Below are 165,893 nucleotides of genomic sequence, written 5' to 3'. Positions count from 1 at the left end.
ACGCAAGAGGCAGATTCTATAAATGGACGCACATCATCTGTTTCCCCTAAATATGTGATAATACCCTGCTTTTCCCATAAAGCAATTTCATCTCTACTAATCGCACTAGGATTAGGACAATCGCATTTGCCAAGCAAATAAAATCTAAGTTTTATTATACCCCCCCCCCCATTGTTGCTATAAGAATCTTGTGTTTTTATAGAATCTTGCAGCATTTGAGCGGCTTGCACAAACTCTCCTACGCCTTTATCCCATAGCATTCTAGCAATCAGCAAAAAAATTATTTCATCATCTTGCCTTCGTTTTATGGATTGTCTATTTTTGCAAAATTTTGGGCTAAAATATTCTGTATCTACCCCCTCGCTATCAAGCAAAAATGCTTTGGCTTGAGTGATAAGTTTATAGTGCAAAAATTCTTGTTTATCATCATTATTTAAAAACCACACTTCTTGCGTATTTTTGAGTGCAAATTGATACATTTTACACACAATAAAGCGCAAGATTGTTTTTTTCAAGCTACTTGTATCTCCTTTATCGTTAATAAACACATATCCAAGCCCTGTGATAATGGCAATATTTGGGATTTTGAGGAGATTGCACACACTTGAAGAATAAATTGCTGGTTTTATTGTGTAGTTAAATACAAGAGCTGGGCTTATTTGCTTAAAGAGTTTATAGAGCATAGCAATGGTGCGTAGGTCTTTGAAAGGATTGAGTGAGCGAGAATCAATATATAAATGATGCATAAAAAACCCTTCTTCTTGGAGTTTTGGAGTGCTGGAGTCAAAAGGAGCAATGATGTGAATAGTAAAGCCACTTTTTTTCAAGGATTGCAGGACTTTTAGACGAAAATTATACATACTAAAGCAAGTATTGCTGACAAAGGCTAAAATAGGGTTTGTATTGGGGCTTTTAGTTTGAATAGGATTTGTTTTGTGAGACTGCAGTAATGAATAGATATGTGAAGTGTAGTAGTTAATCACACGAGTAATGCAAAAGCGATTTACTACAAACTCTCTAGCTTTTGCACCCATTTGCATGAGTTTTCTCGGAGTGAGGAGAGATAGAGCAAGACTTAGAGATTCTGCATCTTTAGGTGGGATAAGGATACCATTTTGTCCAATAAGCAGATTTTTATATGCTTTCAAAGGCGGGACTATACATTCTTTGCAGCCAGAGGTGTTTGTGGTAATAATAGGCTTTCCCATACTCATTGCTTCAAGTAATACACGAGGAATACCCTCTTTGTAAAAACTTGGCAACACTACGCAAGAGGCAGATTCTATAAATGGACGCACATCATCTGTTTCCCCTAAATATGTGATAATACCCTGCTTTTCCCATAAAGCAATTTCATCTCTACTAATCGCACTAGGATTAGGACAATCGCATTGACCGAGTAGGCAGAATTTTAATGTTTTAGATTCTTGCACCTTAGGCATAGCAGAGCCTTTGGGGTGTGGGATTTTTATTGATAGGAGGGTAGGAATAGCGTGGGGAATGGAAGTTATAAGATTCTATAAAAATATAGAATCTTATTTTATCTCTGCCCCCCCCCCCATTGCTTCTAAAGCGCATTAGCACTCTATCTTTAATCTTGTTAAGAGGTTTAAGCAGTATAAAAAATGGTAATTTGCTTAGTTGATTATGTCTCCACGCCTTGGCACATTGCATATTTGCTGTGATGATATTTTTAAGCGAAGCATTCGATGTCCCGCCGGCATACATTTTCACAAAGCATTTATCAATATAGAAACTTTTAAGATTGTATTTGTATAAAAAGCGCAACATAATTTCATAATCTGCTGCAATACTAAAGTCTAAATTAAAGTTACCATATTCTTCATACACACATTTTTTAGCATAAAAGCTCGGGTGTGGTGGGTGAATGCCGCAGAGAAAGCCAATACGCGTGAAAGGTTTGCCTTTAAGATAGCGCAAAGGCTTGTTATGTGCGTTGATATAAGCAATATTGGCATACACGATTTTTACACTATCTGGCTTGTCAAATCCCCACGCTACAAAACTAAGTACATCATTTGAAGCAAAAAAATCATCAGCATTTAAGAATCCTACAATCTCACCTTTTGCGTATGCTAAGCCTTTATTCATACCATCATAAATGCCCTTATCTCTTTGGCTCACTGTGCGTAAAGCTATGCCCTTTTGTTCATAGAGTGGGTGATAGGATTCTATAATCTCAAGCGTTTTGTCGCTACTTTTTGCATCAATGATGATATGTTCAAAATCGCTGTATTTTTGTAACAGAACAGAATCTAGTGTATGTGCGATAGTTCTTTGCGCGTTAAAGGCGGTTGTGATAAGTGAGATTCTAGGCGGCATAAGCCACCTTTTGAGAAGAAAGATGATGTTGTGTGGAATAGGTGGCTAGGGGTAAGGATTGAGGGGGATATGTGGGATATTGCTTGACAAAAACATAGTCTATCCCCCCCCCCCGTGCATTACATATGGTTTTTGTGTAGAGACTATAAAGTGTATCTATCATGGTTTCAACTTTAAAATACTGTTGAAAGTGCATTTTAGCATTGATGGCAAAAAAATCATAATTGTTAGCGATGGTCTGCACTGCTTGAGCTATAGCTTTTGGGTCTTTTGGTGGCACAACAATTCCGCTATAGTTATGTTGATTGACCCAATCAACACCTGAGCCTTTAATAGCACAAGATACTACAGGCACACTATGCGCCATCGCTTCAATTTGCACGATTCCAAAAGATTCGTTTTTGCTAATTGATGGCAGGAGGAAAATATCTGCTTTCTCATAGTATTTATGGGTGTTTTCAAAATCTATATGTCCTAAGAACAGCACTTTTGCTTGTAGATTGAGTGTTTTGACAAGATTTTTAAGATGAGTATCTAGCTCTCCGCTACCCCCAAGCATAAGTACAAAATTTTCTCCTAAAAATGCTAATGCTCTAATAGCATACTCAAAGCCTTTATATTCTACAAATCGTCCAAGAGCAAAAAGTGTGATTTGCTTCCCTAGAGTTTTGCGTTTTGTAGTTTTTGGGGTTTGGATTCCAAGTGGGATAGTGTGGCATTTTGCCTTATACTCTTGTAGGAAAGGCGATTGAGCAAGATATTTAGGAGAAGTAGTAATGATTGCATCTGCGCGTTTAAGTAGCCAAGTTTGCAGTGGTTTATAAAACTGAAGTAGATATTTTTGCTTGGTAATATCTGCGTGCCAATGGAGAATAACAATTTTTGAATCTAAATTTGTGCAAAAAAGTGCGAGATTTGCCATAGGGTCAGGCAAATGTATATGAATAATATTATAAGCAGAGATAAAGTTACGCAAGAAAAATATCATTTGTGGTGTAATGGAAGTGCGTGCAATTTTACCAAAGCTTTTGGTGCGATATATTCTTGCTCGTGAGTGTGTTATATCAAGGGAGAATTTTGCCCTAGAATTTGAACAAAGCACATCGCAAATTACACCCCGCTCATTCATACCTTCGACTATATCGCCCATAGCACGTTCTATACCTCCCATATCAGGTGGATAGAATTTGCCAAGTTGCAAAATTTTCACGCATATATCCTTAAGTAAAATAAAATGCGATTATAGGGTAAAACATCTTAAGGTTTGGTTGTAGAGTGAAAATAACTTTGCAAAGAATATTTTGGATTGTGTTAAGATAGAAAAATATTATTCTTAATAAGTTTAGGATTGGATATCTGTATGAAAGTCTTTATCAATCGTATCCATTTTTTTGCTTAGGGCATTAAGCCATTTAGAATCTTCAAGTGTTTCAAAGGTATGAACAACAAAAGGCTCTATGTAAAAACATTGTAGGGGTGTAACGATATACTCTTGCGTAAGATGTGGATTATGATAATGAAAAAGAGTGATTTTAATTTTACCCTCTAAAATAATGAACATTTCTTTTGTGTATCTATGGTAATGACCCCCTCGCACAACATTTTTATGTGAAGTGATAAAATTAATTTCTTCAAAGCAAAAGGTATTGCATAGCCCAATTATTCCTCCTCTTGTATCATTTTGTGTGAAGTATGGATGAATAAATGTAATCATATGAAAATCTCCCTTTCATAATTATCAAATGGAAGCGAGCAGATGAGCGAAAGATTTGCAAAAAAGAGTCGTTGATTATTTTGTGTAGAATGCACAGGGACAAGTGTTGCAAGTTTTTTATCTCTTTTTGCTAGAATCTCTCGTATCATTATACCGAATCCATAACGCGTATAAGCAGATGAACCACAAATATGTAATATCCCACAATAAGAAGTATGTAAAAGCGCAGAGGTATGTTCTATGAGTAGAGAAATGGGTGTAGGAGTAAAAATCGTGTCGTCATAAAGTTCAAGAGTATCTTTTGAGCATATACTAGAGAGAAGGAAGTCAAAAAAAGTGCCTCCCTTTCCCATTACTGCAGATGTCCTTATGATGAGAGAGTGTGGATATTGGTTTTGCAATAACCTTTCTGCCTCTTCGTTGCTTTTACCATAGTTTGTCTGTGGGTTTGGTATATCATTATGGCGATAATTACCCTTTATGCCATCAAAGACATAATCTGTCGAAAAAAAGATAATTTTTGGGTAATATGATTTTAGTCTCTTTATACTTTCAAGAAGATAGATTATGGGAGAGGTGTTAATGGTTCTAGCATAAGATAAATCTTTTTCCGTGAGTGCAAGATTCTTATCACCTGCAACCCATAAAATGGTATCAGGCTTATATTGTTCTATAAAGGTTTGCACATTATTTTTCTGTGATATATCAAGGTATATCATTTCTTGAGCTTTTTTATGTTGAAAATATGTGCCTTTTACTTCATAATATTGTTTTAAATGTGAAAAAAGCCTAAATCCTATGAAGCTAGAAGCCCCAATAATTGCTATTTTCATTGCAATTCTTTAACAATGGTATCTGTCCCACCATCATATTTTGCATATTGATTCATAGTGTCTGTATTATTTTTTTGCATAAAGTCTTTATACATCTGTGTACCGGGAAAAGGCACACATTTACTTAGTTGATAATTGCGCATTTTGCCATTAGGCGTATAACCCATATGAGATAAAATCTGCATATCAATATTATGCATTTCTTCTGTTTGTCCGGGCATATCACGCATCATAGTGAGGTGAATCATTAATTGTGGATATTTGGTGCTAAGATATTCTAATGTATAGCGGAAGTCTTTACGCTCTATACCCTTTTGTATGTTTTTAAGCACATCTTGATTAAAGGTCTCTATTCCAAAGCGCATCCCCACACAGCCACTTGCAACCATTTTGTCATAAAGCTCTCTACTTGAACAATCAAGTCTCCCCATCATAGTCCAAGGTAAGCCAATTTCTGCTAGATAATCACAAAGTTTCGATATCCTCTCTTCCCCGATATTAAAGGTATCATCATCAAAAAATATGCTTTTATAACCATATGTTTGCACCGATTGTTTGATTTCTTCTGCAATTTTTTCAGGAGATCTTTGAGCTACATTACCAAAATACATATTTTGGGGCCATGAGCAAAAGGTGCATTTAAAAGGACAGCCTTTTGAAGCATAAATTTGAAGTTGTGGTCGAGGAGTAGGCATAGTTGGGTCATAATATTTTGTAGCACTTTTATAGTCTCTAAAAGGAAAGGGAATGCTATCGAGATCTTTTACTACTTCACTTTCATAGATACCACTTTTTATATTAGATTCAAAATCACGCACCATTTTGAGGGTGCTGAGTATATATTCTCCTTTAAGATAGTAAGAGATTTGAGGATATGTATCTTGAATCTCTTTGATTGTTTGGTCATTAAGATGAGGTCCACTTAAAGCTACAGCACTAAAACGAGAGACTTGTGCAGCAAACCAAGTGTCTATATCTATTGTTGGGGTTGAACATTCTATTACTACAATATCAGCATTTTCTTGCTTTACTTCTTGTAGAAAAGCTTGATAATCATAAGTTTCTTCAGCTATGGCATCTAAAAGATTAACTTCATACCCAAAGCTTTGTAGATAGCTTGCAGCATATCCAAGAAAAAAAGGATATGGAGGTCCTCCGTGAGGACGCTCCATACTCCAAGGCCATCGCGACCCAGCTCTTACGCCATAACGTGTGCCATTATAGAAACGAGGAAAAAGGCGAGTGAGATAATTATACATTCGCCCCCCCCCCAGCATATTTTTATAAGTATGTGGAGTTCTTAATTTATCCAATAAGCTTGTGGTGACTGTAAAGTTATTTACTGCATTCGCATTTGGATTTTTGATATGAGGGGCATTGACAAAGATTACTTTCATAAAACATCCTTTTGTAAAAAGTTTATTATATCATTTGCGCGTTGATTTATTGTGCAATGTTGTGTTACATATTCATAGCCTTTTTGGGCGATTTTTCGTGCTTTATTTTGATTGTCTAAATAATAGCGGATTTTTTCTATTAAATCGTTACCACCCTCTGTAAATACAAGACAATCTTTAAGAATAGTAGTCGCACTTGGCACCTTATCACTTATAAGAAATCCTTTGCAGGCGAGTACCTCTAGTGTTCGCAATGTGATAACATCCCATTCTATGCAGCTTTGCATAGTGCAGTTGAGATTAATTTTTGTATTACTATACAGATATGGCACCCACTCTTGTGGTATTTTGCCTCGAGAAATGCGTTCAAATGGCTTTTGATAAGGAGAAAGTTTTTTAAAATTTTTCCATAATTTAAAGCGTGAACGTGGAATGTGCCAATTACCAAATAAGCCAAAATCAAAGTTTAATGCAGGATAGAGGTAGCGCATTGTAGCCTCCTCTCCCTTAATATCATTACCTATATATGCGACATCACATTTATAGTGTTGGGCTTGCGCATATTGAGGTGATTGTGGCAGAATCTCTTCTCTCGGGAAAAACAAGTCTGTATCTACACCAAAAGGCACATAAATGTAGGGAATGGAAATTTTGTGGGCATATTCATCAAGCATTTTTTGAGAAAAACAAAAGAGGGCATCAAAATTATGGATATATTCTGTGGGAAAATGACTTTGGGTATCAGGGAATCCATTTTGAAAATAAAAAATATTCTTACGTGCTATGGGAAGAATCTCCTCTACTTCATTAAGATATATCATTGCATCAAGGGGTTGTGTAGGAAGAAAATTTGGCGCATATGTTTGAGCTTGTATATGTGGGTATTGTTGATTTATGGCTTTTGCTAAAGATTCTGCTAAAAGTTCATCACCTACGACATTACCTTTGTTTGTGAGTGAGAATTTATCCCATTTGATATAAAATCCTATTGCTATCATCGTAAATAAGCCTTTATGAAGGTTTTAATTGGTCTCGGAATAAGCTTTTTTATTATCCTTAATGGGTCTTGATAACCTTTTGCTATTTGTGAAAGGTGGGCTATGAGTGCATCGTTTTCACTAAAAGCTTCTAAAACATTAAGAACATTATGATTGTGTGCTGGTGCAGCAAAACCTATACCTGATTGTGTTCGATAGAGGAGTTTTGTAATATGTGTGTTTGCTAGTGTTTTTTTAATTTTTTCAAATGAATCTTGCATATGATAATTGATTACATCGTGCATAACCCATATTGTATCTTGATTGCAGTATTTCTGTGTTTCTTCAAAATCAAGTAAAAGTTGTTCATTAGTATGTAAGCCATCTATAAATACAAGATTAAGAGGAGTATTAAAATGTTTTTGAATAATTGTTTTAGTGTCTTTTGGGCTAAAACCAAATTCTACAGAAATATTGAGATTATGTGATTTGGCAATAGTATTTGTGAGGTTAATTCCTAGCATATTATCCGCTCCGTCAATCCCTGCATCTATACAGACAACTTTTGCATTGGGAAAAAGGAGTGAGAGAATAACCGCACTATATCCAAAGGCATTGCCAATGATAAAAATATTGTGAATATTATGTTCCACATTTGCAAGGGTTTCAAACATAAAGACTTCATTATTGCTTATCCCCCCCCCCCGTGCGCAATTCTATATGTTTATCTTTCTCGATAAAAAAAGTAAAGGGGAAATATGTGCCAAAATCTCTTATAAATTCTTGATTGTGGGAAAAATGCATAGGGTTGAGTGAAGTTTTTATCTCATAACCTGCTTGTTTATAAAGTTCTATAGTTTGTAGAAATGCTGACATAGGATTCCTTTGTGTAAGTTGGGACATAATTATAGCATTTTTTTATTTAATCAAGGGGATTTTTTAGCACCTTTTAAATGCTAAGTTGAGTTTATAGCTTAAGTTTTCCAAAGCTGCAAATAAAGCCAAGCAGTCGCACAAGGTTTTGCCACCTAAAAGCGTAGCTAAGGGAGAGGAGAGTGCTTTTAAGATATGGGGGAATATCATAGATTTTATTCAAGTTGTGTTTGTGCAAAATCTGCAGGGATTCATACATTTCAAACGAGCTAAAATCTCTATTTTCTATCATAAGAGTGGAGGCGACTTTGTGCCGATATTTTTCAATGATAGTGTGATATTGCGGGTAGATGGCGAGTAGATGTGAGGTAATATGAAGCAGTTTGTCTAAATGGATTTGTTTTTTGCGGAGATTCTCTAAACTTTTATCTTTGGTAATCGAAGCGGGATTGTTACAATAAACATATAAAGTGCGTTTAATGCCAAAGTAGCTTTGAGATTCTAAGCTTGCCACAAGCACAAGCAAACCATCTTCGAGCATATTAAGCGGTGGCTCAAAAAATGCACATTCTTTAATGGCTTTGAGCAAGATATGTCTTTTGTAAATTTTATCACAGAGGCTTTGTGTATTATTTGTGGTATTAAGAAAGAAGCGCATTGTATTATCTGTGAGTGTGCCATAATGCACGATAGGTTTAATACGCTTGAAACTTTTAGGCTCATAACGTATACCAAAATGCACCATATCCACTTGTTGTGAAACGATGGTGTTATAGGCAAATTCACAGGCATTTAGTTCAAAATAATCATCAGGGTCGGCAAACATACAATACTCACCTATTGCGTGAATGATACCATTAGCCCGAGCGTGAAATGTGCCTAAGTTTTTTTCATTATGAATAATACGGATTCTAGAGTCTTTTTGCACATATTTTTGTGCGATTTTTATAGAATCATCACTCCCACAATCATCAATCACTAGAATTTCAATATTATTTAGCGTTTGATTTATGCAAGATTGCAAACATCGTGCAATATACAATTCTACATTAAAAGTCGGAATAATGATAGAGATTTTAGGCTGCATACTCTTGCCTTGTGGGTAAGGTATGTAGTGCAGAGAAAGAAGGAAGAGATAAGGAAAAAGGAGAGAAAAAACTATGTAGGATAAGAATATAAACTACATTATCCCCCCCCCCATATATTCTTACAAGCTCTTTGAGATAAGCATTATCAAAAAGAGTAGGGAGTTTTTTTGCTCTTTTGTGCATAAAATCATTAAAGTATGTGTCATATTCATTTAATATTTGAACCAAAGAATCTGTTAAGTCTGTAAAAATAAAGCCTCCAAAATGTCTAGCTGTAATGTTTTGTTCACTTATATCTGGCACGAGTGCGGGGCAGGAGGCAAGCATAGATTCTACAATCGTAAGCCCAAAAGTTTCTTGCAAAAGTGAGGGTAATACAGAGAGTTTGGCACGGGAGAGTATGTCTTTTATCTCCTTTGGTGTGCGTCTTCCTAAAAATTCATAATGTGGGCTAGGAGGGTGTTCAATCAATTCTCTAGCAAGCTCTATGCAGTGTTTTTCATCATCACCATTACCTATGATAAGGAGTTTGTAATTGCTAAATTGTGGATATTTGATAAGGTTTGCGAAAGCAGTGATAAGTGATGAAACATTTTTTTCTGGACTAAGCCTCCCATAAAATACGATGAGGTTTTGCTTATCTTGCAAAGTTACATTTGGATTATAAAATGTCATTTCTATGGGATTTGTAAGATGAAGCAATTTAGATATGTCCCAACCATCTTCTTTATGTTTTTGAAGTTGAAATTTTCCTACACAAATGACTTTATCAAAAAGTGTTTTTTCACTTAAAAATCCCTCTTGATAAAACAAAGAGCGGATAGCTTTAAGAAGTGAGTGGATTCTCCCGCGTCTATCACATTTTTTCCAAGCAATACGCCACTTGATTCGTCCTATACATTCCTCACAAATGCACTTTTTAGCATAATTGTAGAATCCTCCATTTGCACAAGAGCCAAATCCGTGTTGGGTATAGATAAGCTTAGTATGTGGAAAGTGTTTTTTGTATGCTTTTAATGCAAAAAGCACACTCGGGCTTAAGCGAGAAAGGTAATTTTGTGTGTGAATAATATCAGGCTTTTGGGTAAAAAGAAACTTTTTTAAAAGAAAGTAATTTTTGAAGTTAAATACATATTTAAACGCTCCACGCCATTTGGGATAATCCCCCCAATCATCAAGTTTAACAAAAGCTTTTACTTCTTTGGGTATATTATTTTGATTATCACAGCTTGCGACAAAAATATGATAATTTTTAAACTGCAATGTCTGTAAAATAGTGTTGCGAAAAACACTTTCTGCTCCACCTTGAATCGAATCAGAAGCAAGATGTAAAAGCTTAGTATGAGATGCTTTTATGTCTTTTGTAGAATGTTTTGGATTAAAAGAGTTATATGTTGCCATTGTAGCTCTTTGCTTTGAATGGACTATAATGTGTGAAATGCTTTTTTAAATGAATAGGAGTATTAGTTTTGTAGTAGGGAGTTTGATAAAAATAAGTTAAAGCTTGATTTTGCCTAATGTGAGTGTAGCAAGGAGCATTCTCACATAAGTTTGCCATTTGCGATGATAGAGTAGGGAGCGCACACAAGCTTTGAGATAGGAGATGAGATACCTTGCCCCCCCCTCATTCTCTAAAAAGCTATCATAACGATGTTCTAGCTCACGCACACTCTTTAATATATCTATTGCGCGCTTCTGGCAGAGATTAAAGGCTTTGTTTGTTGTAAGCTGTGTGATGTGTGAGAGGCTTTCTAGCTCATCTATTACGCGTGAAATATCAGCTATTTTCTTATCACGTGTGCGGGAATCGATTTTGCGCGTAATAGATGAGCTAGATTCACAATAGGTATAAAGTTTATCCTTTATGCCTATACTTTTGTGTGCTAAGGCACAAATCCAAAAGCTTTTTAGCACATCTTCTGCCATAGTAAGGCGTGGATTCTCGCCCATATGTGCCACGATAAGATCGCTCACGCGCACGATGTGCGAAGCTTTATAAAGCTTCGCCCATATGTGCCACGGAGGTGTGGCACAATGGGCGAAAACTTCACTAAGCACCTCCTCATTGTAAAGTGTTTTTGTAATCACAGGAGGACTTACACGTTTAAAGGTGCGTGGCTCAAAGCGCATACCAAAAAACACTATATCAGGCAAAGATTCTAAATTTTCTTGTAATGGTGTTTGCAAGGATTGCAATGCAATATGTGTAGGAAAGTCTATTGTTTGATTGTGTGGATCTTGTGAATGCAAATCTTTAAGATTTAAGTTTTGCACATTTTTTGAATCTTGCTTTTTTACAGATTCTAAAACCGCTTGATAAGATTTTTCACAAGCCTTTATATCTAAATAATCATCAGCATCAAGAAAAGTAATATATAAACCATTTGCTTCTTGCATACCTTTTATTCTTGCTGCAAATGTGCCTAAGTTTTTTTCATTATGAATAATTTTTATACGAGAATCAATCTTAGCATAAGCCTTAGCTATTTGTATTGCACCATCACTCCCACAATCATCAATCACTAGAATTTCAATATCATTTAAGCTTTGATTGATACAAGATTCTAAGCATCGTGAAAGATATGCTCTCACATTATATACAGGAACAACAATGGAGATAAGGGGATTATTTTTTATCATATCCCCCCCCCCCATTGCTTAGGAGCAGATTTTTAAAAAGTCTAGGAATATATAATGGTGTAGTATAGAGATGACAAAGTGTGCGATAGAGAATCTTGCAAGTAAAAATACTTATATAGTCATCAGCATCTAAAGGTAAAATATATGCTCCTTTAGCTACCCTTTCTCCTTGTATCCTCGCACTAAATAAACCAAGATTACTTTCATTATGAATAATACGGATTCTAGAATCTTTTTTGACATATTCTTTAGCTATTTTTATAGAATTATCACTTCCACAATCATCAACAACAATAATTTCAATATCACCCAAAGTTTGATTAATGCACGAATCCAAACATCGCCCAATGTAAGATTCTACATTGTAAGTAGGAATGATGATAGAGATGAGGGGGTTATTTGGCATTGTAAATACTTTGAATCTTAAGACTAAATTTGTGAGGTAAGAGAGATTTAATCGTGTATTTTATAAGTATAATGATATATTTCGCGCTTAGAGGAAGGATATATAAGCGACTATATGCAGTGCCTATGCACAACTCTTCTTTAAAAAACTTAGAGATTAGCCCATACGCATTATAGAAACTTACAATAAGCGGTGCTTGGTAGAATTTATACCCTTGATTATAATAGAGTTTAGCAAAAAACTCATTATTAGCACAGATTTTAAAACTTGTATCAAAATGATATTTTTTGAGAAGTGAAGTTTTGACAAATACGCTTTGGTGGCAAAAAGGCATACGATATTTTGGGTTAGACCGATTTTTTGGAGTCTTAAAATGTTTGGCATCAAGTTTAAAAGCAGTATCACCATAAATTACATTGATAGAACTCACTTTGTTTCCTCATTTGTCTTTTTTGTTGTTTTGTAAGGCAAGAATTAAAAAGGCACGATTATAACAAACTTATAGAGAAGTTGCAAATTATAATTTTTTCAACCAAATGCTTCCACCTTTATTTTTTTGACTTAATGGTAGAGCAGTAGCAAACTCATCAGGATAAAGATAATTGAGGCAGGTATTAAAAAATACGATTTCAAATGTGTTATTAAAGCTTAAAAATGCACGAAGTATGTAAGCCTCATTCCACGAGTTTTTGGCTCTAAGCCAGTCGTTAGGATAACTAAAAGGGTAAAATATATCGTGAAAATGGATATATACACCACTTTTTAGGAGTGGGAGAATTTCAAAAAAGATTGCATTGACATCAGAATTTATTTTGCTTATATGTGTGGAATCTATAAATAAAATATCATTAGATTCTAAAGTCTGAAAAAGTGTTATATCAACTTCTTGCAGACGCGTTGGTAAAAGGTGGAGATGCTTTAAATCATTGGGTTTAAGGAGAGATTTTAAAAGGGCGGGATAAGGTTCAATATGTGTGATTTCAAAACTTTCTATATCCCCCCCCCCATTTGCTGCAAAAAATAATTCCCTTACATCGTGCATAAGTGCAGAGCTAAAGCCAGAACCTACTTCTATGATTTTTTTTGGTTTAAGGTATCGTATCATAGAATACAGGCAGATTCCATCACTATGGCAATAGGCTTGGTTATTGAAATAATAACGTAAGTGTGGTTGTTTTTCTTCTGTGAAAGGCATTTCCACATAGAATCGAGCAAAATTTTGCAAAAGTTTCTTTTGGTCTTCAAGATGTAAATCTATGCCGCGTAAATCAAGTGGGTTGTATGAGCGGTGAGCTATGCCTTCTTCTATTTCTTTAGCATTAGCAATAGGCGAGTAGAAATGCCCGCTTGGAACAAAATCATTTTGCCCAAAGAGTGCTTGAAGTTTGCGGTAGCATTTGCGTAAGAAAGCTTTAGATTGAGATTTGAGTGTGGGATTTGGATATGTGTCAAGATACATAAATACTCCTTGTGTGAAATTAACTTGTTTTTTTGCCAAGCAAGATTCTTGCGTGATTACGGAATCTTGTGGGGATAGCATTGCGGATACATACACGTGGAATTACCCAAAAAATGTATTTAAGTGCGTGCAATATTGGAAACAAGCGATTATATTTATAACCAATGCGGCAGTCTTCTTTAAACATTTGCCACGAAAGGCTTGAGCTTATACCTTGTAGGCTAAAGCTTGAGATAATAAGCGGGATATATGTAAAAATCGCACCATTATTGTATGCCTTAGTGAAAAAGTCTGTATCCCCAGCGATTTTAAAAGATATGTCATATTTGTAGGTTTTCATAAGTGATGTAGCGATAAAGGCAGATTGATGAATGAAGCGATGATGATAAGTGTGAGGTGCATTACTTGCGTAGAGAATCTTAGAATGTGTGCTATCATAGATAAGCTGCGTATCACCATAAATAACACCAATGTTTGTGTTATTTATCCCCCGCAATTTATCAAAAAGCTCTCTTATAGTGCTATGGCTATAAAATCTATCTCCACAATTCATAAAGTTGCACCATTCTCCTGTGGCTAAATCGATTCCTTTGTTCATTGCGTCATAGATTCCACTATCTTTTTGACTAAGGAATTTAAAAACAAAGTTTGCTTTTGTGTGATGAGTAGCCTCCATATAGAATCTGCCCTCATCTTTGTGGGTAATATCGCAGAGTGTGCTGATGTAAGATTCTATATATTCTTTTGTGCCATCATTACTACCGCCATCAATAATAATGTATTCGATACAAGGATAGTCCTGATATATTACAGAATCCATTGTCTCTTTGATATGATTTTTGTCATTATAAACGATTGTGATAATGCTTACAAGTGGGAATTTTTCGTTCATTTTCATTGTGCCTTTTTATGAGGTTGCAGCATTTTCACTCTTTTTATTTCTTTTACTCTTTTATGCGCCAAGAGAGATTTTGCCCTGCAAAAAGAGGCACGATTGCCCCTAATGGGGTATCTATACGCTCTGGCACATTATATTGAATCTTTTCAAGCGTGATTGATTTTTGCGTGAAATCTTGCAGCTGATAAATCTCTATTGCCCTATCACTCACAAAGCTTTGCAGTGAATCGAGCGCATTATGAGATTCAAAGAGTTGTGTAAGTGCTGGAAGTAGCACAGGTGCGCTAAAAATCCCTGCTGCGCCTTTTGAGCTGAGTTTGGCAGATTCTAAATGTGGAGCAGAATCTGAGCCAAAGCTAATTTTTGGGTGTGCCTTTAATGCCGCTTCAAGCAGAGCTTGTTGGTCTTTTCTGCTCTTGAGCATAGGTTTGCAAAAAAGATGGGGATTAAGCATTCCACCACATACATCATCAAGATTTAAAGTGATATGATGAAGTGTGAGTGTAGCATAGAGATTTTCATATTTTTCAATCATTTCAAGACTCCGCCTATCGCTCATATGTTCGATAATAATGCGTAGCTTAGGAAAATGCTCGGCGATATATGCAAAAATAGGCAAAAATTCATATTCTCGCTCCATACAGAATCCATTGCTTTCCCCGTGTATAGAGAGAATAAAGCCTAACTCCTCTGCTATGGCAAAAACTTGCAGGGTTTTTTCACATAAAATATCTTTTACCCCATTTTCACTTCCTGTGGTCGCACCCTTTGGGTAGAGTTTGAGGATTCTAATCCCCGCATCTCTTGCGAGGAGCAACTCCTCTCTCGTGAGACTTGGTGTGAGATAGAGTGTCATTAAAGGTGTGAAAGTAGCACTACTAAGGGAAATAATGTGCTCCTTATAGTCATTAACTAAGGCAGTGGTGGTGATTGGTATTTTAAGATTTGGCATAACAACTGCTGCACTAAAGGCTTGAGTAGTGAAAGGCAGGACAGATTCTAAAAGTTTGCCCTCACGTAAATGCAGGTGCATATCCATAGGGTTTATGAGCTGTAATGTTTGTGGCATAGCTTATCCTTGTGCTTTTTGACAGGTTTTGAGGAGATGAAGCAAATGAGATTTGTATGATTCACATTCTTCTTGACTTATGGCTTCAAAACGCGTAACAAGCATAGGTGTAGTATTACTTGCTCTTACAAGTCCCCACCCATTTTCAAATACAACGCGTAATCCGTCAATATCAATGATGTCTTTGAGGACTGGGAAGTCTTTGGGTGGATTTTTTAAAGCCTCTTTTAAGGCGGAGATGAGGGCAAATTTTTGTTCCTCTGTTGTGCTGATTTTCTCTTCATCTGTGCTATAAAGGCGAGGCAAGGTGTGTATTACAGATTCTAATTCTGTGGGTGTATAGCCTAAAAATAGCTCTAAGGCACGGAAAGAAGCATAAATAGCATCATCATAGCCAAAGTAGCGGTCATTAAAAAATAAATGCCCACTCATCTCTGCGGCAAGATGAGCATTGAGTTCTTTGAGTTTAACCTTAAGATTACTATGTCCTGTTTTATACATCACCGCCTTGCCAATTTTATTAATTTCATCATACATTACTTGAGAGCATTTGACCTCGCCTACGACAATAGGTGTTAAAAAATGTTTTTTCATTTCTTTGGCAAAAAGGATAGCAAGCTCATCACCCTTATAATTATGATGAGTTGTTAAAAGTGCAAGTCTATCAGCATCACCATCAAAGGCAATGCCAATTGAAATCTGCTTTTGTGCCATTTTTTCTTTAAGCATTATGAGATTCTTTTCTTCGCTCGGGTCTGGGTGGTGATTTGGAAAAGTGCCATCTGGTTCGAAAAAGAGTGGAGTATAAGAAATATTAAGATTTTTTAGAATCTGTGCTAATGCAACACCTGCCACGCCATTACCGCAATCATATACAATAGGATAAGGGAAATCTTTGAGGTGTTCAAAATGTGTGCTTAGAAAATCTATGTAGGCTTCTTTTGCCTTAAGATATTGTATTTTTGAGCTTTGATTTTGTGTCAAAATCTGTGAGAAGGAAGATTGTATATGAGGTAGGATTTGAGTAAGTTTTGCACCGAGTGTGCGGATTTGCTCACCATAAAAAGGTGATTGATTTATAGTGATTTTGAATCCATTATATTGTGGGGGATTATGTGAGCCTGTAATCATTACAGAATTTGGACAAGTGATAGAATCTATGGTATTAAAAGTTGCAAAATACGCTATGGGTGTAGGAATAAGCCCAAGTGCATAGACTTTAATCCCCGCATTTATAAAGCCCTCGTTAAGCCATTCAAAAAGTGTTGGAGAATGTGTGCGTGCATCGTATCCAATATGTATGCAAGGAGGAAAGTGAGATTCTATAATATATTTACCAAGAAGCTCCCCTATGCCAAAAACAACCTCGTGTGTGAGGTCTTTTCCAAAAATACCACGAATATCATATTCGCGGAAAATATGAGTAATCTCCATAGTTATACCTTTAATTTATTAATGTGTTACACTTTGAAATATAATAGGATTATAGCAAAAATCGCACTAAATTTGCTTGAGAGTAAAATCAAGCGATGATACGCGTGCAAAAGATTTGTATGTATGAAATTATAGAGTGTATTAATGTATAAACTTGCAATAATCGTAAAAATTATAATTTTTTTAAGACTTTTAAGATAAAATAAACAGCTTTAGAGAAGAAGAATGTTCTATTTGTATAATTTATTTGGGGCATTTGAAACTTGAATAATTGAATTATCGGCATTAAGGATAGGGCGGTGTTTAAGAATACCTTAGAACAAATTGTAACCTATGAGGCAGGGAAGCCAATCGAGCTTGTAATGCGTGAATATGGCATTAAACAAGAAGATGTGATTAAATTAGGAAGTAATGAAAATCCCTATGGTGCTTCGCCTTTAGTTATAGAATCTTTGCAAAATAATGCATATAAGGCAAGCTTATATCCTGATGATTCAATGTATGAGCTTAAAGATGCCCTTGCCTTGCATTTTAATGTAACACCTAAACAAATCATTATTGGCGCAGGGAGCGATCAAATTATTGAATTTTGTATGCAAGCACTTAATCATCATAATGCACAGGTGCTAATGGCAAAAACAACTTTTGCTATGTATGAAGTGTATGCAAAACTTGCAGGGGTAGAAATTTCTAAAACTCAAAGTGATGGGCATATCTTAGAGGAATTTCTTGAGCTTTATCAAAAAGTGAAAAGCCAAAAAAATATAAGTGCTATATTTTTATGTGTGCCAAATAATCCTTTGGGTGAATGTTTAGATTCAAATGCTATTGAGAAACTCATAAAAGCAGTAGATAAAGAGACACTTGTAATTGTTGATGGGGCATATCAAGAATTTGCTGCTTATAAAGATAAGAGAAAAGCTATTAATCCTCAATATTTTATAGAGCAATTTGATAATGTTATTTATTTAGGGACTTTTTCAAAAGCATATGGTTTAGGCGGTATGCGTGTAGGCTATGGTGTTGCAAGTGAGCGTATTATTTCTATGTTATATAAAGTACGCCCACCTTTTAATGTTACTACATTAAGCTTACAATCGGCTTTTGTGGCTTTAAGAGACCAAGCATTTATGAGGCAGTGTGTAGAAAAAAATGCCATTGAAATGGCAAGATATGAGGCTTTTGCTCATAAAATGGGATTTACATTTATTCCTTCTTATGGGAATTTTATTACATTTTCGCATAAGGAGATAGAATCTACTCATTTATGCGAGTGGCTTTTACAAAAAGGTGTGATAGTGCGTAATTTGCGCTCGTATGGACTTAATGCTTTTCGTATAACTATTGGCAAGACAGAACAGAATACGCGTGTATTTGAGCTGATAGAACAATACTTACAAACTCATAGATAGGGGTAGATGTGGATTTAAAATTAATTTTTGAGCAGGTTGTTAAAGTTTTAAATAAGCTGAATAAAAAACAGCGGATTATTATACTTTCTACTCTTGTTGTGCTAATTAGTTTTTTGACTTATCTTATACTTTTTCGTGTGGAAACGCACAATGAGTATGAAAATTATGATGTGCTTTTTAGCAATCTTAGCCCAGAAGATAGTGCATCGATTTTACAAAAATTGCAGCAAGATAAGATTCCTTATAAAATTCCTCAAGATAATATTATTCTTATTCCAAAAGATAAAGTCTATGAGCAGCGCATTAATATGGGTTCGCTTGGATTGCCAAAAACAAGTAAAAATGTAGGTTTTGATATTTTACTTGAAAATAATGTGGGAGAAACACCTTTCACGCAGGATATGAAATATCTCATTGCAAAACAAAATGAACTTGCAAAAACAATTGAGAGCTTGAATCCTATCGATAAGGCGATTGTTAATATTTCTATGCCTAAAGAATCGCTTTTTGTGCAGGGTGGGCATCCCCCTTCAGCTTCTGTTAAAATTAGTGTGCGCGATAATATGTTTCTCACGCCTGAACAAGTTGTGGGGATTAAATATCTTGTGGCTGCAGCAGTAGAGCGACTTGTCCCGGAAGCTGTAAAGATTATCAATCAAGATGGTGAGCTTTTAGGTGAGGATAATGAGGCAGCACAGCAAGGAGCACGTGCGAGACAAGCGGCATTCCAGCGGAAGTTTCAACAAAATGCAGAAAATGCTATGGAGGCAAAGATTATCAAATTTTTGCAACCAAGTGTAGGTGATGGTGTGCAGGCACAAGTAACTATGGATTATGATTTTAGTGTGCGCAAATCTACTCAAGAAGAATTTGACCAAAGCCCTGTCATAAGAAGTATAAGAGAATATGAAAAAGAGCGCAAAGGATTTCGTCCGCCTCAAATTGGGGGTGTTCCGGGAGTAGTGAGTAATATCGGACCAGTGCAAGGCTTAAAAGATGATGAAATGATGGAATGGGAGAAAGAAAGTGAAGTTGTTCAAAATAATGAGATTGGCAAAAAGGTAAGCAATATTGATGAACATTATGGAGTGCTTAAACGTGTAAGTGCTTCAGTAATGATAGATGGCACATATAAAGAAGTAGTGGGCGAAGATGGAGAGCCGACACTAGAGTATATTCCACGCCCACAGGAAGATATGGATAAGTTTTTAGAAGGAGTGAAAAAGGCTATTGGTTATAATGAAGCACGGGGTGATCAAGTTGAAGTTATTAATATGCCTTTCAAAAGCACACAGCTTGGTTATCGTCCAAAAGATTCTCTAGAAATGTTTTCAGACAAAGTGGAACGTTATCTTAGTCCATTTATGCCATTGCTCAAATATGTGATAGTTGCAGTGATTTTGTTTGTTTTTTACAAAAAAATCGTTGCACCATTTGCAGAGCGTATGCTTGAAGTGCAAGAAGAAGAAGATGATGATATAGAATCTCTTATGCAACTTGATGATGATGAAGAGGATATAAATAAATTTAGTGAGCTACGCAAACGTGTGGAAGACCAGCTAGGGCTTGGTTCAGGACTTGATGAGGATAATATTAAATATGAAGTCTTACTTGAAAAAATGCGTAATGTCATTGCGGAGCGTCCTCAGGAAATTGGTACTTTGTTTCAGACGCTCATTAAAGATGAACTTGATATTAGTTCCGGTTTGGGTAATAAATAAGGCAAAGGAGTGAAATATGGCAATTAACCTTAGCCCACGTCAAAGGGCGCAATATGATGAGTTATCAATGGCAGAGAAAATTGCTATTTTGCTCGTGCAATTAGGCGATGAAATTACTTCAGAGATTTTCCACCATCTTGATATTGATGCCATTACCGAAGTAAGTAAGCAAATTGCCCAGTTAGGTGGTATGGATAAGACTATCGGTGCTGCTGTGTTGGAAGAGTTTTATGTTATTTTTCAATCAAATCAATATATCAACACAGGTGGTATGGATTATGCGCGTGATTTATTGATTAAAGCATTAGGACCAGATGCGGCAAAGGCAATTTTAGATAAACTTGCTAAAACAATGCAATCTCAAAAGAATTTTGCCTATCTTGCTAAAATTCGTCCTCAACAGCTTGCGGATTTTATTATTAATGAACACCCACAAACCATTGCTCTTATTCTTGCACATATGGATGCAAGTGGTGCAGCAGAAACTTTAGGATATTTTTCTGATGAGTTGCGCGCGGAAGTTGCTATTCGTATGGCAAACCTCGGGGATATTTCACCAAGTGTTGTTAAACGTGTGAGTGCAGTGCTTGAAAGTAAATTAGAATCTCTTACAAGCTATAAAGTTGAAGTGGGTGGCACACGTTCTGTGGCAGAAATATTCAACCGCTTAGGACAAAAGGCTGCAAAAGCGACAATTGCACAAATTGAGCAAGTTGATGCGCAATTGGCTATTGAGATCAAAGAAATGATGTTTACCTTTGAAGATATTTCTAAACTTGATAACAATGCAATTAGAGAGATTCTTAAAATTGCGGATAAGAAAGATCTTACCCTTGCACTTAAATCTGCTCCTGATGATTTGAAACAGAAATTTATGGGGAATATGTCTCAACGCGCAAGTGAGCAGTTTATGGAGGAAATGCAATTTTTGGGTGCGGTAAAAGTGCGTGATGTTGAAAATGCACAAAGAAAAATCGTAGAAGTGGTGCAAACACTTGCAGAACAAGGCTTGGTGCAACTAGGAGAACAAGACGATGTCATTGCTTAACCAAGAGAATGTTATCGGGCAGGATAGACTTAAAAATCATAATATTAAAAAATACGAGTTTAAAACAATTACTTCTGAAATGATAGAAACAAATAAAGAGGCTGCTCATATTACTGAAACACCTATAGTTGAGCATACTCAAGAAGAGGCTCAAAATATGGAAAATACAGAATCTAATGCGCAAAAAATTGCAACTTTAGAACAGGAGCTTGTAGAAAAGCTTTTGCAAAAAACTGATGAGCTCTCCAGTTCCCTTGCAAAGTTACAGATTCAGTTTGAAAAGCTTCAAGTAGAGAGTGAGCAACGCGTAGCAAGTGCGAGAGATGAGGGCTATAAAGATGGATTTAGAGAGGCGCAAGAAAAAGCTAAAGAGGATATGTTTGCCGAAATTGATGCGCAGAAAAAAGCATTAGTAGATTCTATTATCACACTTGAAAATGCTCTCAAATCAAGCCAAAAGCATTTAGAAGAGTTAGAAAAAGAGTTAAGTGCTATCTCTGTGGATATTGCTAGAGAAGTGATTATAAGTGAAGTGGGTGAGAATTCCCAAAAAATTGCCCTTAATCTTACTCGAGAATTGCTTAATTCAATTATGGACGCAACAAATATCAAAATCAAGGTCAATCCTAACGATTACATATACTTAAAAGAACATTTAGAGGACAATACAAAGGTTGAAGTTATCTCTGATAATGCCGTATCGCTTGGAGGAGTAGTGATTGTAAGTGATAATGGCAATATTGATGGCACAATTATGTCGCGTTATAAGAATCTCAAACAATCTGTGCTTGAAAATATGCGTGATTAGGTTTAAATAGGGTTTGTATGACTGCTGAAATTTACACTTATAGCCATCAAAGTTTAAGCACATTTTCTGTCGCACAGCTTGATGAGATTGCTTCTCGTATTAGGCAAAGAATCTTAGAGGTTGTAAGCTCAAATGGTGGGCATTTAAGCTCAACACTTGGTGCGGTAGATTTGATTGTTGGAATGCACGCAGTTTTTGATGTAAAGCAACATCCTTTTATTTTTGATGTATCTCATCAAGCCTATGCACATAAGCTTCTTACAGGGAGATGGGAGACATTTGATACTTTGAGATGTTTTGGAGGTATTAGCGGATTCTGTAATCCTAAAGAATCTGTGAGTGATTATTTCATTGCCGGACATAGTTCTACTTCTTTGTCTCTTGCTGTGGGTGTGGGGAGAGCAAGGGCACTTGGGGCTAAGATTCAAATGCCTATTGTGATGATAGGTGATGGTTCAATGAGTGCAGGGCTTGTGTATGAGGCACTTAATGAATTGGGGGATAAAAAATACCCAATGGTCATTATTTTAAATGATAATGAAATGAGCATTGCTAAACCTATTGGGGCAATTAGTAATTATCTCTCGCAGATTCTTACTACACCTTTATATCAGAAAATGCGTGATGGCATTAAAAAAATGCTAACAAAAATGCCAGATTCTGCGACTTATCTTGCAAAGCGTTTTGAAGAATCGCTCAAACTTATCACGCCTGGCATTTTGTTTGAAGAATTAGGGCTTGATTATGTTGGTCCTATTGATGGGCATAATATAGAGCTCATTATCACTACTTTGCAAAAAGCTAGAGATATGAATAAGCCTGTGATTATCCACGCTCAAACCTTAAAGGGTAAGGGCTATGAGATTGCTGAAGGACGATTTGAGCGTTGGCACGGCGTTGGTCCTTTTGATATACACACTGGCTCTGCACTCAAAAAAGCATCGACTATATCACCCACAGCAGTTTTTACAGAGAGTTTGCAAAAGTATTTGAGTGATGAAAAAGTAGTGGGTGTAACAGCGGCAATGCCAAGCGGGACAGGTTTGGATAAGCTTATAGAGAAAGCACCACAGAGATTTATAGATGTGGCTATTTGTGAAGCACACGCTGTAACCTCTATGGCGGCAATGGCAAAAGAAGGTTTTAAGCCATTTGTTGCGATATATTCTACATTTTTGCAACGTGCTTATGATCAAATTATCCACGATGTAGGGATTTTGAATCTTCCTGTGCGTTTTTGTATTGATAGGGCAGGTATTGTTGGTGAAGATGGTGAGACGCACCAAGGATTATTTGATATTGCTTATTTGCGCTCTATCCCTAATATGGTGCTTTTTGCTCCACGTGATAATGAAAGTTTGCGACAGGCTGTGGATTTTGCTTATCATCATAATAGCTCACCTTGTGCTTTCCGCTACCCCCGAGGCAAGTTTGTATTAAATGATGGAATCTTCTCTACAAGTGCATTTGTATTAGGCAAAGCAGAATTGTTAAAAAAAGGTAAAAAACTACTTCTTATAGGTTATGGAAATGGTGTGGGTAGAGCTTATGAAGCTTATGAAGAGTTAGCCAAAGAGGGCTTTAAGCCAAGTTTGCTGGATTTGCGCTTTGTAAAACCCCTTGATAAAAAGACACTTGCAAAATTATTTTCTACACATAAATATGTATGTGTCTTTAGTGATAGTTACTATATGGGCGGTGTTGGGAGCGCGATTTTAGAATTTATGGCAGAAGAAAATATACAAAACATTGCTTTTAAAAGTTTTGAAATAAAAGATGAGTTTATTCCGCACGGCAATAGCACAATGATTGAATCTAGCCTTGGTTTATCTACCATAGACATTGTTTTGGCAATTAAAAATTGGGTAGATTCTAAGTAAGGTTTAAAGATTAAGTGAGTAGAATCCAAGCTTCATTTTGCAAATACAAAATGATAGATTTTTGCGGGAATGGCGAAATTGGCAGACGCACCAGACTTAGGATCTGGCGCCGCAAGGCGTGGAGGTTCAAGTCCTCTTTCCCGCACCACTTTTGAATCTATTTTTACTCCAAATATACTCAAACAAAATCATATTCATATCAACTTTTAAGCATTGAATCCATACAATTACAACTCTACTTTTTTAAAATTTTCACAAGGTTTTCTAATGAGTAATACACAAGAGAATAAAGCTATTTCGCGCAAACTTATTTATAATCCCAAATCAATGGAGAGTGTTGCTGATAGGCGCATTTTTGGTGGCAATCCTACGAGTATGTTTGAGTTAAATAAAATTAAATATCAATGGGCTTATAATTTGTGGAAAGTGATGCTTGCAAACACTTGGCTTCCTGAAGAAGTCAATATGAATGCCGATAAACGTGATTATAATGGTGGCTTAACTCCCCAAGAAAAAATAGGCTATGATAGGGCATTGGCACAGCTTATTTTTATGGATTCATTACAGACAAATAATTTGATTGATAATGTGAATCCTTATATCACAAGCCCAGAGATTAATCTCGTGCTTGTGCGTCAAGCTTTTGAAGAAGCTTTACATTCTCAAAGTTACGCAGTAATGGTGGAATCTATTTCGGCAAACACAGAAGAAATTTATGATATGTGGCGTGTAGATATGCAGCTTAGAAGCAAGAATGATTATATTGCGAGCGTATATATGTCTCTTGCAGAGAATCCGAATGAATTAAATCTTTTGAAGGCGATGTTTGCTAATCAGATTCTAGAAGGTATTTATTTTTATAGTGGCTTCTCATTTTTTTATACTCTTGCACGAAGTGGAAAAATGCTTGGTTCTGCGCAAATGATACGATTTATTCAACGCGATGAAATAACACATTTACTTTTGTTTCAAAATATGATTAATTCTTTACGCAAAGAACAATCTCATTTATTTACACCTTCTCTTGAGGAGGAAGTAATAGAAATGTTTAAAACGGCAGTAGATATAGAATCAAGTTGGGGTGAATATATCACGCAGGGGCAGGTTTTGGGTCTTACATCAGATATTATACGTGAGTATATTCAGTATTTAGCAGATAGACGCTTGCAAGCAGTGGGTTTTAGAGAAATTTATCATTCTAAACATCCAATTAAATGGGTAGATGATTTTGCGAAATTTAATGAACAGAGAACAAATTTCTTTGAGGCACGGGTTACAAATTATTCAAAAGGGAGTCTTAATTTCGATGATTTCTAAAAAATTATATAGTATGCAAATCAAGACAGGACTAGATTTTGCACAAAATCTTAAACAGGTAGAGGATTTTGTTGCTCAATGTGGCAAAAATGCGATTATCTGCACACCTGAAGTTGTATTAAGTGGTTTTGCTTATCAGCATATGAATGAAGCGAGTGAATTTTCAAAACTTGCAACAGAGCGACTTTTGGAAGCAAGCGCAAAATATAAAAATACGCTTGTTACGACAATGATTGAGGAAAAAAATAAGAAATTTTATAATAATCTCAAAGTGTTTCACAAGGGTGAAGTGATTCACAAACAAAGCAAACATAAGCTTTTTTCGCTTGGTGATGAGCATCTGCACTTTGCCGCAGGGGAAAAAGATGAGATTAGCATATTTGAGATTGATGGGCTTAAATGCGCTGCTTTGATTTGCTTTGAATTGCGTTTCATTGAATTATGGGAGCAAATAAAGGGTGCAGATTTGATTTTGGTAAGTGCGCAATGGGGTAAGGCACGCAAAAATCACTTTGAGATTCTCTGCTCTGCATTAGCAGTGGCAAATCAAGCCTTTGTTTTAGCAAGCAATAGTGCAAATGATATGATGGCAAAGGGGAGTTCAATCATCACACCTTATGGTATTGTGTATAAAAATGATAAAAAGCATTTTGTAGCGTGTGAAGTGGATATAAGTGAGACCTCCCGTATAAGAAAATATATTAATACAAATATAAAGATAAACTAAATGTATAGATTTGCCGCTCAAGAGATGTGTAATGAGATAGAAAAAACTTTTCCTCTCTCACCAAAAGTCATTGCTGCTCTTTGTGCGGTGGATAGAGAAAAGTTTGTTCCTCCAGGTTTTACACATTTAGCCTATGATACAAGAGCATTACCTATGGCAGAATCTCAATATATTAGCTCTCCGCTCACGGTGGCACAAATGACAGAATATCTTGCACCAAATGGTGGAGATTCTGTGCTTGAAATTGGCTGTGGAAGTGGTTATCAAGCAATGGTGCTTTCCCATCTTTTTCGACGTGTATTTAGTATTGAACGTATTGATAAGCTTTTAACTCAAGCGCGTGAGAGATTTAAACTCTTACAAGCGCATAATATTTTTGTTAAGCTTGATGATGGACAAAAGGGCTGGGCAGAATATGCGCCATTTGATGCTATTTTGTTTTCAGCCTGTGCGAGGAGCATTCCTCAAGCAATTATTAATCAGCTACAAGAAGGTGGAGTGATTGTTGCTCCTTTGCTTGAAGGAAGCAAACAAGTTATTAGGCGTTTTAGAAAATGTAATGGTGTGTTAGAAGGTAGTGAATGTTTAGGAGAATGTCTTTTTGTTGATGTGCAAGATGGTTTAGTGAGGTAGGGCAAAAATGGCATCAATGTCAATTTTTATTACACTTTCTTTGAGTTATAGCTTTGTAGCAGTGGTGCTTATTGCTTTGTATGCTCATACAGAGCAAAATAACTCTTTATTCTCTAGTATTTTTTCATCTAAATATTATAGAATCTATTTTGCAATTCTCTTTGTATGTTCTCTTGTTGTGCTTATGTGGCAGGGTATCAATGCTATTTATGTAATTTTGATGTTTTTACTTCTTCTTGGTATTATTGATATTAAATGTCTGGCATTGCCCGATACACTTAATTTTTCCTTGCTTCTTGTATGTGTGGTATATGCGTTTTTAGAAAGTATTTTTTTACAAGAGAGTTTTATATATAGAGTGCTTTTAGGCTTTGGTGTGGGTGGAATATTTTTTACCCTTAAGATTCTCTATCAGTCTCTTGCTAATAAGGATATTCTTGGTGAGGCAGATATTATTGTCCTTAGCTCTTTAGGTATTGCTTTTGGCGCACCAAGTGCTTTTGTTAGTGTTTTTTTAGGGAGTATCGCAGCTCTTATATATGCACTTTTTTTAAATCTTATTTTTAAACGCACACTTTTTGAGTTAAAACTTCCTTTTTGTTTTTTTATCTTTATAGGAGTGATACTTCATTTTGTATGGTTTGAGTATGGGGAGAGATTCTATGCTTAAACGTTATCTTTTTATGTCTTTTGCACAGGTATTTTTTCCCTTTTTTTTCGTACTTTTTTTTATTGCTTCTGTTGTGTTGCTTATTGATATTGCAGGGCGCACTTATGTGGTAAAAATGAGCTTTTTAGACTTGGGGACATTATTTATGTATCTTATGCCTAGTAGCTTATTTTTTATTATTCCTATTACATTTTTTGCTGCTTTAGTGCTTGGAATATCGCGTTTAGCGTATGAATATGAGCTTATGGTATGTTTTTCACTTGGAGCTAAACCAGCTGATATAGTGAGATTCTTTTTACCTATTATTCTCCTTGCCACGATTATTCTTTTTGTGTTTTCTTTCGTTATGCTCCCACTTGCTAATAGTGCTTCTAAAAATTTTGTGGCACAAAAACGGGCAGATATTGATGTCAATATTAAACCCGGTGAATTTGGACAAAAGCTTGGTGATTGGCTTGTGTATGTTGATAGTGTGCAAAATCGCGTGTATAAGAATCTCATTTTATTTTCAGAAAATGGTTTTGAGGGAGACACATTTATTGTTGCAGAAGAGGGTAGGACAAATAATAATCAAGGGCTTTTTGAGCTTAATCTCACAAAGGGGAGTTCATATTTTGCTGCACCCGATGAAATTAAAAGAGTCGATTATGAGCAGATGAGTGTGCGCCAAAATGTGAGTGAGCCACAACTTAGGGGTTATGATTTATTTGAATATTGGCACGATGCTTTTGATTCAAATACCCATCAAAAATCACGCAAACTTGCTCAAGCTGTGCTTGTTTCGCTTTTTCCTTTGGTTTCGATTTTTCTTATCCCACTTTTTAGCATCGCAAATCCGCGATTCCACTCTAATATGTCTTATTTTTATGTCATTGCTGCGGTTGCATTATATTTTATTTGTATGCATATTATCTCTGACCATTTTCCACTCACAGGTATGGTAATTTTCCCATTGTTGTGGTTTGGCGTAAGCTTTGGGTTGTATAAAAAAATCATTACAAAGTTTTATTAATGCAGCAGTATAAGGCGGTGATTGCCTATGATGGAAGTGCATTTTGTGGCTTTGCGTTACAAAAACATAAAAAAAGTGTGTTGGGGGCATTACAGGAAGCGTTTTTGCGTGTGGGAATTAGTGGGGAGATTCTAGGTGCTTCACGCACAGATAAAGGTGTGCATGCCACTGCACAGGTGATTAGTTTTCATAATGCACATATTCATACCTATGACAAGCATTTTTTACTTTCTCTTTTAAATACAAAACTTTATCCTCATATTATGATACGCTCACTTCATAAAGTAAATTCACATTTTCATCCACGTTTTGATGCAAAATGGCGTGCGTATCGTTTTCTACTTTCAAATAAACGCCCATCACCTTTTGCTTCAGCATATGTGAGTTATGAGAAAATAGGCGATTTGTCGCGTTTTTGTGCGGCACTCAATCTTTTTAAAGGAACACATAATTTTACATTTTTTAAGAAAAATGGCTCATATACAAAAGATGATATGCGAGAGATTTTTAACATAAGATTTTATCATTATCAAGATATGGGGGTTGTCTATATGCGTGGAAATGGCTTTTTGCGCTCTCAAGTGCGGCTTATGGTAGGTGCGGCTTTAAGCGTGAGTAGAGGTGAGATGAGTCTTATAAATCTTAAAGAGCAGCTTTTGGCAAAAAAGCAATATTATCATTATCCTATTGCACCGCAGGGTCTGTATCTCTGTGGTGTGGGCTACGAATAAGGGTAGATGAGAGAATCTAAAAGCTCAAGCTTCCGCCTACACGGATATTAAGATACTGTGGGATAGGTATATTTTCTACACGAGTAAAATTTGTGCTTGTTTGTAAGGCAATATCCAAAAATCCTAGCACATTTAGACCACCTGTTAAGATAAGCCCTGTATCTTGTCGTAAATCTTTCATTGCACCTACACGCATATCAATGGCTCTAAAGTCAAAGGCGATACCCCCACCAATCATTTGGCTTTGTTGTTTGATATTACTAAAAGCAATAAGGTCATTTGGGGTTAAATCCGCATCAAAGGCAAGGTTAAACCTTCTTGAATTGTAGCCAATACCTACACGATATTGTGGTTTAATCGTGATATTAGAAAAAGTAGATTCAAAAGTTGGTGAGTTAATATTTTTTGCTACAAGCCCAAAAGTAAGGTAGCGAAATTCAGGAAAGTCAATTTCATAAAGCGCACCAATATCAACGCCAAAATTATTTGAAGAGATGGCTCCATCAAGTGAGGCAAAATCAGTGAGTTCTTTTTTGCCTATATTTTTATTGATAAACATTTCATTTTGACTACTTAGAGCATTCATCAATTTGCCTGTTACACCAATATTGAGATTACCATTTTTGAGATAAAAAGTGCGTGCATAGCCTACAGGTAATTCAGTAAGCACAAAGCTTGTAGCGATAAGCTTATGATAATTACCATCTAATGAAGCAATAAGTGAATAGTTGTCATAATCGCTTTTTGTCGAAGTGCTATAGCTAAAGCTATCGCCATTATCTGTGAGTTCATAATAACTTCCATTGCCACCATCAATGATAAGACGCATACGAGAAGCATCAGCTTTGACTGACATACTTGAATATAAAGAAGTAAAAAGTGCTACACCAAGTGAGCCAAGCCTTTCATTCATTGTTTTAGTGGAGACTTGCAAAATCACCCCATTTTGGCTTACCACATTGAGATTATTATCTTGAAAGATATTTTTAACAGCAGTGATATCATTTACAGCTTTATCTAATCCTTTATCACCACCTTTTGCAATGGTAATATTTTGCAAAAGCCCTCCTACACCTCCACCTGTGCTTGAACTAAAGTCAAGATGGTCATAATCAATATTTCCTGCGATACTGCTGAGTATATTTTTTTGATCAGGTGTAAGCGCACTACTTTGTTGCACTTGTTGTAGCACACTTTGTATCAAATCATTATAATTTCCATCAGGGTGCTGTTGGAGGTAAGATGCTAAATCTTGTTTGACATCACCATTAGGACTTTGTAATACAGAGGCAAGTGCATTTTTAACTATATTTGTAACCTCACCTGCACTTGCTCCACTACCAGACGCAAAAGTATTAACAAGTCGTTCTGCAGTATCTGCCATATTTTTAATATCAATTTTGGTAATTTCAGCAAGATTATGTTCTTCTAAACCAACTCCTAAAGAATATCCCATTTTTACACGTGGGTCAGCTGCTAAAAGTGCAGGGTTATAGTATAATCCCCATACAGAATGTTTTAAGGCTACTCCAGCTCCACCCATTGCTGCGGAAGTATTACCCATTGAGCCAAATTCTAGTGCTTCAAGCGATCCATAGAGGCAGCTACTTAGCATTCCTAAAGCAAAAAAATTTTTTCTAATCCCCCGCATAAATATTCCTTATTTTGCCACCAAAACCGGAATAGGAGAGGAATTAATAAAACTATTTTGGTGAGAATTAAAGATTCTATGTAGGAGTGAGGATTCACTCGCACCAATGATAAGTAAATCATAGTTATTAACAATTTCAAGCACTACATCAATAGGATTACCTGTCTTTAGAATCTTTTGACACGCAATTCCCTCTTTATTGAAAGCAGATTCAAATTCATTAAGAATAGCATTTGACTTTTCATTTTCGATATTTTCTATTGTGCCATAATCTACGATACCACTTTCAGCATATACAACAATTTCAGGCGTTACATGCAAGAGAGTGAGTTCAATTTCATCTCTATGCCCAAAGAATTTAATAATAGTCTGAATTGCTCTGCGACATTCTTGTGTATCACTTACTCCAAATAAGAGTTTTGTCATTGCTACTCCTTTATCTTTTAGATAGTCTAAGAGAATCTAATTGATAAAATTCATTATATCACAAAAATCGGCATTATACAAAATAACCTTAACTGCTGTATTTTCTTGTATGGATTCCTTATTTTCAAAGAGAGCAATGGCATTATTTTTCCACATATTTGTGAGTGAGCTTGAGCCGATTTTTCCGCCATTATAGGGGATAAAGTATTCATCTTTGTATTGCCCGAGAACTATAGAAGTTGTTTGAGCTTTAAGTTTTAGAGGCATACTTGTTTTGAGCGTGAGGCTTTGGGGATAAAACGCACCCCCTCCTTGCAAAGATTCTAAAATAGGCAGGATAAGTGTGTGGAGATGAAGGAGCAAGGCTAAGGGATTGCCCGGGAGTAGGATAATGAGTGTCTTGCCAAGTGTGGCAAGAGCGAGGTGGCGTCCGGGCTTGACATTAATGCCATCAAAGAGAAAATTTGCTCCCTGCGATTTTAACACTTCTTTAATCAAATCTGCATCACCCACACTCGCTCCACCACTTGTTATGATAACATCATATTCACTGAATCTTTCAATTGCTTCACAAAGTGCTTGTTTGTTATCTTTTAAGATTCCCTGATAAACACACTCATAGCCTCGTTGCTTAAGCAATGTATAAAGGCTTGTGGCATTTGTATTATAAATTTGATGAGGCTGTGCGTTTTGATGAGGCTCAATGACCTCATCTCCACTTGAAAAGATACCTATTTTGAGCGGCACAAAGCTTTCAACCTCACTTATACCTTGTGAAGCAATGATGCTTAAATCAAGATGATTAAGCCGTTTGCCTTTTTGTAAAAGAAGTGAATTTTTCGCGATTTCCTCGCCTTGAAAACGAATATTTTGCCCTTGTTTTATAGGTGGTTTTGGATTTGGGAAGCTTACTCTGCCATTTGAATCTTGCGCCATTTCAATTTGCACAACCGCTTGAGTATTGTGTGGGAGCATTGAACCTGTCATTACCTTATAAGTGTGTCCGGGTGTTAAGGTTAAATGCTCCGCCTTATCTCCTGCGAGAATCTTGCCAAGATTATTACAAACGCCTTCATAATCTTGCAGTAAAATAGCATAGCCGTCCATTGCAGAATTATCAAATGCAGGAAGCGGACGCGTAGCAATAATATCTTTTGCAAGAATCTTGCCACAAGATTTAAAAAGAGGCAATGTGCAAGTGTGTGTGATATGCGGTAAAGATGTTCCTAAATTAAGGGCTTGTGTGAAATTTATCATTATTTTCCTTTCAAAATGATTTTTAGAATCTTATGAGAATTGTCGCAGTTGCAAATATGCAGAAGCTATACTTTGAGTGATAGATTCTATATTTTCCAGTTTTGTATAGCTTATGCTTAGCAATTCTCGGCATTGTGCTTCTTTATATCCCATAGATTCAAGCACAAACGAGGGTTTGGCATTGCCAAAAAGGCAATCCTGTCCATTAATAGCATAAATTCCCTCTATTTGTAGGCTTTGGATTAAAGGTCGCGCCTTAATATGTTTAAAGCGCAGAGCAAGAGTATTTGGCGCATTAAAGGCAAGAGGGGCAAAAAGTGCAATATCATCTTGTAATTGTTTTTGCAAGGATTCAAAAAAATACTCTTTAGAATCTGCGCTTTGAGGAGAAGCGAGTATATCTTTTAAGGCTTTAAGTGCGGCTTTAAAAAGATGAGGGCGCAAAAGCTGGGTATCGTTATAGGCTTTAAGTGCAGGATTTAAATCTTGTGCAAAACTTAGGATAAAGGCGTTTTTACGCATTAAGCCAATACTTTCACCATTACAAATAAAACATACTTGTGGATTTTTAAGAGAGTGCAAAAAGCTAAGATATTCTTGCGTGAGGGAGCTTACAAAAAGTGAAATATCACAAAAGATGAGTGCATTTGGATAAAGTGATACAATCTCGTCAATGAGGGTTTGTATAGGATTCGTTGTGAGTAAATCTTGATTGATAAGTGGAATAAAAAAGGCGATGTGTCCTGAAGTGCTTTGCAAGGGTTGTATGTGCTCTATAATGGCATCTTGATTTAAAGATAAAAAAGAGAGTGATTTGGGAGAGAGTGCGTGAAATTGTTTGCCTGCATAAAAGCTTTGTTGAGAGAGGCTAGGAGCTAAGGCAATGTGGTAATTATGTATAGATAGGGAACAAAAAAGTGATAAAAACTCACCACAGCTATAATCAAAAGCTAAAGCACGAGTTGCGTTAAAAAAATGTGCTAAAGCAGTAGAATCTGTTTTGAAAGAAGCAAGAAAGGCATTATCAAAAGTATTTGGATTAGCAAATGTATTAGCTAAAAGTGCATTTGCTTCTTCATTTTGTGGAAAATTAGCTAAAAAGTCAAGGTGGATAGGAGCAAAGTGCATTAATATCCCTTTTGATTGTATTTTAAAGTGCGTTTGTTTTCAAGGCATTGTATGTCATCAAATTTATCTAAGTATTCAAGATAGCCGATGAGGTATTTGCGGCTTAAATGTGTGTGTTCTCTTAATAGATTCACATCGACATAGCTATGTGTGTGAATAATCTCACGCATCAGGGTTATCATAGATTTAAGAGCAGATGAGGTAACAAAGAGATTATGTGTAATGCGCACGACTTTGTGGGATTGAGTGAGATTTTTTAAAGCCTCATCACCTACTTTTTTATCAATATCAAGTTGCTCATAAATATTATAAGGTGCAAGTGGTGCAAAATGGGCTTGGGTTAGAATCTCAAGTATGCGTTCTTGGACATAAGTTTTAATATCTTTAATCTGACACCAACGCGAGAGGTATAATCCATTTTTATATATGGCTTGTCCTTCATCTAAAAGCTCATCAAATGCCCTCTGACAAAGCCCAAGGCTTGCCCATTTTAATTTAAGAGTGAGACTTTGAGCAGAGAGAAGAGCAGATTTATTATGTGAGAAAATTTCTAAAATATGAGTTTTAAGATATTCTACTTGCGACAAGGGATAGAGAGTGAGTGATTTTTCATCAATAAAGATTTTCTCTAGCCCCTGGGCGATTTTTAGGCTTTGAGTATGGCTAAGGCAGAATCTTTGAGTAGAACTTACAAGTCCAAAACCTTTTTTATGAATCTGTGTTAAAAGTGTAAAGGCAGTGTGAAAATCTTTCTGTGCAAGGGCTTTAAGTAAGGTAATTTTTGTATGTTTTTTGATAGGGTCGATAATTGGGTTTAAAACCACACCTCCGCACAATGTGCCCTCATCATTCCTAAGAATAAAATGTTGTGAAAATATACTAAATATAGGTTTATCACAAGTAAGTGTAGCGAGGGTAAGTGTCTTTGTGCCAAAGCTATGAGGACAAGATTCTTCTTGCAAAATCTGCACTTTGGCATTGAGTTTTGAGCTACCTAAATAAAATTGATAAATGCTATTGTGCTTAATTTCGCCAAAGATTCCAACATCAATGCTATCAAATCCACGCAAATAGCCTTTTGGTGCGATAAGAAAACCTCTTTCTATGTTGTTATGGCTTACTTGTGAGAGATTGAGTGCGACACGATGAGAGGGTGTAGCGTGTGTAGTGCTTTCATCGTGCATTTGGATACCACGCACAGCGACTTCTTGTTTAATATTATAAAGATAAAGTTTATCTCCAATGGAGCATTTACCACTTAATACACTTCCTGTAACGACACAACCCGCACCTTTAATACTAAAACTTCTGTCAATATAATATAAAAACAAGCCAAAATCTGTTTTTTGAGGCTTTGGCACAGAGTTAAGGAGTGCTTTAAGATAAGCAATTTCTTTTGTGTTTTCTGCTTTTTTGTGTAAAGAAAGTGGAATACATTCTTTTAGACGCATATCACAAGATTTAAATTGTTCTATAAGTGCAGATTCTAAAGTTTTGATTTCATTTTGCGGGTTGCTTAGTGTATCAATTTTTGTGATGACACATATACAAGTGCTAATACCAAGCAAATCCGCAATTTTTATATGCTCAATAGTTTGGGGCATAATACCTTCATTTGCAGCCACAACAAGAAGTAAAATATCAATGCCAAATACCCCTGCTATCATATTTTTTACAAGTTTTTCGTGTCCGGGCACATCAATAAAAGCGACATTGCGTGAGGGCAAACTCAAATGTGAAAAGCTCAAATCAAGCGTAATACCCCTTTGTCGTTCTTCTTTGAGGGTATCGCCATCAAAACCATTGAGTGCTTTAATAAGGGTTGTTTTTCCGTGGTCAATATGTCCAGCTAAGCCAATAATAATATCATTTTGCCCCTCATTCATACTCTATCCTTTAATGAGATGATGGTAAGGTATCATCTTTTTGTGATAGCACTTGTAAAAGGATTTCTACGATGCGCTCCTCATCACCTGCTAAGAGAGTGCGCATATCAAGGAGTATCCTTTCTCCCTGCAAACAAGTAATTAATCCTAAATTTCGCAAGGCAGATTCAAAATCTCGTGTTTGTAAGTATTTTGCTTGAAGTGAAAGTCCAAAAGAATCAAAAGATAAATGTGGGAGACTTCCTCCACCTGCTAATGAGTGCAGAGGTAGCACTTTTATATCAATCTTTTTAGCAATTGGCGATCTCTGTATGCGCTCTGCAAGATTTTGTGCTTTAGATTCTAGCTCTTTAGGGCTAGAGTTGAGCATAGCAAAAGTTGGGATTTTGTGATACTCTTTATGCTGGTATGCTTTGAGTGTTGCTTGCAATGCAAGAATGCTAAATTTATCTACCCTTAAAGCGCGTAAAAGCTGATTATTTTTTAATTGCGCAATAAGCTGTGATTTACCGATGATAATGCCAACTTGTCCCGCTCCTAAAAGCTTATCGCCACTAAAGCTAAGAAGCGAGGGTTTATATTTGCAAATCTCGCGCACACTTGGCTCATCTGCTAGAGGAAGCGCACCTATATGCCCACTTCCTAAATCAAAATAGTCAATAAGTTGGTGTTTTCGTGCAAGATGTATGATTTCTTTGATATGGCATTGCTTTACAAAGCCAATTTGTTTAAAATTACTTTGATGGACTTTCATAATCATCGCACTTTGTTCATTAATTGCATTTTCATAATCCCTAAGATGTGTTTTGTTTGTCGCACCGACTTCGCAGAGGATACTTGAAGCACTTTTCATCACTTCTGGGATTCTAAAACTTCCTCCGATTTCCACAAGCTCTCCACGAGAAATAATCACTTCCTTATGGGCTGCAAAGGTGTTGAGGATTAAAAACACTGCTGCAGCGTTATTATTGACTAAAAGTGCATCTTCGCAACCAAACATTTCACATAGAATCTGTGTGGTATGAGTATATCGCTCACTTCTTTTGCCTTTAGCTAAATCATACTCAAGTGTGTGATAACTCTTCAAAAAAGGCGTGATCTCATCAAGGATTTCTGAAGAAAAGACACTGCGCCCAAGATTTGTATGAATCACCACGCCAGTGGCATTAATCACTCGTGTGAGTGTGGGATTAGTCGCTTTAATAGCCTTTTCTTTAATTGCAGGGATAATTTCATTGAGGGCAGATTCTAATTCTTTAGGTGAAAAAGTATTTGAGGATATATTTTCACGTAGCAACGATAAATGTGATTGAATAATAGGTAGAAGTGTAGATTTTTGAAACATTTTGAGTTCGTTATGAGCAAGTAGAGTATCAACTTTAGGAAGAGATTTGAGTAAATGTTGCACCTGTTTCTCCTTTGTATAAACAGCAAAGACACAATTATATCTTAGAATAACTTTTTTTACACTTATAAGCTTAGAGGTGATATATGGCAGTAATTTATCTTGCAGGTGGGTGTTTTTGGGGCATACAAGGCTATTTTGATAAACTTAAAGGCACACTCTATTCACAAGTAGGCTATGCTAATAGTGCAGTTAGGAATCCAAGCTATGAATTTGTATGTAGTGGCAACAGCAGAGCAGCGGAAGCTTTGGAGCTGTATTATGATGAGAATCTACTTCCTTTGCGTGAGATTGTGGGGAGATTTTTATCTATTATCAACCCTTGTGCATTAAATTTTCAAGGAAATGACATTGGCACACAATATCGCAATGGTGTGTATTTTGTGCGTGAAAGCGATGAGAGTATCATTAGAGAATCTCTTAGACAATGGGAAAAAAAGCATAATGCAAAAGCAGTTACAGAGGTTGAGCAATTACAAAATTTCTATCCTGCAGAATCCTATCATCAAAAGTATTTAGAGAAAAATCCATTAGGATATTGTCATATTGATATAGAATCTGCTCTCAAGTTATGGAATGACTAATTTTCATCTTTAAAACGTAATTTAAAGATTTTTTTATCAAATACGGCAATATGAAAGAGGGAATCAAAAATTTTAATATCAAGCAAATATCCCTCCACCTTTACTTCGCATTTTTTTGTATCACTTTGAATAGCTTCCGCTTTAAAGATGACTTCGTGTCCTAGCTCAATGGGAGCTAAAAATTTTACATCAGCTGCAATAAGCACACTATACTTTTTATTAATCGCTGCCATAGCTGCAAAACTTGCTGAATTAAAAACAAATCCTGCGTGAATCATTTTGCTTTCGTCCATTGTCATACGCTCATTTGGCGTAAATTTCACTACAGCTTTATTGCGATAGAGTTCAAGCAATTCCCCTACTATATTTGGGGACATTTCAGCACATACGATTAACTCATCATTTTCAAGGGGGACATTCGTATTTTCTTCATAGTCATCATCTATCATAACCATATCCTTTTTAGTGTTTTTTAACTTTAAAATATCCTCGCAAAGGAGCTTGATAGCCCTCTATAGTAAGTGTTTGAGTAGGATTCAAAAATGAATCCAAACTTTGGGAATCTACCCATTGGGTATGTCGTTGCTCCTGTGTGGTTGTGGGCTTAAAACCAAGAACTTCAAAAGAAGAAAACTTTGCCCTCTCACACCACCCTTTAAGTGTGCTCACACTTGGGATAAAATAGACATTTGACATTTTAGCATAGCTTTTGGCTGGGCTTAGGCAAATTTCACTCTCACTCTCATAAATAAGTGTGTCTAAAATTAGTTCTCCACCACTATTAAGGGCTTGATAGAGAGTTTTAAGTGTGCTTATAGGATCAAGGCGATGATAAAGCACACCAAGACAAAAAATCATATCAAAAGGACTTTTGTGTGCTTGAGCAAACGTTGCTAAATCCTCAACGCCAAGTAATTCAAAATGCAATGGAGCATTAATAAAGTGATTAATAAAATCATATTGTGCTTTAAAAATACCACTTGGGTCAAAACCTGTAATACTCTCTGGCATAGCTTTTTGATTGTGAAGAAGCATTTCAAACATATAATAGCCATTGTTACAACCTACATCGGCTATCTTTTTACCACTTAAATTGCAATGAGGTTTAAGAATCTGCCATTTGATAAAACTTTGCCATTCACTATCAATATGTGTATCAAATAAAAAAAATGGTCCCTTGCGCCAAGGTTTAAGTTTGTGAGCAAGTTCATTGATTTCATATTGATGTTTGGCATACAGATGTGTATCAAGGGCTCGGATATGAATGCCATTATCACTATAAAATTCGGCAGGAATAGTAGGCAAGGTGGTAATTTGTGCTAAAAGTGGCGCAATATTTTTTGCTTGAGTGATATGCTGCGCTTTTTTTGTTGCATAATCAAAAAAATCACTCAAACTTGCTCCTCACTGAGAAAACTTGAAAATAAATCTGGCTCTAGGATTTGTTTATAATTTGTGTTGAGTGCGTGTGTAAGGGTATCATCGTCGATTCCTAAAATGAGGGCAAAATTAAAATCCTCACGATGAATATAATTGCATAACTCTTCTTGTGTGTCGTAGCCAAAAGTTTGGGTAATTTGACTGAAAATATCGACATATACACAAGGCACAAGAAAGAGAATCTTCCCCCAAGTTGCATTATTAGCAATATATGCCATATAACGTTTAAATTGTTCTATGTCTTTTTCGGCAATAGCAACTTTAGAGGCTTGCCCATATTCTATGATTTTGCCAAAAGTATTAAGAAAATTAGGCTTAAAAAATGGAATCTGCTTAAACTGACTAAGAGAATACGTGATATTTTCTTGCTCACAGAGATGAAGTATTGTGCTTAGCTCATTAAAAAATAATTTAGGGAGACTAATGCGATAGTGTGTATCTTTATGTAAAATCGTGCTGTCAAAAAGTGTGTGTGAGAGCACTAAAAAAGGTCGTTCTTTTGGGGTATTAGCTTGAATAGTATTAAATCCAAGCTCTGTGATGTGAGGATTATGTGTAAAAATAAATGCAATAGATTCATTATTGAGAAGCTCAATAAGTATATGAAGATTATCATTAAAAAAAAGCACCCTTTCATCATTGATGATATTTTGTGCAATAGATTCTTCAATAGGAGATAATGAAGGAGCAAATGCAATATTTTTTGCCAAAAGTTTATAGCGAATAAGGCGTATAAGGCAATCTTGCATATTTTCTACCATAATATAGGCTATTTCATCATCATTAATTTTTATTTTTTCTTCGCAAATAATGCCATACGCTCCAGCTTGAATGGCTTGTGTGATATGCGATAAATCTGCTTGATATGCGATAAATAAATCACCTTTTTGAATCTGCTCTACATCACAGATTATGCGCGAAAACATTGTAATAGATGGCGTATTAAGAAGTGTGCCTCTAGTGATTTCTACAACCTCATTAACCCTCACTTGCTCCCCTCAAAAGAAGATTCTAGCTAATCTTGCTTCCATTGGTTTGTGTTTTATCCACACCAAGAAGAGATAAGCCATTTTCATCTTTACTAGCAAGTATCATTCCCTCACTTATTTGTCCCATAAGTTTGGCAGGTTTGAGATTTACAATAAGGCATACTTGCTTGTTAATGAGAGATTGCGGACTATAATATTGTGCAATCCCCGATAGAATCTGACGTGGCTTGTCTTCACCAATATCTACCATTAGTTTTAAGAGCTTTTCACTTTTTTCTACTGCAACACATTCTATTATTGTTCCTACGCGTATATCGATTTTGCTAAAATCTTTAATATCAATAATGCCAACTTGAGATGTGTTTTTAGAATCTATTATTTTAGATTTATTTATTGAAGAATCTTGAGGGAGAGGAGATTCTATTCTGGGGAATAGAGGAGAGATTTTATTCAGTTTGAAAATAGTAAGAAGTTGTTTTTGCTGGATGAGATCTTTATAGGTTTGCGCATTTATTTTGAAGTTAAGTGCGTGAGCAATTTTATTTGCACTTTGGGGTAGAATCGGATAAAGTAAAAGGCTACTTTGGGCTAAAATATTAGCGATTAAGCCAAGTAATGCCATTGCTTTTTCTGTTTGTTGGGATTTCATAAGATTCCAAGGCTCGTATTTGGTAACGACACTATTGCCTAACCCAAAAGCCTTCCACAACTCTTCAATATAACGATGAGGCTGCATAGCAAACATTTTTTCTTGTGCTCTGGTAATAATATTTCTTAACTCATTGAGTTCAGGGGTAAAAAAATTTTCTACTTGTCTTGAATCTACTTCAAGTGCAAAATATTTTTCGCTCATACCAATGAGGCGATTTAGGAGGTTACCTACATCATTGCTTAATTCAGCGTTAATGCGTTCAATAAAGATTTTTTGACTAAAGTCTCCATCTTGACCAAAAGACATTTCGCGTAAAAGAAAATAACGCAAAGATTCTACACCATAGGCACTAGCTACTTCTTTTGGATTAATCACATTGCCAATACTTTTACTCATTTTTGCACCATCTCTTGTCCACCAGCCGTGTGTATAGATATGCTTAGGCAAAGGAAGCTCAAGGCTCATCAAAAATGCTAACCAATACACTGCGTGAAAGCGCAAAATATCTTTACCAACAAAATGTATAGCATTTTCCCAATAAGGCATTTTTGCATTATCTGAAAGATAGCCTAGAGGGCTTAAGTAGCTCAAAAGGGCATCAAGCCACACATACATTACGTGCTTTTTGTCATCTTTGCGCGCAGGATTATGCGGGAGTGGCACACCCCATTCAAAACTCGTGCGTGTGATTGAGAGGTCGTTTAACCCTTCCTTTATAAATTTTATAATATCGTTTTGATAAAAGCTGGGCAGTATCATTGAGGGATTGTTGGCAAAATGTGCTAAAAGTCTCTCTTGATATTTGCTCAAAGCAAAAAAGTAGCTTTCTTCTTGCACGACTTGTGTAGCTTTACCGCAATCAGGGCAAGATTGGTTAGAACCAAGCTGTGTTTGAGTAAAAAAACTTTCACACGAAATACAATAATGCCCTTCATAGCTCCCTTTATAAATATCTCCTTTTGCATACATTATTTCAAAAGCTTTTTGCACACTTATACAATGTGCATTATCTGTGGTGCGCACAAAAATATCATAATCTATGTTAAATTCATTCCATAATTCTTTAAATCTTATACTAATTTTATCAGCATAAGATTGAGGGTCTAGGTTATGTTTTTGCGCGGATTGTTCAATTTTTTGTCCGTGCTCATCTGTGCCTGTTGTAAAAAGCACATCTTGTCCTTGAAGTTGATAGAATTTTTTAAGCATATCGCATAAAAAAGTTGTATAAGAATGCCCAATATGCGGCACATCATTGACATAATAAATAGGTGAAGTAATATAGGTTTTTGTTTGCATAAAACTCCTTTAGAATCTAATTAAAATCAAAATCGCCGTGTTGTCCCTTTGACATACTTTCATAGACAGCCTTGACATATTCATTGCGTAGCTTACAGCCAATCAAAGATTCGCATAAAGAGCAAGTTGTAAGGGATTTATTGCGTTGGCATTGTTGTAAAAGGTTTATTTTCTCTTGCAAAACTTCTTCAAAATTGCCATTTTGTCCTAATTCTGTGGTTTGTGCATTAAATGCTTGTGTATTTTCTGTTTCATTCATAGATTTTTCTCACAAGTTCCATTTCTTCTTTGCTTCCAAAAAAACAGGGGCAACTCTCGTGTATATGTTCTACTCCAAGCTCTAAAAGTCTTTGTGTGCCATTGGTTGCAAATCCTCCTGCTTTTTCATATATAAATGCAAGTGGGAATACTTCAAAGAGTTTGCGAAGTTTGCCATTAGGTGCATCACTTGTAGCAGGATAGCTAAAAAGTCCGCCACCTTTAATGAGAATCTGATGGAGGTCTGGCACCATACCACCAGAATAACGCAAACGATAACCTTGCGCAAACAAAGATTCTATCATCGTTTTGTGTTTATTTTCCCAATGTTTCTGTGTGCCACCGGGTGCGTTAATTTTTCCTTTTGTATTGAGTTGCAATGCACCTAAATTGCGCCATTGCATACCATCATAACGATAATGTAATACTTGCTCTTGAGCAATTACCATTTCAAGTCGTGGTCCATAAATAATATATCCACTTGCAATAAGATGTTTTGCGCTTAATTCTTCATTATATATGCCAAAAATACTTCCTATGCTTAGATTGCTATCAATAAGTGAAGAACCATCAAGCGGGTCATAAGCAACAATGTATGGCGCATCTGTATAATGTGAGGGACAAATTTTTTCTTGCTCTTCACTACAAATTGCCTTTACACAGGGCAATTCAAGTAAAGAATCTTGAAAAATTTTATCCGCTTCTACATCGACTTCAAGCTGCATATCTCCGCTTGCATTCGTGCTTTGTAAATAACCACCACTTTGTTGCTTAAGAAGCGTGTCTATACGCAACGCAGATTCTCTTAGTGTGTCAATAATTATGTTTATCATTTTATACTCCAAAATACGCTTTAGCTTAGGATTATAGCATTTTAGTATTAAACTCGTATGATTTTTGTAAGTTCGCTTTCAAAATGTGTTGATTCAATCATTTGAGTAATTTTTGCGTGATGAATAGGCTTGTGCAGAGGGATATTATTATCGCTTACATTAATAGTATTCCACGCGTGTCCGATGAGTGCAATGATGTTTGGGCGACATAAATGTGTGTATTTTTGGGTGATATAGACATTTTCCCAGAATCTAATATGTTGAGGTCGTATCTTTGGCTGATGATAACCAACAGGGTCAAGTGTAAGAAGATAATGTAAGGATACATTATGTGCGTGCATATTACATAGGGCTTTGTAAAAATTGCTTGCACCCCAAGAATGTGCAATGACAAAAATAGGTAATTGATAAGTAGCTAAAAGTGGTAACCACGCACTAAAAAGAGCTTGAGATTTAAAACTTGCATAGATTTTAAAGCACGATTTCTCATTAAATTCTATAAAATTTTTATACACTGCACACATAATCGTATCACAGAATCCACCTACAAAAATTACAATGGCTTTAGGGTTGTGCGGAGATTCTATGTTTTGAGCGGGAATCTTAAAACCATAGGGGATAAAAGGTGTAGGAGGTTGTAACAATGTATGTGGATAAATGAGGGTAGGTGTGGATAGTCCAAGCAAAGGTGCAAAAAAGTGAGATATAGGCATAGGATTCCTTTTAAAGATTAAAGGGATATTATAGCCTTATAGAGATAAAATTAAAGTTTGTGTGGTTGGTTGTGATACAATGGGATATCAAGATTCTATAAAGGACAAGAAATAATAACAAAAGGAATATTTATGGCACAAGATATACAAAAAGCAAAAGAAATACTTGTAGCCCCAAGTGTGCTTTCAGCTGATTTTACAAGGCTTGGCGAAGAAGTAGAGAATATTTGTGTGGCTGGGTGTGATTATGTGCATATTGATGTAATGGACGGGCATTTTGTGCCAAATCTCACAATGGGTCCTTGTGTGGTAGAAAGTATAGCCAAGGTTGCTTCAAAGCCCCTTGATATTCATCTTATGGTAAAAAATGTGCCATTTTTTGTGGATTTGTTTTTGCCCTTAAAACCTGCATTTATAAGTGTGCATCTTGAGGAAGTGCAACATTTACATCGCCTTATTTGGTATATTAAAAATAATGGTGTCAAGGCAGGAGTAGTGCTTAACCCACATACAAGCGAGAAGCTTTTAGAATATATTTTACCCGATGTTGATTTGGTGTTGCTTATGAGTGTGAATCCGGGTTTTGGCGGACAGAGTTTTATTCCTTCAAGTGTTGAAAAATTGCGCAATCTTAAGGCAATGCGTGATAGATTAAATCCTCAATGTTTGCTTGAGATTGATGGGGGCGTGAGTGATAAGAATATTTCTGTATTAAAAGAAGCAGGAATTGATATGGTTGTAGCTGGGAGTTTTGTTTTTGGTTCAGCTGATTATACCAAAGCCATTGCTGCGCTTAGATAGAATTTATGACTTATCCTCAACTTTTTGAAAAACTTCGTCAAAAGCCTATGAATAAGGCACAATTTTATACTTATGTAAAGAATATAGGGGGGCTTTATACAGACATAGAATCTGAACTTGAGATTCTTAAAGGTGCAGGCGCACCTTTATACAGAGAGGAGAGAAATGATGAAGTGTTGTTTAGCCTTATGACAGATAAGATTGCGTGGCAAGAGGGAGATTTAGTTTTTGTGGATATCGAGACAAATGGCTCAAAGCCCCAAAGTAGCGATATTATAGAAATTGGTGCGCTTAAAGTGCGTAGAGGCAAGATTATAGAAACTTTTGAGAGTTACATATACGCACCATTTGTGCCAGAAAATATCACAGAATTAACAGGCATTACTTTCGAAGATATTGCTCAAGCTCCTTGTAGGGGCGAAGTATTGAAAGACTTTAGGGAATTTTTAGGTAATGGTGTATTTGTAGCGCATAATGTTAATTTTGATTATACATTTTTGGATTACCATTTGCGTCAATGTGGGCTTTTTGGCTTACTTAATCCTAAGATTTGCACGATTGAACTCGCAAAAAAAACAATTCCTTCTAAGCGATATGCGCTCTCTTATTTAAATGAACTTTTAGGCATATATACACCTGTATCCCATCGTGCGTATGCCGATGCACTAACAAGCTTTAGAATCTTTGAGATTGCGAGTGCAACATTTCCACCATTTATGCAAAGTATGCAAGATTTAATTGATTTTTCAAGAGGGCGATTAAAGTATAACTACTAAAAGACATCATAGTTCAAGCAAAATATGCACTAAAGCCTCTATCTAAACCACTTAAATCTGTGTAAAATGCTACATCTTTTGCATCTTGGAGCAATGTGCTTATGGCTTCTTTTTGGTTAAAGCCCATTTCACAGAGAAGCCATATATTTTTGCGTTTTTTGATTTCTTTAAGAATTTCCTTATATACATCTAAGCCGTCTTTTCCACCAAAAAGAGCAACTTTGGGTTCATAAAGAAGCGGTTTGCTTATGGGATAATCCTCGCTAATATAAGGAGGGTTGCTAATAAGAAGTTCAAAATGGGGCGCATTTGCAGGAAGGATTGAGCAGTGATGAAGTGTAATATCCGCATTTGGTGCAAAAGTAGCGATATTTTTTTGTGCTACTTGGAGAGCTTTTTGACTAATATCTGTTGCAAAGAAGCGGCATTGTGGTTCAAGTAGAGCAAGTGTTGTAGTGATAATACCAGAGCCTATACCTATTTCTGCTATGGAGTGGATATGATATGCGTGAATAATCTCTCTTGCTTTATCAATCAGTATTTCTGTTTCAGGACGCGGTATGAGCACGTTTGGATTCACAAAAAAATCATAACCATAAAAACTTGCATTTTGTGTGATATATTCAATGGGTGTGCCTTTTTTGCGCAAGGCAATAAGTGAAAAAAAATGCTCTTTAAGGGCAGTTTCAATATATTGTGTGCTATGTGTGTGTAGGTAAATGCGAGGCACTTTTAACACAAAGCTTAAGAGAATCTCACTCTCAAATCTTGGCTTTAAAGAGAGAGTTTTAGCAACCGATGAAAGCTCAATAGTAGCAGTTTGTAGAAGTTCATCAATGCTAGATTTCATAATCAAGTGCTTTAAGCCTTTGTAAAAGTGGTGGGTGAGTGTAATAAAAGAAAATATATGCAGGGTGTGAGCTTGGGAAGCTTTTGTTTTCATTTACAAGACGCACGAGTGCGTTTGCAAGGCAATGTTTGCTTGAAATATCTGCCCCAAACTCATCAGCAGCATATTCAGCCTTGCGGCTAAAATAGCCAATAATAGGCATAAACCAAAAGCTAATAATAGGAGAGATAAGAATCATCATAATCAATATACTTGCCCCATTATATGTTAAACCAAGTGCATCAAAAAGTTGTAGTGGTAAATGTCCTACAACAAAGAAAAGCATAAAAAGCACACACGCCATAATAATGATATTTTTAAAAATATCATTATGTTTGAAATGTCCTAATTCGTGTCCTAAAATTGCAATAAGCCCATCAGCACTAATTTTATCAAGCAAAGTGTCAAAAAGCACTACGCGTTTATTTTTTCCTAGCCCACCAAAATATGCATTGAGCCGCCCATCGTGTTTTGAGGCATTAATTACAAAGATACCATTGCTTTTAAAGCCTATGCTATTGAGTAAAGATTCTATACGTGATTTGAGATTATCATCATCAAGTGGGGTAAATGTGTTGAATAATGGTGCAATCAGTGTAGGATAAATAAAATTTGCTAAAATCACCACAGCAAGCAATACAATGAATCCTACAATCCACCATAGCGATACATTTTCTATAATAAAAATTAAGAGAGTAGCCACAATACCACCAAGGATAAGGCTTAAAAGTAATGTTTTACATAAGTCTGCGATAAAAATGCTCGGTGTTTGGTTACTAAAATGAAATTTTTTATCAAGTCCAAAAGTTTTATAAATAGAAAAAGGGAGATTGATAGCACCTTCTATAAGCATAAATCTTAGCACTAAAATGACACCTTGCCACAGGGGGTTTATGTGTGTTAAGAATGTTTCAATTTGAGAATTAAGCATATATAAGCCAAAGCTTACCCACCCAATAAATACAAGAGCTTCAACAATTTTTGAAAATATATCAAGGTGAAGTGAGGCAAGGGCATATTTTCCTGCCAATATATAATCTTCAGATTCTAAAAGGACAGCTGGTTTGCGCAGTTCTGCTTTGATATGTCTAGTTTGAAGTATTGCTAAAATAATGCTTGGTAGAGTATAAAAACAAATAAAGAGGCAGATAAATAAAATGATGAAAGTATTCTGCAATGTAATCTCCTTAATAAAATGATATAACAATATATGATAAAGTTTCAGTGTTATTATAAGCGAGAAAATACAAAAAAAGTAAATTAACAAGCTTTTAACTCCTAATTCATTATGATTCATTCAAAAATATACAAGGATAGAGAATGGTAGTTAAATATATTTTTGTAACTGGAGGCGTTTTAAGTTCTCTTGGCAAAGGTATCACTTCTTCTTCGATAGCAACTTTGCTTCAGCATAGTGGATATGATGTGTCAATTCTTAAAATTGACCCTTACATTAATGTTGATCCGGGCACAATGAGCCCTTTGGAACACGGAGAGGTTTTTGTAACTTGTGATGGTGCGGAAACAGATTTGGATATAGGGCATTATGAGCGATTTTTAAATAAAGATTTTCATAAGAAAAATAATTTTACCACTGGGCAGATTTATATGTCTGTGATTGATAAAGAGCGTAAGGGTAAGTATTTAGGCAAAACTATTCAAATTGTGCCACATATTGTTGATGAGATTAAAGCGCGTATTAAATGTGCAGGAGAAGAGAGCGATTTTCTTGTTGTTGAGCTTGGAGGAACCGTTGGGGATATAGAGGGTATGCCCTATCTTGAGGCTATGAGACAGATGAAACACGAATTAGGAAACAAACAAGTGATTTCTATTCACGTTACTCTTATTCCTCTTGTGCGTGCAGCAGGAGAGCTAAAGACAAAGCCTACACAGCATTCTGTGCAGGAGCTTAGACGCATAGGGATTTCACCGCAGATTCTTGTTGCACGATGTGAAAAAAGTCTTGATAAGGAGCTTAAGCGTAAATTAGCGATGAGTTGTGATGTCGATGATGATAGTGTAATTGTTGCAGAAGATACAGAGAGTATTTATAAATGTCCGCTAAATTTCTTAGAAGAGGGCATACTTACACCGATAGCACGATATTTAGGTCTTGAGCCATTAGAGCCAAAAATGGATAATTGGGATATGCTTGTCAAAAAAATCATTGTGCCTAAAAGTCAAATAAGCATTGGTTTTGTTGGCAAATATTTAAGCCTTAAAGAATCATATAAATCTCTTGTAGAATCTCTTATTCACGCAGGGGCAAATACCGATACACGAGTGAATATTAAATGGATTGATAGTGAGGAGCTAGAAGAAGATATTACACTTTTATATGATGTAGATTCTATACTGATTCCGGGTGGTTTTGGCGAGAGAGGCATTAAAGGTAAGTTAGAAGCAATTAAGTATGCGAGGGAGAATAATATTCCTATGCTTGGAATCTGTCTTGGTATGCAGCTTTCACTGATTGAATTTGCGCGTAATGTGCTGAGTATTAAAGAGGCAGATTCCGTAGAGTTTAATCCTGATACCAAAGAACCAGTGATTTATCTCATCGAAGATTTTATTGATGCACAAGGTAATATGCAGTTAAGGACACATACCTCGCCTATGGGTGGAACAATGCGTTTAGGTGAATATGAATGTTGTCTTAAAAAAGATACAAAAATTTACAAAGCATATAACGAACAAGTATGTGTAAGAGAGAGACATCGTCATCGATATGAGGCAAATCCCAAATATAGAGAGCTTTTCGAAAAAAATGGTATGATTATTAGTGGAGAGAGTAATGGGCTTATAGAATCTATTGAACTTATAAATCACCCGTGGTTTGTTGCTGTTCAATTTCACCCTGAATTTACTTCACGTTTGCAACGTCCAAATCCTGTTATTCTTGAATTTGTTAAGCAAACTCTCGCCCACAAGAAAGCTTAATATTTCAATTGATAAAGTGGAATAGATTAAAGATGACATACCCCTATCTTAACAAAGCACAAATACTTGATATGCTTTTAGCGCGTGATGTAGAGCGTGGATTCTCATCATTGCAGGATTTACCTTTGCCACAGAACTTAACCCACGCATTTGAAGGGGCACAAATCGTAGCAAAATGTATAAATAAAGGGCAAGAAGTGCTTGTCGTTGGGGATTATGATGCTGATGGTGTGTGTGCGAGTGCCATTATGGTGCGATTTTTTAGAATCTTAGGCTATGAAAATATGCGTCTTATTATTCCACATCGCTTTAATGATGGGTATGGTGTAAGTGCTCCACTTTTAGAAAAATATGCAAACAATGCTGCTGTGATTGTAAGCGTGGATAATGGCATAACAGCATTGTCTGCTGGAGAATGGTGTAAAAGCGCGGGTGTTTCACTTGTGATCACTGACCATCATATGCCCACAGGGGACATACCAAACGCCGATGTGATTATCGACCCATATTTAAGCGATTGCACTTTTCCACAAAAGGCAATTTGTGGTGCGGTGGTGGCGTGGTATTTTTGTGCTGCCTTAAAACAGATTCTTAAAGCTAAAGTCGATATGGGTATATTTTTGGGCTATCTTGCCATTGCGAGCGTTGGTGATATAATGCCACTTGTGGGGATAAATCGCCTATTTGTTAAAAAGGGTATTGAATCTTTAGCCCGAGATTGTATGCCTTTTGCACAAATCTTGAGAGGAAAATCTAAGCAGCTTGATAGTCAAACTCTTGCTTTTTCTTTTATCCCACTTTTAAATGCTGCAGGGCGTGTAGCAAGTGCAGATATTGCATTAGAATTTTTAGTGAGTGAAGATTTTACACAGGCAAAAATTGCTTATGATAAGCTTGTTACTTTTAATAATGAGCGCAAGCAGATTCAGAATGAGATATTAGAATCTGCGCGTGTTAATCTTATGCAAAATGAATATATTGCGATAAGCTACGCAAAAGGTTGGCACGAGGGTGTGCTAGGGATTGTTGCTTCATCTCTTGCTAGAGAATGCAAAAAAAGCACCTTTATTTTTTCCGAACATAATAATGTATTAAAGGGCAGTGGTCGGAGTTTTGGTGGTGTCAATCTTATAGAGAGCATCACTTCTTTAGAGGGGCAAAAAAAACATTTACTTGCTTATGGTGGGCATAGTGGGGCAGTTGGATTGAGCTTAGAAAGATCGAATCTAGAGCATTTTTTCACACTTTTACCTACAACTCTTATTGTTGAAAAAGATGAAGAAGATGGGGTGCTAGGTGTGATTAAAAGCACGGATATTAATGAGGAGTTAATGGAGATTTTGCAATCTTTTGAGCCTTTTGGCGTGGGGAATCCTACACCTATTTTTATTTGTGAAAAAATGCGTATAGAATCTATAAAGCCGCTTGGTAAAAAAAATAAAGATGCAGAAAAAGAGCAGGAAATAAGACATTTTGAATATGTCTTACAGGATATGACTAACGAGATAAGACTTATTGGGGTTGAGTTTTTTGCCCCTTGTATGCGTGAAATAGGGCAATGTGGCGATGTATATTTTGAGATTATAAGAGATAGTTATTACAAAAGACTGAAGCTTAAAGTTATTGATTTTATCTCTTAATAAGGTTAATGGGATTTAGAATCTACGGGTATAAGGGGTTCTTTGGCGGTTTGGTTGCGATAGATTCTTAAAAGCGAAATAAAAAGTGCTGTGAGTGCTGGAGCGATGATAATACCCCAAAATCCTAAGCTTGTAAGTCCAGCTAAAATCGCAAAGAAAATAAGAAGTTCATTAATTTTTACTGAAGTTTTTAGCACTTTGTTATTGATGATGCCAATAAGAATAGGCTTGATAATATTGTCAATAAGCACTGCACATACTGCAAGTGCGTAAATAGCGATGATGACTGCATTTTGTGTGTGTCCTAAATAAAACTCATACCCTGCGATAGGTAGCCATACCAAAGAGCCACCAACTATAGGGACGATTGAGGCAAGTCCATAGAGCATACCAAAAAAGACACCATCATATCCAAAAAATATAATCATCACCCCAAATGCAAAGCCTTGTAAAACAATATTGAGCACAGAAGTATAAAATACGACTTTAATGGTATTTGTTACTTCATTAAGCACGAGAGAAATTTGTGAGTTCTCAAAAGGTATAAGCTCAATAATATAGGCATAAGCTTGCTTACCATAAAGGAAGTAAAAAAACAAAAATACAATAATAAAGCCTGTATCTATCATAAATCCTAAGCTTGATTTGCCAAGCTGTGAGCTGAAGTTAAATACATAGCTTAGAATTGAAGAGGCAGAAATGTTTGTAAGCGCAATTTCAATTTTTTGCTGAATGTCGGGGAATGAATGAAAGAGAGAGAGAATCTGTTCTTTACTTCCCTCAACGAATGCGTTAAAGGCAGCAGCATTAAGTGTAAGCTCTGTCGTGGAGGTGATAATGCTTTTTATGAGAAAAAACAGAGGCACGACAAGAAAGAGAACTAAGATACATACGCTGATAAACGCACACACAATGGGATATTTGATATATTTTGATAATGTATTGTATAAGCCAAAAGTGGCGATAGAAAGCAAAAGCGCAATGAGTATATCCATTAAATATGCGGCATAAATATAATACATTGCGTATGCACTTACACCAAAAATAATCCAAAAAAATGTAGTTGCTTTCAAACTTTAATATTCCCTTACTTTTTCAATACAATATGTGAGATTCTTAGATTAAGATTCTATTTTTAGAATCTTAATGCTATGTAAATAATGCGATAAGGCTGTTTGAATGTTTTTTGTGTGTTAAAAGACTTAGAATCTTAAAATATTAAAATATTTTTTACAAATATATCAAAATACAATATGTAATTTAAAATATTTGCAAAAAGTAACATTTTTATTTTTTTGACAAAATTTTATAAAATACATATTGTAATCTTAATTATTTGTGATAATATGAAAGAAGTTTTATTTGAAAGGAGAAATGATGGCTCAATTATCACATAATCAATTTTCGCAAGACACACTCGCGCTTCACGCGGGTTATACTTATGATACCCAACGCACTATGAGTGTGCCTATTTATCAAAATACTGCTTATAGCTTTGAAAGTCTAGCTCAAGCGGCAGCACGATTTGGCTTAAAGGAGCTTGGTAATATTTATACGCGCCTTACAAATCCTACGACAGATGTGCTTGGTGCACGACTTGCAGCAGTTGAAGGAGGTGTATTTGGTGTGCCTACTTCAAGTGGGAGTGCGGCGATTTTTTATGCGATTGTAAATTGTGCGGAAAATGGTGATAATATCGTGTATTCAAATAAAATCTATGGTGGCACACAAACGCTTTTTGTGCATACTTTAAAACGATTTGGCATAGAAGCGCGAGTGTTTGATATTGATAATATTAGTGGCACACTTGAAAAAGTTATAGATTCTAAAACAAAGGCAATTTTCTTTGAGAGTATTTCTAATCCACAAATTTCTATTGCCGATACAGAATCTATCACAGCAATCGCTAAAAAGCATAAAATCATTAGCATTTGTGATAACACAGTGGCTACGGCATTTTTGCATAAACCTTTTGATTATGGCGTTGATATTAGTGTGTATAGCTTGAGTAAATATGTTAATGGGCAAGGTAGTGCTCTAGGTGGGGCTATTATAGAGCGCACAGGATTAAATGCACTCATTAAGGATAATCCGCGCTATCTTGCTTTTAATACGCCAGACCCTAGCTATCACGGGCTTATTTACGCGAGTTTGCCTCTACCTATTTTCAGTATTCGCCTTATTACAGAATGGCTAAGAAATATCGGTGCAACACTTTCTCCACAATCAGCTTGGCTTTTATTGCAAGGATTAGAGACTTTAGAGTTACGCATTAAAAAACATAGTCAAAACGCATTACAAGTGGCTCAATTTTTGGAATCTCACCCCAAAATAAGCAGTGTATCTTATCCATCTCTACCAAGCAATCCTTACAAATCTCTGCTTGATAAATATTATACAAACTCACAAAGTTCTGGGCTTATTAGCTTTGAAGCACAAAGTTTTGAAGAAGCACAAAAAATTTGCAATAACACAGAGATTTTTGCAATGGTGGTTAATATTGGCGATAGTAAGTCGCTTATCATTCACCCTGCCTCTACTACACATTCTCAATTAAGTGGGGTGGAATTAGAATCTGCAGGTATTACACCTTGCACAATTCGCTTAAGTATAGGGTTAGAGAGCGCACAAGATCTTATTGCGGATTTGAAAAAGGCTATTGAATCTTAAAATAGCCCATATAAATCAAGAGATAAAAGGATTGCTATGCCTGTTGTGATACCAGAGGATATACCTGCTTATACATTTTTGCGAAAAAATGCCTTCATTATGGGGGCAGAGCGTGCCATACACCAAGATATACGCACACTAGAAGTGCTGATTATTAATCTTATGCCTACGAAAATTGAGACAGAAAATCAGATTCTCTCTCTTCTTGCAAATTCTCCTTTGCAAGTCAATATCACATTGCTTTCAACAGCGAGTTATATTGGGACAAATACACCTAAAAGCCACCTTGATAGGTTCTATGTGAATTTTAGTGAGATTAAAGGACGTAACTTTGATGGCGCGATTGTTACAGGCGCACCCATTGAACATTTGACATTTGAAGAGGTGGCATATTGGAGTGAGCTTGTGGAGATTATGGCATATTTAAAAAATCACTGCACAAGCACTTTATATTTATGCTGGGGGGCTATGGCAGGGTTATATTATTTTCATAAGATTCCAAAAGTCTCTTTAAATAAAAAACTTTTTGGGGTTTTTGCGCATAAGAAGGTGCAAGAGGATTTACTCCTTAATGGTTTAGATGAAATTGTGTATATGCCTCATTCTAGGCATTCAGGTATTGATGAATCTTGCATCAAACACACAAGTTTAAAGGTTTTGCTTCAAGGGGAGCAAAGCGGTGTGAGTGTGTTGAAAGATGAAAAAGATTATTTTATCCTCTCTCACCCTGAATATGCCAAAGACACGCTTTTATTAGAATATGAGCGCGATAAGCAAAAGGGCTTGGAGATTGAAAAGCCACTTGGATATTTTAATGAGCGCAACGAGCCTGTGCTATCGTGGAAATCAAGTGCGAGTGTGATGTTTGCAAATTGGCTTAATTTTTCTGTATATCAAAACACACCTTTTGTGTTATAGAGGTTTGCTTGCTTCTACATAAAGGCTTGCAAAAGCTCTTTGCTTAGCATCAAATAGTAAGGATTTATCGCGTCCATTATTAAAAGAAGAGCGTTGAATATCTACAAAGCCTACCATTTCAAGCGCATAAGATAATCCATCATAATCCCATACACTTAAGTGGAGGTAGTCTTGTGTGAGTTTTCTTATATACTCACTTGCTAAAGCTTGTTGAGTCGAATCTTGTTTTTTTGCATTAAGGTATTGTTGTATATGAAATTCTAAATCAGGCACACTTAGGCGAATTGTGCCATTAGGTTTTAGAATCCGAAAGATTTCCCTAAGTAGGGCAATAGCATCATCAATATAGAGATGTTCTAGCGTATGTTCTGAAAATACGCCATCAAATATATTATGAGGGCATTGCAAAGGATAGCGTAAATCAATTTGCCACTCTGGCATAGGAGTAGAGTAAGTTTTATAAGGTTTAAGATGTGAGAAAAAATCGGCATTAATTATAGTATGCCCCCCCCCCATTATTTGCCTCAATTGATTACCACACCCAAGATTAAGGTAATTTTTTTCTTTTGATGCAAGAGTGTGAAACTTAGGTGCGCGTGATGGCATATGCGAGAAAAAATAGCGTCCCAAAAAGCTTATTATTTCAAATTGAAGCATACCTTTGAGCGTAAATTTATATTCTTGCAAATAAGGTTTTGGCACTTTTTGCATTTTCAGTTCCTTGTATTGTAGTAAGGGCAGATTCTATAAAATTTTTGTAAAATAGTAACTTAAAATAAGAATCCACCCTTACTAATGATTTAGATTTCTCAAGTGGGTTATAATATTATGAGAGCTATTAAATTTTATAACGAAGAAATATGTATGAAGAGTGTAAAATTTTTGATTCTTTGCATTATATACTTATTTGCTTGCAAGAGCTTTGGCTTTCAATGCACACATAAAAGTTGCAATGATGACCGTTTATTTCTCTCTCCGCATTTTGTGAATCTTCATTCTTCAAAGATTGCCATTAATGGTGTAGGCGGTGGCTTAGGTGGTGATGCGCTATGGTATGATAGAGAGTTTTATGCTCATACAAATGTTGGCATAAACTTTATGGATTTTAACACTCATAGTTCGCATAATATCTTAAGCACCAATCGTGGTTTTGGCACAATTTTTAGCGTATTTGGAGATATTGGCTTTAATCTTGGCTCACTAAGCAAACCACTTTTTTTGGGTTTTGGAATCCCTATGGAGATGTATAATCTTAACTCTAGCAACTCTCCAAATGGCTTAAGTATAGGAACAATCGGCTTTGGACTTAATCTCTCACAAAGATACATTGAGCTTTTGCCCGATGTGAGATTTGAATATGCTCTAGGGATTTATTATGGCTTAGGTGTTTATAATTTTGCTACACTAGAGCCTAAAGGGCTTTTTAGGAATGGCTTAAACACACAAGGCTTTATCACGCAGGGCTTTGTTGGGCTTACTTATGGTGAGCGATATAATCTTTTGGACGACTTAAAGCAAAATATCATCAGCTTCAAGATTCTCAAAGCATTGTGGCAGATAATGGTTTAAGTGCCTTTTATCCAGCAAGTCAAAATTTTACACTTGTTTTAGAGCTAGGTATGGGCTTTTAAGTTTATTTTTGTTAGAATGCGTTTCAACCTAAATGACGCGCATTTCCTTATCATTCGCTAGTCTGTTACTAAAAGATTATTGAGCTAATCGTAGTAGTTTCTGTGTGTCGGTGTTTCTGCTTGAGCTGCTAATGCAGTGAGGATTTGCCGCCTAATGAGATTCTCTTGGCTCTGTTTGTGGCTTTTTTAGGCTACGCACATTGGGGTAACGCTCATTTGGGGGTTTAAGCTTAAGGATTATTATGCAAGAGCGGATTTTGATTATTGGTAATGGAGGGCGTGAATATGCCATAGGTTTGGCATTAAAACAAGATAGTAGAATAGAATCTTTATATTTTGCACCCGGTAATGGTGCTACACATAATCTTGGACAAAATCTCTCTTATAAAAATACACAAGACATTTTAGAATCTATCATAAAATATAATATTACACTTGTTGTTATAGGACCTGAAGCACCACTTGGCGAGGGCTTAAGTGATGATTTGCGCGCTCACAATGTTCGTGTTTTTGCACCCTCCAAAGCAGCAGCAGCTTTAGAGTTAAGCAAGGCGTATATGAAAGACTTTGTCTCTCAAGCAAAGATTCCAACTGCACGATATGTTCAATCAAGTGATTTTGATTGTCTTTGCGCTTTTATTGATACGCTAACACCACCCATTGTGGTAAAGGCTGATGGTTTATGCGGAGGGAAAGGCGTGATTATTGCACAAAGCTATGAGGAAGCAAAGCAAAGCGTAAAAGATATGCTTAGTGGCATAAGTTTTGGTGATGCTGGGAAATGTGTTGTGGTTGAGGAATTTTTAGATGGATATGAGCTTTCTGTCTTTGCGCTTTGTGATGGGAAAGATTTTGTAATGCTCCCTGCGTGTCAAGACCATAAACGACTACTTACAGGGGATAAAGGACCAAATACCGGTGGTATGGGTGCATATACGCCCACACCCTTATGCGATGAGAATCTAATGGACAAAATTAAGCAGCGTATTATCGCTCCCACACTCGATTCGATGAGTAAAAATGGCACACCATTTGAGGGGGTGCTTTTTGGCGGTATTATGGTGGTAGAAAAAGATGGTGAGCTAGAGCCATATTTGCTAGAATTTAATGTGCGATTTGGCGACCCTGAATGTGAAGTGCTAATGCCTATGTTACAAACACCTTTGCTTGATATTCTTGTGCACTGCGTGGAGGGCAGGGTAAAGGATTTGCGCTATGAGCTAAAACATCAATATGCGGTAGCGGTAGTAGCCTCATCAAAAGATTATCCTTATACTTCAAGCACTCCTATGCCTATTAAGATTCAGAACTTTGATAAGAATCTAGGACATATTATATATGCGGGTGTGAGCGTAGATTCACAAGGGCAATTACTTGCGAGTGGTGGGCGTGTGCTTTTAGCGGTGGGGATTGCTTCAAGCTTAAAACAAGCAAGAGATAATGCCTACAAGATTCTAAAAAATGTATTTTTTGAAGGTATGCACTTTAGAGATGATATTGCTTATAGGGCGTTACAAAATGGATAATGAGCGCATTTTAGATAATTTAGAAAGAGAGAATCTTACTCTTGCAGACAAGGGATTGCGCTCTGTAGCGTGGCTTATTGATGTATTTTTGCTCTCTTTAGTTTTTACACTTGCCAATCTTGATATCCTTTCACAGATAAGTGATGCAAATGGTGGAAATGTAGATTATCAAACAATGCGGGAATTTATGACGGCTTATGTGTGGCAGATATGGGTTTTAAAAGTAGGCTATGATACATTATTTGTGTGGTATTGTGGAAGTTCTATTGGCAAGATTTTATGCAAAATGCGCGTAGTGAGTGTAGATTTGTTTGATAAACCTACCTTTATGTATGCTTTGATTCGTGCTTGTGGGAAATATATAGGGGAGAGTTTGCTCTTTATCACTTATGTGTTTGGATTTGGCGATAAGTGTGCGCGGACATTGCACGATAGAATGGCAAAAACTTTGGTAATTGTGTGTTGAAAAATCGTTTTTTTATTAGCATATGGTATGCGTGTTTCATTTTTTTTGTAAGTGCGTATGCGGAACAAACAACGGATATATTTGACCTTTCTGCCGATAATGTAAGTGCGCGTAATGATGAAGTAATCGCGGATGGCAATGCGTTTTTACTCTATGGCGATGTATATATGGTAGCGCATAAGATTATTTACAATAAGCAAACTAAGTATGTCTATTTACAAGGTGGAGTGAAAGTCTATCAGGGTGATACCTTATATCTTGATGTGGAAGAAGCAAATATCAATATGCAAGATAAACAAGTTAAAGTCTCCCATCTTTACTTACAAAGCACAATGGGTATGTGGGTGATGTCGCACCAAGGAGCTGGGAAAGATGGGATTTATACCTTTAAACGTGGAGTAATATCTGGCTGTGATGTTGTGAATCCACTTTGGCATTTGAATGTAAGCTCTGGCACATATAATACAACAAAAGAATATATGAGTGTATGGAATTCGCGCTTTTATATTGGGGGAATACCCGTGTTTTATCTTCCTTATTTTATTGCTCCTACAAGCAATGTGCGTAAAAGTGGATTGCTTTCTCCGGAACTCTCTTTGAGCAATAAACAGGGCTTTATGTATAAGCAGCCTTTATTTATAGCACCCTTTAATCGCTGGGACATAACATTTTCTCCACAAATACGCACACAAAGAGGGGTTGGCGGAGAGCTAGAGTTTGCTTTTGCCGATAAGGATAACCAAATAGCACTCTTACAAACACGATATTTTCAAAATACTGATTCGTATATGCTTGAAAATGATCTCAAGAATCAATACATCTATGGCGGGACTTTTAATTACACAACACAACATCTTTTAGCAAAAAATGAGCGTGCAACTGATGGCTTATTTGTAAATATTACCTATATGAACGACCTTGAATATATGCGTTTAAAAAGTCTTAATGCTGCATTTAATACGCGTCTATATGAATCTCGTATTAACTATTTTCTTAATACAGATAAAAATTATTTTGGCACTTATTTTAAATATTATCTTGATTTATCAAAGGCTAATAACACTGATACTTTTCAATCTTTACCACATCTACATTATCATCGTTACACAGATTCTCTTTTTTTTAAGAATCTTCTTTACACTTTTGACTTTCAAAGTAAGTATATCACGCGTCCTAAGGGATATGGATATTTTCAAAATAGTATGTCTTTGCCTATAGGTGTGGCTATACCACTTTTTAATAACTATATAAGCACAGGAGTAAATCTTGATATGTATGCAACTTCGGTTGCCCTGCAGAATGCACAAGACTTGGTAGATGCAAAAAATGATGCACTTTCAAATAGCATTAATTATGCAGTAGGAAGCTATAATGTATCGTTTAATTCTGATTTAGCACGTCCTTATCGACATTTTTTTCATTCTTTGAATCTTGAGGCTATTTTTAGTGGAGCATTATATAAGCATACCTCAATGGCGGTATCTGATGAACGATATGAAGCGTATAATGCGTTACTTGAGCAAGGTATTGATTCTACACTTTTAGCAATGTATTGGAATCCTAGTGATATTGTCGATGTGGTAAAAAATAAACATAAAGTGGATTTGAAGGCTTCGCAGTATTTTTATGGTAAGAATGGCAAAGAGTTATTTTACTGGCGTATTTATCAGCGAGTTTTTCTTAAGGATAGCTTTTTGACAAAAAATCAAGTGCTTCAAAATGAGATTGGATTCTCTCCAATAGATGGATTTAGTATAAGCGCATCGGCATTTTTTTCTTATACACGCAAAAGCGTAAATGAGGCTTCAATAAATGCTTCATTAAATAAATGGGGATTAGATTCTCGTTTTACTTATTATTTCAAACTTGACCCGCTTTATCTTTCATCAGGTTTGTATTCTTCGGGAAATACAGGCTTTATGCGTGGGAGTTTAGGCTATGATTTTGGCTTATTTCGTTTTGATACAAATATAGGTTATGATACAGAACTAGGGTATTTAAAGGATTGGTATGTTACAATTTCTAAAAATATTCGATGTTTTGGTTTGGGTTTGAAAGTAGCACAAGATGTGCGTCCTACACTCACGGCTAACAACGAAATTACGCCTATAAAAAATCAATATGTAAAAATTGAATTTCGTTTTGTGCCATTGGCAAATACAGGTTTGACATATAGATTTAAAGAATAAAGGATAAAAGTGCAACAGATTGTGTTTGAAGAAAAGGAAGATTCTTTACGCGCTATTCTTGATATGATATATCTTAAGAATCTTCCACTTCAAAATGCCATTTTAGTAGCGATTGGACGTGATGGTATAGAATGCGCACAAACACTTGCTACAAAGCTAAAAGTGCCAATGGAATTTCTTTTTACACAAATTATTTCTGCTCCGCATAATCCTGAATGTGCTATTGCTGTGGTGAGTGAGGATATGGAAATTGTGATTAATGAAAGACTGATTGATGCCTTTGATATTAGTTTAGATTATGTTTATGGTGAGGCACAACGACAATATGAAGAAGTGATTTTGCCAAGTCGTTATCAATTACGCAAGGGCAAGGAACTCACCTCTCTCAAAGGAAAAGATGTGTTTCTTTTTGATTTAGGTGTAGAGACGGGCTTTCGTATTGGGGTAGCAATAAAGACTTGTATGAATATGGAGGTAAAGAGTATTACCGCCATTGCACCCATTATGCCAAAAGATATTTATCAAACTTTATGTGAGATTTGCGATGAAGTATGCTGTCCTTATCCCATAGAGTATTATGTTTCTATGGCACACTATTTTCCACATCTTGCACCTATCAGTGATGAGGAGTTTGAAGAGATACTTAATCAAAACACAACAAAGGAAACATAATGACACGCATTGATATTGATTTGGAGAATCTAAGTGAATCGTATAGCTTTGAATATGTAGCAAGGGCATCAAATGGTGCGGTTTTGTATCAAAGTGGGGGAAGTGTGCTTTTAGCAAGTGTCTGCACACAAGTAGATGAAGAGATTAATGAAGATTTTGTGCCTCTAAGTGTTCAATATATTGAAAAATCTTATGCAAAGAGCAAGTTTCCTTCTGGATTTATTAAACGCGAGGGTAAGCCTAGTGAATTTGAGATTCTCACTTCAAGGCTTATTGACCGCACGTTGCGCCCACTTTTTCCTAAGGGTTATGGGCATAATACTTCTATTATTGTGATGGTGTTAAGCTATGATGGAGAAAGTGATTTGCAGCTTAATGCACTCAATGCTGCTTCTTGTGCGCTTTATGTATCGGATTTACCTTTGGAATCTTTGCAAGATAATGCAGTATCTGGAGTGCGTATAGGACGCGTGAATGACACTTTTATTGTGAATCCTAGTGCTAGGCAACTTAAAGAGAGTGAATGTGATATTTTTATTTCGGGAAGAGGGGAAGAGCTTTTAATGATTGAGATGAAAGCTATGCGCACACAAAGAGGTGCAAATGAGCTTGCAGAGAGTGAATTTTTGTCTGCCATAGAATTAGCCAAAAATTATATTTCCCACGCAACCAACACTTATCACCAGCTTTTTTCTCCATATAGAAAGCAAAAACTAAACCTAAAAATAGCACAAAATGGGCTTGATAAGAGTTTGTATGAACGCATTTGTAAGAATTATAAAGAACAAATGAGTGCTGCTTTAAGTTTTATGGCAAAATCTGAATCTTTGCAACACATTCACACCCTCACTTCGCAGGTAGCTAAAGATTGTCATTTGGAGCAAGATGAGGCTCAAAAATATGTTTTTGCCTTTAAAAAGCAATATGTGCGCTCTATGATTTTAAATTCTCAAAAAAGAGCTGATGGTAGGGGACTTACAGAGGTGCGACCCATTCATATCGAAACAAATATTTTACCTTTTGTGCATGGAAGTGTGCTTTTTACACGAGGGCAGACACAAGCACTTGTAAGTGCAACAATAGGCACAGAGAGTGATGCACAAAACTATGAAATGCTAGAGAGCAAAGTTGCTCTTAAGAGACGCTTTTTATTTCATTATAATTTTCCACCATTTAGTGTGGGAGAAGCTGGCATCATAGGATCTGTTGGGCGTAGAGAGCTAGGACACGGCAATCTTGCAAGAAATGCTTTACAATCAAGTATCAATGAAAATGACAAAAGTATTCGCTTGGTGTCAGAAATTTTGGAATCTAATGGGTCAAGTTCAATGGCAAGTGTATGTGGTGGTTCTTTAGCATTGTGCGCTTGCGGAATTCAGGTAAATTCTCTTATTGCTGGGGTGGCAATGGGGCTTGTTACAGAAGGTGATAGATATGCTATTTTAACTGATATTAGTGGATTAGAAGACCACGATGGTGATATGGATTTTAAAGTTGCCGGTGGATATAAGGGCATTAGTGCTATGCAAATGGATATTAAGCTTGGCGGGATTACACAAGAGATTCTTAAAAATGCTTTGTTTCAGGCAAAAGATGCACGCACACATATTTTAAGCATTATGGAAGTTGCAAGGGCAAGTATTGTGCTCAATGAAGCAATTCTACCAAAAAGTGAAAGTTTTATGATTCCACCACATAAGATTGTTGAAGTTATTGGTGCAGGAGGGAAGGTAATAAAGGATATTATCGAGCGTTTTGCTGTGAATATTGATTTAGTAAGAGAAAGCGGAATGGTAAGTATTAATGCAGACAATGTAGAGAATTTACGCAAAGCAAAAGCCTTTATTATGGATGTAGTTAGTGGCGGTGGTGAAAAAATTGATTGGGAGAGCTATAAAGTTGGGGAGCAATTTGTAGGGAAAATTAAAAAAATTGCAGATTTTGGGGTGTTTGTAGAGTTGCCACGTGGTGGTGATGGACTTGTGCATATTAGCAAAATCACACAGGATCGAGGACAAAAATTGAGCGATATATTACAAGATGTGAGTGAATTAGAGTGCGAGATTCTTTCACAAAATAAAAATAAGGTCGAATTAGGACTTGTTAAAAGTTAATGTTTAATGTTTATTTTATTAAAGCTTGGGCATAATATGCGCTCCAAAGTATCTAGTAGGGGATAGATCCGAACAGACTTTGAGAAAAAAAGTGAGGTGCAAGATGAAATTTCTAGCTCTTTTGTGTTTAGGTATGGTAGGTTTTGCTTTCGGAGCAGAAGTAAGTGGCGTTGATATGATTCGGTCATATTCAGTTGCTGGAGCTGTTATCGGTTTAGGTATTGCTGCACTTGGTGGAGCAATCGGTATGGGACACGCTGCTGCTGCTACGATTTCAGGAACAGCACGCAATCCTGGTATTAGTGGTAAATTGCTCGGAACAATGTTTATTGCTTTGGCTTTGATTGAGGCACAAGTTATTTATACATTGGTTTTGGCACTTATTGCTCTTTACGCAAATCCTTTTATTAAATAAAAGATTTCTCCTCTTTGCGAGGAGAAATGCGCTGGTGGTGGAATTGGTAGACACACCATCTTGAGGGGGTGGCGGGGCAACCCGTGCGAGTTCAAGTCTCGCTCAGCGCACCATACTTCATTTTTATATTTCAATCAAGCTTTTAGAATCCAAGCTTTTAAAATCTTGGTATATTAATACCATTATATGTGCCGGAGTGGTGAAACTGGTAGACGCGCTAGACTCAAAATCTAGTAGGGGCAACTCTGTGTCGGTTCGAGTCCGACCTTCGGCACCATAACCTAGAAAGATTTAATCAAACTGCTTTACTTCTTGAAACTTCAATTTTTAAGGATATATTGTGGAAGACTACGGGTTTGCTCATTCGGCGTTAAGTCTTGTTGTCCCTCTTTTTGTCGTATTTATGGTTGTGCTTACTCGCCGCGTAGTTTTGTCGCTTTTTATGGGTATTTGTTTAAGTGGCATAATGCTTTATGGATTAGATGTTCAGTCTTTAAGCTTTATTTTTAAGTCTATAATAAGCGTATTTTATGATAATGGAATTAATTGGGATAGTGCATATATCTTTATATTTTTAATTATTCTTGGTGTGATTACACAACTTATTTTGTATAGTGGAGCGATTGACGCATTTGTCAAGTGAGCAAAAAAACATATTCGTTCCACAAGAGGTTCAGAGTTTTTGGCATTTATAGCAGGGGTAGTGATTTTTATTGATGATTATTTTAATGCCCTAAGTGTTGGACAAATTGCGCGTCCGCTCAATGATAGCTATCATTCAAGTCGTGAGCGTTTAGCATATATTATTGATTCTACATCAGCTCCTATTTGTATTCTTGTGCCACTTTCAAGCTGGGGAGCATATAATATCGGGCTTTTATCAAAGCAGAATATTGATGAGCCATTTATGGTGCTCTTGCAAAGCATACCAAATAATTTTTACGCATTCTTTGCACTTGTAGCTGTTGTTTTGACGATTTTTTGGCGAATAAATTTGCCTACTATGCGTCATAATATTAATGTAGATATGAAAGATGATTCATCAACGCATACATCTTATTCACATAAAAATGCTATTTTGTATCTTATTGTGCCTATTGCTGCTCTTATTGTGGGAATCTGTTTTATGATTTTTTATAGTGGATATAAGGCAAGTGGAGAGGCTAATTTTATTGTGATGCTTGCACATACAGACACACCATTTGCACTTTTTTGTGGGGGACTTTTTGCGCTTATTATTACACTTTTATTTAGTTTGAACACTATAGAATCTAAAAAATATGGTGAGATTTTTTGGTATGGGGCAAAAAGTATGTTTGGGGCAATTCTTATTCTTAGCCTTGCGTGGGCGATTGGTCCTGTGATTAAAGAGCATATACAAACAGGTATATATCTTGCAAGTGTGGCAAAAGATATGATAAGTGCGGAATATTTGATTTTTATGCCGGTATTTTTGTTTTTTATCTCGGCATTTATTGCCTTTTGCACAGGCACGAGTTGGGGAACATTTGCTATTATGTTGCCCATTGGTATGGAAATTACAATTCAGACTGGTGCAGCTGAATCGAGTATGTTTTTGGCACTTTCGGCAATTCTCTCTGGTGCGGTTTATGGGGACCATACTTCACCTATTTCAGATACGACTATTCTCTCTGCTGTAGGTGCTGGCTGTTCTGTGCAGAGTCATTTTATTACGCAGTTTCCCTACGCAACAATTTCTGCTGTATGTGCGGCAATAAGTTTTGTTGTGGTTTCATATTTCCAAAGCACGATTTTAGCTTTTAGTATGGGTTTATTGCTTCTTATAGGCGTATTTTATATGTTAAAAATTCGCTATGAAGGCGACCTTGTGAAAGATAAGAATCTCAATGAAAATATGCAAAGATTCTAAAATAAAAGAAAATTTTAGAATCTTAAAAAAGAATTTTGCTAAAAATAATGATTTTTTCGTGCAAACTATCGCGCAAAATCAATCGCCCTTGTTTCTCGTATCACGCTCACTTTGACTTCACCCGGATATTGTAGAGTGGATTCTATTTCTCTTGCAATATCTCGTGCAAGAACGACACTTTGATCATCGCTCACCAAATCTGCTCGTGCGATAACACGCACTTCACGCCCTGCATTAATAGCATAAGCTTGCTTGACGCCAATTTTATCCATAGCGATACGTTCAATGTCTTGCACTCTTTTGAGGAAGTTTTCCACCGCTTCTCTTCGTGCGCCCGGACGCGCAGCAGAAAGTGCATCGGCAGCACATACAGCAGCGCATTCTATGCTCCGAATTTCTTCATATCCGTGATGTGCTCTAATGGCATTAATCACCACAGGGTGCTCGTTATAGCGAGTGCAGACTTCTACCCCTAAATCCACGTGATTACCACCTAGTTCTTGTGTCAAAGCTTTACCAATATCGTGTAGAATCCCTGCGCGTCTAGCAAGTTTTTCATCACCACCTAGCTCACCGGCAATAATAGCTGCAAGTTTTGCTACTTCAAGAGAATGTCCGAGTGCATTTTGTCCAAATGAAGCACGATAACGCATTTTACCAAGCAAAAATTTTAATTCCGGATGCATATAGCCAAGTTCCATATCAAGCACAACATCCTCGCCATCTTGTCGTATTTGTTCGTCCATTTCGTTTTTGACACGTTCATACATTTCTTCGATGCGTGCAGGTTGAATCCGTCCATCTTCTACAAGATTCTCAATCATTTTTGTGGCAATAGCGCGACGATAGAGATTGAAGCTACTTAAAGTAATGCTACAAGGCATATCGTCAATAATTACATCAACACCACTAATAGTTTCTAAAGTTTTAATGTTGCGTCCATCTTTGCCTATAATGCGTGATTTAAATTCATCGTTAGGGAGTTGGACTGAATTGATTAACCGCTCATTTGCAAATTCTCCGGCATAGCGTGTAGTTGCTTGAGCCAAGATGTAATTTGCTTTTCTTTTTGCTTCCTGCTGCGCTTCTCGCTCGTAATGGCGAATGAGATATGCTTTTTGGTCGCAAAGTTCTTCTTCAAGATGAGAAAGTAAAATGCTTGTTGCTTCCTCTCTGCTCATTCGAGTATATTTTGAGAGAATCTGCAACATTTCTTTTTTGTTGTGTTTGTTTTCATTTATGAGTTTATTAAGCTCGGTTTGTGAGCGCAAAACTTTTGCTTTAAGCTCTGCAATTTCTTGCATTTCTTTCTGAAGATGGGCAGATTTTGTATCATATTTTCTTACTAATTTATCGCGTTCTTGTTCATAGTGCTGCTTTAAATACAATTCTTCTTCTTTAATCGTCATTTGATGTTCTTGAAGAAGTTTTTTTGCCTCATATTCAATTGCTTTGGCTTTAGCCTTTGCTTGCTCAATAATAGTTTGAGAATGAGATTGGTATATTTTTTTAGTGATGATATATACGCTCACTCCGACCAATAATCCAAAGATTATACTTCCTATCACATACCATATTTCCATTGCGCTTCCTTACGCACAAAGCTGATGGCGTATAAAAGTAATCTCCCTGCACATCATAATTTTGTGTGATTACTTTTGGCACATAGTTAGGACTTTGTGCTACAAAAATAATATCAACCTTATTTTTGAGAGAAGACATAAACCTATCATACATACCCCTCCCAAAACCTATTCGCCTAAAATGTTTATCAATACCCAAAACAGGGATAATTACGGCATCAACTTTGATTAAATTAAAATGAGAATTGTTTGATTCATAAATACCAAAAGCATTTTTATGCAATGGCATTCGTAATGGTATCATTTTAAAACTAAATTCTTGTATAAATGGAATCAAAACGCGATATTTTTTTTTGCGCAGATTGCTAATAAGGGGCATAATATTTACTTCGTTACCAAAAGGCATATAAACAAGCACATTTTTATATTTTTTTTGCATTAAATGATAAAGTAGAGCCTTGTTGAGTGCCTTATAGGCAAAAGGCGCGTGTGTGAAGCAGTGATTTAGTCGAGATTTTGCAGAGAATCTAAATTCTTGTTTGGTAATTGTTAATCCTTTTTTTAGATATAATGATACCTTAAACATAGCATAAATGGAGAAATATTATGAAAGCGATGCGGATTTTGAGTGCGTATTTGAATCTTGCAAAATTTTTCATAGCTGCTGCGATGATATGTGGGATTTTTCAAGCGTGTAGCGATGATGGCGAGAAGGATAAAGACATATTTGGCTTTGAGGGTGGAAGCAAGGATAAGATTCTAAGTATTGAGGTTATTAACACTCAAAATGAATCTTTACGTTTTAAAACAAATGAGGACCAAAGCATTTTTAAAAGCCCTATTGCGCGTCCGACACTCCTTTTTTTCCTTTCTAAAAATTGTCAAGAGTGTCAAGATGAGCTTTTGCATATTCTTGATTTACATAATAAGTATCAAGAATTTATTTCTATTATTGCTATTAGTCCAAAAGATGAGCTGGAATTTTTGCAAAAAGAGATTGATAAAATCAATCCACGTTTTAAGCTCTATGCTTCAGTGGATAATAAAAATCTGTTAAGTTTCCTTGATAAAGATGAAAAACATAGCTATATTTCACTTTACGATAAGCAGGGTGAAAAGGTTATAGACTATGTAGGACTTGTGCCAGAAGAAATGATAGAGGTTGATATAAGGTATCAGATTCAGGACCAGCTTGATGCAAAAGCACAAGATGAAATGCAAACATTTTCGTCCGAATCTCAAGAAGAAGATGAGCAAAATATTATTCAGCCCACAGAAGATTCACAAGAATCAAAAGATATGCAATGATTGCTAATTTAGCCAAGACGTTACAAAAAACTACACAGCACCTCACTGCACTTTTGGGTTCAAAAAAGGATAAATATACTAAAGAGCAGCTTGAGGATATACTTATAGAATGTGATGTAGATTATGAGCTTGTAGAATCTATCCTTGATAACCTTCCTGCTTATATTTCGCGTGAGGCATTGCAAAAGGAGCTTTTAGCAAGACTAGAATCTGCACATTCACAACAAGAACTCAAAGATACATTTGCAGATGTCAAGCCACTTGTAACACTTATTGTCGGTGTCAATGGTGCAGGTAAGACGACAAGCATTGCCAAACTTGCTAAACTTGCTCAAGATAGTGGTAAAAAAGTAATGTTAGCTGCAGGAGATACCTTTCGTGCTGCAGCAATTGAACAAATTAAGCTTTGGGGTGAGAGATTAAATATCCCTGTGATTAGCACACAACATATGCACGACCCAAGCGCGGTAGCTTTTGATAGTATTAATGCTGCGTTAGCGCGAGGGATTGATGAGCTTTATATAGATACCGCTGGGAGATTGCATAATCATACAAATTTAAACAATGAGCTTGCAAAGATTGTGCGTGTGAGTCAGAAAGCATTGGGAGATTTGCCTTTACGCAAGTTTCTTGTGCTTGATGGCACACAGGGAAGTTCAGCTATCAACCAAGCTCGCGCATTCTCACAAATCATTCAATTTGATGGCATTATTATGACTAAGCTTGATGGCACAAGCAAGGGAGGGGCTGTTTTTAGTATTGTGAGCGAGTTAAAAATTCCTATTTGCTATATTGGTGTAGGTGAAAAGGCAGATGATTTAAGTGTCTTTGATGCTAAAGATTATGTGAGAGTAATGCTTGAAAGCATTTTTGAGGGATAATTGTTTTGGCAAAAAAGCATACGATTTTTGAATGTCAATTTTGTGGTTGGCAGAGTGCAAAATGGCTTGGAAAATGTAGTAATTGCGGGAGTTGGGACGCATTAGTTGAGCTTAAAGAGCATCAAATAGAAATAAAAAAACAGCTTACACAAACTCCTAGCAAAGCCACTCCTATTACGCAAGTGCATCTTGAGGAGATTGTGTATTTTAGCTCTTATGAAGAAGAGTTTGATATTGTGCTAGGTGGAGGCATTGTGCCGGGCGGTTTATATCTTATCGGTGGTAGTCCGGGTGTGGGTAAATCCACACTTTTGCTTAAAATCGCTGGGAATCTTGCTACCAAAGGACAAAAGCAGATTCTTTATGTAAGTGGTGAAGAGAGTGCAGGGCAGATTAAAATGCGTGCTCACAGACTTAATGCGATGAGCGAGACATTATTTTTACTTAATGAAATTGACCTTAATCTCATTACAAATTCTCTCAATGAGCGTCCATATAGTATATGTGTAATAGATTCTATACAAACTATTTATTCACCTGAGATAACTTCTGCACCTGGCTCTGTTTCCCAAGTGAGGGAAGTAACTTTTGCACTTATGCGTCTTGCCAAGGAGCGTAATATCAGCATTTTCATTATTGGACATATCACAAAAGATGGCGCAATAGCAGGACCGAGAGTTTTAGAGCATATGGTAGATTGTGTGCTGTATTTTGAAGGCGACCCAAGTAGAGAGTTAAGAATGTTAAGAGGATTCAAAAATCGTTTTGGTAGCACGAGTGAAATAGGGATTTTTGAGATGAAAGAAAATGGTTTGGTGAGTGCAAAAAATGTCTCACGACTATTCTTTACGCAAAGAAGCGCACAAGCTGGTAGTGCCATTGCTGTTATACTTGAAGGAAGTCGTGCGCTTGTGATTGAAATACAAGCCTTAGTGAGCGAATCAGGCTATCCCAAACGCTCTTGCACAGGCTTTGATACAAATCGCCTCAATATGCTTCTTGCCTTGCTAGAACGCAAGCTTGAATTGCCTTTAGGGCGATATGATGTGTTTGTGAATGTTGCAGGTGGGATTAAGATTAATGAGCCAAGTGCAGATTTAGCTGTGATTGCAAGCATTGTTTCAAGTTTTCGCAATCGTCCTCTTAATGCCAAAACTGCTTTTGTGGGTGAAGTATCACTTGTAGGTGATATACGCGAGGTAAGTAATATTGATGTGCGTTTAAAGGAGCTTGAAAGCTATGGATTCCAAAAGGTGATACTTGCCAAAAAGCCAAGCAATACACCTAGTGGTTTAAAATGTTTTGAGGCAAATGAGGTCAGTAAGATTCTAGAATGGATGTAGGTTTTTGCTGATAATGCCGATATATCTTTAAATCTTATGCGAAGGATTCTAATGTTTCATATATCGATTTTGCCTCCCGTTCGTATCTTTCTTAGCTATCTATTATCTATATATTTATTTATACGCTTTGTAAGGCACAATGTGATATGTATTATGCTTTTAATCCTCATCGTGTTTTTTATGGCTTCTTGTGCGGTGGCTTCACAATCCTCGCAAGGAGAATCTACTACAAAGGAGATTCTAGTAGAAAAGGCTACGGAATCAGACAAAAGTAGTATCAAAGAAGATTTTATGTCTATTGCTCCTTATGCTAAGGAGGGCTACTATTATCAAGTTGCTGCATACAGAGGGGAAATGTCGCAGGATATTCTCGCACAGATTGAAAAGTATCCTTATATAGTTTTGGTGAGTGAGCAAGGTTCTAAACCAATGTATCATTATCTTATTGGTGCGTATGATACAATAGAATCTATGAATACAGATAAAAAAGCGATTTATGCGCTTACAAAGAATACGCATATCCAAAAAAATATGAAGCCTATTGTATGTTATGTAAATAAAAATAATGAATCTATAGAAGTGCATCCAAATTCAAGCATAATTGAAGCCACTGAAGTGAGATTTGGTAAGATTGTAAATGAAATAGGTAAAGACAATGCAGTAGGGGCGTTAGCAAATGCAACAAATACAAATGAAGTGCAAGAAAATGAGATTGTAGTCAATGTAGAAACAACAGATGAGACAGAAAGTATAGCAAGTAAAGATAACACAGATGAGACTTACTTAGTCACCCAATCACAAGATTCACAAAATCCACAAGAAAATATTGCTCTTGTGCTTGTGCAAGATACAAATTTTAATGATGAGAGATGCGCGAGTGTTTGTGAAACGCAAAATAGTGAATATTATTTGATAAGAGAAAAAAGAAGAAATCAGGGCAGGAGGGATAATTTCGTCTTATTGCCACCTAGTAAGTAGTTTTTAAGATACTCTCAAGGGGCAATGCACTACGAGAGAATTTAATATATTTGGCTTACTTATTTATAATCCTCTGTGTTTTTAATTCTCTATTTTCTCACGTGCTTTTCCTTTTGGTGGGCGCATAGCATTTAATAGAGCTAAAAGAGCTATGCCTACATCGCCAAATACTGCAAGCCACATATTTGCAATACCTACGATACCTAAAATAATAATAAAAAGTTTGCTTATAAGTGCAAAGCTAATATTTTGCCAAGTAAGTCTGTGTGTATGAAATGCAATCTTAAAGGCTGATATAAGCCCCTGCAGTGAATGATGTTGCAAAATAATATCTGCACTTTCTTTGCTAATATCATTGCCTTGCTCACCTGTATTGATACTAATGCCTACATCACTTCGCCTAAGCACAATAGAATCATTAATGCCATCGCCTACAAACGCGCTTTTTCCTTGCCATTGTCCCATAAGTTCGATGAGTTTTTGTTCTTTTTGTGCAGGGAGGAGATGACCATAAGCGTGAGTTATTCCTAACTCTTTTGCTACATAATCCACGCTGCTTTGATTGTCTCCGCTCAGAATCGCAAAATGTGCTATGCCATATTTTTGTAGGCTTTGCAAATCTTCTTTGATATGTTCTTTAAGCGTATCGCCAATAAGTATATATCCTGCATATACACCATTATGAGCAATATAGATAATTGTATATGCACTATTTTGTGTCTCAAAAGCAATATTTCTTTCTTGTAAAAGTGTGGCATTACCGATGATAATCTCTCCCCTATCGCACATAAGCACCACGCCTTTTCCACTTATTTCTTCATAAGATTCTATATGTGCTGCAATATTGAGGTGATTTTTGATACAAGTTGCAATGGGGTGGTTTGAGTTTTGCTCTGCAATTGCAGCAAGCTCAAGTAGATTCTGCTCTGTGTAGCCTTTATTTGGGATAATTTTGAGTATTTCAAAACTTCCACGTGTGAGAGTGCCTGTTTTATCAAAAATAATATTTTTCACTTTGCAGAGCGTTTCAAGATGGATAGCACCTTTGCAAAGCACACCTTCTTTACTTGCTCGTCCAATAGCCACAAAATATCCTAGAGGCACAGCAATGACAAGCGCACAAGGGCAGCTTACCATCATCACAACAAGTGAGCGATATATCCATTCGTGCCATTCTCCATTAAAAAGCGGTGGAATAAGAGCAACACATAAAGAAAGAATAAAAATAATAGGCGTATAGACGCGTGCAAATGAGGTAATGATTTTTTGTGTTTTCGCTTTATTTTTGCTTGCTTCTTGTGTAAGTTTAGCAATTTTAGCGATGTGAGAATCTGTAAAGAGCCTTTCTACACGCACTTCAAGCATAGCACTTGTATTAATAGCTCCAGCCATAAGGGAATCTCCTTCTTTAACACTTACAGGCACACTCTCTCCATTGATTGAGCGCATATCAATATAGCTTTTACCTTTGAGAATCACACTATCAGTGGGGATTTTTTCACCAACTTTGATAATGAGTGTATCGCCTATTTCTAGGGATTGTGGGTGTAAATCTATAAGGGTGTGATTTTCTTTTTTGTGGGCAATATCAGGAATGACTTGTAGTAACGCACTGATAGAGTTTTGCGACCTTTGCACAGCAAGAGATTCTAAAAATTCCCCAACACGAAAAAAAAGCAAAACCGCCACTGCTTCACTTGCTTCACCAATGCACCACGCTGCGATTGTGGCAAAAAGCATTAATGTGTGTTCATCAAAAAAGACTTTATTTTTGCAGTTGTGCCAGAAGGTAGAAAACATAGGCTTCCCTGCACACAAATACACCACAAAAAGCACTGCAAGTGTAATTTCAGAGACAAAAGGTAATGTGGCTAGAGATGGTGTATAGATAAAGAGTAGGCATACCACAAAAATGGCTATGAGACTAGCTATAAGGAATACTTCACCATAATGAATATGGTTGTGAGGGGACTGCTCGTGATGATGTGTATCGTGGCAACATTGTGCTTCATTATGATGTGTGGGATTCATATCATAGCCTTTGGAATAAAAATATATGATTGTAATAAAAAAGAGTAAATAATACATATACCCCCTATATGTATATAAGATTCTTAAGCTTGAGTTTCTCATAGAATCTCTATCACAAATTGGAGTATTGTTGTAGTAAAAATCCTAAAAGAAATTTAATGCTTTTATGCTAGAATTTCGCCTTATTTTTATCTATTTTTGCTTAATGTATTTAGCATTTTAGATTCTCATCAATTTGAGTGAAGGACACCTGCAGTGCGAAAATCACAAACATTACAACCCGCAAATACACCAGAGAAAGCAGAGATTCAGCCTTTAGAGGTAGCTCCTAAAAAAGCAAAAAAAGATAGGGAATCAAAAAATAAGGCAGTATCTACGCACAAAACAAATAAAATAACTCACGCAGATTCTATTCAAAATACACATACACAAAAAAAGATTTCATCTAAAAAATCTGTTCCAGAAGTTTTAGAATCCCAAGAAAATTTGTATAACAAAGAGCAAGATAATAAAAATTCACAAAATCAAGATAGTGTTTCGCAACCCACAAAAAACCGCAGTAATACGCATTTGAAAGCGTATAGAAGAGCCAAAGCACATAGAATCTATACTCATTTTACACGAGCGGCACAAAGAAAAAGTATAGGATACAAAACCATAGTTGGTATGCTTATAGCTCTTGTATTAGGTATTTTAGCTGCATCTTTGGCACATTTTTATTTAGATGCTTCTTTTAAGGTTTCCGCACTTCTTGGCATTATTGCTTTACTTGTTACGCTTTGGACAAATAAAGCTTTGCCTTTGGGTGTTGTATCACTTTTGCCTATTATTTTATTTCCAATTTTTGGAATTTTAGATACTAAAAGTGCTACTGCAAATTATGCAAACCCTATCATTTATCTGTTTTTGGGTGGTTTTATGCTTGCCACTGCAACAGAAAAAATAGGCTTACATAAAGTGATTGCTAAAAAATTCTTAGGGCTTTTTCCTAATACGCCAAAGGGCATTATCTCAGCACTCGGACTTGCTGCTTGTGTGCTTGGCACAGCACTTTCAAATTCTACAACCGCTATTTTGCTCCTTCCCATAGCTCTTTCTATCACACAAGAGTATTCTTTAAAAATGCGTTTTTTGCTTGCCGTAGCTTTTGGTGCAAGTATTAGTGGCATCACTACACCCATTGGTTCGCCACCTAATTTAATATTTTTAGGATTCTTGGAAAAAATGGGATTTGATGGCATAAGTTTTACAACTTGGATTTTTATGATGGCACCACTTACTTGCCTTATGCTCTATGCGATGATTTATATCCTTTCTTATAAAATCGGAGAATATGAGCTAGAAATCAGTGCTTTTGATGATGTGCAAATTACCCCAGCGCATAAGAGACTACTCTTTTTTATTAGTGCATTACTTATCTTGCTTTTTCTTAATTCTCCTATTAAGCCTTTTTATGATGGCTTGGGTTTAAATGAAAATGTCATTTTGCTTGCTTTTGGGCTTTTAATGTTTGTGCCAAAGCTTGGGTTTTTAGATTGGGACGATTCTAAATCAATTCCCTATGAACTCATATTTTTGTTTGGAGCAGGATTTTGTATTGCTACTGCTTTTTCACAATCAGAACTTGGTGGAGCATTTGAAGGTTTTTTCGCACAATTTTCGGGACTGCCTTTTATATTCTTTTTGTTTTTGGCTTGTCTTTTTGCACTCATTGCTACAGGTTTTTTAAATACTACGGCACTCATTGCAATTTTATTGCCTATTGTTTATACCGCTACGCAATCATTTTTAGAGGGAAAAGAGCCTACAATTACGATGCTTGCGATTACTATTTGTGCAAGTTTTTCCTTTATGATACCTATATCTACGCCACCTAATGCGATTGTGTTTGCAAAGGGAAATATCAAAACTTGGGATATGGTGCGTTTTGGTTTTGTGTTAAGCCTTGTAGGATTTATAGCTGTTCCAATTTTTGCCTTTATTTATTGGCGGTGGTTTTTGGGCTAATTATTGCATTTTAAGGAAATAGAATCTGCCCCCCCCCCCGTTAATTTATACTTTTTAGAGCTTGATTGTAGTGTGAGACGTATGCGGTGGAGCACATTAAAGCAAACTTCAATCTCTTCTTTAGAGCATTGAGCAAGGAGTAATTCTTCTGTTTTTTTAACTATTTCTTTGATATATGAAGCAGCTTCTTTACCACTTGCAGTAAGAATAAGGGATAGAGTGCGTTGATTGCTAGATGTTTGATTTTTAATACAGAATCCTTTTTTAACAAGAGAATTGACTTCACGAGAAATGGTTGCTTTATTTTTATTTAGTCCTTTGGCAATCTGACTGATGCAGGTTTGTGGATTTTCTGATACTATAAGGAGAATCACCCCTTGCTCAAAGCTAAGTTGATAGGTTTTTAATTCATTAACAAAAAACATTTGTAAATATCGTGCTGTTTCCCCGACTTGATGCCCGATAAAATGTTGTGTGTTCATTAAAATGTAATCCTTTTTTTGAGATAAGTTTAATTTGAGATAAGTATCCATTATAACAAAATTTGCTATAATTTCTGCTTAGGCATAGTAGGTGGTTGCTTTTGATATACAAAAGAGGAAAGTCCGAGCTACTAAGACAGGATTCCATTTAACAAATGGCTAGGGTAACCTAAGGGAAAGTGCAACAGAAAATAACCGCTTTTATAGTTTTTTAGATTCTATTAAGAGTAAGGGTGAAAAGGTAGGGTAAGAGCCTACCGATTTTGCAGCAATGCAGAATGCCTATGTAAACCCAATTCGTAGCAAGAAGAGTATGGTTAAAGTCTTAAAATAATAACTCTTCGCTTGAGGTATGTTGTAAAACATATCCCAGATAAATAGCCACCCACGACAGAACTCGGCTTATCGCTATGCCTTTTCTTTTTTTACTTTGTTTTAGTCTTGTTTAGTTACAGACATTTTATGATATGTATCTCATTTTGCTAAGTATATAAATATATAAACTAAATGGAATAAAAGGTGCTTGAGGGTTTAAAGAAAATGCCAATATTGATGAGGTAAGTTATGCAAGATATGTTATCTACATTTCAAAAACACATAGGAGCGCATTTTGACGCACCTAGCGAGGCTTATACAAAAAATGCTATCCATAAATTTGGAGAAGATATTAAAGGTGCAAATGAGTTTATAGGTGCGTTACAAAGTGCTTCTGTGGCTTTGAGGAAGATTCTAAAAATTGCCAAAGATACTACTATACAAGATGTATGCAATATCAAAGCAAGTGTGCAAGAAGTCATAAATAATGCGTCATTTATGGGTATAGAGCTTTTTGATACGCGTTTAGATACAACCTTAAATGGCATAACTTATACTTTTGTTGTGGAAAATCCCTTGCCACTTTGTAAGGATACAGGAAGTGCAGATTCTGTAGAGTTTCAAGAAATCGATATGAATCCTGTTATATCTTATGTGGAAGAAAAATTGCAAGAAATTAGCCAAATGTTGCTTGCATTGAGTGAAACACTCACAGAGCCAAATCCACCAGCCTTTAATCCTGCTCAATTTGCACAAATGCTTAAAGGGAAGTAATGCTACGTTTTGCTCCTTCACCTACAGGTGATATGCATATTGGTAATTTGCGAGCTGCTATTTTTAATTATATTATTGCCAAGCAAACAAATCAAAAGTTTTTAATTCGTATTGAGGATACAGATATTCTACGCAATATTGAGGGCAAGGACAAAGAGATTCTAGCTTTGCTTAATCTTTTTGGATTGCTATGGGATAATCTTGTGTATCAGAGTGATAATTTTGATAAACATCGTCAGCTTGCAGAGTATCTTATTTCTAAAGATTTAGCCTTTTATTGTTATTGTTCTAAGGAGTTTTTAGAATCTAAACGACTTGAAGCAAAAGAGCAGAGAAAGCCTTTTCGCTATGATGATTCTTGGGCAGAGATTGAAAAAACAAGTAATCATAAACCTGTGGTGCGTATTCGTGGAGCAAAGAGTGCTATTAGCTTTGAAGATTCTATTAAGGGTGAAGTGAGATTTGAAGCACACGAGATTGATAGTTTTGTGATTCTCAAAGAAGATGGAATCCCCACGTATAATTTTGCTTGTGCGGTTGATGATATGCTTTATGATGTGAGTTTTATTGTGCGTGGTGAAGACCACGTGAGCAATACACCTCGTCAGATTCTTATTCATCGTGCATTAGGCTATGATAAAGTGCTAGGATACGCACATTTACCGATTATACTTGGAGAAAGTGGAAGCAAAATGAGTAAGCGCGATAGTGCTTCATCAGTAGCTTGGTTACTAGAAGAGGGATTTTTACCTCAAGCTATTATGAATTATCTTATTTCGATGGGGAATCGCACGCCTACAGAAATTTTCAAACTTCAAGATTCTTATGAATGGTTTGATATTAAAAATATAGCCAAATCACCTGTAAAATTTGATATTAAAAGACTTCGTTTTTTAAATAGAGAACATCTTAAAATGCTTAATGAGCAAGAATTCGCCCTTTTGCTTAATAGCAAAGATTCCTCTATTGGGGCTTTAGCAAAACTCTATTTGCAAGAGGCAAGCACACTCAATGAAATTAGGACAAAAATAGATGGCATTTTTACACCAAAATGTATCACACAGCAAGAAAATAATGAGAGTTTTGAACAAGAGTGTATTGTGCTTTACACTCATTTGCGTGAGATGATAGAATCTTATAGTGAGGATTTAAAAGATTATGAAAGCTTAAAAAAAGCACTTTTGCAAAAAAGCAATTTAAAAGGAAAAAGATTCTTTAAGCCTTTACGAATCTTGCTTACAGGCTCTACTCACGGCTTAGAGCTAAGTGAGATCTATCCATATTTGCGTTTTTTCTTACGGGATATTGTTACCTTAGATTCACAAGATTATTCTAAGCTTTCATTAGCAGAATGAAGTGGGGGAGAAATATGGTCATAGGCACTTTTTTGCAAGCAGTTGCGACTTTGCTAAGTATGCTTATTAATTTGTATATATGGATAATTGTTTTTGCTGCATTGATTAGTTGGGTGCGCCCTGACCCTTATAATCCTATTGTGCAAATACTCAATCGCCTCACTCAACCACTTTATGCAAAATTGCGTCATTTTATGCCTACAACGATAAGTGGTATCGATCTTTCACCTTTGATTGTAGCGGTAGCGTTGAAATTTATTGATTTATTCCTCGTGCAGATTCTTATGCAATATGCACATACTTTACAGATGTGAGAATGAGAGATGAGAAGAATCTGTATTTTATATTTTTTGCTTTCTAGTATTGCTTTTGCACATACAAAAATTACACTTGAATTTTTAGAATCTAAACCCAAAGGTTTGGCAAGAGATTTTTATATTTGGCAGTTTCTAAGTGATGAGCAGACAAGCCTTCAAGATGCATTGAAGGCTTATGATCTCATTTTCCGCAAAACTGCAAAACTTAACAGCTTAATGAGTGCTAAGGGAAAGGTAGATGAGCTTCCTCGCAATCTCTACTGCCAACGTCTAAGTTTTGAGAAGTTAAAAACTCAAGATATTGCGTGTATTAAGTCGGGATTAAATCTTGCTAATATTCCCTCTATGCCACAAAAAAATAAAGATTTTTTGCTCAAGAAATTCCAAAATGATAGTGCTTTTAAAAAACGTATTGAGATTCTAAGTGGTCCTAATATTCTCACAGGTATGCTTAAAAGTGATGCACAAACTTTTGCGGCTATTTATCGCGCACTAAGAGCAAATCAACGCACACAGATTCTTAATCAAGATATTAAACCTCAAGCACTTAAAAAACTTGCTGATGAGAATAATCAAGCCTTTAATGCTATGATTCAAGGCATTATTGTTACACACGATAAAAGTTTTAATAAATTTAAAAAATCTCTTGTAGGTGCAAATATTACAGGCACAGATTCTTACACACTTTTTATGCTTGGTTTAAATGAAATTTTGCATAATCAACAAAAAGCAGCACTCAAGTATTTTCAGTTAGCCAAGACAAAAGCAACCACACCTATGCAAAAAAATCGCTCATTACTATGGCAATATTTTTTAAGCCACGACCAACAGGTGCTTGAAGAGCTTTCACAAAGCACAAATATAGACCTATATACAATTTATGCTCATCAAAAACTCAATGTGAATCCTAGTTATAAGGTCGTAACAGATTTGGGTAAGCTATCAGATAAGGCACCTAAATTTGATATTAAAGACCCATTTCAGTGGCAGATTCTTAAGGAAAATTTAGCACAGGTAAAAAATGAAAAAGATTTGAAAGATTTAAGCAAACATTTTGCTTACAAAGATACAACCGCACATCTTGCTTACATATTAAACCAAATGAATAAATTTAAGATTCACTATTTTGTAACGCCTTTTAGCGATAAGATTGCTTGGAAAAATGATGAAGAAAAAGCCTTTACTTATGCAATTGCCAAACAAGAAAGTATGCTTTTGCCTGCACTTGTTTCAACTTCTTACGCGCTCGGTATGATGCAGATTATGCCTTTTAATGTCGCTCCTTTTGCTAAAAGTCTAAAACGTGAAAATGTGGAGCTAGAGGATATGTTTAATCCTGTGATTGCCCTTGAATTTGGAACTTTTTATTTGAACGATTTGGCACGTGAGTTTAAACATAAACTTTTTGTGTCCTATGCATATAATGGCGGACCTGGATTTTTAAGACGCACACTCAAGAATAAAACACTTTTTCTTAAAAAACGCAATTATGAGCCGTGGCTTTCTATGGAGCTTATTCCATATAAGGAATCTCGTGATTATGGTTTAAGAGTTTTGGCAAATTATATTGTTTATCAAGAGAGTTTTGGGAATCATATCAATCTTGAAGAATATCTCAAGGATACACTTGTGAATTAAGGAGATTTTATGATACATAAATGTCTATTTCCTGCGGCAGGATATGGCACACGATTTTTACCTGCAACAAAAGCTATGCCAAAAGAAATGCTCCCTATACTTACAAAACCACTGATTCAATATGGTGTGGAGGAAGCCCTTGAGGCAGGTTGCCGTGAAATAGGGATTGTAACAGGACGCGGAAAACGTGCCATTGAGGATCATTTTGATATTAATTATGAACTAGAACATCAAATTTCGGGCACAGATAAAGAAAAGCTTTTGACAAGTGTGAGGAGAATAACGGATTCTTGCACTTTTTCTTATACAAGACAAAATGAAATGAAGGGTTTGGGACACGCCATTCTTACAGGTGAAACATTGATAGGTAATGAAGCATTTGCTGTCGTGCTTGCCGATGACTTATGTATAAATACAAAAGGGCAGGGTGTGCTTAGCCAAATGGTAGCACTCTATAAGAAATATCGCTGCTCTATTGTTGCCATAGAAGAAGTAGAACGCACGGAAGTTGATAAATACGGCATTATACAGGGTGAAGAAATAGAATCTTGTGTATATCGTGTGAATAATATGATTGAAAAACCAAGTGTAGAGCAAGCTCCAAGCAATCTTGCTATTATTGGACGCTATATTCTTACACCTGATATTTTTGATATTTTGCGAGTAACAAAGCCGGGTAAAAAAGGTGAGATACAAATCACAGACGCACTTTTAGAACAAGCTAAAAGAAAGGGTGTTTTAGCTTATAAATTTCAAGGCAAGAGATATGATTGTGGGAGTCTTGATGGCTATGTTAAAGCTACTATTGAATTTTATGAGCAATCAAAACACTAATGTTTAATCTTAGTTTTTATATCATTTGGTGGTTACTCTTTTTTTTGTTATGCTTGCCTATCATTTTTGCTGGGCTTTTTGCCATTGCGCTTGATACGGAGAAAGTCGAAGTCGCAGAAAATCGCTTGAAAAATATTTCAGATGAAATTAACCAAAATATCAATGATAAGGCAAAGCTTAAAGTATTGCTTGAAGATTTTTTGAGTAATTTTAAGAATTATTCAAAAGATGCAGAGGATTATAATTTATGGCTTGATATTATTTCTCGATTTGCTGCAAATATGAATCTTATGGAAGTTGATGAAGTGGTAAATTTTCAAGATAAGCTCGAAAGTGCCAATCCAGAAAGCAAAGCAAGTATTAAAGAAGCTATTGGTAAAGCCTTACAAAAACGCGAAAACAATAAATAAAGGATTATTATGGATTATTTACAAATAAGCAAGAGTCCCTCATTGAAAGGGAGTATTAGCATTTCTGGTGCAAAAAATTCAGCCCTGCCTATACTTGCAGCTACGTTACTTAGCAAAAATGAAGTGAAAATTAGCAATCTCCCCGATGTTGCCGATGTGAAGACATTAGCTAAACTTTTAGAGCATTTAGGTGTCAATGTAGTATGGCAAGACAATAACGCGCTTATTTCTCAAGCTGAACATATTGTGCATACAAGGGCAATTTATGATATTGTGCGTAAAATGCGTGCATCTATTCTTGTGCTAGGACCGCTTCTTGCGCGTTTTGGTTATTGTGAAGTGAGTTTGCCCGGTGGCTGTGCTATTGGTGCGCGTCCTGTGGATTTGCATATTAAGGCTATGCAGAATCTTGGTGCAAGTATTCGTATCGAGGGTGGATATATTATCGCAGAGGCAAAAGGTGGCTTAAAGGGGGCAGATATTTTCTTTGATAAAATCACTGTTACTGGAAGTGAAAATGTAATTATGGCAGCAGCTCTTGCTCACGGCAAAACACGTATTATTAATGCTGCTAAAGAGCCAGAAGTTGTGCAACTTTGTGAGATTCTATCTTCTAGTGGTGTAAAGATTGAAGGCATTGGAAGCAATGAGCTTATCATTTATGGCACAAGTGGAGAATTGCTTGATTTTGCACCCATTGAAGTTATACCTGATAGAATCGAGGCTGGGACTTATCTATGCGCAGGGGCAATTACAAATTCTTCTATTACACTACATAAAGTGCAAAATGCTCATCTTAGGGCGATTACTGACAAACTCGAAGAGATAGGTTTTAGCTTTATTAAAGATACAAATAGCCTCACTTTACTTCCAGCAAAGCATTTGAAACCTTTTGAGATTGTAACGACAGAATATCCCGGATTCCCTACTGATATGCAGGCGCAGTTTATGGCACTAGCGACACAATGTGAGGGTGCTAGTGTGATTGAAGAGAGATTATTTGAAAATCGCTTTATGCACGTGAGTGAATTGCAAAGGCTCGGTGCAGATATTTCGCTTAAAGGCAATAATGCAACAATTAAGGGCATTAGTTCGCTAGTTGGAGCTGATGTAATGGCAACAGATTTGCGTGCAAGCTCTGCACTTATTATCGCAGCACTTGTAAGTGAGGGAACTACAAATATTCATAGAATCTATCATCTTGATAGGGGTTATGAACAAATTGAACATAAATTACAGCAGCTTGGTGTGCGTATTACGCGCTTAAAGAGCTAAGGAAGATTCTAAAGTTGTATAAGGATTTTAAAAAGGAGCAAAAATGAAGAAAGTTTGCTATATGATGTGTTTGATGATACCTTTGTTTCTCTATGCGCAGCAGAATGATAAAGTAGAATATGACCTTAGAATCTCCTATACAGGAGATAAAAATGCACCAACAACAATTAGGACACATTATTGCAAAGGGACGACAACAAAGTGTGGCAAACAAACAAAAACTTCATTCCAAGGCGTGTTGCTTTTTAGTGCATTTTATACAAATGGTGCTTATGATGGTAAAGTGCTCTCTTATTATAGCAATGGCACATTAAAAGAATCTCGCACATATATACAGGGCAAAGAAGAGGGAAAACGCGTATTATATTACGAGAATGGCAAGATTCAAAGTGAGCAAGAATATGTCCTTGGTAAGCGTGAGGGAGAAGGTAAAAAATATTATGAAAATGGAATCTTGCAAGCACAATTTTTTTATAAAGATGATAGACTTGATGGCATACGAATAGAGTATAATAAGCAAGGAATTTTGACTTATGAAACTCTTTATCAAGATGGTAAAAAGAAAACAATGAAACACTATGATGCAAAAGGTGCTGTGTTAAAAGAGCAAAATTGTCGTTGGGAAGCGTGTTATTAATAAATGAGCTATGGTAAGGAGGGGAGAAATGAGAAAGCAATATATAAAATGGACACAAATTGCAATAAGTGGTGTGTTGCTATGTGGATTATGTGCTTGTATCGAGCAAGAAGTAGCAGTAGCACAAGCTTCTAAGCAGACTAAAGAAGCTAAAGAACTCAAACAAACTAAGCAGGTGAAACAAGTTGTAAAACCTCAACCAAATATAAAATCTAAAAACAATCTCTCATCTCATATGATACCCAATAAAGTAGCTACACCTAAAGATACTCAACCAAATCCAAAGGAGATCAATTTAAAAAATGATGGTGTTTATCCACAAAGTATGCTTGAAACAATAAGTGGAGAACAAAGTCAAGAAGAAGTGCAAGAAGATGGACGCACTTATCAGGCAGTGATTACTTATAAACCTGGAACAAAAATTAAGCACGGTAAGGAGACACTTTATTATCTTGATGGTGCTTTAGCACAGGTAGCATTTTATGTTGATGGTAAGCGAGAGGGGTTGTATCAAATTTTTTCTCAAAGAGGCGTATTGATTTATGAGGCATATTACAATGGAGGAGTTTTACACGGCTTATGTCGGCTTTTTGATGTAAAAAATGGCTCTTTGAGGAGTGAGATGAATTTCGTATATGGCACACAAGAGGGAGAAATGAAAATATATGACACATCTGGGGCATTGTGGCATAGTATTGAATATAAGAATGGCAAAAAAAATGGCATAGCAAAAGAATTTGATGAAAATGGTAAAATTGTGCGAGAAGTGATATATCGTGATGATATCGAAATAAGTAGATAATTCTTTATTGCAAGGTCTCGTTGGAGACTTTGCAAGATTATCAAGATTCTTTTAGTGTGAGAATATAATAGAATCCATTTTTTCTTCACCAAAAATAGGTGCAAGAGTTTGTAGATATGCTTCTTTCATAAATCCATTATGAATAAGTGCTTCAATTTCTTCATCAAGCCATTCTTTAAGTTCGATATTTCCTTTTTTAACTGCTGGGGCAATTACATCTTCCTCACCAAGTGTAGGGATACCTACGCTAAAACCTTCATTTTCCATAGCCCATGCAAGGACAAGAGTATTGTCGTGTGCAAGTGCCTCACCTCGTTTGTCTTTAAGTGCAAGGAATGCTTCTGTATTTTGCTCGTATTTAAGTAGTTCAATATCGGGGTAGTTTTTGCTAAAAAACATATCGGCAGTTGTGCCTTTATTAACAATAAGTTTTTTACCCTTAAGTTCATCAACATTTGTGATATTGCCATTTGGAGATACTACACCAAGAGAAACTTTCATATAAGGCTTTGCAAAATCTACTACTTCTGCTCGCTCTGGAGTTTGTGTAAAGTTTGCCATAATAATATCAACTTTATTGGAGCGTAAAAATTCTACACGAGAAGCAGCCTCTGTAAAAATAAACTCTACCTTTGATTCATCGCCTAATAAATCCTTTGCAATACGCTTTGCAATATAGACATCAAAGCCATCATTTTGTCCTTTATCATTGACAAAGCCAAATGGAGGTTTATCGCTAAAAACACCAATGCGGACAACATCTCGCTGTTTGATTTGTTCTATCGCACTTGTAGGCATATTTTCTCGCTTATCATTACACGCGTTAAACACTATTATAAAAGCTATGCTTATACATAACAGAAACCATTTTTTCATTTTTGCTCCTTATAAATTAAATAGTAAAAAGATAGATTTATTACCCAAAAGCTCCATAATTTACGATTTTTTGATAGCGTTTGTTGAGATGATTATCATCTTGTAAGATTTCTTCAAGAGATTTAAGAAAGTATTCTTCAATAACTTTTGCTGCATTTGCTTTATCTCTGTGCGCGCCGATAAGTGGCTCATCAATCACATCATCAATTAATCCATATTTTTTAAGCTCAACAGGTGTAATTTTGAGTGCCTTTGTGGCAGATTCTATTTTTGAAGGGTCATTCCACAAAATGGCTGCGCAACCTTCTGGCGAGATAACACTAAAAACAGAGTATTGCATCATAGCAAGTCTATCGGCTACAGCAATTGCCAAAGCACCCCCACTTCCACCTTCGCCAATAACAACAGCGATAGTGGGTATTTTGAGTTTAGCAAAATCTTGTAGATTTCTAGCGATAGCCTCACTTTGTCCGCGTTCCTCTGCACCTAAACCGGGATAAGCACCTTGTGTATCAACAAGCATAAGAATAGGAATGTGGAATTTTTCAGCAAGTTTTGCTGCGCGCAAAGCTTTACGATAGCCCTCTGGGCTTGGCATACCAAAATTACGCACTAATTTATTTTTTGTCCCTCTTCCTTTTTCTTCACCAATCACAACAGCAGTTTGCCCACCTATTTTACCCAAAAAACATACAATTGCTTTATCATCTTTAAAATGTCTATCGCCACTAATTTCGTAGGCATCTTTGCAAATAATTTCAATATAGTCCATTGCATAAGGGCGGTCTGGGTGGCGTGCAAGTTGTAGTTTTTGGTAATCACTAATATTGGTATATACATCACGCACTTCTTTTTCAAGCTCTTTTTCAAGAATAAGCTTTGCATCATCATCGCCGCGCACAATAGCAGATTCTATATCATCTTGAAGATTTTTGATTTTTTGCTCAAAGTCAAGATAAGTAGCCATACCTGTTCTCTTGTTTTTTAGATTCTACCAAATATGACAACACCATTTGTTCCACCAAAGCCAAATGAGTTGCTCATTACTGCATTAATCTTACCTTCACGAGCGTTGTTAGGAATATAATCAAGATCGCATTCAGGGTCAGGAGATTCTTGATTAATTGTTGGTGGAAAAATATTGTTTTGCATTGCCATAAGAGAAATGACTGCCTCAATTGCACCAGCTGCACCAAGACAATGTCCAATTTGCCCTTTAGTTGAGCTAACAGGTGGAACGGAATCTTTTCCACCAAAGGCAGTTTTAAGTGCCATTGTTTCATAAAGATCATTGTATGCAGTGCTTGTGCCGTGTGCATTGACATAATCTACAGAAGTATTTGCCATTTTAAGTGCGGCTTTCATAGCGCGTAATGCACCCTCTCCTTGTGGAGCAGGAGTTGTGATGTGATTTGCATCGCCACTTTCACCAAAACCAATGACTTCTGCGTAGATTTTTGCACCTCGTTTTTTTGCATTCTCATATTCTTCAAGCACCAATGCCCCAGCACCTTCGCCCATAACAAAACCATTACGTTCTTTGTCAAAAGGACGAGAAGCCTTAAGGGGCTCATCATTTCTATCGCTGAGTGCTTTCATTGCTGCAAAGCCTCCAATGCCTACAGGGCAAATAGAAGATTCTGAACCCACAACGAGCATCGCATCAGCACCATCAAGCATAATAGTTTTCGCTGCCTCACTAATAGCGTGAGTTCCTGCTGCACACGCAGTAACGCTTGCTAAGTTTGGACCTTTAAGTGCGTATTGTATGGAAACAAAACCTCCGAGCATATTCACTAATGCAGAAGGGATAAAGAATGGGTTAATGCGCCGAGGACCTTTTTCTCCGCAGGCAATTGAATTTTTTTCAATATTTCCAAGCCCACCAATACCAGCAGCAGAGCTTATACCGAATCTATCGCCAAGTGCAGAATCAATTACACCATTTTGAAGCAAACCACTTTCATTCATTGCTTCTTGTGCTGCTTTTAATCCAAGATGTATGAATCTGTCAGCTTTTTTTACTTCGCGTGGGTCGAGAACATCTTCAGGATTGAAATCTGTAATTTCACCAGCAATTCTTACAGGAAAACCCTCTGTGTTAAAGCTAGAAATATGCTTAATACCACATTTTCCATCAATAATTGCCTTAAAAGAATCTTCTTTGTTTAGACCCAAGGAATTAATCATTCCTAAACCGGTTATTACCACTCGACGCATATAGCATTCCTTTTTGATTTATGAGAGTGCAGTGTGAAACTGCTTCTAAAAATTAAAGTAAATTATGTTACTTAGTTGCTTTTTCAATATAAGCAACAACATCATTTACCGTCTTGATTTTTTCTGCATCTTCATCAGGAATTTCGATTGAGAATTTTTCTTCTAATGCCATAACAAGTTCTACAACATCAAGCGAATCTGCATTCAAATCTTCAATAAAACGAGATTCTGGCTTTACTTCATTAGCATCAACACTCAATTGTTCCACTACTACTGCTTTTACATCTTCAAACTTACTCATTGTATTCTCCTTAGATTTAAAACTTAAAAGGTGAGATTATATCAAACTTTTGTTAAATTACTAGCTACTATTTGGAATCTTTTACAAAAGTGTAAAATACAGGGATTTGAAAAGTTATATTTGAGAATCTCGCGTGTATTTTATGCTTTCATAAGATACAAGATTATGCGTGGATATGCCTATCGCTAAATGTTGTCTATCCTAATCCCATTTTTCTTTTTTGCGCACGATTATATGCGTTTGTAGCTTTCTTTGTATTCCAAGCACCAATGGGCTGATTGAAGTCTCTTGCAGCAGAAAACATATAGCTCATATCTTTTACGCTTGAAGTATCCATTTTGCTAATCCACTCAAGCAACGAGCTATCCACATTCTTAAGAGAAATGATAAATCTTTAATATTGCTGATATCAATATTGCCTAAATATTACTTTTTAAGCTTTACAAATTTTTGCAACTCCCTTTTGTTTTTTTGGCGTGATTACCTTACCCTTGCTTTTTTTGACAAGACTGGCTTTCTATCAAATATGCTTTTGAGAATAGTATCGAGCTTTTGTCTCTTTGAGTATCGCGAACAGATTCTATAAATATAATCTTGTGGGGAATTTTTCGCACTGCATCTTGTATAAAACGCCTTATTGTCCCAATATTCTTGCTCCAAATCTTTTGCTTTCATATAGAATCCACCTTATCAGTAGCAGATTCTAAAGTATGTTTTTACATATATAGCCCACCATTAACCTTTAGCACCTCTCCAGTGATGTAGTTTGAGTGTTCGGAGAGTAAAAATGCTACTGCCTCTGCCACATCGCTTGCTTCCCCAAAACGCGTGAGAGGGATATTTTTCATATAACTTTCTGCCACTTCAGGTTTTAGTTCATCAGTCATATCACTTTTGATAAATCCGGGTGTGATGCAGTTAAAGCGGACATTGCGTGGCGCACCCTCATAAGCAAAGGATTTACTCATTGCAATCATTCCACCTTTGCTTGCAGCATAGTTTGACTGCCCCATATTACCACGCTCACCGATAATTGAAGCGATATTTACCACACTACCAAATCTCTGCTTGCTCATTATTTTTAGTGCTTCTCTACAACCGATAAAGCAAGACTTAAGATTTGCATCAATTACGCTTTCAAAGTCTCCTACACTCATACGCAAAGCAAGTTTATCATTTGTAATACCAGCGTTATTAACAAGGTAGTTTAAAGTGCCATCACTTTCTACAATGACTTTTATTGCGCTTACAAACTCTTCTTCCACACTTGCATCAAATTTAATTACTGCTGCTTTACCGCCGTTGGATTCTATTTCTTTTTGTAGTGCATCGGCAATCTCTGGTTTTGAGCGATAGTTTATCCACACTTTTAGTCCATATCCTGCCAATGTTTTGGCAATTTGCGCTCCAATCCCCTTGCTTGCGCCTGTAATTAGCACATTGCTTCCTTGAAATTTCATCTGTTCTCCTTAAATTTTTTGTGAATCTTAGCTTATTTTAGTAACTATTATTCTATGTTAAAGCTTACACTATCCGCACTGCCATCTTCTCCTACAATTGTGAGATGATAATTTCCACGCGTTAAGAGTGTTTTGAAGGTGGATTGTGTGGAGGTAAGGACAAGTTCTTTATTAAGATACCACGAAATGGACTGATTTTTGAGATTGCTAATATGTATAATGAGCTCTTTTTGTCCATCAAGGTCTGTTGCTTGCAAGATTCTAAGATTTTGTGTAGGATAAAGAATCTGCACACTTTTTTTATGTTTTGGGATATGTTTTTGGATATTGACATTTTGAAACTTGTAGTATGACAAAACATTGAGAGGAAGTTTAACCACGACTTGTGGTTTGGCATCAATAAAATGACTATCATAAGAATCCACCTCTTTATCATCATACATAAAAACTTTGTGATAAAATGGTGAATAACGCAAAGGTTTAGCTGCAATAGGATAGAGAATGCTCCGCATAGAATCTTCATTAGTAAGCAAATGCTGATATTCATCACTTAGGGTATAGCCACTCCATCTATCAACTTCAATATAGGTAAGATCGTCTGCAGGGAGTGGGAAGTTTATGTTATTATGAGGGAGTGTGGAGAGAATCTCAAAAAGCAATGTTCCAGCAGTTTTTACACCTAAAATATTTGGATTTGGTTTGCCATCAAAATTTCCCGCCCACACGACAATAGTATATTTTGGGCTTACACCTGCAGCCCACGCATCTTTTCTACCATAGCTTGTCCCGCTTTTCCACGAAAATACCATTTTTTCTTTATGGTAGTCTAAAATACCCTCACGTTCTAATTCTTTAAGTGTTTGCAATGTGAGATAAGCACTACCTCTTGTGAGAAGCCGCTGCGTGGGTGATTTGCGCTCATTTACAAGAAATGAGAGATTCCCAAATGCACCATAATTACCTAATCCACGATAAAGTCTTGCAATTTGTAGCATACTCATTTCTTTTGAGCCAAGTATAAAAGACAAACCATAGCGGTAAGGATTACTTCTTTTGAAATCTGCCATATCTTGCAAGGCAAAATAGAATTTTTCATACCCATAGGTTTGTAAAAGTTTAACAAAAGGCACATTGAGCGATTTTTGCAAGGCATATTGCGCTTGAGTTAATCCTTGGTAGTTTTTCATCGCATTTTGTGGATTAAAATTTGCAAAAAAGAGTGGCACATCAATAAGAAGGCTTTGTGGAGCGATTAAACCCTCATCTATACTTAAGGCATAAAGAAAAGGCTTAAGTAATGAGCCGGGTGATCGTAAAGCACGAACGCCATCGATTTGTCCATAATTTTGCATATCTAAAAAATCTTGCGAACCTACATAGCATAGAATCTCACCACTTTGTGTATCTACAACAAGTGCAGCAAGATTGAGAATACCTTGTGAAAAAAGCTTTTTATGATAAAGCTTAATTGTAGATTCTACACGCATTTGCAAGGTTTTATCAATCGTAGTTGTAATATTGTTTCCTTTTTGTGTAGCAGCTAAATACACACTCAAGTGTGGAGCAATATTTTTGTGGTTGATTTTGTGTGAAGGAAGAGGCTCTTGCAAAGCAAGAGAGAGGATATCTTCATTAAAATAACCCTTGTCGTGAAGTTTTAAAAGTAAGGCATCACGTTTATTTTTAAGAATCTGTTTGTTTTTGTGGAGATTTAAAAGTCCGGGTGCATTAGGAAGCACAGCAAGGAGAGCAGATTCTGCCCAAGTGAGTGATGAAGAATCTTTATCAAAGTATAGAAGTGCAGCTGAATGGTAGCCTACGATATTGCCGCCATAAGGGGCATTATTAAGATACATATTAAGAATCTCATCTTTGCTATACATACACTCAAGTGCAAATGTTTGAAAAATTTCATTGATTTTATGTGTAAGTGTGCGAGGAGCTTTAGTATAAAGTTTCACAACCTGCATACTAATAGTGCTTCCGCCCATACGTTTATGTGAGATGAGATTATTTTTTACGCTCCGCATAAGTGCAAAAATATCAATACCAAAATGTTTTTCAAAACGTTTATCTTCATAGGCAAGCACAGCAAGATGAAGTTTGTGAGGTGGGTTATGAGGGGATTTGAGATGCCATTGTTCTTGTTTGTTTAAAAACACACTAAGAAGTGCGCCGCTTCTATCAAACACACTTTTGCTATACACAGATTCAAAAAGGTCTTTATGCGGAGTAAGTGTGTGGTAAAAAGCTACAAAAACGCCTAAGCCATAAACACAAAAGAGCAAAAGAAATGCTACACATATGATGAGTAGCACTTTTATAGGGGGAAATAATATATTACCTTTCTTCACGAGAAGTTACCGCAATAGCCTTAGATTCCGTATTAGCTAAAAAGCTATTATCATACATTGCTTCTGCAGTAGCAGGAGGTAAAAGATAATTACCCGGTGTGATTGTATTAATCTTTGCAAACATTACTATGTTGTTGCCATAATAATCAACAAACCACATTATCTTATCATCTTTTATATCTGTGTAAGTGATATTCCTTTGAGATACAAAACTTGGAAGTTCAGTGTCAGTAAGTCTTGTATTTTCTATCTCCCAACCACTAGGAAGATTCTGTGTGATGGCGACATTATCGACACTCACACGCTCATTTGCATTATGCAGAGTAAGCTTCAAGTAGAATGTGCTTCCCGAAGGCAAAGAATCAATGCTTATAGCATTTCCTTTTTCATCAAGAAAACTTCGGCTAAGGGCAATTTTTTGTGCTTTTGGTTGTATATCTTTTTCAAGTAAGATTCCGTCCCAAACTTGATTGATATAAAGTGCAAATGTGTTATTTGATTTTATTTGACCTTGTAATTCATCAAAAGGTATTTTTATAGAATCTACACCTTTATTTGCTTTAAAAGATTGTTTATTAAGCACAATATCTATCGCATTATCACTTGAGTTTGTATTTGCTGGCATTGCGCTAGATAGCGCAAGGAGAGAGTAGCCAAGTGTTTGCGTAGAATACCACTCATTGCTTTCAAGTCGTTGAATCACTAAATCAAGCAGTGCTTTGTGAGGATTCTTGTAAATATCTACATAGGCTTGTAAAATCATTGCATCATCACGTAACATAGAACCATAGCTAAAGCGATAATAGCTCTCACTGCGTGAAGTGCTTCTAGTCGGAAGGTCTTTTGTAATTTTTTCTGCCATAGATGAAAGTCCCGCGAGTTTATAAGCAGCAGCTAAAAGCCATTTATCGCTTACTTCAAGATTGCTAAAATAATGCTCATACATATCATTAAGCAAACCTATTTGTGGTTCTCCTGCAAGAGAGAGAAGATAGAGAGGATAGAGTATGGCAAGAGGATTGTTTGCCGTTTTGACAAAATCTTTTTCGTAGTTTATCCATTTTTTAAGCACACTCTCTGGCACATAATAACCTTGTGATTTTGCAAGAAGTAAGAAATGCCCAGCGTATGCGCTTCCCCACGCATCGGATTGTGATTGTCCTTGCCAATAGGAGAATCCTCCATCACTTGTTTGAAAATTACCAATACGTGCAATACCGGCATTAATATTACGCGTGATTGTAGGCTTATCGATAAAATCGCCTTTGCTAAGACTAGTGATAAAAAGCTGAGGCAATACGCTTGAAGTTGTTTGTTCAATACAACCATAAGGATATCGGATAAGCCATTTAAGGCGATGGTCTATGCTCAAAATGGGTGTTTGGCTTACAAGCACATAGCCATTTTGCGAGCCTTTGACATACTCTTTTGGATTTTCAAGTGTGAGTGAGGATTTTGGTTCAAGCATAAACTTTTTACTCAAAGTCGTGTAAGGATTATAGGGTAAAATATCAATCTCTGTCTTTTCTTGCATACTAAAATCTTTGCTTGATAGACTTATATCGATAAAATCTTGCCCGATATACTCTTCACTCACTTGTGCATTAATCTGCAACATTTGTGATGTTTTATCATTAAATTGCAATGTAAAGTTGGTTTTATCAAATTTGATTTTATCACCGCTTTTGAGATTTAAAGTTACCTTGCCTACCTTATCTTGTGTAGGTAAGACTTCAATAGCAAGTGTAAAAGTATCACCAAGTTTAAGACTTCGTGGAATAGTAGGAAGCATTACAACGGGTGCGCTCACTTGCATATTTTGTGAAGCTCCACCATAGGATTTATCATTAAGTGCTACTGCCATTATTCTTACACTTCCCATATATGCAGGCATAGTGTAGGTAAATTTTGCTCTGCCCTTATCATCACTCATTGTGGGTGGTGCGTAGAAAGCTATTGGCTTAAATCTTTGGGCTTGATTCAAATCCTTGCGCGCTGCACCTGCTGCTAATTCATCACCACCAACCTTTAGAATCTGCTGGATTTTTCCTATATTGCGCCCAATAATCATATCATAGTTATCAAAGACCGAAAGTGTAAGGGCGAGTTTTTGGTAAAAATGTTTCCACGGATTAGGTGAGACAAAATTTGTCAAATCAAGCAATCCCTCATCAACAACAGCAAGTGTATAAGCCACTTTTTTATTCTCTTTATTTGATAGATTCACAGAAAATTCTGTATTAGGGCGGATTGATTGAGGTGCATCAATTTGAAGTGTAAGCTTAGAATCTGCATATTCTACATTGAGAGGTATTACCCCATAAAGTCGTTGTGAGCGGTCGTTATCAAGCGTGTGATAATTTTGTAAAAGCGTGATGGCGACATACACATTTGGTGTATAAGAGGATTTAAGCGGAATATTTACTTGTGTCTGTCCATCATTTGTATCAACCCAAAAACGCTCTAGCACTTCATTTTGCCCAATGATTGTTACAAGTGCTTTAGAATCTTTGGTGCTTTCAAAGCTAATCTTTGCCTTATCGGTAGCAAGATATTGCTGTTTATCTGATTGTAGTTTAAGTTGTGTAAGTTTTGGCTCAAGAGTTGGTTCTCCATATTCGCTTGCATAGAGTGAAATTGCACTTTTTGTGTGATTTTCCTCATCTTCTACTTCGATGAATAGCTCACCACTTTGATTTGGCGTAAAGCTTAATGTGATAGGTTCAGGTTTTGAAGTGAGTGTGCCTTCCTTAAGGAGTTTTGTATTTTTGTTGCTTTTGATTGAGCGCACAAATTCATCGTAATTGCTATAATCCCACCACCACGAGTAGCTTGAATGATAGATTCTATAAGTGAGTTTATGTCCTGAAATAGGTTTATGTGTATCGTGAGAGAGAACAACAATGGGGAGATTCACAGCAGAAGTCGCATCTATGTAGCGACTTTTTGGTGCTTTGATACCTACAAAACTCTTATAAAGGATAATATCTACATTCTTTGCTGTGCTTACTTTTCGCCCACCATTTTCAAAGACTGCACTATATAAGGAAGCGCGGAGATTCCTGCCCAAATCCTCCATATCATCAAGTTGATAGTGAATTTTTGCCTCACCATTGCTATCAAGCGTTGATTTTTGAGAATCTTGTAAGCGATATTGAAGCGATAGGGGTGAGTTGAAAGTATAGTCGCTATATGATGGAGCATAGAAATTTACTTCTTTTATAAAAAGTTCTGTTGTAAAGTCAAGATGACTTGCAGGTGCGCCAAAAAGATATTTTGATTGAAGACTAAAGCGCAAACCATCATCTTCTTCAAGCTTTTGCGCACTTATTTGCTCTGGAGATTCTATTTCTACCTTTATGCGATTTGGCACAACATTTTCTACAGAAATATTATGCCAAAAAGTGCTGCCACCTATTTTTGTTTCGAGTTGATAGATACCGCTAGGAGCATTCTTTTGTGTCTCAAATGTGTAAGAAAATAATCCAAAAAGCTGCTCTTTAAGTGCCATATTTTCTACAATAAGTTTTCCTTGTGGAGAGGTAATGTTAATATATATGGGGTGGGTTATAGGTTTGGAATCTGCTCTTGCAATAATATTGATATGTGCGTTTTCTCCCGGTCGATATACACCCCTATCAGTGTAGATATAGGCACTGGTGTTGCCTTCTTGGACTAATCCCGCTATATCAAAGCCTTCTGTGCTAAGGGGTGAGTTGAGGCGCAAAATTGTATTATCTTCATCTTTACTCGCATTAAGATACATAATCGAAGAAGCGTTATCAAATACAACACTTCCTTGTGAATCTGTATTAAGCGTGGCTATGGCTTGATTTTTACGATTAATAGCACTAATTTGCACAGAAGACATAGGTTTATTACTTGCTATATCAAGTGCTATGACATTAAGTTTATCTTTGCCAGTTTGTTGGGCTAAAAGGGCAATGTCTGAAAAAATCAAATGTTTTTGAATTGCCGCTTTATCAAAAAAACTTCTCTGTTTCCACGATGAAGTGCCTGCTGGAAACTCATAATCCACGCCGTCTTTATCAAAATTGAGTTCAAGGATAAAAATACCCTTTTTATCCTTGAGTGCGGATAAATCAATTTCGCTTTGAATCCATTCATTTTTACGCATATCAAGAGTAAATTCTTGCTTGAGCACCTCATCACCTAAACGATAAAAATCTGCATAGATTCCATTATTTCTATCATCGTAGTCATCATAATCATCATAGCTATGAGCGTTATCGTTGTATTGTGTTTCACCAATAAGATTTTGTTTATAAAGATAAGAAGTGATGTTATTTGGATAGATTTTGCTTACTTTGAGAGTTACTTTTTTGATATTTATGCTTTTAAAAGCAATTTTATTTTGTGCATTACTTGGCAAGAAAATGCCTTGTTGAGAGAATGCAAGTGCTGGTGGGATTTGATGAAAAATAATAGTATCTTCTTTTGCAGTGTGCATACGCGATTTGCCAATACCCATTAATCCCTCTTTGATATGCACCTGATAGTTTTGTGAGAGATTAAAAGGCGCATCAATACGCACTATATTACCTTGAGATGAGATTTTTGTCTGTATGTTTGGGCTAATAGTGATGAAATCCTCTAAATGCGGATTTTTTACAAGGTCTGTGGAAAAATGAATTTGAATATAGGGCGTTTCTGCGCTAATAGGCTTAATACTCACAACCTCTAAGGTATTCACACCTTGCTCGTAACGCATTTTCTCATCTTTTTCGAAGCCAAAATAAGGGGCTTTGAGTGTGAGTGTATAGCTTTTGTCTTCTTCAAAAGGTAGATTCACACTTTTTAAGAACAGCTCATTATGGGAAACTTGAATCTCAAAATCAATATTTTTTCCCTTATCATCGTTTAATGTAATCATTTTAGATATTTTTTTTACCTCATTTGATTGAATAGCATTTTTTAATTCACTCATATCTATGTTTTGAGAGAGCTCAATATGTGCGTTGAGATTAAAAGTATTTTCATCAATATGCGAGACACTAAAACGCGATGAAGCAATTTCTGTGGGATAAGTATGGAGTGCAAGTGAAATAGAATCTTTGAGTATGGCATTTTCAAGCCTTGATAAATCAACAGAGAGTTTATAGTCTGTATGAGCTTTGAGTGTTGGCACATTTGGGACAATGAGTAGCTCATAAGGAGAACTATACGCATAAGTAGCATTAATACCTTTTCCATCAAGCTTAATGATATTGTTATCGGCATCTGCTTGATAAAGTAGCCCGATAATCTCTTGTGAATCTTGCGTGATAGGTGTATTAAAACTAACAAGGATTTTTGGTGTAGTAGTGATTTCTTTGTCATATGAGCTAATGGCAGAATTATCCGAACACGCATTGATAGAAAGTATCATAAATACACTTAATATTGCATAGAGCGACAAATATATATATTTTTTCATTTGTATTCCCCTTCATTTTTTATAAATTAAATAATATCTAAAATAAAAATAAAAAAAAATAAAATACTAAAAGTAAGGCTGGAAATGTGGCGCACATTTGAAGTCCAAAGTGCTTGTGAAGTGATAATTTATGCCTTTGAAGCTAAATTTTAGCTCCCGCGCATTAAGACATAAATAGGGTGCGCCAAAGTATTGTGTGTATTGCGTAAGATTCTTATTATCTAAATAGAATCTGCTATGCTCCTCCTTTGCTCCATAAAGTGGGTCTCCTAAGATTCTGTGTCCTATAAAATTACAATGCAAACGGATTTGGTGGGTTCTCCCTGTGAGAGCTAAAGCACAGATAAGCGTAGAATCTGTCCTCTCGTGGTAGGCTATGGGGCGGATAAGTGTGCGAGATTCTTTGCCGTTTTTGCATATAATACTTTTAATGCACAAATCGCCCTTATGCTTTTGTGTGCTAATAGGCTCATCTACGAGGATTTCTTGTGTGAGTTTGCCCTCGACTATTGCGTAGTAGCTTTTGTGAATCTGCCTTTGTTGCATAAGTATTTTAAGTTCTTTTTCACTGACAGGATTAAGAGCGCAGAGTAATAAACCACTTGTTTGTTTATCGAGGCGATGAACAATACTTGCACGATTCCCAAATCGTGATTTAAGGGCGTCATTGAGTGAATAGTGATAGAATCTCCCTTTCGGGTGGCTTAGGAGATTATGAGGTTTATCATATACACAAAAATCCTCATTATGATACAGCGGTTCTAGTGCAATATCATAGGCTTTAAATTCATTTAACTCTACTTTTCCGCAAATGATTTCACTCTTTTTTATAATGTGTCCATTTTGTGTTAAATATGCCTTGTCTATGGCTCTTTGAGCCTCTCTTATGCTATAACCTCTATGTCGCATAAGGAATAAAAATGCAGGTGTGGGTGTGCTAATCTCATATTTGCTCGTGATAAAAGGCATTTTAGAATCCTTGCATATTTTTTGCGCCTGATATGGCTAAAAGTGTAATTTTAAGGTTTAAATTTTAAACGCATTTCCTAGAATTTTGCTGCACATATCGCCCTTGCCCTCGTCATTTCCGCGCTTGTGGGGAGTAGTTTTTTTTTCACATTGCTAGCGTGATGTCTCACAGCCATCTTTTTTTCACCACTACAACCAAGATAACAACGTTCTTCCTCGCTCATTGTTTTTATCACTTCATTTGCTATGCACTCATTGAGCGCATCTACTTGAGATTGGCTCATTGAGCTACCATAGAGGGTTTTTATCGTGCGTGCAGACTGCTTAGCCGTCTTTGCCTGCGCACTTTGGCTTATTTGCACACTCTGGTTTATCTGCGCACTTTTATTCTTTTTTCCACAACCTACAAAGCTAGTCCCTAGCACAAATGCTAAGGTTAAAATCACTATTTTTCTCATCTCTGCCACCCTTATCATAATAAGATTCTAGAATCTCCTCACCTAAGAAGCAAACTCATAAACATTTTATTAAAAATGTAAAATACACTAAACAAGAAGTAATAGCTTGATTGAAACTCTATATTTTTTCCCAAGTCGTGCCATTTGGTGTATCCATAATTTCAATACCTTGTGATTTAAGCTCATCGCGTATGCTATCGGCTAAAACATAATCTTTTGCTTTTTTTGCTTCTTGACGTTTATTGATTTGCTCTTCTATAAGTGCTTTTTTCTCATCACTAAGTCCAAGCTGAAAGTAGCTGTGTGCATCTTTACCACCAAGCCCTAATAAAAACTCTACACACGCAAGATTTGCCATTATGAGTTGTTTTTGTTTTTTGTCTTTTGGGTGTTTATCTAGAATCTCATTGCTTTGTGAAAGCATATCTTCAATAATGCTTAATGCTTTTGAGATATTGTAATCATCGCTCAATGCCTCAAGCAAAGGATTTAAAAACTCTTTTTTTGCCTCTTGTGTGAGGCTTTGAGGAGAGGAGAGAGAGTGTATAGATTCTGTATTATGCGTAGGATTTGGGGTGTTTTCCTGTGCGCGTTTTTTAAGGCGGTAAATCTTATCAAGTCGTTTTTTGCTCTGTAATAAATCTTCTTCATTAAAGTTCAATGCCAAACGATAATGCACTCCTAGCAGATAATTACGCAAGATTTCTCCATCATAGCTTTTAAGCGCATCTTTAATAAAAAAACTATTCCCAAGAGATTTGCTCATTTTTTCACCATTGATATTGACAAAGCCATTGTGTAGCCAATATTTAGCAATTTCTTTTCCTGTGGCACAACGCGTTTGTGAGGCTTCATTTTCGTGATGTGGAAAAAGTAAATCTGCTCCACCAGCGTGAATATCAATACTAAACTCTTCATTTTGATAAGCTAAATGTTTTTCAATCATCGCAGAACATTCAATATGCCAACCAGGACGCCCTTTACCAAATGGGCTATCATAGGCAATATCATTTTCTCCCTTATAGCCTTTCCAAAGAGCAAAATCGTTGTGTTCTAGTTTATCTTGTGCGTTTTGAATGCGGCTTTGGGTGTGAGAATCTTCGATTCTATGTGAGAGTGAGCCATAATGTGAATCTTTGTTAATGCTTAAATAAATATCGCTATTTTCACCTTTATACGCATAACCTTTATGGAGTAAGGATTCTATCATTTCACACATTTGAGGGAGATGTTCTGTGGCTTTTGGTTCAATGTCTGCACGTAATACACCAAGAGAATCCATATCTCTAAGATAAGAATCGATATAGTGCGCAGTAATTTCACTCACATCTGTGCGACTATCAAGAGCTTTTTTAATGATTTTGTCATCAATATCTGTAAAGTTTTTGACAAAAGTAACTTTGTATCCTAAAAATACAAATAATCGCCGCCATAAATCAAAAACAATGGAACTACGAGCGTGTCCTAAATGTGCATCATCATAGACGGTGGGACCGCATACATAGAGCCGAATTTCTCCTTCTTTTATAGGAATAAAAGGCAGTTTTTGTTTTTTTGCACTATCAAAAAGAGTTATCATAAAAGATTCCTTACAAAGAGATGAAAAGTATCAACAAGTATTTTGGCATAAGGTTTGAGATACCATAAAAGCAGTAATTCTAAGCTTATAATGCCTATAAGAAGCAACCACGCTTTTTTATTGTTTATTATATCTAAGAATCGCTTGAAGCCAAAGATTCTAATTGTCAGTATAAAAAGCACAAAACCGCTTAAACTTCCTGATAATGCCAAACCAATTGCACCAAATGGGTGCATAAGCACAAGAGAGAATCCAACCCCACAACCCAAAGAAATAGCCGAAATCTTAGCAGCTTTACCTTGCATTTGGTAAGAATAGAGCCAAAGTGAGAATATTTTGCTTAGCCCAAAAGGCACTAAACCAATCATATATGCGCTAAAAACTTGTGCGACAATGCGTGTATTGTCTTCACTAAATTGTCCCCATTGGTATAAAAGACTAATAATCTCTTCACTCAGCATAACACCACCAAGCACACACATACATAAAACAATAAACAAAAACCAAAATGACTTTTTTAGGGCATTTAAAGCTTGAGTGGTTTGTTTGTTTTTAATTGCTTTTGCTATGAGGGGAAAAAGTGCGGTTGAAATAGCAATGGCAAAGATTGCAAGGGGAAATTGAAAGATTCTGTTAGCATAATAGAGTGAGCTAATACTCCCTGCAGCAAGAAATGAAGCTAAAAGTGTGTCTGTAAAAGTTGCAAGTTGGGCTGTGGAGCTTCCAAGCATTGCAGGAAAAAATTGTTTAAAAAAAGTTTTTATATCAGATTTAGCGCAAGCAATTTTTTGTTTCAATTTAGAATCTGGCTCTTTCGTGCTTATCCATTGCCATAACTCTATGATACCAACATAGAGGAGCTTAAAGTATTTTAAGCGATAGAGTGGATAGAAATGAAGCAAGATTTGTGCTACTCCTCCACATAGCACGCTATAACTTAGCATATAAACAATTTGCATAGAATCTTTATCGTGTGCAAGAAGTAGGGCACTAATCATTGCGACATTTAAAAGTGCAGTGTTGTAAGCATTTACCCAAAAGCAATTTTTGTATTGAAGTAGGGAAGAGAGAAAAGTAACAATAAAGACAAGTTCTAAATACCAAAAATTGATGGCTACAATAGGCTTAGCAAGAGTTATTGTATCATCATCAAAGCCATAAGCAAGAAGTTTCGTGAAAAATCCACTAAAGCACATTACTAAAAGCGAAAGGATAAGGATAAACAATGCAAAAATGAGGAAAGTAATGAGTGCAAACATACCTTTTCTGCGGCTATGAATGAAGTTTGGCAAAAAGCTTTGAGTAAAAGCTCCTTCACCAAATACGCGCCTAAAAAGATTAGGGAGTTTGAAAGCAGCAAAGAAAATATCACTATACACGCTTGCCCCTAGAAGTTTTGCTGTGCATAAATCACGCACCAATCCAGCTATGCGAGAAAGCAAGATTCCACTGCTATTTGTCAAAAATGCTTTTTTTATCAAAATTTACCTTTACTTTAAAGATTAAAAAATAAATAATTGTGGTATTATAGCTTCATTAAACAAAAATTGAGAATACGAGGTTTTATGCAACTCTTTGAGCCTATTTCTGTGAAATCCTGCATTGATGTGAGTGCTGAAATTAAAAAAGTATGTGATTTATACGCACTCAAAGAAGATTTGGTAAGTTTTGATATATTGCATATCAATACCCTTTATCGTGGAGAAACAAAAAAAGATTTTAGTGTGCTTCCGCCAGAAGAATATGTCAATATTCTCGGTAATGAGGAGAGATACAATCAAAACGATTTTGATATTAAGCAAGTATATGACATCGTGTTGCGCGGACTGAAAGAGGGTGATTTGGCACCTTTTGTTAAGCTACATATGGATAACGAATGCTACGAGTTAAGCTTAGAGCTTAAAGAAGGGTTAGAAGTGCGCGAAGATGATGAATTTTTCACACAACTCTATGAGCAAATCACACGAGAAAAGATTGTTAAAAACGTTATTGTAAGGCTTTTTGGTGCTGATACGCAGCAAGAGATTCAGTCATTGAAAGAATTATTTTCTTCTCTCTCAATTAAAGGCAAATTAGAATCTCGGCGCAAAATGGTGATTTCAAAAGCTGGAGGGTTTGTTCCAAGTTTGAGTGGGACTTTTAATTTTATCCTCAAAGAAGAGTGGAATAAGACTCGTGATAAACCTATAGAATTTGCTTCATATGCTGCAAAAAGCGGTGATTTGGTAGGTTTAGCTATTAAAGCACAAGCAGGTGTGAGTGGGCGCAATTTAAGAGGTGAATATATACACGCAAAAAAACAAGAGAGTATGGATTTAGAAATGAAAATGGGATATAAGGAGGGTGAATTTAGAAGTGAAGAAAAAGAGGGAGTGATAGAATATTATGCTGCACAAGATGGCTATGTAGGGCTAGGAGAGGGTGAGCTAAAGATTCTCGTTGATTTTAATTTATCTGAAATTACCACACGCACAAGTGGCTCTCTGCTTGGTGGCGATAAAAAAGGTTTTGTTGTAGAAGTAAGCTGTGCTGATGCAAATCAAGATGCGGTAGGCGCAGGAATTGTGCTTGAAGCAGGAGATATAAAAATTTTTGGTTCTGTCGCGGAAAATGCAACAATAGTGGCAAATAAGTTAGAAATTAATGGACAAACACATCAGAGCACGCTTATAAGAGCCAAAGAAGCTATAATTGATATACATAAAGGTTCGGTAAAGGCAGAAAAAGTTCGTGTTAAATGTCTTGAATTAGGGAGTATAGAGGGTGAGGAGGTTTTTGTTGAACAAGCAAATGGAGGCAATATCAAGGCAAGAGATGTCGTTATTGATAATCTTTACTCTCATACAAAGATTGCCATTTCTCATAACGCACATATTAAAAATATGAATGGTGGTGAGAATCAATTCTTGATTTCTTCTCGCACCGCTCTGAAAACACAAGAAGAAAAGGAACGCATTGATACACAGCTTAATCATAATTTTCAGGCAATGAATGCCTTTTTGCAGGTATTAAATAAAGATTTGGCACTTGTGCGCAAAACAAAGCCTGTAGTAAATAAAATCAAAATTATTATGGAAGAAAACAAAAAAAATAATAAACCAAACGAGCGCAATATCACTGATAGTATTGCTCAATATGTAACTTTGCTTCATCGGACAAAGTATCTTAAAGACCAGCTTATAGCCTTAAAGCAAGAAAGTAAAGTAATGAATGATCGTCTTGAATCTCTTGACATACAAGCAAGAGAAGCAACAATTACACTTGATGTTCCTTGGCAGGGGAATAATGAGGTTATGTATGAGAGTTTTTTTCCCGAATCTAAGGACATTATACGCGTGAATGATGGGGAGAATGTCAATATAAGTATTGATAAGGAGCAGGGCAAATTACAAAAGGTAGAGCGTCAATGAGTGTGCCAATGAATCTTATTGTAGGCTTAAGAGGTGTAGTTTGTAGAATAGAGCCTATGTTCATAGAGATTGAAGCAGGAGGGGTGATTTATGGTGTGCAAATGTCGCTCAATGCAACTTCTGCGTTGAGAATGTATATAGAAGCAGATGCGCAAAAAATAGTCAAAATTATCTGCACACATATTATCCGTGAGGACGCGCATTTGCTTTTTGGCTTTGTTGAAGATATGGAGAGACAAACTTTTGAGAGGCTTATTAAGATTAATGGTGTAGGTCCTAAGGTGGCACTTGCGATTCTTTCAACTTATACACCTACACATTTTGCCTCTATTATTGCAAATAAAGATATTGATGCGTTGAAAAAAGTGCCCGGCATTGGCGCAAAAGGTGCAGGGAAAATTATGGTTGATGTCGCAGGATTTTTTGCAGAATTATTACAAAATCAAAGCATTACACCACAAAATAGTCTTCAGCACGAGGCGTCTTTAGCTTTGCGTTCTCTAGGATTCAAAGAAAGTGAGATAAGTAAATCTCTTCAAGGTATTGAGGCTACAAGTGTGTCCGACATAGTCAAAGAAGCATTAAAGCGATTAGCTTAAACTAAGAAAAGGAGCAAAAAATATTATGCTGCAAACATTTCGTTCTAAGGTGCTTTTTACACTCTTAGTATTTATCATTATTGGCTTCAGTATCCTTTATGGCATTATTGCTACAGGTTTTCAGGGTATGGCAGTTAAAGAAGGTAAAAGAAATGCGCAAATGCTTGGAGATTCTATATTTCAGACCGTGCGTATGAGTATGAATCTAGGTGTGCGTGAAATTATTGATGCTGGGCTTCTTGATGCAAGCAAAATTCCTGGTGTGCTTGATTTAAAAATCCATAAAAGTCAAAGTGTGATTGATTTGTTTGGTATGAGCGATAAGGTGAGTGAAGATAAAGATGTGATAGAAATTTTTAACACTAAGCAAGCACAATTAAAAGAATCTTATGAAGATGGTGTCCATAATGTTGTATTTTTTAAGCCTTTAATTGCAGATGCAAGCTGTATGAGTTGCCATCAGTATGGTGTTTTGCAAATTGGCGATGTGCTAGGTGTGCTTGAACTTAGAATTTCAACTGAAGGTTTTTATGAGCAGATTGAACAAAATGAAGATTATCTTTTACTCACAATGCTTGTAGCAGGTATTTTGGCATTGCTAGGACTTTATATATTTTTTGAAAAAGAGCTTGTCAAGCCTCTTAATCATTTACGCGATATGGCAAAAGATTTGACAGAGGGCGGTAGTGGAGATTTGACAAAACGTATTGCCATTAAACGCAATGATGAGGTGGGTATTACTTCAGGCTATGTTAATAAATTTATCCAAACTATTCAAGATACAATTTCAGTGAGCAAACACGTAAGCGAGGAAAATACACAGACTTGTAATGGGTTATTAGGTGTATCTAATATATTATCAAAAAACTCCGATGAGCAGTTTGAGCTTGTGGATAAAGTGAATGCTTTAACACATAATGTGAGTGAGAATCTTGATAATGCTGAACAAATTGCTAACGCGACAAGAAATGATATTGAACAAACTGAAGAGATACTCGATGAGTTTGTAAAAAACTTGCAAGATTCTGTAAATCTCATTTCTTCATCTGCGGAGAATCAGCAGACTATTTTAGAACACGTGGGAGAGCTAACAGGACACGCGGAGCAGATTAAATCGGTGCTTTCTATCATTAGTGATATTGCTGACCAAACAAATCTCTTAGCATTAAATGCAGCTATTGAAGCAGCAAGAGCTGGAGAACACGGAAGAGGATTTGCTGTTGTTGCAGATGAGGTGAGAAAACTCGCAGAACGAACACAAAAATCACTGAATGAAATTGCAGCAAATATTAATCTTGTAACACAGAGTATTGATGATATGGGAAAAGATATTAAGGAAATTTCAGAAGATATGATACAAATTGCAGGCAAAACTACACCGCTTATTAATGATGCGCATAATACACACGAAAAGCTCACATCAACAAAACAAAATGCCATCAATCTAAAAGAAATTAGCACCTCAATAGCCCAAAGCACAAAAGAGTTGGTGAATATGATGCAAGAAATTGCTAAATCTTCAGAATCCACTCAAAGCGTAGGGCGTGATATACATAAAATTGCTACTGATATGTCTTGCAAGGCAAAAGATCTTGAGAGTGCGATTAGCAAATTTAAAACTTAAAAAATATGAGAATTTACCACAAGAGCTTTGGAAGCGAATTTAGTGATGTAGCTTCTATGCTGATATGGATAGAATCTTGCTTACCACATACGCATTATATACGCAATCTTGATGAAATAGGAATTGTAGTTTGTGAATGTGCTCATAATATTATTGAGCATCATATCAAGCGTGTGAGTAAAATGCAACTCTATACAAATCAGCCCGTATTCCCAAAATATCAAGCGTGTATAAAAAATACTGCATTTTTTAAAAAAACTTATAGTGTTTTTTGCACACTTTTGGTAAAACCTACACAGATTCTCATTACTTTTAATTTTCCTTTTAAACCTTGCTATAAAGGGTGTATAAAAGTTAAGAATCTAGGCGGGAGAGGAAAGCGTATAATGACACTTTTTTCTGCAAAAACACGTTCCCATATACATTATGGTATATCAAGAGGCGTCATAACATTGCGTATTCCCTGTAAATATTTTCATTCATAATTTGAGAAAAAATCAAATGATAATAAATACACAATATGATAAAAAGATATGTTTAATGACACGCAATAAAGCTTTGATATAATATTCTTAAAGGAATAAGAAAATGGCGTTAAGTATTAGAACAATCAATGATATGCAGATGATATGTAGTGTAGGAAAACTCAAGAGTTATGACGCGTTTTTGACTTTTAAGATTGAGATTGAAAGTATGCTTAAGCAGTTTGTAGCTGAGCATCAACTGCTTAGAATCTACTTTATTAAAGCTTACCCTATTAATTCATATGTGTTAGGCTATCTCTTTAAACTCCACGACATAGATAAGATTAAGATAGAAATTGTCGTTGATGATTTAAGATTGTTTATGTTTTTTGAAGAAATTGATTTGATTGAGTTTTTTCAAATTAAGATTATGGAGGCATAGATTTGGAGCAATATAGCCTGTGGAATAGAATCTACGATTATATCGACCCAATTGCATTTAAAATATTTGATATAAGTGTGCATTGGTATGGGATTATGTATGTGGGAGCAATGCTTATTGCGCTTTTAATTGCAAAAATATTTATTAAATATCAAAATAAACGTTTTCCTATCGCACAAGAACAACTTGATAGTTTTTTTATTTGGGTAGAAGTCGGTGTTATTTTAGGTGGGCGTATTGGCTATGTATTAATTTATTCTCCACAGCGATGGGAGTATCTTTCGCAGCCGTGGCAGATGTTTAATCCTTATATCGATGGAGTGTTTGTTGGTATAAGTGGTTTTAGTTATCACGGGGCAATGATTGGTTTTGTATTAGCTGCATTGCTTTTTTGCTATTTTAAAAAGCAATCTTTTTGGATATTTATGGATTTATCGGCTATTTCTGTTCCCTTAGGTTATGTATTTGGACGTTTGGGTAATTTTTTCAATCACGAGCTTTTTGGACGCGTAATTGAAGGTGAAGGTTTTTCTCGCACTATTGGAATCCTTGTGAATGGAGAATTGCGTTACCCAAGTCAGCTTTTTGAAGCTTTTGCTGAAGGGATTGTGGTGTTTATTGTTTTGATGTGTTTATTGCGATATGCCAAGCGTCCAGGAAGTTTGCTTGTGGTATATGGCTTTTTATATGCGTTAGCTCGTTTTATTTGTGAATTTTTTCGCGAGGCTGATGTGCAAATGGGTTATTTTGCATTAGGTTTGTCAATGGGGCAAATTTTAAGCATTGTAATGATGGTAATAAGTGCTTTTTTGGCATTATTTATTTTTACTCAAAGTCTTGTTTCAACTCAACGCATCAAGTCTCAAAGGAAAAAAAAATGAGTATTCAAAAAGCGTATTTGCTTTTAGTCTTTGCAATTCTTACTGAAGTATTAGCAGTGAATCTAATGAAAGCAAGCGAGGGCAATATTTGGGGGCTTGTGTGTATGTATATTTTGCTTGTGCTTTCTTATTATTTTATGGCTCTTTCTTTAAAAAGAATTTCTGTGGGTGTAGCATATGCAATATGGGAAGTGCTGGGTGCTTTATGTGTGGTGTGTATTAGCGTATTTTATTTTGGTGAGGAGCTGTCTCTATGGCAAAAAATCGGTATCGTGTGTGCCATTAGTGGCATTGCCTTAATAAATTATGCCGAAATGAAGCGAAAATGAGGAGAGCAAAATGAGTTTAGCATTAGTATATGTTGTAATTTCAGCAATATTAGATGTGATTGCAAATTTATTTCTTAAAAAGTCTAATGCTTTCACACATAAGGGCTATACAATAGGCACTATTGTTATGGTGTGGGCAGCTTTTAGCGTATTGGTTCTGGCACTTGAAGATATGCCTTTGTCTGTAGCATATTCTACTTGGGGAGCAATAGGTATTATTGGCACGATACTTGGAGGCTATATCTTTTTTAAAGAAAAACTTGATATTGTAGGGTATATAGGCGTTGTTATGGTAGTATGTGGAGTGATATTGTTGCATTGGGAATCTTAAGAGATAAGGAGGAGTAATGCTGGAAAAAAAAATGAGTTTGGGTGCGCTTAAAGCCAAAAAGGGCAAAGAAAAAATTGTAGCAATTACTGCTTATGACGCGCTTATGGCACATATATTTGATGGTGAGGTTGATGTGATTTTAGTAGGAGATAGCCTCAATATGAGTTTTGGTGGGCAAAATGATACACTAAGCCTTAGTATGGACGAAATGCTTTATCACACAAAGGCGGTTTGTAGGGGGGTTACGCGCTCATTTCTTATCACAGATATGCCTTTTGGAAGCTACACTACAACAAAAGAAGCACTTAAAAATGCGCGTAGATTCTACAAAAATACAACAACAGATTCTTTAAAGCTTGAAGTGGGAATGGATAAACTTCCTTTGATTAAGGCATTATGTGATGAGGGTTTTGCGGTAATGGCACATATTGGTTTAAAACCTCAATTTATGCGTTTTGATGGAGGATTTAAGGTCAAGGGTAAAGACAAGGCACAATCTCAACAACTTATAGAAACTGCCCTCGCTATGCAGGAAGCAGGCGTATTTGGAATCTTAGTAGAGGGTGTGAGTAAAGAATGCGGAAATGCTATCACAAAAGCCCTATCTGTGCCGACTATTGGCATTGGTGCGGGGGTGGATTGTGATGGGCAGATTCTTGTATGGAGTGATGCCTTTGGATTTTTTGATGAATTTAAGCCAAAATTTGTGCGCCGCTATTGCGATGGCAAAAGCATTCTTAAAGATGCTGTTAGAGCGTATGCTAAAGATGTAAAATCTCAAACATTTCCAAGTGAGCAAGAGAGTTATTAATGGAAAAAATTTCACTTCAAAAAGCGCAGATTCAAAGCACGGAGATTAATCGTGTGGTCGAGGTGGAAAAAATTAGTTTTGATGCCACACAAGAATTTTCTTTGCGTCCAAATGTATGGGAAGAATATATCGGGCAAGAGAAAATCAAAAAGAATCTTAAAATTGCCATTGAAGCAAGTAAGAAGAGAAGGGAATGCTTAGATCATATTCTCTTTTTTGGACCTCCCGGACTTGGTAAGACAACTCTAAGCCATATCATTGCCCATCAAATGGGGAGCAATATCAAGGTAAGCGCAGCACCTATGATTGAAAAAGCAGGGGATTTGGCAGCAATTTTGACAAATTTAAATGAGGGAGATATTTTATTTATTGATGAGATTCATCGTTTAAGTCCGGCTATTGAAGAGATTCTCTATCCTGCAATGGAGGATTTTAGGCTCGATATTATTATTGGTTCTGGTCCTGCTGCACAAACTATTAAGCTTGATATTGCACCTTTTACACTCATTGGCGCGACTACTCGAGCAGGTATGCTTTCAAATCCATTGCGTGATAGATTTGGTATGAATTTTAGACTGCAGTTTTATGAAAATGATGAATTAGCACAGATTGTATGTATTGCGGCAAAAAAAATGAATAAAATACTCTTACAAAATGGAGCAGATGAAATCGCACGCCGCTCAAGAGGCACTCCACGTATTGCTTTGCGTTTATTGCGTAGGGTCAGGGATTTTGCTGATGTGGGAATCTATGCTAAAGAAAGCGAAATAAGCCTTGAATGCGTGCGCTATGCGCTGAATGAACTTGGCGTGAATGAGCTAGGCTTTGATGAGCTTGATTTGCGTTATTTACGTATTTTGGCACAGGCACAGGGCAGACCTATAGGGCTAAATACCATTGCGGCAGCTATGAGTGAAGATGAGGCAACCATTGAAGATGTGATAGAGCCTTATTTGCTTGTAAATTCTTATTTGGAGCGCACAGCAAAGGGGCGTGTAGCAACTGCTAAAACCTATGAATTGTTGCAGATTCCAAATGTGATGCAAAAAACGCTTTTTTAATCGCGATTATTATTTATTATAATTTCTTTTGTTAAAATAGCACTCTCATTTTGTATTCTAAGGAGAAGAGTATGTTAAAGTTTTATGCAGGTTTTTGTATATGTTTCTTGGCTGTGGGTTTGTGGGCAAGTGATACTTCAAGTGTCCATTGGGGTTATGGTAAAAATGATGGTCCTAAAAATTGGGGAGATTTGGATAAACAATTTGCATTGTGTAAGGTAGGTAAGGCACAAACGCCTATTGATATTATTCCATCTCAAACAAAAAAGACAAAACAAAATATTGTTTTTGCCTATGATGAAAAGACACAGACTATCACTAACAATGGGCATTCTGTGCAGGTTGATTTAAAAGATAGTGCTTCATCTTTGCAATTTAATAATACAACTTACGAGCTTGTGCAATTTCATTTCCACACACCTTCTGAAAATCATATCAATGGTGTAGCCTATCCGCTTGAAGCACATTTTGTGCATAAAAATGCTAAAGGTGGATTACTCGTTGTTAGTGTTCTCTATAAAGAAGGAGCAGAGAATAAGGCACTTGATAAAATCATTAAAGATTTGCCTAAAACTGCTAATAGTTCTAAGAAATTCCAAAAATTTGACATTCAGTCTTTATTGCCAGAAAGCAAAGGATATTATGAGTTTGTTGGGAGCTTGACAACACCACCTTGTAGTGAAAATGTGCAATGGGTAGTAATGAAGACTCAACCTGAAGTTTCTTCAAAACAATTCAAATCTTTAGAATCGGTATTGCACCATAATGCAAGAGATATCCAACCACTCAATAAAAGAGTAGTAAAATCCACAGAAGAGTAGAGATTTTAAATAAGTGCAGTTAAAGGAGTTTGAATCTAAAAGAATATATTTAGATTCAAATACTCTTAGATTTACCAATAAACTCTAAAAATTTAGCCTTAGCGATTTTTAATCATATCTGCAATAAGAAATGCCATTTCAATGGCTTGAGTTGCATTTAAACGTGGATCGCATTGCGTATTGTAATTGCATACTAAGCCCTCTTCAGTAATTGCTTGTGAGCCTCCTACGCATTCTGTAACATCTGCCCCTGTCATTTCTAAATGCACACCACCTGCGTAACTTCCGCACGCTTTGTGAATCTCAAAAAAGCTTTTGACTTCACTTAGCACACTATCAAACACACGTGTTTTGTAACCATTGTTTGCTTTGATTGTGTTGCCGTGCATTGGGTCGCAACTCCACACAATTTCACGTCCCTCTTTGTTAATAGATTCTAAAAGTTTGGGGAAATTTTCACGAATCTTATCTGCACCCATACGCACAATAAGATTAAGCCTACCACTTATATTATTAGGATTGAGTGCATCGCAAATACCCATAATATCTGCTTTTGTCGCATTTGGTCCAATTTTCACACCCACAGGATTCTTTACCCCACGCAAAAATTCGATATGCGCTTCATCAAGTCCCCTTGTGCGTTCTCCAATCCATAGCATATGAGCCGAGCAGTCATACCAATCGCCCGTGAGTGAATCCTCCCTACACAGAGGTTCTTCATAGTGTAGCACAAGGGCTTCGTGCGAGGTGTAAAACTCTGTCTCTTTTAGGCTAGGGTGCTCTGGGCTAATGCCACAGGCTTTCATAAAATCAAGTGCTTGAGTTATACGAGAAGCAAGCTCCTCATATTTGCGTCCAAAAGCATTATCTTTAACAAAGCTAAGATTCCATTTATGTACTTGATTTAAATCCGCAAAGCCACCTTGAGCAAAGGCACGCAAAAGATTGAGTGTGGCAGCACTTTGATGATAGGCTTGAAGCATTCGCTCGGGATTATGTTCTCGAGCCTCTGATGTAAATTCCATACCATTAATCATATCTCCGCGATAGCTTGGAAGTTCAAATTGTCCATTAGATTCCATATCACTTGATCTAGGTTTGGCAAATTGCCCTGCAATGCGCCCTACCTTGACTATCGGACAAGATGCACCAAATGTAAGAATTGCACCCATTTGGATAATAACTTTGAATAAATCACGAATGTTGATTGCATTAAATTGGGAAAAACTTTCAGCACAATCTCCACCTTGGAGTAAAAAAGATTCTCCTCTGCATACTTGAGCCAAACGCTCTTGCAAGGCTCTTGATTCGCCTGCAAAAACAAGCGGTGGATAAGATTTAAGCTGTGCTTCCACAGATTCTAAAAGTGCTTTATCCTTATAAGTTGGGTGCTGTTTAATAGGTTTATCTCGCCAACTTTGTGCAGACCATTGCATACTACTCCTTTGATTACAACATAAAAATTAGAGAATATTCTACCACCTTTATGAATACAATATGTTAAATACCCTATTTTTTGCCTTTATTTGTATTTTTATAGACATTTAGTGCTGCTGGAGCTTGAGTGGTAGGCATTATTTCAAGTGTATTGATATTGATATGTTGAGGCAGTGAGGCAACCCATAGCACACTTTGAGCAATGTCTTCAGGCATAAGTGGCGTTGTGCCTTCATATACACTTTTTGCCTTAGCCTCATCACCTTTAAAACGCACTTGTGAAAATTCACTTCCACCGCACAAGCCCGGTTCAATATCGGTTACGCGAATGTTTTTATCATACAAATCTGCCCTTAAATTAAGGCTGAATTGCCTTACAAAAGCCTTACTTGCGCCATATACATTACCACCCGGATAAGGATAGCTCCCTGCGATTGAGCCAATATTGATAATATGCCCATAGCCTTGTGCTACCATTTGAGGCAGAAGTAAATGTGTAAGTTTGATGAGAGCTAGGATATTCACCTCCACCATTTCCTCCCAATCGCACACATCTGCTTTGTCTGCGCTACTTAATCCCAAAGCTTTTCCGGCATTATTCACAAGCACATCAATATTTTGAAATGGTATTGAGAGCTTTTGAAGTGCGGATTGTATATAATGTGTATCGCTCACATCACATACTATGCTTTGGCAAGATTCTCCTAAGGAATCTTGCAAGGATTGAATCTTATCCTGTCTCCGTGCGAGGATAATTACCTTGTGTGAATGAGCCACAAAAAGCTTTGCAATTGCCTCGCCTATGCCTGAAGATGCACCAGTGATTAATGCAGTCATTTTCGCTCCTTTGTTTTATTATTTTATGCGCCTAAATATGCCATTTTCTTTATCAAATATGATTTGCCCCTCACGTGTAAGTTCATTTACCAGCCTTTTAAAAAGCTTTTTGCTCATTTGTATTTTTTCAAAAATAGCTTGTGGTGAAGAGGAAAAATCTAAGCGTAAGGGCATAGATTCTAAAAGAGTGGCTTTTTGATTGTTGCTATGAGGAGCAAAAAGCGTGAGATTAAGCTTGCCATCGTCTCTGTGTCCTTGTGTATAGGCTTTAATATGTGTGCCAAGATTTACCACTTTGCCTTGTGGAATGGCATTAGTAAAGAGTAAGCCATAATATCTTTGGGTATTTTTATCTTTTTGTTTATCATTTTGTATTTGCACCACACAGCCAAAACCAAGAGGAGTGTGTTCAAAAATAAAGGCGTCAATTTCACTATGTGGAGCAATGAATGGGGCTTTATGCAAAAATGATTTAATATGAGTTTTAGCAATGAGACGCGATTGTTTATCAAGTGTGATTGCTACGATAACTTTTTGATGTAATGTAAAGTGTGTTGGTGTTTTGGTTGGCATAAAAATATGTTTATCAATGCCTAAGTCTAAAAAACAACCAAAAGGTGAGTGGGTTACCACTTCAAGTTCTGCTATATCGCCATATTGTGCTTTTGGAGTTTGTGTGGTAGCTACAGGTCGGTCATTTGAATCTGTATATACAAACACTTCAAGCATATCGCCAACTTTGCTTTGTATGGGCAAAAATTTATTTGGTAACAGCACTTCTGTAAGATAGTCTATGGAGGTAGATTGTGTATTATGTGAAGTATTTTCCATTGCGCTAAGATATGCTCCGTGTTTGGTGAAGCGAGTAATATATAGCGTTTGGATTCTACCTATTTTTATAGGTATTATCTTGTGTTGTTTATTTTTTATTATTGTTTGGGAGTGTGCAGGAGAAGATAAATTCTTTATTTCTGCATTTTTAGACTTAGCGGATATTTTTAAGAATGGTTTTGAATGTTTCAATTTCTTTTTCCTGTGTTTGGATAATATGTTTTGCAATAGTTTTTATTTGTTCATTTTGTGTATATTGTAGAATCTGCTTTGAAGCATCAATCGCACCTTGATGATGAGGAATCATGCTTGAGAGAAAATCATAATCAATGCGGTTATGCAACTTGGTTTCATTCATAGCTTTCATCATAGCTTCCATATCAGTTTTTGCTTGATTGTTAAAAAGTGTTACTTCTTTTGGGCTATAAAGTTTTTTTTGTTCTTGTAATTGTGGAATAAGCGATTCAAATTCTTTAATCTCGGCTTTTTGCTCTTTGATAATTGCTTGAGCTTGAGCCCTTACTCTTTGGTTTTTAGAATGTTTTAAAAGCATTTCTGAAGCATCAATCGCACCTTGATGATGAGGAATCATATTTGAAATGAAGTTTAAATCTAAATTATCACTTTCTAAAAATGGTGTTTGCATCATAGGTTTGTGCATTAAATCTATGATTTGTTCTGAAATTGTAGATACTTTTTTGTGCTGATGTATATGATGATTATGTTTTTCTTCTGCAATTGCTATATTTGTGCTTATTAAACCCATAAACGCTACTAAATTAATTAAAGCCTTTGATAAAGTTAGCTGCATAAAAACTCCTTAAAATATTTTGCAATAAACTATAACAAAGAAGTTTGCTATTTGTGTAAATATAAGTTATGGTCTTTTAATTCAAAGAATGTCATTATGGTAGAGTGTATAGAATTCGTGAGCGATGCGTGGATTGCACGAGCCTTTTTGTGTGCTAAATTGCAATGCCTTTTGCTTAAGAGATTCATCAAGTGGTTCTTGAAAGATTGTTTGCAAAAATGTAAGATATTCTATTTTGCTCATTGTGTAAAAACCTATAACAAGTCCAAATCTATCGCTTAGGGAGAGAATCTCATCTTGAGCGTCATTGAGATGAAGCGTATCTTGAGGATAAGATTCACTGATAAGGTGTCGGTGGTTTGAAGTAGTGTAAAAAAGTATATTGTGTGCTTTGTTTTCAAAAGAGCCTTCAAGTATGCTTTTTAAGGATTTGTATCCTTGATCGTTTGCTTCAAAATAAAGGTCATCACAAATAATAATAAATCTATAAGACAAATCACGCACATAATCTTGCACCATAGGGAGCAAGCCTAAAGATTCTTTATTAAGCTCAATAATGCGTAAGGGTGATTGAGAATGCAAAAAATGGCTTAGAGTATGCTGTAAAAGTGAGCTTTTTCCACAGCCTCTAGCTCCCCATAGTAGAGTATGAGAAGCTTTTTTCCCTTGTATGAACGCGAGTGTATTGTTTTTTAAGGCAGTAATTTCGTTGCCTAAACCAATAAGTTTAGATTTTCTTTGAAAATCTAAAATAGGCTTAAAATACCCATTAAAGCCTTCAAATGTGGGGCGATATACACACGCGAAATACTCTTCCCACGAGAAATTAAATAGATTTGGCAACATTTTTTGTTTGGACGTGTTTAGGTGATTGAGTGCATACAAGAGTAATGCGAGAATGCTTTGCCTTAGGGTGAGAATCTTTAAGGAGCGTTATTTTTGCATTTCCTCCTTTTTTTAACGCACCAAAGAGAATCTCTTCGCTCAATGGAAGTTTGATTTGTTCATCAATGATTTTTTTCATTTCACGCGCACCAAGAGCTTTTTCCATACTTTGTGAAGCAAGATAAGCAAGGGCTTTAGAATCTATACTAAGATAAATATGACGCGATTTTAGTGAAGTAGCAATATCGTTAATGTATTTTTTGGCGATAAGTTTATATTCATTCAAACCTAGAGGATTAAAATGAATGATTCTATCAATACGACTACGAAGTTCAGGTGAAAAGAGTGATTTTATTGCTATATCGTTTTTGCTGTTCATATTAGCGTTAAAACCAAGTGTATTGGCTTCCTTGCTCCCCGCATTACTAGTCATAATGACAATAACATTTTTAAAATCTGCTTTGTTTCCAGCATTATCAGTTAAACTTGCTGCATCAAGAATCTGCAATAAAATATTATAAATATCGTGATGAGCTTTTTCTATTTCATCAAATAACAAAACACAATGAGGGCTTTTACGCACTGCATCTACGAGCAACCCACCTTGTTCAAAGCCTACATATCCAGCAGGCGCGCCAATAAGACGAGATATAGAATGAGATTCCATATATTCGCTCATATCAAATTTTACAAAGCCAATACCTAAAATCTTAGCTAATTCTTTGGCAAGTTCTGTTTTTCCCACACCGCTTGGTCCAGCAAAAACAAAGCTACCAATGGGCTTATTACCCTCACTTAACCCTGCTTTATTTGTTTTAATAGCATTGCTTAATTCATCTATGGCTTTATCTTGTGAAAAAATGCGTTCTTTGAGTTTAGTAGAGAGATTTTGCAGAGATTTTCCCTCATCTCTACTCATAGAGCTTTTTGGAATATGCACACTTTTACTTAAAATAGATTCTATATCTTTAATCGTAATAGTTGGAGTGGCATCTCTTTTGTTATGGTAGATTCTCATATTTGCGCCTACTTCATCAAGTAAGTCAATGGCTTTATCAGGTAGAAATTTATCACTTATGTATCGTGCAGATAAATCTACACAAGCCTTGAGTGCATTTTTAGTGTATTTAATATGATGATAGGATTCATAAATAGGAGCTAAACCTTCAATAATTTTATAACAATCTTCTAGGCTTGGCTCCTTTACTTCAATTTTGCTAAAACGGCGAGATAAGGCTTTATCTTTATCAAAATGTGTTTTAAATTCGCTAAATGTAGTTGCCCCAATACATCGCAATGAACCATTGGCTAGAGCAGGCTTAAGGAGATTTGACGCATCGAGGTTTGAGCCTGAAGTTGCCCCTGCGCCTACAATAGTATGGATTTCATCAATAAAAAGCACACTATGGGGTATCTGCGCTATTTCTTTAAGAACTCCTTTAAGTCGTTTTTCAAAATCACCTCGATATTTGCTCCCTGAAATCATCGCTCCTATATCAAGTGCAAAAATTTGCGCATTGTGTAGCACTTTTGGCAAACGCTTGTGATAGATTTCAAGTGCTAAACCTTCGGCTATAGCAGTTTTACCTACCCCAGGTTCTCCTACAAGGATAGGATTATTTTTTTTACGCCGAGTAAGAACCTCACTCACACGCCAAATTTCTTCTTCGCGTCCTATGACAGGGTCAATTTTACCTTCTTTAGCAAGAGCAGAGAGATTTTTAGAGTATTTAGCTAGGTAGCTTTCATTGATTTCTTTTGAGTTTTCTCTTTGTTCTTGGTATGTTTCTTGCTCTTGCTCTTGCTCTTGATAAGTAATCACTTCAAGCACACTTAATCTATCAATACCTTGAGATTTGAGAATCTGTGTGCTAAAGCTTCGAGTTTCTTCCATAATTGAAGCGAGTAAATCACCTACATCAATATTTTGTCGATTACTATTTTGAGCGTGTTTAACCATTGTTTCAATAACACGATCAAGAGCAGGAGTTTGCACCGGATTCTTAATAGAATCGTGAGAAAATGGCACATATCTTTGCAAATAAAGACTAATTTGATGGCGCATTTCCTCAATATTACCTCCACATTTTTGTAAGATAAATATACCTTGTGTGTTGTTGAGTGTAGCAAGGAAGAGATGTTCTGTTGTGAGAATATTATGTCGCATTTCGCGTGCTATATCAATAGATTCATTAAAAATAAGGGTAAGATTTTGTCCTATCATCATATCTCCTTATGAAGGCATTTCCTCAATAATAACCCGCAGTGGGTAATCAAGCTCTCTTGCTTTTTGGCTAACAATTTGACTTTTAAGCTCTGCAATATCATAGGTATAAACACCGCACACACCCTTACCTTTGTTATGGATTCTAAGCATAATAGAAGTAGCTTCATCAGGCGTTTTGTCAAAGACTTCAATAAGAATACGCGTTACAAAATCCATAGCAGTATAATCATCATTTAAAAGCGATACACAATAGAGTTTTGGCTCTTCAAGTAAGGTATCTAAGCTTGTTTCAAATGCTGTATGTGCCACAAGAATCCTTTAAGAAAAGTTTAAATAGTAAATAATGAAGTCGTATTTTAACATAAAAACATAACATAATGATAGGAAGAAAGGTATAAAGGTGAGGATTGTCTTCTATTGACAGAAAGGACAATCCTTTGTAAGAAAGATTCTAAAAAAAGCCTTAATAAGACTATGTAAATTTGATAGGAGTAGCACTAAGCCTTTTCTTTAGCAACTTTGGCATATTTTTCACCAAGTTCAAAAGCTTTTTTGTTTGCTTCTTGCACTTTAGCAGGGACTTTTGCTATCATCGTTTCAAACACAAGATTTCTATCAACACATTGAGTAAAGGTTGTTGTAATAGCAAGTGCCACAACAGATTGTGTTACAACATTGCCTACCTCTTCTTTTGCAATAGTGATGATAGGAATCTCATAAATTTTAAATTTTTTTCTATCTTCTTCACTTGGTCGCACAAGATTTGGTTCAACAACAATGATACCACCTTCTTTTACGCCACCTTTGAAAGAATCATAGCTTACTTGTGCAGTGGAGAGCATAAATTCAATTTCACCTTCATTTGCATAAGGGTAAAGAATCTCCTCGTCACTTAGGAGAATATCCACCTTTGTGGGTCCTCCACGCACTTGACTTGTATAAGTTGCGGCTTTTACACCATAACCTTTGTCCTTAATTTGTGCTTCAGCGAGAATCTCTCCTGCTAAAAGCACACCTTGCCCACCTACACCTGTGAATCGTAACTGATGCATCATTTTAATGTCCCCCTTTAGCTTGAGCTTTTTTAATTACGCCTTCGTAAGCTTCACAATATTCAATTTTGTCTGTTTGATGTTTGAGCACGCCTGTAGGGAATTTACCCACACGTTCTTCTGGAGAGAGGGTGTCAAATTTACTTTTTGATACAATGCGAGATTCTATCCATTTTAGCATAGAAGTTGCCTCTCCCATTTTGTTTTTACGTCCGAGGTTAATATGGCAATTACTATGAATATCAAAGAAACTAAAGCCTTTGTGAGTAAATCCTTCCATAAGGACTTTTTCAAGTTTTTTGGGTGAAAGCACACTCTCTCGTGCTATAAAGCTTGCACCTGCTGCATTTGCAAGTTCGCAAGGATCGAAATTCGGGTCAATATTACCATATTGAGCAGTCACCGTCCAAAAATCTTTAGGCGTAGTCGGTGAAGTTTGAGAATTAGTAAGCCCATAGATGAAGTTATTAATCATTACAAGATTTAAGTCTATATTGCGTCTGCAAGCGTGAATGGTGTGATTCCCACCAATTGCTGTAGAATCCCCATCACCTGAGATAACAATCACTTTTTTATCTGGATTTGCAAGTTTGATGCCTGTGGCATATGCCATTGTTCTTCCGTGTGTCGTATGCACTGTATTGCAATTTACATATGAAGAGAATCGCCCAGAGCAACCAATACCGCTCACAATACATACATCATTCATATTCCAACCAAGTGCATCAATAGCGCGTATTACGCTTTTTAAAATAACACCATCGCCACAACCCCAACACCAAAGTGTTGGCATTTTATCCATTCGTAAGTATTCTTCGTAATTAAAAGCCATTTTACATCTCCTTGATTGTTTTAATAATTTCTGTAGGCGAGATAGTGCGTCCATTGGCTTTGCCAAGGAAGGTAATATCTCTTTGCATAATGCGCTCCACTTCTTGCTTATATTGTCCCTTATTAAGCTCAATCATAAGAATCTTTTTGAATTTTTTGCCTAACTCTTTAAGTTGTTTAGCAGGGCTAGGCCATATTGTGATAGGACGGAAAAGTCCTACTTTCACACCTTGCTTTCTTAAGGTATTGATAGCTTCTTTGACAGAGAGTGAAACAGAGCCATAAGCAATGATAAGAATCTCTGCATCACTTACTTCATACTCCTCGTATTCTACTATATCATCAATATGAGATTCTATTTTGTTAAAAAGTCTATCGATGAGGTTTTGTGAGAGTTTTTCATCTTCAGTTGGGAATCCAGTTGGTCCGTGATGAAGCCCTGTAATATGATATTTATAACCCTTGAAGAATGGATTAAGCACAGCAGGTCTATCTTGTGCTACACCATAAGGTTGATAATCTTTTGGATCACCTTTAAATTCCTCACGATGAATAATTGTAGGCTCTATATCCTTGAAATCAGGGATAAGCGTCTTGCCGTGCATATGCCCTACTGTTTCATCAAGAAGTAAGAAAACAGGAGTCATATATTTTTCTGCAAGATTAAATGCACGGATAGTTTGTGTATAAGCCTCTTGTAAATTACCTACTGCAAGTGCGATTGAGCAAAAATCGCCGTGGCTTGGAGACTTTGCTTGATTAATATCGCCTTGTGATACGCGAGTAGGCAATCCCGTAGAAGGACCTCCGCGCATTACATCAACAACCACAAGTGGAATTTCCGCCATAAAGCCATAACCAATTTGTTCGGACTTGAGTGATATGCCTGGTCCAGAAGATGCAGTCATAGCTTTTGTGCCGCTCATAGATGCACCTAAAGCCACTGCAATACCACTAATCTCATCTTCCATTTGGATAAATTTTCCACCAATTTTTGGTAACTCCACACTCATTTCGTGGGCAATTTCACTTGAAGGTGTGATGGGATATCCACCAAAAAAACGACAACCTGATTCTATCGCGGCTAACGCGACAAGCTCATTTCCTCCTGTAATTAACTCACGCATTTTCTCTCCTTATATTGCCATAAATTTGTTTTCTTTGATTTTTGCTGCTCTCTCTTGCGCTTCTTTGCTTACTTTGGCAAATTTGAATTCATCTTTATCAGCGACAAAAATAGCAAAATCAGGACAATGTAGCTCACATTCTCTACAACCGATACAACTCTCTGGATAAGCTACAGAGATAATTTTTCCTAAAATCTTATGCTCATCTTTTTTCATACCTAAAACGCCACTCGGACAGAGCGACACACATACATCACACGCTTTACAACGTGTCTCATCAACCCATACTGGAACATTTTGTGGTGCTTTTTTAATACCCATTTCCCTTCCTTTCTTGTTTAGATTTATCTTCTAATCTTAAATTCTCTCTTTTAACAATCCGTTATTTTTGAGAATTTCGACTTGTTTTTTTATGCCCTGTGCGGAGTTTTTTAACATTTCCCGCTCTTGTTCGTTTAATGGTAATTCTACAATATGTTCTACTCCTTTTTTGCCAAGTTTGATTGGAAGTCCAATAAAGATGCCTTCCATATCGTATTCACCCTCTGTATAGACGCTACATACAAGCATCTCTTCACTTGGAGTGATGATGAGTTCAAGCATTTTGATAACTGCACTTGCAGGAGCAAAATACGCACTACCTTGTTGATAATAATTAACGATTTTTGCTCCACCATTTTTTGTTTCTTGAACGACTATTTCTTGTTGCTTGGGGCTTAACACATCGGCTAGACTTTTGCCGTTACACACGCAATAACGCAATAAAGGAAGCATATCATCACCGTGCGCACCTAACACATAAGATTCGATATGTTTTGTAAAATCGTTAAGAATTGTTTTACTCTCATAAGTAAGTCGTGCGCCATCAAGCACACCCGCCATACCTATTATGCGGTTTTTTGGGAATCCACTATAATGCTTTGCTACAAGACACATCACATCAAGGGGATTTGAAACAATAATAAGTAATGCTTCTTGCGCTACTCTAGCAATATTTTCCACAATTTCTTGCATAATAGAAGCATTTTTGAGTAAAAGATCGTTTCGACTCATTTGCGGTGTGCGTGGGAATCCAGCAGTAATAATCACGACTTCGCAACCGCTCAAATCTTCATAAGATTCGCAACCTTTCACAGATACAGGAAGATCGAAAATCGCTGCTGCTTGGGAAATATCAAGTCCAACGCCCTTGCAACGAAACAGATCAATACTAAAAAGAAGAAATTCTCGCGCCAATCCCCTCATTGCCCCTAAAAATGCAATATGGGAACCGACATTGCCAGAACCACCTATGATAGCAACCTTATCAAACATCATTATCCTTACTTTTCCTTAAAAACTTACCTAAAGATATGTGTTTTAAGCAAAAATACTTAAAGTATGTAAAATATAAAAAGTTAAACAAAAAATTTAACTCTGAAACTATGAAACAATTTAACTTAAAAGCAAATAAAATTAAAAATGACTGCGATGTTCTTCATAAGTTTTACTAAATTTATGTGTGCCTGTAGCTCTATCTCTCACAAAGTAGAGATAATCAACTTTAGCAGGCTTAAGCACCGCTTCGATTGCTTGTAGGCTAACACTTCCGGCAGGATAGGGTGGCACACCTTTGTTTTTATAAGTATTATAGGGTGTATCATCATTGCGGATACGTTCGGGTGTAACTTTGGAATGCGAATACTGTCCATAATTAAGTGAGCCGTCCATTTGTAAGGGCATATTTTTTTGAAGACGATTAAATACTACGGCTGCGACAATAGGCATTTCTTCATTATTTGCTGCTTCTTTTTGCACAACTGAAGCAATAGCGATATTTTTAAACCATTCTTCTTCATTATATGTGCCAAGAAGTCGCATTGCATTTTGTTTATGTCTTTGCATTGAAAGAGTATAGAGGATACTCATCATTTCATCTTCATTTATACCAATAGGAAGGCTATAGGTATCAGGAAAAATTACACCATCAGGATAAGGAAAATATTTATTATAGGCTTTTTGAAGCTCATCTATAGAAAGATTAAAGTTTTGCGCCAAAATGCGGATAAAGTAATAGAGAGTTTCACCTGGAATAAGCGTAACATCTTTGGTTGCGGCTTTTGAGCTTACGAGAGCTTTAAAAAATGCACCTTTAGGTAACACTTCAGCTTTCATATCAATATATCCACTTTGTGGTTGTCCTAAAAAACGAATAAAAAGAGAATCAAGTTTATTAATATGTTGTCCGTTATCATTCAAGTATGTTATAATTTTAGGCAATGAGCCTTTAGGCAGATTGATGATACGTTCAGTTTGTATAGGTTGAAGCAAATAAAACAAAATGGTTATAACAATGATGACAAAAAAATCTAAAAGCATTGCAAGTATCGTTATTTTTTTAGGCATTTTACTTTCACTTTCAATTATGGGATATAAGATTCTCTCCAATGGCATATATAGCCCCTCTATCAGTTTTGGAAAGACTCGTGTTGAGGGATTCTATCTTAGATTAAATAACAAGCTTATTTTACATATTGATACGCTTGATTTATCCCATTTACAATCATCTTCAAACACGCAAGCAAAAGATGATGAAGATTCTATGAGTGCTCGTGATATTTTAACTTGGATAAAAAGATTTCTTTTTGTTCTCTCATATTTTGAAAAGCTTGATATTGAACATATTGTTTTGGAGGATAATTTACAGCGAAGTGTGCATTATGATGGGGAATCTTATACGATTAATCTACCGGAGATTGTAGCGCAATTTGCTATAGAAGAGGGAAACAAGGTTACAGAGTTACATATTGCCCAACTTGATATTGTATCACTTGGGATTCAGATACAGGGCAGTCTCTTTTATCAAGGTGTAAAACAAACTATTGAGGCTGATATAAGCATTTCTCCCAAAGAGCAAACAAATGACCCAGAGCAGCCTACGCTTTATATCCGTGCTATTACAGATTTTCATAAAATCGATTTGGAAGCGTCATCATCGCATTTGTATAATCTTAATACCATTAAGCCCTTTATCCTAAAACTTAAGAATCAAACTCTCAATGATTGGCTTTTTAAAAATGTGCATTATGATGTGCTAAAGCTTCATTCACTTAGATTCCAAAGCACACTTGATAAGCATTTTTTTACAAAATTACAAAAAACGCTTGAACTTGATTTGGCGATTGAATCTCCAAAGATTTATCTTGCAGCGCATCTTAAGCCTATTCAAGCAACACGTGTTATTTTGTATATGCGTGATGAAAATTTGCAATTTTTGCTCAAAGAGCCATTTTTTACACAGATTAATCTTGATGGCTCAGAAGTGAAAATTAGCAATATCTTTACCCAGCCTCTTAGTGTAAAAGTTTCCATTGTCTCTCAAAATGCAAGTATCAATGATGATCTTAATGAACTTTTGCAAGTCTATGGTGTGAATCTGCCCTTAAGAAGCGCAGATTCTGCTTTACAAGTAGGTCTTGATATTGATATTATGAACGAAAATAAGCAGACAAAAGTATGGCTTAATGGTAGCATAAAGGCAGAGAACACATCACTTAAATTTGGCGACCAAAGCCTTAAAGCGCAGCAACTACAGCTTAATTTTGCCCAAGATAATACAAAAGCATATATTCAACTACTGAACACAAAAATTGATTATGCAAAAAGTATTCAAGGCACATTAAATGCGTTATGGAATCTGCAAACCTCTAAGTTGCAAGGAGATTTGCTGATTGATAAATTCGCACTCTCTTCACAAAGTTTTTCTCAAAATATCACTTTACCTCAAGCTCCAAAAGAAAGTGATGAATTGACAAAACGCATTATTCAAGCTATTTATGATGAATCAAAAAAGGGCTTTAGTGAGGAGATTCTAAAAATTAATAAGAATCATCTTAAAAAAATTAGTATTCTAGGGGATTTAGGACAACATAAAATAATTACCTTGCCAGATTTTGCATTGAATATTGATATTGCCGAAGATAATGTTTTTACACTTAATGATATTGCCAAAATTTATCCCTATTCACCTATTTTGCAATATTTTGGTATATCACAAGGCACACTAAGTATCAAGACAGCAGATTTTCAAAATATTGAGCTCAATGCACAAATAAGTGGCTTAAAATATCCGCTTTATACTAAAGATTCTCGTATTTTAAATGATATGTCTCTTAAGGGGCAAATCAATGAGAAAGGCATCTTTATTGAATCGCTCGATAAAAAATTTCTACTTATCAAAGAAGGAAATATAGTCAAAATTATCCTTAATGGCTACAATCTTTACATTAATGAAGTGTTTTCAAGCTCTATACCTATCCTTGCACAAATTAATCAAAAAAATGAGAGTGGTGAGAAGCTTAGCGCACAAGAGCGTGAAGAGCAGGAAGCATTTATTCGAGCAAAGCGACAATATGAACGCGTCAATCAAATCTCCCCACATATTACTTACTTAGAAGCACGTGATATGGACTTTATATTAGGTAATTACACTATTCCCTCAGATAATGCTTCTCTTTCTATACGCGATGGAATGATACGTGCTGATGTTACCTATGGTAATGGTGTAGCAAATGCAGATATAGCTTATTCTCGCGCAAGTGTAAAAATGAGTAATTTTAGTGATAAATTTTTGAATCGTGTATGGCAGAGAGATATTTTTAAAGGTGGTCTTTTTAATTTTAAGGGCATTTATGATGAAGGTGCGCTTAAGGGCGAAATTAGTATGCAAAATACGACTTATAAAGATTTAGCCATCGTGCAAAATGTTCTTGCATTGATTGATACTATTCCTGCATTGCTGACTTTTCGTAAGCCCGGACTTGGTGCAAATGGTTATGAGATTAAAAATGGCAAAGTGCATTTTGTTATCAATGATGAGTATCTTGTGCTTGAAAATATTGATTTGGTAGGAAGTTCTATTGATGTAGAAGGTGGAGGACTTGTGAAGCTCGATAGCAAAGAGTTAGACATTGTGTTAAAAGCCTCTACATTAAAAACACTTACAGATGTTATAAGCAAGATTCCATTAATAAATTATGTTATTTTAGGCGATGATGGAAAATTTGTTACAGGGATTGTAATGAAAGGCACACTTGATAAGCCCAAAAGTGAGGTAAGTATTGTTGAAGACCTTTTGCTTAGCCCTTTTGAAATGGTGGGAAGAATCTTAAAGCCTGTAGATAGTCTTTTAAATGGCTTAGCAAATGCAATTGGAGGTGATACGGAATCTATTGAGAATATCCAAGAAATGAATACTTTGGCAAATCCACAAGAAGATACACAATCTTATCAACAGATAGCACCAGAAGAGATAATGCAAGATTTTAAAGATATTCCCAATGAGCCAAATTTACCACAACAAGAAACAAAAGATTCTGCAAATAAATAAAAAAGTAAAAATGGGGAGTAATCTTGTTATTTTATTTAGTATAGAATCTCATTTGTTAGAGTTATAAGTATGAAATATAAGGAAGGATAGCGATGACGCTCTATGAATGCGCTTTAGGCTCAAAGTGTAAAATTATTAGCTTTGATATACAAGATGAGGCTCTAAGGGATAGATTAATGTCTTTTGGTATTGTAAAAGATAAGGTATGTCAAGTGATGAATCACTCTTTTGGACGCTCTGCGGTTGCAGTGATGATTGAAGGCACACAGGTGGCTTTGCGCGATAGTGAAGCAAAAATGATTATCATTGAACCACTTTAAGGGAAGTTTTAAGAGGTTTTATGGCAGATTCAAAACGCAAAATTACTTTTAGTCAGTGTAAGAAAAAAGATATTCCAATCATTAAAGCACTATTTTTAGAGCATTATGCTAATGCCAAAACAGAGCTTGTTTATCATAATTTGTATGAATTGCTCGTATGTGTAATGCTTTCGGCTCAATGCACTGATAAGCGTGTGAATCTTGTAACTCCTAAACTTTTTACTACTTATCCTGATATAGCAAGTTTAGCTCAAGCAGATGAAGAAGAAATTAAAGAAATAATTAAATCTGTTTCATTTTTTAACAATAAAGCCAAACATTTGAAAAAAATGGCAAATCAAGTGATAAACGATTTTAATGGCAGTATTCCTACTACACAAGAAGAGCTCAAAACTCTCGCAGGTGTAGGGCAAAAGACTGCTAATGTAGTGCTTATAGAATTTTTAGAGCAAAATTATATGGCAGTAGATACCCACGTTTTTCGCGTATCTCATCGTTTAGGTTTAAGTGGTGCAAAAAGTGCAAAACAAACCGAGCAAGAGCTTACAGCACTATTTAAAACACAGCTTGATACGCTTCATCAGGCTTTTGTGCTATTTGGTCGCTATACCTGTAAGGCATTAAAACCAATGTGTGAAGAATGCTTTGTAAGTAAATTTTGTCAAAATAAATGCAACTTCAAGCCCGCTTGAATTTAAAATGTTATATAATATGCAATTTATTTTGTATTTTAAAGGTGGTTTGTAATGGATATTATTCATCGCAGTTTCTTTGATATTGTGCAAAAGAGCATTAATAAAATACCCACTGATTCTATAATGCCACTCAAAAAGGGTTATTTAAGTAGAATAAGTATGATTGGCACGCGCAATGATGTGTTTTTGCTTTTCGATAAGGTATTTTTACGCATTTTTTGTGAGGAATTTTTAGGTGAGCATAATCCCGATGAGCAAGCATTAGAAGATATGGCAAAGGAATTGGCAAACCTCACGGTTGGTAGAGCAAAAGTAATGGCACAAGAGCTTGGTAAGAGCTTTAATATTTCTACACCTGAATTTTTGGGACATCGCTTGATTAAAAATCACGATCATGGCTTACATTTTCGACTTGATAATGGGCATTGCAGTATTTATATGAGACGTATTAATTAAGGAATGCAGAGGGGCATTAATGGCTGGAGAAAGCATCTTAGATAAACAACGTATCCATTCAGCCAAAGATATAGAGCTTGCTACATATCTTGAAGACATCATGGAGAGCTATACCGGGCTTTTAGATATGGATGTTATATTTAACGCAGACCTTGGTAACACAAAAATTCCTCTTGGAGAAATTTTGCGTTTTGAAAAAGGTTCTATCATTGACCTTGGAAAACCTGCGGGAGAAAGTGTTGAAATTTTTATCAACGGACGTGTTGTTGGTAAGGGCGAAGTTATGGTGTATGAACGCAATTTAGCTATTCGTATTAATGAAATCTTAGATTCTAATGCGATTGTGTATTATCTCACACGTGAGCAATAAGAAATAATTTGGATACGATTCAATGAAATGGCGTATTGTATATGTGCTTGTATGTATGTTTCATATGCTTTATGCAGATACACAAGTGAGTAATTTTGAGCTTAAACAAGGTGAAGATACATTAGAAATACTTTTAAATCTTGAAAGTGTGTATGAAAAATCTCCACATCTTACTACACAAGAAGGATATAAAGGTGTTATTTTTCCTCATCTTCAAGCAAAAGCACATAATCAAGATTTTAAAAAATTTTTTATAAGTGAAGTGCAGATTTTTAATATACAAGAAAATCTCTATATTTTAGGCATAGGCGATACGCATTTTATTGATGTGCAAGTAAGCAAAGCACCTCACGCTTTTAAGGTGGTTTTCACAAAAGCTACCCCTCAACCAAGTATGATTGATACATTGCTTCAAACCCCTTATAAAGCTGAGATTCCAACAATTGATATTGTGCAACAACCTATTTCTTCTGCGCCTATTCCTTCTCCGCAAATACAAAAAAATGAGCATACACAATCTAGCTTAATCTCATTCAAAGATGATATGGGGATTGACACTTGGCGTTATGTAGCAGTGCTTTGTGTGATGGCAATTCTCGTGCTTGTGCTGTGGATAGTGAAGCGATTTGTGGTGCATAAGAAGCCATTTAAGAATTATTTAAAGCCTTTTGTCTCTAAGCAAGAATTGTTTGATCCTACAAAGATTGAAGTCGTATCTCAAAAAAATCTTGATTCAAAGCATAAAATTCTTACCTTAGAATCTAATGGCTATCGGTATTTGATACTTATTGGGGCAAGTAATACAACGCTCATTGATCGCTATCCTATCCCCCAAAGCATTACATTAGAGGAGCAATCACGTCTTGATGACCAGTTTGCAAAACTTTTAGACCAAAAGCAAGAGAGACTTGCTCGATACCTTCATAGTGATAAGGATCACACATTGTAATGGTGCAAGATTTAGAGAACTACTTACCACGCACTCATTCATATTTATGGTTGTGGCTGTGTCTTTCATTTGCTATTCACCTTATAGTTTGTATCTTACTTTTTGTGCGTTTTGAATCTATGCAACTTAAAAAAGGCACATCGCTCAATCCACATACGAAGGTAGCAGGTTTTAAGATTCTAAGCGGTGAACAGGCACAAGGTTTGCAAGAAAAAATGTCTTCATCTGCTTCACCTAATACACCTAAAACTCATAAAACACAAATCAATAATCAAGCACGTGAATCCTTTAATTTACAATCTTTAAGTCTTTATGATGGCAAGGGTAAGGAATTACAAACAAGTAAAAGCAATCTTCAAGCATTGGCAAAATTTCCCAATGTAAATCAATTTGCTAAACGTGATATTGAGGAGCTTTATGGAGAGGAATTTGGCGACTATGGTTTGAGCGAACAGGAATTTTTGGTTAATAATCTAAGGGATATTGGGCGCATTACTCAACGTTATTTACAATATCCTCCGAGTGCAATAAGATTAGGACAACAAGGTGTAAGTGCAGTAGAATTTTATCTCCATCCCAATGGAGACATTAGTGGGCTAAAGATTATTCTTTCATCGGACTATATGCTGCTTGACCGCAATAGCGAGCGCACAATTGAGATTGCTTATAAGGATTATCCACACCCACGCACAAAAACAAAGATTCGTATTTTTGTAAGCTATGGATTATATTATTATTAATTCAGTGAGAGAGACTAAAAAAGCGATTTAAATCTTTCTTTATTAGAGTATAGAATCTTCAAGTATAACCTAGCTTTGCAAAAACTCTTTAAGAAAGTCCGCGTGAAGCACTGGTTCAAATTCAAAAATTTCATATCGCGCAAGATTATGCTGTGTAAATGGGTCAGCTTGAGAAAATCTCACAGCCTCATCTTTATTTGTAAATTTACCAATGATAATGCCACCATCTCTTGGGTTTCTAGCACCAGAGGCGAGTAAAATCCCTTTATCATATCCTTTTTTCAAATAAGCCCGATGAACATCGAGCTTTTGGAGCACTTCCTCAAGTGGTTTTGTATAATGCACGAGGCAGACAAATAAATGATTCATTATTTTTCCTTTATTATTGGTTTGATGCCATAGGTTGAGAATCTTGAGTTTCTCTAGCATTATGGGCTTTAAAAATATCTTGTGAGATTTTATAGCTACAAAATTTTGGACCACACATTGAGCAAAACTCTGCATCTTTAAAGACTTCTTGAGGCAGGGCTTCATCGTGATATTCGCGCGCTCTATCTGGGTCAAGGGCGAGTTCAAATTGTTTATTCCAATCAAAAGCATATCTTGCATCGCTCATTGCATCGTCTCTATCTCGCGCACCTATGCGCCCACGAGCAATATCTGCAGCGTGTGCTGCAATTTTATAAGCTAAAATTCCTTCACGCACATCTTTAGCATTTGGTAACCCTAAATGTTCTTTTGGTGTTACATAGCAAAGCATCGCTACACCTTTCCACGCGGCGACACACGCACCAATGGCACTTGCTATATGGTCATATCCTGCCGCAATATCTGTAACCAAAGGTCCTAGCACATAAAAAGGTGCGTGATTGCAGTATTGCTTTTGAAGTTCTACATTGCGTTCAATTTGATTAAGTGGCACGTGTCCGGGTCCTTCTATCATTACTTGCACATCAGCTTCCCAAGCTCTTTTTGCAAGATCACCTAATACTTTGAGTTCCGCAAATTGCGCCTCATCACTTGCATCAGCTAAACAACCTGGACGCAAAGAATCTCCCAAAGAGAGAGACACATCATATTTTTGACAAATTTTTAGAATCTCATCAAAATACTCATAGAATGGATTTTCTTTATGATAGTGCATCATCCAACTTGCCATAAGACTACCACCACGCGAAACAATACCCATTTTACGCTTTGCAACAAAAGGCATATGGCAGAGTAGGAATCCGCAATGAATGGTAAAATAACTCACTCCTTGTTGCGCTTGTTTTTCAAGCACAGCAAGCATAGTATCAATATCAAGTTTTAATACATCATTTTTTACGTCATAGAGAATCTGATACATAGGCACAGTGCCAATAGGCACACTTGAGGCTCTAATTACGGCACTTCTTATTTCGTCAAGGTTGCCTCCAGTGCTTAAATCCATAATTGTATCTGCACCATATTTAATGGATATTTTAACTTTTTCTACTTCTTCGTCTATGGAGCTTGCAAGTGAAGAACTGCCAATGTTTGAATTAATTTTTGTGCGTGTGGCTATGCCAATACCCATAGGCTCAAGATTGGTATGTTTAATATTTGCAGGGATAATTAGTCTTCCACGTTTAATTTCTTGGCATATAAGTTCAGGGCTAAGATTCTCAATATTAGCTACATATTCCATTTCTTGAGTGATAATGCCTTTTTTTGCATAGTAAAGCTGTGTGCGAATGCTATCATTTGCACGTTGTTGTATCCATTGTGTTCTCATAAAGTCCTCCAAAAAGTATAAGTTTTTTTAACTTATCGTATCGTATTGAAACTTACAAAAATATACCTATTTTCTTTAAAAAAAAGTTAAACAATATGGGAATTTAAGTAACAATTTTAGTTTATTTTTTGGTTTGTAGTGCTACAATAGCATTTGGATTTTTAAATAAAAGCGAGATAAGAGATTTTGAATGTGAATGATGTTACACTTATTATGATGGCAGCAGGTGATTCTACAAGATTTTGCAAAGACTTAACCTGTAAAAAACAATGGCTGCGTGTGGGAGATGAGCCTTTATGGTTTGTGGCTACACAAAAGATTACTTCTTGCTTTAGCTTCAGCAATGTGTTGATTACTGCTTCAGGAGCAGACTATGCCTATATGCGTGATATGAGTCCCTACCAAGTTGTGCGTGGTGGTGATACGCGTTCAAATTCCTTACGCAATGCTTTAGAATATGTTGATACACCTTTTGTGCTTGTAAGTGATGTCGCGCGGTGGAATATTCAAGAATCTGTAATAGAGGCAATGTTTGCACTTATGGAGGCAGATTCACAGCCAAATATAGAAATTGATTGTATTGTGCCATATTTAAATGTAGCAGATACGACTTTTTATGAAGGTAACTATCTTAAAAGAGAATCTATAAAACTTATTCAAACACCACAATTAAGTAGAGTGAGTGTATTAAGAGAAGCATTGAAAAAACAAGAAGATTTTAGTGATGAAAGCTCAGCAATTCACGCCTTGGGCAAAAAAATTACTTTTGTTAGGGGCAGTGTGCTAATGAATAAACTCACTTTTGGGAGTGATTTGTCTTTTCATATCTCAAGGCTTAAAGCTCCAAATAGAAAAACTTTTATCGGCAATGGTATTGATATTCACGAGTTTGAAGATAAAAAACCTATGTGGCTTGGGGGTGTGCTTATAGAATCTCCTTTTGGATTCAAAGCTCATAGTGATGGCGATGTTGTATTACACGCACTTTGTGATGCAATTTTGGGTGCTATTGGTGGAGGTGACATAGGGCAGTGGTTTCCTGATACGGATATGATGTATAAGGGAGCAGATTCTAAAAAGCTTTTGCAAGAGATTTATAACTTTGCGCAGAGTGTAGGCTACGAGCTTTATAATGCAGATATAAGTATAATGGCGCAGATTCCTAAAATTTCCCCTTATAAACTTGCTATGCGTCAATGTATAGCAGATATTTTGCAAGTGCCACAATCGCACATTAATATTAAGGCAACCACCACAGAAGGCTTAGGATTTGTAGGACGTAAAGAGGGTATATGTGCGCAGGCACAAGTAAGTATGGGATTTGTCAATTGGCAACAATTTATATTACAAGAAGGAGGCACGATGAATCAAGTTTATAGCATAGAGGAGGCACAATGAAAGTATTGATTATTGAAGATGAAATTTATTTGGCTCAAAGTATCGCAAACAAATTAAGCGATTCGCATTTGGATTGCGTGATAGCACATTCTCTTCAAGAAGTGCAAAAAGATAATTATGATGTGATTTTGGCATCTTTTAGGACGATAAATAAAGGCTATACAGAATTAAGCAAACTTTATCCACAGGCAATTATTATATTGATGATTGCGTATATTAATGATGACACGGTGATTAAACCTTTGCGAAATGGTGTTACAGATTATATCGTGAAGCCTTTTATTGTTGATGAGCTTATTCGTAAAATTACGCATTATAAGGCTTATCGTGAGATGAGGGAAGAGATTAAATTTTATAGGAGTTATTTTAGTTTTATTGAGCGTGAGTTAGGCACACCTGAGCCATTTTTATATAATCCACCTTTTGTGATTAAAACCAATACTCAACGAAGTGCAGATATTTATGCTATGCGGTATGCACGCGAGAAGTGCATACATTTTCAATTCCATTCTCTTAAAGAAGAGAATTGGAAAGGCATTTTTCGTGTGCCACCTAAAAAAAATGAGATTTATTACATTACCAACCTTGAAGAGCTTAAGAAAAGTGACAGAAAAGATTTATTAGAACTTGCACTCAAGTATAGTGTAATATTTTCTATCGTCTCAAATGAAAAGGTGGCATTTCCGCAAGTGATTGATATTGCTCGTCAAATAGATAATGTAGAATTGGGCGGTGAAATTCTCTCTGTGAAAGAGTATGAGAAAATTATCATTAGTAAATACGAGAGCCGTTATCCAGATATTGAGCTTGCTAAAAAACTTGGTATGAGTCGCAAAAGTTTGTGGGAGAAGCGTAAAAAATATGGCATTATTCGTAAAAATAAAAATACTCCACAATCACCTCAATGAAAAAGCAAAAGCTTATTAAAGACTTATTTTTAAGTCTTTTGTATAGTGGCTATTCACCTAAGGCACCGGGGACTGCAGGAAGTGCGCTTGCAGTTATTTTGGGTGCGCCCATTGTATATTATTCGCAAGAGACCTTGTTTTTGGCAAGTATTTTTGTTGCTCTTGTAGCGATTAAACATATTGACTTGTATGAGGCATATACACAAACACACGATGATAAAAGTATAGTGATTGATGAGCTTGTAGGCGTGTGGCTTGCTATGTCTATTATAGGATTTGGTGTATTAGAGTGCATTACTGCTTTTGTGCTTTTTAGAATCTTTGATATTTATAAGCCCTCACTGATTGGTAGGATTGATAGAGAGTGTAAGGGGGGGTTAGGTGTAGTAGGTGATGATGCGCTTGCAGGTGTAGTATCTGGACTTGTTGGGGCATTGTTGCTTTTGGGTATTGAGAAACTCATAGGCTAAAAGTCTATTATTCCTTAGCTTAAGTATCATATCAATGAAGTTTTAAGATTCTATAATTTGAATCTCTTCATCTGTGAGATCATAGAGTTTATATACTAATTTATCAATTTGCAATTCTAATTTGCTTGTGTCAAAGGTGGAATCTTTTGCCTTAAGTTTTAGAATCTCATCAACTAAAGCAATGATTTGATTAGCATTTTTCTCGTTTTGCTTAGTGATTTCTATAAGGGGGATATTAAGCAAAGGCTCTTGATTGATTTGATAATTATTACCTTGCATTTTGCCTTTATGTCTTAACCAAAAGGTTATTGGTTTTGAATTTAAAATACCGACTAAGTATTTAAGGTTAATTCGCTCTGTTTTTATAATATTGAAATTTAGTCCAACATAGCAGGGAAAATTTACATAAGTAAAAACGGGAAAATCAACACATTTTACGCGAGATAATATTTTTTCTCCCTCAAATATAGCTTGTTTTCTAGACCTATGCAATCCATAAGGCTTATTACAAGAGGTAATCACGCTTTGAAGATTATCCAAATGTTTTTTAAGATTTGGATATTTATCCATAGAATTTGCCTTGTTGAATTTTGAATCTGTATAAATAACATATATGTTTGTTTCCTTTATTCCATAATATTTAAGTAGATTATTAGCTTCATAATAAGGTTTTAAAATGCTTTTTTCTACGGTATTTAATGAAAGTAGTTCTATTTCCCTTTTGTTGAGATTAAAAACACCATTTCCAACTTGATAGTTAAATTTACTTTCTTTTTCTAATAGATTTATCATCTTTTTGTCTAAATATGGTTGTGGGTGAACTAATCCTTGCCATACTTCATCATCTCGCAAATAAAATGTCCCATTTTCTAAAATTTTATTCAGCACTTCCTCTTGTTTAGAATCTGCAAAAGTCAAAGATTTATCAAGCATTTGACTTGGTGTAATGTTAGGCTCTAAATAGATATTATCCTCAAAAGATTCTCTTTTCAAAATCGCCTCTCTGTGTGAATCTGTGGGATTTTTAGAATCTATCCTTGCGTAGTTGATTTGGTAGCTTTCAGGGATAGAATCTCTCTTTTGAAATTCCATAACCATTGTTTGGATACTTGCAGCATCAAAGCACATATATGAACCAAAATCTACAAGATTAAGGATTTGAGATTCTGTTAATATCACATTTCTAAGGTTTTTTGCTCCTGCATTTGTCGTCCAATTATTTGTGGCGATAAAAGTTACAATGCCTTTATTTTTAACGATGTCAAATCCTAATCCTACAAAATGATACCAAATATCCATTTTGCCCTGATAGGTTCTTAAATCTCTTGTGCCATCAAAAAGCTTTTTATTATCTGCTTCTTTGATATATGGCGGATTACCAATGACTATATCAAAGCCTAGAAAGTCTCCAAAAGTATCTTTTATCTCTTGTTTGTTTTCTTTGCTGTCTATGGCTTTGATTGCATTATTTGCGCTCACTCGCTTTTGCTTTTCCTCAAAAGTCTCTAAATCTAGCACTTCAGGGAATGCGAAACGCCATTCAAAAGTATCGCTTTGCCGCAGAGATTCTAAAGTGTTAAATTCTTTGTGGATAAGGGCGAGTAAATCTTGTCCCTTTTTTTCTATGGGCTTAGGTTCTAATTCCTCTAGGGTGGGCTGGAATTTAAGATTCTTTTTCCTAATAATCCTTATCATCTCCATACCAAATGGTGTTTCCATATCAAAGCATTCATCGCCATAGGTGCGCACGAATATCCCTAAATTTTTCTCTAAAGATTCCATTGTATAGCCATTGTTTAAAAGCGTGTCTTTAAAGAATGTTTTTAGCGAATGTATTTCTTTATCTATGTCTTGTTTGTTGCCTAGCTTTTCTTTATAGATTTGCACAAGTTCATTGTAACGCAGCAGCTTTTCTTTGAAGTTTTTACTAAATGTAGAATCCTGTTTTTTTAGCCACGCAAAAGTGCCTCTTTGTGGGTTTTGTTGTTTATCATATTCATAAGTGTCAAAATGCGAGATAAGTGAGTTCCCACACTTAATATTTATATCAATATTAGGGAGAGTTTCAAGTCGTTTGTTTTGGATATCTTTATAATAGCTATATTTAAGCAACTCTATCCAAAGGCGGAGTTTAGTTATCTCGCAGGAGTTGGGGTTAATATCCACTCCAAATAAGCAAGATTCGATTAATGTGCGTTTGTTATGGAATAATGCTTTTTGAATCTTATGCGATTCTATATCTTCGTGTGCGGGGAGTGTGTAGGCAAAAAGGGCATTGTGAGAATCCCTTATCACAATTTCATCATTTTGTAATTCTAGGCTTATGTCTTTGATACGATTAAAATTCCAATCGCACAAAATCCCAAACTTAAATTTAAGTAAAATGAGTTCATTTAAGGCGGAGACGAGGAAGTGTCCGCTTCCCACAGCCGGGTCGCAAATATGGATAGAATCAAAAATTTTATTTGCTTCCTTATAGCCTTCTTTAGAATCTGTAAGCTTGTCTAGCTTTGTTTTTAGAGAATCTAAATCTTTGCAATCCCAATTTTTCGCGCTATTAAACTTCTGTAATACGACTTTTTCTAAACTCTGCTTACACATATAGCTTGTGATAAAGCTTGGCGTATAGAAACTCCCCTCTTTGTAGCCATTGAGCTTTTCAAACACAAGCCCTAGCACAGCGGCATTGATGAGTTTGTCAAAGTTTATTTTTGTGTGATTGTGAATGTCTTTTGGTGTGGTGGTGAAGTCATAAGCGCGTAAAAAAGCAAAGAGATATTCTAAAAGTGGCAGGGTGGAATCTTTATCTTTAAGGTTTAGGAGTTTGAAAAGCTCTTTATCCTTATACAAAATAGAATCTTTATAGAGAATTAAGGGCTTAGATTCTAAAAGTTTTATCTCTTTGCCCTGCTTTTCAAGCACACTCCTTTCAAAAAGACTAGAGTTGAGGTAAGGGATAGCCTTTAAGGCTGTGGAGAGATTTGCATCTCTGCTTTCCTCTGCCTTTGCTAAAACATCAAAAAATAGAGTATTAAGCGAGGAGAAGCTCTCTAATGTCTCTAAATCTAAAAATGGCTTTGTGATATGCTTGAAGCCTAAAAGCATAGATTCTAAAAGGCGTAAGAAAAGTAAGCGATTATTCCAAGTGGTAAGAAGTGCAAAAATGGTTTCAAAGTCTTTGTCTCTTTGAAAGTTGAGTGCAGAGCATAGGGAATCTAAAAGTGTATTGCTCACTTTGCTCGGCTCTATAAGCACTTTAGAGTTTTGTGTCTTTTCCTCTAATCCTAGAATATAGAGCAGCTCGTTATAGAAGCTTTGATTGAGGGTATTAGAATCTATGTGCGTTTTATGTTTTAGGAGCATAGCTGGGCTAAGGACTTGGTAAATAAGTGCTAGAGCAGAAGCATCGTTTAGGCTTGTCTCATCTAGGCAAAAATGTGTAAATTTAAGGTTAGATTTTATTTTTGGCAAGATAGACTTTATCTCATCATAAAACTTTTGGGTGCTTGTGTCGTTACCCTTTTTGTTTTCGCAGTTATTGAAAGCTTTTATAATCTCTTTGTGTTTGGTAAATTGGAGATATTCTTGTGCATTTATGATGTAGAAATCGCGTGTATTTGTGAGAATAATATAGGTGAGATTGTTATTATTCTTGGTGAAAAACTCACGGAGGTAGTAAAGGATAGATTCATAAAGGGCTTTGGATTCTAAATTTGTTTTTGCTGAAGTGTCCTTTATCTCCTGAAGTTTGTTTCGCCCCCCCCGCAATAAATTCATTTTTATTGCTTAGGGCTTTGCATTCAAAAATTACTTTCACTTTAGAATCTTCAAAAATGGCTAAATCGATTTTGCCTCTTGCGTTGCAATCATACTTAAAAATATCTCTAAGTAAATCACGCAAAATATTTTTTTGAGGCTCTTCGTCTTTTTGCTGCTTTAATTGTAAAAGGTAGTGATTTATTTTATCTTTAAAATTTTCTATATCTTGGCTTTGTGGCGATATAGAGTGAGTAATAAAATCTTTTAACTCTATCAAAGAAAATTGCATACTACTCCTTTTGGCAATTCCTTAATGCTATTTTATGTTAGATTCTGCATTTTCCATAGGCACGAGATGTAGCACACTAATCTCACGCTCACTCCCTATACGCATAGGAGGTCCCCAGAATCCTGCACCTTGTGATACATATACCTTTGTTTGATGAGCATTGTTAAATGTGTGTAACCCAGAAATATAAGGCTGCTGCAAAAGCATAGCAAGAGAAAAAGGAAAAATCTGTCCTCCGTGTGTGTGTCCGCTCACTACTAAATCAACCTTATCATAAGAATCTTCAAGAAAACGCACAGCTTTTGGTTGATGAGCGAGAAGAATCGTTGGTAAATTGGGATTTATATGTGCGAATGTTTGTTCAAAATTTGGCTCTAAATATCCCACACGCCAACCCATAAAATCAGCGATTCCTGCGATGTTTATTTTATCATCAAGTATAGAATTTTCATTGATGAGAATCTTAAACCCTAGAGATTTGAGTTTGTCAAGGATATTATACACATCGTGGAAGTATTCGTGATTGCCTAGCACATAAAAAATACCCTCTTTTGCCTGAAGATTTTTGAGCTCATCTACGATAGATTCTACATTATGAAGTGGTGCATCGACAATATCACCACTCAAAAAAATTACATCTACATTCAGTGCATTTGTCATTTCTACAAGTTGTTTGATTTTGCTTTGCTCCATAAGTCCGCCAATATGCACATCACTAAGCACAGCAGCCTTTAAAGGTGTGCTTAATCCTTTGATTTCAAGCGTATGCTCTATAATATCAGGCTTCCTCACACCATTGTATGTCCCAAAGGTAAGCATAATGAGACTAATAAGAAAAATACCCACCTTTGTTCTATGTCTCCAACGACTGCGAGCAGATTTAGTGCGAAGCGTTATAATAATAATAAGAGAACAGCATTGATATAAAAAAGCTGCCATAGCAAACAAAAAGGTAATGCCAAGAGAAAGTGAAAGCAAGAAATAAATGCTTTGCGGCACATTTGCACTATCACGCAAGAATAAATAGGCGATACAATGCAAGGCATTAATGCAAGTAAAAATCTTCCACGCAAGGCGCACAAATGCTTTAGTGGAGAGTGATTTAAGCAAGGCTTTGTAGATATAGATATGAAGTGCAATAAAAAGAAGCGAACCCATAAAAGGAAAAATCGCACTTTGCATTTGGGCAAATTGTGGTATATCTTGCATAGAATCTCCTTGTGTGGATAATAGCATTTAATAGATTTTAGAGAATCTTAAAGGGAATGTAAGAAGTATATCTTATTTAGATTCTATAAAATCTACAAAGCTACCTTTAATTGAAAGCTTCTTTTTTAAAAATAATGAAATACGCGCTTCTGCCTTACTTATAAGATTTACACATACAAGGCGCATTTATTTTACGCCTTGTAAGAAATCAAGCTAGATTATTTGATTTTATCTTTCACACTTGCGACTATGGCATTAAATGCGTTTATATCATTCATTGCCATATCTGCAAGAATCTTTCTATCAAGCTCAATGTTTGCACATTTGAGGGCATACATAAAGCGAGAATAGTTTATGCCATTCATTTTACACGCTGCATTAATACGCGTAATCCACAATCGCCTAAAATCGCGCTTCTTTTGCTTTCTATCTCGGAAAGCATAGCACATACTGCGCTCTAACTGCTCTTTTGCTTTTCTAAAATGTTTGTGGCGACCACTATAAAATCCTCGCGCAAGTTTTAGAATCTTTTTATGTCTTCGTCTTCGGACAACGCCTGTTTTTACTCTCATTTTTTCTCCTTTACCTTATTGAATTTGAGGTGTAAGCTATCGCTTCTCTTTCCCATAAATGTTTTTATAATATTTATGGGGAGGGGGGGGATTCTCTTTTAAGCCATACAAAGCAGACTTTTTACAGAATCAACATTTGTGCTATGAACATATTTTGGTGCATTTAAGTTAGCCTTACGTTGTGGCGATTTTTTTGTCAAGATATGGTTTTTAAACGCACTACCGCGTTTAATCGCATTTTTCTTGCACTTAAATCGTTTTGCTGCACCACGATTTGTTTTCATCTTTGGCATCATCTCTCCTTTCATAAGATTTAATGTTTGTCTTTTTTCTTTGGCACATAAAGCACATTGAGATATTTTCCTTCTAACTTCGGTTCTTTTTCTGCTATGGCAATATCTTCAAGCATAAGTGCGACTTTTTTAAGTGTATCCATACCTGCTTCGGGAATATTAAGCTCTCGTTGCTTGAGGAACACTTTAAATTTTACGTGTTTGCCAGATTCTAAAAATTCAATGGCGTGTTTGACCTTGTAATTAATATCATTTTGAGCAATTTGAGTTGAGAGTTTAATCTCTTTAATTTCAATTTGCTTTTGTTTTTTACGGGCTTCTTTTTGTTTTTTTTCAGCTTGATAGCGAAACTTGCCATAATCCATTATCTTACATACAGGTGGCTTGGCTGTTGGTGAAATAAGCACTAAATCAAGCCCAGCTTTTTGGGCGAGACTTAATGCTTCTTTAGATGAAATAATACCATATACTTCACCATTATCACTTACACAACGCACTTCTTTAAAATCTATTTCCTCATTGAGTAATATTTCTTCTTTGCTCAAAAGCTAACCTCTCCTATTTTTGTTTTTAATAAAGTAATAAAATCTTCTTCAGGGAGTTCATATTGTGATTTCTCCCGCCTATCACGGATTGCAAGAATTTTGCTCTCCACTTCTTTTTCACCAATGACTACAATGAGTGGCACTCTTTGCTTTTCTGCAATTCTTATCTTTTTGCTTAAACTCTCATTCTTATCAAGCACTTCAGCATAAGCACCAGTATTTAGAATCTTAGCTCGTAAAGTCTTTGCATATTCAAGCTGTGCTTCGCCAATGGGAATTAAAATCACTTGTGTGGGAGCGATAAAGAGTGGAAACTCGCCACTAAAATGTTCTGTTAAAATAGCGACAAATCGCTCAAAGGAACCGAGCAGTGCGCGGTGAATCATTACAGGTTGCACCTGCTCGTTGTGCTCATCAGTATAGCTAAGACTAAATCTTTCGGGCAGATTCATATCAACTTGAATCGTCCCACATTGCCATTTCCTGCCAATGGCATCAGTGATTTTAATATCAATCTTTGGTCCATAAAATGCCCCACCACCTTCATCTATGCGGTAGTTGATATGATTTTGTTCTAGTGCATTTTTAAGTGCGGCAGTTGCGCTTTCCCATACCTTCTCATCGCCTATGGATTTCTCCGGGCGGGTGGAGAGCTCCATTTCATAGCTAAAGTTAAAGGCATTCATCACGCTTTTGCAAAAATCGATAATATCATTTACTTCTGCACCAATTTGGTCAGCTTTGCAAAAAATATGTGCATCATCTTGTGTAAATTCCCTCACGCGTAATAAGCCGTGTAATACACCGCTTTTCTCGTGTCTATGCACTATGCCATATTCATAAAAGCGTAAAGGCAAATCACGATAGCTTCTTGGCGAGCTTTGATATACCTTTATATGTCCTACGCAATTCATCGGTTTAATACCATATTCTACTTCATCAATGGTTGTAAAATACATATTTTCACCATAGTTTGCATAATGCCCACTCGTTTTCCATACATCACTTTTTAGAATCTCTGGTCCCCTCACAGGTTCATAGCCTCGTTCTATGAGTGCTTGAGTAAGAAGATTCTCAATATTTCTACGCAGCCTTGCTCCTTTAGGCAGCCATATAGGCAATCCTGCGCCAATTTCTTCATCAAAGGTAAAAAACCCCATTTCTTGCCCAATTTTACGATGGTCGCGCTTTTTTGCTTCTTCAAGTTGGTAGAGGTAGTTTTTGAGTGATTGTTTGTCTGCAAAGGCAATACCATAGATTCTAGTCAGCATTTGTGCTTTTTCATCGCCACCTAAATATGCTCCGGCAATCTTTGTGAGTTTAAAATGCTCTAAAAGTGCAGTATGTGGAAGATGGGGTCCTCTACACAAATCCTCAAAATCTCCTTGTGAGTAGATACTCAGTGTATCACTTTGAATACGACTCATCACTGCCACTTTTAGCTCATCACCTTTGAATCTTGTTTCTACTTCCGCACGTGGCAGGGTGATTTTTGTGATAGGGTAGGCATTTTGAGCGATTTTACGCATAGCAGATTCTATACGAGGCAAATCCTCCTCGCCGATTTTAGCATTGACTTTAAAATCATAATAAAATCCCTCATCTACCACAGGTCCTACAAAAAATTGTGCTTCTGGATAAAGGGATTTAATTGCTTGAGCCATAAGATGCGCACAAGAGTGGCGGATAATCTCTAAAGATTCAGGAGAGTTATCAAAAACTATCTCCTCTCCGCTAATACCTTGCTCTTTAGCGGTGATGAGGTCATAAATATTTTTTTCTGTTTTAATGCCTATAACTTCACTCATTCCCTATACCTTCATTATCTCTTCTTCTTTATGCTTTACCATTTCATCGCATTTTTTGACAAATTCATCAGTATATTTTTGAATCTCATCAAGTGCCTTTTTATTCTCATCTTCGGTAATACTTTTATCTTTTTCAAGTTTTTTGATATGATTATTTGCATCTTGTCTAATGTTGCGGATAGCAACCTTTGCCTTTTCACCCATAGATTTTGCATTTTTAGCAATTTCTTTTCTTTGCTCTTGAGACATAGGAGGGAAAAAGAGTTTAATGCACTCACTATCGCTGTTTGGATTCACACCGATATTTGCCTCCTGTATCGCTTTTTCAATATCTTTTATAAGTGGCTTCTCCCAAGGAGTAATGATAATAGTTGTCGCATCTTGCGCAATAACTGAACCTACCTGATTGAGCGGTGTGGGTGTGCCATAATAATCTATGCGAATATTATCTAGGATATTGACACTGACTTTACCACTACGAAGTGTGCTAAAATCTCTACGAAGAGATTCTATACTTTTGTCCATATGAGATTTAGCATCGTTGTATATTTGCTCAAGCATACAATTCCTTTATTTGTCATCATTGTGTATAGGCTCTGTTTGAAGCAGAGGAGCAGATGGAGCAGCATTTTCATCAACGATAAAGGCACTAGCACCAGATTCGGTAGAGACTGGAGCAGATAATACATCGCTTGAAAGTGTATCAAGCACACTTTTTTGACTTTGTTGGTTATAAGTATAGCTTAGGGCAATAGTGTTTAATATAAAAAGTAACCCTAAAAACATCGTAAATTTTGATAAGAATCCAGCAGGACCTTTTGCTCCAAATACAGATTCATTGCTACCACTATATGTTCCAAGCCCAATACTTGAGCTTTTTTGTAAAAGCACGATGATAGTGATAAAGACTGCTAAGACAATTTGCACAACAAAAAGGGTGGTTGCCATTTATTACTCCAAATCATAAAAATTAAGTCATTACAAAATTAAGCACACGATTGTAGCAAAAAATCCTTATAACAAGCTTGTAATTGCCTTATTTTCTTTTTATGCAATAAAAAAATGTGAAAAAGTATATAAAGAATTGATAAGCGGTTTTGGTGTGGGTAGAGATTCAATGTTAATGCTAATGGACAAATAGCCTGTGAGCAATATTTTGCTGAATTTGAGTATCTTAGAGCAGCCAATATGGGATACTTTAATGTTGATGTATTAAAAATTTATCAAATGAGAGTAAAAAATAAGGAATATTTATTTGATTGTTTTATTGCAGAATCTGCACTTCGCACTCTAAATCAATTCCGCTTACTTCAAATACACGTTTTTTTGCAAGTGTGATAAGAGAGAGCGCATCTTCAAAGGTAGCCTTGCCTTTATTAATAAGAAAGTTTGCGTGTTTTTCACTAAAGGCTGCATCGTTAATACAATAGCCTTTTAAGCCTACAGATTCTAAAAGTCTTCCTGCAAAGTCTCCTTTAGGATTTTTAAAGCAACTCCCGCAGCTTGGCTCTTTAGGGTGATTTTTACGCAGTGCAATAAAATCTGCCTGAAGTGTATCATTAAAACCTTTACGTTTATAGAATCTAGCAGCAAGAATAACGCCCTCTATACCACTATCACGATAATTCATAGGAAAATGGCTCACATCTTGCCACTCTCCATTGACATTCACTGCTTGAAGAAGTTGTTTGATTTCATAGCTTTTCATTCCTGCATTCATTTTGACTAATCCACCCAAACTTCCGGGTAAGGCTTGCAGGAACTCTGCACCAGCAAGATTGTGTGATTTAAAATAGCTAAAAATCCGCCCAGAGCTATATGCACCACCGATTTCAATATAATTACCACAATCTTTGAGATAGGCAAAATTTTTATCAAGCATAGCAAGTTTTTTTGTAGCGGGCGAAACAAGGAGATTGTTTGCTTTGCCGATAATACGCATATTTTGCGATAGAGCAAAAAGCGCATCTTGAGGAGTTTGTATGAGAGCTACTTCAAGCGGAGTGCCAATTTTTAGGCTTGAATACTGTGCAAAGTTAATAATTTTAGTTTGCACGGGCTAAAAATTAATGTTGGAAATCATATCAAAAAGCATACGCGTATAATCTGTAATCATATTTATCATCCACGGCATTGTAAATATGATTACAGCAACAACTGCAAGAATCTTTGGCACAAAAGTGAGTGTCATTTCATTAATCTGTGTGGTAGCCTGAAAAATACTAATGAGTAAGCCCACAATAAGTCCTGCTAAAAGCATAGGAAGCGAGAGAATGAGTGTGAGTTTATAAGTTTGAATCGCAAGTGCCATAAGTTGAGCTTCCATAAAGAATCCTTGAAATAGAATCTAATTTGGCAGGAAGGCGAGAGAATCGAACTCCCCAAAGATTAGACACCTAACCTTTCTATGGGTTTGAAGCCCACGATACCCACCAGAGATACTTGCCTTCCTTAATATTATTTTATAGAATCTAAGGTTACCCCAGATTCTATAAAAATTTTCTTAATGGCTACAGCCACAACCTCCACCACTATGTCCGCCACCACCGCAGCAGCCTCCACCACTATGTCCGCCACCGCTTCCGCAGCCACAACCTCCACCTACGCCACCTTGAAGAATTTCCATTTCTGTGGCTTCGCGCACATCAAGAATTTTTACATCAAAATTGAGTGTTTTGCCTGCAAGTGGGTGATTGTAATCAATGATAACAAACTTATCATTAAAGTCTTTTACACTTACTTGAACTGTTTGTCCATCTTCGCCTTGTCCAAAAAGTGTCATACCAGCTTTTAGTTCAATACCTTCAAATTGGTCTCTTGGCACTTCTTGCACAAAATCGCTTTGATATGTGCCATAAGCATCTTCAGGAGCGATAGTTGCCTTGATGTTATCACCTACATTTGCACCCATAAGAGCGTTTTCAAGTCCGCTAATCACTTGTCCTGAACCAACAAGAAAGTCAAGTGGAGCACCACCTTTGTTTGAATCAAGCAGAGTATTATCTTCTTGGTTGAATACTTCATATTCAATACTGACAATTTTATTTTGTTCAATCATTTCTTTTCCTTATTTTGAATTTTAAGTTTTTTTGCTGTTTGGGCTTCTTTACTTGATGGGTAATTACCTATCAAAGAATCCAAAAACTTATTATAGTTTTTTGTATCTTTGATAGCGTTGAAAGATTGGGCAGTATGAAGCAAAAGTGTAGGCATAAATTTTGTTTTATCATTAGCCATTGCACTTTCTTTATAATATTTAATAGCATTGTTATGGGATTTATTTGCAAAAGCAATTTCACCAAGATAGAAGTTGCTTTCAGGTTTTTTATAGTTGAGTGTGAGTAGCCATTCAAAACGTTCTTTAGCAGATTCGTATTCTTTCTTATTAAAAAGTTCCTGTGCTTGAGCAAAAATTTCAGCCTTTTTGGTTTTATTTTTATTAAAAGGAGGATTTTTTGTTTGAGTGTCTGAAATATGGTTTGTATTGTCTTTATCTGTATTTTTCTGTGAAGAATCCGAGGTAGTATTTAGTTTTTTAAGTTCATTAAGGATAGTTTGATTGAGGGTTGTAAGATGTGTGTTGATTTCTTGAATCTGGGTTTTAAGTTTTTGAATTTCTTGAGTATTTGTAGTTACTTCTTGTTTGAGGTTGTGTAATAAATCAAGCTGTGTTTTTAGTTCTTCAATATCTTTTGTTTGTTGTGTTGTCTGTGTAATTTGTCGTTGTAGTTTTGTGTTTTGAGATTCATAAAGACTTGATATACCTTCTTGAGTTTGTCCTATGGCTTCAACCTTTTGCTGAAGCTGGGTAACGATACTTTGAAGAGCTTTAATATCATTTTTGGTAACACCGCTTTGCTTTTCAAAAGCAGAAGGCTCACCATTTGCAATAGAGGCAAGGACGATGAGAGCAAAAAAAATGCAATACTTCATCAATCCTAACCTCCTTGTATTATTGCATTATTTTGAAAGTTTAAATTCAACGCGTCTGTTTGCTTGGTTACAATCTGGTGTATCAATTGTGCAAGTAGGTTTGCTTTCACCATAGCTTACAGTTTTAATTTGAGAAGCATTTACGCCACGTGCAACGAGAGCATTTTTCACAGCATTTGCTCTTTTTGTGCCAAGCGCATAGTTATAGGCATCAGAACCATAAGAGTCAGTATGTCCTTCAAGCACAACTTTTGCACCTGTATTTTTAAGAGCTGTAGCACTATTTCCAACACGCTCTTCCATATCTGTGCGAATTTCATATTTATCAAAATCAAACAATACTTTTGCATAACCTTCAGCACCATCAGCCGCTAAATCTACAAAATTATCCTTTCCACCAGCTGCAGTGCCACTTCCTGAATCAGCTGCTTCTGGCTCTGAACAACCAACTGAAACAAGAGCAGCTAAAACGCCTATTGCAAGATATTTTTTCATCTTAACTCCTTTAAAAAAATGAAATAAGTGATTATTCTAAGCTATAAAAGTAAATATAAATAAACTTCTACCAATCAAATGCTTGGATTTTCATTTTGGTGAGTGGGAAAAAATAATTTGTATTATAATCTACACGGATAATGCCTAACGCACTTTGAGCCTTATAATGTTTAAGATACATAATGCTTCCACCATCACTTGAATACTTTGGCATTTGATTTTTGCCACTTGCAGTCAAGCGGCGGATATAGTTTGAGCCAGGTGCAAGAGAAATAAGATAGAGATTAAAGGTATTGCTTCCAAATTCGTTATTTGTCTCACGACTTGTATAAACAGCATATTGACCATTTGAAGTAATCGCGCTGTTATTGCGTCCGTGCAAAACAACTTGTTCTGTGCCACCACCATCAATGCGCATCATAAAAATATTTGGGTAACCAAGTCTATCGGAGACAAAAATAATTTCTTTTTCATCATTGACAAATTTGCCATCAACATCAATACCGGAATAATTTGTGAGCCGACGCAAATTTTTACTTTTTGTGTTATAAAGATATAAATCAGAGAGGGCTGTAGGTGAGAGGCTAAGGATAAGATTTTCTCCATTTTTGCTTACATCGGATACCATTGCTACACCCTCACTTCCTACAAGCTGCTCAATTTGCCCTGTGGCAAGATTATGCCTTACAATAGTAGGCACTTCAAGGTATTTTGTGTAATAAATGCTCTCCTGCTTTGAATCCGCCCATTTAGGAAAAATATTCAATCCTCCCTTAACAACAACTTTTTGATAAGTAAGTGTATAGTCAGCAATAAGAATTTCGCTATTGCCTGAAGTGGTGTATTGTGAGAGGACAACTAAACGATTCATCCACTGGATACTTGGTGCGTGGATATAGTTATTTACATCAATAGTCATACGATGCGCAATGAAAGGAAAACGTTTTAATTCATCTTCTGTATAATTTTTTGTATATATGTGTTTTGAGGCATTAATATCATAGAGTGAGATTGTGCCTGTGAGTGTATTTGAAGATTTGCTTACTTTGATTTGTGCAAGAAGATCGATTTTTTTGTCTGCATAATCTTTGTATGTGATATGGGTAGGTTTTACAACGCCCCCATCATTAGCTTGAAAATGCCCACTTACTTTTAAGTCTGCCACAAGCATTTTCAGAATCTTTGTGCCAAAATCGGCGTTATCGCTATCCAACCTTTCTACAACAATGTAGGGAATCTTATTTGTATTTTTCACAATTTCTAAAGTCGCATCAATGGCAAAAAGCTTCAAGCTTAATAGTAAAACTAGAGCAAAAATTCTCATAGAACTCCTTTTGTGCATAGAATCTAATTTTTAAAAGTTATAGCGATTTCCCTTTTACCTTTGGGGTGAGGAGGGAAATGTATCTGTGTGCATTCCTCAAGCATAGCTTTAAGTGAATCATCAAAGACTGCATTACCAGAATATTTTACAACTTTATAGCTAAAAATACCATTTTCTGTAATACGAATATGCACTAATGCTTGTAATTTTTCTTCAACATAGAATGTTTGTTGCCATTGTTGAAACATCATTTTTTCGATTTGAGCATACCATTCATCGTATTCTCCATCACTTTGGTTGCTGTTTGCGCTTATAGTGAGATTACTTAGAGTGTTGAGTTTATTTTGCAAAGATTCTGCACTTGCTTGTAAGTCTTTGAGTTGTTGCTCTTTGCTATTTTGTTCTATTTTTTCACGATTATCCCCTATGGGCGTGTTTTGTGAGGGTGTATCACTATCGATTTTATCAAACATATCCTTAATACCTGAACCTGCAAGTGGATTATTGCTCGCGGTTTGTTTGTTTTGGCTTGGAGTAGGTTTATCGTCAATGATGGCTTCAATACTAATTGCGTGAAGTGCAAGGCTAGATTCCTTTAGAGAAGAATAATGTGTAGGATTTGAATGAAAAAGTGTAAAAACAAGAGCAATAATAAGCAGAAAATAGATACAAAAAGAAATAATACCACTAGTAATAAATAAAAGAGCGTTATTCATTGTTAGCTACTAGTAATAAGAGATACTTTGAGGAAACCGGATTCTTTGGCAGTTTTGAGAATATAAATAACATCTTCATATTTAAGATTCTTGTCAGCACGAATAAAAACATTAATGTCTTTATCGAAATTTTTACTAAAAAGAACAAAGCTGTCTGCAAAATTATTAAACTCATATACTTTATCACGGATATAGATTTTTCTATTAGCACTTACACGAATTTCAAGCATAGAATCTTTTGCAACCTTTTTTGATTTTGAACCTTTGGGAAGCGTAATATCTTCTTGATAGGTGATTGTAGGTGTGCTCACCATAAGAATTGCCAAAAGCACGAGCATAATATCTACAAGTGGAGTGATATTTAGCTCTGGTTTTTCTTCCCAATCAAATCCATCATTTTGCATAAAATCTACTTATTTGAGAGTGTAAGGTCAATTTGCATTTGAATATAGGTAATAATATGATAAGCTTTGCGTTTAAGGAGTAGGGCAAATGAGTAGGCGGGAATAGCTACAAGAATCCCTGCTGCAGTCGCCACAAGGGCTTTTGATATAACAGGGGCTATCACATCAAAAGAGACATTTCCACCTCCGAGCACACTAAAAGTTTCTAGAATCTCAACTACCGTTCCAAATAGTCCAATAAAAGGTGCTGTAGAGGCAATGATATTTAAAAAAACAAGAGATGAAGTGGCTTTTTGTGTGGCTTTGAGTTTCCATACTTGTAGAATCTCTGGTGAAATGCGCCCTTCACTTTTTTCAAGCAAGGCATTTATAAAGGTATTTTTGGGCATCAGAATACTTTTGGTTAGAAGCATATCAAGGCAATGTTTTTCTGTTGATAGCCAATCACTAAGTATAAAACTCTTATAAAAATAAATCCAAAGTGTGATGAGAAAATATAGTGAAAGCCATAAAAGCACAATAATTGTTGTTATTGTGCTTTCTTCAAAGAAAGTTTTGAAGACATCCATATGTTAGATTCTACTCTTTGCAATATTTTCAACACGAGAAACTACCATACCAACAAGTGATGTATCATCTGAAGCTCCTTCCAAGAGAGCTTTAGTGCTTTCGATAGCTGATGAGATTGCAGATTCTGTGTTGCCATCAATAGCTACTGCACCATCAGCAATAATTTTGACGTGAGTTTCTGTCCCAGCTTGAGAGACTTGAGCGTGCCCCCAATTAATCGCTATAAATCCTTTGTCGCCATCTATGCTTTCAAACTCAATAATCCCAATCTTAAGCAAGGAGAGAAGGTCGCAGTGTCCTGGAAAGACACCAAATTCTCCTTCACTACCGGGCACGATGACATATTTTACTTCACCATCATAGATGCGCCCATAAGGAGTTGCAATTCTTAGAGTGATTTTTTCCATAATTTCCCCTATGCACTTTGAATCTTTTGCGCTTTTTCTAGCACCTCTTGAATATTGCCTACCATATAAAATGCGTTTTCAGGAATATGGTCATATTTGCCTTCCAAAATACCTTTGAATCCTTCAAGCGTTTCTTCAAGCGTTACATATTTACCTGGACTACCTGTAAAAATCTCTGCCACAAAGAATGGCTGAGAGAGAAACTTCTCAATTTTTCTTGCTCGATCCACAATTTGCTTATCTTCTTCAGAAAGCTCGTCCATACCTAAAATAGCAATAATGTCTTGTAGGTCTTTATATTTTTGCAATACTTGCTGAATACCAGTAGCGATTTTGTAATGTTCTTCACCAACAACTTGTGGGTCAAGGATTCTAGAAGTAGAATCAAGGGGATCGACCGCAGGGTAAATACCTTTTTCTGATATTTTTCTATTCAAAACGGTTGTTGCATCAAGATGTGAGAATACAGATGCTGGAGCTGGGTCAGTCAAGTCATCAGCTGGTACATATACTGCTTGAACAGAAGTGATTGAACCTTTTTTGGTTGAGGTAATACGTTCTTGAAGTTTGCCCATTTCACCAGCAAGTGTAGGTTGATAACCAACGGCTGACGGAATACGTCCAAGAAGTGCTGACATTTCAGAGCCAGATTGAGCATATCGGAAAATATTGTCAATAAACATAAGCACATCAAGTCCTTTTTCATCACGGAAATACTCTGCCATTGTTAAACCAGTAAAAGCAATGCGGTTTCTAGCACCTGGTGGTTCATTCATTTGTCCATAGCATAGAGCAACTTTATCTAAAACACCACCTTCTTTCATTTCATTGTAAAGGTCATTTCCCTCTCTTGTGCGCTCACCTACACCAGCAAATACAGAGTAACCACTATGTTTGTAAGCAACATTATGAATAAGCTCCATAATAACAACAGTTTTGCCGACACCTGCACCACCAAATAGACCAACTTTACCTCCCTTTGAATAAGGTGCAAGCAAATCAACAACTTTAATGCCTGTTTCAAACATTTCTGTTCTCGTGCTTTGTTGATCAAAAGTTGGTGCTTCTCTATGGATAGGCCATTTAATATCGCTAGTAAGAGGTTCACCATCATCAATAATATCACCTGTAACATTAAAGATTCTACCTAGCACTGCTTCACCAACAGGCACTTCAATCATTTTACCACGAGCCTTTACTTCTTGCCCACGTGTAAGTCCCTCTGTCATATCCATAGCAATTGTTCTTACACGATTATCTCCAAGGTGTGAAGCAACCTCTAATACCAACTTATTCTCTTTTCCTTCAATATTAAAAACCACATCAATGGCTTCATTAATCATTGGTAGATAAGAGCTGAATTCGACATCTACTACTGGACCCATTACCTGCGTAATTTTACCTTGCATTTCTTCTCCTTTGTAAAGTTTATTTAATGGCTTCGACACCAGCATTAATCTCAACAAGTTCTGTTGTGATTGCTTCTTGTCGCGCTTTATTAAGGGCAATTGTGAGACTTTTCACTAAATCCCCTGCATTATTTGTTGCCGCATCCATTGCCTGAATTCTAGCACTATGTTCAGCTGCTAAAGAATCTACAAGAGCATAATACATATTGTATTGAATATACTTTCTTGCAAGTGCATCAAGCACTTCATCTTCTCCATCTTCTGGTTCCACATTGAGCGTAGAAACCTTCTCCATTTCATCAATGTTAATTGTGATTGGCAAAACAGCTTGAATTTCAAGTTCTTGAGAAATCATATTCTTGAATCCATTATGCACAATTATCACTTCATCAGTTACACCATTGAGAAAATCATTAACCACATTATCAATAAAGTGTGCAGCTTTTTCAAAAGCAGGCATAGAACTTAAGCCTATCGCTTTATCAAGCACTTCAATATCATTAAAAGCAAAAAATGAAATCCCTTTTTTGCCAATGCCTCTTAGGCGCACTTTAATACCTTGTTGCTTGTATGTTTCCATAAGTCGCACTACTTCTTTGATTACGGTTGCATTAAATCCTCCGCATAAACCTTTGTCAGCTGTAATAAAAATAATATCAAGCTTTTTGATTTCACGATCTTTAGACTTTATAAAGTAATGGCTATTAATACTATCAAGACCACGCAAACGAATTCTTGCCACAACATCGTGAAACATTGCACTAAGTTGTTTTGCATAAACTTTAGAACGTTTTGCTAACTCTTCAGCTTTTTTAAGTTTGGAGCTAGAAACAAGTTTCATCGCTTTTGTTGTTTTTTGCGTATTTTTGACACTTGTTATTTGTTTCCTTATCTCTTTAAGGTTGCCTCCCATATCAGCTCCTTTATTGTGCCCCAAAATTTATTTTAAATTCTTTAAGTGCTTTGTTTAACTCAACTTCAATATCTTTATCAAGTGCTTTTTTTGCACTAATATCTTCAAGAATCTTAGGATATTTGGCTTCAAGGAATGGATAAAGTTCGGCTTCAAATGCGACTACTTCATTGGCTGGAATATCATCAAGCAAACCATTTGCACCTGCATAGATAATAATCACTTGTTTCTCTATTACAAGAGGTGAATATGGAGGCTGTTTAAGAACTTCCACCATTCTTTGCCCTCTTTCGAGTTGCTTACGGCTTGTTTCATCAAGGTCAGAAGCAAATTGTGAAAAGGCTTGAAGTTCTCTGTATTGAGCCAAATCAAGTCGCAATGTTCCAGCCACTTGTTTTGTAGCTTTAATTTGTGCTGCCCCACCAACCCGTGAAACAGATAAACCTACATTAATAGCAGGACGAATACCTGAATTAAACAAGTCAGTTTCAAGGAATATTTGTCCATCAGTAATAGAAATAACATTTGTTGGAATATACGCTGCAACATCTCCTGCTTGTGTTTCAATAATGGGCAATGCAGTAAGAGAACCAGCACCCAATTCATCATTAAGTTTCGCAGCTCTTTCAAGGAGTCTAGAGTGGAGATAGAATACATCACCAGGGAAAGCTTCACGTCCAGGCGGGCGTCTTAAAATAAGAGACATTTCACGATATGCCACAGCGTGCTTACTCAAGTCATCATAAATTATGAGTGCGTGTCGCGCGTTATCTCTAAAATATTCACCAATCGTAACACCTGTGTATGGTGCAAGGAATTGCATTGCAGCTGAGAATGAAGCAGGAGCATTTACCACGACTGTGTATTCCATAGCCCCGTGTTCTTCAAGTTTGCGCACAACTTGAGCCACAGTAGATTCTTTTTGTCCAACAGCGACGTAGATACAAATAACATCTTGTCCCTTTTGATTGATAATTGTATCTATTGCAACTGTTGTCTTTCCTGTTTGTCTATCTCCAATAATAAGTTCTCTTTGTCCTCGCCCGATTGGCACAAGTGCATCAATTGCCTTAAGACCTGTTTGAAGCGGTTGATGGACAGATTTTCGTTTCATAATGCCTGGAGCTTTTTCTTCAACAAAGCGGAATTCATTTGCTTCGATTGCCCCTTTGCCATCAAGTGGCTCACCTAATGTATTGATAACACGTCCTACAACCGCATCACCAACTGGCACTTTCATTAGCTTTTTGAGACGCTTAACAGAACTTCCTTCTTTAATCGTGCGTCCAGAACCAAGAACCACGACACCAACACTACTTTCTTCGAGGTTAAATGCAATGCCTGTATCACCTGTGTCAAATTCAACCATTTCGTAATACATAACATTATTAAGACCATAAACTTTTGCTACACCATCGGCATAAGCAATAACTTTACCTGTTTCGCTAATATCAATATTGATATTAAAACTTTCAATTCGCTCTTTAATAATTGAACTAATCTCTTCTGACTTGATTTTTGTTGCCACTTGTCTCTCCTTTGTGTTAAATTAAAGTGCTTTAAGAATGTGATGTTTTAAATCACTACTGAAACGTTCTTTAGAAAAAGATACTTCAATACCTAAATCTTCAACGCTTAACTTGATGCCTTCTGCCCCACTCAATTTCTGCTTAATGCTAAGTTTGACACCAAGCTTATTAGCCAAAGCAGATTGAATCTTCTCTAGTGTTGCACTATCAAGATCTTCTTTAGTTGTAAGTATGGCAGCATACTCTTTTTTACGTGCAAGCAAACGTTTTTCAAGTTCATTGCTGATGTAAGGAATGAGTAATATTCTATCCGCTTCTGCTAAAAGACGAAAGAAATTTTGAAGTTTGGCATCAACCTGACCCACGCTTTCTAGCAGGAATTGTTCTTTTTGAGTTTTGCTTAAAAAAGGTGAAGCAATAATATCTATAATTTTCTTATCTCTTAAAGCAAGAGAGAATCCTTTTAGGACATTAAGTGCTTCATCTAGATCACTTCCAGAATCCATAAGGGCTTGCGTGTATTTTTTAGCAATAATATAGAGCATTATGAAATCCTTTTTGTAATAATATTAACATATTCTTCTTTATTGAGGCGAACATCATCGCTTTTAATAAGCTCATTAAGAAGCTTATTGACACTCTCTTGCACTGCTTTTCTTTGCTCAAATTCAATATTTGCTTCTAGAGCATATTTTAATGTCTCAATGTCTTTTTTGATTTGATCATTGTATTTTTGTTCCACTAAATAAGCTTCTTGTTTGGCAGCATTAATAATAGATTTAGCTCTTTCTTTGCTTTCTTCTAAACGTTTTTGTGCTGCTTCTTTTTCTTGTTTTACTTTATGGAAATTATTTTGCGCTTCTTGAAGACGAGCTGCAATGGCATTTTTTCTATTTACAAAAATACCCTTGATAGAATCAAAAGCAAAATACCATAAAATTGCTACGAAAATAACAAAGTTGATGACACGTTGGACAAAATCACTTTCCTCAATACTTGCAGATGCGAGAAGTAAAGAGGGAAAAACCACACAGAGTGTTATACAAAGAAACTTTTTCATCACAACCCCCTAGATTTGTTTAAGTTTCGCATTTAATGCTGTTTTGAATATAGGAAGTTGCTCAAGAAGATCTGTATAGAGCTGTGATTTCTGCTCTTCTATTTCTTGTTTAGCTTGGGCAAACTTATTTTCATTTTCAGCCTTTTTGGCATTGATTTTCTCTTCATAGGCTGTTTTTGCTTCTTTTGTTGCATTGTCTAGAATTTGTGCAGCTTCTTTGCGTGCTAAAGAAAGTATTTGTGTTATTTCATTTTCAATGGTTTCAATATCTCCTTTATGGCTTTGAGTGTTTGAAATCTCACGATTAATAAAATCTTCTCTATTATCCATAAAGGCAAACATAGGTTTAAAAAGCCATTGATTCAGTAGATAGATGAGAAGCATAAAAGTGATGAAAACAAGTAGCATAAGGTAAGGATTAAGGGTAATGCTCATTCTGTCCTCCTTTTGTAGAATTTTACGGAAACTTGGATTATTCTAACAAGTTAATATATATTAAACCTTAAAGTTCAAGTTATTTTGATACTTTTTTTATTAAGGTGGCAATTTCCACATCATTTTTAAAGGAAAGTGTAATTTTTGATTCAATAATTTGACTTTGTATGCCTAATGATTCTAATTTATCTTTAAGCGTGTGTAATAGTTGATTGTCGAGATTATGTATATTTTTTTTAGGAGATTTTTTACTTCCATTTTGTTTGTCTTTTATTTTTTTAATGAGTGTTTCAGTATCACGCACACTTAATTTTTGTCCTATGATAGAGTTAGCCACAAGCCTCTGTTCATTTTCATCAAGAGTAACAAGCATTTTTGCGTGTCCTTGTGAAATTTTATCTTCATTGAGCATATCCTTAACTTCGTCGCTAAGTTGCAAAAGACGTAAAGTATTAGTAATTTGTGTGCGTGATTTATTGATACGTTTAGAAAGCTCTTCGTGTGTAATGCCATATTCTTCAAGAAGTTCTTGATAAGAGAGAGCTAATTCAATCGCACTTAATTCCTCACGTTGAATATTTTCAATGATAGCGAGTTCGCGCATACGCTTGAAGTCAATCTCTGCGACAATGGCTCGAATATTACTTAACCCCGCAAGTTTTGAAGCACGAAGTCTCCTCTCTCCTGCAATAAGAATATAATCTCCATCACCATTGTCATAGACAACAATAGGTTGGAGTAATCCGTGCTCTTGGATAGATTCTGAAAGTTCTTGCAGTGCTTGTGGATTAAAAGTCTTGCGTGGCTGGTAGGGATTTGGCTTAATAATATCAATATCAAGGTCTAGCACAAGCGAAGAATTATCACTTAAGCTTTGTTCATATGCCTCTGCTGTTTCAGTAAGTATTGCTCCAAGCCCTCTACCCATTGCCAACTTTTTTTTAGCCATTGTTCTTATGCTCCTTGTAAGATAACACGAGCAAGATTTTCATAAGCCACACTTCCATTGGAGCGATTATCATAAAGCATTATAGGTTTGCCAAAACTTGGAGATTCTGCGAGTTTGACACTACGTGGAACGATAATAAATTCACCCTTTTCTTTAAAAAGATCTTTACTAAAATGTTGTGTAAGCTCTTCAAATACTTGTCTTGAAAGATTATGTTGTCCTGAATACATAGTGGGCAAAAATCCTTTAATATTAAGACGCGGGTTAATCGTATCTTTAAGAAGTTTAATTGTATTTAGCAATTGCGCTAATCCCTCAAGCGCAAAAAATTCACATTGAATCGGCACGATAACAGAATCTGCAGCAGCAAGAGCATTAACGGTAAGTGAGCCTAATGCAGGAGGAGAGTCAATAACAATAAAGTCATACTGATTTTTTATCTCTTCAATTTTTTTACTTAAAAGAAGTTCGCGTCCTTTGATGTTGTTTTTATTATAAAATTCTTTCTCAATGCCTGCTAGACCAATGTTTGAAGGTGCAATATCAAGATTTGGAATATCTGTTTTAAGTATAATTTGTGAAAGTTTTTTTGAGCCTGTAAGCACGTGATACATATCAAATTCTATTTTATTACGGCGAATACCAAAGCTCGTTGTCGCATTTGCTTGGGGATCATAGTCAATAATAAGCACATTTTTATTTGCTGAAGCTAAAAAAGCTGCCAGATTCACAGCAGTGGTTGTTTTACCTACACCACCTTTTTGATTTGCTATTGTTATAATTTCACACATAGTCTCTCCTTATCGTAAGCTGTAAATTCTTTTTCCATTCACGCTCAAAGAGCCATCTTCATTAAGAATCACATCTTTTAAACTGACGCGTTCTTCATTGAGATGAAAAAAAAATGAATTATTTTTGTGAAATTCTAACTTATAAATACTAAAAATCTGCTTCCACGATATAAAATTTTCAAAGCTTTCAAAAAAATCCTCTAAAAAGCTTTTAGGCTGTATATTGATGCTTATAGATTCTTCTAAAGTAGCGTATTTTTGGGAAATTAAAGAGGTAAGTGGATTATAAAGATTTATGCCTATACCACAGATGAGATTATCCTGCACTTTTTGCGTAAGAATCCCACCAATTTTATGCCTCTTAATATACAAATCATTAGGATATTTAAGCCATACATTTGAGCCTAGTGAAGCAAGAAATTCACGTATAATGACGCCAAAAAATATTGAGCTTGATTCTATTTTTAAGTCTTGTGGCAGACTATTTAAAGGTAGTGCAAACGAAAACATAAGTCCTCGTGGCATATTTTCCCATTGGTTTCCTCGACTCCCTATACCTTGTGTTTGGTGTGTAGCTTGGATACAAAAAGGAGGAGTGAATTTTTGACTTTTAAGCATTTCAATGGCATAAGTTTGGGTAGAGGGTAATGTATCAAAATGATACATTTGTTTTTTAAGCAATGTAATAAAGGTAGATGTAAAAATATATTGCTGCGTATTGCTATTATTTTGCGATGTCTCATTTAGCATAATATATCGCCAACATTTAATCTTTTGCCGCGTAGGTAAATTGCAGCATTAAGCTTTGCCTTCCCTTCTTGTTGCAATGAGCCTATACGCACACTTCCGCATTTACAGCCAATGACAATGCTTTGAGATTCTATGTTTAAAATTTCACCTACTTTGTGAGTGTTGCAGGATTCTATAAGGGCGACATCAAAGAGTTTAAGTGTGTAGCCTTTTGTGCTCTTTATAAAAATATGAGGCCATTCACAATAAGCGAGATAGTGTCTATATACATCATTAGCAGATTCTAAACTTACGCAGCCATCACTTTTTTTGATTTTTGTGCAATAGCTTGCATCAGCATTGATTTGTCTTAAAGGCTCAATTTTTTGCAAATGCGTAAGCACATATTGTGCTAGTTTTGCTCCAATAGATGCGAGTTGTAAGGATAGCTCTGTAATGCTTTGTCTAGTGTTTGGCAAATATGATATACCCAAAATATCACCTTCATCAAGCTTTTCATTCATTTTCATAGCGGTTATACCAAAATATGCATTTTGGGAGAGAATCATTTGCTGTAAAGGGCTTGCACCACGCCATAGTGGCAAGATGGAAGCGTGAATATTAATGCAAGGTGCAATATCCAAAAAGGCTTTGGGGAGAATTTTCCCGTATGCCACCACAAGTATAGCATCAGGTTTTAGGGCTTGAAGTGTGGCAATCACAGATTCAGTTATTTTATCAGGCTGGAGAATCTGTATATCTTGTGATAAAAAAGTTTCTTTTGTGTGTGGAGATTTGAGCTCGCCTTTACGTCCAAATGGCTTATCAGGCTGACAGATAAGTGCGAGAATCTCAAATGTCTTGTTTTCTATCAATGGAGCAAAGATTGCTGAAGCAAAGGCAGGTGTCCCAGCAAGGATAAGTTTCATATAAGTGCCTCTATATCCTTAGAATCCGCAGGGCAAAATAGTGTGCCAGAGGTGTGCTTTTTATGGAGTAAAAAATCTCGCAATACATTGAGTTTTCGCCCGTGGCTTAAAAACATCATTTCTCTATGTTGAAGTAAAAAGTTAGCCGCTAAGAGTTTAGTAACAATGCCGCCAGTAGCAAAATTTTCATTTGGTGTATGGCTTTCTTCTAAGGCACTAGGTGCGATTGTATGCACGATAGGGAGGATTTTTGCATCACTATGATGATGTGGATTTTTATCAAAGTAGCCATCAATATCACTTAGAATCACAAGAATCTTTGCGCCAAAATAATGCGCTACATACGCACCCAGCCTATCATTATCGCCAAATACAATTTCATCGGTAGCAATTGTATCATTTTCATTAATAATAGGAAGCACATTGTGAGCTAAAAGCGTATCAATTGTGTTTCGTGCATAATCTGTATGCCTGCGTGAATCAAAATCGCGCCATACAAGTAAAAGTTGAGCGATAGTAATATTGTATTGCTCAAAAGCATTGCGATAAGATTCCATAAGTAAGGGCTGCCCAATGCTTGCTAAAGCTTGTCTATTTTGTAATATATTTTTATCAATATGCAAAGCAGTATGCCCACTTGCTACTGCTCCAGAGCTTACAAGAATTACATCATATTGTGTTTTTAATTCGCTAATGATTTTTGCAAGTGCTTGAATCTGTGTTTTATCAATGACTTTGCCATTGCAGAGATTTGATGAGCCGACTTTTAAAACGATACGTGGTTTTTGCATATATGCCCTTTTTTAAAAATAAAGAGCGCATTATATCTAACATCGCCCTTAAATCGCTTAAAAATGATTATGTGAATCTTGAATAAAAATTTTAGCGTAGGGTATTAATAATACTTAATTTATTTTTTTATGCAATGAGTATGATATACTATATATTATTGATATTTTTAATTTTTCGAGGAGAGAAAGTGCGTGTCATCATAGCGGTGCTTATGTGTATAGGCATAATGTATGGGAAAAATATACTCACGATGGCAGTATCTGGAAATGTTGGAGTAATGAATCCACAGGGCTATCAAGGTAATGAAATGTTTGCACAAAATGCTATTTATGAGGGTTTAGTGAGTGTAGATAAAAAAGGTAATATTATTCCAAGCCTTGCAACTTCGTGGAGCGTGAGTAAAGACGGATTAAGTTATGATTTTATACTGCGAGAGAATGTGAAGTTTTCTAATGGTGAGGCATTTAACGCCGATGCAGTAGTGATAAATTTTACATCAGTGCTGAAAAATAGAATCAGACATTCGTGGAGTGGCTTGATTCTGCGCCTTGAGGGTGTAGAAAAGTTAGGTGAATTCAAAGTGCGCCTTAAGCTTAAAGCCCCTTATACACCTACACTAAATGAGCTTGCTGTGCCACGTCCATTTAGATTCCTTGCCCCGAGTGCATTTCCACAAGACTTGAATCTCATTAAATATAACCCAAAGCCCATTGGCACAGGTCCTTATATGCTTACCCAATCTGTGCTAGGTGTAAGTGATACAATGCAGAAAAATCCGCATTATTGGAATAAAGACGCGTATAATGGTATGTATTATGATGAGATTTTTTTCAAAGTGATTTTTGACCCAAACTCAAAAATTGCTGCATTAAAAAGCGGACAGGTGGATTTAATTTATGGAAATGACCAGATTCCATTAGAGATTTTTAAAAGTATGCGCAAAGATTCAAAATTTGCTACCTATCTTAGCCCACCTATTCGTAGCACAAGCCTTTTGCTTAATTCCTCAGCACCAGCTTTCATTTTAAATGATGAAAAGGATTCGATAGCATTACGTAAAAATATTATTTTGGGTATTGATAAAACAAAGATTGTTCGAGCAGTATTTGGAGATTTACAAGAGAGCGCAGATATGCTTTTTTCACCTACATTTTACCAAACACTAGGCACACAGATTTCATTTTCTACACCCTATCAACCACAAGAAGCCAAACAAGCTATCGCTTTACTTTTGCAAGATTCTAAAGCTACATTATTACGTGAAAAAGGTGTAGAAATACTCTTTATGGGAAATAATCCTGTGCATAGAATGATTGCTGAAATCCTGCAAAATGAATTTAAGCAATTAGGGATTAAAGTGCGTTTGAGCGCGAGTGAGCCAACAATTTATGCAAATCGTTTGCTTCAAGGTGCATTTGATGTGGCGTTTCACGAAACTTGGGGTATGCCTTATGAACCTTTGAGCGAGTTATATTCAATGCGTGTGCCTGGACACGGCAGTTATGCTGCATTATTAGGATTAAGTTCAAAAGCTGCAATTGAAGAGCTGATTTTGCGATTAATATCGCTTCCTCCTAAAACCAAAGCTTTTTTGGACACACTTAATGAAGTTGTGGTTTTATTGCGAGACAGTAGTATTTTTATACCGCTTACTTATCAAAGAAACAAAGCAGTCGCTCATAAAAAGATTAAGGGTATCAATATGGGAGTGCTTGGTTATGAAGTGCCATTTTGGGAAATGTATGAGTGAGGGCTTAAGGAGAATATATGAAGCGACTTATTTTTTATAGAATCTTATGGCTTGTGCCTATTATGTTTGTGGCATCTTTGGTGGTATTTTGTTTATTGCGTTTAAGTGGAAGCGACCCTGTGATGACTTATATTATTAATTCTAATCTTCCTGCCACACCTGAACTTGTGGAGGAGATTCGCCATAGTTTTGGGCTAGATAAACCAATTCTCACGCAATATGTTTTGTGGCTACAAAGTGCAATGCAGCTTGATTTTGGAACATCATATATGACAGGGAGAAGTGTGAGTGAAGATTTTTTACATTTTTTGCCAACAACTCTTATACTGGTTGCCTGTGGTTTTGTGCTTACCTTTATATGTTCTGTGCCATTAGGGATTCTAAGTGTGTATTATCATAATAGATTCCCTGATTTTCTCATTCGTTTTTTTTGTTTTATTGGTGTAAGCACACCAAATTTTTGGTTTGCTTTTTTACTTATGCTGTTTTTTTGTATTTATCTTGGGTGGTTACCAGCAATAGGCATAGAGGGAGCGCAAAGCTTTATCTTGCCGAGCATAAGTATTGCGCTAATGTCAATATGTATCAATACGAGATTAATTCGGGCTAATATGTTAGAGGCTCAAAAAGATAGATATGTAATTTATGCAAAGATGCGTGGCATTAAAGGCTGGAGGCTTTATGTCAAGCATATTTTTTATAATGCGTTTTTACCTATTTTTACGGCAATGGGTATGCACCTTGGTGAGTTGATTGGTGGGGCACTTGTGATTGAGAGTGTCTTTGCCCTGCCAGGTATTGGGCTTTATAGTATTCAGGGCATAGCTAATCACGATTATCCTGTGATTCAATGTTTTATCGTTGTATTAAGTTTTTGTTTTGTGTTGTGTAATGCAATAGTAGATATTTGCTATGGATTGCTTGACCCACGCATACGCAAACAAATGGAAAATGCAGAAAATGCACAAAAAGGACAGGTTTATCATTTTGAATCTGCTATTAAGGAGAATGTATGAATAAAAATACAAATACTTTACATTCTCATAATTTAGCACATTTTGGTTGGTGGGGTAAGGTGGCACTCATAAGTGTGAGTGTTATCATACTTATTGCAATTTTTGCACCTATTCTTGTTCCTTATGAACCAGATATGCAGGATTTAAGTGCGATGTTAGCTCCTATGAGCGCAGAACATTGGCTTGGCACAGATTATTTAGGACGAGATATATTCTCTAGGATTCTCTATGGGGCAAGTATTTCTTTGGGCTGCACTTTTGTTATTCTTGCGTGGATTGTGGTTTTAGGTGTAAGTGTAGGTGGGCTATGTGGATTTATTGGCGGACGCATTGATACTCTCTGTATGCGTGTTTGTGATGTCTTTATGGGTATGCCTACTATCGCACTTTCTTTGTTTTTGATAGGTATGCTTGGGGTAGGGTTAGAAAATGTGATGATTGCAATCATTGCTACGCATTGGGCTTGGTATGCGAGAATCGTGCGAAGTATTGTGTTTAATCTTAAAAACAAAGAGTTTGTTACACTTTCCTATACTTTTGGCGCAAATGGTTGGCAAAGATTCAAGCGACATTTGCTTGTGCCAATTTTTTCTCAATGCGCAGTTATCGCGAGTATGGATATAGGACATATTATGCTGCATATTGCTGGGTTATCATTTTTAGGGCTTGGAGTGCAGCCACCAATACCTGAATGGGGTATTATGCTCAATGAAGCAAAAGATTATATGTGGGATTATCCTATGCTTATTCTTTACCCGGGATTAGCACTTTTTGTGAGTGTGGCATCGTGTAATTTGCTTGGAGAGGCATTGAGAGATTATTTTGGGGTGCAAAATATGCTCAATGATTTAAATAAAAAATATGAGAGGGTTAAAGATTCTAAACAGATCCTTTCTAAAAATATTTCCCTCTCAAATGTACAAACTTTGCAGGTGCGTGATTTGCATATTTGTATGGATTCTACACCTCTTATTTCTCATCTTAATCTTAAAATCAAAAGTGGAGAATGTGTGGCATTACTTGGTAAAAGTGGAAGTGGTAAATCTATAAGTGCCCTTGCTTTGCAGGGATTCCTTGCAAGTAATCTTACACAAACAAGCGGTGAGATTATGCTTGATAATGAAGTGATTAATCCCCGGTATTATCGCTCACTTGCTTTTGCAAGTATTATGCAAAATCCACGAACTTGTTTTAATCCGCTTTTAAGCATACATTATCACCTTAAAGAAACACTTCAGGCTCTTCATAAGCCCTACGATAAATCATTTATATTACAATGCCTTCAAGAATCTGGCTTTAACACGCAAGCATCTCATACGCAAACAAAATCATACGCACAATATGTGCTTGATTCTTATCCTTTTGAATTAAGTGGAGGTATGTTGCAACGAGTAATGATAGCTTTAGCATTGCTCACTCAAGCTCCATTTATAATTGCTGATGAACCAACAAGTGATTTGAATAGAGATGTAGCATTTGAGATTCTTGAGACTTTACATACATTACAAATGCAGAAAAAGATTGGTATTTTACTTATTACACACGATTTAGAGGTAGTCGCAAATATGGCACAATATGTATATGTGGTAGATAAGGGCAAGATTGTAGAAGATATGGCTTTGGATAAAGATTTTTATCTTTATACTCCAAAAACACCTACAACAAAGCATTTGAAAGACATATATACAAGTAAGGAAAAAAGCTATGTTAAAACTTTGTGATGTATCTTATCAATATAAATCATATAGATTCTTTAAAACAACACAAAATAATGTATTAAAACATATTTCTTTAGAATTAAATGAAGGGGAGAGTCTTGCAATTATGGGGAAAAGTGGTTGTGGTAAAAGCACATTAGCTCAAATTGCCTGTGGGCTACTTAGCCCAACACTCGATGAGTTGGGACATAGAGGAGAGGTATATTTTAATAATCAACCTCTTAAACTCTCTTCAATACACCAAAGGCGTTTATTTTACACACAAGTGCAGATTCTCTTTCAAGATTCTATAGGCTCGCTTAATCCGCGTTTGAGTTGTTTAGAGAATCTTATTGAGCCACTTATATATTTGCGTGGCACAACTTATAAGGAGAATTTAAAACATATTGAATCTTTGCTTGAAACATTAGGGTTGCAAAGGGAGATTTTAGAAAAAAATGTAGCAATGATTTCAGGAGGTGAAGCCCAAAGAATATGCCTTATACGAGCACTGCTTGTAGAGCCAAAACTTCTTATTCTTGATGAAAGCACTTCCGGACTTGATTATGAGCTGTGTTTAGAGGTGATTGCGTTTCTTAAAGAATGGCAAAAAGAGCAAAATCGCACAATTTTACTTATTACACACGATGAGGCAGTAGCCAAAAGGCTATGCAATAATGTATGTGTAATGAATGCACAAGGTGAGCTAAAAACCAATCCTAAAGGTATTGAGGTTTGAATAAAGATTCTAAAACAAATCTTAAGGCACTTCAAAGATATAATCTCTAAGTGGCAACTTAAAGATATTTTGATTATGCTGTGTCGCATCTTGTAGGGTTTGAGATTGCCTAAAAAGTGTTTTTAGCAGAGGCTTTAGAGCAATATAGGGTATTCCAAAGGCATTGCTGGCATAAACCAAGCGATATTTTTGTGTAAGCTGCTCTATATATTGCGCATTTATGTTGTGAATTGTGCTACTATTTAGGATTATTAAATCTCCACTTTGTGGTGTAGTAACACTATCATTATTATAAATACTTAGTGGTGATTGTGGATTGTAATGCCATAGTTTCATTTTCTCCCATAGTGTTGGGGAATTTTCATCTTTTGTCTTGATATCAAAATGTGGTGTATGATAGATTGTTTCTAAATATTGTGCAAAATAGCCCCAATACCAAGTGGCATAATTTTCACCACGTCCATTGCCCTCAAAATAAAGCGTAAGCGTTTGATTGGTATTTGCTTTCTCCTTTGCTCTGTGTGCGACAAAAGCTAGGGTATCGTGAAACTTTATTCCCTCAACCTTCAAAGTTATATAGCTATATATGCCCATAGGTATAGTGTTTATACACATAAGAAAAGCACAGAGTATAACTATACTTTTAAAGATTCTATATTGTATAAGATTTAGATGATAGAGAAAATAAAGCATTGCACTAAGACTTACAAAATAAATAGGAATAAGGTAGTAAAGTTCAAAAAGATGAAGTTTAATAAATGCACATAAATATAAGAATCCACCCAAAAGCAGACTATCCCAAAAGATATGCCTT

At 36.1% G+C, this 165,893-nt stretch carries 161 protein-coding genes, 4 tRNA genes, 1 other RNA gene and 2 pseudogenes; 69 read left to right on the top strand and 99 right to left on the bottom strand.

The annotated features are described in order from the left end of the window. The 18 genes and pseudogenes from LS65_RS10410 to LS65_RS03925 form a co-directional block, all read right to left on the bottom strand. Nucleotides 1-1,442: glycosyltransferase (locus LS65_RS10410; RefSeq protein ID WP_138129759.1), on the bottom strand; the 1,442-nt coding region annotated here is incomplete at its 3' end. Beyond that, on the bottom strand, nt 1,435-2,343 hold the full coding sequence (locus LS65_RS04005; RefSeq protein ID WP_052061059.1) for a glycosyltransferase family 2 protein: 909 nt from the start codon (nt 2,341-2,343) through the stop codon (nt 1,435-1,437). The genes LS65_RS04005 and LS65_RS10410, both read right to left, overlap by 8 nt. Further along, the gene (locus LS65_RS04000; RefSeq protein WP_138129758.1) at nt 2,333-3,553 is read right to left on the bottom strand and encodes a glycosyltransferase; all 1,221 of its coding nucleotides are present in this window, start codon (nt 3,551-3,553) and stop codon (nt 2,333-2,335) included. The genes LS65_RS04005 and LS65_RS04000 overlap by 11 nt, the downstream gene beginning before the upstream one ends. A gap of 132 nt (nt 3,554-3,685) precedes the next feature. Then, the gene (locus LS65_RS03995) at nt 3,686-4,057 is read right to left on the bottom strand and encodes a polysaccharide biosynthesis C-terminal domain-containing protein (RefSeq protein ID WP_034361576.1); all 372 of its coding nucleotides are present in this window, start codon (nt 4,055-4,057) and stop codon (nt 3,686-3,688) included. Next, complete coding sequence (locus LS65_RS03990; RefSeq protein ID WP_034361578.1) at nt 4,054-4,890, bottom strand: SDR family oxidoreductase; 837 nt, start codon at nt 4,888-4,890, stop codon at nt 4,054-4,056. Before LS65_RS03990 ends, LS65_RS03995 begins: the two co-directional genes overlap by 4 nt. Next, nucleotides 4,887-6,287 carry a B12-binding domain-containing radical SAM protein gene (locus LS65_RS03985; RefSeq protein WP_034361580.1) on the bottom strand — a complete coding sequence of 467 codons (1,401 nt, stop codon included), beginning with the start codon at nt 6,285-6,287 and terminating at the stop codon, nt 4,887-4,889. Before LS65_RS03985 ends, LS65_RS03990 begins: the two co-directional genes overlap by 4 nt. Further along, nucleotides 6,284-7,285, bottom strand: a complete 1,002-nt coding sequence (locus tag LS65_RS03980) for a glycosyltransferase family protein (protein ID WP_034361582.1) — start codon at nt 7,283-7,285, stop codon at nt 6,284-6,286. Before LS65_RS03980 ends, LS65_RS03985 begins: the two co-directional genes overlap by 4 nt. Further along, nucleotides 7,282-7,938, bottom strand: a complete 657-nt coding sequence (locus LS65_RS03975; RefSeq protein ID WP_034361584.1) for a class I SAM-dependent methyltransferase — start codon at nt 7,936-7,938, stop codon at nt 7,282-7,284. Before LS65_RS03975 ends, LS65_RS03980 begins: the two co-directional genes overlap by 4 nt. A gap of 10 nt (nt 7,939-7,948) precedes the next feature. Next, the gene (locus LS65_RS03970; protein ID WP_034361586.1) at nt 7,949-8,140 is read right to left on the bottom strand and encodes a hypothetical protein; all 192 of its coding nucleotides are present in this window, start codon (nt 8,138-8,140) and stop codon (nt 7,949-7,951) included. 91 nt (nt 8,141-8,231) lie between these two features. Beyond that, nucleotides 8,232-9,224 (bottom strand): glycosyltransferase family 2 protein, encoded by a 993-nt coding sequence (locus tag LS65_RS03965; RefSeq protein WP_138129757.1) that lies wholly within the window; start codon nt 9,222-9,224, stop codon nt 8,232-8,234. After that, on the bottom strand, nt 9,214-10,626 hold the full coding sequence (locus LS65_RS03960; RefSeq protein ID WP_034360540.1) for a glycosyltransferase family 4 protein: 1,413 nt from the start codon (nt 10,624-10,626) through the stop codon (nt 9,214-9,216). Before LS65_RS03960 ends, LS65_RS03965 begins: the two co-directional genes overlap by 11 nt. A gap of 96 nt (nt 10,627-10,722) precedes the next feature. Then, nucleotides 10,723-11,865, bottom strand: coding sequence for a glycosyltransferase family 2 protein (locus tag LS65_RS03955; RefSeq protein WP_201274317.1), 1,143 nt, complete (start codon nt 11,863-11,865; stop codon nt 10,723-10,725). A 94-nt stretch (nt 11,866-11,959) separates the two neighbouring features. Further along, nucleotides 11,960-12,271, bottom strand: a pseudogene (locus tag LS65_RS03950) (glycosyltransferase family 2 protein); the annotation flags it as partial. Then, nucleotides 12,261-12,701 carry a glycosyltransferase family protein gene (locus tag LS65_RS03945; RefSeq protein ID WP_034361590.1) on the bottom strand — a complete coding sequence of 147 codons (441 nt, stop codon included), beginning with the start codon at nt 12,699-12,701 and terminating at the stop codon, nt 12,261-12,263. The pseudogene LS65_RS03950 and the gene LS65_RS03945, both read right to left, overlap by 11 nt. An 87-nt stretch (nt 12,702-12,788) precedes the next feature. Next, nucleotides 12,789-13,730: a class I SAM-dependent methyltransferase gene (locus tag LS65_RS10110; protein ID WP_034361592.1), complete on the bottom strand. Its 942-nt coding sequence runs from the start codon at nt 13,728-13,730 to the stop codon at nt 12,789-12,791. Between the two features lie 19 nt (nt 13,731-13,749). Next, on the bottom strand, nt 13,750-14,622 hold the full coding sequence (locus tag LS65_RS03935; protein WP_034361593.1) for a glycosyltransferase family 2 protein: 873 nt from the start codon (nt 14,620-14,622) through the stop codon (nt 13,750-13,752). Nucleotides 14,623-14,674: 52 nt separating this feature from the next. Beyond that, nucleotides 14,675-15,697 (bottom strand): dihydroorotase, encoded by a 1,023-nt coding sequence (gene pyrC / locus LS65_RS03930; RefSeq protein ID WP_034361595.1) that lies wholly within the window; start codon nt 15,695-15,697, stop codon nt 14,675-14,677. Nucleotides 15,698-15,700: 3 nt separating this feature from the next. Further along, nucleotides 15,701-17,131 carry a phosphomannomutase/phosphoglucomutase gene (locus LS65_RS03925; RefSeq protein WP_034361596.1) on the bottom strand — a complete coding sequence of 477 codons (1,431 nt, stop codon included), beginning with the start codon at nt 17,129-17,131 and terminating at the stop codon, nt 15,701-15,703. Between the two features lie 299 nt (nt 17,132-17,430). On the opposite strand from LS65_RS03925, the gene hisC reads away from it, so the two are divergent. The 12 genes from hisC to truA all read left to right on the top strand — a co-directional run bounded on the left by hisC (nt 17,431) and on the right by truA (nt 29,090). Continuing rightward, nucleotides 17,431-18,543 carry a histidinol-phosphate transaminase gene (hisC, locus tag LS65_RS03920; protein ID WP_034361598.1) on the top strand — a complete coding sequence of 371 codons (1,113 nt, stop codon included), beginning with the start codon at nt 17,431-17,433 and terminating at the stop codon, nt 18,541-18,543. An 8-nt stretch (nt 18,544-18,551) separates the two neighbouring features. Next, complete coding sequence (fliF, locus tag LS65_RS03915) at nt 18,552-20,264, top strand: flagellar basal-body MS-ring/collar protein FliF (RefSeq protein WP_034361599.1); 1,713 nt, start codon at nt 18,552-18,554, stop codon at nt 20,262-20,264. 16 nt (nt 20,265-20,280) lie between these two features. Next, the gene (gene fliG / locus LS65_RS03910) at nt 20,281-21,312 is read left to right on the top strand and encodes a flagellar motor switch protein FliG (RefSeq protein WP_034361601.1); all 1,032 of its coding nucleotides are present in this window, start codon (nt 20,281-20,283) and stop codon (nt 21,310-21,312) included. After that, nucleotides 21,299-22,120, top strand: a complete 822-nt coding sequence (gene fliH, locus LS65_RS03905; RefSeq protein ID WP_034361602.1) for a flagellar assembly protein FliH — start codon at nt 21,299-21,301, stop codon at nt 22,118-22,120. Before fliG ends, fliH begins: the two co-directional genes overlap by 14 nt. Before the next feature lie 17 nt (nt 22,121-22,137). Next, the gene (dxs, locus tag LS65_RS03900) at nt 22,138-24,000 is read left to right on the top strand and encodes a 1-deoxy-D-xylulose-5-phosphate synthase (RefSeq protein WP_034361604.1); all 1,863 of its coding nucleotides are present in this window, start codon (nt 22,138-22,140) and stop codon (nt 23,998-24,000) included. A gap of 63 nt (nt 24,001-24,063) precedes the next feature. After that, nucleotides 24,064-24,148: transfer RNA gene (locus tag LS65_RS03895), tRNA-Leu, on the top strand. Nucleotides 24,149-24,267: 119 nt separating this feature from the next. After that, the gene (locus tag LS65_RS03890; RefSeq protein WP_034361606.1) at nt 24,268-25,317 is read left to right on the top strand and encodes a ribonucleotide-diphosphate reductase subunit beta; all 1,050 of its coding nucleotides are present in this window, start codon (nt 24,268-24,270) and stop codon (nt 25,315-25,317) included. Beyond that, entirely contained in the window at nt 25,307-26,044 is a 738-nt protein-coding gene (locus tag LS65_RS03885) for a carbon-nitrogen hydrolase family protein (protein ID WP_034361607.1), read from the top strand. The genes LS65_RS03890 and LS65_RS03885 overlap by 11 nt, the downstream gene beginning before the upstream one ends. Nucleotides 26,045-26,068: 24 nt before the next feature. Further along, nucleotides 26,069-26,677 carry a protein-L-isoaspartate(D-aspartate) O-methyltransferase gene (locus LS65_RS03880; RefSeq protein ID WP_201274322.1) on the top strand — a complete coding sequence of 203 codons (609 nt, stop codon included), beginning with the start codon at nt 26,069-26,071 and terminating at the stop codon, nt 26,675-26,677. A 7-nt stretch (nt 26,678-26,684) separates the two neighbouring features. Next, entirely contained in the window at nt 26,685-27,347 is a 663-nt protein-coding gene (locus LS65_RS03875) for a prepilin peptidase (protein WP_236096616.1), read from the top strand. Further along, the gene (locus LS65_RS03870) at nt 27,340-28,359 is read left to right on the top strand and encodes an LptF/LptG family permease (RefSeq protein WP_034361614.1); all 1,020 of its coding nucleotides are present in this window, start codon (nt 27,340-27,342) and stop codon (nt 28,357-28,359) included. The genes LS65_RS03875 and LS65_RS03870 overlap by 8 nt, the downstream gene beginning before the upstream one ends. Beyond that, nucleotides 28,359-29,090 carry a tRNA pseudouridine(38-40) synthase TruA gene (truA, locus tag LS65_RS03865; RefSeq protein ID WP_034361617.1) on the top strand — a complete coding sequence of 244 codons (732 nt, stop codon included), beginning with the start codon at nt 28,359-28,361 and terminating at the stop codon, nt 29,088-29,090. The genes LS65_RS03870 and truA overlap by 1 nt, the downstream gene beginning before the upstream one ends. Nucleotides 29,091-29,106: 16 nt before the next feature. On the opposite strand, the gene traF is transcribed toward truA, so the two are convergent. The 6 genes from traF to selA are packed head-to-tail and all read right to left on the bottom strand — an operon-like array spanning nt 29,107 to nt 36,846. Beyond that, nucleotides 29,107-30,741 carry a conjugal transfer protein TraF gene (gene traF, locus LS65_RS03860; RefSeq protein ID WP_084707899.1) on the bottom strand — a complete coding sequence of 545 codons (1,635 nt, stop codon included), beginning with the start codon at nt 30,739-30,741 and terminating at the stop codon, nt 29,107-29,109. Between the two features lie 9 nt (nt 30,742-30,750). Beyond that, nucleotides 30,751-31,167 (bottom strand): universal stress protein, encoded by a 417-nt coding sequence (locus LS65_RS03855; RefSeq protein ID WP_034361619.1) that lies wholly within the window; start codon nt 31,165-31,167, stop codon nt 30,751-30,753. 36 nt (nt 31,168-31,203) lie between these two features. Further along, nucleotides 31,204-32,424: a molybdopterin molybdotransferase MoeA gene (locus LS65_RS03850; protein WP_034361620.1), complete on the bottom strand. Its 1,221-nt coding sequence runs from the start codon at nt 32,422-32,424 to the stop codon at nt 31,204-31,206. 30 nt (nt 32,425-32,454) lie between these two features. Further along, nucleotides 32,455-33,552, bottom strand: coding sequence for a cysteine desulfurase (locus LS65_RS03845; RefSeq protein ID WP_034361622.1), 1,098 nt, complete (start codon nt 33,550-33,552; stop codon nt 32,455-32,457). Further along, a complete protein-coding gene (gene selB / locus LS65_RS03840) occupies nt 33,552-35,438 on the bottom strand; it encodes a selenocysteine-specific translation elongation factor (protein WP_034361623.1) in 1,887 nt (628 codons plus the stop codon). The genes LS65_RS03845 and selB overlap by 1 nt, the downstream gene beginning before the upstream one ends. A gap of 10 nt (nt 35,439-35,448) precedes the next feature. Next, nucleotides 35,449-36,846 (bottom strand): L-seryl-tRNA(Sec) selenium transferase, encoded by a 1,398-nt coding sequence (gene selA, locus LS65_RS03835; protein WP_034361625.1) that lies wholly within the window; start codon nt 36,844-36,846, stop codon nt 35,449-35,451. An 83-nt stretch (nt 36,847-36,929) separates the two neighbouring features. Here selA and msrA point away from each other — a divergent pair, with 83 nt between their 5' ends. Then, a complete protein-coding gene (gene msrA, locus LS65_RS03830; protein WP_034361627.1) occupies nt 36,930-37,427 on the top strand; it encodes a peptide-methionine (S)-S-oxide reductase MsrA in 498 nt (165 codons plus the stop codon). Here the strand turns inward: msrA and LS65_RS03825 are convergent. From LS65_RS03825 to LS65_RS03795, 7 genes are read right to left on the bottom strand one after another with little or no spacing between them, the layout of a single operon-like run. Continuing rightward, the gene (locus tag LS65_RS03825) at nt 37,424-37,876 is read right to left on the bottom strand and encodes a thioesterase (protein WP_034361630.1); all 453 of its coding nucleotides are present in this window, start codon (nt 37,874-37,876) and stop codon (nt 37,424-37,426) included. The genes msrA and LS65_RS03825 overlap by 4 nt on opposite strands. A gap of 13 nt (nt 37,877-37,889) precedes the next feature. Further along, nucleotides 37,890-38,822: a tRNA 5-methoxyuridine(34)/uridine 5-oxyacetic acid(34) synthase CmoB gene (cmoB, locus tag LS65_RS03820; protein ID WP_034361631.1), complete on the bottom strand. Its 933-nt coding sequence runs from the start codon at nt 38,820-38,822 to the stop codon at nt 37,890-37,892. Further along, nucleotides 38,819-39,856 (bottom strand): hypothetical protein, encoded by a 1,038-nt coding sequence (locus tag LS65_RS03815; RefSeq protein WP_034361632.1) that lies wholly within the window; start codon nt 39,854-39,856, stop codon nt 38,819-38,821. Before LS65_RS03815 ends, cmoB begins: the two co-directional genes overlap by 4 nt. 22 nt (nt 39,857-39,878) lie before the next feature. Further along, complete coding sequence (gene metG, locus LS65_RS03810; protein WP_034361633.1) at nt 39,879-41,807, bottom strand: methionine--tRNA ligase; 1,929 nt, start codon at nt 41,805-41,807, stop codon at nt 39,879-39,881. Between the two features lie 16 nt (nt 41,808-41,823). Further along, a complete protein-coding gene (locus tag LS65_RS09920) occupies nt 41,824-42,066 on the bottom strand; it encodes a hypothetical protein (protein ID WP_034361634.1) in 243 nt (80 codons plus the stop codon). Continuing rightward, on the bottom strand, nt 42,059-42,898 hold the full coding sequence (locus tag LS65_RS03800) for a class 1 fructose-bisphosphatase (protein WP_034361635.1): 840 nt from the start codon (nt 42,896-42,898) through the stop codon (nt 42,059-42,061). Before LS65_RS03800 ends, LS65_RS09920 begins: the two co-directional genes overlap by 8 nt. 47 nt (nt 42,899-42,945) lie before the next feature. Then, nucleotides 42,946-43,611, bottom strand: a complete 666-nt coding sequence (locus LS65_RS03795; protein WP_052061063.1) for a hypothetical protein — start codon at nt 43,609-43,611, stop codon at nt 42,946-42,948. Between the two features lie 162 nt (nt 43,612-43,773). Between LS65_RS03795 and rpe the strand changes: the two genes are divergently transcribed. Together rpe and LS65_RS03785 are read left to right on the top strand one after the other, a co-directional pair. Further along, nucleotides 43,774-44,412, top strand: a complete 639-nt coding sequence (rpe, locus tag LS65_RS03790; protein ID WP_034362083.1) for a ribulose-phosphate 3-epimerase — start codon at nt 43,774-43,776, stop codon at nt 44,410-44,412. Nucleotides 44,413-44,417: 5 nt separating this feature from the next. After that, nucleotides 44,418-45,188, top strand: coding sequence for a 3'-5' exonuclease (locus LS65_RS03785; RefSeq protein ID WP_034361637.1), 771 nt, complete (start codon nt 44,418-44,420; stop codon nt 45,186-45,188). Between the two features lie 13 nt (nt 45,189-45,201). Here LS65_RS03785 and prmC read toward each other — a convergent pair whose 3' ends face one another. Continuing rightward, nucleotides 45,202-46,038 carry a peptide chain release factor N(5)-glutamine methyltransferase gene (gene prmC / locus LS65_RS03780; RefSeq protein ID WP_236096615.1) on the bottom strand — a complete coding sequence of 279 codons (837 nt, stop codon included), beginning with the start codon at nt 46,036-46,038 and terminating at the stop codon, nt 45,202-45,204. Further along, on the bottom strand, nt 46,028-47,254 hold the full coding sequence (locus LS65_RS03775) for a M48 family metallopeptidase (protein WP_034361640.1): 1,227 nt from the start codon (nt 47,252-47,254) through the stop codon (nt 46,028-46,030). The genes prmC and LS65_RS03775 overlap by 11 nt, the downstream gene beginning before the upstream one ends. Before the next feature lie 143 nt (nt 47,255-47,397). Between LS65_RS03775 and pyrG the strand changes: the two genes are divergently transcribed. Together pyrG and recJ are read left to right on the top strand one after the other, a co-directional pair. After that, nucleotides 47,398-49,020, top strand: a complete 1,623-nt coding sequence (gene pyrG / locus LS65_RS03770; RefSeq protein ID WP_034361642.1) for a glutamine hydrolyzing CTP synthase — start codon at nt 47,398-47,400, stop codon at nt 49,018-49,020. A 32-nt stretch (nt 49,021-49,052) separates the two neighbouring features. Continuing rightward, nucleotides 49,053-50,660, top strand: coding sequence for a single-stranded-DNA-specific exonuclease RecJ (gene recJ, locus LS65_RS03765; protein ID WP_034361645.1), 1,608 nt, complete (start codon nt 49,053-49,055; stop codon nt 50,658-50,660). A 5-nt stretch (nt 50,661-50,665) separates the two neighbouring features. On the opposite strand, the gene LS65_RS03760 is transcribed toward recJ, so the two are convergent. Then, a complete protein-coding gene (locus tag LS65_RS03760) occupies nt 50,666-51,733 on the bottom strand; it encodes an AI-2E family transporter (RefSeq protein ID WP_034361647.1) in 1,068 nt (355 codons plus the stop codon). Between the two features lie 304 nt (nt 51,734-52,037). On the opposite strand from LS65_RS03760, the gene LS65_RS03755 reads away from it, so the two are divergent. After that, nucleotides 52,038-53,330, top strand: coding sequence for an O-acetylhomoserine aminocarboxypropyltransferase/cysteine synthase family protein (locus LS65_RS03755; protein ID WP_034361648.1), 1,293 nt, complete (start codon nt 52,038-52,040; stop codon nt 53,328-53,330). Between the two features lie 36 nt (nt 53,331-53,366). After that, the gene (locus tag LS65_RS03750) at nt 53,367-54,248 is read left to right on the top strand and encodes a homoserine O-succinyltransferase (protein WP_034361650.1); all 882 of its coding nucleotides are present in this window, start codon (nt 53,367-53,369) and stop codon (nt 54,246-54,248) included. Here the strand turns inward: LS65_RS03750 and LS65_RS03745 are convergent. Beyond that, a complete protein-coding gene (locus LS65_RS03745) occupies nt 54,243-54,959 on the bottom strand; it encodes a class I SAM-dependent methyltransferase (RefSeq protein ID WP_034361652.1) in 717 nt (238 codons plus the stop codon). The genes LS65_RS03750 and LS65_RS03745 overlap by 6 nt on opposite strands. Nucleotides 54,960-55,112: 153 nt before the next feature. On the opposite strand from LS65_RS03745, the gene LS65_RS03740 reads away from it, so the two are divergent. From LS65_RS03740 to LS65_RS03695, 10 genes and pseudogenes are all read left to right on the top strand, one after another. Then, nucleotides 55,113-55,817: a hypothetical protein gene (locus LS65_RS03740; RefSeq protein ID WP_034361654.1), complete on the top strand. Its 705-nt coding sequence runs from the start codon at nt 55,113-55,115 to the stop codon at nt 55,815-55,817. A gap of 304 nt (nt 55,818-56,121) precedes the next feature. Next, complete coding sequence (gene purD / locus LS65_RS03735; protein ID WP_034361656.1) at nt 56,122-57,405, top strand: phosphoribosylamine--glycine ligase; 1,284 nt, start codon at nt 56,122-56,124, stop codon at nt 57,403-57,405. Then, entirely contained in the window at nt 57,398-57,871 is a 474-nt protein-coding gene (locus LS65_RS03730; RefSeq protein ID WP_034361658.1) for an RDD family protein, read from the top strand. Before purD ends, LS65_RS03730 begins: the two co-directional genes overlap by 8 nt. Then, nucleotides 57,865-60,060, top strand: a complete 2,196-nt coding sequence (locus LS65_RS03725; RefSeq protein ID WP_236096614.1) for an LPS-assembly protein LptD — start codon at nt 57,865-57,867, stop codon at nt 60,058-60,060. The genes LS65_RS03730 and LS65_RS03725 overlap by 7 nt, the downstream gene beginning before the upstream one ends. A 9-nt stretch (nt 60,061-60,069) precedes the next feature. Then, nucleotides 60,070-60,732, top strand: coding sequence for a phosphoribosyltransferase (locus LS65_RS03720; protein ID WP_034361660.1), 663 nt, complete (start codon nt 60,070-60,072; stop codon nt 60,730-60,732). Next, nucleotides 60,732-62,846, top strand: a complete 2,115-nt coding sequence (locus tag LS65_RS03715) for a polyribonucleotide nucleotidyltransferase (protein WP_034361661.1) — start codon at nt 60,732-60,734, stop codon at nt 62,844-62,846. Before LS65_RS03720 ends, LS65_RS03715 begins: the two co-directional genes overlap by 1 nt. A gap of 103 nt (nt 62,847-62,949) precedes the next feature. After that, a complete protein-coding gene (locus tag LS65_RS03710) occupies nt 62,950-63,261 on the top strand; it encodes a F0F1 ATP synthase subunit C (protein WP_034361663.1) in 312 nt (103 codons plus the stop codon). A 28-nt stretch (nt 63,262-63,289) separates the two neighbouring features. Beyond that, nucleotides 63,290-63,374: transfer RNA gene (locus LS65_RS03705), tRNA-Leu, on the top strand. Between the two features lie 77 nt (nt 63,375-63,451). After that, nucleotides 63,452-63,538, top strand: a tRNA-Leu gene (locus LS65_RS03700). Between the two features lie 126 nt (nt 63,539-63,664). Next, nucleotides 63,665-65,152 (top strand): annotated as a pseudogene (locus LS65_RS03695) (Na+/H+ antiporter NhaC family protein). A gap of 65 nt (nt 65,153-65,217) precedes the next feature. Here LS65_RS03695 and rny read toward each other — a convergent pair. Further along, a complete protein-coding gene (rny, locus tag LS65_RS03690) occupies nt 65,218-66,720 on the bottom strand; it encodes a ribonuclease Y (RefSeq protein ID WP_034362087.1) in 1,503 nt (500 codons plus the stop codon). Next, nucleotides 66,662-67,321: a 5-formyltetrahydrofolate cyclo-ligase gene (locus LS65_RS03685; protein ID WP_034361666.1), complete on the bottom strand. Its 660-nt coding sequence runs from the start codon at nt 67,319-67,321 to the stop codon at nt 66,662-66,664. Before LS65_RS03685 ends, rny begins: the two co-directional genes overlap by 59 nt. 20 nt (nt 67,322-67,341) lie before the next feature. On the opposite strand from LS65_RS03685, the gene LS65_RS03680 reads away from it, so the two are divergent. The 4 genes from LS65_RS03680 to LS65_RS03665 all read left to right on the top strand — a co-directional run bounded on the left by LS65_RS03680 (nt 67,342) and on the right by LS65_RS03665 (nt 71,245). Further along, nucleotides 67,342-68,043: a TlpA family protein disulfide reductase gene (locus LS65_RS03680; protein WP_034361667.1), complete on the top strand. Its 702-nt coding sequence runs from the start codon at nt 67,342-67,344 to the stop codon at nt 68,041-68,043. Further along, nucleotides 68,040-68,924: a signal recognition particle-docking protein FtsY gene (ftsY, locus tag LS65_RS03675; protein ID WP_034361670.1), complete on the top strand. Its 885-nt coding sequence runs from the start codon at nt 68,040-68,042 to the stop codon at nt 68,922-68,924. The genes LS65_RS03680 and ftsY overlap by 4 nt, the downstream gene beginning before the upstream one ends. A 5-nt stretch (nt 68,925-68,929) precedes the next feature. Further along, entirely contained in the window at nt 68,930-70,267 is a 1,338-nt protein-coding gene (gene radA / locus LS65_RS03670) for a DNA repair protein RadA (protein WP_034361673.1), read from the top strand. 141 nt (nt 70,268-70,408) lie between these two features. Continuing rightward, nucleotides 70,409-71,245: an SPOR domain-containing protein gene (locus LS65_RS03665; RefSeq protein ID WP_138129755.1), complete on the top strand. Its 837-nt coding sequence runs from the start codon at nt 70,409-70,411 to the stop codon at nt 71,243-71,245. Between the two features lie 81 nt (nt 71,246-71,326). Here the strand turns inward: LS65_RS03665 and LS65_RS03660 are convergent, their stop codons facing one another. Continuing rightward, nucleotides 71,327-73,333 (bottom strand): heavy metal translocating P-type ATPase, encoded by a 2,007-nt coding sequence (locus LS65_RS03660; protein WP_236096613.1) that lies wholly within the window; start codon nt 73,331-73,333, stop codon nt 71,327-71,329. 546 nt (nt 73,334-73,879) lie between these two features. Here LS65_RS03660 and LS65_RS03655 point away from each other — a divergent pair. Beyond that, entirely contained in the window at nt 73,880-75,283 is a 1,404-nt protein-coding gene (locus LS65_RS03655; RefSeq protein WP_337954961.1) for an SLC13 family permease, read from the top strand. Here LS65_RS03655 and LS65_RS03650 read toward each other — a convergent pair. Continuing rightward, complete coding sequence (locus LS65_RS03650) at nt 75,280-75,765, bottom strand: MarR family winged helix-turn-helix transcriptional regulator (RefSeq protein WP_034361680.1); 486 nt, start codon at nt 75,763-75,765, stop codon at nt 75,280-75,282. The genes LS65_RS03655 and LS65_RS03650 overlap by 4 nt on opposite strands. A 79-nt stretch (nt 75,766-75,844) precedes the next feature. Here LS65_RS03650 and rnpB point away from each other — a divergent pair. The 10 genes from rnpB to LS65_RS03600 all read left to right on the top strand — a co-directional run bounded on the left by rnpB (nt 75,845) and on the right by LS65_RS03600 (nt 84,122). Further along, an RNA gene (gene rnpB, locus LS65_RS03645) (RNase P RNA component class A) lies at nt 75,845-76,186 on the top strand. Between the two features lie 143 nt (nt 76,187-76,329). Then, nucleotides 76,330-76,854 (top strand): flagellar FLiS export co-chaperone, encoded by a 525-nt coding sequence (locus LS65_RS03640; protein WP_052061064.1) that lies wholly within the window; start codon nt 76,330-76,332, stop codon nt 76,852-76,854. Continuing rightward, complete coding sequence (gene gltX / locus LS65_RS03635; protein ID WP_034361684.1) at nt 76,854-78,209, top strand: glutamate--tRNA ligase; 1,356 nt, start codon at nt 76,854-76,856, stop codon at nt 78,207-78,209. Before LS65_RS03640 ends, gltX begins: the two co-directional genes overlap by 1 nt. A 14-nt stretch (nt 78,210-78,223) precedes the next feature. Then, nucleotides 78,224-78,523, top strand: a complete 300-nt coding sequence (locus tag LS65_RS03630; RefSeq protein ID WP_034361687.1) for a YggT family protein — start codon at nt 78,224-78,226, stop codon at nt 78,521-78,523. 9 nt (nt 78,524-78,532) lie between these two features. Continuing rightward, nucleotides 78,533-80,164 (top strand): lytic transglycosylase domain-containing protein, encoded by a 1,632-nt coding sequence (locus tag LS65_RS03625; RefSeq protein WP_052061065.1) that lies wholly within the window; start codon nt 78,533-78,535, stop codon nt 80,162-80,164. 9 nt (nt 80,165-80,173) lie between these two features. Next, the gene (gene galU / locus LS65_RS03620) at nt 80,174-80,998 is read left to right on the top strand and encodes a UTP--glucose-1-phosphate uridylyltransferase GalU (RefSeq protein WP_034361690.1); all 825 of its coding nucleotides are present in this window, start codon (nt 80,174-80,176) and stop codon (nt 80,996-80,998) included. Next, entirely contained in the window at nt 80,998-81,408 is a 411-nt protein-coding gene (locus tag LS65_RS03615) for a hypothetical protein (protein ID WP_034361692.1), read from the top strand. The genes galU and LS65_RS03615 overlap by 1 nt, the downstream gene beginning before the upstream one ends. A gap of 9 nt (nt 81,409-81,417) precedes the next feature. Continuing rightward, on the top strand, nt 81,418-82,683 hold the full coding sequence (gene murA, locus LS65_RS03610; protein WP_034361694.1) for a UDP-N-acetylglucosamine 1-carboxyvinyltransferase: 1,266 nt from the start codon (nt 81,418-81,420) through the stop codon (nt 82,681-82,683). Nucleotides 82,684-82,726: 43 nt separating this feature from the next. Continuing rightward, nucleotides 82,727-83,320 carry a toxin-antitoxin system YwqK family antitoxin gene (locus tag LS65_RS03605; protein ID WP_034361696.1) on the top strand — a complete coding sequence of 198 codons (594 nt, stop codon included), beginning with the start codon at nt 82,727-82,729 and terminating at the stop codon, nt 83,318-83,320. A 28-nt stretch (nt 83,321-83,348) separates the two neighbouring features. Beyond that, on the top strand, nt 83,349-84,122 hold the full coding sequence (locus LS65_RS03600; protein ID WP_052061066.1) for a toxin-antitoxin system YwqK family antitoxin: 774 nt from the start codon (nt 83,349-83,351) through the stop codon (nt 84,120-84,122). A 51-nt stretch (nt 84,123-84,173) separates the two neighbouring features. Here LS65_RS03600 and LS65_RS03595 read toward each other — a convergent pair whose 3' ends face one another. The 13 genes from LS65_RS03595 to murJ all read right to left on the bottom strand — a co-directional run bounded on the left by LS65_RS03595 (nt 84,174) and on the right by murJ (nt 101,257). Further along, nucleotides 84,174-84,998 (bottom strand): cysteine ABC transporter substrate-binding protein, encoded by an 825-nt coding sequence (locus LS65_RS03595; RefSeq protein ID WP_034361698.1) that lies wholly within the window; start codon nt 84,996-84,998, stop codon nt 84,174-84,176. Between the two features lie 40 nt (nt 84,999-85,038). After that, nucleotides 85,039-85,965: an acetyl-CoA carboxylase carboxyl transferase subunit alpha gene (gene accA / locus LS65_RS03590; RefSeq protein ID WP_034361699.1), complete on the bottom strand. Its 927-nt coding sequence runs from the start codon at nt 85,963-85,965 to the stop codon at nt 85,039-85,041. A 17-nt stretch (nt 85,966-85,982) separates the two neighbouring features. Beyond that, nucleotides 85,983-87,218: a beta-ketoacyl-ACP synthase II gene (locus tag LS65_RS03585; protein WP_034361700.1), complete on the bottom strand. Its 1,236-nt coding sequence runs from the start codon at nt 87,216-87,218 to the stop codon at nt 85,983-85,985. 67 nt (nt 87,219-87,285) lie between these two features. Further along, a complete protein-coding gene (gene acpP, locus LS65_RS03580; RefSeq protein WP_034361701.1) occupies nt 87,286-87,519 on the bottom strand; it encodes an acyl carrier protein in 234 nt (77 codons plus the stop codon). 196 nt (nt 87,520-87,715) lie between these two features. Continuing rightward, nucleotides 87,716-87,877, bottom strand: a complete 162-nt coding sequence (locus LS65_RS03575; protein ID WP_084707904.1) for a BspA family leucine-rich repeat surface protein — start codon at nt 87,875-87,877, stop codon at nt 87,716-87,718. Between the two features lie 122 nt (nt 87,878-87,999). Then, nucleotides 88,000-88,194 (bottom strand): hypothetical protein, encoded by a 195-nt coding sequence (locus LS65_RS03570; protein WP_034361702.1) that lies wholly within the window; start codon nt 88,192-88,194, stop codon nt 88,000-88,002. 41 nt (nt 88,195-88,235) lie between these two features. Then, the gene (gene fabG / locus LS65_RS03565) at nt 88,236-88,979 is read right to left on the bottom strand and encodes a 3-oxoacyl-ACP reductase FabG (RefSeq protein WP_138129754.1); all 744 of its coding nucleotides are present in this window, start codon (nt 88,977-88,979) and stop codon (nt 88,236-88,238) included. A 47-nt stretch (nt 88,980-89,026) separates the two neighbouring features. Then, nucleotides 89,027-91,267: a penicillin-binding protein 1C gene (gene pbpC / locus LS65_RS03560; protein WP_236096612.1), complete on the bottom strand. Its 2,241-nt coding sequence runs from the start codon at nt 91,265-91,267 to the stop codon at nt 89,027-89,029. 52 nt (nt 91,268-91,319) lie between these two features. After that, the gene (locus LS65_RS03555; RefSeq protein WP_034361704.1) at nt 91,320-96,770 is read right to left on the bottom strand and encodes an alpha-2-macroglobulin family protein; all 5,451 of its coding nucleotides are present in this window, start codon (nt 96,768-96,770) and stop codon (nt 91,320-91,322) included. A 66-nt stretch (nt 96,771-96,836) separates the two neighbouring features. Further along, nucleotides 96,837-97,739: an RluA family pseudouridine synthase gene (locus tag LS65_RS03550; protein WP_034361705.1), complete on the bottom strand. Its 903-nt coding sequence runs from the start codon at nt 97,737-97,739 to the stop codon at nt 96,837-96,839. 77 nt (nt 97,740-97,816) lie between these two features. After that, a complete protein-coding gene (locus LS65_RS03545; protein ID WP_138129753.1) occupies nt 97,817-98,197 on the bottom strand; it encodes a hypothetical protein in 381 nt (126 codons plus the stop codon). Between the two features lie 118 nt (nt 98,198-98,315). Further along, complete coding sequence (gene cysS / locus LS65_RS03540; protein ID WP_034361710.1) at nt 98,316-99,776, bottom strand: cysteine--tRNA ligase; 1,461 nt, start codon at nt 99,774-99,776, stop codon at nt 98,316-98,318. Next, the gene (gene murJ, locus LS65_RS03535) at nt 99,773-101,257 is read right to left on the bottom strand and encodes a murein biosynthesis integral membrane protein MurJ (RefSeq protein WP_138129752.1); all 1,485 of its coding nucleotides are present in this window, start codon (nt 101,255-101,257) and stop codon (nt 99,773-99,775) included. The genes cysS and murJ overlap by 4 nt, the downstream gene beginning before the upstream one ends. Nucleotides 101,258-101,341: 84 nt before the next feature. Here murJ and LS65_RS03530 point away from each other — a divergent pair, with 84 nt between their 5' ends. The 11 genes from LS65_RS03530 to LS65_RS03480 all read left to right on the top strand — a co-directional run bounded on the left by LS65_RS03530 (nt 101,342) and on the right by LS65_RS03480 (nt 110,549). Further along, nucleotides 101,342-103,186: a hypothetical protein gene (locus tag LS65_RS03530; protein WP_034362854.1), complete on the top strand. Its 1,845-nt coding sequence runs from the start codon at nt 101,342-101,344 to the stop codon at nt 103,184-103,186. Beyond that, nucleotides 103,183-103,785 (top strand): Holliday junction branch migration protein RuvA, encoded by a 603-nt coding sequence (gene ruvA, locus LS65_RS03525; RefSeq protein WP_236096611.1) that lies wholly within the window; start codon nt 103,183-103,185, stop codon nt 103,783-103,785. The genes LS65_RS03530 and ruvA overlap by 4 nt, the downstream gene beginning before the upstream one ends. Nucleotides 103,786-103,810: 25 nt before the next feature. Then, entirely contained in the window at nt 103,811-105,409 is a 1,599-nt protein-coding gene (locus LS65_RS10405; protein WP_138129751.1) for a methyl-accepting chemotaxis protein, read from the top strand. Nucleotides 105,410-105,414: 5 nt separating this feature from the next. Next, nucleotides 105,415-105,894, top strand: coding sequence for a hypothetical protein (locus tag LS65_RS03515; protein ID WP_034361387.1), 480 nt, complete (start codon nt 105,415-105,417; stop codon nt 105,892-105,894). Nucleotides 105,895-105,997: 103 nt separating this feature from the next. Next, nucleotides 105,998-106,315, top strand: a complete 318-nt coding sequence (locus tag LS65_RS03510; protein WP_034361388.1) for a hypothetical protein — start codon at nt 105,998-106,000, stop codon at nt 106,313-106,315. A 2-nt stretch (nt 106,316-106,317) separates the two neighbouring features. Beyond that, complete coding sequence (gene lgt, locus LS65_RS03505; RefSeq protein ID WP_034361389.1) at nt 106,318-107,196, top strand: prolipoprotein diacylglyceryl transferase; 879 nt, start codon at nt 106,318-106,320, stop codon at nt 107,194-107,196. Beyond that, complete coding sequence (locus tag LS65_RS03500; protein WP_034361390.1) at nt 107,193-107,525, top strand: DMT family transporter; 333 nt, start codon at nt 107,193-107,195, stop codon at nt 107,523-107,525. Before lgt ends, LS65_RS03500 begins: the two co-directional genes overlap by 4 nt. Before the next feature lie 10 nt (nt 107,526-107,535). After that, nucleotides 107,536-107,856 carry a DMT family transporter gene (locus LS65_RS03495; RefSeq protein ID WP_034361391.1) on the top strand — a complete coding sequence of 107 codons (321 nt, stop codon included), beginning with the start codon at nt 107,536-107,538 and terminating at the stop codon, nt 107,854-107,856. Nucleotides 107,857-107,872: 16 nt separating this feature from the next. Continuing rightward, nucleotides 107,873-108,667 (top strand): 3-methyl-2-oxobutanoate hydroxymethyltransferase, encoded by a 795-nt coding sequence (panB, locus tag LS65_RS03490; protein WP_034361392.1) that lies wholly within the window; start codon nt 107,873-107,875, stop codon nt 108,665-108,667. Beyond that, complete coding sequence (gene ruvB / locus LS65_RS03485; RefSeq protein WP_052061042.1) at nt 108,667-109,728, top strand: Holliday junction branch migration DNA helicase RuvB; 1,062 nt, start codon at nt 108,667-108,669, stop codon at nt 109,726-109,728. The genes panB and ruvB overlap by 1 nt, the downstream gene beginning before the upstream one ends. A gap of 71 nt (nt 109,729-109,799) precedes the next feature. Beyond that, nucleotides 109,800-110,549, top strand: a complete 750-nt coding sequence (locus tag LS65_RS03480; RefSeq protein WP_052061043.1) for a carbonic anhydrase — start codon at nt 109,800-109,802, stop codon at nt 110,547-110,549. A gap of 98 nt (nt 110,550-110,647) precedes the next feature. Here LS65_RS03480 and LS65_RS03475 read toward each other — a convergent pair whose 3' ends face one another. The 13 genes from LS65_RS03475 to mltG all read right to left on the bottom strand — a co-directional run bounded on the left by LS65_RS03475 (nt 110,648) and on the right by mltG (nt 122,972). Beyond that, entirely contained in the window at nt 110,648-111,985 is a 1,338-nt protein-coding gene (locus tag LS65_RS03475) for a class II 3-deoxy-7-phosphoheptulonate synthase (protein WP_034361393.1), read from the bottom strand. Nucleotides 111,986-112,058: 73 nt separating this feature from the next. Then, entirely contained in the window at nt 112,059-112,823 is a 765-nt protein-coding gene (locus tag LS65_RS03470; protein ID WP_034361394.1) for an SDR family NAD(P)-dependent oxidoreductase, read from the bottom strand. Nucleotides 112,824-112,841: 18 nt separating this feature from the next. Further along, complete coding sequence (locus LS65_RS03465; protein ID WP_236096610.1) at nt 112,842-113,846, bottom strand: S1-like domain-containing RNA-binding protein; 1,005 nt, start codon at nt 113,844-113,846, stop codon at nt 112,842-112,844. Next, nucleotides 113,809-114,465 (bottom strand): DUF305 domain-containing protein, encoded by a 657-nt coding sequence (locus tag LS65_RS03460; RefSeq protein ID WP_138129750.1) that lies wholly within the window; start codon nt 114,463-114,465, stop codon nt 113,809-113,811. The genes LS65_RS03465 and LS65_RS03460 overlap by 38 nt, the downstream gene beginning before the upstream one ends. 81 nt (nt 114,466-114,546) lie before the next feature. Further along, on the bottom strand, nt 114,547-115,311 hold the full coding sequence (locus tag LS65_RS03455; RefSeq protein ID WP_034360641.1) for a DUF815 domain-containing protein: 765 nt from the start codon (nt 115,309-115,311) through the stop codon (nt 114,547-114,549). Further along, entirely contained in the window at nt 115,292-117,574 is a 2,283-nt protein-coding gene (locus LS65_RS03450) for an AAA family ATPase (RefSeq protein WP_034360639.1), read from the bottom strand. Before LS65_RS03450 ends, LS65_RS03455 begins: the two co-directional genes overlap by 20 nt. A gap of 9 nt (nt 117,575-117,583) precedes the next feature. Continuing rightward, the gene (locus tag LS65_RS03445) at nt 117,584-117,886 is read right to left on the bottom strand and encodes an ATP-dependent Clp protease adaptor ClpS (RefSeq protein ID WP_034360637.1); all 303 of its coding nucleotides are present in this window, start codon (nt 117,884-117,886) and stop codon (nt 117,584-117,586) included. Nucleotides 117,887-118,074: 188 nt separating this feature from the next. Beyond that, nucleotides 118,075-118,632, bottom strand: coding sequence for a 2-oxoacid:acceptor oxidoreductase family protein (locus tag LS65_RS03440; RefSeq protein ID WP_034360635.1), 558 nt, complete (start codon nt 118,630-118,632; stop codon nt 118,075-118,077). Between the two features lies 1 nt (nt 118,633). After that, nucleotides 118,634-119,461 carry a 2-oxoglutarate ferredoxin oxidoreductase subunit beta gene (locus LS65_RS03435; RefSeq protein WP_034360633.1) on the bottom strand — a complete coding sequence of 276 codons (828 nt, stop codon included), beginning with the start codon at nt 119,459-119,461 and terminating at the stop codon, nt 118,634-118,636. Nucleotide 119,462: 1 nt separating this feature from the next. Further along, complete coding sequence (locus tag LS65_RS03430) at nt 119,463-120,587, bottom strand: 2-oxoglutarate synthase subunit alpha (RefSeq protein ID WP_034360631.1); 1,125 nt, start codon at nt 120,585-120,587, stop codon at nt 119,463-119,465. Between the two features lie 9 nt (nt 120,588-120,596). After that, a complete protein-coding gene (locus LS65_RS03425; protein WP_034360629.1) occupies nt 120,597-120,908 on the bottom strand; it encodes a 4Fe-4S dicluster domain-containing protein in 312 nt (103 codons plus the stop codon). A gap of 36 nt (nt 120,909-120,944) precedes the next feature. After that, entirely contained in the window at nt 120,945-121,901 is a 957-nt protein-coding gene (locus LS65_RS03420) for a malate dehydrogenase (protein WP_034360627.1), read from the bottom strand. Nucleotides 121,902-122,042: 141 nt separating this feature from the next. Next, nucleotides 122,043-122,972, bottom strand: a complete 930-nt coding sequence (gene mltG / locus LS65_RS03415; RefSeq protein ID WP_034361787.1) for an endolytic transglycosylase MltG — start codon at nt 122,970-122,972, stop codon at nt 122,043-122,045. On the opposite strand from mltG, the gene LS65_RS03410 reads away from it, so the two are divergent. The 7 genes from LS65_RS03410 (at nt 122,920) to LS65_RS03380 (ending at nt 129,485) form a co-directional block, all read left to right on the top strand. Beyond that, on the top strand, nt 122,920-125,955 hold the full coding sequence (locus LS65_RS03410; protein ID WP_236096609.1) for a DUF3971 domain-containing protein: 3,036 nt from the start codon (nt 122,920-122,922) through the stop codon (nt 125,953-125,955). The genes mltG and LS65_RS03410 overlap by 53 nt on opposite strands. 92 nt (nt 125,956-126,047) lie before the next feature. Beyond that, nucleotides 126,048-126,275: a FeoA family protein gene (locus LS65_RS03405; protein ID WP_034360622.1), complete on the top strand. Its 228-nt coding sequence runs from the start codon at nt 126,048-126,050 to the stop codon at nt 126,273-126,275. Between the two features lie 20 nt (nt 126,276-126,295). Next, a complete protein-coding gene (nth, locus tag LS65_RS03400) occupies nt 126,296-126,967 on the top strand; it encodes an endonuclease III (protein ID WP_034360620.1) in 672 nt (223 codons plus the stop codon). 54 nt (nt 126,968-127,021) lie between these two features. Then, nucleotides 127,022-127,426, top strand: coding sequence for a chemotaxis protein CheX (locus LS65_RS03395; RefSeq protein ID WP_034360618.1), 405 nt, complete (start codon nt 127,022-127,024; stop codon nt 127,424-127,426). A 19-nt stretch (nt 127,427-127,445) separates the two neighbouring features. Continuing rightward, the gene (gene fliN, locus LS65_RS03390) at nt 127,446-127,796 is read left to right on the top strand and encodes a flagellar motor switch protein FliN (protein WP_034360615.1); all 351 of its coding nucleotides are present in this window, start codon (nt 127,446-127,448) and stop codon (nt 127,794-127,796) included. Between the two features lie 22 nt (nt 127,797-127,818). Continuing rightward, complete coding sequence (locus LS65_RS03385; protein ID WP_236096608.1) at nt 127,819-128,745, top strand: flagellar biosynthetic protein FliO; 927 nt, start codon at nt 127,819-127,821, stop codon at nt 128,743-128,745. Next, the gene (locus tag LS65_RS03380) at nt 128,745-129,485 is read left to right on the top strand and encodes an energy transducer TonB (protein ID WP_034360613.1); all 741 of its coding nucleotides are present in this window, start codon (nt 128,745-128,747) and stop codon (nt 129,483-129,485) included. The genes LS65_RS03385 and LS65_RS03380 overlap by 1 nt, the downstream gene beginning before the upstream one ends. Nucleotides 129,486-129,554: 69 nt before the next feature. Here LS65_RS03380 and LS65_RS03375 read toward each other — a convergent pair whose 3' ends face one another. Together LS65_RS03375 and thiC are read right to left on the bottom strand one after the other, a co-directional pair. Further along, entirely contained in the window at nt 129,555-129,854 is a 300-nt protein-coding gene (locus LS65_RS03375; protein ID WP_034360610.1) for a YciI family protein, read from the bottom strand. Nucleotides 129,855-129,867: 13 nt separating this feature from the next. Next, nucleotides 129,868-131,241 carry a phosphomethylpyrimidine synthase ThiC gene (gene thiC / locus LS65_RS03370; RefSeq protein ID WP_034360608.1) on the bottom strand — a complete coding sequence of 458 codons (1,374 nt, stop codon included), beginning with the start codon at nt 131,239-131,241 and terminating at the stop codon, nt 129,868-129,870. A gap of 192 nt (nt 131,242-131,433) precedes the next feature. Here thiC and LS65_RS03365 point away from each other — a divergent pair, with 192 nt between their 5' ends. From LS65_RS03365 to LS65_RS03355, 3 genes are read left to right on the top strand one after another with little or no spacing between them, the layout of a single operon-like run. Continuing rightward, nucleotides 131,434-132,639: a bifunctional 2-C-methyl-D-erythritol 4-phosphate cytidylyltransferase/2-C-methyl-D-erythritol 2,4-cyclodiphosphate synthase gene (locus tag LS65_RS03365; protein ID WP_236096607.1), complete on the top strand. Its 1,206-nt coding sequence runs from the start codon at nt 131,434-131,436 to the stop codon at nt 132,637-132,639. Further along, nucleotides 132,636-133,547 (top strand): DNA-binding transcriptional response regulator, encoded by a 912-nt coding sequence (locus LS65_RS03360; RefSeq protein ID WP_034360604.1) that lies wholly within the window; start codon nt 132,636-132,638, stop codon nt 133,545-133,547. The genes LS65_RS03365 and LS65_RS03360 overlap by 4 nt, the downstream gene beginning before the upstream one ends. Beyond that, the gene (locus tag LS65_RS03355; RefSeq protein ID WP_034360602.1) at nt 133,544-134,017 is read left to right on the top strand and encodes a phosphatidylglycerophosphatase A family protein; all 474 of its coding nucleotides are present in this window, start codon (nt 133,544-133,546) and stop codon (nt 134,015-134,017) included. The genes LS65_RS03360 and LS65_RS03355 overlap by 4 nt, the downstream gene beginning before the upstream one ends. A 42-nt stretch (nt 134,018-134,059) precedes the next feature. Here LS65_RS03355 and LS65_RS03350 read toward each other — a convergent pair whose 3' ends face one another. The 31 genes from LS65_RS03350 to proB form a co-directional block, all read right to left on the bottom strand. Continuing rightward, the gene (locus LS65_RS03350; protein WP_084707875.1) at nt 134,060-137,794 is read right to left on the bottom strand and encodes a type IIG restriction enzyme/methyltransferase; all 3,735 of its coding nucleotides are present in this window, start codon (nt 137,792-137,794) and stop codon (nt 134,060-134,062) included. After that, complete coding sequence (locus LS65_RS03345; RefSeq protein WP_052060972.1) at nt 137,706-138,065, bottom strand: DUF7149 domain-containing protein; 360 nt, start codon at nt 138,063-138,065, stop codon at nt 137,706-137,708. Before LS65_RS03345 ends, LS65_RS03350 begins: the two co-directional genes overlap by 89 nt. Nucleotides 138,066-138,092: 27 nt before the next feature. Further along, a complete protein-coding gene (locus LS65_RS03340) occupies nt 138,093-139,274 on the bottom strand; it encodes a metallophosphoesterase (RefSeq protein WP_034360601.1) in 1,182 nt (393 codons plus the stop codon). A gap of 218 nt (nt 139,275-139,492) precedes the next feature. Next, complete coding sequence (gene rplT / locus LS65_RS03335) at nt 139,493-139,846, bottom strand: 50S ribosomal protein L20 (RefSeq protein WP_034360598.1); 354 nt, start codon at nt 139,844-139,846, stop codon at nt 139,493-139,495. A gap of 98 nt (nt 139,847-139,944) precedes the next feature. Then, complete coding sequence (gene rpmI, locus LS65_RS03330) at nt 139,945-140,139, bottom strand: 50S ribosomal protein L35 (RefSeq protein WP_034360595.1); 195 nt, start codon at nt 140,137-140,139, stop codon at nt 139,945-139,947. Between the two features lie 20 nt (nt 140,140-140,159). Next, nucleotides 140,160-140,684 (bottom strand): translation initiation factor IF-3, encoded by a 525-nt coding sequence (gene infC, locus LS65_RS03325; RefSeq protein WP_034360592.1) that lies wholly within the window; start codon nt 140,682-140,684, stop codon nt 140,160-140,162. Continuing rightward, nucleotides 140,681-142,492, bottom strand: coding sequence for a threonine--tRNA ligase (gene thrS / locus LS65_RS03320; protein ID WP_034360591.1), 1,812 nt, complete (start codon nt 142,490-142,492; stop codon nt 140,681-140,683). The genes infC and thrS overlap by 4 nt, the downstream gene beginning before the upstream one ends. A 3-nt stretch (nt 142,493-142,495) precedes the next feature. Further along, nucleotides 142,496-143,053, bottom strand: coding sequence for a ribosome recycling factor (frr, locus tag LS65_RS03315; protein ID WP_034360588.1), 558 nt, complete (start codon nt 143,051-143,053; stop codon nt 142,496-142,498). A 9-nt stretch (nt 143,054-143,062) separates the two neighbouring features. Next, a complete protein-coding gene (secG, locus tag LS65_RS03310; protein WP_034360586.1) occupies nt 143,063-143,440 on the bottom strand; it encodes a preprotein translocase subunit SecG in 378 nt (125 codons plus the stop codon). Between the two features lie 316 nt (nt 143,441-143,756). Further along, nucleotides 143,757-144,548 carry a UDP-N-acetylmuramate dehydrogenase gene (locus tag LS65_RS03305; protein WP_034360584.1) on the bottom strand — a complete coding sequence of 264 codons (792 nt, stop codon included), beginning with the start codon at nt 144,546-144,548 and terminating at the stop codon, nt 143,757-143,759. Nucleotides 144,549-144,551: 3 nt separating this feature from the next. Next, entirely contained in the window at nt 144,552-144,818 is a 267-nt protein-coding gene (gene fliQ / locus LS65_RS03300) for a flagellar biosynthesis protein FliQ (protein ID WP_034360582.1), read from the bottom strand. Nucleotides 144,819-144,845: 27 nt separating this feature from the next. Then, a tRNA-Sec gene (locus tag LS65_RS09750) sits at nt 144,846-144,944 on the bottom strand. A gap of 51 nt (nt 144,945-144,995) precedes the next feature. After that, complete coding sequence (locus tag LS65_RS03295) at nt 144,996-145,550, bottom strand: FKBP-type peptidyl-prolyl cis-trans isomerase (RefSeq protein WP_034360580.1); 555 nt, start codon at nt 145,548-145,550, stop codon at nt 144,996-144,998. Beyond that, nucleotides 145,547-146,425, bottom strand: a complete 879-nt coding sequence (locus tag LS65_RS03290) for a tetratricopeptide repeat protein (protein ID WP_034360578.1) — start codon at nt 146,423-146,425, stop codon at nt 145,547-145,549. The genes LS65_RS03295 and LS65_RS03290 overlap by 4 nt, the downstream gene beginning before the upstream one ends. 27 nt (nt 146,426-146,452) lie before the next feature. Further along, on the bottom strand, nt 146,453-146,920 hold the full coding sequence (locus tag LS65_RS03285; protein ID WP_034360575.1) for an OmpA family protein: 468 nt from the start codon (nt 146,918-146,920) through the stop codon (nt 146,453-146,455). Between the two features lie 67 nt (nt 146,921-146,987). Further along, the gene (tolB, locus tag LS65_RS03280; RefSeq protein ID WP_034360573.1) at nt 146,988-148,244 is read right to left on the bottom strand and encodes a Tol-Pal system protein TolB; all 1,257 of its coding nucleotides are present in this window, start codon (nt 148,242-148,244) and stop codon (nt 146,988-146,990) included. Nucleotides 148,245-148,267: 23 nt separating this feature from the next. Continuing rightward, nucleotides 148,268-148,960, bottom strand: a complete 693-nt coding sequence (locus LS65_RS03275) for an energy transducer TonB (protein WP_034360570.1) — start codon at nt 148,958-148,960, stop codon at nt 148,268-148,270. 2 nt (nt 148,961-148,962) lie between these two features. Further along, complete coding sequence (locus tag LS65_RS03270; protein WP_034360568.1) at nt 148,963-149,364, bottom strand: ExbD/TolR family protein; 402 nt, start codon at nt 149,362-149,364, stop codon at nt 148,963-148,965. Between the two features lie 5 nt (nt 149,365-149,369). Beyond that, nucleotides 149,370-149,933, bottom strand: a complete 564-nt coding sequence (locus tag LS65_RS03265; protein ID WP_034360567.1) for a MotA/TolQ/ExbB proton channel family protein — start codon at nt 149,931-149,933, stop codon at nt 149,370-149,372. Nucleotides 149,934-149,936: 3 nt separating this feature from the next. Beyond that, the gene (atpC, locus tag LS65_RS03260) at nt 149,937-150,341 is read right to left on the bottom strand and encodes an ATP synthase F1 subunit epsilon (protein ID WP_034360566.1); all 405 of its coding nucleotides are present in this window, start codon (nt 150,339-150,341) and stop codon (nt 149,937-149,939) included. 8 nt (nt 150,342-150,349) lie between these two features. Further along, nucleotides 150,350-151,750, bottom strand: coding sequence for a F0F1 ATP synthase subunit beta (gene atpD / locus LS65_RS03255; RefSeq protein ID WP_034360565.1), 1,401 nt, complete (start codon nt 151,748-151,750; stop codon nt 150,350-150,352). A 19-nt stretch (nt 151,751-151,769) separates the two neighbouring features. Continuing rightward, nucleotides 151,770-152,663: an ATP synthase F1 subunit gamma gene (gene atpG / locus LS65_RS03250; protein WP_034360563.1), complete on the bottom strand. Its 894-nt coding sequence runs from the start codon at nt 152,661-152,663 to the stop codon at nt 151,770-151,772. 10 nt (nt 152,664-152,673) lie between these two features. Continuing rightward, the gene (atpA, locus tag LS65_RS03245; protein ID WP_034360562.1) at nt 152,674-154,191 is read right to left on the bottom strand and encodes a F0F1 ATP synthase subunit alpha; all 1,518 of its coding nucleotides are present in this window, start codon (nt 154,189-154,191) and stop codon (nt 152,674-152,676) included. Nucleotides 154,192-154,212: 21 nt separating this feature from the next. Continuing rightward, on the bottom strand, nt 154,213-154,737 hold the full coding sequence (locus LS65_RS03240; RefSeq protein WP_034360561.1) for a F0F1 ATP synthase subunit delta: 525 nt from the start codon (nt 154,735-154,737) through the stop codon (nt 154,213-154,215). Further along, nucleotides 154,737-155,252: a F0F1 ATP synthase subunit B gene (locus LS65_RS03235; RefSeq protein ID WP_034360559.1), complete on the bottom strand. Its 516-nt coding sequence runs from the start codon at nt 155,250-155,252 to the stop codon at nt 154,737-154,739. The genes LS65_RS03240 and LS65_RS03235 overlap by 1 nt, the downstream gene beginning before the upstream one ends. A gap of 9 nt (nt 155,253-155,261) precedes the next feature. Further along, nucleotides 155,262-155,687, bottom strand: coding sequence for a F0F1 ATP synthase subunit B (gene atpF, locus LS65_RS03230; protein ID WP_034360557.1), 426 nt, complete (start codon nt 155,685-155,687; stop codon nt 155,262-155,264). A 79-nt stretch (nt 155,688-155,766) separates the two neighbouring features. Next, on the bottom strand, nt 155,767-156,636 hold the full coding sequence (locus LS65_RS03225; protein WP_034360555.1) for a ParB/RepB/Spo0J family partition protein: 870 nt from the start codon (nt 156,634-156,636) through the stop codon (nt 155,767-155,769). Between the two features lie 5 nt (nt 156,637-156,641). Next, the gene (locus tag LS65_RS03220; protein ID WP_034360553.1) at nt 156,642-157,427 is read right to left on the bottom strand and encodes a ParA family protein; all 786 of its coding nucleotides are present in this window, start codon (nt 157,425-157,427) and stop codon (nt 156,642-156,644) included. A 9-nt stretch (nt 157,428-157,436) separates the two neighbouring features. Then, nucleotides 157,437-158,177, bottom strand: a complete 741-nt coding sequence (locus LS65_RS03215; RefSeq protein ID WP_084707874.1) for a biotin--[acetyl-CoA-carboxylase] ligase — start codon at nt 158,175-158,177, stop codon at nt 157,437-157,439. Beyond that, nucleotides 158,171-159,085, bottom strand: a complete 915-nt coding sequence (locus LS65_RS03210) for a methionyl-tRNA formyltransferase (protein ID WP_034360551.1) — start codon at nt 159,083-159,085, stop codon at nt 158,171-158,173. The genes LS65_RS03215 and LS65_RS03210 overlap by 7 nt, the downstream gene beginning before the upstream one ends. After that, the gene (gene proB / locus LS65_RS03205) at nt 159,082-159,876 is read right to left on the bottom strand and encodes a glutamate 5-kinase (RefSeq protein ID WP_034360546.1); all 795 of its coding nucleotides are present in this window, start codon (nt 159,874-159,876) and stop codon (nt 159,082-159,084) included. Before proB ends, LS65_RS03210 begins: the two co-directional genes overlap by 4 nt. 188 nt (nt 159,877-160,064) lie before the next feature. Here proB and LS65_RS03200 point away from each other — a divergent pair, with 188 nt between their 5' ends. From LS65_RS03200 to LS65_RS03185, 4 genes are read left to right on the top strand one after another with little or no spacing between them, the layout of a single operon-like run. Beyond that, nucleotides 160,065-161,627, top strand: coding sequence for a nickel ABC transporter substrate-binding protein (locus LS65_RS03200; RefSeq protein ID WP_236096606.1), 1,563 nt, complete (start codon nt 160,065-160,067; stop codon nt 161,625-161,627). Nucleotides 161,628-161,644: 17 nt separating this feature from the next. After that, the gene (locus LS65_RS03195) at nt 161,645-162,643 is read left to right on the top strand and encodes an ABC transporter permease subunit (RefSeq protein ID WP_236096605.1); all 999 of its coding nucleotides are present in this window, start codon (nt 161,645-161,647) and stop codon (nt 162,641-162,643) included. Beyond that, a complete protein-coding gene (gene nikC / locus LS65_RS03190) occupies nt 162,640-164,364 on the top strand; it encodes a nickel ABC transporter permease subunit NikC (protein WP_052060966.1) in 1,725 nt (574 codons plus the stop codon). Before LS65_RS03195 ends, nikC begins: the two co-directional genes overlap by 4 nt. Beyond that, nucleotides 164,348-165,079 (top strand): ATP-binding cassette domain-containing protein, encoded by a 732-nt coding sequence (locus LS65_RS03185; protein ID WP_034360544.1) that lies wholly within the window; start codon nt 164,348-164,350, stop codon nt 165,077-165,079. Before nikC ends, LS65_RS03185 begins: the two co-directional genes overlap by 17 nt. A 21-nt stretch (nt 165,080-165,100) precedes the next feature. Here LS65_RS03185 and LS65_RS09770 read toward each other — a convergent pair. Then, a partial coding sequence (locus tag LS65_RS09770; protein ID WP_161976255.1) for a hypothetical protein occupies nt 165,101-165,893 on the bottom strand: 793 nt, incomplete at its 5' end.

Source organism: Helicobacter japonicus, assembly GCF_000762845.2.
In the GTDB taxonomy this organism is placed as follows: Bacteria; Campylobacterota; Campylobacteria; order Campylobacterales; family Helicobacteraceae; genus Helicobacter_C; species Helicobacter_C japonicus.
This window is presented reverse-complemented; position numbering and strand designations above follow the sequence as displayed.

What these genes read in the sequence shown, in the direction of transcription:
- LS65_RS04005 (WP_052061059.1), bottom strand. Translation starts at nt 2,343, where the DNA reads ATGCCGCCTAGAATCTCACTTATCACAACCGCCTTTAACGCGCAAAGA.
- LS65_RS03995 (WP_034361576.1), bottom strand. Translation starts at nt 4,057, where the DNA reads ATGATTACATTTATTCATCCATACTTCACACAAAATGATACAAGAGGA.
- LS65_RS03990 (WP_034361578.1), bottom strand. Translation starts at nt 4,890, where the DNA reads ATGAAAATAGCAATTATTGGGGCTTCTAGCTTCATAGGATTTAGGCTT.
- LS65_RS03985 (WP_034361580.1), bottom strand. Translation starts at nt 6,287, where the DNA reads ATGAAAGTAATCTTTGTCAATGCCCCTCATATCAAAAATCCAAATGCG.
- LS65_RS03980 (WP_034361582.1), bottom strand. Translation starts at nt 7,285, where the DNA reads ATGATAGCAATAGGATTTTATATCAAATGGGATAAATTCTCACTCACA.
- LS65_RS03975 (WP_034361584.1), bottom strand. Translation starts at nt 7,938, where the DNA reads ATGTTTGAAACCCTTGCAAATGTGGAACATAATATTCACAATATTTTT.
- LS65_RS03970 (WP_034361586.1), bottom strand. Translation starts at nt 8,140, where the DNA reads ATGTCAGCATTTCTACAAACTATAGAACTTTATAAACAAGCAGGTTAT.
- LS65_RS03965 (WP_138129757.1), bottom strand. Translation starts at nt 9,224, where the DNA reads ATGCAGCCTAAAATCTCTATCATTATTCCGACTTTTAATGTAGAATTG.
- LS65_RS03960 (WP_034360540.1), bottom strand. Translation starts at nt 10,626, where the DNA reads ATGGCAACATATAACTCTTTTAATCCAAAACATTCTACAAAAGACATA.
- LS65_RS03955 (WP_201274317.1), bottom strand. Translation starts at nt 11,865, where the DNA reads ATGATAAAAAATAATCCCCTTATCTCCATTGTTGTTCCTGTATATAAT.
- LS65_RS10110 (WP_034361592.1), bottom strand. Translation starts at nt 13,730, where the DNA reads ATGTATCTTGACACATATCCAAATCCCACACTCAAATCTCAATCTAAA.
- LS65_RS03935 (WP_034361593.1), bottom strand. Translation starts at nt 14,622, where the DNA reads ATGAACGAAAAATTCCCACTTGTAAGCATTATCACAATCGTTTATAAT.
- pyrC (WP_034361595.1), bottom strand. Translation starts at nt 15,697, where the DNA reads ATGCCACAAACATTACAGCTCATAAACCCTATGGATATGCACCTGCAT.
- LS65_RS03925 (WP_034361596.1), bottom strand. Translation starts at nt 17,131, where the DNA reads ATGGAGATTACTCATATTTTCCGCGAATATGATATTCGTGGTATTTTT.
- fliG (WP_034361601.1), top strand. Translation starts at nt 20,281, where the DNA reads ATGGCAATTAACCTTAGCCCACGTCAAAGGGCGCAATATGATGAGTTA.
- fliH (WP_034361602.1), top strand. Translation starts at nt 21,299, where the DNA reads ATGTCATTGCTTAACCAAGAGAATGTTATCGGGCAGGATAGACTTAAA.
- dxs (WP_034361604.1), top strand. Translation starts at nt 22,138, where the DNA reads ATGACTGCTGAAATTTACACTTATAGCCATCAAAGTTTAAGCACATTT.
- LS65_RS03890 (WP_034361606.1), top strand. Translation starts at nt 24,268, where the DNA reads ATGAGTAATACACAAGAGAATAAAGCTATTTCGCGCAAACTTATTTAT.
- LS65_RS03885 (WP_034361607.1), top strand. Translation starts at nt 25,307, where the DNA reads ATGATTTCTAAAAAATTATATAGTATGCAAATCAAGACAGGACTAGAT.
- LS65_RS03880 (WP_201274322.1), top strand. Translation starts at nt 26,069, where the DNA reads ATGTGTAATGAGATAGAAAAAACTTTTCCTCTCTCACCAAAAGTCATT.
- LS65_RS03875 (WP_236096616.1), top strand. Translation starts at nt 26,685, where the DNA reads ATGGCATCAATGTCAATTTTTATTACACTTTCTTTGAGTTATAGCTTT.
- LS65_RS03870 (WP_034361614.1), top strand. Translation starts at nt 27,340, where the DNA reads ATGCTTAAACGTTATCTTTTTATGTCTTTTGCACAGGTATTTTTTCCC.
- truA (WP_034361617.1), top strand. Translation starts at nt 28,359, where the DNA reads ATGCAGCAGTATAAGGCGGTGATTGCCTATGATGGAAGTGCATTTTGT.
- traF (WP_084707899.1), bottom strand. Translation starts at nt 30,741, where the DNA reads ATGCGGGGGATTAGAAAAAATTTTTTTGCTTTAGGAATGCTAAGTAGC.
- LS65_RS03855 (WP_034361619.1), bottom strand. Translation starts at nt 31,167, where the DNA reads ATGACAAAACTCTTATTTGGAGTAAGTGATACACAAGAATGTCGCAGA.
- LS65_RS03850 (WP_034361620.1), bottom strand. Translation starts at nt 32,424, where the DNA reads ATGATAAATTTCACACAAGCCCTTAATTTAGGAACATCTTTACCGCAT.
- LS65_RS03845 (WP_034361622.1), bottom strand. Translation starts at nt 33,552, where the DNA reads ATGCACTTTGCTCCTATCCACCTTGACTTTTTAGCTAATTTTCCACAA.
- selB (WP_034361623.1), bottom strand. Translation starts at nt 35,438, where the DNA reads ATGAATGAGGGGCAAAATGATATTATTATTGGCTTAGCTGGACATATT.
- msrA (WP_034361627.1), top strand. Translation starts at nt 36,930, where the DNA reads ATGGCAGTAATTTATCTTGCAGGTGGGTGTTTTTGGGGCATACAAGGC.
- LS65_RS03825 (WP_034361630.1), bottom strand. Translation starts at nt 37,876, where the DNA reads ATGATAGATGATGACTATGAAGAAAATACGAATGTCCCCCTTGAAAAT.
- metG (WP_034361633.1), bottom strand. Translation starts at nt 41,807, where the DNA reads ATGCAAACAAAAACCTATATTACTTCACCTATTTATTATGTCAATGAT.
- LS65_RS09920 (WP_034361634.1), bottom strand. Translation starts at nt 42,066, where the DNA reads ATGAATGAAACAGAAAATACACAAGCATTTAATGCACAAACCACAGAA.
- LS65_RS03800 (WP_034361635.1), bottom strand. Translation starts at nt 42,898, where the DNA reads ATGATAAACATAATTATTGACACACTAAGAGAATCTGCGTTGCGTATA.
- LS65_RS03795 (WP_052061063.1), bottom strand. Translation starts at nt 43,611, where the DNA reads ATGCCTATATCTCACTTTTTTGCACCTTTGCTTGGACTATCCACACCT.
- LS65_RS03785 (WP_034361637.1), top strand. Translation starts at nt 44,418, where the DNA reads ATGACTTATCCTCAACTTTTTGAAAAACTTCGTCAAAAGCCTATGAAT.
- prmC (WP_236096615.1), bottom strand. Translation starts at nt 46,038, where the DNA reads ATGAAATCTAGCATTGATGAACTTCTACAAACTGCTACTATTGAGCTT.
- pyrG (WP_034361642.1), top strand. Translation starts at nt 47,398, where the DNA reads ATGGTAGTTAAATATATTTTTGTAACTGGAGGCGTTTTAAGTTCTCTT.
- recJ (WP_034361645.1), top strand. Translation starts at nt 49,053, where the DNA reads ATGACATACCCCTATCTTAACAAAGCACAAATACTTGATATGCTTTTA.
- LS65_RS03755 (WP_034361648.1), top strand. Translation starts at nt 52,038, where the DNA reads ATGGCTCAATTATCACATAATCAATTTTCGCAAGACACACTCGCGCTT.
- LS65_RS03750 (WP_034361650.1), top strand. Translation starts at nt 53,367, where the DNA reads ATGCCTGTTGTGATACCAGAGGATATACCTGCTTATACATTTTTGCGA.
- LS65_RS03745 (WP_034361652.1), bottom strand. Translation starts at nt 54,959, where the DNA reads ATGCAAAAAGTGCCAAAACCTTATTTGCAAGAATATAAATTTACGCTC.
- LS65_RS03740 (WP_034361654.1), top strand. Translation starts at nt 55,113, where the DNA reads ATGAAGAGTGTAAAATTTTTGATTCTTTGCATTATATACTTATTTGCT.
- purD (WP_034361656.1), top strand. Translation starts at nt 56,122, where the DNA reads ATGCAAGAGCGGATTTTGATTATTGGTAATGGAGGGCGTGAATATGCC.
- LS65_RS03730 (WP_034361658.1), top strand. Translation starts at nt 57,398, where the DNA reads ATGGATAATGAGCGCATTTTAGATAATTTAGAAAGAGAGAATCTTACT.
- LS65_RS03715 (WP_034361661.1), top strand. Translation starts at nt 60,732, where the DNA reads ATGACACGCATTGATATTGATTTGGAGAATCTAAGTGAATCGTATAGC.
- LS65_RS03710 (WP_034361663.1), top strand. Translation starts at nt 62,950, where the DNA reads ATGAAATTTCTAGCTCTTTTGTGTTTAGGTATGGTAGGTTTTGCTTTC.
- LS65_RS03685 (WP_034361666.1), bottom strand. Translation starts at nt 67,321, where the DNA reads ATGTTTAAGGTATCATTATATCTAAAAAAAGGATTAACAATTACCAAA.
- LS65_RS03680 (WP_034361667.1), top strand. Translation starts at nt 67,342, where the DNA reads ATGAAAGCGATGCGGATTTTGAGTGCGTATTTGAATCTTGCAAAATTT.
- ftsY (WP_034361670.1), top strand. Translation starts at nt 68,040, where the DNA reads ATGATTGCTAATTTAGCCAAGACGTTACAAAAAACTACACAGCACCTC.
- LS65_RS03660 (WP_236096613.1), bottom strand. Translation starts at nt 73,333, where the DNA reads ATGTATTATTTACTCTTTTTTATTACAATCATATATTTTTATTCCAAA.
- LS65_RS03650 (WP_034361680.1), bottom strand. Translation starts at nt 75,765, where the DNA reads ATGAACACACAACATTTTATCGGGCATCAAGTCGGGGAAACAGCACGA.
- LS65_RS03640 (WP_052061064.1), top strand. Translation starts at nt 76,330, where the DNA reads ATGCAAGATATGTTATCTACATTTCAAAAACACATAGGAGCGCATTTT.
- gltX (WP_034361684.1), top strand. Translation starts at nt 76,854, where the DNA reads ATGCTACGTTTTGCTCCTTCACCTACAGGTGATATGCATATTGGTAAT.
- LS65_RS03630 (WP_034361687.1), top strand. Translation starts at nt 78,224, where the DNA reads ATGGTCATAGGCACTTTTTTGCAAGCAGTTGCGACTTTGCTAAGTATG.
- LS65_RS03625 (WP_052061065.1), top strand. Translation starts at nt 78,533, where the DNA reads ATGAGAAGAATCTGTATTTTATATTTTTTGCTTTCTAGTATTGCTTTT.
- galU (WP_034361690.1), top strand. Translation starts at nt 80,174, where the DNA reads ATGATACATAAATGTCTATTTCCTGCGGCAGGATATGGCACACGATTT.
- LS65_RS03615 (WP_034361692.1), top strand. Translation starts at nt 80,998, where the DNA reads ATGTTTAATCTTAGTTTTTATATCATTTGGTGGTTACTCTTTTTTTTG.
- murA (WP_034361694.1), top strand. Translation starts at nt 81,418, where the DNA reads ATGGATTATTTACAAATAAGCAAGAGTCCCTCATTGAAAGGGAGTATT.
- LS65_RS03605 (WP_034361696.1), top strand. Translation starts at nt 82,727, where the DNA reads ATGAAGAAAGTTTGCTATATGATGTGTTTGATGATACCTTTGTTTCTC.
- LS65_RS03600 (WP_052061066.1), top strand. Translation starts at nt 83,349, where the DNA reads ATGAGAAAGCAATATATAAAATGGACACAAATTGCAATAAGTGGTGTG.
- LS65_RS03595 (WP_034361698.1), bottom strand. Translation starts at nt 84,998, where the DNA reads ATGAAAAAATGGTTTCTGTTATGTATAAGCATAGCTTTTATAATAGTG.
- accA (WP_034361699.1), bottom strand. Translation starts at nt 85,965, where the DNA reads ATGGCTACTTATCTTGACTTTGAGCAAAAAATCAAAAATCTTCAAGAT.
- LS65_RS03585 (WP_034361700.1), bottom strand. Translation starts at nt 87,218, where the DNA reads ATGCGTCGAGTGGTAATAACCGGTTTAGGAATGATTAATTCCTTGGGT.
- acpP (WP_034361701.1), bottom strand. Translation starts at nt 87,519, where the DNA reads ATGAGTAAGTTTGAAGATGTAAAAGCAGTAGTAGTGGAACAATTGAGT.
- LS65_RS03570 (WP_034361702.1), bottom strand. Translation starts at nt 88,194, where the DNA reads ATGAAAGCAAAAGATTTGGAGCAAGAATATTGGGACAATAAGGCGTTT.
- fabG (WP_138129754.1), bottom strand. Translation starts at nt 88,979, where the DNA reads ATGAAATTTCAAGGAAGCAATGTGCTAATTACAGGCGCAAGCAAGGGG.
- LS65_RS03555 (WP_034361704.1), bottom strand. Translation starts at nt 96,770, where the DNA reads ATGAAAAAATATATATATTTGTCGCTCTATGCAATATTAAGTGTATTT.
- LS65_RS03550 (WP_034361705.1), bottom strand. Translation starts at nt 97,739, where the DNA reads ATGCCTTTTATCACGAGCAAATATGAGATTAGCACACCCACACCTGCA.
- LS65_RS03545 (WP_138129753.1), bottom strand. Translation starts at nt 98,197, where the DNA reads ATGAGAAAAATAGTGATTTTAACCTTAGCATTTGTGCTAGGGACTAGC.
- cysS (WP_034361710.1), bottom strand. Translation starts at nt 99,776, where the DNA reads ATGATAACTCTTTTTGATAGTGCAAAAAAACAAAAACTGCCTTTTATT.
- LS65_RS03530 (WP_034362854.1), top strand. Translation starts at nt 101,342, where the DNA reads ATGCAACTCTTTGAGCCTATTTCTGTGAAATCCTGCATTGATGTGAGT.
- ruvA (WP_236096611.1), top strand. Translation starts at nt 103,183, where the DNA reads ATGAGTGTGCCAATGAATCTTATTGTAGGCTTAAGAGGTGTAGTTTGT.
- LS65_RS10405 (WP_138129751.1), top strand. Translation starts at nt 103,811, where the DNA reads ATGCTGCAAACATTTCGTTCTAAGGTGCTTTTTACACTCTTAGTATTT.
- LS65_RS03515 (WP_034361387.1), top strand. Translation starts at nt 105,415, where the DNA reads ATGAGAATTTACCACAAGAGCTTTGGAAGCGAATTTAGTGATGTAGCT.
- LS65_RS03510 (WP_034361388.1), top strand. Translation starts at nt 105,998, where the DNA reads ATGGCGTTAAGTATTAGAACAATCAATGATATGCAGATGATATGTAGT.
- LS65_RS03500 (WP_034361390.1), top strand. Translation starts at nt 107,193, where the DNA reads ATGAGTATTCAAAAAGCGTATTTGCTTTTAGTCTTTGCAATTCTTACT.
- LS65_RS03495 (WP_034361391.1), top strand. Translation starts at nt 107,536, where the DNA reads ATGAGTTTAGCATTAGTATATGTTGTAATTTCAGCAATATTAGATGTG.
- panB (WP_034361392.1), top strand. Translation starts at nt 107,873, where the DNA reads ATGCTGGAAAAAAAAATGAGTTTGGGTGCGCTTAAAGCCAAAAAGGGC.
- ruvB (WP_052061042.1), top strand. Translation starts at nt 108,667, where the DNA reads ATGGAAAAAATTTCACTTCAAAAAGCGCAGATTCAAAGCACGGAGATT.
- LS65_RS03480 (WP_052061043.1), top strand. Translation starts at nt 109,800, where the DNA reads ATGTTAAAGTTTTATGCAGGTTTTTGTATATGTTTCTTGGCTGTGGGT.
- LS65_RS03475 (WP_034361393.1), bottom strand. Translation starts at nt 111,985, where the DNA reads ATGCAATGGTCTGCACAAAGTTGGCGAGATAAACCTATTAAACAGCAC.
- LS65_RS03470 (WP_034361394.1), bottom strand. Translation starts at nt 112,823, where the DNA reads ATGACTGCATTAATCACTGGTGCATCTTCAGGCATAGGCGAGGCAATT.
- LS65_RS03460 (WP_138129750.1), bottom strand. Translation starts at nt 114,465, where the DNA reads ATGCAGCTAACTTTATCAAAGGCTTTAATTAATTTAGTAGCGTTTATG.
- LS65_RS03455 (WP_034360641.1), bottom strand. Translation starts at nt 115,311, where the DNA reads ATGTTGCCAAATCTATTTAATTTCTCGTGGGAAGAGTATTTCGCGTGT.
- LS65_RS03450 (WP_034360639.1), bottom strand. Translation starts at nt 117,574, where the DNA reads ATGATAGGACAAAATCTTACCCTTATTTTTAATGAATCTATTGATATA.
- LS65_RS03440 (WP_034360635.1), bottom strand. Translation starts at nt 118,632, where the DNA reads ATGATGCATCAGTTACGATTCACAGGTGTAGGTGGGCAAGGTGTGCTT.
- LS65_RS03435 (WP_034360633.1), bottom strand. Translation starts at nt 119,461, where the DNA reads ATGGCTTTTAATTACGAAGAATACTTACGAATGGATAAAATGCCAACA.
- LS65_RS03430 (WP_034360631.1), bottom strand. Translation starts at nt 120,587, where the DNA reads ATGCGTGAGTTAATTACAGGAGGAAATGAGCTTGTCGCGTTAGCCGCG.
- LS65_RS03425 (WP_034360629.1), bottom strand. Translation starts at nt 120,908, where the DNA reads ATGGGTATTAAAAAAGCACCACAAAATGTTCCAGTATGGGTTGATGAG.
- LS65_RS03420 (WP_034360627.1), bottom strand. Translation starts at nt 121,901, where the DNA reads ATGTTTGATAAGGTTGCTATCATAGGTGGTTCTGGCAATGTCGGTTCC.
- LS65_RS03410 (WP_236096609.1), top strand. Translation starts at nt 122,920, where the DNA reads ATGATGACAAAAAAATCTAAAAGCATTGCAAGTATCGTTATTTTTTTA.
- mltG (WP_034361787.1), bottom strand. Translation starts at nt 122,972, where the DNA reads ATGCCTAAAAAAATAACGATACTTGCAATGCTTTTAGATTTTTTTGTC.
- LS65_RS03405 (WP_034360622.1), top strand. Translation starts at nt 126,048, where the DNA reads ATGACGCTCTATGAATGCGCTTTAGGCTCAAAGTGTAAAATTATTAGC.
- nth (WP_034360620.1), top strand. Translation starts at nt 126,296, where the DNA reads ATGGCAGATTCAAAACGCAAAATTACTTTTAGTCAGTGTAAGAAAAAA.
- LS65_RS03395 (WP_034360618.1), top strand. Translation starts at nt 127,022, where the DNA reads ATGGATATTATTCATCGCAGTTTCTTTGATATTGTGCAAAAGAGCATT.
- fliN (WP_034360615.1), top strand. Translation starts at nt 127,446, where the DNA reads ATGGCTGGAGAAAGCATCTTAGATAAACAACGTATCCATTCAGCCAAA.
- LS65_RS03385 (WP_236096608.1), top strand. Translation starts at nt 127,819, where the DNA reads ATGAAATGGCGTATTGTATATGTGCTTGTATGTATGTTTCATATGCTT.
- LS65_RS03380 (WP_034360613.1), top strand. Translation starts at nt 128,745, where the DNA reads ATGGTGCAAGATTTAGAGAACTACTTACCACGCACTCATTCATATTTA.
- LS65_RS03375 (WP_034360610.1), bottom strand. Translation starts at nt 129,854, where the DNA reads ATGAATCATTTATTTGTCTGCCTCGTGCATTATACAAAACCACTTGAG.
- thiC (WP_034360608.1), bottom strand. Translation starts at nt 131,241, where the DNA reads ATGAGAACACAATGGATACAACAACGTGCAAATGATAGCATTCGCACA.
- LS65_RS03360 (WP_034360604.1), top strand. Translation starts at nt 132,636, where the DNA reads ATGAAAGTATTGATTATTGAAGATGAAATTTATTTGGCTCAAAGTATC.
- LS65_RS03355 (WP_034360602.1), top strand. Translation starts at nt 133,544, where the DNA reads ATGAAAAAGCAAAAGCTTATTAAAGACTTATTTTTAAGTCTTTTGTAT.
- LS65_RS03350 (WP_084707875.1), bottom strand. Translation starts at nt 137,794, where the DNA reads ATGAATTTATTGCGGGGGGGGCGAAACAAACTTCAGGAGATAAAGGAC.
- LS65_RS03345 (WP_052060972.1), bottom strand. Translation starts at nt 138,065, where the DNA reads ATGCAATTTTCTTTGATAGAGTTAAAAGATTTTATTACTCACTCTATA.
- LS65_RS03340 (WP_034360601.1), bottom strand. Translation starts at nt 139,274, where the DNA reads ATGCAAGATATACCACAATTTGCCCAAATGCAAAGTGCGATTTTTCCT.
- rplT (WP_034360598.1), bottom strand. Translation starts at nt 139,846, where the DNA reads ATGAGAGTAAAAACAGGCGTTGTCCGAAGACGAAGACATAAAAAGATT.
- rpmI (WP_034360595.1), bottom strand. Translation starts at nt 140,139, where the DNA reads ATGCCAAAGATGAAAACAAATCGTGGTGCAGCAAAACGATTTAAGTGC.
- thrS (WP_034360591.1), bottom strand. Translation starts at nt 142,492, where the DNA reads ATGAGTGAAGTTATAGGCATTAAAACAGAAAAAAATATTTATGACCTC.
- frr (WP_034360588.1), bottom strand. Translation starts at nt 143,053, where the DNA reads ATGCTTGAGCAAATATACAACGATGCTAAATCTCATATGGACAAAAGT.
- secG (WP_034360586.1), bottom strand. Translation starts at nt 143,440, where the DNA reads ATGGCAACCACCCTTTTTGTTGTGCAAATTGTCTTAGCAGTCTTTATC.
- fliQ (WP_034360582.1), bottom strand. Translation starts at nt 144,818, where the DNA reads ATGGAAGCTCAACTTATGGCACTTGCGATTCAAACTTATAAACTCACA.
- LS65_RS03295 (WP_034360580.1), bottom strand. Translation starts at nt 145,550, where the DNA reads ATGATTGAACAAAATAAAATTGTCAGTATTGAATATGAAGTATTCAAC.
- LS65_RS03290 (WP_034360578.1), bottom strand. Translation starts at nt 146,425, where the DNA reads ATGAAGTATTGCATTTTTTTTGCTCTCATCGTCCTTGCCTCTATTGCA.
- LS65_RS03285 (WP_034360575.1), bottom strand. Translation starts at nt 146,920, where the DNA reads ATGAAAAAATATCTTGCAATAGGCGTTTTAGCTGCTCTTGTTTCAGTT.
- tolB (WP_034360573.1), bottom strand. Translation starts at nt 148,244, where the DNA reads ATGAGAATTTTTGCTCTAGTTTTACTATTAAGCTTGAAGCTTTTTGCC.
- LS65_RS03275 (WP_034360570.1), bottom strand. Translation starts at nt 148,960, where the DNA reads ATGAATAACGCTCTTTTATTTATTACTAGTGGTATTATTTCTTTTTGT.
- LS65_RS03270 (WP_034360568.1), bottom strand. Translation starts at nt 149,364, where the DNA reads ATGCAAAATGATGGATTTGATTGGGAAGAAAAACCAGAGCTAAATATC.
- LS65_RS03265 (WP_034360567.1), bottom strand. Translation starts at nt 149,933, where the DNA reads ATGGATGTCTTCAAAACTTTCTTTGAAGAAAGCACAATAACAACAATT.
- atpC (WP_034360566.1), bottom strand. Translation starts at nt 150,341, where the DNA reads ATGGAAAAAATCACTCTAAGAATTGCAACTCCTTATGGGCGCATCTAT.
- atpD (WP_034360565.1), bottom strand. Translation starts at nt 151,750, where the DNA reads ATGCAAGGTAAAATTACGCAGGTAATGGGTCCAGTAGTAGATGTCGAA.
- atpG (WP_034360563.1), bottom strand. Translation starts at nt 152,663, where the DNA reads ATGGGAGGCAACCTTAAAGAGATAAGGAAACAAATAACAAGTGTCAAA.
- LS65_RS03240 (WP_034360561.1), bottom strand. Translation starts at nt 154,737, where the DNA reads ATGCTCTATATTATTGCTAAAAAATACACGCAAGCCCTTATGGATTCT.
- LS65_RS03235 (WP_034360559.1), bottom strand. Translation starts at nt 155,252, where the DNA reads ATGAAAAAGTTTCTTTGTATAACACTCTGTGTGGTTTTTCCCTCTTTA.
- atpF (WP_034360557.1), bottom strand. Translation starts at nt 155,687, where the DNA reads ATGAGCATTACCCTTAATCCTTACCTTATGCTACTTGTTTTCATCACT.
- LS65_RS03225 (WP_034360555.1), bottom strand. Translation starts at nt 156,636, where the DNA reads ATGGCTAAAAAAAAGTTGGCAATGGGTAGAGGGCTTGGAGCAATACTT.
- LS65_RS03220 (WP_034360553.1), bottom strand. Translation starts at nt 157,427, where the DNA reads ATGTGTGAAATTATAACAATAGCAAATCAAAAAGGTGGTGTAGGTAAA.
- LS65_RS03215 (WP_084707874.1), bottom strand. Translation starts at nt 158,177, where the DNA reads ATGCTAAATGAGACATCGCAAAATAATAGCAATACGCAGCAATATATT.
- LS65_RS03210 (WP_034360551.1), bottom strand. Translation starts at nt 159,085, where the DNA reads ATGAAACTTATCCTTGCTGGGACACCTGCCTTTGCTTCAGCAATCTTT.
- proB (WP_034360546.1), bottom strand. Translation starts at nt 159,876, where the DNA reads ATGCAAAAACCACGTATCGTTTTAAAAGTCGGCTCATCAAATCTCTGC.
- LS65_RS03195 (WP_236096605.1), top strand. Translation starts at nt 161,645, where the DNA reads ATGAAGCGACTTATTTTTTATAGAATCTTATGGCTTGTGCCTATTATG.
- nikC (WP_052060966.1), top strand. Translation starts at nt 162,640, where the DNA reads ATGAATAAAAATACAAATACTTTACATTCTCATAATTTAGCACATTTT.
- LS65_RS03185 (WP_034360544.1), top strand. Translation starts at nt 164,348, where the DNA reads ATGTTAAAACTTTGTGATGTATCTTATCAATATAAATCATATAGATTC.